The following is a 230,686-nucleotide window of genomic DNA, read 5'->3' on the forward strand; positions in this document are numbered from 1 at the left end:
ATGTATGAGGTTTTTTTGTGCCTTTTCTTTTCTCATAAACATTGATAAAGGAAAAAGGAGAATAAATAAAAAAGCCTCACATTTTGGGAGGCTTTCTTATTTATTATAGATAATTGTTCAGATCAGACCTGAATAACACCTAAATTAAATTTTTCTGTAATAGGAGCATGATTGGCAGCTTCAATTCCCATGGAAATCCATTTTCGAGTATCTACAGGATTAATGATAGCATCCGTCCAGAGTCTTGCAGCTGCATATGTTGCTTCTGTTTGCTTTTGATATCTTTTAGAGATGGTATCCAGAATTTCATTATGCTCTTCTTCAGAAATTTCTTTTCCTTGTTTTTTCAAGGTAGATTCTTGGATCTGAGCTAAAACTTTAGCTGCTTGTGCACCACCCATTACAGCTAAATCTGCCCATGGCCATGCTACAATTAATCTAGGATCGTATGCTTTTCCGCACATTGCATAATTTCCAGCGCCATAAGAGTTTCCTGTAATGATCGTAAACTTAGGAACTACAGAATTAGAAACAGCATTCACCATTTTAGCCCCATCTTTGATAATACCTCCATGCTCTGATTTTGAACCTACCATGAAGCCTGTAACATCCTGTAAAAAGATCAAAGGGATTTTTCTCTGGTTGCAATTGGCAATAAATCTGGTAGCCTTATCCGCTGAATCAGAATAGATAACTCCTCCAAATTGCATTTCTCCTTTCCCGCTTTTTACCAGTTTTCTTTGGTTAGCAACAATTCCTACCGACCAACCATCTATTCTTGCCGTAGCACAAACGATACTTTTTCCGTAATCTGACTTATATTCTTCGTATTCAGAATTATCAACTAAACATTTGATAATTTCATAGGTGTCATACTGTTCAGCTCTTGAAACCGGCATAATTCCAAAAATGTTATCCGGATTCTCTTTTGGAGGGAAACTTTCAATTCTGTCGAAACCTGCTTTTTCAGTACTACCAACAGATTTCATAATATTTTTTATTCTATCTAAAGCATCTTTGTCATCTTTAGCTTTATAATCTGTAACCCCGGAAATAGAGCAGTGTGTTGTTGCCCCTCCTAGAGTTTCGTTATCAATACTCTCTCCAATTGCGGCTTTTACCAGGTAACTTCCTGCTAAGAAAATTGATCCGGTTTTATCTACGATCATAGCTTCATCACTCATAATAGGCAAATATGCTCCACCTGCGACACAACTTCCCATTACAGCAGAAATCTGGATGATTCCCATGGAGCTCATTTTAGCATTGTTTCTGAATATTCTTCCGAAATGTTCTTTATCTGGAAATATTTCATCCTGCATAGGAAGATAAACACCAGCAGAGTCTACTAAATAAATAATAGGCAATCTGTTTTCCATAGCAATTTCCTGTGCTCTCAGGTTTTTCTTCCCAGTAATCGGGAACCAAGCTCCAGCTTTTACCGAAGCATCATTAGCTACTACAATACATTGTCTTCCTGAAACATATCCCATCACCACAACAACACCTCCACTCGGGCAGCCTCCATGTTCTTCATACATTTCAAAGCCGGCAAATGCTCCAATTTCTATGGAATCAGAATCTTTGTCGAGAAGATATTCAATTCTTTCTCTTGCTGTCATTTTTCCTTCTTCACGGAGCTTTTGAAGTCTTTTTTCTCCGCCTCCTTTTTTAATATCAGCAAGTAAACGATTAATTTCTGATAATTTTAATCTGTTTTGATCTTCCCGTTTGTTGAATTCAATGTCCATACAATTTCAATTTTTTACGCCTAAAGATACTATTTTTATAAGGAATTTGAATCGAATTAAAACGATTGTTTAAATTATTGGTTCTCAGAAAATTGTGAAATTTTTAACAAAAAAATATTTTTAAATAATTGATATTTTTTCTAACTTTACATCAGAGTAATAGGGATCATATTCTCTATATAAATACTCTAAGTTCCTAGTTTATTTTTTTAATAGTTTATTATTTGAAGGCCCTGAAAGTTGAACAAACTTTCAGGGTTTTTTTGTTAACCTTATTCTTTGTAGTACCTTATCAGGGCAATAGAATTATATATTTTTTTGTAGGTATTGTAAAACCTATTTGTAAATTTGCGTCTTAGAATTCAAAGAGTTAGAAGTATGCATAAATTAGCACTTTTCAGGTTGCATTTGATTGTTTTTTTGTGGGGGTTTACTGCAATTTTAGGAAAGCTGATTCATGCCAATGCACAGATTCTTGTATTCTACAGAATGCTGTTTGCTGCTATTTTCTTATTTGTATTTATAAGGATTTATAAAAAAGAAAGCATTAAGGTTTCTAAAAAGATATTTTTCCAATTGGCTGCCATTGGCGTTGCTATGGCTCTTCACTGGTTCTGCTTTTTTTACTCTATTAAAGTTTCGAATGTTTCTATTGCATTAAGTTGTCTATCATTATCCACACTCTTTGCCTCAATATTGGAACCCGTTATTTTTAAACGGAAAATAGACGTTTCGGAAGTAATTATGGGAATTGTGATCGTGGCCTGCATTCTATTGATCTTTAAAACAGAATTTCAATATAAAGAAGGTATTTTGTACGGAATTTTATGTGCCATATTTGGAACTATTTTTTCGGTTTTTAATGGGAAGATGTTTGGAAAAACGAGTTCAGGAAATATTATTTTTTATGAAATTTTCTCCGGATGGTTCATTTTGTTGATATTTTATTTATGTACTGGACAAATTTTTCAAATAAATGAAATAAATTACCGAGATTTGGCGTTAATATGCTTGTTAGCGAGTGTTTTCACAGCTTTTCCGATGCTGGAATCAGTGAAATTGATGAAATATATTTCGCCTTTTACCTTAATTTTAACAGTTAATTTAGAACCAGTTTACGGAATTATACTAGCTTTTTTTATCTTTGGGGAATCAGAACATATGAGCCCTATATTTTATATAGCTTCAGGAGTGATGATACTGGCGATTATTGCCAACGGATTAATAAAAGCTAAAAAACAAAGAACCTTAAATTAAGCATCAACTCTATGATGAAAAAATATTTTTTACTTGTATTTTCTCTTTTGTTTGGATTTTCACAATCTCAAATCATCAGAAAATATTCCAATGAATTTTTAAATATCGGAGCCGGAGCCAGAGGCCTGGGGATGGGAGGTGCAGTTATTTCCAATCAGGATGATGTTTATTCCCCCATGTGGAATCCCGCAGGATTAATGGCTATTGAAAAAGACTGGCAAGGAGCGGCAATGCACGCTGAATATTTTGAATCCATAGCAAAATATGATTATCTGGCTTATGCAAAAGTACTGGAAACAGGTGTTTTTGGAGTTTCGGTAGTGAGATTAGGAGTTGATAATATTTTAAATACCACTCAAATGATCGATTCTGAAGGGAATATTGATTATGATAAGATCACCAAATTCTCTCAATCAGATTATGCTGCCATACTTTCTTATGCTTTCAATCCAGGAGGAAATCCCAAATTAGATGTTGGGGTGAATGCTAAGATAGTTTACAGGAATGTAGGGAAGTTTGCAAGTGGTTATGGTTTTGGTTTTGATGTGGGAGCTATTTATAAAGGAGATAATGGATGGAAGTTTGGAGGAATGCTTCGTGATGCAACAACAACGGTTAATTTCTGGAGTATTAATCAGGATGAACTATCTACTGTTGTCAATGGAGAAGAATTCAATCCAGCTCCAAAAGATAAGATGGAGCTTACTATGCCGAAGCTTAATGTAGGAGCAAGCAAACTGTTTGAAATAAACAGCAGTGTATATGTTCTTCCCGAAGCGGGATTAAATATAGATTTTGCCAAGACTGCAGCACTTATTTCAACTGATTTTGCAAGTATAACCCCTTATGCCGGAGCTGAACTCGGGTATCAGAAAATGATTTTTGTGAGATTAGGGGTAAATAGATTCCAATCCATTACCGATATTGAAGATTTAAAGAGAAAAGTTTCTTTTCAGCCAAGTGCAGGGATCGGGATCAGATATAGAGGGCTTACTTTAGATTATGCAATTACTAACTCAGGAATAGGGGGATCTAATTTTTATTCTAATTTCTTCTCTCTTAAGTTGGATATGGGAATGTTTAGAAATGATTAGCCTATATTTGTATAAAGATTTAATATTGTATAAATGAAAAGGATATCAATCATTATATCAACTTTTTGTCTGACGATGATATATGGGCAAAAAGTCTCCGATTACACGTATGTTTCTGTTCCTGAAAAATTTACAAGCTTTAAGGATGATTATGGTTTGGAAGCATTTTTGAAAAAATCGTTGAAAGGGAAAAAATATGTTATTATTCCTGGAGATAAACGCGATTGGCCTTCTGAAGTAAAAGATAACCCTTGTTCTGTAATCAGTGCAGATGTTCTTAATGACAGTGGCTTATTAAGAAATAAAGTTTTACTGCAGTTTAAGGATTGTAATGATAAGGTTATTCTTTCTGCTAAAGGAAGTTCTAATATCAAAGAATTTGTTGCAGGATATAATGAGGCTCTGCAACAGTCTTTAATAGCAGTTCCGGCATCAAATCCTATTGATATGCGTAACGTAACAGCTCAACCAACAACTGTGAATGAAGTTAAGGAAGTTGTTGCTTCTACTCCTGTTTCAACTGTAAGCTCAACATCTGCTGCACCAGCTTCTCCTGCTGAGAAAAAAGCTGAAAGATATAGCAATGGTAAACTTGATCTGCAAAAAATACAGATAGATCAAACTCAGTTTATTCTTGCAGACTCCAATAGCTCTGTACCTTTTGCCACTTTTAAAGCTACCGCAAAGAAAGATGTTTTCAGGGTAAAACTAGCCAATGGAGAATCTACGATCGGGTATTTTGAGGGAAAAAATATTATTATCGAGCTTCCTCAGGCCAACGGAGAATACTCTAAAGAGGTTTTTTCCGGAAAATAAATTTGAAATATTAAAAGACAATAAAAAAAGCTCTCGACAGAGAGCTTTTTTTATTGTCTTTTTCTTAATTGTTGAAAAAATCATAAATTATTTTGGCCTTGCTTTTTCCCAGAATTTCTTCTAATGTTTCCAAACTGGACTCTTTGATTCTTTTTACGGATTTCAATTTAGATAAAAGCAACTCAATGGTCTTTCCTCCAACTCCCGGAATTTCTTCCAGCTCAGATTTTATGGTAGAATTTTTTCTTCTGGTTCTGTGATGCTTCACTCCAAAGCGATGGGCTTCATCCCTGACTCTTTGAAGGATCTTTAATGTTTCGGATTTTTTATCAAGATATAATGGAATAGAGTCTTCAGGGAAGTAAATTTCTTCCAATCTTTTCGCAATGCCAATGACCGTGATTTTGCCGTACAATCCCAATAATTTCAAGCTTTTGACTGCGGAAGATAGTTGACCTTTCCCACCATCAATCAGAATGAGTTGCGGAAGATCTTCTCCCTCATCCAGCATCCTTTTATAACGGCGATAAATGACTTCTTCCATTGTGGCAAAATCATTAGGACCATCTACCGTTTTAGGGTGGAAAATTCTGTAATCAGCTTTACTTGCTTTTCCGTCTTTAAAAACCACACACGCAGAAACAGGATTGGTTCCTTGAATGTTAGAATTGTCAAAACCTTCAATATGTCTTGGCTCAACAGGCATTCTCAATAATTTTTGCATTTCTGCCATAATCCTGTTGGTATGTCTTTCCGGATCAACTATCTGTACCTGTTTCAACTTTTCAAGACGGTATTCTTTCGCATTTTTTTCGGAAAGTTCAACGATCCGTTTTTTGTCACCAACTTTAGGGACAATAAGTTTCACGTTGGGAATTTCTACTGATAAATGAAACGGAAGCAAAACTTCTTTGGAATCAGAGCTGAATTTCTGACGGATTTCAATTAAGGCTTCTTCCATAATATCCTCATCAGATTCTTCCAGGATCTTTTTTATTTCCGTAGTGAAGCTCTGAATGATATTACCATTCCGGATTTTAAAGAAATTCACATATGCTGCTGTTTCATCACTGGTCATTCCGAAAACGTCTACATCATCGATATTTGGATTAACAACAGTGTTTTTCGCCTGGTAATCTTCAAGAATATCTAGCCTTTCCTTGACGATCTGTGCATCTTCAAACTGAAGATTGGAAGCATATTTCATCATCTGATTCATCAGATACTCTTTCGCTTTTCGGAAATCTCCTTTGATAATTCCACGGATCGCATCTATCTTCTCATCATACTCTTCCTTACTTTCCAGGCCTTCACAAGGTCCGGCGCAGTTTTTAATATGAAATTCCAGGCAGACTTTATATTTTCCTTCCTCAATTTTATTAGGAGCAAGATTTAAATTACAGGTTCTGAGCTTATAAATATGCTTGATTGTATCGAGCAAGATCTTTGCAGGACGAACTTTAGCATAAGGCCCGTAATATTCGGAACCGTCCTTGATTACATTTCTGGTAAGGAATATTCTCGGAAACTCTTCATTTTTGATACAAATCCAGGGATACGTCTTATCATCTTTCAGCATCACGTTATAAAAAGGTTGATGTTCCTTGATCAGATTATTTTCCAATAAAAGAGCATCATATTCACTGTTGACAATGGTAGTTTCCAATCGTTGGATTTTTCCTACCATTATTTTGATCCTGTATCCGGAAAGATTTTTATTGAAATAAGAAAGAACCCTTTTCTTCAGGTTTTTGGCTTTTCCAACGTATAATAGCTGGTCATTTTTATCATAATATCGATATACACCAGGTTCGGAAGGTAAAGTTTTGAGCTGTAGTTCTAAAGAAGGATTCATATAACAAAATTACGGAATCCTTCTCTGATTTAAAAGAATAAAAAAAGCTGTAGAAAATCCTACAGCTTTAATTTTATATAATGAAATTTATCCGTTGCTCATCTCGGTATACTCACTAACCAGAAAACTGAAATAATCCCATTTAACAGAATTTTTAGGATATTTTTTTACAAATTCCGCGTTGTCTCCAAAAAGGAAATCATAGTTATCTTCAAAATCATCTTTATGAAGCCACATAATTTTATCTCCTTTTTTCACATAATAAGATTTGATCACCCCACCTCCTAATTGTGGAGAACCCATTACAGAAAATCCTCCTGTTTCTTTGGCAAAAGGATCATAATATACAGAAATAACATCACTGAATTCAGGATTGATCAGCTGCATCAAAAACTCCTTATCCTCTTTTTTATTCTTTAAAGAAACCGTTTGATTGATAAAATGAATGCGGTCATTAGTCGTATTCTTCGTCAGTTTTTTAGTACCAAAGTTTCTGATGTTCCCCATATATTTAGCCACTTTGGCTATTTTCTCCACATTGCTTGGGAATACATACATTTCACTTACCTCATCTGCATTGAAAGTTACAGGTTTTTTAGTGATACTGTCTTTAATGGAAATGGCATAGATCTGTCCCTTTTTAGTATCGATATCGTTGCAAAATCCTTTGTGAGTAGATCCGTCTTTTAAAATGATCGTTGATGTTTTCTTTGGAGAGGGAGTGGTAAAACCTTCATTAAACAGATAAGTTTCCATTTTTTTGATGTCCTCTTTAGAATACTTTACCTTATCCTGTGCAAAAGATAATGCACCAGTAAAGCAGAATACAAGAAGTAAAGCTTTAAGTTTCATAGTTTATTAATTTTTTTCATTAGAGCGGTAAAAATAATAAATTAAATTACTTCTTTCAGAAAAATAAATTCAACCCTGAAATTTAGTTTTTACAATTATTGTTAAATGCGTAATTTTAAGCAAAATTTTAGCAATGATATATGGTATAGATGTTTTCAGTTTTCATGATGTGCTGGAAATCTGTAAAAATCCGGGGAAAGCAAAACTCAACAAAGCTGCAAAAGATCAGATCTTAAAATCTCAAAAGAATGTAAAGAAAATAGTGGAATCCGACCAGTGTGTATATGGAATTAATACAGGATTCGGGCCACTTTGTGATACTAAAATCTCTGCTGACGAAACTGCTCAGCTACAATATAACCTGATCATCTCACATGCTGTAGGAGTGGGAAAACCAATTGATAAAGAGCTTTCAAAAATCATGATGATTGCTAAAGTTCATGCATTATCAAAAGGATTTTCAGGAGTTTCTTTGGATGTGATCGAAAGAATGATCCTGATGCTTGAAAAAGATATTATTCCTGTAGTTCCGGAACAAGGCTCTGTAGGAGCTTCAGGAGATTTGGCTCCTTTGGCACATTTGGTATTACCTCTTTTAGGATTAGGACAGGTTTGGGAGGGTGATCAAGTAGCAGATACCGCAAAGGTGCTAAAGAAAAATAAATTAGAACCTCTTACTTTAGGACCCAAAGAAGGACTGGGATTGATCAATGGAACTCAATTTATTTTGGCACATGCAATTAAAGGACTAGAGAAATTCGAATACTTACTGGACCTGGCAGATATGACGGCTGCAATGAGTCTTGAAGCTTACAGAGGTTCTGCAAGTCCGTTTAAAAAAGAACTTCATGAAATCCGACCTTTCGAGGGAAGTAAAAAAGTGGCGGCAAGAATGCTTAAATTTTTAAAGAATTCGGAAAACATGAAAGCTCATGAAGACTGTGAAAGAGTTCAGGATCCCTATTCTATGAGATGTGTTCCGCAGGTTCATGGTGCAAGCAGAAATGCTTTTGAACACCTTAAAAGTATGGCAGAAACGGAACTGAATTCTGTAACAGATAATCCAATCGTTCTAAGTGCAGAAGAATCTATTTCCGGAGGAAATTTCCATGGGCAGTTGATGGCTTTACCGCTAGATTATGCAACATTGGCTGCTGCTGAATTAGGAAATATTTCAGACAGAAGAAGTTATTTACTACTGGAAGGAAAATATGGACTGCCGAGATTATTAACGGAAAGCTCAGGATTGAACTCAGGATTTATGATTCCGCAATACACTTCCGCAGCATTGGTAACGGAAAATAAAACATTATGTTTTCCGGCTTCAGCGGACTCTATTCCTACAAGTTTGGGACAGGAGGACCATGTTTCCATGGGAAGTATTTCAGGAAGAAAATTCAATCAGGTACTTGGAAATTTAGTGAATATTTTATCCGTTGAATTAATGTTTGCTGCGCAAGGACTTGAGTTCAGAAGACCTGCTAAATGTTCAAAAATTATTGAAGAGAATTTTGCAATTCTACGTTCTAAAGTGGCTAAGCTGGAAGATGACAGACTGATCGGAAAAGATATGCTTGCGATAGCAGAACTAATTAATGAGAGAAAGTTTATAGTTAACTAATAGATATAATGAAAAAGCTTCCAATGGAAGCTTTTTATATTTAAAACAAGAAACAATGATCTTAAAAAGAATAGATTCCTCGGATGCTGATTTTCAAAATCTGGTAAAACTGTTAGATGCAGATCTTGCTGTTCGGGATGGTGATGATCATGCTTTTTATCATCAGTTCAACACCATTGATGCCTTGAAAAATTGTGTTGTAGCTTACCTGGATGGTGAAGCTGTGGCATGTGGTGCTTTTAAGCCATTTAATGAAGATAGCGTGGAGATCAAAAGAATGTATACCAATCCTCAGAAAAGAAACCTGGGATTGGCTTCCAGGATTCTGCATGAACTGGAAGTTTGGGCGAAAGAATCAGGGTATAGAAAATGTGTGCTAGAAACCGGCATAAAGCAGCCCGAAGCCATTGCTCTTTATGAGAAAAACGGATATAGCAACATTCCCAATTATGGTCAGTATGTAGGAGTTGAAAACAGTGTTTGCTTTGAGAAGGTATTGTAATTAATATTATTTTCAACATAATAAATATAAAGATGATTTGACTTTTAACGATCTGTTATTCAATGTAAAGTGATATCTTGGTGGTACCAATCAAAAATATTATTTTATATGAAAAGAAATGTATTCTACCTTCTTATGGTATTTTTTATCATGGGCTCATGTTCCAGGGATGAAATCCAGAACGAATCACCCGAAATTGGAGTCACACAAAAAGATCCATTGACAGAAAAGCAGATCAACGCTGAAATTAATCAATCCCTTAAAACCAAAGGTTCCTTTGCATGGAGCCAGTCCTCTGATCATCTTCTCTGGAGTGCTGTTTTCCGGGGTAATAAAGTGGCTTCTATCGGTTTTGGAACCTCCCAGAATGATTTTGACAGAAGTCTTTCGTCTGACAATGAAATTATTCAGAATGAAGTTTTGGATGTGATCAAAAAGCACGAAGGAAAGCAGGACAGGGTTTTATTAAGCTCCGATCAGTATCTTAACCAGATAGATGTGATCATTGAAAAACAGGAAACAATAGTGGCTTTACGTCGCATGAAAAACATTCGTTACGTAGAACCTGCAGATTACCGTTACTTTGATATTGAAAATAATCTGAATGGAAGTATTGCAAAATCCAGTGGAAGCTCAGGATGCGGATTTGAATCCATAGCACTGAATTCAGCAGATTATACTACCGTTGCTCCTAATGCAAAAGCACCCTGGTCATTCTCTAAGCATAATATTACAAGTGCATGGAGCTACAGCACTGGAGCAGGAGTTACTATAGGTTTGGTAGATACAGGAGTTTCTTCAGAACAAAGCTTATTGGGAAGCAGTTTTAACAATGGCTCTTCATCAGGAAGAACGATCAGTAAAAATGGAGTATATGTTGATTCTGTTTGGCCATGGAGTACAGGCTACGATGGTTCTGCAGATAAATGTGGTCACGGGACAAAAATGGCTTCCGCAATGGCTGCGCCAAGAAATAATCTCGGCCAACCGGTAGGAGTGGCTTATAATGCGAATCTCATTACCTATAGAGCGGCTTCTAATGTAGTTTTGGATGGCTATCATGAACAGAACGGAGTGAAAATAGCGTTTACGGAATTGGCCAATAATTCGAATGTGAAAATTATTTCTATGTCGATGGGGCATATCTTTTCCGTTGGGAAAATTGAGGATGCTGTAAAGTATGCATATTCTAAAGGAAAACTTATTTTCTGCGCAGGCGGAACATCTACCAGCTTTACCAATTTTGTTGGCGTTATTTTCCCTGCGTGGATGCCTGAAACACAGGCGGTGACAGGAGTAAAAGAAAATACTTCCAATCAGAAATGTGATGTATGCCATTCCGGAGCTGAAATTGATTTTACCTATCAGATGGAAAGAGCTTCAGGAAGCTCAATTCCGGTGTTGAGTTATTATAATGCCCAAACCGATTATGTAGGAGGTTCATCTGTAGCAACTGCATCTACAGCAGGAATCGCAGCATTGGTATGGGCGAAAAACCCATCTTGGAACAGAGAGCAGGTGCTGAATAAAATGAGGCAGTCTGCTACTTATTATCCAACTCCCAATTCAGATTATGGCTATGGAAATATTAATGTTTTGCAGGCGGTTCAATAAGATTTAATTAAATACTAATGTATAATAAAAAGTAATGCTATCCGCGGATAGCATTACTTTTTTATGTACAAATATAAAGGGATTCGTTAATTAAGTATTTCTACTAATGAAGAAAAATGAGTAGATGTACTCTAACATATTCGTTATAGGTAGAGTAGCTTTGTTATGTAATTACAATCGTAAGATTGATCATTAAATAAAAATCATGGAGACCAGAAACCATTATAAAACGGGGCGAAATCCGAAAAGCCACATGAGTAGGAACTAAATACAAAATATAATCATGTCAACACAAGAATTAGTAGTAGGAGGCTGGACAAAGTATCATGCACTTACACCGGAAGATCAAAAAGTATTCAACGAAGCAATGAATGGATTTGTAGGGGTAAAGTATACTCCTGAACAGGTATCTACACAATTGGTAAACGGAACTAACTACCGTTACAGATGTATAGCGTCAATGCCACCTGCAGATGTGGTTTGGGAAGCCATTGTGGAAATTTATAAACCAATTAATGGGCAGCCACATGTTGTTTCTATTCACAGAATTTAATCAACATTTTACTTATAAAAAACCGGAAGATGCCATCTTCCGGTTTTTTATTATCCTATTCTCACACTCGTCATACTCAGAGAGCCGCCTATCAGCTCATCATTAAAAAGTGTCAGATTTTCTGATTGGTCTTTTAAACCTAATGTATAGATCAAAGGCAAATAATGATCAGGAGTAGGAACTGCATATTGCAAAAATGTTCCCTGTTTTTGATAATCAATGATATGCTGGAAATCTCCGTCAAGAAGCCAGTTGTTGGTTTTTTCGCGGGCTTCAATGGCCCAATCCCAGCCGGCACCTACCGTGTTGATGTTTTTCCAGTCTATCAATCTTAAATTGTGTACAATATTTCCGCTTCCTATGATCAGAATACCTTTTTCGCGAAGCGAATTCAATCTTTTCGCTAAATCAAAATGATATTGCGGTGGTTGAGTATAATCAATGCTGAGTTGAATCACAGGAATATCTGAGTTCGGATACATATGCTTGATTACTGACCAGGCGCCGTGATCCAATCCCCAACTATGATCTTCTTCCACTACAACAGGGGCCAAAAGTTCAACTGTTTCTGTGGCAAGCTTCGGATCTCCAGGAGCCGGATATTGAACATCAAATAATGCTTTTGGAAAACCGTAAAAATCATGAATGGTTTTCGGCATATCCATAGCTGTCACAAAAGTTCCCGATGTATACCAGTGCGCAGAAATGCACAGAATAGCATTAGGTTTCGGAATCTCCTGTGCCGCTTTTCTGAATCCTTGGACAAACTGGTTTTCTTCAATAGCATTCATAGGCGAACCATGCCCAAGAAATAAAACCGGCATCCGTTGCGTATTCTTAAATTGAGTGCTGATGTTTTGTAAGTCGTTGAGGTTCATAACGAAATTGATGTAAAAAATAAAAGGTCCAAGGCTTATAGAAATCCCCGAACCTTTTACTATGAATGTTAAAGAACTATGCTTGTTTTACGAACTGTAATTCCCCTGCAACTTTTACCTCATCACTCACCATTACACCTCCTGCTTCAAGAGCCGCATTCCAATTCAATCCGAAATCTTTTCTGTTGATCTTTCCTTCAAAAGAGAATCCTGCTTTTGTATTTCCCCAAGGGTCCTTGTTGATTCCTCCGAAATCTACGTCCAATGTGACAGGATGAGTAATTCCATTGATGGTAAGATTTCCGGTAATCGTATCATTTAAAGTTTGAGATTCAAAAGTAATGGTCGGGTGAGCTTCAGCGTTGAAGAACTCAGCAGATTTTAAATGATTGTCTCTGTCCGTATTATTGGTGAAAACAGAATCCGTTTGAATAGTTGCTGTTGTTTTAGCATTTTTGAAAGAATCATCTTCAGCCTCAATTTCTGCATTAAAATTTCTGAAACTTCCTTTTACGTTAGAAATCATCATGTGTTTTACTTTGAATGTGATTTCACTATGCGTAGGATCTAAATTCCATTTTGTTGCCATTGTATTTTATTTTTTATTGTTATTGATGATGCAAATGTACATTACAAAACAGCCATAAAACATTGATTTAGGATAAGAAATGAATCTTTAATCCAATATTCAGTTTTATTTATGATGTTATCTTCAGATAAATAAACAATACCCTTCAGCAAATTTCATCAGTAAGTTAAGAATTATTCTCATTTATAAATGTTTTATTTTAACATTTTCTTAACGGATGGTTTTTATTTCTTATTTTTGATGGATTCAATTTTATGCAATGAAATTATATAGACTTTCTTTATTAATGCTGGTTTTGGGTGGATCGGTTGTTGCCCAGACTCAAAAATTTACGATGGCAGAAGCAGTAAATGGGTTAAGAAGTAATCTGGCAGTGAAGAATATTTCTCAATTTTCATGGACCGGAGATGGAAAATCCTATATCCAGGCTGTAAAAGGAGGATATCTGACTACTGATCTTAAGACCGGAAAACGGGATACTTTGGTATCTCTTACGCAGCTGAACAAACATTTTACAGACAAAAAACTAAAGGCAGTACCGCAAATTAAATTCATCAACGGTTCTCAGGGATATTTCAATGCTAATGACCAGATGGTTTGGGTAGAAAAATCCGGAAACGACTGGAAAATTAAGAATGCGGTTTCAGTAGAAAGTGAAGCAGCTAATGTGAAAGTATTCGGAGATAATGAGACATTTGCTTATACGGTAAAGAATAATCTATATGTAAACAGAAACGGAAAGGCGATTGCAGTAACGAATGATTCAGACGAGAATATTATCAGTGGACAATCTGTTCACAGAAATGAATTCGGAATCGATGGCGGAATTTTTCCTGCCCCCAATTCCGAAAGCGTAGCTTTTTACAGAATGGATCAGACTATGGTGGCAGATTATCCGATAATCGACTGGTCTGTAACTCCGGCAGTGAATCATAATATAAAATATCCGATGGTGGGCCAGACTTCTCATGAAGTTACCCTTGGTGTTTTCAATATTAAAAATCAATCTACTACATTTTTAAAGATTGAAGGTGAAAAAGATCAGTATTTAACGGCAATTACCTGGAGCCCTGATTCCAAATATATTTTTGTAGGTGTTTTAAACAGAGGGCAGAATCATTTAAAAATGAATCAGTATGATGCAGCTACCGGAAATTTCATTAAAACAATCTTTGAAGAAACCGATAGCAAATATGTAGAGCCACAGCATCCGTTGGTGTTTTTCCCGAATTCCAATACAGATTTTATCTGGCAAAGTCAAAGAACAGGATATAATCATTTATTCCATTATAGCCTTGATAAAGGATTGATCTCTCAAATTACCAAAGGAGACTGGCTGGTTACCGATATTTTAGGGTTTAATGAAAAAAAGAAGGAAATTTATTTTGCTTCTACTAAGGAAACTCCATTGGAAAGACATTTGTATAAAATCAACTGGGCAAATTTCAAGATGCAGAGATTAGATAATGCAGACGGAATGCATACCGGAATTTTAAGTACAGATGGAAATTATCTGTATGATGTGTACAGTAATGCAGATACACCGAGAATTGCCAATATTATCAACACCAATACTTTTAAGACAAGTAACATTCTTACGGCTGAAAATCCGTTAAAAAAATACCAGAGACCGGAGATCAAGAGTGTAAGCCTGAAAGCTGATGACGGAACTCTATTGTATGGAAAAATCATTCTTCCAACAGACTTTGACCCTAACAAAAAATACCCGGTTATTGTATACCTCTATAATGGACCGCACTTGCAATTAGTGACCAATACTTTCCCTGCTTCGGGTAATCTTTGGTACGAATATATGGCTCAGAACGGATATATCATCTTTACGATGGATGGGAGAGGTTCTTCCAACCGTGGTTTAAAATTTGAGCAGGCTGTTTTCAGAAATCTGGGGACTACTGAAATGAATGATCAGATGAAAGGAGTAGATTATTTAAAATCTTTACCTTACGTAGATGCGGAAAGAATGGGAATTCATGGATGGAGCTTCGGAGGATTTATGACGACAAGTTTCATGCTTCGTCATCCGGAAGTTTTTAAAGTAGGAGTTGCAGGAGGACCTGTTATTGACTGGAAAATGTACGAGATCATGTACGGCGAAAGATATATGGATACACCACAGGAGAATCCGCAAGGATATGCAACGGCTAATCTTTTGGACAAAGTTCAGAATCTGAAAGGAAAGTTGCTGATGATTCACGGAGCACAGGATGATGTGGTGGTTTGGCAGCATTCGGTGAAGTTCCTGAAATCAGCTGTGGACAATGGAATCCAGTTAGATTACTTTGTGTATCCGGGTCACCCACATAATGTGATTGGAAAAGACAGAGTGCATTTGATGCAGAAAGTCACAGATTATTTTGATCAATATCTGAAGAAATAACAAGAATCCAGCCTGAAAGGCTGGATTTCTTATTTAAACAATAAGACAGTTCTTATCATTCATCAATGTATTTGAAATTGAGTTCTTGTAATTTTGTGTATCTAAAATCAGAAATATGGAATTAGGAATAGGAATGTTTGGCGATTTGGCTTTCGACCAGACTACAGGAAAATATAGAGATGCAGGAGTAAAGATTCGTGAGATTCTTGAACAAGTTAAATTGATGGATGAGGTTGGGCTGGATGTATTTGCGATGGGAGAGCATCACCGTCCGGATTATGCTGTTTCATCTCCTGAAATAGTATTGGCCGCTGCAGCCAGTATCACGAAGAATATAAAATTAGCAAGCGGTGTAACAGTTTTAAGCTCATCGGAGCCGGTAAAAGTATATGAGGACTTTTCAACTTTGGATTTGATTTCCGATGGAAGAGCCGAAATATTTGTGGGAAGGGGAAGCTTTATAGAATCATTTCCATTATATGGATATTCTTTGAATGATTACGAACAGCTTTTTGATGAGAAATTAGAGTTACTGTTAAAAATAAATTCAGAGGAAAATGTTTCTTGGTCCGGGAAGCTTCGTGCTCCCATGCAGAATCAAACGGTATATCCAAGAGCTAAAAATGATGGCAAACTCGTGATCTGGAGAGCTGTTGGAGGAACGCCTCAGTCAGTTCTAAATGCAGCACAATTGGGAATGCCTTTAGTTGTGGCGATCATTGGAGGAATGCCAATCCAGTTCAGGAATTTGATTGAATTTTATAAGCAGGAATACAAAAAGGCGGGACATGATGTCGCGAACATGCAGATTGCCATTCATTCACACACTTTTGTGAGCAATGATCAGAATATAATTGATGGATATTTCCATACCTATAAATCCCGAATGGACAGAATTGGGGCTTCCAGAGGCTGGGCTCCTTATACCAAAATGCAGTATGACGGAGGAAGAAGTAAAGAGGGCGCATTGTTTATCGGAAGTCCTGCTGAGGTAGCTGATAAAATAGCCTATATGAAAGAAATCTTTGGAATTACAAGATTTATAGGACATATGGATGTTGGCGATCCTGCCCATGACATTATGATGAAATCGATTGAATTGTTTGGAAAAGACGTATTACCGGTTATTAAACCTTTATAAATCAAAGCTCCGTTGAATTTTCAATGGAGTTTTTTTGTAATAAGTTCGCAAATTATTTTTAATGAAGTGCGAAGTTATCTATAGAAGTAATTAAGCATTCTTAAATAAAAAGCAAATAGTATCCAGGATTCTGTTACAAAATACCGCAATATAGTTACAGTAATAATCTCTTAGATTCCGACTTTCGTAATTCAATTTTAACATATAAAAAATGAAAAAAGTATTGATTACGGGAGCCAATAAAGGAATTGGTTTTGAAATGGCAAGACAGCTGGCCGAAAAAGGATATTATGTTTTTATGGGCAGCCGAGATCTGCAAAACGGATTAGGTGCTGTAAGGAGACTGAAAGAAGAAGGTTATGAGAATGTTAAAGCCATACAACTGGATGTAACCGATCAGGAATCTGTGAATGCTGCGCGTATTGAAATCGGCCGTTCAACGGCTTCTTTGGATATTTTAATTAATAATGCAGGAATAAACGGAATAGAATTTAATGGCAATACCCCTATCATGCATTCTGCGATAAGGACGGGTGTTGATAAATTTAAAGAAGTCTATGAAGTAAATGTTTTTGGAGTCATCAGGACCACTCAGGCATTTTTTGATTTATTGCAACAATCATTAGAGCCTCGCATTACAAATGTGAGTTCAAGTCAAGGTTCGCTTACGCTGCATAGTGATCCAACTTACAAATATTATAAGGCAAAAGGAGCGGTATATCAGTCCTCAAAATCAGCCCTGAATATGTATACCGTCGCTCTGGCATTTGAGCTGCGCGATACAAACTTTAAAGTAAATGCCGTCAGTCCGCCATCCACTGCTACAGATTTTAATCATCATTTGGGTACAAGCAGCGTAGAAGTAGGTGCGGAACATATTCTCCGTTATACGCTTATCGATAATGACGGACCTACAGGCAAGTTTTTCTGTGTAGACAATAATCCTGAAACAGGTGAAATTCCATGGTAACAAACAAAGAGAATTTACTAAATTTATCCAATGAAACAGGATCCTGGAATTCCTTACCATTATAACTCTTTGATAGATTTGCATCGGATGCTCGGGCTGCCTAAGCCTTCGCATCCTTTGATAAGTCTGATTAATAATGTTCATAATCATTTGAAGGTGAGTGATTTGCCTGATCATCATACTTCTGTTTTTTATAAAATATCATTGAAGCAGAATTTAAAAGGAAAATTAAAATACGGTCAGCAATATTATGACTTTGACGACGGCGGGTTGTTTTTTGTTTCACCTAACCAAGTAACTTCCAACAGTGATAATAATGATGATCATTCGGGATATACATTGATTATTCATCCTGATTTTTTACTGACCTATCCTCTTGCGTCAACAATCAAGCGTTATGGTTTTTTTTCTTATTCCGCGAATGAAGCGCTGCATCTGTCTGCCAAGGAGAAAGAAACTATTATTAGTATTTTTAAAAATATAGATGATGAGCTGAAAGAGCGGTTGGACGACTTTAGTCAGGACGTCATCATTTCACAAATTGAATCATTACTGAATTACAGTAACCGTTTCTACAAGCGACAGTTTCTGACAAGGAAAACCGTTAATACCCATTTATTACAAAAGATGGAAGCTATTCTTGATGATTATTTCAATGACGAAAAATCCTTAGTTAATGGCATTCCGACTGTTCAATATATGGCAGATGAGTTGCATCTTTCGCCAAGTTATTTAAGTGATATGCTCCGCAGTTTAACCGGGCAAAACGCCCAACAGCATATACAAATCAGACTTATAGAAAAAGCAAAAGAAAAACTCTCTACAACAGATTTATCTGTCAGCCAAATCGCATATGAACTTGGTTTTGAACATCTACAGTCCTTCACCAGGTTGTTTAAAAGCAAAACCAACCAGACTCCCTTGGAATTCAGACAGTCATTCAGTTAGATAATCAACAATGAACCAATTTACTTTGAGTAGCATCAATAAAATGCCATATATTGAAAAGTGTTGATATTTCAACTTATATCATTACTTTTACAAAATCATGCAACAACCCTCTAAAGATCCATTACACGGTAAAAGACTGGATGCCATTCTCGAAGAGTTGGTAGAATATTATAATGGATTTGAGAAACTGGGTGAAAAGATCAACATTCGGTGTTTTACGGATAATCCAAGTATCAGTTCTTCGTTGAAATTTCTCCGGAAAACACCATGGGCAAGAGCCAAGGTGGAAAGCTTGTATCTCTTTGTGCTGAGAGAGAAAAAGCGAAATGAAACAAAGCGTGGAAATTGAAGATAAAAGTTATCTGATTTCTTTATTTAATATATCGCGTTGCCAATCATTTCAAAACAGTATATTTGTACGTTAATCGTGAAAAGCATCACGAAAAAAAGAAAAGATATGACAATTGAAAAAAATCATGTTGTAGCGGTACGCTACATTCTTCATACGATCGAAGAAGACGGAAGTAAGATTCTTGTAGAAGAAACAACAGCCGAAAATCCACTTACCTTTTTATATGGTGTGGGAATGATGATTCCAAAATTTGAACAAAATATCCTTGGCTTAAAAGCTGGTGATAAAGCTGACTTTGTCATCCAGCCGGAAGAAGCTTACGGTGAAAAGCACCCTGATTCTATTGTGCAATTGCCGATTGATATGTTTAAAGAATCAGGAACGCCACCTGTAGGTGCTATTTTACCATTAACAGATAATCAAGGAAATAATTTCCAGGCATTTGTGGTAGAAATTACCCCTGAAGCTGTGGTAGCAGATCTTAGCCACCCGATGGCAGGGAAAGTTTTAGATTTCCAGGTGGAAATTTTAAATACACGTCCAGCAACAGAAGAAGAACTGGCACATGGCCACGCTCATGGAATTGACGGAACTGATGCCCACTAAAAATAAAAAAACGTCTGATTTTTCAGACGTTTTTTTATGTTAAAAACTCTCCACTTACATAAAACCAACGGTTTTGGATCATTTTGAATGTTGACAATTCATGATGAATCTGTTTCTGACCGTCTTTATCTGTATAAAAAGCTTTAAACTCTACTTTGGTGGGGGAAGGCTTATTGATAATTTCAAGTCTTGTCCACGTATTGATTTCTCCCCATTCCTGTAAATCTTTTTTATGGTGAAATTTTCTTTTGCTTGGAAGAGTGGTTTCCATCAGATATTCTCCATTGGGAATAGCAAAAGCGGAAAATCTTGAGCGCATTAAGGCTTCAGCTGTAGAAGTATGCTTTTCTCCGGTGTGATAAGGTTTGCAGCATTCTTCGTATGATTTTCCTGAGCAACAAGGACAATTCATTCTATAGTTTTAAATGTTCACCACAAAAGTCTCAAAAAAAATTGAATTGATATATACTCTGAAAAAAAGAAGCACTCTGTATAGAATGCTTCTTGTAAATATTATTTGATAAATCCTCTGCTTCTTAATAAAGGTTTGATATCCGGATCGTGCCCCGTAAAATCTCTGAATGCCTGATTCAGATCTACTGAATTTCCTACCGAAAGAATATATTTTCTGAAACGGTCACCATTTTCTCTTGTCAGGCCGCCATTACTCTTAATCCATTCCCACGCATCATTATCCAATGTTTCAGACCATAAATAGGCGTAATATCCTGCTGAGTAACCTCCACCCCAAATGTGGGCAAAATAAGGAGTATGATATCTTGGCGGAACAGTTGCTAATGTAAATCCATGATTGGTTAAGGATTGCTTTTCAAAATCTAAAACAGGAATTAGCTGATTTTCATTTGTAACAGTGTGCCAATCCATATCCAAAGCCGCTGCGGAAACCAATTCCGTAGTCATATACCCTTGATTGAACGTAGCTGCTTTTTTAATTTTGTCAACCAATGTTTGTGGAATAGGCTGCTTAGTTTCATAATGAACAGCATAATTTTTTAAAATAACCGGATCTAAAGCCCAATGTTCATTAATCTGGGATGGGAATTCTACGAAATCTCTCGGAACATTGGTTCCTGAAAGAGAAGGATATTTCTGGCTTGCAAACATACCATGGATAGAATGCCCAAATTCATGGAACATTGTGGAAACATCATCATAGCTGATCAGTGAAGGTTTTCCCGGAGCAGGCTTCTGATAATTGAAACAGTTGACAATAACAGGCTTAGTTCCCAATAAGTAGGACTGCTCCACGAAATTACTCATCCATGCGCCTCCGTTTTTAGAATCTCTGGTATAAAAATCGAGATAATAAATGGCGATGGACTTTCCGTCATGATCGAAAACTTCGTAAGCTACTACATCCGGATGATAAACAGGTAAATCCGTTCTTTTCTTGAAAGTAATTCCATAGAACTTTTCAGCTGCGTAGAAGACTCCTTTTTCTAAAACGGTAGTCACTTCAAAATAAGGCTTGATCTGGTTTTCGTCAAGATCATATTTTGCTTTTCTTACCTGTTCTGCATAGAAATTCCAGTCCCAAGGTTCTACTTTAAAACCACCTTTCTGCTGATCGATCAGATCCTGAATATCTTTAGCCTCTCTTCTTGCCGTTTCTACAGCAGGAGTCGCGATCTGGTTCATTAACTTTATTGCTGCTTCAGGAGTTTTAGCCATCTGGTCCTGAAGTTTCCATTCAGCAAAGTTTTTCTTACCCAGGATCTGGGCTTTTTTTAATCTGAGCTTAGCCAGCTTTTCAATGGTTTCTCGGGTATCATTACCATCACTTTTTTCAGCTCTTAACCACGAAGCCTTGAACAGTTTTTCTCTTGAAGCCCTGTTTTTAAGGTTTTGTAATAAAGGTTGCTGGGTAGTATTTTGTAATGCAAGAAGATATTTTCCGGGTTGTCCAGCATTTTTAGCGTCTGTTGCTGCCGCTGCAATTTCATCAGCAGAAAGTCCATCCAGTTCTTTTACATCCGAGAAGAATACTCCGCCTTGCTTTCTTGCTTCCAGCAATTTATTGGAGTACTGTGTAGATAGAGAAGCCAGTTCCTGGTTGATCTGCTTCAGCTTTTCTTTATCGGCTGCCGACAGATTGGCACCAGCGATTTCAAAGTTCTGTTTGTAAAACTGTAAAAGTCTTTTGCTTTCAGAGTCCAAACCGTTTTCTTTAATGGATTGTATTCTGCGATAAAGATTTTCATTCAAATACATTTTATCCGAATGTGCTGCAAAGATCGGCGCATATTCTTCATCTAATGCCTGCAATGTAGGATTAGTATTGGCGCTGGTTAGGTTAGAAAAAACAATAACGGCTCTTTTAAATACTTCACCGCTTTTTTCCAATGCAACGATCGTGTTTTCGAAAGTTGGAGCCTCAGGATTATTAGCGATTTTTAGAATTTCTGCATCGTGCTGCTTCAATCCGAAATCAAAAGCAGGTTTGAAATGCTCATCTTTGATTTTATCAAACTCCGGAGCCTCATACTGAAGCTTGCTTTTTTTCATAAAAGGATTGGATGACAAAGAAGAATCGGGTACAGGAATTTCCTGTTGAGTATCATTTTTTTTCATTGTAGTACATGAGTAATTGAATGCCAAAGCGGAAATTAACAATACTGATGAAATGTTTTTCATAAATTATTTGTTATTAAGCCATAAAGATATTAAAAACTAAATTGATATGGGGCTTGTTGTTTTCATTCAAGGCCAAAGTGTAATTAATCCGGATCCAAGATAGAGACAGGGTATCCAAACAATGGTTAGCGGAAATGATTTTGGAGTATTATTGTATTTAATGTGAGATTAAAAACAGAATTAAGAATTTTAATGTAATATTTTTTATAAATTAGTTGTTATAAAGTAATAAGCATAACTTAATTAAAAGCAGTAAACATGAAACCAACAAGTCTTCTTATCATTTCAGCCAGTATATTATTAGCTTCTTGTAATGAAAAACATGAAAGAAGAGAAAACAACAATAATTGGGTAGATACAGTAACCAATAAAGATCATGGTCCAACGAAACAAAGAGAGTTTAGTGGTGATTTTGATGAAATTGAAGTTTCACAGGCTATTGAAGCTGAAATTATAAAAGCTGATAAAGAAAAAGTGGTCATTTCCGCCCCGTCTAATATTATTGATGATATCCTGGTAGACAATGACGGTGGAAAACTGCATATTCATTATAAATCGGGAATAAGAGTGATGAATAATTACAAAGTCACTGCCAAAATATACACTAAAGATTTCTCAAAACTGATTGCCAATTCTGCCGCAAGTATTGCTGTGAAAGATAAATTCACTCAGGAAAAAACAGATATTGAAGTTTCCAGCGCAGCAAGGATCTCCGGAGATCTGGAAGCCAATGATTTTGATATTTCCGTAGACAGCAGCGGAAATTTTGAAGGGAAAATATGGGCAGTGGATTTGGATGTAGATGGTTCTTCGGCAGCAAGTATTTCGATGTCCGGAAAGGCTAAAAATGCAGAAATAAGTTCTTCTTCCGCAAGTAGTGTTTCTGCCAAGGAAGTAGTTGTAGAGAATCTGAGAGCGGAGGCTTCAAGCGGAGCAAGTGTTCAGATAAGTGCTGCCTCAAAAATAGATGCTGAAGCTTCATCGAGTGGAAGTGTTAATGTATATAAAAGAGGAAACGTTACTTCTGTTACCAAAAATGAAAGCAGCGGTGGAAGCGTAACTATTGAATAAATTAAAGAGGTTCCTCATCTTCTTCATCTGCGGCTGAGGAACCTTCCCAATTTTTATTTTCAAAATTAAGATTATCGTAAGCCAATAATTCCTCCTCACGCTGGAGGATTTCTTTTGTGGTAAACAACAGGATTTCATCGTCGTTATCTTTAGTTTTGGCCAATTTTCTAATGGAAGCCTTATCTATGGCCATAAATCTCTGTCCAAGCCGTCTTGCCGCATATTTCCGCATTCCTGTCTCATGCAGAACGTCAACTGCCATGTCAACTGCAGTTCCCAAAGTTTCCCGGTACACATTATTGATCCCATTGTTGAGGTGACCATACGCATCAATCCTATTTTTTGCCCTCACGAAGATTTTTACATTTGGGTAGTGTTCACGAACCAGATCCGCAATAAATTTATTATCGTCCGGATCATCCAGGCAGAGTACCAAAATTTCAGCATCTTCAATTCCTGCTGCTCTTAAAATAGGAATTCTGGTGGCATCACCATAATATACTTTAAAGCCATAGCTTCTCAATAGTTTTACCCGATCAGAATCTCTATCCAAAACAGTGGCAGAAACTTTATTGGCTCTTAAGAGACGTCCGACCGTACTTCCAAAATGCCCGAAACCCACAATGATAATTTTCTTTTGACTGACAGTGCTATCCAGAATATTAAAATCATGTTCTTCGTCCGGAATATCCTTAATAAATCTTGGAGTAAGAATTTTGTCATTAATGATCAGCAGGAAAGGGGTGATGCACATGGTAATGGCTGTTACTGCCATCATCTGCGCATTCAATTCTGGGCTTAAAAGATAAAGATTGGAAGCGTAATTAATGAGCACAAAGGCAAATTCTCCTACTTGCGAAAGAGCAAATGCATAAAATAAGCTTTGTGGAGTATCAATCCGGAAAAACTTTCCAATCGCAAATAAAACGATGAATTTTATCAGTAAAACAGCAAAAACGGTAGTGAAAATAAATACCGGATCTTTCTGAATGACATTGAAATTCATAGTGGAACCAACACTTACAAAAAATACCGCTAATAATAAGCCTTTAAAAGGATCAATCTGAGCTTCCAGTTCATGCCGGAATTCACTGTTAGCCAACATTACTCCGGCCAGGAATGCTCCTAAAGCCGGGGATAATCCGATCACGGTCATTAATTCTGATACTCCGATCACTAAAAAAAGGGAAGAGGCCGTTAATAATTCGGTCATCCCTGATTTTGAAACATATCTTAAAAACGGGACAAAAACGTAACGCCCCAGTAAAATTAAAAGTACAACTCCCAGAATTACCGTTAAGGCCTGCAACCATTCGGGAAGAGTCTGGATCAGCACCTGTATTTCGTTATCGTGATGTCTTGCTTTATAATTGGCGACAATAGGTAAGATAGCAAGAATCGGGATTACTGCAATATCCTGAAATAGTAGAGTGGAAAAAGAGGCTTCACCGGCTGTTGTTTTCAGATAATTTTTTTCCTGCAATGTCTGTAAAACAATAGCTGTAGAAGATAATGCGAAACACATGGCAACGGCAACAGCTTTATCAAGCCTCCATCCGGCTGTTATAAAAACAAGGAAAAGCAATGCAATGGTAAAAAGCATTTGAGTAAGCCCAAGCCCCACAATCTTTTTCCGCATTTCCCAGAACTTTCGGGGCTCCAGCTCTAACCCGACCAGGAATAAAAGCATGATCACTCCAAATTCACTGGCATGCATAATATCGTTAACATCTTTTCCGGTAAGCCTGAGAACATAAGGACCTATAATGATTCCTCCTGCAATATAGCCGATAACGGAACTTAGCCCGAATTTCCTTGCCAGCGGAACCATAATGATGGCAACGCCCAGGAAAAGTAATGTATTCATGGCTAAAGTAGACTCCATATTCTATTGGTTCAGGATTTCCATAAATTCCTGCTTATGTTTGATGATTTCTTTTTTGGTAAGCTTATTGGCTTCGTATACTACTTTGACTAGTTTAATATCTGCTTTGAAAACCCGTAAAGAAACAATTAATCCACTGATGAGTTCTTCAATGGTGTATTGATAGGTTCCGGTTTTGCTGAAAGACCTTTCTTTTCCTCCGGTGGTAACCAGAATATAAACTTCTTTTCCTTCTAACGGATTATATTCTCCTTCTTTCAGCCAATCCCTGTCAAAAACCTCATCAATCCATAATCTTAATAAAGGAGGCATCCCGAACCAGATGATGGGGAATTGGAAAATAAAGCGGTCATAATTTTTAAGGCGTTTTCGCTCTCTGAAAGCCGCAATATGAAAGTCAGGGTATTCTTCATACAGATCTCTGAGCGTGTAGTGTTGATGACGAACATAGAAATTGATAAGTTCTACATTCGAATTGGAGTGTTCCAGATAAGGATGTGCAAAAATTACCAACGTCTTTTTCATGAAACCTGTTTTCAGTAAAATTAATGAAATTTTACTGGATAAACTATAGAATATAAGGGTTTATTGATTTTTTAATATTGAAAACGTAAAAAAGTAGATGTATTTTAGATTTATTAATAAAAAAATCGGCCAAAAAAACTGACCGACTCTATTATTTTAATATTTTCTTTACCATCCTCCGGATGCTCCACCGCCGCCAAAACTTCCGCCTCCGCCAAATCCACCGAATCCGCCACCACCACCGGAGCTTCCTCCACCAAATCCACCACCGCCAAAGCTGCCAGGGAATGGGAAGAATCCACCAGGATAATTTCTGCGGCCTCTTCGGGTGATGATCACATCATCATCGTCATTAAATCCGCCGCCTCCGCCGCCACCTTTATTTTTGATGATAATAATCAGAATAATAAAAATAACGAATGCAATGATCATAATGGTTAAAACACCTGATCCATCGCCGGAATCATTACTTTGAGTAACCAGAGGCTTAAACTTACCCTGAACGGTTTCCATAATGGCAGAAGTACCTCGATTGATTCCTTCATACCAAAGGCCCTGTTTAAAATTGGGGGCTACAATATAATCTATGATTTGTCCTGCAACTGAGGCTGTTAGATGCTTTTCCACAGCTCTTCCTTGCTGAATAGCCATTTCTCTGTCTTCTGTAGCAATAAGAAATACCACTCCATTATCAACTCCTTTTTGTCCTATTCCCCATTTTTCACCAAACATAGTCGCTAGAAAATTGATGTCTTCTCCTTTGGTAGATGGAATAATAATGACTTCAATTTCCGTTGAGGTAGAATCCGAAAATTTAATAAGCTTATCATTAAGCTGATCCTTTTCCTGCTGGGTCAATAATCCGGCCTCATCATAGACAGGATAAAGAATCTTCGGTTTTTCAGGAATAGTATATTGTGCTGATACAATACTGTATAAGCAGATCAATAAAAATGAAAATACTATTTTAAGAGAACGTAATTTCATTAGGAAGTTCGTTGTGGTTTTCCCCTTCTACAGGAAAATGTTTTTTAAGTTCGAGACCTGTTTCCAGGATGGCACTTTTCAAAGCCTTGTAATAATTTCCTTTGGAAAATTCTGAGGTGATATAGTCGTGCAAACGATCCCAGTAAGATTGATGCACTTTTTCATGAATTCCGGTATCCCCAATAATGGTAAGATATTTTTGTTCAAAATTCACATGAAAGAGCACAGCATTCCTTTCGGCAGTTTTATTCATACATAGCTTTTTGAAAACTTCAAATGCGGTTTGTGCGTTTTGAGTCTCCGTATTCGAGTCTATATGCACTCGTATTTCGCCTGTAGAATGTTCTTCTGCTGACTGAATAGCTTCCACAAGGGAAGCTATTTGTTGATCTGTTAGAAATTGGTTCATTATTCCGAGAAAACTTCAGGGGCTTTGTTGGCTCCTGCATCAGCTTTGAATAAAGGTTTTTCTTTAAAGTTGGTAAAGTTGGCCAAAATATTATTCGGGAACTGCTTGATGGAAGTATTGTAATCCTTCACAGCATTGTTATAATACACAGTTTCCGTTCTGATACTGTTTTCGATAGCAATGTATTCTCTTTGGAAGTTAATATACTGCTGGTCAGCTTTTAAGTTAGGATATTGTTCCACCACAGCCATCAATCTGCTTAAAGCACCCGTAAGTTCTCCTTGTGCAGCCTGGAATTTAGCCATATCTGCTTCAGTCATATTGGTAGGGTCAATGTTGATGGAAGTTGCTTTAGAACGTGCCTCAACAACTTTTGTCAATGTTTCCTGCTCAAATTTTGAATATGATTTTACCGTTCTTTCCAGGTTCGGGATCAGATTAGCTCTTTTCTGGTATACGGTCTCTACATTAGACCATTTTGCGTTTACCCCTTGTTCTTGGGCTACGAAATTATTATACCCGTTTTTACCCCAGAAAAATATGATGGCAACAATAATAAGAAGAGCGATACCTATAGTTCCTGCGCTCAGACAGCCTTTGTTTCTCATAGTTTATTTTTTTTAAATTTTTGTGCTAACCAAATATACAAATTATGTGCTAATTTTGTGAAAAATTATTTTAATGGTAACAATAGTGGTGGCAATGGGAGAGAAAAATGAAATTGGTTCAAACAATCAGCTTCTCTGGCATCTTCCGAAAGATTTAAAACATTTTAAAGATCTCACTTCGGGACATCCGGTGATCATGGGTAGAAAAACCTATGAAAGTATAGGGAAACCTCTTCCGAATCGTACCAATATTGTTATTTCAAGACAGAAAGACTGGTTTGAAGAAGGCATCCTGATCGTAGGAAGTATTAAAGAGGCCGTGAAATTCGCTAGAAAAATCGATGAAGAAGTGTTTATCATTGGCGGTGGAAACATCTATGAACAGACGATGGATATTACGGATAAGCTGGAAGTCACTTTAGTAAAAGCGGATTTGGAAGCAGATACGTTTTTTCCTGAAATCGATAATAAAATCTGGATGAAGACACAGGAAGTTTGCCATGAGAAGGATGAGAAAAACCCTTATGATTTCTGCTTTCAGACCTATGAAAAAATCAAGAGCGAATAGCTGTTAAAATCTAATATGTAACCTCTAGCTTCTAACCTCTAAATTTTTTATCTTTGCACTTCTAAATTGTAATAATGAACAAGTATATAAAAATTGTAGTTGCGGCACTTCTTATTCTTACCGGAACCTACATGATGTTTTTTACCAGAAACCTGGGTTGGGGAGTTGTAATTTTCCTTCTGGCTGCAATCCCTATTTTTCTTTTCTTCAAAAATGAAAATATCCTTTTGGCATTTTGGCAGCTAAGAAAACAGAATATGGAAAAAGCTTCCAAGTTTTTGAATAATATTACCAATTACCAATCTCAGCTTCATAAATCCCAATATGGTTATTACCACTATCTTCAGGGATTAACTTTAGCTCAGGAGCATCCTACGAAAGTGGAACCTTTGATGAGAAAAGCTTTGGAGTATGGATTGAATATGAAGCACGACAGAGCAATGGCTACTTTAAATCTGGCTGCTGCAGCTATTTCCAAAGGAAGAAAGCAGGAAGGGCAGAAATTACTGGAGGAAGCCAAAAGATTAGACAGTGCTGGAATGATGACAGATCAGATCAAAATGATGAAGGACCAGTTGAAAATGCCTTCCATGCAAAAGCATATGCACAACCCGAATATGAGACAAAGAGGAAAATTCTTCTAAGCCAAATAAAATATAAGCACCTCTGAAAAGGTGCTTTTTTATGTTTTAAAATTAAGATTACATTTCCGAATTATTTTCGTATCCATAGAACTTAGGCATTTGCCAATGGTATTTTACGGCCAATGTTCTTATCGCAACAATCAATAAAATAGTGAATACCTGAACAATGGTATAGGAAAGAGAGGTGAATTTCGTCATCAATAAAAATACAGACCCTCCCACAATACAAGCGGTAGCGTAGATTTCTTTCCTAAAGATCAATGGGATCCTGTTGAGCAGAATATCCCGGATAATTCCTCCAAAACACCCAGTAATGGTTCCTAATGCAATACATATCAAAGGATGGATATCCGCATTAAGCCCTTTCTGAACCCCAATAATGGTAAAAAGGCCAAGCCCGAAGCTGTCAAAAATAAACAGGGTAACCTTAAAGTTTTTTTCCATGGATTTAAAGATCATGGAAAATATACTGGTGATCAGAATAACAGCACAGGTTAACAGATCATGCATCCAGAAAACCGGAATATCTAATAATAAGTCTCTCACAGTTCCGCCACCTACAGAAGTTACGAAGGCAATAATAAGCACTCCAAATGGGTCAAGACGTTTTTGCATCGCTGCAAAACTTCCCGACATCGCAAAGGAAATGGTTCCCAGGACTTCTATGGCAAAATTGAACTGTTCGTGCATATAGTAAAAATGATAAATGATAATTGATGAATGATTTCTTCATAAGCAAATTGTCTACTATTCTATCAATTATCATTTATCGCTTATCAATTAGTTTGATTATTTCTCCACTCTTACCGAATCCGGAACCAATAATTCGTATTCTCCTCCGTGGTTGATGATCTCTCTCACAATACTGCTGCTGATGAAAGATTTTCCTGATGAGGTTAAAAGAAATACGGTTTCCAGTTTTTTATGAGCCAATGTTCTGTTGGTATGAGCGATTGCTTTTTCAAATTCAAAGTCGGCGGGATTTCTTAGTCCGCGAATGATGAATTGTGCGTTTTTCTCAAAACAGTAATCTACCGTTAAACCTTCAAAATAATCTACTTCCACATTAGGAAATTCGGCAACGGAATTTTGAATGAACTCCATTCTTTTTTCCAGAGGGAACATATATTTTTTCTGAGAATTCTGCCCGATGGCGATGATCAGTTTATCAAAAAGCGGAGCAGCTCTTTCGATAATATCGTAATGTCCAAGAGTAATGGGGTCAAATGATCCCGGGAAAACAGCAATTTTCATATCCTAGTTGTTTTCGTTTGATTTTTCATAGAACAGCCTTAGATTCTCCATATTCAGGCTACAGTCGTTATTGAGAACATGATTGGAAGAAAGATTTAATATCAAATCATTTCTACCTATAATTTTTGAATTTTTGTAAAGCTTATCAATCGGATGAAATTTAATTTTGCTTTCAAAATTTCCACTTTCATTTTTCCTGATCACTCCTGAAAACAAGACGATGTTATCCAAGTTGATAATTTCAAAGTAATTAGGAACTTTTACACCATCTATCACTACATCATTTTTTTTAATGTAATTAAAGCATTTTTTTTCATCCAGAAATATAGCATCAGTAGAGAAATTAACTTGCTTTGGTTCAAGGGTGTTTTTGGGAAGATCTAGTTTAAGAGTTTCTATACTTTTCTGAGCGAAGGATAGAGCCGGGATCAGCAATATAATAGCAAATATTCTCTTCATTACTTTTGCTTATTAAATGCTTTTTCCACTTCGTTTCCGCAAAGGTCTGTAATAGAAATCCCGTAATGTCTTGCCTGCTGAGGTAAAATACTTGCAGGGGAGAATCCCGGATTGGTATTCATTTCCAGCATGTAGGGAATGCCGTCCATTAAAATATATTCACTGCGTGAAAATCCGCTCATTCCTAAAGAATCGTAAGCTCTTTTGGCAATTTCTTCTACTCTGATCCTTGTTGCATCATCAATTCTTGCAGGAGTAATTTCTTCCGAAGCTCCTTCATATTTAGCTTCATAATCGAAGAATTCATTAGTAGGAACTATTTCGGTAATTCCCAATACAATTGTTTCGCCTTTAAAATCGATAACACCAACGGAAACTTCCATTCCGTCCAGGAAACTTTCAATTAAAATCTCATCATCTTCTTTGAAAGCAACTTCAGTAGCCGCGATCAATTCTGATTTCTCTTTTACTTTTGTAATCCCCAGAGAAGAACCAGATTGGTTCGGTTTTACAAAAAGAGGAAGGTGCAGCTTTTCCACAATCTCATCTACATTAATGTTTTCCCCTTTTCTCAGGTAAATGCTTTTGGCAGAAGGAATTCCATATTTTGATAATACGGCAAGGGTATCTTTTTTATTGAACGTTAATGCACTTTGATAAAAATCACATCCTGTATAGGTTTGTCCAATAGCATCCCAGTATGCCTGCAGAATGCCGTTTTCTCCCGGTGTTCCGTGAATAATATTGAAGCACACATCAAATTTCAATGTTTCATTGTTCTCCAAGGTCACGGAAAAATCTCCTTTGTTAATGGCATATTTCTTATCATTTTCATCTAAAAAATACCATTCATCTTTAAGGATAACCACTTTATATACATTATATAGATTTCTGTCTAAAGAATCATAGATCAATTGACCGCTTTTCAAGGAAACCACATATTCGTCGGAATAGCCTCCCATGACTACGGCAACACTTTTTTTGTTCATAAGCATATAGTATCAATTAAGGCAAATTTAATGAAATTATGTATTGTAATATGGGAAAATCAGAAATTTTAAAATGAAAAATGAAATGTGTTAAATAAAAATCACATTCTAAAATTATTAATTATATTTGCCGTTATAATTAAAGTATTTTTAAGTATGCTTAAATCACTTTTCAATTGGAAAGTTTTACTGAACTTATTAGTAGCCATAGGGGTTTTCGTGGGGTTGGTCTGGCTTACATTTCGTTGGTTGGAATACCATACCAATCATGGCCAGGAAATACCGGTTCCCAATGTTGTTAACAAATCTGTACATGATGCTATCAAAATATTAGATGATGCGGGACTGGAATATGAAGTAGACAGTTTTAAATATGATCCTAAATACAGACCTTTTCAGGTATTGCAGGTGTATCCTTCACCAGGATCACGTGTAAAAGACGGAAGAGCTATTCAATTAAGAGTAAATCCTAAAACCTGGGCTAAAGTTGCTGTTCCGGATATTATCAATAAATATTCAGGATTAGCTTTCCAGAGATTGGATCAGGTGGGATTAAAAGTAGGAGACACTCTTTTTGAACCAAGCATACAGAAAGATGCGGTTCTGAGAGTTTTATTCAAAGGGAATCCTATTAAGCCGGGATCATTATTGCCAAGATTCTCTACCATTGATGTTGTTATCGGTTCAGGTCCTATGAGAAATATCTCTATTCCAAATGTTGTGGGATTAACTGTGAAAGAAGCAAGAGGCGTAATTGCGAGAAGCATGTTTGAAGTAGGATTGGTAGAACATGAAGATGGAGGTAAAGATGAATCTGATATTATTTATTATCAGGATCCTGCCGCAGGCGATGTCCGGGATCAGGGAATGCAGATGGATCTCTGGGCAAGTAAAAAGACTCCGGCCGAACTGCGTGATAAAATAGAACAGTTGAATTCCGTGTACCGTATGAAAGTCGATACTTCTCTGCCTCCGATACGATATGAAGAGGTTCCTGCTCATCCGACGCCGAATTATGAGCAAGCGCCACCTCCGGTAGTTCCAAAACCGGAACCAGCCAAAACGGAAGCTCCAAAAACAACAACCAGCAATACGAAGCCTGCTGCATCAACTTCTACTGCTGCTAAAACTGATAATAAGCCTAAAACCACTGCCACCGGAACTTCGGGAAGCGGTTCCAATACAGGTAGCAATAATAAAACAACAACTACCACTCAACAAACGGCTCCAAAGCCAAAAGCTAAAAAGGTAGTCGTAGAATAATTTGTATTCATGATAAAAATTATGGGCTTCAACTTTCTAATGTTGGAGCCTTTTGTATAAAAATAAGAGTAATGACAGAAGATAATGAAGATTTTTTAGAGGATGGATTATTAGACCCCAACAATCTAGACATTGATGAGGAAAATAAAGGGCTGTATGAACATCTTAATATTACTGTGGACAGCAAGCAGGAACCATTGAGAATTGATAAATTCTTATTGATATACCGCCAGAATTCCTCCAGAAACAAAATCTCACAGACCTGCAGAGCAGGAAATGTGGTTGTTAATGGCATTCCCGTAAAACAGAACTACAGGGTAAAACCGGGAGATCAGATTTCTGTTTTGTTAGCGCATCCTCCAAGAGAAAATGTCATAATTCCACAGGATATTCCTGTCAATATTGTATACGAAGATGATGATCTTGTCGTTATAGATAAAGAAGCCGGAATGGTGGTGCATCCGGGATTTGGGAACTGGGACGGGACATTGGTGAATGCATTGGCGTATCATTTCGAGCAAAACGGGGAAAAATCCGATCTGGACAGAGTAGGGCTTGTTCACCGAATTGACAAGGATACATCGGGACTTCTTGTGGTCGCCAAAAATGAATATGCATTAAGTTTCCTGGCCAAACAATTTTTTGAGAGAACCACGAAAAGATTATACTGGGCTTTTGTGTGGGGAAATATGCAGGAAGATGAAGGAACGATCAGGGGACATATTGGAAGACATCCTAAAAACAGAATGCAAATGTCTGTATACGAAGACGGAAGCCAGGGAAAACATGCGGTTACCCATTATAAGGTGCTGGAAAGGTTTAAATACATGACCTGGGTAGAATGTAAGCTGGAAACGGGAAGGACGCACCAGATCAGGGCTCATTTCAAACACATCGGGCATACTTTGTTTAATGATGAGAGATATGAAGGACATACACCGTTAAGAGGAGTGAATCTGCCAAAATACAAGCAGTTTATAAAGAATGTTTTTGATATTCTGCCCAGACACGCGCTTCATGCCCATACTTTGGGATTTGTGCATCCGACTACGAAGAAAGAATTATATTTTGAGAGCCCAATGCCATCAGATATGGAGGAAGCCGTAAAAAAATGGAGAAAATATTTAGAAAACTAAAAATATATTGAGAATTTTTTTATATTTGTTGAATTGAAATCAAGATTTGTTATGAGAAAACTATATGCTATCGTATGTTTAGCTCTTTTGTCGAATGCATACAAAGCACAAGAATCACTACCATACTATCAGCAATATCTTTTGGATGGTGAGTTCCTGTTCAACCCAGCTCAATACGGAAAAACAGATTACGTACAGCTCAACGCCAACTATCAACAACAATTTTCAAAGTTCAGTGAGTCTCCGAATGTTCAGTCCATAGGGATCAATGCGAACATTTTCGATAGAGTAGGTGCTGGTCTTTCTGTATTCAGAGACAGCAACGGGCCTATTTCTGCGGGAGGGATTACAGCTGGTGCTTCTTATTTCATTCCGTTAAGTAGTGAAGGAGATAGAAAAGATCAGTTCTCTTTCGGTACAAGTGTTAATTTTTACAATATGAATTTTGATTATTCAAAAATTAATACTGAAGACGGATACGATCCTTTATTACAAGGAAATGAAAGTAATATTTTTATGGTATATGCGAACTTCGGTTTAGCAGCAACATATAGAAATATTTTCGGAGGAGTTTCTGTTAATGATATTGCGTTAAGTAACGATGAGTCTATTGTTAACAACTACGAACCATCTCCAATCAAGTTTTTCTTAAATTTAGGATATAACTGGCATTTGGCAGATAATATTGCTTTAACGCCTTCATTGTTAATCAACTTAAATACAAACTCAACAAGAATGGTAGATTACAACTTAATGGCTACCTTCTCTAATGAGATCAATTCATTCTCTGCAGGATTAAGCTACAGATCTGTTCAGAACAGATTTGATAACCAACAGCTTCAGATTGCACCAGTAGTAAAAGTGAAATTCAACAAATTCATGATTGGTGCTACTTACAATATTGGACTTTCTGATATTCAGCAATATGGAGGAGACAGCTTCATGATCGGATTAGGTTATGAGTTTGATAACTTCATTAACCACAGAGGATTTAGATATTAATCCATTTAATTTAAATAAATTTGAGCTCTGAATTTTTTCAGAGCTTTTTTTATGATTTATATTCACATCCCATTCTGTAAACAGAAATGCAGCTACTGTAATTTTCACTTTTCAACGTCTTTACAATTTAAAGATGAAATGTTAGCTGCGATCAAAAAAGAAATCTTTCTAAGAAAGGATGAATTGCAGAATAAAACATTACAGTCCTTGTATTTTGGAGGGGGAACTCCTTCTATCCTTTCAGGGGATGAAATCAAAGCGTTAATTGATGAGGTCTTACAATATTTTGACTTTACAAAAGATATAGAAATTACCTTGGAAGCCAATCCGGATGATTTGAATAATCAATTTTTAAAGGCCCTTTCAAACTCGCCGGTCAATCGTTTATCCATAGGAACCCAGAGTTTTTTTGATGAGGATTTAAAGCTGATGAATCGTGCCCATAATGCTTCAGAAGCAGAAGGATCCATAAAAAGAGCACAGGATTTTGGATTTGAAAATCTAAGTATTGACCTGATCTATGGTTCCCCGAGTTCCGGTTTTGAAACCTGGAAAGAAAACCTGAATAAAACAATTGCCTTGCAGGTCCCACATATTTCTTCCTACGCTTTAACAGTTGAACCTAAAACGGCTTTAAATGATTGGATCCAGAAAGGAAAAGTTTCCAATCCAAGAGAAGAAGAACAGAATAAGGAGTTTTATTATTTATCGGATTTCTTAAAAGATAATGGCTTTGAGCATTATGAAATTTCCAATTTTGCCAAACCGGGCTTTTATTCGAAGCATAATTCCGCTTATTGGAAGTATAAGGAATATTTGGGAATTGGTCCTTCTGCACATTCCTATGACGGCAATGAGATCAGAAGCTGGAATGTGGCCAACAACTCACAGTATATTAAAAAAATAAGCTCCAATCTTTTGGCTAAAGAAACAGAAGTCCTTTCACAGGAAGATCAGTTCAATGAAATGATGATGATCGGCCTGAGAACCATTTGGGGAGTAGATTTGAGTCAATTAAAAAGCAAGTTTTCCGAAAAAATACTTGAACATTTCCAAAAAGAGACTCAGTCTAAAATAGAAGAAGGAATTCTGATGGTGGAAAATGATCATCTGAAAATTCCCGAAAAACATTGGTTTATGGCAGATGGAATTGCTTCGGATTTATTCATTGTATAAGCTATTAATGTATATTTGAATTTTAAAATAAAAACTAACTATGAAAATAAAATTATTGTTGTTTCTTTTTGTAGGGATTCTACACTATGCTCAAAAGCCAATTTTTGCTAAGGCCAAAGTAAATACGGTAAATGTTTATAGAAATTCTGCTGAACTACAAAACTTAGCTGTTTTTTCCCTGCCTGCCGGATCATCGGAAGTGGTAATAACTAATATTTCCGACGAAATCCAAGAAAATTCTATACAGGTTAATGTAAATAATAAGAATGTGACCATACTATCAGTTCAATATACAGATAACTATATTTCTGAATATGATACGGATAAAACAAACCCTCGGATCAAAAAAGTGACGGATAGTATAACTCTTGTAGAAGATATCATAGCAAAATCCAATATAGAATTAGAGGCAAATACGAAAACACTTGAGCTTTTAGACAAAAACCAAACTGTTCTGGTTGGTAGCAGTACTTCGAATGTAGCTCAACTTACACAATTAACGGAATATTACAAAAATAAGAGAATAGAGATAAGCAATATTATATCAGCCATCAACAAAAAGAACAGCGAACTGCAAAAAAAACTTAATCGCTTAAAGAGCAGCCTGAAAATAAACTCCGAAATGGAAGAAGCTTCCTCTGACGGGGTTTTGGTTCTGAAAGTAATGAGCAATACAGCTGTAAATCTAAAAGCAGATATCAGCTATATGGCTGAAAATGCCTCCTGGCAACCTTTCTATGAGATAAGAGGAAGTAAGCTTTCGGAACCTTTGGATATGATTTTTAAAGCTAAGGTGACACAAGATACTGGCTTGGATTGGAAAGGAGTGAAATTATCTTTAATCAACGGAAGATCCACCCGCAATAATACAGCTCCAGTTGTTAAGCCATGGTTTTTAGATTCTTACAAGGAAGAAGATAAGGTTGTTATAGCAAGAGGATATAATGGTAGACATGATACTGTTGCTAAAGAACAACGAATTGAAGAAGTAGTAGTTACTGCGGCTGGATTCAGATATGTAGAAAACCAATTTAATATTAGCTTTGATGTAGATGTTCCTTATGATGTTTTATCGAATGGACAGGATCACTTTATTAATCTTAAACAAGAGAAAGTTCCTGCAACTTATAAGTATTTTACAGCTCCGAAATACAGCAGGGATGCATTCCTTATAGCAAAGATAAATGACTTTAATAAATATAATCTGATCTCAGCACCGGCAAATATTATTTTTGAAAACATGTATATTGGAGAAACCAATATTAATCCGAATCAGACTGCAGATGAATTGAATATTACTTTAGGAGATGATAAAAAAGTCAGCATCAGCAAAGAAGTCATTTATGATAAAGGCAATGTGAAACTATTCTCATCCTATCAGGAAAAAACATTTACTTACGATATTATTGTCCGAAATAATAAAAAAGATGCAATAGATATAGAAATTAAAGATCAGTTTCCTTTAAGCAAAGACGAATCTGTGAAAATAGAATTATTGCAAAGTGAAAAAGCACAGGTTGATCAGGAAAAAGGGTATTTAAGCTGGAATGTAAACATCTCTCCTTCAGAAACAAAGAAATTCAGAGTGAGTTATAAGGTGAGATACCCGAAAGATTATTCAATTAGTAATCTTAATTAATTTACAATACTATTCACTATTTTTGTATAAAATTTCAGTTCATTTGAAAACAAAGAAACAAGATTATTCGCATCTTTCGCCCAAACAGCCTATCGGGATTTTTGACAGTGGAGTTGGAGGTTTAACGGTTGCAAAGGAAATAAAAAGACTTCTTCCGAATGAAGATCTTATTTATTTTGGAGATACGAAACACCTTCCTTACGGGGAGAAATCAAAAGAAGCCATCATTGAATATTCTACCAAGATTACCAATTTCTTGTTGGAGCAGAACTGTAAAGCGATTGTTATTGCCTGTAATACAGCCACTGCCAATGCTTTAAATGAAGTGTTGGAATCCGTTTCATGCAGAGTTCCGGTAATTGATGTGATCAATCCGGTTGCAGAGAAAGTAGCCTATGAAATTCATAATAATGTGGGTGTGATTGCTACAAAAGCAACTGTGAATTCAGGATTGTATAAAAAAAGCATTAGAAAGCATAATAAGTTCATTAAAGTAGATGAGCTGGCTACCCCTTTATTGGTACCTGCCATTGAAGAAGGTTTCAAGAACCATCCCATTACCCACGCGATTATTTACAATTATTTAAGCAATACTAAGCTGAAAAATATTGAAACACTAATTCTGGGTTGTACCCATTACCCATTACTGATCGATGAGATCAAGCAATATTACGGAAACCGTGTCCGTGTTATAGACTCGCCGAATATTGTAGCGAACCATTTGAAGATTATCTTAGATAAATATAATCTCTTGAATGACAATAATCCGAAACCGAATTATCATTTTTATCTTTCAGATCTTACCAAGAATTTTGAGAAAATCTCTAAAAAATTCTTTGGTAAAACCATTGATCTGGAATTAAGAGTATTATAAATAAGAGCGGCTTCGTAAGAAGCCGCTCTTATTTTATGAATGAATTAAGCGTAGATATTACGTTTAAACTTCAAGAATCACCTTTTTAGGTTCCAGTCTTTTCTTTGGATTCAGTTTCGGCTGATTGGCATCACTTTCAGACTTCTCCCCAATTGTCACGGCAAATAAGGTCTCGTATTTCTCATTCTTCAAAATATCATCATATTTATCTGTCTCAATGCCTTCCATTGGAGTAGAATCTATTCCCATATCCGCACATGCGGAAAGCAGGACTCCTAGTGACAGGTAAACCTGATGTCCCAGCCAGGCTTTTATTTCAGTCTCTCCTTTTGGCTTTACCATATTTCTATAGTATGTAACGGCTCCTTCAGGGAGATTTTCCTCAATTTGTTTTTCGAAATCAGCCAGGTTTTTGATGACCTGGAAAACAATCAGATGACTGCTGTCTAAAATTTTTTCTTTATTGAAGTAAGAAGCTTCTGCCAATTGTTCTTTAATTTCCGGAGTATTAACGAAAATAAAATTCCATGGCTGGCTGTTGATGGAAGAAGGACTTAAATTCAAAATTTCTTTAAGTTGTTCTACCTGTTCTGTACTAATGGTTCCGTGAGGATTATACTTTTTAACAGTATATCTCGATTGCATTTTTTCTAAAAAGTTCATAAATTTTATACTATCATTTTTATAGTTGCAAAATTAATGTATGTTTAATAACTTTGCAATAACGGTCTAAAATGATAGTATACAATGTTTATAATTGATGATAAACCCTATCCATGCTGTACAAGTGTAACCATGAGATTCATAGGTGGAAAATGGAAAGCCGTGATATTGATTCACCTGGTGGATGGTGCGAAAAGATATAATGAGTTAAGAAAGCTGATTCCCACGATTACGGAAAGGACATTGAGCCTTCAGTTGAAGCAATTGGAAGAAGATAATATTATTGATAGAAAAGTTTTCACAGAAAAGCCGCCATTAATGGTAGAATATGCCTTAACGGATTTTGGAAAAACGCTTCTTCCGGTTTTAAAAGAAATTGCCAATTGGGGAAATGTAGCGGTGGACAGATCAAAAAAAATCAGGAAAAAAGCTTCCTGATTATTCTATTTCTGTATTTTCTTCCTGATTAGGTTTAAAGAAACTGAAACTTACGTTTCCGTACTTTCGGGTATCGGTAAGATTCGGATGTTGTAGTTTTAGCCTGCTTTGATGTTCCAGGATAAAAACGCCATTTTCTTTCAGGTATTTATTGTTCAATACCAGCGAGATCATTTCATGGTATTTCTTCTCTTCCGTTTCAAAAGGAGCATCTGCAAAGACAATTTCAAAAGACTTTTTGTTTCTGAACTTTTTCAGCCAGTCAAAAACATCCCCTCTCTGAACATTGATCTGTAAGGTCATATCCAGACCAGAAGCTGTAGAATTGATGAAAGCTGTATGCTTAGGATTCAGCTCAACAGAAGTGACGTCCGGACATCCCCTCGAAGCAAACTCCAGGGAAATAGATCCAATCCCCGCGAATAAATCCAGCACGGAAATTGATTGCATATCATACGTATTCTCCAGGATACTGAATAAAGCTTCCTTTGCAAAATCCGTAGTAGGTCTTACATCAAAATTCTTTGGAGCGGCTATCTTTTTGGCTTTCCATTTGCCTGAGATGATTCTGTACATATTGTTTAAGGGTTAAATGGTAGGTAATGGGCAGCAGTTTAGAAAACTAATTCCTATGATCTGCGTTCTCCAACCTAATTTAATATGAAGTTCTTTTTCGGAACGTTATCAAATACAATTTTCAGATTCTTTACGAATTTCTGTAATTCGGAGATAAATGTTTCGTTCTCGGTAGTTTCTCCATAAGCATAGAAATGAGTTTCATTGATTCCAAAACCGATCTTGCTTAAAGTGAACATCACAAAATAAAGAAAATCAACTTCCGAATTCACATCGAGGTTATTGTATAAGATCACTTTTTTCTGATCGATCGCAAAGAACTCGCATTGATTGTGATACAGGTTAATATGAATCTCCTTACCGTTTTTGTTGTGGATGGTATTCAAAAACTTTTCACCTGAAAAATTGAATCTTACGGGAACAGCCAATTCCTTTATTTTCTTGTAGAAACTTTTAGGAAAAGTATAATAAAACTGAACCTTGAATTTCTTATTGACGGAAAGCATCAGCTCTTCATTTTCTTTATCAACAGGGGCATTGAAGGCAATCAGATCATATCCGTTTTCATGTTCAGAAAAACCTTCCGGCATCAGTGTAAAGTGATTGAAAGCCGAAATAACAGAAACTTCATCAAACCTTTGCTTGATTAAAACTTCATCCAGCTTATCCGCAATAAAATTTTCCGGAGTTTCCTCTGTAACGAAATAAGACTTTTCTTCCAGAATGCTTTTGTTTTTAGCGATCTGGTAAATTAATCCGTCTTTGGTAAAAAGTAAATTAAGTACGTTCATATTTCAATTGGTGCAAATTTAGTGAAATTCTACCATTACTGCACCTGATTGATGATGAAGTATTTCCTTATTGTAGAAATCAAGACCGGTTTGGCTTTCCAATGTGTCCCATACCAGTTTTTGAAGAGTGCCATCACCGATTCCGTGAACGATTTCAAGTCTTTTCAGATTATTTCTTCTGCAGAATTCCAGAACTTCCAGTAATTTTTCTTTTTGGATGAAAAGTCGTTCAAAACTGTCATAATCATTGGGATTTTTAACCAGGTTATGAAAATGCAGATCTAAAACCAGATGATTTTTCTGATGCTTTTTGGAAACGATTTTCTTTGCTTCCTGCTTTTTTTCTATTCTTATATTTTCATAGAGATCAGCATTTTTAGGGACAAGCTTTTCTTTAGGGTATTGGTAGGTAAATCCAAATTCATCTTTAAAAACCACAATATTTCCTTTGACGGAAGTTACTGTTCCGCCTAAATCTTCATCCACTACAGAAACTTTGTCACCAATCTTCATGTTTTTTATATTATTCTTCTCATTCTGAACGAAGTGAAGAATCTCCACTTCCTATATTGAATTAAATTGAGTCTATTTTCGGTCCCAGTTCAATAATTTCCAGATCCTTTATTTCCGTATCGTCAATCACGAAACGCATCATCGTTCTTATTTTATGCCATCCCTGTTTTCCGCAAGCTCCGGGATTCAGATGAAGAAGCTTGTTTTTGTCATCATACATGGCTTTCAGGATATGAGAGTGTCCGGAAATAAATAATTTGGGAGCCTTTTCTGTAATTTCTTTCTTGGCTAAAGGAGTATATTTTCCGGGGTAGCCACCAATATGGATCATCAGAACTTCCATATTTTCACAAAAAAACCTGTTAACTTCAGGAAACTCAGAACGGATCTTTGCATTGTCGATATTACCGTAAACTCCTTTTAAAGGCTTGATTTTTTCAAGTTGTTCAATAACATCAATACTTCCGAAATCCCCGCAATGCCACACTTCATCTGCTTGTCTGGCATATTCTAAGATCCTGTCGTCAATATAGGAATGAGAATCGGAAAGAAGTAGAACTTTAGTCATTATCTTAAGGTTCTTTCGGTGATGTTTTCGTCATATTTTTCTTTAAATATAGCTACTCTGTCAGGATTCAGTTCACCGTTCTGATTGATCACTCTTTCTTTTAGCAACCATTTGATCAGTTTTTCCATTCCTTTTCTGGAATTCATAACGTTGAATATCTTGGTAAAATCAGATGATTCCACTTTTACTTTTTCGGTAAGAAAATTCAAAACATAAAAATCATCATCAAAGTAACCTTGCGTTTCATTATCCATATACCTATACAGAAGAATCTCTTCATCATCGGCCATACTAAAGAATGAATATTGCGCAACATTGATTTTTTCTGCTTTTAAGATTTGTTTTCCATCAAGGAGAACTTTGTCGTCCTTAATAACAACGTCTTGGGAATAATAAGAATGAAGTCCGAATAGAAGGACAAATAGAGTTAATATTTTTTTAGTCATTTTTTTAATTTGAATTATAATAGCTTTAAATTTGATAAAATAACCATTGAAAATCTATAAAATTTGAAATTGGTCCAAATATACTGAAATAATAGTTTTAGCAATTTCTTATCTTCGCAAAAACCTTACAATAATGAAGCAGAAACTTTCTCTTTTCCTTTTTCTTTTAGCCATTGGTCTGTTCAATGCACAGGTTGAAGAAAAAAAACTGGATGAACTCATTCAAAACACCTTAAAAGCCTTTGATGTTCCCGGAATGTCCGTAGGAATCATTAAAGATGGTAAATTAATCTATTCCAAAGGCTTTGGAGTACGTTCTTTAACATCAAAACAACCTATGGATGAAAATACATTGGTCGGAATTGCATCCAATTCAAAAGGCTTTACCTGTACCGCTCTGGCTATTTTAGCAGATGAAGGAAAGCTGAACTGGGAAGATAAAGTTTCCAAATATATTCCTGAATTCCAGATGTATGATCCTTATGTTTCCCAAAATGTTACGATCAAAGATTTAGTGACTCACAGAGCAGGATTAGGTCTTGGACAGGGAGATTTAATGTTCTTTCCGGAAGGAGGAAGTTTAACGGTCAATGATATTGTTCACAATGTAAGATATTTGAAACCGGAAAACCCTTTCAGAACCACACTGGATTACAATAACATTATGTTCATTGTAGCGGGGGAGGTGATCCATAGAGTTTCCGGATTAAGCTGGGCGGAATTTATCGAGCAGAGAATCATGAAACCGGTAGGAATGACTTCAAGTTTCGGAAGCTATAACAGAGCGAAAGCCGTAACCAATAAAATTGATGCACATGCTCCGGTAAACGGGAAGGCAATAGCAGTTCCTCACGATTGGAATGAAACAGGTAATGCAGCAGGAGGAATTATGAGTAATATCAAAGATATGACAACCTGGGCAGAATGTTTGCTGAATAATTTCACCACAAAAGACGGTAAGAAATTAGTTTCCGATAAACAAATACAACAGCTTTGGAGTTTGCAGATCCCAAGCGGTGTTGCTGCAAAAAATCCGTATGACACCAGTTTTTACGGGTATGGTTTAGGTTGGTTTTTAAGTGATGTGAAAGGGCATAAGCAAATTCAGCATACAGGAGGTTTAATTGGAACTGTTACCCAGTTTACGTTGATCCCGGATTTGAAATTAGGCATTGTTGTATTAACTAATCAACAGTCGGGAGCTGCGTTCAATACCATTACCAATACGGTGAAAGATTCGTATTTAGGAATAGCAGACAGAAACTGGTTGAAAACCTATGGTGATAGAATATCAAAGATGAATGCAGAATTTGAAAAGCAAAAGAAAGAAGCCTTTGCCAAATCCGATGCATTTAAAAAAGAAAAGAACTTACAGCCTAAAGCGGAACAATTTGCAGGAACATATAATGATATCTGGTTTGGAGATGTGGAGATATCACAACAAGGAAGTGTATATAGAATCGCATGTAAAAATTCGCCACGATTAAAGGGAGAATTGTTGCCTTTTTCCAATAATAGCTTTATTGTAAAATGGGATGACAGAAGTTATGATGCCGATGCCTATATTATTTTCAGTTATGATGAAACCGGAAAAGCCCAGTCGGCAAAAATGAAACCTATTTCTGATGTTACAGACTTCAGTTTTGATTTTGAGGATCTTGATCTGAAAAGAAAATAATCATATATAGAATAGGTTTAGCCTATTTAAAATATAAAAGCTTCAAGATATTTTGAAGCTTTTTATTTTGCAATAAACATGATCGTAATACACACTATATTCAGCAATAAACTTAATGAGATAAGAGAAATAAGTCCGGATTGAAGTTTCACCAGTTTCCATGAATTATAGAAGAATAAAGCAATAGTAATTAAAATCAATGGGATGGTTACCATTTCGGCAACTATATTAATAGCTTGAATTTCATCCATTGAAGTGGAATAATACACCAAAAATAGGATATAAAGCAAACAGATCATGCTTGCGATGAAAATGATCAGATTGGCTTTATTTTTCATAATGGTTAGTTTTAAATCTTCCCTGGCTCATAAAAGAATAAAAGTTTCTTTTTGGCCCCGTCAAATTCAGACCACGAGTTGCAATCTATTTCAAACCCGGCAACTCCACAGGTTGGAAAGTGGAAAATATCATTTGAGATGGAATTGGCAAAATTGGAAATTCCATTATTATGCGAGAAAAATGCTACTGAATTGTGAGAATCATCCAGATCATAAATGACGGAATGAAAATTGTTTTCAGAAGGATTATAAAGTTTCTCATCCGTTCCAATATTGAGCTGGTAAGCCTGATTGAAAATTTTGCAAGTATTTAATGCACGCACAGCGGGACTAGAGACCAGGTAATCTATAGAAATATTGTTGTTTTTCATAAATCTGGACATATTCATGGCTTCCTCCAATCCTTTGTCTGCCAAAGGTCTGTCAAAGTCATCTGTCTCTTCCGGCCAGTCACTCTTTGCATGTCTTACAAGGATGAGTTTCTTCATATTTTCGTTTTTTGGAAGATTAAAATTATAAAAAAAATAATGGAATAAAACATGATTTATAAAAAAAACTACGTTATGAATAAAATCATTAAAATTTATTAAATTTGCAAACTTATGGGACAAATCCTTGCAATAGACTATGGAAAGGCACGTTGTGGTATCGCTGCAACAGATGATATGCAGATTATTGCAAGCGGTTTGGATACGGTGGATACCAAATTGATCATAGAGTTTCTGAAGAAATACTTCAGTGTAAACAAAGTGGAAGCAATAGTGGTGGGACTTCCCACAGATTTGAAAGGAAATATTTCCGAAGTGGAAACTGATATCCTGAAATTCATTGAACAATTTGAAAAAGAATTTCCAGGTATTCCTGTTCACCGCTTTGATGAAAGATTTACATCCAAAATGGCTTCGTTTTTTATCTCCCAAAGTGGGAAAAATAAAAAACAGAGACAGGAAAAAGGATTAATAGATAAAGTAAGTGCAACTATTATATTGCAAAATTTTTTAGAACAAAGAACAAGATGATTTTACCAATAAGAGCCTTTGGAGACCCTGTTTTGAGAAAAGTAGCGAAGGATATAGACAAAGATTATCCCGAACTGCAGGAACTTATCGATAATATGTTCGAGACGATGTATAGTGCCAATGGCATAGGTTTGGCTGCTCCTCAGATCGGACTGGATATTCGACTGTTTGTGGTAGATGTATCTCCTCTGGCAGAAGATGAAGATTATGAGGATATTAAGGATGAATTAGCAGAATTCAAAAAAGTTTTCATCAACGCCAGAATTCTTGAAGAATCCGGTGAAGAATGGAAATTCAATGAAGGATGCCTTTCTATTCCTGATGTAAGAGAAGATGTGAAAAGAAAAAGTACAATCGTGATAGAATATTATGACGAAAATTTTGTGAAGCATACAGAAACTTTTTCCGATATTAGAGCCCGCGTAATTCAACATGAATATGATCATATTGAAGGCATCTTGTTTACTGATCATTTAAGTGCTTTGAAAAAGAAGCTGGTGAAAGGTAAACTGAGCAAAATCTCACAAGGTGATGTAAGCATCAATTACAAAATGAGATTTCCAAAGTAAGTACAACAACAAGAAGTAAAATAATAATACAAGCAAAAGCATAGCTGATTGCTGAAATTTAAAAATAAAATTATGCTGTTAGAAAAAATAATTTCAATTTCTGGAAAGCCAGGACTTTACAAATTAGTTTCTCAATTAAGAAACGGATTTATTATTGAAGATGTTACAACAAAGAAAAAAGTGAGTATCGGAAACTCCAGCCAGGTGAGTTTACTGGATAATATCGCGATGTTTACCTTTGATAAAGAAGTTCCTTTGTTTGAAGTTTTTGAAAATATTGCTAAAAACCACGATTACAAAGAAACGATTTCTCACAAATCTGCTGATGCGGAATTAAAAGAATTCATGACTGCTTCTCTTCCTAACTATGATACGGAAAGAGTATATGCATCAGATATTAAGAAATTGGCTCAATGGTACAATATCCTTCAAAAAGCAGGGTACATTACTCCTGAAAGCTTTGTAAAGGCAGAGCCTGAAACATTAGATCCGGCTCAGGAAGAAGCTGAGGTAACAGAAAAAGCAGCTCCTAAAAAAGCAGCTCCAAAAGCAGAAAAGCCTGCTGCACCAAAAGTAAAGGCAACTTCGGCTGCCAAATCAGCTCCAAAAAGCACACACAGAAAACAAGGGTAATCAATTACCTGAATTAAAAATAAAGCCTTGTTGAGAGTTTTCTTGACAAGGTTTTTCATTTTTTACCCGTAAATTTGTATGACTTTGAATTCCCCATTACCTATGAATACCAAACAGGAAAAACTAGAAGCTTTCGGAAGATTATTAGACATAATGGATGACCTGCGTGAAAAATGTCCGTGGGATCAGAAACAAACCTTACAATCACTTCGCCATTTAACCCTTGAAGAAACGTATGAGCTTTCAGATGCGATTTTGCAGGAAGATTTACAGGAGATCAAAAAAGAGCTGGGTGATGTATTGCTTCATTTGGTTTTCTATGCTAAAATAGGTTCCGAAAAAGAAAGTTTTGATATTGCCGATGTCATCAATTCTTTGAATGAGAAACTGATCTTCAGGCATCCTCATATTTACGGAGATACGGAAGTTAAGGATGAAGAGGAAGTAAAGCAGAATTGGGAAAAATTAAAATTAAAAGAAGGCAACAAATCTATTTTGGGGGGAGTTCCGAAAAGCCTTCCGAGCCTTGTAAAAGCGTATAGAATTCAAGATAAGGTAAAAGGGATAGGATTTGAATTTCATGACGCGGAAGATGCCTGGAAAAAGGTAGATGAGGAAATCAAGGAATTCCATGCGGAAACCGATCTTGATAAAAAAGAGCAGGAATTAGGAGATGTTTTCTTCTCATTGATCAACTATGCAAGAATTTCTGGAATCAACCCGGATTCTGCCTTGGAAAGAACCAATTTGAAATTTATTTCAAGATTTCAAAAAATGGAGAAACTGGCCCAGGAACAGGACCTGAAGTTAGCTGATATGTCTCTGGAAGAAATGGATGTGCTGTGGGAAAAAGCTAAGTTACTTGGATAAAATATGAAGATCAGCAATCCCATTCATCACCGTTTTCAATACCTCATTGAAGTTCAGAAAACAGAAAGGAAATGGCACTTTCCGTTTCTGGCGGCATTGTGTATAGGGAGCTGTCTTTTTATCGGATGGTGCTTGGGAAAGCCTAATTATGGCAGCCTTTCCAGCGTAGGAGCTTTGACGATCTTATACTTTACTTCCGCACCCATTGCCCAGAGGATGATACATCTTGCCGTATGTGCATTGGGAATTGTGTTTTCATTTACAATAAGCCTGTTTTTCAGTTTTAATATTTATCTGGCGGCTTTATCTTTCGGCATCGTTTCATTTTTGGCTCACTCTATTACCTCTTATTTCAGAATACCACCACCCGGAAATTTTTTCTTTATTATGGTTGCGGCCATGGCAAGCACTTTTCAATTTGATCTGGAAATGATTCCCACAAGGGTAGGATTGGTGGCGATGGGGGCTATTTTATCCTGTTCATTGGCATTTTTATACTCTGTGTTTGTCGTAAAAACGGCTATTATAACAGTACCCAGAAGACGGTTTAAGAAAAAGAGATATACCAAAATTATAGAAAGTACCATTATAGGGTTTTTCATGATGCTTACATTGCTGGTAGGACATTTTCTTCAATTTCAAAATACCTATTGGATTTCTATTGCGGCCATTGCTATTATTCAGGGACGCAATTTTGAACATGTACGCCAAAGAAATATGCACAGGATTCTGGGGACCTTTATTGGAATTGGCTTGACATGGCTGATCTTGTTATTCAAACCTGAAAAAATTGTGATGATCCTTATTATTACGATCCTTCAATTCATCATTGAAATGCTGGTGGTAAGAAATTATGGTCTTGCCGTGATCTTCATTACCCCATTAACCATTCTTTTGGTTGAAACAGGGAACGTAATGCATCATGACGTGAAATTATTAATGGAAGCAAGGCTTCTGGATACTATTATTGGCAGTCTGATAGGATTATCTGCCGGATTTTTCCTGCATCATCAGCAGATAATTAATAACTTAGAGAAAAATATCAGATACTCCTATTTTCAGTTTAAAAAATTAAAAAAATAGATATGCTTCGATTTCTTATCATACCCGTATTTCTTTTGTGGAGCTGTAATCCGAAAGCTCAAAACGAACAACCTAAACAAGAGATCCTTAAAGTTGACTTTTCATTGCCCTCAAAACTGAAAGAAGTTTCAGGAATTGCCTTATCTCCAGATAAAAAAACAGCTTGGGCGATCGAAGACCAGGGAAATAAGAACATCATTTACGGGATTGACCAGCAAGGGAAACTCATTACTGAAGCCTTAGTAGAAAATGCGGATAATACAGATTGGGAAGATATTACTGCTGATCCGCAGGGAAATATATATATCGGGGATTTTGGGAATAATGATAATAATAGGCAGGATCTGTCTATTGTGAAAGTTGATCTTAAAGATACAGCCCAGAAAACAACGAAAGCAATCCAAACCACAAAATTCCATTATGAAGGGCAGACTGAATTTCCGCCTAAAAAATCAAACTGGCTGTATGATTGCGAGGCTTTTGTAGAAATGGATGGGAACTTCTATCTTTTCACAAAGAACAGAAGCAAAGGTTTTGACGGTACATTCCTGGTTTTCCAGGTTCCTAATAAAGAGGGTGATTTCGAAGCGAAACTGATCGGAAAGCTGAAGCTGTCTGGAAAATATAGTGATGCAGCCATCACATCTGCTGCGATTAACAGTACAAAAGATAAAATTGTATTGCTAACGCATAAGAATATTCACGTTCTTTCTGGATTTACTCCAAATGATTTTAATGGAGCAAAGATTCAGAAAATATCTTTACAACATAATTCTCAAAAAGAAGCTCTAGTTTTCCTTGATGATAAAACATTGCTGATTGCTGATGAAGCAGATAAAAAGACAGGAGGAAACGTGTATAAGTTTTCTTTCTAGCCTAAGTATACACACTGTTATGCTGATGAATAAAGAATCTCCACAAAGTAAGTGGAGATTCTTTATTCCGTTTCTGAACTTCGTTCGTACCTGGTCTGTATTGAAAATAGAAGAATCCTAAAAAGTCATTCCCACACCTCCGGAAATTCTTCCACCATCTGATCCGTGGAAATAATTCAGCCTTGCAGAAAACATTTCCACAATGCTCATCCAGAATCCACCTCCTACGGATTGGTGCCATTTTTGGGAGTCTTCGTGGTCATTCCATACACGTCCAATATCATAACCCACCAAAATACCCATATTCACCGGGATAATATTGTTCCGCACTCTTCCGAAATTCCAACGGATCTCAGAATTGTTGGTAAAGTAAGATCTTCCGGAGAACCTGTCATTTCTGAAAGCTCTCATTCCATTATTTCCCCCGATACTTGCAGCCTGGTAAAATTCGAAATTATTATTGTTGATCCACATGACATTACTTGAGTTGGCAAAGACGAAGTTTCCTCTTTTATCAATTCTGTGATCAATAGATAATGTTCCGTTTAAGGTTATAAAATTTTTATCAAAATTAGAAAGATTGGTTTTCCAGTCGGCATTCAGGACCAATTCCATTCCTAAAGTAGGAAAAGCATTATTATCCAGATTTTTAAAGCTGAATGTATAATTGGCTCCCCCAAATTGCTGATCATTGAACACTTCAGGATTCACCTCAGGCGAAATATCTACAAAACGGTCTCCTTTTCTCTGTACTTTATTGTTTTCAAATGTAAGCTGGAATTGATGCTGTAGATTCAGCCAGCTTTTTTTAGAAATAGAAGGAGCAAAATTGAATTTTGAAATTCTGGCCCTGTTATATTCTCTTTCCACTTCATCCTCATTATATTCGCTTTCATTGGATAAGCCAAAGAAATTTTCCGCAAAACGTGGAGTAGTGTAGGAAGCATCCAGATTAAAGTCCCATCCGGAAATTGCTTTTTTGAAGATTCCTTTATACACCAGGTTAAAACCACCGGTTGCCGTGTATAAATTAGCTTTCAGGCTGTGTTTTTGAGTGTAAGGATCGCGAATGAAATTATTGACGGTGTAGTTAACCAATGCACCGATAATTACTCCGTCATCCGGATTATAATCAGCGTTAGGATAACCCGCTATAAAATTGTATTTCGGATGCTTGTAATTGTAGGTATTGATATTATAATCATCAGAAATATGTTTTGTTGCAGAATGGGTATTGTAGGTATTTTTCTGAGATTTGAAATCATAGATTTTCACCTTGCTTCCTTTTGCGACATTATATACATCGTGGTTATACCCTCCCACTAATCTGATATTCATCTTAGGTCTTCCATCCCCGGAAACTTCATAAATATCATCATCTTCCAATCCATAGATCCAAAGCTCTTTGGTTTTGTTATCATGATATGTTCTTTCAAATACCAATTCAGGGTTTTCTTTGTTTTTGTCTAGTTGATATTGCTTGACTTCAACAGAATTTCCGGTTTTAGTAATGACAAATTGATCGGGATTTACCGTTCCTGCCAATGGAACTTTTTCTTGTAACACATCATAATATTGAGTCGCATAGGTCTGCAATTTGGTTTTTCTTGCTTTCAATTTCCTTTGAATATCTGCAATGGTTCCGTCTTTCACTTCTTTAGGTAAATTGTTAAAGGCTTCATCAATATCCTGATCAGTTAAATGCTCCTGAATATATTTTGCCTGGGCAATCCATTCTTCCTGAGTAGCACCCTTCAAAAATATAAGATCCAAAGGATAAGGCTCCATATTCAGCCATTTTACGCTTTTAATATCGTCTTTAAAGGTTTTCATGTGACGGATTGCCGGAATGTTCATAATCACTTTAAAAGCGGCTCCGTCATATTTACTGAAAGCCTGATCCCTGTCTCTCGGAATAGGTTTATAAATTACTTTATCATCCACTTTATATTCAGCCCATTTCCATTGATCGGAATGTCTGTCCCAATCACCGATCAGCATATCAAAAACTCTGGCTCTGATGTAAGATTCTCTGTCGACAGAATATTTATTGTTCTTAGTGAAGTTTTTCAGTACATCGTCAGTTGAAACAATATCTTTTGCATTATCCAGCGCCTGCAAGGTTTTAGGGTCGGAAGAAAAACGCTCTTCGATCATATACATTTCATCACCGTAAGTCTGATTATATTCTCCTAAAGCCTGCTGCTTAGGAATGTAATATAATTTCGGATTGCTGTGGACAATTCCCACCTTATCTGCCATATTTCCTACAGAAAATGGAGTGAATGGGTGATTGGTCGTATAAAAGTCCAACAAGAACTTTTCCGGGAAAGTATTATTTAACTCGTTACCAAAAGTACTTTTCTTGAAAGCCATATTATTCAGGAAGCGGACTGCACTTTTCTTAATGCCTCTCATTACAAATTCCTGTCCGTCCTTTGACATTAATCGTAAACTGTTCGATTGGTTTCCGCCTCCTTCTCTAAAAGGAGTATATCCGCCATTTAATTCGGCAATGTTAGCTGTTGGAGCTTCAATAGGAAGTCCATAATATTTTCGGTAGTGTTCCCCCCAAAGCCATCTGTAAAATCCACTTTTCTCGGTTAACTTTTTAGGATAAATAGTGGAAGTAACTGTAGCCGGGAAGGAATTTGGATAATTATTGATGAAAGGCTTCGGCTTTTCGATTACCGTGATATGGGACAGTTTTTGAAACTTGTTATTTTTTGTTGAAAAATATTCTACATCTGCACTTTGGTCATTTCGGATATTCAAAACAGCGAATCCGCTTCCGCCATACGAAAAATCGGTGGTTTCGGCAATCGTCGCAGGATCGGTTTTAGAACCGGCACCACTGATGATCTGTCTGATGTTTCTCTGCTGGTGATACTGTAAATTATGATCATGACCAGAAACAAAGATGACATTTTCTTTATCCTGTACAATGCTTTTTAACCTGTTGGACAAATCTGCATAATGCTGATTATTGATATCTTCAAGACTGGCTCCAGAAGCACTTCTGAAAATATTGATCAGACTGGCTACCACAGGAACAGGTACTTTGCCTTTAAGTGCTGCAAGATGAGATTTGGCTGAAGTAAATCCCGCATGAGTACCACTACTGATCACAGGGTGATGCAGCGCAACAATAATTTTTTTATCCTGGTTTTTATTGATCAGATCTTTAAATTCAACAAAAAGGTCTTCACGGGTTTTGATAGGGCAGTTTTTATTGATTCCCGGATATTGATCCCAGTTGATCAAGGCCCATTCTGTATCAATGACGATAAGTTTGATGTCATCGGCAAGACTTACATCGTCAATTGGGCAAGAATTCTTAGGAAGAAATGCTTTTTTATCATTTAAATAGGCCTTTACGAAATCTTCCTGAGCTTTTAATCCGTCTAAACCGTGATACCAGTCATGATTTCCAGGAATGACTAATGTTTTTCCTTTAAAATTTTGGGTAATGGCCAATTGATTTTCCATCTTTTCTTTAGCCACTGCATATTCTTTATCTGTTTCCTTTGGCATTCCCAAAGGATAAATATTGTCTCCTAAAAATATCAGCATTGAATTTTTATCTGCGGAATCGAGCTTGTTCTTTAAAAAGTTCAGTGTATGCTTTGCCTGAATTTCATCTGCATTTCCTGCATCTCCAATGAGAAAAATTTTAAAGTCTTTTCCCGATTGTGTATCAGAATTTTTAACTTCCTGCAAGTTTTTTCCCTTTTTTACGTTATAGGTAGCACAGGAAACTAAAAGTACTGATAACAATAAGAATCTAAACGAAGCTGCAAACTTTTTTAGATGAGTTATAAAGGATAAATTCATACATTTACATTAACAAAAATTCAGTAATGGATATTCTACACAAAGCTAAAGATTATGTTGAAACCTTATTCAAAGATAAGTTATCTTCTGTATATTTTTATCATAATTTTATCCATACAACGTATACGGTAAATAAAGCCGAGGAAATTTTAAAAAATACAGATGTTTCAGCTGAAGACCAGGAAAAGGTTTTGCTGGCTTTATGGTTTCATGACACAGGCTATATTGAATGTGCTCAGAATCATGAAGAAAGAGGAATCGAGATCTTGAAAGATTTTCTACAAAATGAAAATTACCCGGAAAATTATATCAATGATGTCTCTAATCTGATTTTAGCCACTAAGATTGACCGTGAACCTGGAAATCTTTTAGAAAAAATTGTAAAGGATGCGGATTGCAGCCATTTTGCTAGCCACGATTATAATGATATTTCAGATGCTTTACGAAAAGAATGGGAACTTACGAATGTAAAATGCTATTCCAATGACGAATGGAATGCCGGAAATCTGGATATGCTTAAAAATAAGCACCATTATTATACGGATTACGCCAAAGAAAACTGGGAACCTTTAAAAAAGAAGAATATCAAAAAAATAGAAAAAAAATTGGAGAAAGAGGAAGAGAAGAAAGAGAATTCAGAAAACAAAAAAGATCCGAAATCGGATAGAAGTGTAGATACATTATTCCGGGTTACATTGAACAATCATACGAGATTGAGTGATATTGCAGACAGTAAGGCCAACATTCTGCTTTCGGTGAATGCGATTATCATTTCAGTATGTCTTTCTGTTCTGGTTCCAAAGTTGGATACTCCAAAAAATGCACATCTTATTCTTCCAAGCTTTATTTTGTTATTATCAAGTGTATTAACGATCATTTTTGCGATATTATCTACAAAGCCCAATGTTACCAAAACAAGATTTACGAATCAGGATGTTTCAAATAGAAAAGTAAACCTTTTATTCTTCGGAAATTTTCATCAGATGCTGTTTGATGACTATAACGGTGCGATGAAAGATCTGATTAAAGACCGGGATTATATTTATGAATCCATGGTAAAAGATTTATATTTTTTAGGGAAAGTCCTTGACAGGAAATACAGGCTTTTATCATTAACGTATAAGATTTTTATGGTGGGAATTATTATTTCTGTGCTGTCTTTCGGGTATGCTTTTCTTTCTTTGTAAATAGATAGCAGAAATTAGAAACTAGATAAAAAACTCATTCGCTGAAATGAGTTTTTATTTTATGCTAAAGATACTCGTAGTGCCAAAAGCCCTGTAATACCTTGTAAGTCTTCAACCCGCAGAAATTCTATATCAGATTGAAGGATTCCCTTTTTCTGAAGTTTGGAAATATATTCCAGGTATTCTTTCTGGTTTTCCATTCCGAAATAGACAATGGTGATCTTTCCCGGGCAGGTTATTCTTTCTGAAGAATCTTTGATATGAGCTTTATCCAGTCTCTTTTTAATGATCTCATAATATGAATTGTAAGCTCCATCTATATCAAAACGTTTTTCATCCATGCGGAAACGAATGTCCACCTTTTCGTTGTATACAAAAATGAGAGAAGCAATATCTAACGGAATCGGAAGGTCTTTTTTAAAGCTTTGAAATTCCTGTTCTATAGCACAGATAGTTTTCAATTGCCAATATCTTAATTTATGGACAACTTTTGAGGTGTAATGCAGATCCGGTGAAATATTGGCACCAATGAAGAGGTTATGCTCCACACCATCAGATTTAAATCTTTCATAATAATGAGGAAATATTTCCTGAGCTTTGACCTGGCTTTCATCCAGCATATCTGCCAATTTACGGTTGACCAGGGTTATGGAATCGTCTAGGCTTTTTCTATGAGTATAGAAAAGATCGGTCTGCGCAAAGATCAGTGAAAAATATTCTTTGATTTTGGCTTTTATGTCTTTAGATGATTTTACCTCTAATTTACCTTGTAAATAAGGATGAATTTCCTCTCTCAACAATCTTTGGAAACGTTGTTCTGTGTCAGCTTTGATCTCATTGTTCAGCTCATTTTCGAAAACATCCAGTGCCAGTAGGTATTTTTCAGAATCAGAGTTAATCAAAGAAAAAATATCATGAAGAAAATCAATCTGCTGATTAAGATCTTCCAGCATAAGATTAAAGCGTTTTTCCGAAGAAGAACGGATATCCGAGAACCCAAACAGGGGAGTAAGGTTTTTAAATGAGATCTGCTTTAAAGTATACATCTTTTTAGCCAGGGAAGCATTGAAATATTTCTCAGCTTCATTCCTGAATTTCCAGACTACACTGTCATGGATCGTTGTATATTCCCGTTGTATAATTGCTTCGATCTGGCTGTTCCTTTCAAAAGTAAATCTGGAGAGAGAAAAAATGATGATATCTGAAAAGAATTCCAGCTTTTTCAGCTTCAGGCCGTTAAAACTATTGGCTATGGATGAGGTGAATTCCATGACCGCCAATAATTCATTATCCTTCATAATAGGAATCACCATGAAGCTTTTGATATTATTATCGTTTAAAATATTGAAAGAAGCTAATTTCCTGATGTCTACATTGGAAACAACAATGGGCTTGGAATTATAATTAAAATTTTTAAAAGCTTCCTTTTGGGTTTCTTCATCAAAGGAATTGATCCAGAAATCCAGCAGGTGATTGGTGAAAAAATTATCGTATGTCGGTACTTTTTCCAATTTATTATCCTTGCTGTTGAAGAGCATTAATCCAAAATTCAGTTCAGCAACATCGAAGTAAGACTTGAAAATTTCCTTAAGATTTTCATCCGGAACCAGATTTTCGGGATCAATTTTGATCATGCTCGATTTCAAGTCGGATAAAGCAACCTCCGAAGTACAATCCACCAGGGAAATAATAGTAAAACCGCTTAATACCCATGTTTTGGAAGGGAAGTATTTTTTCCAGAGTTTGATATCATCCAGGTTTTCCAAAAGCATATCTATTATTTCATCGGAAGGTATTTTTGCTTTTTCTGTTGGATATACTTCCGTGAAATCTGAATTTACCGTGATCTTATAATGCTTCATGATCCCCTGTTTATTAGGAATATCATAATAAAGAGGAAGAGACGATTTAATGTCTCTTTTGAAGTAAGCTTGTAAGATCAGGCAGCAGCAGAATACATAGAATTCATCATCATCAATATTTCTGAGCTCAATTTCAAAATCCTTTCCGGCATCTTTAAGAATGTTTTTAAACCGTTCCGTATAATTGAAGGTAATATTGGAAAGCGGAATACTTGCTGCTTTTATTTCATTCAGTGTTAATCCGGTGGGAAACAGGTCGGCTAATAAAAGCTTGATGAGGTCTGCATGCTTTTCGAGTAAAGTGACATCTTGGAAACCATTTTTGAGTTCCTGGAAGTTTTTGGTACTCTCAATAAGAGATTCAGCATAGTTAGCGCGGTATTCAAGGCGGTCATTATAACGGATATGCTCAAGAACATCCAAATATTTTTTGAATGAAATATAAACCTGAAATGGAGCGTCTTTTTTATAAAGATTGGCCAAAGCTGAAATTTAAAGTAAAGTTATAAAAAAAGCACAACTTTGATGTTGTGCTTTTTGTTTTTTATACTGAGATTTTTACAATCCGAATTGTCTCGCAAATAAATCAGGGAAAACGCCTAACAGAATAATGGAAGCAATAACAAAGATCGCTACAATATTATAAGTAAGGGTTACTTTTTCTGATGTCTTGAAAGTTGTTTCTTTGAAGAAGAACATTGCAATGATCAGTCTTAAGTAGTATGCAATAGAAATAGCAGAACCTAAAACTGCGATCAGGACTAAGAATGCTGCTCCGTTCATCGCTTGAGAGAATAGGGCAAATTTACCCATGAATCCAGCTGTTAACGGAACTCCTGCCATAGAAAGCATGGAAATTGCTGCTACTGTTGCCAAAAGGGGCTCAGATTTCGCCAATCCTTTGAATGCTCCGAAAGACGTTTCTCTCTTTAATTTTTCTACCCAGATTAAACACATAAATACACCTACCGTAGATAATGAATATGCGAATAAGTAGAACGCAAGATTATAGGTAGACAAGGCAGTCATTCCGAAGAAAACCAAACCGATATATCCTGCGTGTGATACTGATGAGTATGCCAACATTCTTTTTGCATTAGTCTGTGCAAGACCCATTGCGTTCGCTAAGAATAGAGTAATGATCAGGAATACACCAAGAACATTGATCCAGTCTTGGGTAACTCCTGCAAAACCGATCGTCATTAATCTGAAGAAACCATAGAAACCTGAGATTTTCACCACACTTGCCATGAAGGCAGTAATTAATGATGGAGCTCCATAATATACATCCGGACTCCACATGTGGAATGGTGCTAAAGCTACTTTGAATGCCAATGCACAAAGCATCAGAAGAACTCCTAAAATCAACATAACGTTTTTAGGATTTGCCATTCCGAAATCATGGATTTTATATAAATCAAAACTTCCCACACTTCCATATACGAATGCAATACCGAACAGAAGGAACCCTGTTGCAAATGCACCCATTAAGAAATATTTGATTGAAGCTTCGTTAGATCTTAAATCAGTTTTGTTGGCTCCTGCCATTACATACAACGGAATAGAAAGGATTTCAATACCTAAGAACAGTGTTACCAGATTCTGGAAACCGAAAAGGATAATCCCACCGCAAAGCGCAAACAGCATCAATGCATATAATTCCGATTGGTGGCTTCTGTGGTTGCTGAACGCAAATCCACCCAAAAAGAACAACAATAGGGTCGTTACAATGGATATTTTTGTGAACAGAGCTGTATTTTGACCATAATCATACATGTTTTTGTACTGCTCAAAGAATGAACATTCTGGTAAAAAGCTTACGTATAAGGCGATGATTAATCCCAAAATCCCAATGTATCTTGCGAATTTTCCATGTTCAAAAACTCCTGAAAATAACGCAATAACTGCCGTTAGGAAAACAATAATTAAAACACTCATTTCTTAAAATATCAAATTAACTAACCATTGATTGGTAGATAAACTTCAACGAACTACTCACCATTTCGATTACCGGCTGAGGGAAAATCCCTAAAAGGATCACGAAAACCGCTAAACTTGCCAATACGGAAAATTCTGCTCCGGATAAATCTTTTGCAGTGCTCAATACCACTTCATCTCCTTCACCGAACATTGCTTTTCCATAGAATCTCAATAAATACACCGCACAAAGTATTACCGTAAGACCAGCGATCACAGCTGCCAATCCGTTAAAACTATATACCGATTTCAATAAGATGAATTCTCCGACGAATCCATTCGTCAATGGAACTCCCATTGAACCTAATATAATGATCAGGAATAACACGGCAAACTTAGGGGCCACTTTCGCTAAACCTCCCATTTGTCTGATGTCTCTTGATTTAAATCTTTTATATAAAATATCACAGCAGTAGAATAAACCTACTACATTGATACCATGAGCAAAGGTTTGTACTAAAGCGCCTTCTGCACCTTCAATAGTGAAAGTTCCTCTTAAAGTTACTACTGCTGAAGCGAAGATTCCCGCAACCATCAGTCCAACGTGAGAGAAAGAAGAATACGCAATAATTCTCTTCATATCCGTCTGGATAATGGCAATTAATGCTCCATGAACAATTCCTACAATAGCAAGAATAATCACGATCTGTCCTGAAATTCCGGCAATCGGAATCGGAGTGATCGGCAATAAATAACGTATTACACCATACACTGCCATTTTCAGCATGATCCCTGATAAAAGCATGGACCCCTGAGTAGGAGAGTAAGTATACGTATCCGGCTGCCAAGTATGGAAAGGGAATACTGGTAATTTCACTGCAAACGCAAAGAAAATGAACCAGAATACCACGGTCTGTTGTGTTTCGTTAAGCTGAGCATTGTATAAATCTGTCAAAGCAAATGATGCTGAGTGATTGTACACATAGATCAAACCTGCTAACATGAATAATGATCCAACGAAAGTATACACGAAGAATTTTGTAGTGAATTCCAACCTTTTATTTTCCTGACCCCAAAGTCCTGCTATGAACCAGATCGGAATTAGCGTTACTTCCCAGAAAATGTAGAATAATAATCCGTCTAAGGATGTGAAAACTCCTACCAGTCCGAATTGCATCAGCAAAATCAAACCGTAGAAAGAGTTTCTGTAGTTCACATTTTCGTTAAAGGAAGATAAAATGATGATCGGCGTTAAGATGTTGGTCAATAATAAAAGAAGCATACTCATTCCGTCAATTCCGAAGTGCAGCGTACTTTTAATAAATTGTGACCAAGGATAGGTGATCTCATATTGCAGCTCACTGTCTACCGTAGGACCGAAGTTGAAATCCGATACTGCATAGAAAGTAAGAAGCATCTGTATCAATGCAATTCCTAGCGCCAAATGTTTGCTGGATTTATTATTCCAGGCAAAAACTAATCCCGAACCTACAAGAGGTAAAAGTAATAATGTTAATAGTAAATAAGACATTATTATTGTAATAAAAAGTTAACAATTAATATAATTCCCACTGCTAAAGACATGATAAGAATATAATTCTCTACATTTCCGTTCTGAAGACGCTTCATGGATCTTCCGCTGTCTTCAGCTCCTTCTCCTACGAAGTCTACAAAACGATCAAGAATTCCATTATCAAACATCTTTCCTCCGCGTCCTAATCCTTCAACAGTTTTTACAATCAATGCATTGTAAAGTTCGTCAATATATAGTTTTTTAGCAGAAAGCTTTTCCCATCCGGTATAGTTTTCCTCTGCGAGAGCCATCTTTTTCTTATTCACATACGTGTTTTTAACGATGAACCAAACAGAGAAGAACATAATCACGGTAGCTCCTAAAAGAATCATTTCAGTGTTGAATTCCACTCCTGAAAGGGTAGTTTCCATTTGTTTGAAACTTTCTTCGGTAAGAACCGGCTTCAGCCATTCCATTAATTTAGCATAGTGTCCGTGACCGATAAAGTGAGGAAGGTTGATGAAACCTCCGATTACTGAAAGGATAGCCAATACGATCAAAGGTAATGTCATATTAAGCGGGCTTTCATGCAGGTGATGTTTTTGTTCTTCAGTCCCTCTGAACTCTCCATGGAAAGTCAGATAATACAGTCTGAACATGTATGTTGCCGTAACTGCCGCTAAAATGAATAGAATTACCCAGTAAACAGGGTTTTTAGCAAATGCAGCTACTAAAATTTCATCTTTGGAAATCATCCCTGAAAGTAAAGGGAATCCTGAAATCGCTAATGTTCCGATCAAGAAAGTAGCATGAGTAATTGGAATTACTTTTTTAAGTCCTCCCATAAAACGCATATCCTGCTCGTTGCTCATCGCGTGGATCACAGAACCTGCTCCCAGGAATAATAATGCTTTAAAGAAAGCGTGTGTCATTACGTGGAACATAGCTGTTGTATATGCACCTAAACCTAAAGCAATGAACATAAATCCAAGCTGTGAAACGGTGGAATATGCCAATACTTTTTTGATATCGTTCTGACGAAGCGCATAGAATCCTGCTAATGCCGCCGTAAGGAATCCGATGAATAAAATTCCTCCCTGAACAGTAGGCGCTAAAGTAAATAAGAAGTTAGATCTTACTACTAGATAAATCCCCGCTGTTACCATCGTTGCTGCGTGGATTAATGCTGAAACAGGAGTTGGGCCGGCCATCGCGTCCGGTAACCAAGTATATAAAGGAACCTGAGCGGATTTACCAGTGGCACCGATAAATAAACTCGCCGTAATAAAGATAATTACAGTTCCGTCCAATTCAAATTTTGAAGCATTCTGTGCTACGGAAAGATAGTCTAAAGCATTGGTCTGAGAAGCGATCATGAAGATACCGATCAATAACGCAAGGTCACCGATTCTATTCATGATGAACGCTTTTCTTGCCGCTTTACCATATTCTTCATTCGTATACCAGAATCCGATCAATAGGTAAGAGCAAAGACCTACACCTTCCCATCCGATGAACAGAATAAGGTAGTTGCTTCCCATTACCAAAAGTAACATGGAGAAGATAAACAGGTTCAGGTAAGTGAAAAACTTATAGAAACCTTTATCGTGGCTCATATATCCGATAGAGTACAGGTGGATCAAAGAACCGATCCCTGTAATGATCATGATCATCATCAATGAAAGCTGATCGATCTGGAATCCGAAATTGATCTGAACTCCATTGACTCTAAACCATTCAAAAGCTTTTACGATTACCGGCTGGCTTTCTGAATCGAAATCCATGAAAAGGCTTACAGAGATACAGAAAGAAGCAAAAACTACTAATGTTCCTAAAACCCCAACTACTATTTTTGGAAGATTTTTCCCGAATAAACCGTTAATAAGAAACCCTAAAAGTGGTAAAAGTATTATTGCATACACTAAATTTTCCATTCCTTATCCTCTTAATTTATTAAATATACTTACATCTACAGAACGGGTATTTCTATATAGCATAGCAATAATTGCCAACCCTACTGCTACTTCAGCAGCTGCTACCACCATAATGAAGAAAACTAAAAGTTGTCCGTCTCCATTCCCTTTATACGCTGAAAAAGCAGCTAATAAAAGGTTTACAGAATTAAGCATAAGCTCTACACAACCTAGAATTACAATAGCGTTTTTTCTTAGCAATACTCCTAACACTCCCAGACAGAATAATACTGACGAAAGAATTACGAAATACTCCAAAGGGACGCTTTGTATGAATGTATTTACTTCTCCCATAATTTTATAAATCTTTTTTACCGATTAATACCGCACCTACAATACCTGCCAAAATAAGGATGGATGCAAGTTCAAACGGTAAAACATATTCATTAAACAAAAGTCTTCCCAGATTTTTAGTAAGACCCACTCCTTTGTCTACATTGTCTACCACAATATGGTTCTCTTTAACTCCTCTGAAAACACCTAAAACACCTACTAACAAAAGACCTGCTGTAAAAACTCCAACAAATTTTAAAGTATTGCTCTTCTTACTTTCGTCTTCTTTATTAAGGTTAAGCATCATCAATATGTAAAGGAATAATACCATGATAGCTCCTGCGTACACAATAATCTGAATGATTGCCAAAAATTGGGCATTCAACAGGATGTACATGCCTGCAATGGAGAACATCGTAACAATTAATGACAAAATAGCGTATAAAGGATTTCTTGCAAACACAAAGTACACTGCACTTGCCACTGCTAAAAACGCCACCAAGAAAAATAAAATCTGATCCATTATTTTACCGCATTTTTTTGTTTCTCGGATTGTCTTGTCGTGATGTCAATCCTTTCATTTATTTTTTCTACTAACTTATCTTTTCCATAGATGAAAGAACCTCTGTTGGTTTCCACATCTACCAATCTATCTGTTAAATAGATCGCAGATTTAGGACAAGCTTCTTCACACATCCCACAGAAAATACATCTCAACATGTTAATTTCATATACTGAAGCATATTTTTCTTCTCTGTAAAGATGCTTTTCTTCCTTTGTTCTTTCAGCAGCAGTCATTGTAATAGCTTCTGCAGGACATGCCACAGCACAAAGCCCGCAAGCTGTACATCTTTCTCTTCCTTCTTCGTCTCTTTTAAGAACATGTTGCCCTCTCCAGATCGTGGTTCTTGGTTTTTGAACTTCAGGATAAGAGTAAGTAGGCGGACCTTTTACAATATTTCTTACAGCATGCTTTAAAGTGATCCCCATTCCTTTGAAAATCGCCGGTAAGTAGATTTTCTCAGCAAGGGTCATCTCTTTATTAGAAACAACTTTTGATCTGTTCGTAAGTTTCATTTAATTATAGATGTTAGATGTTAGACATTAGATTTTAGACTAATCTTGTCTGTTATCTTAATTTTTTATATTTCACATTAGAAGATGGGAGGGAGTGTTAATCATTCACTATCACATCAACTTATTTTCATTTTTCTTAGTTTCCGAATGCTAAAATGACAGCCCCGGTAATGATCAGGTTCACTAATGCCATTGGAATTAATGTTTTCCATCCTAAGTGCATTAACTGATCATATCTGAATCTTGGAAGTGTCCATCTGATCCACATAAAGATCAGGATTCCAATAATCGTTTTTGTTAAAAATGCCACGATACTTAAAATTCCCGCCGTATTTTCGCCCCAGTGTTGAGTTACCCATTCAATTCCAGGATAGTTATATCCTCCGAAGAAAAGAACCACCATAAATGCATTGGAAATAAACATGTTCACATATTCTCCGAACATGTACAATCCCAACTTCATTGATGAATATTCTGTTGAGTATCCGGTTACCAGTTCAGATTCACACTCCGGTAAATCGAAAGGGTGTCTGTTGGTTTCTGCTAATGCTGCTACGAAGAAAACAAGGAATGCAATCGGCTGGTATAAAATATTCCAGTTCAGACCATCCACTTCAATAAGTCCCCAAAGTTTTCCTGTAGACTGGCTCTGAGTAATTTCATTTAAATCTAAACTTCCCGTCATCATAATGATAGAAAGTAAAGCTAATCCCATTGCCAATTCATAAGAGATCATCTGAGAAGAAGCACGGATGGCTCCGATCAATGAATATTTATTGTTGGAAGCCCAACCTCCGATCATAATTCCGTAAACCCCAATAGAAGCCATCCCGATGATATATAATACACCAACGTCAATATTAGCTACCTGAAGGTCAAAAGAAGTACCTCCGATATTTAAACTTTTACCCCAAGGAATTACTGCTCCGGTAATCAATGAAATGAACATTACGAGCGCCGGACCTAATATAAAGAGGAATTTCTCTGCATTGGCCGGAGTAAAGTCTTCTTTGAAGAAAAACTTACCTCCATCGGCAAGCGGTTGTAGTAATGCGAATGGACCAGCTCTGTTCGGCCCGATTCTATCCTGCATAACAGCGGCAACTTTTCTTTCCGCCCAAGTAGAGTAGGCTGCTATCGTTAGTGATAACAGGAAAAGCGCTAATACAAGTATAAGTTTAAATGTTAGTAAATCCATTTTATTTTTATAGATGTTAGATAGTAGAGATTTGAAGATGGAAGCTGGAGGATGGAAGTTTTCTTCGAATTACCAGAGTTTTCATTTTCAAATTAACTAATTATCAATTTTTCAAATTTATTGTTCGTCTTTTTCGCTGATTTCTTTTGCCATCGGATTATCTAATACTCTTAGCTCATCCTTAGGTTTTTCGTAATGGTTCAAAGAAATTACGGAATGTCTGTCGATATGTCTTGGACCTTCAATATTCCAGTCACTCAGGCTTTTTCTTTCGAAACGGCAAGTATCACAAATAAACTCTTCCACTTCTCCCCATTGGTCTTTTCTTGCTGTAACTCTTACGATCTCGTCACCTTTCATCCAAACAACAGCTTTTCCTGAACATTTATCGCATTTACAAGAAGCATTCATTGGATTCGTGAACCAAACTCTACTTGCAAAACGTGCAGTCCTGTCTGTTAATGCTCCTACCGGACAAACATCAATAATATTTCCGATGAAGTCATTATCCAAAGCTTTGTTCAAATAGGTTGAAATTTCAGCATGATCTCCTCTGAAAAGAATTCCGTGCTCTCTTGTATCTGTCAGCTGATTCGCTGTAAGTACACATCTTGCACACAGGATACAACGGTTCATGTTCAATTTGATGTTCGGACCAAGGTCGTCTGCTTCATATGTATTTCTTTCGAACTCAGTTCTTGTATTTTCTACCCCATGCTCATATCCCAAATCCTGAAGATGACATTCTCCAGCTTGGTCACAGATAGGGCAGTCTAGTGGGTGGTTAACCAATAAGAACTCAGTCACCGCTTTTCTTCCTTCCTGAGCTTTTTCAGAAGTAAGGTTTTTTACTTCCATACCATCCATTACATTGGTTCTGCAACTTGCAACCAATTTCGGCATAGGACGGGGATCTGCCTCAGATCCTTTAGAAACTTCCACAAGGCAAGTTCTGCATCTTCCTCCACTGGTTTCCAATTTGCTGTAGTAGCACATTGCAGGAGGTACAGATTTTCCACCAATCTGTCTTGCGGCTTCCAAAATAGAAGTACCCGGCAAAACTTCAGTAGTCTGTCCGTCTATAGTTATTTTGAATTTTTTAACCTCTTCGCTCATATTCTATGCTTTTCGCTTATGCTTATGAAGCAGTAAGCTCTATTTTAATTATGCTTTTTTGTATTAAATGTATATCCGATCCCGAATACCAATTCACCAAAGGTAAAATCCTGGGTTGCTTTGTCAATTTTTACATTTTCCTGAGTGGTTCTCACACTTGGTAAATTGATGTACCCATATTTAAAATCTGCTTTAGCCACAATATGGTTCCATAATACGACATTGATCCCCGTTCTTGCATCCATCCCGAATCCTGCTAAATGGAAATGATCACTTTCCTCTTTCCCCATTAAGGTAGCATCTGTTTTAGGAATTAAAACACCAGCTCCCAAACCGTAAGTCCAGAATATATCAAACTTATTTTTATTAAGGATATGTTTGTATTTCTGAATACCAAGATTAAGATAATTCAATCCATTGGTATGCTCATATTTCAAAAATTTGGTATCGGAAAGATCAATTTTCCCATTATTTACCATAGCTGCATACTTCGGGTCTTTGATATATCCTTCAAACTCTACAGTCTGGTCCTGATCCATCACATATTTCATATGATCTAATCCGAGTGTAATCCCTAAATTATCCTTAATAAAATAAGTAATATTATAGTTTACCTGTGGAATAGACATTTTTAACGGATTGATATAATGATCAATCTCACTGATCGGGGTAGGTCTGTCATGGGCAGAGACATTTTTCAGGGTAAAGTTATAATCCTGACCGTAAAAACGGATGTCCGAATCAGAGTACCAGCCTCTGTTCCATCCCCAAAATACCAATACTGATCCTTTTTTGAACGCTTCTCTCTGAGCTTTCACACTCATAGTCACTGTTAATAAAAACAGCAACAATAATTTATTTTTCAATTGTCTTTATTTGTATTAGGGATTAAACTGTAGGAGCCGGAATAGGATCTGCGTAATGTGCCAATCCATAGTTTTGTGTTAAACATAATTCCGGGTTTTTCACGTGCCATTCAAATTCATCCCTAAAATGACGGATCGCTGCTGCTACAGGCCAAGCTGCCGCATCACCTAACGGGCAAATGGTATTTCCTTCGATTTTTCTCTGGATATCCCAAAGCAGATCAATATCTTCCATTTTCCCTTGTCCGTTTTCTATTTTCTTTAAAATTTTGTACATCCATCCTGTTCCTTCACGGCAAGGCGTACATTGTCCACAACTTTCGTGATTATAAAATCTCGCTAAAGTCATGGTATGCTCTACGATACACTGATCTTCATCTAAAACAATGAATCCTCCTGAACCCATCATGGTTCCGGTAGCAAATCCACCATCAGCCAGAGATTCATAGTTCATGTATCTTGGTTCTCCATTTACGGTCTTTAACAGTAAATTTGCCGGAACGATCGGAACAGAACTTCCTCCGGGAATACAAGCTTTTAGCCTCTTTCCGTTTGGAATACCACCACAATATTCATCAGAGTAGATGAATTCTTCCACAGTGATCGTCATATCGATCTCATAAACTCCAGGTTTATTGATATTTCCACAAGCAGAAATTAATTTTGTACCTGTAGATCTTCCTACTCCGATTTTTGCATATTCAGCTCCTGTCATTTCAATGATCGGAACTACTGCTGCAATAGATTCAACGTTGTTTACTACGGTTGGTCTTTCCCAAAGTCCTTTTACAGCCGGGAATGGTGGTTTTAATCTTGGGTTTCCTCTTTTTCCTTCAAGGGATTCAAGCAATGCGGTTTCTTCTCCGCAGATATAAGCTCCACCTCCTCTTTGAACATAGATTTCACAATCGAAACCGGTTCCTAAAATATTTTTACCTAAGAATCCTGCTGCTTTTGCTTCTTCAATAGCTTCTTCTAAGATATCCGGAATCCATGAGTATTCTCCACGGATATAGATATAAGAAACATTGGAACCTAAACAGTAAGAAGAGATCAGCATTCCTTCGATCAGTATATGAGGAAGGAACTCCATTAAATATCTGTCTTTGAATGTTCCCGGTTCAGATTCGTCAGCATTCACTACCAAGTGTCTTGGAACACCTTCCGGCTTCGCCAAAAAGCTCCATTTCATCCCTGTCGGGAATCCAGCTCCACCACGTCCCCGAAGTCCTGAAGCTTTTACTTCTTCAAGAATTTCATCAGGAGTCATCTTCAAGGCTTTTTCAGCTGCTGTGTAACCTCCCTGTTTGCGGTAAGTTTCAAAGTAGCGGATACCTTCTATATGTGCGTCTTTAAGTAAAAGTTTTTTACTCATTGTATAGTTTAATTAGTCCAAAGCAATTTGTCCCTGTCTGCAAAGATCAAGGATTTCATCTACTTTTTCTATCGTTAAATTTTCGTGATAAAATTTCCCTAACTGCATCATCGGAGCATAACCGCACGCACCAAGGCATTCGGCCGGCTTTAAAGTAAACATACCGTCTTCAGTAGTTTCTCCGTCCTTAATGTTCAGTTTGGTTCTGATGTGATTTAAGATCTTCTCACTTCCACACACCATACATGGTCCTGTTCTACATACTTCTAAAACATATTTCCCCACAGGCTTCATATTGAACATGGTATAGAAAGTTGCTACTTCGTATACTTCAATGGGTTGTATGCTTAACAATCCGGCAACATAGTCCATTACAGGAACATCTAACCAGCCACCGAACTCTTTCTGTGCTAAATGCAGAACGGGAAGCAAAGCTGATTTTTGTCTTCCTTCAGGGTATCTCGCGATAATTTTATGTACCTGTTCTAAACTTTCCGGTTTAAAAGCTATTGTTTCGCTCATTTTATTTATTTGTAAAATGTACAATGTACAGTGTACAATGTACTTCTATATTTAAAAATCTTTATACATTTTACTTTGTACTTTGTACAAAATTATGCGTCTAATTCTCCCGCAATTACATTCAGGCTACACATCGTTACGATTGCGTCTGAAATTACAGAACCTGTAATCATTTCAGGGTATGCCTGATAATAAATGAAACACGGTCTTCTGAAATGAAGCCTGTAAGGACTTCTTCCCCCATCACTCACCAAATAGAATCCTAATTCTCCGTTTCCACCTTCAACAGCATGATAAACTTCTCCTTTTGGAACATCTGTTTCTCCCATTACAATTTTGAAATGGTAGATCAATGCCTCCATTTTCTGATATACATCTGCCTTTTCAGGAAGATAAAAATCAGGAACGTCTGCATGGAATGGTCCTTCAGGAAGGTTTTCGTATGCTTGTTTGATGATTTTAATAGATTCCCAGATTTCCTGCTGACGAACCATGAAACGGTCGTAGGTATCTCCTGAAGTTCCTACAGGGATAATGAAGTCGAAATCCTGATATGAAGAATAAGGTTGTGCAACTCTTACATCATAATCTACTCCTGTTGCACGTAAATTCGGACCTGTGAAACCATAGCTTAGTGCTCTTTCTGCAGAAATGGTTCCCGCTCCAATAGTTCTGTCCATGAAAATTCTGTTTCTTTCTAACAGGTTACAGAATTCCTGGAATCTTGGTGGGAAAGTTTTTAAGAAATCTTTGATCAATTCATGGAATTTTGGAGAAAAATCTCTCTCAAAACCACCAATTCTTCCCATGTTTGTCGTCATTCTCGCTCCACAGATCTGCTCATACATATCGTAGATGCGTTCTCTTTCGATGAACATATAGGTAAGACCGGTAATTGCTCCGGAGTCCATTCCCGTTACACCGTTACAGATCAGGTGATCTCCAATCCTTGCTAATTCCATCAGAATAACACGCATATAATCTACACGCTTAGGAACTTCCACTCCGATCAGTTTTTCTACGGTCATATGCCATCCTAAATTGTTGATAGGTGCAGAACAGTAGTTCATACGGTCGGTAAGAGTAGTGATCTGAGCATAATTTCTCCTTTCGGAAATTTTTTCAAATGCTCTGTGGATATATCCTACGGTTTGTTCAGCGTGAAGGATTCTTTCCCCGTCCATCGTTAAGACGTTCTGGAAAATCCCGTGAGTTGCAGGGTGAGTAGGTCCTAAATTGAGGGTATATAATTGCCCGTCAATCTGTTCCTTACTTTCGTATTGGTTAAGTATATTAGATAATGAGTTATCTTTCATATTGATTATAATTGATAATTGATAGTTGATAATCGATAATCATTTATCTATCATCATTTATCATTATATTTTATTTTTATCTTCCGAACATGCTATCGTCCTTATCGGTTCTTGTACCGTCTTCCAGGCGATATTCCTTCAACATCGGGTGGTATCCAAGATCTTCCATATTTAAGATAGGTCTCAGATCCGGGTGTCCTTTGAATTTAATTCCGTAGAAATCATACGTTTCTCTTTCCATCCAGTTTGCTCCTGCATATAGATCCACAAGAGAATCTACTTCCATATTTTCTCTGGTCATAAAAGCTTTCAGACGGATTCTGAAATTCGTCATCATGTTATGCAAGTGATAAATAACACCGATTTCTTTCTCCGGGAACTCAGGATAATGGATTCCGCAAACATCCGTAAGGAAATTGATCTCCAAAGACGAGTCTTTCAGATAATGAATTACTTTTTTGATGTCTTCTTTTTTTATTTCCACCGTCAGCATACCATAAGGTTCTGAGCTGGAAATTACAGATTCCGGAAATTCTCTTGTGATTGCTTCTAATACAAATTCGTTCGTCATTTCCGTTAGTTGCTTATATTGTAAGAATCTAATAATTTTTGGTATTCAGGCATATCCCTTCTTCTGATGCTTTCGCTTTCTGCAAGAGCCTGAACCTGCATTACTCCTTCAATAATCTGTTCCGGTCTCGGAGGACATCCGGGAACATATACATCAACAGGAATAATTTTATCAATTCCCTGTAATACAGAGTATGTATCAAAAATACCACCGCTGGAAGCACAAGCTCCCACTGCAACTACCCATTTCGGCTCTGCCATTTGGGTATACACTTCTTTTAGGACAGGTCCTAATTTCTTTGATATAGTTCCACAAACCATCAGCATATCTGCTTGTCTTGGTGAGAAAGAGTTTCTTTCCATACCAAATCTTGAAGCATCATACGTAGGGTTCAGGGTAGCCATAAACTCGATACCGCAACAAGAGGTTGCGAATGGCAACGGCCAAAGAGAAAATTTTCTGGCCATCCCGATTACACTGCTCAGTTTTGTTGCGAAAAACCCTTCTCCTTCATATCCTTCGGGAGCAGGTGCATCTGTTCTTATTACTGGTTTTTTATCTGACATCTTAGTAGATTTTAAATTTTAAATTTAGATTCTAAATTATTGTTAATGTTAACTTTAACCTCAAATCATTATCTAAAATTTATACTTTTTTAATTTTAAATTTTTATTTATCCCAATCCAATGCGCCACGCTTCCAAACGTAAAAGAATGCCATGAAGAAAATGGCTACGAAAGTAAGCACTGCAAGGAATCCTTCAAATCCGAATTCTCTGAAGTTCACCGCATATGGGTAAAAAAATACGATTTCAATATCGAATAGTACAAACAATACAGCCGTTAAGAAATACTTGATGGAAAACGGTGTTCTTGCATTTCCCTCTACAGCAACCCCACATTCCCAGCTTTGGTTTTTTACGGAATTACCTTTTTTCTGGCGTGGACCTAAAAAATGTGCTCCAAGCAATGAAACGGCTACAAAAGCAACAGCAACACCTGCTTGTATAAGGATTGGAATATAACTTTCAGGTAAATTCATTTTTGCATTATTATCTCAATTTGCAAATTTAACGAATAAACAAGAAAGCATGAAATTTATCAGATTAAAAGTAAGATGAAAATTAGAAAAATCGGTAATTTAGAATTAATAAAAATTAGCTAGAGATAATTATCTTTTTGGTGTAAGTTTGTCCCTTTTTTGTAGTGACTGTTAATAGATAGTTCCCTTTTAAGACACCAGATACATCGAATCTTTCAATTTGATTCTGGCCGGAGAAATCTTTGATCAGTCTTCCTGAGTTATCAAATAGTTGTATGGCGAGTATTTCACGACGGTCAATATTGGTATCACAGATAATCGTGTTTTTTACAGGATTTAGCACATTGAAGTAGATGCCGGAAGCATCGGTTTCCCGAACGGCTAAAGGAGTTGGAGTGCAGGTGGCTTCAGTAGAAGTCAGATCATAGATTCCTGCTGCACCATTAACTTTATGATTAAAGGTTTTAATAGAAGGTCCTAGTTGATGATTCACCATGTCAAGTTCATACATAGCTGAGTCTGCAAAGAATGTACGGATAACATATACTTTGGAATGAGTCCCGTAATTGACAGAAAAGGCAGCATAAATATTTGAAGATCCCAAATTCATGAACGGGCAGCTTTGGGAAGGATTGGCCAGATTAATTTCAAGAATTCCGGTTAAGGTACACAAGAAAAGCCTTCCTTCATAAAAAAAGAGATCCCCTGCACTAAATTGCCCGGTAGGAAGGTTGCCTAAGTCTGTAAAAGTACCTGTGCTGATATCATATCTATATAGTTTGTTTGGAGATCCGCTTCCGTACAGATATTTTCCGGAATCAGAAATCAATGAGGTGATGGAAGCATTTGTTAAGGTGAAGTCTCCAAGATAATCACAATTCGAGGTAGAGCTGTTTTTTCTATATAGCCTTCCAGTGCTGGTTACATAATAAATATTATTGGAGCCATCAATGGCAATATCTGTATAGGTTTCCGGGTAGGTACCCATGTTAGGCGGACAAAAAGGCTCGTCTATCTCATTTGAATTTGAAACATCAAGCTTAAATACTTTATTTGTATTGTTACCAATAATAGAGTTTACGTAGAATTGCTGTGAACATAATTTTATGGAAATAAAAAAAACTCCCCAGAAAATCTTTTTAGAAAATAAATTCATGGTAATCAGGTTATTAATTTACCATAAAAATATAAAAATATCTTGATAATGGATTAAAAATCTCCTGTAGTTGTTATTGTTTTTTCATTTTTTTTAGTAAACAATAAGCCATATAGGCAATGTAACCAAAAAGTACACTTGTGTACAAAATACTAATTACAGCATCGGTCTTGCCATCTTCTACCTGGAAAAAGAGATGATAAACAATAAATCCTGCGATTAAAATACCAAAAATAATCAGTTGCTTTTTCATGGGTAACTTGCCATTATGTATTGAATTTGTATTTGCTTTCTATTGATCACAGATTAGCACAGGTTTTTGTATTCTATTAATTTGGGAAATCTGTAGATTAAATATTAGAGCTCTAGAGAATAGGTTCTTCTTCTTTTATGATTCACAGGGTTGTAATCCTGCCATAACAGCTGGATACTTTTGTTTTCTTCCAGTTCAGGGTTGGTTTCTAAATATTTTACTCCTTTTTTTCTGAAAATTTTCCAGATTTCTTTGAAAATAATGGAGGTAACTCCTCTTCTTTGATATTCAGGGTGGATACCAATGAGGTAGAAATTGGCCCTGTCATTTTTCTTTCCGGCTTGCAAGAAATGCCACCACCCGAAAGGAAGCAGTTTCCCTTTTGATTTCTGTAATGCTTTGGAGTAAGAAGGCATTGTAATAGCGAATGAAATCAAATTATTGCTGGCATCTACAATACAAACAATAAAGTCTTTATCAATAAGTTTAAAATACTTTTCTTTATAGGTTTTACGCTGCTCGTCTGAAATAGGAGTGTAGGTAGAAAGATGTTTATAGGTTTCATCCAGAAGGTCAAACATCGGGTCAACGTATTGTATAATTTCTTCTTTGGTTGTAAATCTCAAAACTTTCAATTGATATTTTTGAGATATCAACTCATTGAATTTGTGAATTTTATCAGGAAGGGTGTCCGGAAACATGATTTCAAATTCCACCCATTCCTTTTCTTTAGCAAGTCCTAAATTTTCCAGATGTTTTGGGTAATAATCGTGGTTATAGATCCCAATCATAGTGGCCAATTTGTCAAAACCCAATGTCAGCATTCCTGCCTTATCGAGATTGGTAAAGCCCATGGGTCCCTCAATTTTATTGATGTTTTTTTCTTTAGCGTAATCAATGGCTTTTTGAATCAGAGCTTGTGAAACTTCGTGATCATCAATAAAATCAATCCATCCGAATCGTACTTTTCGTATACCCAACTCCTTTTCTTCTTTATGATTAATAATAACGGCAATTCTGCCTGCCAGTTTTTGATCTTTAAAAGCCAGGTATTGTTTTGATTCTGAATATTGCAGAGCCGGATTTTCCGCGGAATTCCAGATGTTGATCTCATCGTTGATGAAAGCGGGAACATAATAAGGATTTCCCTTATAAAGATCCATCGGAAACTTCACAAATTGTTTTAATTCGTCACGTGTTTTTACTTCAATTACTGAAACTTTAGACATAGTTTTCCAGGGGGGAATTAGAGAACAAATATAAATAATAATATGCAATACTTTGGCACAGTTTTTACATCTTAAGATTAAAAGTATTTACATAAAAAATGACAGGTTATTATATTATTATAGGGATTTCAATGTTGGTGAGCTGGTTTGTTTCATCAAGGTTGAAATCTAAATTCGAATATTATTCTAAGGTACATCTACGAAACGGGCTTTCAGGAAAAGAAGTGGCGGAAAAAATGTTGAGAGATAACGGGATTACAGATGTTCAGGTGATTTCGGTTCCCGGACAATTGACCGATCACTATAACCCGGTGGATAAAACCGTAAATTTATCGGAAGGTGTTTATATGCAGAGAAATGCTGCGGCTGCAGCTGTAGCTGCCCATGAATGTGGACATGCCGTGCAACATGCTGTAGGATATTCTATGCTTCAATTACGTTCAAAGCTGGTTCCGATTGTTAATATAAGCTCTAATTTGATGCAGTTCGTTCTTATTGCAGGTATTGGTATTATGGCCGCAACAAGATCTATTGATGATCCAAACGGAAACACAACAGTTCTCGCTATTGGAGTTGCCATGTTTGCGTTTACTACCATTTTTGCTTTTGTAACATTGCCTGTAGAATATGATGCAAGCAACAGAGCGATGAAATGGTTGAAAGATACCGGAACAGTAACTTCAGAAGAGTATGTAGGAGTACAAGACAGTCTGAAATGGGCGGCAAGAACTTATGTGGTAGCTGCCATCGGATCTTTGGCGCAGCTTCTTTACTGGGCATCTTTACTGATGGGTGGAAGAAGAGATTAATTTAATTATTCAAAAGAAATATAGTATCCCGGACAATTTGTCCGGGATGTTTTTTTATTGATTTCAATTGAATTTGATACTTTTGATAAAATATTGTTCTAAAGTTGGTGTATACAGGAAAACTGATATCAGAGAAAAAGCAGGTCAGCTACTTCATCAAAGTGGTTGCTTTTTTTTGGATGATCACCAAAATATGGAGCTATAAAACCTGGATTACAGATAGAATATATCCTGTTATTCCCCCTTTGGATATTGTAAAGAATATTCCAGGTTTTGTACATCTGTTTTTATTTGGATTTTCTCTTCTGGCTTTACTGCTGATTCTATTTAAAGAAAACCGCCTGCTTCTTATTTTATTGTTTCTGTCTGAAATGTTAAGCTGTCTATTAGATACAGTGAGATGGCAGCCGTGGGAATATATGTATTTGTGCATTCTTCTGATAACGATCATCAATTTTCATAAGCCCAAAAACATCATATTGCTGATGCATTTGTTTTTGGTGTCCATCTATATATTTAGTGGTTTGCATAAGCTTAACCGGAGTTTTCTTTCTCTGGCATGGATGAATATGATTCTTATCGATTTCTTTGGCTTATCAATGGATGTTATCCTGAAATACAAATTATTCTTTGTAGGATTATTGATTCCTGTTGTTGAGTTGGTTTTGGCTGTTCTGTTATTACTTTCAAAATCAAAAAGAAAGATCAGTTATGTATTGATGGGCATTCATGTGATTATTTTGATTGTCATTGGGCCTTTTGGATTAGAGCATAATTCCGTGGTTTGGTTCTGGAACTTAGCAATGATAGGTATGTTGTTGGTCATATATATAAAACCGATTGATCCTGTCACCAATAGCTTTTGTACTTCGAACTTCTATTGGTTTGTTCTTTGGTTTATAATGCCTGTTTTCAGTTTTTTTGGACATTGGTACCAATATTTTTCCTTCAATTTGTATTCAGGGAAAGGAGAGCAATTATATATATGTTTTTCAAAAAAAAAGGAGGAACTGAAACCTTATTTTGAGTCTGCAACGAATAATATTTGTCCGGGAAAACGATGTATTAATTTGCAGGATTGGGCCTTAGCGGAAATTAAATCTGCACCGCTTCCCGAAACTGAAATATATAGAAAGATTGGAGTTTATATGAAACAAAAATATCCAAATGACTCAATAAGGATATTATCTTATGATCCTATGACCCAAAAAAGGGTAGAGTTGAAATAATTTTAATCTAAAAATTTACATTCCACAAACTGTATCTGAGTTAAGGATTCAAGGATATTTTCTTTATGTTTGGTTTTTACTTTGGCTATAATAACGGCCCTTTCCTGTGAATCGAAATTAACAATTTTAGCATCAAACTTGGAAAGTAAAGTAAAAATTGTATTCTGCTGATTGAAGTTGAACTGAACTTCAATTTCGGTTTCCAGCTCTTTAGTAATGATCTGCGCTTCTTCTAATGTCATTTTTGCAGATTCTTTGTATGTTTTTACCAATCCGGAAACACCCAGTTTTGTTCCGCCATAATAACGGACTACAATAACCAGAACATTGGTAATGTCATTGGCCAACAGCTGATTGTAAATGGGTAAACCTGCACTCCCGGAAGGTTCTCCGTCATCATTGGCGCGATAATGTTCCCCATTCAGGCCTATTCTGAAAGCATAACAATGGTGAGTAGCTTTCGGATGCTCTGTTCTGATTTTTTCCAAAGCATTTTTCAGTTCTTCTTCATTGCTCACAGGGTAAGCAAATCCTATGAATTTACTGCCTTTTTCTTTTAATAGTGTGTTTTCAATAGGCTTTTCTATAGTTTTATATTCAAACATCATTGATTTCATGCTTTAGTTCTGCAAAAATAATTAAATACAGGGTCATAAAAAAATCCTCAATGATTGAGGATTGTATTGAATTTAAGTTAGTCCGGGCAACCGTTTAATAAAAGTGGGTTGGGATCATAGCAACAGTTTAATGATACACAAACCACCCATCCTGAAGGGCATTCCTGAGAGGAATTCCATGGCGGTGTATTTTGACTTGACCATGAGCATAAGATTTTTGCATTTCGGTCTCCACCATTGATTTTAGATTGCTCCTTTCTTGAAAGTTTTTTTAGATTTTTCATAGTTAATTGGATTTTTGTTGTACAACTTATGAATATAATATTCATAAACCTAAATTAAATATTTTATTTAAATCAATCAATAGGGAATTTAATTTTTATTAATTATTCTTATAAATTTCAATATGATTATCTCTTAAGGTTAAAATTTGATGGTAAAGGTGATTGAACTTAGGAGCTTTCGTTCCGTTTTCAAGTCGTAGACTTTCATTTTTAATGATAATAGCTTCATCCCAAAGATCAGCATTGATAAATTGCTGCAAAGTGAAACCTCCGCCTTCAATAATAACAGACTGTATCTGCTCCTTATATAAAGCATCCATTAATGCCGGTAAAAAGTTTTCTTTTTCAATTTTAATAAAACGGATGTTGTCATGATCTTCTTCCTTCATGCTATTGAAAACAAGCGTTCTGGACTCTTTATTATAGATTTTGAAATCTTCAGGAACTTTTAAATCAAAATCAATTAAAATTCTGATGGGATTGATTCCTTCAACATTTCTCACCGTTAAGCCCGGGTTATCATTAAGTGCTGTTTGGGTTCCTACTAAAATAGCATGTTCATCCGCTCTTAATTGATGTATAAATTGGTTGACAAGATTGTTTGAAACAGGAGTAGGCTTATAATCTTTATCTAAAAAGCCGTCTCCGGATTCTGCCCATTTTAAAATAATGTATGGTCGCTTCTTTTCATGATAAGTGAAAAATCTTTTATTAAGTTCAATGCATTCTTTTTCCAGAATTCCTGAAATTACTTCAATTCCTGCATCCTGGATGATCTTTTTCCCTTTTCCATTCACTTTGTCATGAGAATCCATAGCCCCGATAACTACTTTTTTAAAACCGAGCTCTTTAATTTTTAAAGCACAAGGCGGTGTTTTCCCATAATGAGCACATGGTTCTAAAGAAACATAAATGGTAGATTCCGGAATTAACGATTTATCCTCAACGGAATTGATGGCATTGATCTCTGCATGGTTTTCGCCTGCTTTATGGTGATAGCCTTCTCCGATGATGGTATTTTCATGAACGATCACACTTCCCACTAAAGGATTCGGATAAGTCTGGCCCAATGCTTTTTGAGCTAATTCGATACATCTTTTTATATATAATTCGTCCTGCATAGTAAGAAAAAAGCGAAGACAAATTGCTTTGCTCCGCCTTTTTATATTTTTAATTATTTCTTAATCTCCGCTGATAATGCTGTGAAGATTTTGTTTTAAGGTTTCCAAATGAGCCTTTTTATCATCAATTGTATTGAAAGTATCTCTCAACAGAGGGTTTTCCCTTGATGGGTTGTTGAAGAATGACAAGTTGTTTTCCAGTTTTACGATCTCCGCTTCAAGATCAGAGATTTGGCTCTTGATTTTTCTCGCTTTATCGGTAAGCTGGTTTTCAGATAATCCTTCTTCTTTCAGCTCAAGTTCATTGATTTTGTTGAGTTTCAATTTTTCTCTCAACGTTTTGTTGAATTCGGAGTTAATTGAGATTTTATCTCTAGGCACTTTTCCGATATTGTTCCAAGCTGTTTTTATTGCTTCGATTTTCTCAATGCTGCCATCTTCATTGGTTACTGTTTTCAATTCATCGAGAAGCTCTCTTTTGTGCTTATAATTTTCTTTCCAGTTATCTGTTGATGCATTGCTCTTTTCTCTATAGTTGTTGAAGAAAGCGTTACAAGCATCGCGGAATTCATCCCAGATCTTATTGGTCATGCTTTTAGGAACATGGCCAACTTTTTTCCAGTCGTCCTGAAGCTTTTTAAATAAAGGAACAGCGATATCCCAGTCTTCATTGTTCACATTGTCTTTAGCAGTCTGGATTAGTTTTAATTTTTCTTCCAGATTTGCCTGTTGAGAACCTTTTAAAGATTTATAATAGCTGTTTTTATTGGTATTGAAACCTCTTAAAGTGGTTTTAAAATCATTCCAGTTTTGGTTAGACAGCTTTCTTGGAACACTTCCGGTTTTTAAGAATTCAGAACGAAGATCTTCCACCTTTCTGATGGCATTTTGCCAGTAATTGTGGTTCGGAGTTTCAGAAGGCTCAGACAATTTCTTGATTTCTGCAATGATCTGGTTCTTCTTTTCAAGATTGTTGTTCTGCTCTGTTTCAATAGCCGCAGAAAGTTCGGATTTTCTTTCGTGAATTTTATTGGAGATTTCCTTGAACTCTTCCCAGGTTTTCTCACGGAATTCTTCAGCTACAGGTTCTGCCTCTTCTTTCCAAAGTTTATGAAGATATTGTAATTCATTCAATGCTTTCTGAATGACAGGCTCATTTTCCAATTCTTTAGCACGAGCGATAATGTGCTGTCTTTTTTCAAGATTGTGGCTGTATTCCTGTTCCAGAAATTCCTTGTTTAGATCCAGCATCTGATAAAACTGATTCAGATGGTGGAAATAATTATTATTAAGAATTTTAAACTCGGATTTGGCCACTTGTCCTGCTTTAGACCAGTCTTCTTTGATCTCGCGGATAGATTTGAAAAGATTCGTCCCCGGTTCTGAATTGGTATAAAGATTTTTAAGCCTTTCTATGATACTTTGGCGGTGATCCAGGTTTTTCTTTTGCTCTTCTTCCTGTTTTTTTTGGAAATCGTCGTGCTTTTCCTTGAAAATATTCACCAAAGCTGAAAATCTGGCTTGCAAAGGATGTTCATAGCTGAAATTTTCAGGGGCATTCCCGGCTTCTTCAAATTCATGCTTTTTATCTTCCACTTCATCATGGATGTAATGACTTGCCTTTTCTTTTAAAAGATTGAAAGTTTTGAAATTTTCACCAGCATTAGGAGCATTGATGATTTTTTCCATTTCTTTTAAAGCATCAGATAAAGAAATATCCGTATTCACTTGTTCTTCCATATGTTCGGAATCATCTTCATGCGGATTTTCATCATGAGAAGCGGTGCTTTCCGATGTTTCTTCTTGAGGTACTTCGTTAGAATTTTTCTTTTCTTCGTTTTCAGAAAGATTGTTTTCTGTAATCATAGCAAATCTTTTATGAGTGGGCGTATATCTTGCAGCTAAAAGCCAATTAATGCACTAATTTAGGTTATTTTTTTTGAAAATTCCAAATTTCCCAAGCTTTTTCTGCTTGCTGTTCAAGCATATAGTAACCGTTCACCGTTTTTGCTCCTTTTTCGGATGCATTAATGATGAATTGGGTATAATTGGGGTTGTAAATCAAATCGATTACCAGGTGTTTGTCGGAAAGCCATTCGAAAGGGAATTGCAAACAATCTTCTACATTAGGGAATGTGCCCACAGGAGTACATTGTACGATAAGCGCATGTTGTTGTATGGTTGCCGGATCTAAATTTTCAAAGTTGATTTCCGAATTTCTTGAAACCGTTTGAAATGGAATTCCGTTTTTATCCAGAACATATTGTACTGCTTTTGCTGCGCCACCATTTCCAAGGATCAAAGCAGAGGTGTGATGGGGCTTTTTATGAAGCAGCAATGTTTTTTCAAACCCGAATGCATCGGTATTATATCCTGTTTTTTTACCATTTTGAATAAGAACACAGTTTACAGCGCCTATTTTTTCTGCTTCATCGCTCAGTTCATCCAGATAATCTATTATTTTTTCTTTGTAGGGAATGGTAACATTAAAACCTATCAGCTGAGGATCAGAAAAGAGATTTTCCACTTCATTGATCTCATTTAAATCAAAAATATCATAGGAAAAATCTTTCAGCATTAACTTCTGAAACTTATCTGTGAAAAATTTTTTGGAAAAAGAATAAGAAATATTTCTTCCTATTAAGCCTAATTTTTTATTGGAATCCATAGATCAAAAATAAAAAAAAGACCGAATAAATCGGTCTTTAGAAGTGAATATTTTTTCTATTATTCTACAATAAACTTCGCAGTATTGTTACCTGCTTTAAGAATGTAATTTCCTTTGGTAACGTTTCTGAGCGTAATTTTGTCAGAGTTTTTGAAAGGATTGGCAATTACCTGAATCAACGCTCCGGACATATCATAAATTTCAGCTCTGGAAATTGTAGTAAGACTGCTTCCTTTTACGAATAATTCATTATTCTTTACAGGGTTAGGATAAATGCTGAATCCTGTGATTTTTTGAACTTCATGGGTTCCCAATACGGCATTTGGATTGATAATTCCTAAATTGTCACATGTATTTTGAGGGAAAGAATTCCATTGTGAAAGAGAGAATGTAGTAGAAGGATTGCTTACATTTCTTCTTAATGTAACGTCCGCTGCAAAATTAGCACTTCCCCCGTTAAAGGTTCCCACAATATCAATAAGAACTCCGTTTTTAAATAGCCCGACAGGGTCATTCCCGTTGAAATCTAATGGAGATCCGCCTAACGTTAAATTACTTGTGAAAGTACATGTGAATGCAGCTCCTGAATTGGTAATTACAAAGGCTGATGAAGGCTGGAGAGTTCCTGTTAATGTTACTTCATTTACCCATGCGCCGCTTCCGTTAGATTGTTTTTTAATAGAGTAGTTACTAAGATCAATAGGATCCAGTGTAGCGTTAGTCAATTCAATAGCTTTATTGTTTCCTGAACCTTCCACGTATTCTGAAATATATAGTTCATTGGAAGAACCACCTGAAGGTGGAGTATTAGTGGTAGTGAAATCTAATGGTGCAGAAGTAGGGGAAACATTTCCGGCCGCATCTGTAGCCACCACAGTCACCTGGTAAGTTGTATTTGGATTTAAACCTGAGATATTAATGGAATTGGTACCTGAACTTCCATACAATATACCATTGACGTAAATGTTGTATCCTGTAACAGCTATATTATCAGTTGAAGCGGTCCATGTAATTGTTGCTGTGCTGCCTGTGATATTGGAAGCAGCTAAATTAAGCGGTGTTGTAGGAGGAGTTGTATCAGGAGTTGTATTTACATATCCCCATACCTCATGTACCCATTCCGGGTGATCGATATAAGGATTTCTGTTCCCTTGAAATGCATAAGCGGCATTATTTCTGTCGATTTCCCTTTGAGAAACAGGATCTGCATCATGCCATGCTAAAAGAACGCCCAGTTCCCATTGCGTTAAACTTCTTGTTGTTGTTCCATCCAGCATATTACCACTAGTAAATCCAGGAACCTGATTTTGATATCTTGTTACAAAATAAAAGATCATTCTGGCAATATCTCCTTTAAAGGCATTGATAGGCTCAAAAGCCGTTCCTGAATAACCAGGAGTAGTATTTGGGCCTAATTTGGAACCGTTTTGGGAAGTCCATGTAGGGTTGGTAACAACTCCGTAAGGGTAATCGCTTCGCATTCCATTCACTTTCCCGTCAGTAGGAGGAATAAAATGAATATCATTATGCATCGGATTGGCAGAATTGAAGAGACTTTGCGGAACAGTGTGCTCTCTGTTATAACATACCCCTTCTCCTGAATAACTTCCGCATTGATCTGAAATGATCGTATATTCATAAGGATCTGCCCCATTCGGATTTTCAGAGTACATATCCAATACTTTTCCATTATTTTCGTAATAGTAATCACGATCTGTAGTTTGATATCCTGTCCAGAGTCCATTATAGCCCTGGTCATTGTGACCGGCGGTAATAATTTGACTAAGTTTTGTTTTTAAGGAATAACCTGTTAACCCTGTAGTTCCGTTATAGTAGCCCGCAGGAATCTGTGCAAATGCATTGATCAACGTAAAACACAGTAAAAAAGAGAATAAAATTCGTTTCATTTTAAAAAATTGGGCAGTAAAGGTACGGAAAATTTAAAAAGTAACGTATTAATTTTTAGTAATATACTCTTTGCTGATCTTCGAGAAGAACCATGAAATGGTAAATCCGAATACTGAAGCGGTAAGTGCTACAATAAGATAATTTTTTCCTACTATTTTTACCGGGAATGGTAAGGCTTCATTCGCTCTGAAGAACTCTGTATAAAGCTGGAAATAACATAATGCAGTGCCAAGAATTAATCCCGTAATGATTCCCGAAACGACAATCAGAACGCCGGTGTAAAAATATGTTTTTCTTAGGTGGCTAAGAGGAAAACCTAATGATATTAAAGATCTTGCCTGTTCTTTTTTGTCGAGCTGTAAAATAATGATGGCACCCGCTAAATTAAATGTGGTAATAAAAATAACCAAAGCAAAGATCAGGTAAATGAAAAGTTTTTCCGTATTGATCATTTTCCAGAAAGCTGCATTTTCCTCTTCCTTGGTTTTGATCTCAATAATTTTACCAAAAGACGAAAGTAATTTTGCTTTTACCAGGTCCGTATTTTCCGGATTTTTTAATTTGATGACAATCTGATAGGCTGATTTTTTAGGAAGATCCAACAATTCTTCAGCGAGTTCAATAGGTGAAATGATGTAATTGTTTAATTGATCTTTTCCGGGAAAAACACCGGTTACGAGAATATCTTTCTTGTTATAGATATCTTCTTCTTTGCTGATAATGCCGGTTCCTGGTTTAGGCATGAAAATGGTGGCATAGTTTCCCGAAGAAGCAACGGGTAGAGATAATCTGTTGTCCAGGGAATTCTCCATTAACACTTCATTAGAATATTCAAAGCTTGGGTAGGTTCCATAGAAAACATCCTTATTAATGGGATTTACTTGTACGTAAGCGGAATCCACACCTCTTAAATAGGCAATATCGCCTTTCCCATTATAGCTGATATATACTTTTTCTTCAATAATACGGGAAAAACTGCTTATTTCCGTATTGTTTTTTAAAGCAGTGGTTATTTTATCCAGGTTTTTGATCGTTTTACCGGAGGCGCTTTTTATTGTAAGGTCAGCATGAAGATTGGAAATAAGATCCTTGTTGAGTTCTTCCAGTCCGGAAAAAACAGATATGATCACAAACATTGCAGCTACAGCAACGGTCATTGCACCTACGGCTAACCACGTAATAAACGTAACCGCAGTGCTGCCTTTTTTTGCTAAAAGGTATCGTGATGCTATGTAAAATGCAATATTCTTCAAAATTATAAAACAGGATTGTCGCCTTCGCCTCTTAGTTCTTTTTCAAGCTTTTCAACATCATCAAGAGAAGTGTCCAGATAAAAGTTAAGCTGAGGAATTACACGTACCTGTTTTGCCATTTTCTGGCCGATAAAGTTTCTGTACTGAGGCTTATTTTCCTCAATTTCTTTCATAATGGCGGAACGGAATTCCTGTGGAAATATGCTTAAATAGATTTTGGCAATACCTAAATCGGCAGTTACTTTCACATCAGAAACTGTTACCAAAACACTCTGTTTGCTGTCTGCAGCCTGTTTGCGGAAAAGTTCTGCGAAATCTTCCTGTATAATTTGTGCTACTTTTCTTTGTCTGTTGCTCTCCATAAGTTATGCAAATTTAGTACTTTTGTTTGAATTGATACGCTGAAGTTTCGTTCACTGTATCAAATTTACGATTAAATTATATTATAGTATGAAGTTAGAGCATATCGGTATTGCCGTAAAGTCTTTAGGAGTTTCTGATGAACTTTTTGAAAAACTATTAGGAAAAAAATCTTACAAAAAAGAAAGTGTGGAAAGAGAAGGAGTCGTGACTTCTTTTTACGAAACAGGGGAGAGTAAAGTAGAGCTTTTGGAAGCCAGCAATCCTGAAAGCCCCATTTCAAAATTTATTGAAAAAAAGGGAGAAGGCATTCATCATTTAGCTTTTGGAGTTGAAAATATACTGGAAGAGATTGAAAGGCTGAAAAAAGAAGGTTTTCAGTTTATTTCCGAAGAACCTAAAGAAGGTGCTGATAATAAATTAGTTGTCTTCCTTCATCCGAAATCTACCAATGGAGTACTGGTGGAACTTTGTCAAGAAAAGGGATAAAAAATTTTGTAGTGAAAGAAATTTTGCTATTTTTGCAGTCACAAAATTTACCCAATTTTGAGGCCCTATAACTCAGTTGGTTAGAGTAGCTGACTCATAATCAGCAAGTCCTTGGTTCGAGCCCAAGTGGGGCCACGGTAAATCAAACACCTACAATATAATGTAGGTGTTTTTATTTTTTGCAACATGAAGAGATTTATGAAACTCAACTAATGCTTTTATTTGTTATTCACTTTTTTTACTCCTTCATTGGTTCCTTTAAATGTAAAATAACATCCTAAAACAAATCCTAAATTATACCAATTACCATTATTTTCAACTTCGTAAATAGTAATATTATTCTCAAACAGACTCACTACAAATGTAATGGGTGATATAATACCATGCCATAATCCCTGAATAAACCCGGCATCTGTATTATGCAAACAGTTTTTTAAGTCATGTGTATTAGCAGTACAGCTTCCTAAAATAAATAGGATTGAAAATAAATAAATGATTTTGTTATTCATAATATTTTAGTTTTTGATAAAAATATTAAATTTATTATAATAGCCATTCGAAATTTGGAAAGCTATGTTTTGCAAATCAATTATTTTAAGAATTTTTAAATATATTTAATGGTCCTGATATGAAAAGCTTTATGGAAAATGCAGCTTTTCTCAGCATGGGAAGGGTCATCAAAGAAGCATGTCAAAAGGATATTGTTGTATGGTTATGATGATTTAGGAAGGAAGAATTTTATTTTTTGAATTATGAATCTTGAATTAAACCCTTTGGAGAAAATTGCTCTCCTGTTTTCCAAAAAGTGGAAAGAGCAGTACGGTGATGTATTAGCTGGGGAACACCTTCAGAATATCGAAAGAAATGTTCTGAAATTCAAAAATGGAACTTTAGATTGGGATCTTCCTTATTTTAACGAAGAAATACCAATAAACAGAGATGAGAGCTTTACCACTTTTATCGAGATTCTTGAAAGCTCTGATTCTGATGAAAGCATAATCCGACAACTTGAAAATATTTCTTTTGAACATTGGCTGAATGTCTTGGGACAAAGGATAACTTCAGCAAGTATCCGCAATGAAATGGCGATTCCGCCTCTGAAAAACGTTTTAATAAAAAGTTGTACCCAACTTTTCAATGATGAGATTACTACTGCACAAAGAGCATGGGAAAAGCATGTGGGAAGAATGGATGATCCTTTTTGGGGTGAGGTAAAAGGCAATAATCAGCAGAAACAGGAAAAAGTAATGGAAAGAATCCATTATATCATCGATCACAAAACCTGGTGGAATGTTTTCTTCCACTACAAACATGAATTGGTTTTTGAAATAAGAGAGAAAGAAGGCCACGGAATCCGCTGGAGCCATGGCGGTAAACAACTGATCGGTTTCCTTGAAACATTTATCAATGAATAAATTCTTTAATGCGTAAAAAGATTGCGCAAAAAGATATAAGCTTTGCCAATTAAATTCAAAACAAATGAACACTTACATTGATATTGGCATTAACCTGACCAATAAGCAGTTCTATAATGAACAAGACGAAATAATCAACAGAGCTCTGGATAACGGAGTAGAGCAGATGATCCTTACCGGAACCAGTGTACGCGGAAGCAAAGAATCTGCTGAAATAGCTGAAGAGTATTCTGGAATTCTATATTCAACAGCTGGAATTCACCCTCATGATGCAAAATCTTTCAATGATCAGAGCATCAGTGAGCTTAGAAAATTATTGAAATATGCTCATGTTGTTTCCGTAGGAGAATGCGGACTTGATTTTGACCGTGATTTTTCACCGAAACCAATTCAGGAAAAATGTTACCGTGCCCAACTTGAGCTAGCTATTGAAGTAGATAAGCCACTTTTTCTTCACGAAAGATCTGCCTTTAAAAGATTTAATGAAATTACAGATGAATATACTTCCTCACTTCCCGAAGCTGTGGTACATTGTTTTACCGGAACTTTAGAAGAAGCGAAGGTGTACCTGGATAAAGGATTTTACTTAGGATTTACCGGAGCGATCAGTGATGAAAAAAGATTTAAACATCTGGAAGACGTTATCAGATATGTTCCTCTCGACAGAATGATGATTGAAACCGATGCCCCTTTTATGTTACCTAAAAATATGCCCCGAATTCAAAACAGGCGCAATGAACCCTCATTTTTACCGTATGTTGCCCAAACCATTGCGCACTTAAAGAAAATAAGCATTTCTGAAGTGGCGGACGAAACAACACAGGTCGCAGGAAAATTTTTCAGATTATAAAAAAGAGCTCTACTGATTTAGTAAAGCTCTTTTCTTTATGGTTACATCACGAAAGTGATTTACTTAAATGCTTTTCCATGCAGATTCCAAAGCCAGCTCGATCATAGGTTTCAAAGCCTTCTCTCTGTCGTCAGCAGAAATATTTTCGTGAGTAGGAATAATATCTGATACAGTAAGAATAGTAGCAGCATTTTTTCCTAAATGTTTTGCATTGGCAAACAGACCAAAAGCCTCCATCTCTACAGCTAAACAATTATACTTTGTTGCAATAGCCGGAATATTCGGGTCTTTTCTGTAAAAGATATCGCTGCTGTGAACATTGGAAGTCTTGGCATTGATAGACAATTCCGTTGCTGTTTCATGAATTGTATTAAAAATAGGGCCTTGTGGTGCAATGATCTCATCTTCAATTCCCCATGCAAATTTGGCATACGTACTTTCACTGGCTGCATTTTCTACGATCAGTACATCAAAAAGATTTAAATCTGTAGTATAAGCACCACAGGTTCCGATTCTGATAATAGTTTCTACATCATATTCCGTAAACAATTCATACGAATAAATACCAATACTCGGAAAACCCATTCCACTGGCTCCAACTGTGATCTCTTTGCCTTTATACATCCCGGTATAATAAAACATTCCTCTTGTCTTGTTTACCAGCTTTGCATTTTCTAAAAAATTCTCGGCGATATATTGTGCACGAAGCGGATCTCCCGGCTGCAACACAACTTTAGCAATTTCTCCTTTTTTTGCACTGATGTGAATACTCATAATAATTTTTTAACATAGCAAATATATCAACTTTAAAGGAAAAAATAAGTTGAGAATAGGGTCATAATAAGAACTGAAAAATAAAAAAGTTTATCTTTGCGTCAGAAAATTTATGAAACTACAAAGAGCACATATCAGCACAAATCTATGCAAAAGCCCTTCAATAGAAGGATTGTTTGGGTATGATGAGATGATATGGGATGAGGCGAAATGTGCTTACTTTGAAAATTATTTACTGTAAACCTGTAAAAATTAAATCAAAATATAACAGAGCGCCTCGATTTTCGAGGCGTTTTTTGTGTTTTTAGGGAAGAAATTATTTAGAATGAAAAAAAATAACCATAAAAGTGAAAATTTTTTAATAAGCAATGAAACTTTAATACGATAAAATAGAGTGATAAGCAACCCGATGAGAGACAGTCATTTAGGTGAAAACGGTATCTGCAAAACATTGTGGACAGGAATTCTCTATGTTGAAAATTTAATTTAAATTATTGAAAATCAATATTTTATGATTTAATTTTATTTGTGAGTTTGAAAAAATCCTATTTACTTTGCAACCGAAAATTAAAAACAACAAATTTTCACCTATCAAAAAAATAACTTGATTAAAACAAGAAAAATAAAATGAGACAATTACACAACATATTCAATTCATATTCAAGATTACACGGGCAGGAACCGATGGAGCTTGTATGTATTCTTGATAGTGGATTTGTAGATAAAAGGTGCTTATATACGTAGGTTCTCATGACCTGATACGTCAAAAATAATACAGCACCTCCCGAAAAGAGGTGCTTTTTTTATGGTTTCTCTAGCTTATTTGGTAAAGCGCCGGTTTGTGGCACCGGAGAATAGGGTTCGATTCCCGGAGATACCCCAACTATAATCTCATAGCTCAAATGGTTAGAGCACCGGTCTTTTAAACCGGGGGTTGAAAGTTCAAATCTTTATGGGATTACTATGGTTCCGTGGCTCAATGGGATAGAGTATCGGTTTTCTAAACCGGGGAGTAGAGGTTCGAGTCCTCTCGGGATCACAAAAGGAGAGTAGGCAAATATTGGTTCGTTGCGGCTTACTGCTAATGAGTTCTACAACAGTAGTGAAGGTTCGATTCCTTTGCTCTCCGCAAATAGGTCTATTGAGGTAATGGTTAACCTGCCCGACTGTCTCTTGGGCACTGCGAGTTCGATTCTCGCATAGACCGCAAAGGTTCACGGAACATTTCAATCCGACTGTCTCTCGGAAAGAAATGGAAAACTGAACCTGAAAAACTGGAAAGATAACGGTGGTTGTTTACCCGCCTTGGACGCGGGAGGTCATAGGTTCGAATCCTGTTTTCCAGACAATTGCTCCATTCGTCTAATGGTTTAGGACGCCTGCCTTTCGAGCAGTAAATGAGGGTTCGATTCCCTTATGGAGTACAAAAGATTTCGTAGCTCAAATGGCTAGAGTATCGGTTTCATACGCTGAAGGTTGAAGGTTCGAATCCTTCCGAAATTACAATGATTTTGTAGCTCAATGGTAGAGCAACGGCCTGTTAAGCCGAAGGTTGAAAGTTCGAGTCTTTCCAAAATCGCAAATAACTGAATAGTAATTGTTTCAAAGGAGAAAGTAAAAGTTTGTCAAGCGCAGAAGCTCTTTATGTCAAAAACAAACAGACAAGCTTTTCTTGCTCCAAAATGATGGTTCGCCGAAGTGGAAGAGTCGGGACGGTCTGCAAAACCGTTGCAAAGCTGAGTGGGTTTGAATCCCATAACCATCTCTAGTAACTAAAATGAGATAAGTTCAGAAGAAAAAGTAAAAGTCTGTCGAGCGTAGAAGTTCTTACATCAAACAAAAAATATAGACAGGCTTTAAATTTCTTCGAAATAAATTACCTATTAATGATCACTTATTACTCATTTTAAAAGGAAGTGCGCCGGAGCTGGAGAGCCGGGACAGACTGTAAATCTGTTGCTTTATAGCTGAGTAGGTTCGAATCCTACCACTTCCACATTCAACTGATAATGTAATGGCAGCATGCAGGAAAATATACTCTTGTTGTTCAGGTTCGATTCCTGGTCAGTTGATTTTTTAATAACACAAATAAAAATAAAATAAAAAGGAGACGGGATGGTTTGTCAAGCGCAGAAGATCTTTACAAACATTACTAACAGACCTATTTTTATAGACAGACCTTCTCTAACCTTGATAAATGCAGGAATGGCGAAACCGGTAGACGCACTTGATTTAGGCTCAAGATATTGGGGGTTCGAATCCCTCTTCCTGTACAAAGTTTTCTATACTCACAAAACCGGATCAGTGGTATACAAGGTGTGCAAGCTTGTCTGAAAAACAAGAGAGAACTGTTCAATTCAGTTCTGATCCACGAGAATATGAATGATCATTTATCAATTATTATCCATCATTTATACTGATTCGTAGTGTAATGGCAGCACACAAGACTTTGACTCTTGTAGTTTAGGTTCGAGTCCTAATGAATCAACAGAATTACTCCGATAGTGTAAACAGCACTTCAGACTCTAAAACTGAGGGTACTGGCTCGAATCTAGTTCGGAGTGCAGTAAGAATTAAAAAAAATATAAGCTAAATATAGCTGAAAAACATTTATCAATGATCACTTATGAATTATAGAAATTATAAAACCTAAATATGTAAAATAATGGAAACGCAACAAGAAACATGGCAGAATCTGAATGGAAAAATCTTCCATCAACCTATTACACAGCTGGTAGAAGAAGCCATCATCCGTGAACAAAATAATGGATACCGACTGAAAGTTTGTGTGGGCTCAGATTCCCACGTATATGGTGATGCCATTAATTATGCTACAGCAGTAGTATTTATTCGTGAAGGAAAAGGAGCGTTTACCTTTATTAGAAAACAAAGAGAGATGCATCGTATCAGCATTAAGGAAAGAATGCTCAATGAAGTGAACAAATCTGTAGAAATTGCTTATGCAATCTGTTCTATTCTTGACGCCTATGGCGTGGAAATGGAGGTACACGCGGATATCAATACTGATCCTGAATTCAAATCTAATATTGCATTGAAAGATGCGATGGGATATATTCTGGGAATGGGATATGTATTCAAAGCTAAACCTTATGCCTTCGCAAGCTCCAACTGTGCGGATATGGTAGTTTAATCTTTAATAAATAACAACCTTAAAAATAAAATTATGAGACAAGAAGTATTACAAAGATTCCTTACGAACACAGATGAAACCGGAAGATTCATTGTGAAATCTTCTGTCACAGGAATTACTTATTTCGTGGAGCCACTCTACAAAGGAAAAACGGCTGTTTGGGGAGACCTTAATCCTGCCACAAAACAGTTGGAAGGAAATTACGGAAGTAAAAATACAGGAGCAGTCAAAGAAAGAGACTCTTTATTACAGGAAGAAAACGGATTTGTGAATATCGGTTACTTCAAAGGAAGTCCCTTTGGAGAAATTGACAGACGGGATAAAGAACATGAGGAGAGAATGAATTTGATGTAAAACTAAAGCAATAAATATGACAAAAAAAATGTTGTTTTTAGATGACATAAGGTATCCTGTTGAAGTATATCATTATACGAAACAGGATATTTTTCTTAGAAAAGATTGGAATATTGTCAGGAATTATGAGCAATTTGTTCATTGGATTCTGGAAAAAGGACTTCCGGAAATGGTCTCTTTTGACCATGATCTTTCTGATGTACATAATCTGAAACCGGATTCTCAAGAATACATAGAAAAGACAGGATATGACTGTGCGAAGTGGCTTGTAGAATATTGTCTGGATCATAATATGGATTTGCCAAAATTTCACTGCCATTCAATGAATCCTGTGGGGAAAGAGAATATTCTTTATCTGTTAGAAAACTTTAAAAAATATTGTTAATTAAAACTATCAAACAATTAAAATACAATGAAACCCAATATATTTTTTACGGCGGACCATCATTTCGGGCACGCCAATATTATAAAATTTTCAGAGAGACCATTTGAATCTCTGGAACATATGAATGATGAGCTCATCAAACGATGGAATGAAAGAATAAAGGAAAATGACATTGTTTACCATTTGGGAGATGTCAGTTTGGGCAAACCGGATTTTACTAAAGAAATCCTGGACAGGGTGAATGGTAAAATCCATTTGATAAAAGGCAATCATGAATACTCAGCTCTTCGCATCCCAGATAGATTTGAATGGATAAAAGACTACGCAGAAATTTACATCGAAGATGAAGATGTAAAAATGGGTAAGCAAAAAATTACGCTTTTGCATTATTCCATGCGTACCTGGAACGGCTCTCATAAAGGGACATGGCATTTATATGGTCACTCACATGGTACTTTACCGGATGATGAAATGAGTTTAAGTCTTGACGTGGGAGTAGATTGCCATAATTTTTACCCGGTTTCTTACGAAGAAATAAAAGAATTGATGAAAAAAAAGAAATGGGAACCGCCTTTCGCGCCCAGGAATTAAATTTTTACGATGAAAAGCTCCCTTTATGGGAGTTTTTATTTTTTTATCATATTAGAGCTGAAGTATTGAGTTTGCTCTTTTTTTACTCACCCAATCCTCATACGGCATCACACCCCATTCCGGGTTTCCTTCACCCTCCAGAATGGAAATGAATTCCAGCTGATTTCCATCAGGGTCATTAAAATAAATGGCCAAAGCAGGCATCCATGCAAAAACCATCGGCTTTTCTATACCGTCTTTCAGGAAATTATAAGGCTTTAAGTTTCTCTTTTTCAGAAAGTCTACAGAATATTTTAGAATATCTTCTTTGTCAGCAGAAAAAGCAAAATGCCTTGGCCGCGGATTCTCTTTCTGTTCCCAAAGCCCGAGCATGGCTTCTTTTTCTTTCCCGATCCATAAAAAAGCAATCGGGCGCTTCTCATCCAGATGAGCCAGTTTCAACCCTAATATTTCCGTATAAAACTGTATTGATTTCTCTAAATTACTTACCTCTATATGAGTTTCGTATAATCCTTTAATCATGATCTCCATTTTTATAAAGCAAAGCTAGAAAACAGTCAGTCAAAAATGGAGTAGTACTGATTTCTTTATTAAAAATAAATGATAGAAACTTTTTATCTCTTCTCATCAGCTTTTGTATTCATAATTGTAAAAAAAGCAAACAATTTTTCAATGAAATTTTATCTGCGCAAAAAGACTGCGTAATTCTGTTTTTACTTTGCATCATCAAACTGAAATAATTACGGAAGTTTTAAAAAATAAGCTTCGGTCAAAATATCAAGCAAGCCATGTTGAGTGTTTCTATATAGCACCATTGCAGAAAATTTTGTTGAGAAACATTATATGATTCTGTTCAGCTTGGCTGAAGGTTTCCAGGATTTTCCAAAAAATTCTGCCAACACTATGTGTCGAAGGTTCGAATCCTTCTATTCTTTGCGAATATAGCTCAGGTAGGTTAGAGCAATAGTTTTTTTGCGTGGGTTCGAGTCCCACTCTCACTTTGAATGAGATAGCTCAGTTGGAAGAGCACTACATTACGGTTGTAGGTTAATTTTGAAATAGACTCAAAATCTATTTTTTCGGGAGTTTGGATGTTCTTATTAAAAATGTCCGCCATGGAAAATCGGTCTTTTTTCAGTTGTTAAATCAACATTTTAAAAAGACCAGTAAGAAAAGATAATTTTCAGAAATTACATTCAATTGACGAATTAATGATTGGTGAATAAAGTCCTAAAAAAGAAAATTTTGTGTGAAGCTTGTGAGATGTCTCAATACAAAGACAATGGCTGGAATTGAGAATAGGATAGCAAGATCATATATTATTTAGAGTTTAGGAATAGATTCAAAAATATTATTCTTAAATGAATCAGTTTTGAGAAAAACTTTTACTTCCGTCATTTTTGGAAGAAGAAATTCCGATTTTCCTTTTGTTAGTGTATAACCCTGTAAAATAATAAACGATGTTAAAAAATGTACAAATTAAAGCGTATCAGGTAGGTTTGGTTTATAAAAACCGAAAATTGATGGAAATTTTAGAAGAGGGTAATTATTGGGTTTTAGGAAATAAATCCATAGAGATCCATGAAATGAAAGACCCTTTCAAAACAACGAATGATCTCAATCTTTTGTTGCAAAATGAAAATCTGAGCTCAAAGCTGGAAGTTATTGAAGTGAAAGACGGAGAAATTGTTTTGGTCTATGAAAATGGTATTTTTAAAGAAGTGTTGAATGTAGGACAATATGCTTTCTGGAAAGGAATTTTGAATAAAGAATTCCAAAAAATTGATATGACGAAAGTAGAAATCACCGAAAATATCTCTACAACAATTCTTGAAAATATAAAGTTGAGAAGCTTTACAAGAAAGTTTGTAGTAACTAACCAACATAAAGGTTTATTGCTTATTGATGGTAAGTTGGATAAAGTGCTGGAAGCAGGTACATACTATTTCTGGAATAATGAAACTTCTGTTGAAGTGAGAAGCAATGATATGCGTATGCAGCAAATGGAGATTGCCGGACAGGAGCTTTTGACAAAAGATAAGGCGATGCTTCGTATTAATTTCTATGTGCGTTACCAAGTGGCGGATATTATAAAAGCATTGATGGAGAACAAAGAATATGACAAACAGTTATATATTCTGATGCAGTTGGCTTTACGTGAATTTGTGGGGGCTTTAACATTGGATGAATTACTCCTGAAAAAAGATACTGTGGGTAAAGAAATTCTTGAAAACCTTGGAAACAAAGCCGAAGACTTAGGGTTGAAAGCTGTGGATGCAGGAATCAGAGATGTTATCTTAACAGGAGAAATGAAGGAGATTATGAATCAGGTTCTTATTGCTGAGAAAAAAGCGCAGGCTAACAGTATTATGCGTCGTGAAGAAACAGCTTCTACAAGAAGTTTACTGAATACTGCTAAACTTATGGAAGAAAACGAAGTCCTATGGAAACTGAAAGAAATGGAATACATGGAAAAAATTGCCGATAAAATCGGAGATATTACGGTTTCCGGAAACAGTAATATTGTTTCTCAGTTAAAAGAGATTTTTACAAAATGAAACTAATACCAACACTATAAAGGCAGCCCTTATGAAAATAAGGGTTGTCTTGTTATATCCTAAAAATAAGTCTAGAGCTCTAAAGATAATATGTTAGAGAAATAAAAAAACGGTAAAATTTTTACCGGTTATACACTTTGAATTTCTTCTTCAAACGTTTTTCTCCATTTGGTAATGGTCGTTCTGCTGATTTTATATTTTTTAGACATATAACTTGTAGAAAAGCCATGTTTGTCTTGGTATTGTAAAAGCTTTAGCATGGTTTGCTTATCATACGTTTTAAGTTTTTGATTATTTTGCTGCTTTTCTCTGGATTGTGTAAAAAGTTTGTCATTGAACTTCAGGATATCTTCAGTAGTGTGAAGCTTGCTCAATAATCTTCTGATACTGGGATCCTTTAATTTTTCAGGATGCTCTTTTTTGAGCATATCATGATAAATTTTGTTATAATTGGGGCGCATTAGAGGTTGTCTTATTTATCGTTATTTCTTCTTATTTTCTGTAACCAGCGATGTAAAGTACTTTTAGGTATTAAATATTCCTGTATAATCTCGCTGTGGGTCATTTCGCCGGAAAGTATTTTGTTGATAATGAAATCTTTAATTTCCTGAGTGTAAATATTTTTTCTGAAATAGGGGACTTTCTCAGTTTTTTGAGCCTCATTTTTATTAACTGCTGCTGGTGGAGAATACAAAATGAGATGGGAGCTGTACAGTCTGAAAAAATCATATTCTAATAATTTGCTCCATCTTAAAAGTAAATCCGTGTCGATAGACTTGCTGGTATATACTTTTTCAATAAAATCTTCATCCTTACCAAGAAAATTGCAGATTCTTTCCATGGTAATTTCTTTATCAGTTACCCTTTCTTTGATAAACTGACCTATATGTATATCTTTATATAACATTTAATTGTTAAATATTTTTTTTGAATTGGCATTGAAAACAGGAAGGGGTAATTATAAGAATAGGTGGAAGTCTTTCATATGATGCCTGCAAGTAATTAAATATTTACTTAATAAATTGTATGCGATTTCAGGTAAGCTGCATCAAAACATTATCTCTTCTCATAGTATTCAAATCCTAAGCTTCTTTTCGCCATAGATATGAATAACACTTCCCATTAAAGTTTTCTCATACAATTCCTTTTATAAATTAATTATTGATTTTTTTAAAATTTTCTACATTATTTTGCAATTATAGAAAATAATAAATGCGTTTGTCTTCAAATATAAATAAAATAGAAATCAAACAAAAAAAATAATTAAAAAAATAATGTTAAAAGCTTGAGCTATAAATCTATACAGAGTGAGATAAGAAGGCGATTTTCCACTATTCAAGGATGAAATCAAAAGAATCGAAATGTTAAAGTCATCTTAAAAAATAGTAACAATTGCAGGAATAATTTGAAGTAAATACCTTTGCAGCTCTATGAATACCCATTTATTTGATTTTTCAAAAAAAATAAATTATAAAAACGAATTACTGGCCGGCTTTACGGTAGCTATGACTATGATTCCCGAGTCATTATCGTTTGCAATTCTGGCGGGACTTTCCCCATTAATGGGATTGTATGCGGCCTTTATGATGGGATTGGTTACTGCCATATTGGGGGGGCGTCCCGGAATGGTTTCCGGTGGGGCAGGAGCTACCATTGTTGTTTTGATTGCCCTGATACAAACTCATGGTGTAGAGTATCTTTTGGCAACTGTAATTCTTGCCGGGATCATTCAAATGATGGTTGGAATATGCAAGTTCGGGAAATTTGTACGGTTAATTCCACAGCCGGTAATGTATGGTTTTCTGAATGGTTTGGCGGTAATCATTTTTATGGCACAGATTGAACAGTTTAAAATTACAGACAGTAATGGAGTTTCCCGTTGGATCCAGGGCACAAGTTTATATATAATGGGTGGCTTAACAGCTGTTACAATTGCTATTGTTTATTTTTTTCCAAAAATCACCAAAGCGGTTCCTGCTTCATTAATAGCTATTTTAATTGTCTTTGCCATTGTTTTCGGATTCAATATACAGACTAAGACAGTGGCGGACATAGCTCATATCAGTGGAAATCTTCCCGCTTTTCATATTCCGCAAATTCCATTCTCTTTGGATACACTGAAGATTATTTTTCCTTATGCTTTAGTAATGGCGGGAGTTGGATTAATAGAGTCTTTGTTAACTTTATCTATGGTGGATGAAATTACCGATACCAAAGGGAGTGCTAATAAAGAATCTGTAGCTCAGGGAATTGCCAACATTACCAATGGTTTTTTTGGAGGTATGGGAGGCTGTGCTATGGTGGCGCAAACCCTGGTCAATCTCAATGCAGGTTCAAGGGCAAGGCTATCAGGAATTATTGCTTCCGTTACAATTCTGATCATTATTTTAGTAGGAGCCCCTTTTATCGAAAAAATTCCGATGGCGGCTCTAGTAGGCGTAATGATGATGGTAGCAATCAGTACATTTCAATGGGTTTCCATCCGGATTGTCAATAAAATGCCTAAATCAGATATATTCGTTGGAATAACTGTGGCAGTGATAACAATTATTTTGCATAATCTTGCGTTGGCTGTTTTAGTGGGTGTCATTATTTCAGCATTGGTTTTTGCCTGGGACAATGCTAAAAGAATCAGAGCCAGAAAATATTTGGATGAAACTGGGAAGAGGCATTATGAAATTTATGGGCCTTTATTTTTTGGTTCTGTAACAGCATTTGCAGATAAATTTGATCCTGCGAATGATCCTGATGAAGTTATCATCGATTTTAAAGAAAGCCGGATTGTTGATATGAGCGCGATTGATGCTTTGAATAAGTTATCAAAACGTTATGCCCAACAGAATAAAACCTTGTACTTATTACATCTGAGCGAAGATTGTAGAAAAATGCTGAAAAATGCCGAAGCGGTCATCGAAATAAACATTCAGGAAGATCCTACGTATAAAGTAATGCCTGAGAAATAACGATGCCAATCTAATAGATGAATAACTGCCTCATAAGGTATAATTTGAATCATAAAATATCTTAAAACTAAAGACTAAATTTATACAATCGTTTTTAAAATGATATCTTTGAAAAGAATTGAATATTCGGGAGAAACAGATGATGAATTAATCTTAAAAAAAATCTAAATAACTTAAAGTGGAACAAAGTCAAAGTATCTTAGACCTTCACCCCGGTCTGGTGTGGGGATTTGCTATCACAGTTGTCATTATGTTGCTCCTTGACTTAGGGGTTTTCAATAAAAAAAGCCATGAAGTTTCTTCAAAAGAGGCCACGATCTGGTCTATTGTATGGATCTCATTATCAATGGTTTTTTCAGGTGTTGTGTATTGGGTATTTAATCAGGCGGAAGGCCATGCGCTGGCTGTGGAGAAATTCACCCAATATCAGGCCGCTTACTGGATAGAAAAAGCACTTTCGGTAGATAATCTATTTGTATTTATTCTTGTTTTCGGATTCTTTAAAGTTCCCAAACATCTTCATCACAAAGTATTGTTCTGGGGAATTATCGGGGCTTTGATATTCAGGGCAATATTCATCTTTGCCGGAATAGGGTTGATTAATCTGACCTATCTTCCTGAGATGAATGTATTTGGAGAGCCTGTAAAAATCAATATTGTAATGACGCTTTTCGGATTGTTTCTGGTGTATGCAGGAATCAAATCCTGGGGCGAAGGTAAAGAAGATGATAATGAGGACTTTAGTGATACACCAGGAGCGAAATTGATTAAAAGCTTTTGGAAGGTTTCTGATAATTACGATGGAGATAAGTTTTTTACTATCCAGAACGGAATCAAAATGGCAACACCGCTTTTGGTGGTAGTAGGAGTTATTGAATTTACAGACGTTCTTTTCGCAGTAGATTCTATTCCTGCGATTTTTGCGATTTCAAATGACCCGTTCATCCTTTATACTTCTAATATTTTTGCGATTTTGGGTCTTAGATCATTGTACTTCTTGTTGGCTAACTTTATTCATATGTTTAGCAAGCTTCCGTACGGTTTGGCTATTATTTTATCTTTTATTGGGATTAAAATGTTAATTGCGCCATGGATTCATATTTCTTCACCCGTTTCATTAGGAATTGTGGGAGGTGTGTTATTGATCTCGGTTATCCTCTCCATTATATTCCCCGAAAAAGTTACGGGAGATGAATAATAAAATACAAATAAAAAGGCTTTACAAAATGTAAAGCCTTTTTATTTGTATTTTAAAAGCTTATTGATCTTCAATCGGGTCTGCATTGAGATTTTATAGGTTTCATTACGGAGCTTCTGTATTTTACCGACGGGTTGGAAGAATGGCTTACTTTCAAAAGGATTAAAAGAAAGCATTTCGTTTTCACATAAATTAGGATTAAGTAAGGAATTCTTCTCAATCTTAATTTCTCCTATTTTGATATAAGGCGAGTTTTTCCATTCCACATTCAGCTGATTGATAGGCTGATCTTTTATATTATAACAAATCTGGATGAAAACTTCTGCTCTATAATCATTAGACATAAAATACTTTTTCATAGCTTCTTTCACATCCATATTCTTCTCAAAATTTTTATTTACTGAAATAGGGCGTAGCCTTATCTTGATCATATTTTCGCCTAATCGGTAGACACCTATAGAGAAATAGTCAAAAGATAAAATAAAATCCTTTCTTTTTCTGATGAATTGGAAGATGTTTTTCAGGAAGGATAAGATGAAAAAAGAAGGAGATGCTTTTAAAAGCTGTATAATTAACGGGAACAGACTGCTCCATTTTTTAATGAACAGCCTATTGATAGAAGTGAAAATTTTCAGGAAAGCGCTTACTGAATTAATAGGGAATAACGGGAAATTAACTAAAGGATAATTGGCGATCGTATTGTGATTTTCATCCATAACTTTCACAGAAAAACCGTAAGTCGGAATATCCCTTTTATTCTTCTCAATTTTCAGATGGGCATTGGAAAATCGTATGAGAAGATCAAATTCGTCCTTGTCAAAGAAAGGCTTCAGCTCATCAGGAATATCTTTGTGGATGATAAACTTGCCAGGTGTTACTACATATGTTTTGGCATGGGCGTTTCTGGTGGCATAAGGTACGTCGCTTAAAGAAGATGATTGTTCAACAAAATCGGCGATACTTTTTTTATTGATTTCAAGAAGCTTTTTCTCCTCATCTGTTAATTCATCAAAAGCTTTATTATATTTTAAAGCATGATCTGTCATATATTTTTCAGTTCAATTATAAAGCCAAATATAACTTTTGAATATTAATAGACAGTTAACTGTAGTTTATCGAAATTGTTAACATAACAGGTTTTTTGGTGATACTTTTGAGGTGTAAAACATAATTATGTATGGAGAATACAATTTTACTGAGGTTTGCATTGGCTTTTATCCTGATTATGCACAGTGTACCCTCTATAATGAGTGGGGATATCAATAGCTTCGGAAGAGATTATCTGGATGGTATAGGATTTTCTCCGTTTGGAATTTATATGGCCTGGACAGTAAAATTGATCCATCTTTTTTCTGTAGTTTTTTTATTGATGAACAGATTTTTAAAAATTACAGCTGTTACTAATGTTTTGATTTTCATAGTCGGTATTATATTGATACATGGCAAAGAAGGCTGGTTTGTGGTGGGTGGAGGCAGAAATGGAGTTGAGTTCAGCTTTCTTCTTATTGTTTGTTTTCTGAGTCTTGCCTTCCCAAAAGGCCTTCTTCATTTCAAGAAAAAGAATGTTTTGTAGATGATAACAGGCTGTTAGTAGATTTTTAGGATACAACATTCTGTGAATGAAGAATTTTGCTCCATAATAATTGGAGCATTTTTTTTAGCTTTATTCCATGAACAAAAACAAATTAAAACACCATATCTATTTTTGGGTATTTTGCTTTCTGTTTGAGATCCATGCAGAGTTTGCCTTCCTTTTGGAAGCGCTTAAGCAGTTATCTCTTTCAAAAGCAATAGTGTTTTATTATTCTGCATTATCTGAATTTTGTTTTTTGTTTTCAGAAATTCCCTGTTTTTATCTTGTTCTGGCTGTTGTGGATGGGAAGTATCCTATGGTAAATTCATTATGGAAAAAAATATTGGCAACAGCATTTATTATTGTTTTGGGAAGCATATTCTTCAGAGTGACTTGCCATGATTTTGTTTATCCTATAATTTATGGCATTGAAGAAGATATTTCCAGGTTTTCACCATCCGGTTTTTTTAACGCAGTAATGAATATTGTTTTTACTGGTGCCTTAGGATTTGGGTTTGAAAAATCAAGGCAGCAAATAGAGCTTCAAAAGCATCTGAACGATATTAAGACTGAAAAATACCAGAATGAAATTAAATTCCTAAAAGCCCAGATCAACCCCCATTTTCTTTTCAATACACTTAATAATATTTATGGGCTTTCCTTGAAAAAAGCAGATGAAACGCCGGATATTATTTTAAAACTTTCCAAAATGATGCGGTTTAATATCTATGAGTCCAACCGCAATATACCCATCTCCAAGGATATTGATAACATAAAGGATTTTCTGGATATCCAAAAGTTAAGGCACCGGAATCTTGACCTGAAATTTATGGAAGAAATTGATAATCCTTTCCAGGAGATTTCGCCACTAATTTTATTGCAATTTATTGAAAATGCCTTTAAACACGGTGTTTCAGAAAGTTTGCAGCGTGCTTATATTTATATTGATATAAAGCTAAGAAACGGGATTTTATTATTCTCCGTTGAAAACTCTAAAGAAATTCATATAAATGACACCACCAAAATAGGAATGATCAATATAAAAAGACAGCTGGAGATTTTATATCCGGATCATACACTGAAAATTGATGATTGTGATGAAAAATATTCAGTTGTTTTAAAAATACGTTTTAATCATGGAAACTCAGAAAAAATATAACTGCATTATCATTGAAGATGAACCCATTGCAGCGGAAATTATTGAAAACTATATTTTACAAAATGATGATTTGATAATCATTGGAAAATGTGCAGACGCTGTTCATGCAGCCAATATATTGTCATTCAATAAAGTTGACCTTCTGTTTTTGGATATGAATCTTCCTGTGGTGAAAGGCTTCGAGTTTTTAAAGAAATTAAAAGATCCTCCTTTTACCATTGTCACTACAGCGTATCAGGAATATGCATTGAAGGGCTATGAATTCGATATTGTAGATTATTTAATGAAACCCGTTTCTTATGAACGATTTCAGATTGCTCTTAATAGGTTCAGGCACTTAGCGGAAGCTGAAGAAGCACTCATGGGAGTTGTTAACAGCGAGTATATTTTTCTTAGCATCAGAAAAAAGCAGTATAAAATATATCTTGAGGATATTTATTACATTGAAAGTTTTAGAGAGTATATTACAGTACATACTAAAAAAGAGTCCATCACGGTAAAAATGCCGATCAGCAAAATGGAGAATATGTTAAGTGCTGCCAAATTTATCCGCATCCATAAATCTTATATTGTTTCTTTAAAAAAGATTGAAGGCTTTTCAGCAGGAGAAATAATCATCAATAATAAAAGACTACCTATAGGAAGAACGTATAAAAACACGATAAAGGAAATTAAAATCTGAAGCAGTTTTTCAATATAATTTATTTGAAAACACTTGTTATTTTTAAGCTTATCTTTGTAAAAATTATTGAACAATGGGAGTATCAGATTTATTAGCCAAACGTAAAAAAGAACAGGCCGAGAAAAACCTTAAGGAAGGGAAAGCCTATATGGAAGAATACGGCAAAAGAGAAAGCGTGGTACAATTGCCAAGCGGTTTGCAGTATGAAATCATTACTGAAGGAGACGGCCCGAAACCAGGTCCTAAATCCACTGTAAAATGTCACTATCATGGGACTACCATTGCTGGGAAAATTTTCGATAGTTCAGTAAAAAGAGGCACCCCTGCATCTTTCCCTTTAAACAGGGTGATTGAAGGATGGACGGAAGCTCTTCAATTAATGCCGGTAGGAAGCAAATGGAGACTGATCATTCCACCGCATTTAGCGTATGGGGATCAGCAGATCAGCAAAGAAATAGGGCCTAACAGCACGCTGGTTTTTGAAGTGGAATTATTAGATATTAAATAAGGATTACCTTAAATATAGCTTAAAAATTGACCTGAATTCAGGTCAATTTTTTTATTTGTAGTATATTAGTGTGACCAATTGATAAAGCGATTGCTTTTGTAAATAACGAAATAGGATTGAATGAAAAAGTTGTTTTACTTTGTTGCTATCTTGAGCCTTCTGACTTCATGTGTTTCTAAAAAGAACCAGGCCATCAAACATAATATTCTTACCCTGAGAGACAGTTATTGTAAAGCTCCCTTTAAATATAATTATACCAATAAAATACCTTCTTATAATTCAGATTCTATCTTGGCTGCCAATAAAGAATTAAGAGGTGTGTTTTCCGATCAAAGTATATTGATTTTGAATGCCATGGATAATCTTGATGAAGTTCACCAGATTATCGAGCTTAAAAAAGATTCTTCCATTACCTCTCAGGTAAAAGTATTGCAGCTTAAAGGTAAGATCAACAGCAAAATTACAATAGCGTTAACAGAATTGGATGCTGTTGCGGCAGAATTCGATTGTGAGGGAGAACGTGTGGCACAAATTGGAAATTATGTAGATAACCTTAACGATTCCAGGAATAATAAGCTCATTTTGTATTCAATTGTTGCAGGAGCAGCTGCTTCCATTGCTGGAGGAATTGTGAAAGATAACGGATGGAGCAGTGCCATTGATATCGGAGGAGGAGCATTGGGAGCCGGCTTTGGATTAGCCACATTGAATCCAAAGGGGAAGAAAGTGGAATTTATCCATAAAAGGAACCTTTTGAGAGATATTTGGCGCGAAAAACTTGAATCCCCGAATTTTCCACCATTTATTTGGTATATGTACACTGAAAAAAAGTTCTCCAACAAAGAATCACGTTCCATCATTCAGAGTATGAAAGAAGGATGGCTTCATTACCAGTTTGATGATAATAAGCAGGAAGCAGATCAGTCCGTTATTTTTAGTGACGGAGGGTTTTACAGAGCAGATGATCTTCATAACCGTGCTGCAATGCTTAATCAGATGCAGTCTGCCACAAGAACCATTAATCAGAATATCAATTATTTACTATTAGATCTGGATCGATTGATTTTATAATAAAAAATAAATGTAATAAAATTTGTTACATTTAAAAAATTATTTTACCTTTGCCCTGTAATTACAATGAACAATACAAGATTTGCTACGGCAGTACATATAATGACGCTACTGGAAAAGAGCCCTCAGGAATGGTTAACTTCTGAGTGGATTGCGGGTAGCATTAATATAAATCCGGTAATTGTCCGTAAAGAGATGAGTGTTTTGAGAGAAGCTGGCTTAATTATAAGCAGACAGGGAAAAGAAGGAGGAAGTAGGCTGGCCCGAAACCCAGAGTCGATTAGTATTTCTGAAATTTATGCGGTTGTTAAAAACACAGAAGTTTTAGGAAAGAAAAATCAAAATCCTAACCCTGCATGCAGCGTTGGTAAGGATATTAATGTTCATTTGAATACTTTATTTGAAGAGACTGATAAATTGGTAGTTAGTTTTTTAGGAAACAAGTCTTTGAAAGAATTCAGCGATCAGTTTGAATAAAATTTTTTTAACTATAAATGTAACAAAAATTATTACAATTAAAATAAAAGAATATGAAAAAAGTAGCAGTAATTGGTGCGACAGGATTTGTAGGTTCGCACGTAGTGAAAGAATTGGAAAACAGAGGGTATGAAGTAGAGGCTATTGTAAGAGATGCCTCCAAAGTTGAGCAGAGCGATAAAGTAACCGCTAAAAGCATTGATATCAACAACGTAGAAGAGTTAGCGGAGAGCTTAAAAGGAAATGATGCTGTAATCAGCACTTTCAATGCAGGTTGGACCAATCCTAATCTTTATCATGATTTCCTGACCGGTTCGGAAAACATCGAAAAAGCAGTAGAGCAATCAGGTGTGAAGAGACTTATTGTGGTGGGTGGAGCAGGAAGCCTTTATACACCGGATAATATCCAGATCGTAGATACACCGGATTTCCCTGAGGCTTATAAACCGGGAGCCGCTGCAGCAAGAGACTATTTAAACAAGATTAAAGAGAATAAAACATTGGATTGGACCTTCTTCAGCCCGGCAATAGAGATGAATCAGGCCAACATAGGAACAAGAACAGGAAAATACAGAACTTCTTTGGAAACTCCGGTATTTGATGAAAATGGAAGAAGCATCCTTTCTGTGGAAGATGTAGCTGTTGCCTTAGTAGATGAATTGGAACAAAATAACCACATTCGTGAGCGTTTTACAGCTGCTTATTAATACTATTATATTCATTTAAAATAAACCGCAAAAGACATAAAAGTTGTTTTATCAGAAGATACTTTAGAAGCATGTTAAATCCTGGAAATCTTTGATTCTCCTCTTATGTGAACTTATTGATATCGGTGCTTGGGATTTATATATTACTAAGGTGTTTATCATTTTTTGTATACAGCTTTTGTGACTTTTGTGGTTAAAATCATTATTATAATTCAAAACAAATTTAAATGATGCTTAAAAAGAAATTATTCTCAATATTCTTATTGCTTGGTTTTACAGGTCTCCTGTTCGCGGGTAACTTAAAGATCAAAGTATATAATCCGGGTCCTAAAGCCATTTTTCCAATTACATCAACTATTATTTATGGTGATAAAGACGCCATCCTTGTTGATGCACAATTTCAAAAACAATATGCGGAACAGCTGATTAAAGAAATAAAAGCAACAGGTAAAAATCTGACAACCATTTTCATTTCCCACAGTGATCCGGATTTTTACTTCGGACTGGATGTCATTAAAAAAGCATTTCCCAATGCAAAAATTATTTCAACTGCTCAAACGGCCTACCTGATTTCAGCATTGAAAGACGACAAAATGGTAGTGTGGAAACCGCAGCTTAAGGATGATGCACCTTCAGAAATCATTGTTCCGGAAGCAGTGAATGCAATTCCTGATCTGGAAGGTAATACAATAGAGATCAGACAAAATCCTCAGGATCCTGCGCATAGTTTCCTTTGGATTCCTTCTATAAAAACCATCATAGGCGGAATTTCAGTTTCTACAGATTCTCACCTTTGGATGGCAGATACGCAAAGTGAAAAAGCTATTGATGAATGGATCGGTCAAATTAATGCTATGAAAGCATTGAAACCTGAACAGGTTGTCCCATCACATTTTGCTAAGTCATCACTTTCTCCAGGCTCTCTTGATTTTGTAAAAAACTATCTGGAAAACTATAAAAAAGCAGTCACTGAAAATAAATCTTCTGATGCTGCCATCAAATTCATGATAAGCAAATATCCCGATCTTCCGGGAAAAGATGAATTGGGAATGGGAGTAAAAGTATTTTTCGGAGAGATGAAATGGGATGTGAAATCACCGTATCCAGCCATTGGACATAAAGTGGAGGCTAATTTTAATGGATTGAAATTTATTCTGGACTTTAAGGATAACAAAACAATGACCTTCATAGGAGTGGAAGGAACTTTGAAAGGAGCCACGGATACCGTTCAGTATACAGCCGTAGAAGTTGCTAAAAATATATTTATGGTGTATTGGCACGAGCCTAAGCGAGGAGATAACGTAACCCATGTTCAGGATTATAATAATAACATAGTATACACGAATATTTCCGGAGCAGACGGATCATTCCTACACCTTAAAGGAACTTTGAATATAGTAAAATGAAATAAGGATTAATAAAAAAACTACGGCGGCTGTCAAAGACAGCCGCCGTAGTTTTTTTATGTTATAAATTCATAAACAATTTCGGATTCACCGGAGTATTGTTTTTGTGTACTTCATAATGAAGATGAGGTCCTGTAGAACGTCCGGAATTTCCGGATTTGGCAATTACCTGACCTACTTTTACCTTATCATTGGCCTTTACAATAAGTTGAGACAAATGTCCGTAAAGCGTTGCCAAACCATTTCCATGAGAAACGATCACACAATTTCCATAACCTCCTTTTTGTCCGGAGAAAATAACAGTTCCCGCAGCAGCGGCTCTTACATCAGAACCAAAAGCAACAGCAATATCCAGTCCCTTGTGAAACTGCATTTGGTCAGCTTCAGCAGGAGGATTGTTTCCTTCAGCAGGAGCCTTGGAACCTGAAGCAGTAGCTACTGATTTAGTAGAATTGGATGGAGCAATGGCAACAGAGGTATTATTCGCTTTTGGAGTCACCATTACTTTTACTTCTCTTTTATTCCCATAGCTGTCTGTAAGTTCAACAATTTTTTCAACAGGCTCAGCTTTTACTTCAGGTTTTGATACGGTAGCAGCCGCAGCTGTAGATCCGGTTGAAGGAGATTTTACAGAAGCAAAAACCCTTTTAAACGGAATTGGATTTTTCCTGATGCCGAAATTAGACGAAATGTACCCGTCAGTAGGCATTCCCAAAGGAACCTGCATCAGTTTATTTTGTAAATCCATTAAATATTGGCTGTATCGGTTGGCTTGTTTCGCCAGGTAAACAGAATTTGAAATACTGTCTTTGTTAAGGATCGTCAGCTTTTCATTGGAAATGCTTTTTGATTTCAGGAATGAATTCAGCTGAGCTACGGTCTGATCTACTAAAGTGAGATCTGTTTTCATTTTTAAGTAATCCACACTGTCTCTTTCAGTGTTTATTTTGACAAGGTTTACCTCATACATTTTGTCATCCCTTTCGGAAAACAGTTTGGCGATGAAAATACCTTGCGCAAAAACTACTAGTAAAAGCCCCCCCAGAAGAATGTTTACGTTCTTTTTGCTGCTTAGAAATTTCTTCATATTTCTTCTCTTAGTATTAAATAACGGTTTTTAAGCTTGCAAATTTAATTAAAAATAAGTTTTGTGAGATATTTTTAATAAAAATTGAGATATTTCTGTATTTAACGCCTAATTAACTATTTAATTGTGTTGAAGTGTTAATTTTTTCAAAAATTGGATTTTATCATCCCTTCAAAAGTGCTCCTAAATCATTGTTTTAATATATTTGCAGTTCACATTTCAATTATGGCGAAAAAGAAAACAATTTCAGAATCAGCAAGTCCGAAAAAGAACAAAAAGGAGATTTCCGTAGGGGTTGTAGGAAGCGGAAGCTTTGCAACGGCTATCGTAAAAATGCTTGTTGAAAACTGTAAAGTAGTGCACTGGTGTGTAAGAAGCGAATTTGTGAAAGGAGCCATTGAACTTCGTGGTCATAATCCTACTTATCTTACAGCAGCTACTTTTAACCTTAAATCGCTGAAACTTACAACGGATATCAACGAACTGGTTTCTGCATGTGACATTATAGTGTTGGCAACGCCATCCATTTATCTTTCCGATACATTGGATAAAATGACCTGTGATTATAAAGACAAGATCTTTGTTTCTGCCATTAAAGGGATTATTCCAAAAGTTAATGATGTGGTAGCGCATTATCTGAGAGATGAATTTCAGATTGGTTTCAGAAATCAGGCGGTAATTGCGGGACCATGTCACGCAGAAGAAGTTGCGATGGAAAGATTATCATATCTTACGATTGCTGCAGTAGATGATGAAACCTCTGAGAAACTGGAAAGTATTTTTAACTCAGACTTTATAAAAGTACATTCCAGCAAGGATATTTTAGGGAATGAATACAGTGCGATTCTTAAAAATATTTTCGCCATTGGAGCGGGAATTGCAAGCGGATTGGGTTATGGAGATAACTTTACTGCCGTTTTTGTTTCTAATGCGATTCGTGAAATGGAAACTTTCCTGGAAGCTATTTACGAAGCGCCAAGAGATGTCAATGAAAGTGCTTATTTAGGTGACCTTCTGGTAACAGCCTATTCATTATTCTCAAGAAACAGGAATTTGGGCAACCTTATCGGAAAAGGATATACAGTGAAATCTGCAATCCAATCCATGAACATGGTGGCGGAAGGATATTATGCGGCAGACTCTATTTATAAAACGGCTAAACAGAAAGGTCTTAAGCTTCCGATTATCGAGACAATTTACGGAATCCTTTACGAAGGCAAAAATGCTGAAAAGCAGTTTAAAAAACTGACAACAAAATTGAATTAATAATTCTATCGAAATATGTAAGGACACCAATGAAAAACATTGGTGTTTTTTTATAACTTTTTGAAGAAAAATTAACGTGTTAAAAACGTTAAACACATTTCCATTCTTAAAACTTTTCACGAAATTCGTAATAAAAAATACAGTTTTATGTCACACCCACTTACAAGCAGAACACCAAAACCTGCCTATGATGTTGTACTGATAGGAGGCGGAATTATGAGCACCACTTTAGCCACCTTACTCCACGAATTTGATCCCAATTTGGAAATTGCCATTTTTGAACGGCTGGGAAGGTTTGCTAAGGAAAGTACCGCCGCATGGAACAATGCAGGAACCGGCCATTCCGCTTTTTGTGAATTGAACTATACCCCTGAAAAAGAAGACGGAACCATTGATATTTCCAAAGCAGAAAGTATCGCAGAGCAATTTGAGATTTCCAAACAGTTTTGGGCTTATCTGATCACCAAAGGATATATTCAGGAACCTAAAGACTTTATTAATTCCTGCCCCCACATGAGTTTGGTTTTTGGGGAAAAAGATGCGGAATATCTTAGAAAACGTCACGATAAAATGATGCAGTCTGTCCTGTTCTCAGGAATGGAATTTTCTACGGATCATGAAAAGCTAAAAGAATGGATCCCATTGGTCATGAGCAAAAGAAATAAGTCTGAAACAATGGCCGCTACCAAAATGGATATGGGAACGGACGTCAATTTCGGAACGCTGACCAGAAAAATGGGAAGACATTTGCTTGAAGATTCTAATGTGGAAGTTTTCCTCTATCATGAGGTAAAAGATATTGATCCCCGTGAAGACGGAAAATGGGAAATGAAAGTGAAAGACAGAATTCACAATCATAAACAGGAAGTAGTGGCGGACTTTGTTTTCATTGGTGCCGGTGGATATGCATTACCATTATTAGACAGTTCTGATATTAAAGAAAGTGAAGGATATGGAGGTTTCCCGGTTTCCGGACAATGGCTGGTGACCCACAATCAGGAGCTTGTAGAAAAGCATCATGCGAAAGTGTATACCCAGGCAACGGTAGACGCTCCGCCAATGTCTGTTCCTCACCTGGATTTAAGAATTATTGATGGTAAAAAGGCACTTCTTTTCGGCCCATTTGCAGGATTCTCAACCAAATTTCTGAAAGAAGGAAGCTATCTGGATCTTCCCGAAAGTATCAATACTAAAAATATAAGATCACTCTTCGGAGCTTGGTGGCATAATATTCCTTTAACCAAATACCTGGTTCAGCAGGTAGCGATGAATAAAGCACAGCGTATGCAGCATTTAAGGGAATTCATCAAAGACGCCAAAGAAGAAGACTGGGAATTGAAAGTGGCCGGACAAAGAGTACAGGTCATTAAAAAAGATGAAAAAGAAGGCGGAAAGCTCGAATTCGGAACAGAAGTGGTGGTGAATAAGAAAGGAACAATAGCTTCTCTCTTAGGAGCCTCGCCGGGAGCATCCACAGCAGTATATGCGATGCTGAATGTTATTGAAAAATGTTTCCCGCATAAACTCGAAGGCGAATGGAAAGACAAATTGCTGGAAATGGTTCCTTCTTACGGACAAAAACTGGCAGGAAACCCTGAGCTCACCCAAAAGGTAAGAAATTATACTAAAGAAAAACTGGAATTAGATTATTAAAAAGTAAATTGTGAATCGTCAATGGTGATTGATTGACATTTGAAAAATAATTGACTATTCACAATTGACAATACATCATGTCTGAAACAATTACAAAACCCATCATCGTAAAGGAAATTCTGGAATCTCTTCAAACCAAAGTAGAAGAGGAAAAGCAGGTAATTGTGCATTGTTGTTTTCCTGCTTCACCTTTTCTCGGAAACCTGATCAGGATATGGCATTCCACCTATCTTTTCGATAATCAGTCTGAACACAGAAGTCAGCTGATCCATGCGGAAAACATCTCTATATTTCCATATTGGACGCCCGTTCCTTTTATGCGGGATTTTTGGTTCACATTGATATTTTCAGGACTGCCCAGAGATTGCAAAAGTTTTGACCTGAAAGAAGTAATTCCGGAAGAGGGAGGCTTTTTTGTAGAATCCATCAAAAGAAATTCATCAGATGTTTATAGGGTTAAAATTTCAGAAGCTTACTAATGTATGGAAGCTAGAGAAAAGAAACTGGAACAAATTGTGGATTGGGCAGAGAAAAATCCCGCTATCCGCGTTGTTCTCTTAACCAGTTCTTTGGTCAATCCTTATGCTCCTGTAGATGATTTCAGTGATCTGGATATTGAATTGGTTTTTGAAAATATGAAGGAATATGAGGCGGATAAAAAATGGATTGAGCTTTTCGGGAAACCGATTTCGATGATAGAAGAAGATAAAACTTTTTTCGAAGGCAAACATGCGATGAAGATGGTATTGTATGAAGATCATGTAAAAGTTGACTTTAAACTATACTCGAAATCAGAATTCATAGAGGAAACGCAGCAGGAAATACTGAATGAAGATTGGGATGTCGGCTACAAAGTTTTGATTGATAAAGACAATTTAACTGAAAATCTGAAGCCTCCCACTTATGAATCCATCATGATTCAGAAACCTACGGAACAATGCTTTCAGCAATTGATTAATGATTTCTGGTGGGATACTACCTATGTTGCCAAATGCCTTAAACGCGGTGATCTCTTTTATGCTAAAGTTATGTCTGAAAGTGTGATCAGAACAGAGTATTTTGTTCCCTTGCTGGAGTGGCATATTGCAAGCGGATATAACTGGGAAAAAATTACCACTAATAAACACGGCAGGCTTTTTAAAAAATATCTGCCTCCTGAGCTTTGGGAAAGGATTGAAATGACCTTTTCAGGAAGTAATATTGAAGATAACTGGAACGCTTTATTGGCTTTTGCAGACTTAGTTCACGAAATAGGCACAGAACTTTCGGAAAAAATGAACTACATTTATCCTGCACAAACAGAAAAAGAAGTTAGAAAATACCTTCACAAAGTGAAAAACCTGTAACAATATAAAGCTATAGTGTATGAGAAAATATATAATCCTGTTCCTAGTATGTCCATTGTTTGTTTTTGCTCAAAAAAATTCAAAAGAAATGATGGAAATTAAAAAGTTTCAGGAAGAATTAAATGCAGAATATCTCAACCCTAAAGAAACGCCTTTACGTGGAGATAATCTGACTCATTTTAAAGAACATCCTTTCTTTCCTGTTGACCTGAAATACAGAGTTACTGCCCGAATTTCTAAAACAGAAAATGCAATACCCTTTGAAATTCCCACTTCCTCAGGGAAAACCAAACTCTACATAGAATATGGAAGGGTTAATTTTAAATTGGATGGAAAACCATACTCACTCACTTTATATCAAAGCCTGGATCTCATCAAGCAGGAAAAATATAAAGACTATCTTTTTCTGCCTTTCCGAGATGCTACCAATGGAAAGGAAACATACGGCGGCGGAAAATACATGGATTTGAGAATTCCTAAAAAAGGAAATACAATCATATTGGATTTTAATCAATCCTATCAACCATATTGCGCTTACAATGCCCATGATTACAACTGCCCGATCGTTCCTGAAGAAAATAAACTTCCAATAGAAATTCGTGCTGGAGTCATGTACGAAGATATTTATCATCATTAATTAATATGGTCAGTTTACAATTTTTTCAACCCGAAGATTTTCCTGAGTTGAATTACAAACTGGATGAAACTCAGTCTCAGTTTACCGCAAAGGCAGAAGAAGCATTACAACGGATCAGCGAAAGGCAGGATGATTTGGCGTATCCGGTAACTGTTTTTTATGGAGAAAAAGCAGCAGGTTTTTTCGTACTGGATTTTGGAGATGATAAATTGGATCTCACAGATAATCCTGATTCTGTTTTGGTACGATCTCTTTCCATAAATCCGGATTTGCAGGGAAAAGGAATAGGAAAATCTGCGATGCTGAAAATGGATGACTTCATAAAAGAGAATTTTAAAGATTGTAATGAAATTGTGTTAGCTGTGAATCAGAACAATACTTCTGCATATGAATTGTACCTGAAAACAGGATACTTCTATGATGGAAAAACAAGGATCGGAAGAAGTGGACCACAATATCTTATGTACAAAAAACTTTAAGAAAATTTTAATTCCCGATATTCTGTTTGGCTTGATACTTTCTGTTAACTTTGAGTAACATTCAAATCAAAACTATGGAAATATCACTTCGAAATCAGGTAGCTATCGTTACCGGAGCTTCAAGCGGAATCGGTACCGGAATTGCCAAATCATTGGCTTCATCAGGAGCTACTGTTATTGTAAATCATTCTTCAGAAAGATCTTTGAACGATGCCAAAACAATTGTAAGGGAGATTATAGATGCCGGTGGAAAAGGGATTACTTACCAATGTGATGTTTCTAAAGAAGATCAGGTCGTGAAAATGTTTCAGGATGTGGTAGCAGAATTTGGAACAGTTGATATTTTAATCAATAATGCTGGAATCCAAAAAGATGCAAAATTCACGGAAATGACCCTTGATCAATGGAATGCGGTGATTGGAGTTAATCTTACAGGACAATTTCTTTGTGCAAGGGAAGCGATTAAAGAATTCTTACGACGCGGAATTGATCCTTCACGTTCCGTAGCTTGTGGGAAAATTATCCATGTCAGTTCCGTACACGAAGTGATTCCCTGGGCAGGGCATGCCAATTATGCAGCAAGCAAAGGAGCCATCAGAATGTTGATGCAGACGCTGGCTCAGGAATATGGTGCGGATAAAATTCGTGTTAACTCGATTTGCCCGGGAGCTATTCAGACACCCATCAATACCAATGCCTGGAATACGCAGGAAGCCATGAATTCACTTCTTGCCCTTATTCCATATAACAGGATCGGGCAACCTCAGGATATAGGCAATCTGGCAGTATTCTTAGCCAGTGATGCCTCAGATTATATTACCGGAGCCAGTATTTTCATAGACGGTGGAATGACCACTTTTGAAAGTTTTTCTACCGGAGGATAGAAGGTGAATAGTGAAAAGTGAATCGTCAATTTTTTAAATGTCTATCTATCATTCACAGTTGACCATTCACATCTATTAATTCATAACTCAACAAGCTTATGACTGAAAAGCAAAGAATATCCGATATTTCCTGGAAAAAATGGGGACCTTATGTGAGCAACAGAGAATGGGGACTTGTACGTGAAGATTACAGTGCCAATGGTGACGCGTGGAATTATACCCGTCATGACATGGCGGAAGCCAAAACTTATCGGTGGGGTGAAGAAGGTATTTGTGGGATTTGTGATGATTTGCAGCAGCTCGTTTTTTCAGTGGGCTTTTGGAATAAGAAAGATAAAATGGTGAAAGAACGGTTTTTTGGGCTGACCAACGATCAGGGAAACCATGGAGAAGACGTAAAGGAGTACTTTTATTATCTGGATTCCACACCTACACATTCCTACATGAAAATGCTGTATAAGTATCCTCAAAATGCGTTTCCTTATGATGATCTGTTGAAAATCAATTCAGAAAGAAATAAAAATGAACCGGAGTATGAGTTGATAGACACAGGAATTTTCGATCAGAATGAATATTTTGACATCTTTATTGAATATGCCAAAGAAAGCCAGTCAGACATTCTGGTAAAGCTTACCATAACAAATAAGGCTGAAAAGGAAGCTCCTCTTATTATTTTGCCCACTGTTTGGTTCAGGAATACATGGAATTGGGGATATGATGATTATAAGCCGCAACTATGCTCCGAAGAGGCCAATTGCATTAAAGTAAATCATAAAGACCTGGAAGTAAAAAATGTATATGCCCGACAATCCTTGAAAGTCCTGGTCTGTGATAATGAAACTAATTGTGAAAAACTTTATCAATCGCCCAGTAAATCAAAATATTGCAAAGACGGCATTAATGAATTTGTCGTAAGTGGGAATACTCAGACTATCAACCCTAAAGATATAGGGACTAAAGCTTCATTTTTTATTAATGAAAATTTCAAAGCTAAAGAAACCAAAACCTTTGAACTGAGGATTACAGATAAGGATTTAGCCCGGCCTTTTGAAGGATTTGAAGACATTTTTGCTTTAAGACAAAAAGAATCGGAGGAATTTTATGAGGATCTTCAGGAAGGAATATCTTCAGATGATGAAAAAATGATCCAACGACAGGCTTTTGCAGGAATGCTTTGGAACAAAATGTTCTATCATTACAATGTGGAGAAATGGCTGAAAGGGGATCCCGCAGAAGTGCAGCCTCCAAAATCCCGTGAAAGGATAAGAAATTACGATTGGAAGCATCTCAATAATGAGCATATTATTTCAATGCCCGATAAATGGGAATATCCATGGTATGCAACATGGGATCTTGCTTTTCATGCCATAAGCTTTTCTTTGATTGATCCAGATTTTGCCAAACATCAGCTCAAGCTGTTTCTTTTTGAATGGTACATGCATCCGAATGGGCAACTTCCCGCCTATGAATGGAATCTCAGCGACGTCAACCCACCAGTCCATGCATGGGCAACTTTCCGGGTATTCAAGATTGATGAATATTTAAAGGGAAAACCGGATATCGAGTTCCTGGAAAGTGCATTCCAGAAATTAACGATGAATTTTACCTGGTGGGTGAATAAAAAAGACGACAACGGCAACAATATTTTTGAAGGTGGATTTTTAGGATTGGATAATATCGGGGTTTTTGACAGAAACGCTGTGCTTCCGAATGGTGATCAGCTTGAACAGTCTGATGGAACAAGCTGGATGGCCATGTTTGCCCTGAATATGATGAGAATTGCTCTGGAATTGGCTCAGTACAACAAAGTGTACGAAGAGATGGCAACAAAATTTTTTGAACATTTCCTATCCATTGCTAATTCGTTGGATAATATGGGGGACGAAAATTTCAGCCTTTGGGACGAAGAGGATGAGTTTTTTTACGATGCACTTGCTTCCAATGATTGCAGCCACATGTATTTAAGGTTAAGAACCATCGTAGGCTTAATCCCTATGTTTGCCGTTGAGGTGATTGATGATGAGATGATTGAAAATCTTCCGAATTTTAAAAGCAGAATGCACTGGGTATTGGAAAACAAACCGGAATTGGCAGCTCTTGTTTCTCATTGGGAAGTAAAAGGACAGAACTCAAAGCATCTTCTTTCCCTTTTAAGGGGACATCGTTTAAAAAGATTATTACACAGGATGTTGAATCCTGAGGAATTTTTAAGTGATTATGGTGTCCGTGCTTTATCCAAGGAATATGAGCAGAATCCTTATCATTTGAATTTGAACGGAACAGATTACAGCGTAAAATATACACCTGCGGAAAGCGATAGCGATCTTTTTGGCGGAAACAGCAATTGGCGCGGTCCGGTTTGGTTTCCTATCAATTTTCTAATTATTGAAAGCCTTCAAAGGTTTTTCTTTTATTACAGCCCTGACTTTTTGGTCGAATACCCTACAGGAAGTGGAAATTACTCTAATCTGGATCAGATTGCAGATGCTTTAAGTAAAAGATTATCCAGGATATTTTTGAAGGATGAAAATGGAAACCGCCCTGTAAATGGACAATATCCGAGGTTTCAAACGGATCCGGATTTTAAAGATTATATCCTGTTCTATGAATATTTCCATGGTGATAACGGTCGTGGAGTAGGAGCTTCTCACCAAACCGGATGGACAGGCCTGATCGCTAAAATTTTACAGCCAAGATTTTCCAAAAAGAAAATAGCAGAATCTGAAACCCAAATGCCGGATGAAGCGAAAACGTAAAATCGCAAAATTGTAGAATCGTAAATCGGTAGGAATATAGGTCAATTATGTACAATTTTATATTCTGTCACTCAGAGCGAAATGAAATGAGCGTGGAATCTACCATGTTTTTATCTTTAGAACATTAAGATTCCTATGGAATGACAATACTGAATAAATAGTTTTTAACAGAAACAATTTTGCAAATCAGCAATTTTACGGTTTTGCTTATTCAAAAATCTGCTGAATTACTTCTAAGGACGGTGGGATCTTGAAATCTGTAATATGATAATGATAATATACCAGGAGACTATCCAGAAAATTCTTCCTGATCTTCGGTTGGATCTTTATCTGATAGGGAGATTCTGATAAAAGAATATTTTTCCAGATATAAGAAATTTCTTCTGTAAATAACTGATGGGTTAAGCTATGGGAAAAAGTTCCTGTTTCAGGATCTAAATAATTTCCTTCGTTGATTAAAGGAGCAACACCTTGTATTTTTAAAATTCTGATTAAGAAAATTAAATGAGATTGATAATTGTTTTGCGTTAATTCATCAATAAACTCATCAATACTAAGGAAGATTCCCGGATTTTTATTTTCATGCCTCAGAATCTGATTGAGTAGATCCGAGATGAAAAACACGACTGTATTCGCTTTAATATCCGTATACATATCATTATTCCGCACCAGTTCGAACCTGGAAACGGATTGTATACTGTTTCCTTTAGCGGAATTAATGGAAAAATTAAGCTGGTTCAGAGGCAAAAGCAGAGCCTTCTTTTTATTTTTTTTGGAATAGACTCCTTTCAGAAAATAACTCTGAAAGCCGTCTTCTTCTGTAAAACAATGCAATACCGCATCATTTTCCCCGTATTTTATGTATGAAAGTAAATATCCTTTTTGTGAGTTCATTAATTCACCACAGCTATTTTAGCGGTAGCTTTATCCGATCCGTCTTCATTGGTCATCAATACAAAATAGACTCCTGAAGCTACTCTTGTCCCTCTTTGGTTATTAAGATCCCATTCGTAATATCCACCCCTTGCTACAGCTGAGTGTACAACATTTCCTGCTGCATCAGCAATTCTGATATTCGTTTTTTCCGCAAGACCTTTAATGGTAACTTTACCTTTGAAATTAGAATACACCACAGGATTCGGATAAACAAGAACATTCCCAAAATTAGAGGTTACATCCGCTACATCGCCCTGATAAGTAACAATCCCATCATAAGAGACAAAATATACTTTTCCGGTTTTCCTGTCCACTTTAATATCTGTGATGCTGTTCGTTGGAAGTGGAGAATTCTCTTTAGTAAAATGTTTGATCGTTTGCTGTCCGTCTGAAGACAAATAATAAACACCGCCACCATCTACGGAAACCCATTTATGATCCCCTGCGTCCACTTCTATTTGTAATATCTGTGAGTCCCTGAAAAGCTCCTCACCAATACCGTTTTGCTCAATAACTATGGGGGTCACTTCAGCATCAGGGTCTTTTATAGCTACGGCTGCATTCGATAATATTCTTAAACCGCTGTCGGTTCCGATCCAAGCATCGCCTGCTTTATCAATTGCCACGGATAAGGTACCACTGGAATTTCCTGCAAAACCGTTGGACTGACTTAACGTATATATCACATCATCAGAAACTGTAGGTGTATTTTTATAATCATAAGCAAGAAAATTGCTGGTTCTCGGAAGAGGAACCCAGAACATTTTCTCATAATACAGAGGCTTTTGTACCGCAGTACTAAAATTGGTGTTCTTAATAATAAACTTATCCGCTGCCTTATCATAGGTAGCCATTCCTGCTGTACCGCTTCCTACGAATGAGATTGATGCATATAAATTGTTTTGATCGTCATAAGTAAGCCCTACAGGACGAGAGAAATATATACTAGGAGTCTCTAAATCATAATAATTTACAAAATCGAAATCCTTAGTGGAGGGATTGTATTTCATCTTATGAATACCATGTTCGGGTGAAAAGGTATAATTAGCAAAAAATACTTCAGTATTGTCACTAGGATTGGCTGTTACATCCAATACATTGAAAACTTTGCTGGTATTCACGAAATAAGACGGATAAATCCATTGTACCCCATCGAAGTAATAAAATCCAGGGTTTTTAGCATTAGCTAGTGGAGTATTAAATCTTGACTCTCTTCCCCCACTGGAAACCAAAAGCTGGTTATTATCGTATAAGCTGATTTTATATGAGTAATTGAAATAAGGGCCATCTGGTTTAAAAATGACATTACTTTCATCCTTAATTCCTGATAAAATAGTACCTCCATACACCTTTCCATTAACTGAAGTTGCTGTATTACACTCTTCTCCGAAGCTTACGGTTCCACTTGCTATACCATTTGTATTGAAAGTGTAAACTCTGTTTTGGTCTGTTACAACAATATTGTTTGCATTTACTACAACATCATGAACTTTAGTGAATGTCTGAGATAGTGGAATAGATGTCCCACTATTGTACAGATATGCTGTAGTAAGATTTGAAAATGTAAGAACGGATTCCGAGTCAATATGAGTAAAAGCTCCTGACATTTCTGTAGTCCATGTTGAGAAAACCGGGAAAGTGGTGTTCATGTCATGGCTTTTTAGCCCTGTATTGGTTACAGAGAAAACTTTATTCCCCAGAATGGTAGCTTCATTACTTGCTTCATATACTCCGCCTGTCATAAAGAAGGCCGAATCTCCAAACTCTTTGCTGTTCAAATTGAAAATAGAAACTCCATATCCTACTGATACTACCGCTTTATCGCCGGTAATAGAAATATGATTAATTTTTTTACTTCCATTGTATCCTGTTGCAATAGGAATATCTACAACATAGGTAATTCCCTGTGGTGTAATCACATCCAGTGATCCGTTTTGATAACCGATAAGACCTATTTTGGTTTGCGGATTGTAATCAAATGCTGATATTTTCACCTCATGTAAGCCGTTAGCTTTGGATAGCTTCGTGATCTCACCGGAAGAGATTGTATAAAAAAAGACTCCGTTTTCTGTAGCAGCAACAATTTTTCCATTATCTTCTTTCATAGCTAAGACGTTATTATAAGAGAATAAGTCCGCCCATTTTTTTGAAGAGATCACCTGTGCGTTTACAAATTGCAAAGAGGCTAAAATACCAAGGGAAATGATGGAGAGTTTTTTCATATTATACAGTTATGCTGCTATCTATTGCCTGGTTGTTCCAGGAAATATGTTGTACATTTTTAAGAGAATCAAAATAAAAATCTATTCTACCGAGAAGAAGTCCGGCCCAACCCACCTGGTTCACCAGGACATTTTTACCCTGTCTGTTTTGAAAAGTCTGAGGTTCCGGCAAAAAAGTATGGGTATGTCCGCCTAAAATCAGATCAATGTTTTCTGTTTTGGCGGCTAAGATTTTATCACTTACTTTATTAGGTTCGTCTCTGTAATCATATCCTATGTGGGATAAACAGATGACAAGATCACATTTCTGATCATTCTTTAAAAAATGAGAATAATGCTGTGCAACATCTATCGGATCCGAATAAACCGTTTCCTGATATTGCTTTTTCCCGACAAGTCCGTCCAGTTGGATACCAACTCCGAAAATCCCGACCTTTATTCCGTTTTTATTAAAGATTTTATAGGGTGATGTTTTTCCGTCCAGAATGGTGTTTTTAAAATCATAATTGGAACAGATAAATGGGAATTTGGCATTAGGCAGAACTTTTAAAAACCCGTCCAGGCCATTATCAAAATCATGATTTCCCATAGTGGAAGCATCATACTTCATCATGGACATCAATTTGAATTCAAGCTCGCCCCCGAAAAAATTGAAATACGGGGTTCCCTGAAAAATGTCACCGGAATCCAGCAGTAAAACATTGTTTTCCTGGCTTCTGATCTGCTGAATCAGGCTGGCTCTTCTGGCGAAACCTCCCTGATTAGGATTTTTGGTATAGCTTTCGTCAAAAGGCTCTATCCTGCTATGCTGATCATTGGTGTGCAGTATGGTAAGTTTGTTAGCGGATAGAAGATTATTGACCTTTACATCTTCTGCCATCATCATTCCCGGAGCTAAAGCCATTGCCAAAGTTCCGCCACCTATTGCTTTTAAAAAATGTTTTCTATCCATTACTTCTTACCGATAAAATTTAAACGAACATCCGTATTGGGAATCACCTCCGGATTTTTCTTAAAATAATCAATAAATAAATCCCTCAGTTTTATTCCTGTAGGAATCATTTCTCCTTTAGAGAAGAATTTCATATTATCCCCTCCCAAAGCCAGATAATCAGACGTGGCAATATAGTAATCCTGGTTGGAATTTACCGCTTTTCCGTTGATTAAAGTTTTGGAGAGTTGCCCGTTATTGGTTTCAATATATAAATGGGAAACAGGATTATTCACCTGTGTTTTAGCATAATAATCAAAAAGCCCCTGCAGATCCGTCCCTTTCATTTTTACAATGATCACCTCATTTTCGAAAGGCATTACTTCAAATATACTTTTCAAAAGAATATCTCCTTTTCCGATCGTGGTCCGGATTCCACCGATGTTTATTAAAGCAGCATCCACCTCTTTTTTAAGATTGGTTTCTGCCCATGCATTTGCTCCATCAAAAGTATAGTCTGCTAAAAGATTTCCCAAATTGCTGTTATCACCTTGTTTAGTAAGGTCTACATTGGTGTGGGAGATCTTTTGGTTCATCTCCTTATCCAGTTTTTGCTTGTAAGGTTCAATAACTTTTACAAATTCCTCGTCATTTTTCAGCTCATTATTAATAGAAATATTTTTTTGTGTCTGCACATTAGCAACCTGTAAAGTCGTTTTACAAGCTGTAAGTGAAACCAATGCAATTCCTAGTAATAAGAATTTATTTTTCATAATTTCTTTTAGTATATGCAAATATAATTATATGTATAATAAAACATTAGTATTTATTACAAATTTCTTGGTCTAAATTATTAAATTTGGGGAAAATATTTCAAAAAAATGAGCATACTAAAAGGAGTAGGTGTAGCTTTAGTAACACCCTTTAATGAAGATTTATCCGTTGACTTCGACAGTTTGACGAAACTTGTGGAGTATAATATTGAGAACGGAACCAATTATCTGGTTGTTTTAGGAACTACTGCGGAAGCAGCAACGCTTTCTGATGAAGAAAAGAAACAGGTAGTGGATCATATCATTAAGGTGAATAATAAACGCCTTCCTTTGGTATTGGGAATTGGCGGGAATAATACCCTTGAAGTAAAAAAACAGATCGAAGAAGCTGACCTTTCCGCTTTTGAGGCTGTATTATCTGTATCTCCATATTATAACAAACCTAATCAGGAAGGGCTTTATCAGCATTATAAAGCTTTAGCTTCTACAGGGAAAAATATTATCATTTATAATGTACCTTCAAGAACGGGACAAAATATTGAAGCAGATACTACTTTGCGTTTAGCGAAAGAATTCCCGAATTTATTCCTGATCAAAGAAGCGGCTCCAAATATTCTTCAGTATTTTGACATTTTAAGAAAAAAACCAGAAGGATTCTCATTGGTATCAGGTGATGATGAATACACTTTACCAGTTACTTTAGCCGGAGGTAATGGAGTGATCTCTGTTATCGGACAGGCTTATCCGAAAGAGTTTTCTACCATGGTGCAGTTAGCCTTTGAAGGAAAAGTGAAAGAAGCATATGAAATTCACAATAAATTGGTTGAAATTACCCGATTGATTTTTGCTGAAGGTAATCCTTGTGGAGTCAAAGTAGTTCTGGCTGAAAAAGGAATTATTAAAAACTATCTAAGACTGCCTCTTGTTCCTGCTTCTGAGGGATTATATGCGAAGATAAAGGCAGAAATGGCAACTCTTTAACTTGAATTGTCAATAGTCAATTTTGAATTTAAAAATTGACATTTTACAGACTGAACATAAAAATTGACCATTAACAAAAATATAACAAGGTGAAAGGCATAGCTTTTCACTTTTTTTAATCTGAAAAATTATGAAACTAACAAAAGCAACAGAAAATGATATTCCTCTGATCCAGGAGTTAGCAAGAAGATCATGGGAAAATGCATATGCTGAAATCCTCTCCAATGAACAGATGGAGTACATGTTAGGAACGATGTATTCTTATGACGAAATTTTAAACCATCTTCAGAATCCGGCATATCATTACTACTTAATACTGGATGAAAATGAAGATTCTTTTGAGGGCTTCATCGGATATGAACATGGCTATGAAGAGGGTACTACCAAGCTTCACAGGATCTACCTGGTTCCGGAAAGTAAAGGGAAAGGGTTTGGAAAAGAAGCACTGAAGTTTCTTACGCAAAAAGTCCAGGAACATGGAGACCGCAGAATTATTCTTAATGTCAATAAATATAATTCCGCTCAAAAATTCTATGAATCTCAGGGATATAGAGTGTATGATGAAGGGGTATTTGACATCGGAAATAATTTCGTAATGGACGATTACCTGATGGAGTTTTTAATTCACTAGTAAATGACTTAAAATTCTGTAAAATTTAATTATAATTCTATAACAAGTGATCTGTCTTTTTGGTTCATCTTTGTATCAGAACCAAATCACTTTTAAATAATACATTCATATGCTTGGTTTTAAGCTGTTTCAGCTTTTTATCAGTATATTTTTTTCATCCTTAGTGTTTAAATTCCTGTATTCAATAATGCAGGAGTTTTTTGCGTTTGCATAAATTTCATGAAAATTTTCGGTCTAATTCACTTTTATATGAAATAAAGTGTTATATTTACTGAAACTTTTACACACTATATTAGGATGAAAATGTACGTAAAATTTGATTTCAATGCGCTCTGTAAGAAAGTATTGGATGAAAAACTAAAAGAGCAAGGTATAAAGTACCGGCTGCTGAATTTTGGGGAAGTAGAATTTTATGAATCATTCACCCAAGAACAGCACATGACCTTTAAGAAAAACCTTGAAGATTATGGGATTGAAATTATAGAAAGCCAAAAAACAGCACTGGTACAGAAAATAAAAGATGCTATTGTGGAATTGGTTTTCTCTGATGAGGTAGTTCCTGTGAAAGCCTCCATTTATATTGCGGAAAAATTGAATCACAGCTACGGGTATTTATCTAATTTGTTTTCTGAGGTTACTCACACTTCTATAGAGAATTTTATTATTCTTCAGAAAATTGAGCATGCCAAAGAATTAATCATCAACAATAAGCAAAGCCTCACGGAAATTGCCCACAAGCTGAATTATTCCAGTGTGGCTCATCTAAGCACTCAATTTAAAAATACGACGGGAATCACACCTTCTCAGTTTCAAAAGATCATTGCGAAGAGAAGAAAAGCTCAGAGTATGATCATTAATTCTAAAATGCTCTATGAATAAAGAATATCTTAACGTGATTGTGGCGGATCATGATGAGGGAAACCTGGTATGCTTTAAGGATATATTGAAGGATTTGAAAATTGAGGTTAAAATCCAGATGTTTTGGAGCGGAACGGAATTGATGGGATATCTGAAAAATAAAAATAATATAGTTCCTGAAGTTCTTTTTATGGCTTACAATCTCGCTGAGAAAAATGCTGTGGAATGCTTAGAAGAAATAAAATCGGATGAAAGGTTTAATAATATGGTGAACGTTTTTTATTCGGATCATTTTTCAGACCTTGAAATGGATGAGATCTTTGTAAAAGGAGCCAATGTGTGTCTTAAAAGGCCTGAAGAGTATAAAGCATTTAAAAAAGTGCTTACAGAAGTGATTACGGTCAACTGGCAATATCATACTTCCGGAATGAACAAAGATAACTTTATAATGAAAGTAGGTTAGGGACAAGAAATATTCGGTACATAATATTCACACAAAAGTGAAAATTTTATAACGATTAAACATAATAATATAAAATTTTTTTAGCCCAGTATCATCAATTTTGTAATGCGATACAACAATAAGGAATTGATTGTTGAAAGCAAATAAAGATAAATATTTTGTTTAGATTAAAAAGTAAATATATAAATCACAATGTTAGTTTAAACAAAATGGATTATCAATTTCCAATGATAAAGCGTAGAAGATCTTTAAACAAAACGGTACAATCATGAAAACTCAATAATGGTTAAAGGATAGCATATTCGTTTCATTTTCATTCCTTTAACAAACATCAGTTAGTTTTTATAATAAGCAAGTTGGAAACATAATTCATTTTGTTTTCTTTATATCCTAAGACTGCAGCTAGACACCAATTCAATCCCTATAAGTATTTTCAAACAAGATTTACAAATATGGCTGCAGCTACTAGGATATTCTTCAAGGAAGACTAAAAGTAAATTTCTTCTAAATAACAGTTTTATAAGGGGACCGCGTTAAGATTATTCTTTCCGCGGTTTTTTTATGAGATTTTACTCCACTTATTTTTTCCTTTGTAATATTTGAGGTAAAAGTTTTTAATTACCAGATGGTCTGGTCTTGTCAATAAAGGATCAGCTTCAAGGATCTTTTCCACAGATTTTTTAGTGACTTTGATGATTGTGGAATCTTTTACCAGATCCAGTCTTTTAAAATCCACCACACCACTTTGTTGTGTTCCTAAAATATCCCCAGGGCCGCGAAGCTGCATATCCACTTCAGAAATTTTAAATCCATCATTAGTCTCCGTCATGGTTTTGATGCGGGTTCTGCTCTCAGTAGATAACTTATCGGAAGTCATGAGAATACAGTAGCTTTGTTCAGCGCCTCTTCCTACGCGCCCGCGAAGCTGGTGAAGCTGGGATAATCCGAATCTTTCGGCACTTTCAATAACCATTACAGAAGCATTGGGAACATTTACCCCCACTTCAATAACTGTAGTTGCAACCATAATTTCTGCTTTTCCTGATGCAAAATAATTCATGGCTGCATCTTTTTCATCCGGTTTCATTCTTCCATGCAGCATCGTTACATTATACTCTGAAAACGATTGTAAAATATGATCGAATCCTTCCATTAGATTTTTATAATCCAATGTTTCAGATTCTTCGATCAATGGATATACGAAATAAACCTGTCTGCCTTTCTTGATTTCATCCCGACAAAAATTATACACAAAAACCCTGTCTTTTTCACGTCTGTGAGCAGTAATAATAGGCTTTCTTCCAACCGGCATTTCATCGATTACAGAAACATCCAGATCAGAATAAAAGCTCATTGCCAATGTCCGTGGGATAGGAGTGGCAGTCATCACCAGAATATGTGGCGGAATTTTATTTTTCGCCCAAAGTTTGGCTCTTTGTGCAACTCCGAATCTATGCTGTTCGTCAATAATAGCTAATCCAAGGTTTTTAAACTTAACCTTATCCTCTAAAACGGCATGAGTTCCCACTAAAATGGAAAGGGTTCCATTTTCAAGTTCCTCATGTGTGATTTTTCTCTCGGAAGCTTTGGTGGATCCCGTTAAAAGCCGTACACTCACAGAAGTGTCTTTTAACAGGTCTTTGATTCCGTTATAATGTTGCTGGGCAAGGATCTCTGTCGGAGCCATCATACAGCTCTGAAAACCATTATCTAAGGCAATCAGCATCGTAAGTAGGGCCACCATAGTTTTCCCCGAACCTACATCACCCTGCAAAAGCCTGTTCATCTGGATCGGTTTTTTCATATCCTGACGTATTTCTTTCAAAACTCTTTTTTGGGCATTGGTAAGTTCAAAAGGAAGATGATTTTCATAAAAACTGGTGAAATAATCTCCTACAATGGGAAAAGGATTTCCGAATGACTGCGTTTTATGGTGAAGTTTTTTTAGTCCATATCCCAGTTGGAAGAAAAAAGATTCCTCAAATTTCAATCGGTAGTCTGCTTTCTCAAAAGATTCTATGTTTTTGGGAAAGTGAATATTCAGGTATGTATTTTGTCTGGAAAGAAACTTAAAGGATTTCATCATATAATCAGGCAAGTTTTCCTGAATAAGATTAGGAATTTCCTTGCAGATATTACGCAGAATGGTTTGAAAGAATTTTTGATTTAATCCTCGTTTCGTAAGCTTCTCCGAACTTGGATAAATAGGTTTTAGACGATTATCATTTTCTTTCTTTTCTTCTATCTCTATTTCCGGATGTGGCATCGAAAATTGATTGTTGAAAACATTCACTTTTCCGAAAATATAGATTTCCCGGTTAATGGGAAGCTGTTCTTTCATCCACTTTGAATACTGAAACCAGACTAAATCCATCGTTCCCGTATCATCATTGAATTTGGCGGAAAGTCTTTTGGTTTTTCCTGTTTGGATTTCCTGTACCTGGGTAATCTTTCCTTTAAGCTGAACATCAAGATTGCTTTCTTTCAGCTGTGAGATTTTGTAGACTTTATTCTTGTCCAGATAACGAATAGGGAAGAAATTTAAAAAGTCTTCAACAGTAGAAATTCCCAGCACATTTTTAATGAGCTTGGCTCTCTCCGGACCAATTCCTTTTACATATTCTATGGAAGTTTCTAAAGTCATCGAGCTGTAATAGAAGCTTTTTTATAAGAATAAACAATTCCGAATATTAAACCGATAATCCCGCCAATATAACTAAAGTTATGCATGGATCCTACAGCGATGAAACTTTTAAAATCAATGAGATCATGAGGGATGAACCAATTAGCGAATTCAGATTTTGGTTGATTAGATAACACAAAGTTTCCATATAAAAATCCTATTATTCCTATGATCAATGTGATAAGAATAGTAATGAAAATAGAAAAGACAGACGTTTTGAACATTGCTTTCCAATCTTTGTGTCTTAATCCAAAAATCCCTAAAATAAGTCCCAGGAACAATCCGAACCACCAGGTTGCAGAAAACCCCACGATCGCAACTTTCTCTCTTATGCTGTAATATTCTTCGTTCAGGTTGAACTGGATAAACTTAAATCGGGTATAATATTCAGGTGAAATACTGTAAGTAATCTGATCATGTAAAATACCATAAATGCCTGCAAGCAAAGAAGCGAACCCGGCAATCAGAAAAACCGTTAAAAATTTTTTAAGTATTTCTTTCATAAATAAAAACCCGAATTTCGGGAAAATAAAAAAGACTTCCAAGAAAAATTGAAAGCCTTATTTATCATCTCGGACCTCGAAACCCGATGACCAGCTAATCTTTTATTTTAGATTTAAATTTTTTCTGATAATCTTCCCATTGTTCGCGGGTACGTATTTTTTTGTATAAATCTTTTGACATTAAGTCTAAGTAAGGTTCCAATTCCTTTGCAGATAACTCTCCCTGAAGAATGGTAATAGGGCCTCCGTTTTCATCTAAGAATACTGTACTGGGTACAGCTCCTACATTCATATACTGTGTGAACTCATGCAAAGAGTTTCTGCCTTTTTTATGTTCCGTATTAGGATTGGAAAATATTCTGCCAAAAATCTCAATGTTATTTTTTTCCTCTGCATTGAATTTCACAGGATAATAATTCTCATTTAAAATTTCAGCAATAACGGCATGTCCATACGTTTTTTTATCCATGATCTTACATGGGCCACACCAATCTGCATAAAAATCGATGAGAATCTTTTTTGGATTTTCCTTCTGGGCTTTGAGAGCCTCTTCAATGGTCATCCATTGTATTTGTGCAAAAGTCCACTGAAGCAATAACAGGCAAACTATGCTTAGAATTTTTTTCATAAATTTTGTAATTACAAATAAAAATAAGCATAATTTGCTTACGATTATTTTACATCCTGCATTAATTTTTTCACATACGGTGATATCAAAATTAATACCACACCCGCAATTACTGCATATAATCCTAATTGTTTATAGCCTTCCGTATAAGTAATCAAGGCATCATAGTTGGTGGAACCTTCTTTGGCTGTAGCCATGTTTGCACCAATAATTCCTGCTACATATTGTCCATAGGCAGATGCTAAAAACCACATTCCCATCATCATTCCCTGAAGATTCTTTGTAGAAAGCTTCGTCATAATGGATAACCCAATAGGAGAGAGGCAAAGCTCACCCAAAGTAATAATGAGAAGAGCAATGGTAAAGAAATTCAGTGAAGTGATCCCTTGTGCATTAGCGAAAAGTCTTGTGGCAAATAATACATAATAACCAGCTCCAAGAAAAATGAATCCTAATCCGAATTTAATAAGCGTATTGGGCTCTATTTTTCTTTTATTCAGCCAGATCCAAAGAAGACCGATAAGTGGTGCAAGGAAGATGATAAAGAATGCTCCCCCGGAATTGTTAACTCCGTTTGGGTCTAACCCAAGAAGATCATTATTCAGATTCTTAGCGGCAAAAATGCTCAAAGAACCTCCACTTTGTTCATAAATCCCCCAAAATAAAATAGAGAATATAATGAAAACTAATGCAGCCCAAAGCTTCTTACGCTCGGAAGGTGTTACCTTGGTCATTTCATAAAATAAATAGATCAATGTCAATGGTCCAATGGTCCACATAAAATAATCTGTGTATTCAGTTTTAGCCACCATGGTCATAATAATCGGAATGAAAACAAGAGACAATACATACACTCCATATTCTTTCCATTTGGGCATTGGTGCAGATTTTACTTCAGCTAAAGGATGTCCGGGCTGTAAACCAATAGTTCCTAAACTTCTTTGAGTAAATATGAAATTGACCAAGCTGATTACCATTACAATAGCTGCAAGCCCGAAAGCAATATTCCATTGAAGATCTACAGGAATTAATCCTTTTCCTAATTTCCATGCTCCTAATTCTATATATCCAACCTTACCAATAGAAATACAAGCATATCCGCCTAAAAGCGCACCTAAATTTATTCCTGCATAGAAAAGAGAAAAACCTGCATCGGCTCTTTCATCATTTGGCTTATATAACTGACCAACCATTGATGAAATATTCGGTTTAAAAAAACCTGTTCCTACAACAGTAAAGGCTATTCCTAAAAAGAAAAATTGGTGTGGATCAGCAGCAAGAATCAAGCTTCCGACAATCATCAACAGCCCACCCCAAAACAGAGATTTCCTGAAGCCTAATACTTTGTCTGCAAAAAGCCCTCCTATGAAAGTAAATGCATATACAAAAGCTTGTGTTGCACCATATTGAAGATTAGCTTCTACTTCGTGGAAATTGAGTTGGGAAATCATAAAGAAAACCAACATTCCACGCATTCCATAGAAACAAAAACGTTCCCACATTTCAGAAAAGAAAAGGCTCCAGATCTGTTTTGGATATTTTCCCTTAAAGTTTTGTATTTCTTCTAAAGTTAAATTCATTATAAAAAATTAAGATTAACGAAAATAAAAAAAACCTCCGACTTTGCGGAGGTTTTATCATATTTTGATTGAAATTACTTCACACCATGCATCATTTTCTTCAATATTGGAGAAATTAATGCTAAGATAACAGCAGCAATACCACAAAGTACTACGAATACCATGAAGAATTCAAATAAGTTGTGGATTTCAAATCCTGCAAAAGTAGGATTCTGTGTTGGAAGCTGAGCCTTTTCAAATGCTGCAGCCTGATCAGCTGTTAAGGTTACTTTTTTATCTAAAACATCTTGTAAATTCACTCCAATTTCCTGTGCCTTTTTGAATTTATCACCTGTTGCAGGAATAAGTGCCCCTAAAGAACCTGCTAAAGCATAACCCGCTGCATTGGAAATAAAGAATACACCATACAATAAAGAAGCAAATCTTTTCGGAGCCAATTTACCTACTAATGATAAGCCGATTGGAGACAAGCAAAGCTCACCCATTGTTTGAATGAAATATAAAAGCATTAACCATTTGATCGCTAATAATCCTGAATTCCCAAGATCTTTTACATTGTGCGCGATAATGAAATAACTTAATGCGATTAAGGCTAAACCAATTGCTTGTTTCATTGGAGAAACAGGCTCTTTCCCTTTTGCTCTTAATTTATCCCATAATAAACTGAAAGGAATCGCTAATAATACAACGAAGATCCCGTTGAAAATCTGAACCATTGAAGGAGGCATATCCCATCCGAAAATGTTTCTGTCCGTTTGGTTATCTGCAATAAATGTTAATGAAGATCCTGCCTGTTCGAAAGCGGCCCAGAAGAAAATGATAAAGAACGATACGATATAGATTACCCCGATTCTTTGTCTTTCAACAGCATTTTCTGCAGAGCTCATAATTAAGAAAGCTAAGGAAATACCTGCGGAATAGATGAAAGGATAGATAATTCCTTTGATCAATTGTCCCATTTCCACGGAACTGAATCCGAATTCACCCACCAATATATATCTGAATACGAAAAATAACGCAACAAATATTAATCCGGTGATACCCAAAGATGCTCCTGAAAACTTGGCAGTCTGAGTTTCTCCTTCTTCGAAATCAGCACTTGTATTATGTTTTGGCAATCCACCGATAGGTCTTCCTTCCGGAGTTACCACATATTTATTTTTAAGAATAAAGAACGTTACTGTTCCTATGATCATCGCAATTGAAGCAGCAAGGAACCCCCATTTGAAAGCAAAAATATCTCTTACTCCCGTTGTAGCATCTTTAACATCCCCTAAATAAGGACAAATAAACTGTCCTAAGAATGCTCCGATATTAATCCCCATATAGAAAATGGTGAAAGCAGAGTCTAATTTTGATTTTTCCTGTTTTGGATAAAGACTTCCTACCATGGAAGAAATATTCGGCTTGAAGAAACCATTACCAAAAATGATAACGAACAAAGCCAGCCACATGATAAGTTTAGCACTTCCTATGCTTCCGGAAAAAGTGGAAGCACTGATGAAAAGCAAAAACTGACCGATGGCCATCAATGTTCCTCCGATTAGGATGGCATTTCTGTTTCCGATATATTTATCTGAAATAAAACCTCCTAAAAGGGGAGTCAGATAACATAAAGCTAAAAATCCACCATAGATGATTGCTGCATCCGCTTCTTTTATCAGCAGGGAATTTACCATGAAGAGCGTCAAAAGGGCTCTCATCCCGTAGAAGTTGAAACGCTCCCACATTTCTGTTCCGAAAAGAACCCACAATCCTTTTGGATGTCTGGAATTCTTATTCTCTACAAACTCATCCGGTTTCGGACTTAATGCTTCAGTATTATCCATTTTTATTGTTAATTTTTGTTAAGACTAGCAAATATAGTTTTTTTTGAGTTTTTGACAAGGTTTTAATTTTATTTTAAATAAAAAAGCCATAGAATTATTCTACGGCTTTCTATTTCTTGTTAAAAAAGGTGAAATTAATGCCCTTTTTCCTTCATGATTTTATTTAATCTTTTGAGCATGGAAGCTCCCAATAAGGTAGCAAAGATCAACAATGCGAAATTAACAAGGAAGTAATTCATTTTGTTATCATAGCTGTACCATGTACTTGCCAGAATTCCTGAAAGCTTGTTACCTACAGAGTTGGCAAGGAAGAAGCCTCCCATCATTAATGCGGTGATTCTTGCCGGAGAAAGTTTGGATACGAAGGATAAACCCATTGGCGAAAGGCATAGTTCTCCAACAGTGATAACTCCATAACCTGCAACCAGCCACCAAGGCGAAACTTTTATAGCTCCATTGTCTCCTGCCATCACAGCTAAAACCATCACTAAACAGGAAAGTGCGGAAATAAATAATCCTAAAACAATTTTTGTTGGCGTTAAAGGCTCTTTACCTTTTCTTCTCAGCATTGCCCAGAAACCTACAACAACAGGTGTTAAAGCAATTACCCAGAACGGATTAATAGACTGGAATAACTCCGTGTTGTATAAATAAACTTTCTGTTTCGGATTTTTTTCTAATTGTGCACGCTGTTCAGGGGAAATATTTTTGAAGTAAATATCTTTTCCCATAGTTTTAATGGTTTTTCCATCTTCACCTTTCTGCGATTGATACTGATCATCATATACAGGAACTTCTTTGTCCTCATAGGCTTTTCCGTCAACCATATAAATACCTTCCAAAGGCTTTTCTAAAGCAGCGGGAACGCTTCGATCGGTATAGTAATTGGCCCATCTTGTCAGGGCTGTTCCATTTTGTTTGAAAACTGCCCAGAAAAACATACTAACCAAAAATATGGAAAGTAAGGCTCCAATAGAAGCTTTCTCATCCGGCTTAGCTTTGAAATAAAGAGAAACATAGAAGTAAATGACAGGAATACAGGCGAAGATGAATGCATCGGTATTGTCACTTCCAATAAGATTACCGGGAATAAACCAACCGATTGCTCCGGCGATAATAGCAGGTAAGAAAACTTTCATTAAAATTTCAGAAAGCTTGGTGTCACCTTCCTGTACAGGCTTCATCTGCGCAGCGTGAATGTAATGTTTTCTACCAATGGTAAAAATAATAAGTCCGATCAACATTCCCACTCCGGCCGTGATGAATGCTTCACCCCAACCGAATTTATTACGCATAAATGCCGCAATAATATTACAGATAAATGCCCCGATGTTGATTCCCATATAGAAAATGTTATATCCGGAATCTTTATTGGCTTTGTAAGGTTCTTCAGAATAAAGATTTCCTAATAAGGTAGAAATAGTAGGCTTAAAGAAACCGTTCCCGATAATGATCAATGCCAGGGAAGTATAAAATAAAGGAAGATCTTTGAAAACCCCCATCCCGATATATCCTGCTGCCATCAATATTCCTCCTAAATAAATGGATTTGATGTATCCCAATACTCTGTCCGCCAAAAATCCTCCTATGAAAGGAGTAAGATAAGTAAGAGCAATATAAGTCCCGAAAATATCATCAGCGGTTTTATCAGGAAGTCCAAGACCGCCTTTCAAACCTGTAGGTTCAATAACGTATAAAACAAAGATTCCGAGAATCAGGTAATATCCGAAACGCTCCCACATTTCAGTAAAGAACAGATAAGGCAGGCCTTTAGGATGTTTAGTCTTCATATTTTCAAATTTCAAATTTCCCAAAAATAGGTTTTTAATTTTAATTGATAAAATGAATTACATATTGCTAATATGATTAATGAAATTAATATAAAAATCCCTTTCAAAAATATATTTGAAAGGGATTAGAGTATATAAACAGAGATTTATAAATTTTGTAAAATAAAATCTGTCATTTTCTGATACAATTGTGATCTTGTATTTCCACCATAAATACTGTGGTTTTTATCCGGGTAAGCCATAAATTCAAACTGTTTTTTGTTTTGGATCAAAGCTTCGGAAAATTCCATGGAATTTTGGAAATGTACATTGTCATCCGCTGTTCCGTGAATCATTAAGAATTTACCTTTTAATAATTTGGCGTATTCTGTAGGAGAGTTTTTATCATATCCATCAGCATTTTCCTGTGGGGTTCTCATGAATCTTTCTGTATAAACGGTATCATAATATCTCCAGTTCGTCACTGGTGCCACAGCAATTCCGGCTTTGAAAACATCAGCACCTTTGGTCATAGCCAAACTGGTCATATAACCTCCGTAGCTCCATCCGAACATTCCAATTCTACTTTTATCAATATAAGACTGGTTTCCCAACCATTTTGCTGCAGTAATCTGATCATCGATTTCATATTTTCCTAAATTCATGTAAGTGACTTTCTTGAATTGAGCGCCTTTGTAACCGGTTCCACGACCATCCACACAAGCTACGATATATCCTTTCTGAACCAAATGGTTGAACCATAAAGCATTTCCATTATCCCATGAATTGGCAACCTGCTGAGAACCAGGTCCTGAATATTGGTACATGAACAATGGGTATTTTTTATTCGGATCGAAGTTTTTTGGCTTCATGATCCATGCATTCATCTGATCACCTGCTGAATTTGGAATTGTGATGAACTCTTTTACCACGAAATTATCAGCCTGAAGTTTTTTCAGCTGATCATTGTTATTTTGCAATTCTTTTACCATTTTCCCGTTTCCGTCTTTTAAAACATAAGTAAACGGCCTTGCTGCAGTAGAGGATGTTTCAATGAAATAATTATAGTTTTTGCTGAAATTAGCTGCATTATTACCTTCAGTACTGGAAATCAGCTGGGATTTTCCGTTTTCAATATTAACCTTGGAAATTACTTTGTTGATGCTTCCTTTTTCAGTAGTCTGAACATAGATTTCTTTGGATTTCGGATTGTAACCATAATAATCGGTTACTTCCCAATTTCCTTTTGTCACCTGCTTTTTCAGTTTCCCATCTTTGTCATACCAATATAAATGACGGTGTCCGTCTCTTTCAGAACCCCAAAGGAATGAATCGTCTTCCAAAAATTCAAGAGTTGGCCCGTCCATATCAATCCATTTTTCATCTGTTTCAGTAAATAATTTCTGAACAGCACCTGTTTTCGTATTTACTTTTAAAATGTCTGCTGCGTTCTGGATTCTGTCCGAAGTAATCAAAACAATTTCATCTGCTTTGGCTGTCTGGAATACGTTAGGAATGTAATAGTTTTTGAAAGAGCTTAAATTCAAAGGAATTGTTTTCCCTGAATCCAAACGATATAATTGTGCTGAAACCACAGAGTTTTTTTCTCCTGCTTTAGGATATTTATAGCGCATTTCAGTTGGATAAAGAGACTTTCCGTAGATTGGAATGTAGATTTCCGGAACTTCACTTTCATCTGATTTTACGAAAACAACGGCATCCGAGTTTTTCGTCCATTCATATTGTCTTGCATGCCCGAATTCTTCTTCATACACCCAATCTCCCAATCCATTGATGATAGAATTTTTCTTACCGTCAGTAGTAATCTGTGTGATTTTTCCGGAATTTAAGTCCTGATAAAACAAATTATTATCAGCGATGAAGGCTACTTTGGTGGCATCAGGAGAAAATCTTGGTTCCTGAACAGGCTTTCCATCATTTAAACTGATCACTTTTCCGGATTTTAGGTCTTTTACATCAAATTTGCCTAAAAAGGAATGTCTGTAAATAGGCTGGCTTTCCTTTAACAAAAGGATTTTAGATTCATCATCGGAAAACTCATAACTCTCGAATTGTCCGTCCACAATATTTCCTTCTTTTTGAGAGGTTTTATAAGAATATTTGGCAATTCCGGCCTGTTCTATGACCAAATAATTTTCACCATTTTTCATAGAAGTGATTCCTGCGATACCTTTTCCACGGTAATATCCTGAATATATTTTATCTAAAGTAATTTCCTGCGCCGTTATATTTTGAAAAGCAGCAGCAATAGTAAGTGTTAATAAGATTTTTTTCATTTCAAATTTTAAAGAAATCCAAAGATATAAAAAGATATAAATATTTGAAAAGTAGATCTTGAATTATTGATAATATTATATCAATATATTGTGAATTTTTCAATGAATTTGTTATATTTTATGTTTTTATACATCTTTATTGTGTTTTTGATTTAAATATTTATTGTTAATTTTTTTATTTTTGTGTAAAACCTTCCGGTTGACAATTTGATGGTTAAAATTTATGGGTTTATTTGACAAGTTGAGAAAAACATACATTCTGGTATGCTTATTATTGATCACAATTTTTAATGCTCAAGCTTATACTATTCACGAAATTGATAGTTTGCAAACATCGTATGATACAAAGCTTTATTATGCAGGGGATTATCCGGCAATGCTTTCATTGGCAAAAAAAACGATCAAACGTTCTAAAGAGTTGCATTATATTAAGGGTGAAACAAGGGGATATATAAGTTTGGCCAATATATTCTGTATTTTGAATAGGAATAAGGAAAGTTTTTATTTTTTGGGTCTTGCTGAAAAGAAACTTCAGGAAAGTAGGATAAGTGTTTTAGAAACAAGGTTGAATCTTATTTATGGAAGGAATTATTATGCTTTAGGGCTTTATAAACAAGCTATTGAAAGGTTTAACCGGGCAGGTAAAATTGCTTACTCAATTGATAAAAAGAAGGAGCGTGATCAGAGACTGTACTATGTTTATGACTGGAAGAGAACTACATTCAATAAAATGAATATGCTGGATTCTGCACAGGCTATGGAGAATAAATGTCTCCGAATGCCGGAATTCAATCGTAGTATTTATGTTGCTTTAGCAGAAAAAAATATAAAAAATAAAAAATTAGATTCCGCAGAGTTTTATTTGAAGAAGGCTACAATGCTTTCCAAAAAAGGAGTTCTGGAGGGAAGAGCAGAAATATTACAGGTTTTTGGAATATTTTACAATGAAAAGAATGAAAATGAAAGAGCTTTGGAATATTTTTTTGAGTCTCTGAAAGTTTCTGAAAAACTAAAGCTAAAAAGAAAAAGCTCTGAAACATATAAGATTATTTCCGCAACCTATAGAAAGCTTAATAACATTGAGAAAGAAAATGAATTTCTGATAAAATATTCTGTTCTAAATGATAGCTTAAACCAAGTAGAAAAAAATATCTTGAGTGTTCCTGTAGAAAAATTTCTTAATGAACGAACGGAAAGTGAGAATAAAAGTAAAAGGTACCTTTATTATTTCATTGCAGGAATTATTTTGACTGTAATAATAAGTTCTATTGCTATCTATAGGATTTGTAAGGAAATACAGGAGCGGAAAGACTTATTAATAGATCAAAAGGAACGAGAGACTGAAATTCTGAAAAAAAAATTAAGTACTGTCTATGAAGAAGTGATAGAGCTGGCCAAGAAGAATGATGTTTCTTTTCTCATCCGTTTTAATGAGGCATATCCTGAATTTTCAAAAAAGCTTTTAAGCCGATATCCTGATCTTACTTCTAATGATATCAGATTTTGTGCTCTGCTCAGGCTGGATTTTTCAAATAAGGAGATTGCACAATATGGGAGCATGTCTATTCGCACTGTGGAATCAAAAAAATACAGATTACGGAAAAAGTTAGGGCTTACTTCAGATGTGGATCTCAATAAATGGATGTCTACGCTATAATTCACAATAAATTATTCTATACAATATAATAACCAAGTATATTCCCTACTGCATTACTACTGATTTTTACTGAAAGTGGTTGTAAATCAAACATTATATAAAATGAAGTGAATTTGCAGTGCGGAATGTTATCCTTACTAATTATACATTTGATGTAGCATTTATGTCCAAGTGGGTATTTGACTAATAAATGTGAAGTATAAAACATAAAAGGGATGATGAATTATTTTATTACTAAAAAAATATTCTTTTTTTCAGGGTAAAACAAGAATTTCTATGCCGTGGTATTTTCTAAAGGTTCAGTTTTTTCAAAATGAAATCCAAACTGTAGCAAAAAATGTGAGTATTTTTTACTTTCTGTAACTGAATATAACTTTATCTGGCAATAACATTTTCTGTTTTCGATCTACATAATTACCAATTGCCTGAATTGGGCAGTATCCAATCCTTACTCTATTCGATTTAAAAAAATTACAGGTTTCTTTAATTTCATTCATGGAGTTAATGAAAATAGCTGAAAATTATGATTTTATATTTTAATGTAAAACTATATTGCTTTATTTATTTAGCTTTTATTACACATCTTAACCTTCAGGTTTACTCAGTTTCTAATATCAGTTACCTACCCAAAAGCGTACTACAAAAAGTTGGAGAAAAACATTCTGTACAATATGATATGGATACAATAAAAATGGCTAAAATATCAGGAATTTTCTGGAAGAAGGAGAATGTGGAGGATGAAATCAGCAAACTTTACTGTATTATCGGATGTATAGTTTTTGTGGGAATAATATTATTTATTCTAATACACAATCAGTATACTTCAAAACAAAAACAAAAAGATCTGGTTATCATTGAAAAGGAATTGGAACTAGAATATCTTAAGAAAAAGCTAAACACAGCATTTGAAGAAGTATTACAACTTGCCAAGGATGATGATGTCTCTTTTCTTACCCGATTTAATGAAGTTTATCCTGAGTTTTCAAAAAAGTTATCATTAAAATATCCCGATCTTACTTCTAATGATATTAAATTCTGTGCACTTCTCAAATTAAATTTTTCAAATAAAGAAATAGCTCAATACGGACATTTATCTATTCGTACCGTAGAATCAAAAAAATACAGACTTCGTAAAAAATTAAAGCTTACTTCAGATGTAGATCTTAATAAATGGATGATGAGACAGTAATTTTTATGAACAGGTAAATTTTTTGCCTACTGCATTTATACTGTTGTTTGTGTGTAATTGACTGATATTCAATATTTTTTTTGTTTGAAGTGAAATTGCAGTAATAAACCTTCGATCTACCTCATATAAATTTGATACAAGTTTTATCGGGTATTCTGATTATGAATTCAACAACACGTTCCTCAATTTCTCAGTTGTTTTTCCCGAAATAAATAAGCAGAATTAATTAGATAGAACATTTACAAAAGATTAAAAAAAATTTATAATGAAAAAATTAATTACTCTTTTAGGGACTATTTCCTGCAGTTTTTTTTTCGCTCAAAGTGGTAATGTAGGGATTAATACTGTTTCACCAGGCAGTACACTTACAATAAATGGTTCCATAGCCGGGAAATACCGAAATGTGTCAACTTCTACTACACTTGGGGTCAACGATTTTTATACAGCTTATAATGGGACTGCTGTGGGTACTTTTACGTTGCCGTTAGCAACAGCCGCTGCTCCGGCAGCCGGAAATATTTTAGGGAGAATTTATTATATTAAAAATGTAGGAACCGCTAGTCTTACTATTGCTGCTAATGGATCAGAGCTTATAGACAATCAATCCGGGGCAGGAGTAGCAACTTTGACTATAACTCCGGGTGGTTATGTAATGTTGATCAGTAAGGGAACAACGAGTGGAACAACTTGGGAAGTGGCTCTTTTGATTAATAAAACTACACCCACTATAGCAGCATTAGGGGCTACAGATACGGCAACTTTTTCCGGAGCGGCGCTTACCAATTTTAATAACAGTATTCCACAAATTATTCCTTTTTCAACCGGGGATGTCATTGTAAATCAAGGCGGATCTGCTGTATGGAATGATGCTGGAGATTATTGGCAGATATTGGAATCCGGGGTGTATAAAATTGAGGGGTATGCTTATTTTGCCAGTGGAAATGCAACTTCAGGTACAACCGGATGGGCAGGCATTAACCTAAATATTACCAAAAACGGAACGGCTATTAGCAATATTATTGGAGGTAACAGGGCAAATATCATGGCTGCAATTGCAGATATTGCCAATACACCGATAGCTGTAAATTGTATAGTGCATTTGAATGCCGGGGACAGAGTTTATCTTACCATGAATTGGGGATTCGGAAATAAACCCGCAGGTGATGCCCATATTACAGCACCAGCTTCTTTGTTGGAAAGTAGGAATTTTTCTCTTCAGCAATTATCAACTCCATAGAACTTATTAAATCTTAAATAATACAATTACGATGAAAAAAAACTTAATTTTATTAGGTTATTTCCTTTACAATGGAATGTCTGCTCAGGTAGGTATTAATCAGACAAGCCCATCGGCTACTTTAGATATTGTTTCTAAAGGCAATACTTCGGCAACAAAAGCACTTGAAGTTAATAATTCTTCAAGTACGGAAATGTTTACCATTTTGGATAATGGAAACGTAGGGGTGAACGTTCCTAACCCTACAGCCAAGTTTCATACGAATGGTAGCATTAGGTATGAAAACCTTCCGGTTGTTTCAGGAACTATTAATCCTCTGGCTATAAAAAGCGACGGTACAGTAGGTACATATGTTCCCGAACCTACTAAATATTTGTATATGGAGCTTACATCTGCCACGGCTACATCTTCATTTCCTTTGGCTGATACAAATAATTATACAAATATTCCGCTTACATCAGCTCAGTCGGTAACCAATACCATTGGAGCTGTTTTTGGAACCGATGCTTCTGCAACTTTAGATACGTCAACACTTTCATACTCTAATGTGCGATATATCTCTTTTCCTGAACCTGGTGTTTATAAGATCAATTTAAATTATTATACGGTATGTTCAGGTACTCCTACAGATACAAGTGCAAGTATGCAAGGAGTAGGAACTGTCCTGTTTAAGGCCGCTGCAGGAAGCAGTAGTTATGTAAGACAAGCCGTAGTAAGGTATAATGGCCTGCCCAGGAGAAACGATACTGGCGCAATAGTGGCCAACCAATATAATTTTGCATTACCACATACCGTGTTTCTAATTTTTGAAACAACAACAGCGAATGAAAAAATAGCATTATTTGTTAATTATGGATTTGGAGATACGTTTACTTCTAATGTATGTTCATTCGCAACTCCACCAGGATTACCCAATAAGGTAACCATGAATATTTCTAAATTATAATTACAACTATTATGAAAAAGATAATATTTATAGGTCTTATATTGGCAAGTGCTGAATCTTTTGGGCAATATGGAATAAATACAGCCACTCCATCCGCTACTTTTGATATGGTTTCCAAAGGAAATACTGCTGCTACCAAAGCCTTTGAAATTAATGATTCATCGGGGCAGGAATTATTGAAAATTTCGGATAATGGAAACCTGGGTGTCAATATTGGAAATTCATTACCTACGAATGTGCTGCATGTGAAAGCAGATATTAAACATGAAAACCTTCCTGTTCTATTGCCTCCTTATAGCCCGTTAGGAGTTGATGCTTCTGGAGCGGCGAAAGTACAGATAGCAGGTACAAAATACTTTTATTATAAAAGAACAACCTCTTTTGGAAACTTCACTCTGTCTAATGTGAACACTTATACGAATGTTCCATTTACAAACGGTACGGATGTGAAAGGAAATACAACCGGGTTTGGATTTGGTACCGATGCTTCCGCTACAGTAAACGGACAATCTGTGTCTAATGTAAGTTATCTGACCATTCCCGAGCCGGGTGTATATCTTTTTGAAATGTATCAGACTGCTTACTGTACAGGTAGCCCTACCTCTAGTTCAAATACAGGACAAATAGCGTTGAATACCGTTTTTGCCACAGCCGGAACATCGGGAACAACCTATACTACTAATACTATTTTCAGGGATTATATAGTGGCAAGAAGAAGCGTGGGAGGTGCTGTGAATAGTGCGAGTTATGCATATGCCAATCCACAAAAGTTAATTGTTGCGTATCAGAGCACATCTCAGAATGAAAAGGTGGCGCTATTTATAAATTATGTAGGTGGAGACAGTTATAATACTCAGACATGTCAGATGAATATGCCTAATAATAGTGATAATTACGGATACTTAATTGTAACCAAATTATAATAGAACGATTCTTAAAACAACAAATGAAAAATATTCAGGAATAGATTAGTTGAGTGAATAGTATAAAATTAGTATTTAATATTCGATTATCTAATATTTCTGAATTAGCAAAGGATGGACAGGTACGGCCCAAAGAGAGCGCAGGGCTGTACTTTACGTCTCATTTAATATAACAATACGGCATCCGTAATAACAGGATAGACTGAGAATTTAATTTATTCGAAAATGCAATTTAAAAACATTCATATAGGCTCAGTAATTAATCAAAGAGTTGAGGAATGCAAAATGGAAATGCCCCGTATTTGTAGTTTCTTTAAGCGTAGAGAAGAAGAAATAGAAAAAATGTATCAAGCGGAAAGCTTGGATTCTGAATTGCTTTTGCGTTGGAGTAAGTTGCTTGACTATGATTTTTTTAGAATATACTCTCAGCATTTAATTTTATACTCTCCCCAGACTAAAGGAAAAGACACTCAACTAATGAACATAAATCTTGAAACACCTCATTTCAGGAAAAATATTTATACTAAGGAGTTGATTGATTTTATCCTAGAGCTATTGAAAAAACACGAAAAAACAATAACACAGGTGATCGATGAATATAGAATTCCCAAAAGCACTTTATACAGATGGATAAAAAAATACTGACGACAATTGCCCCGGACTATAAGCGTATTTATAATGATATAATTATCATGAAATACCCCTATAAAAAAAAGAAATGTGAATTTATTCTTGATAAACCACAACTTACCTCTCTGGACATTATAAAACTCAATTCACTGATATTTGAGAATACAGAGATGCAGGTATTTAATCAAAGACATAAATCATACAATTTGCATGTCATTAAGGAAATACTCTTGTATCAAAGAAAAAACAACCTCAACAACACTCAGCTGGCAAGCCATTTTAGGCTAAGCAGAAATACGGTTGCAAAATGGAAAAGGTTATATTCTTCTACAATTGATAGCTGATCTCACAACCAATCTTACTGTTTATTTTCTGTTGTTATTTTGAAAGATTGGCAAAAAAATTGAATATACCATAATGAAATCAAATTAAAATAATAATTATGGAAACGAATGCTTACAACCAGAAACTGAACCGTTACGTGTTGAATGACCAGATTATTTATACAGGTTTCTCCAGCTTTAAAGATGCTGAAGAATGTGCTCAAAAGAAAGGAGGAACTCTTGTGGAAGTGGCTTTTAAGGACGGAAATGATAATCCTCAGATTACTGATGAAGCAGGTCTTATTGAAAAACAGCTTCACTATTATGTAGATGCGGGTGAAGAATACAAATTTATCCATTCATCTGATCCCGGATTCAGAAAATATGCAGATGAACTACAAAAAATAAAGGCAAAACAACGACAGGATAGTCCTGAAGAAAGATATTTTGCCAATTTCGAAATTGAAAATGTAGAAGACCCGATTGTGATTATTAAAAATGATCACTTTGAATCGGTAACTTCAAGAGAGCGTTCCAAATATTTGAAGCACGCTAAAGTCTATGAATTAGGGGTATCCCTGCCAAAATCTTAAAAAAAATATTATCATGAGCAAGACGAAATATTCAGAAAAAGCTCAGGACAAAGTAGGAAAAGTAATGCACGAATTCAAGGAAGGAAAATTGAAATCTTCTTCCGGGAAAAAAGTGACAAGCAGAAAACAGGCTGTAGCCATAGGTATTTCTGAAGCAAGAGAAAAAGGGCTGAAAGTGCCCAAAAAGAAAAAAGATTAATTTAACAATAAGAAGCGGCTGGGAAATTTTCCCAGCCGCTTCTTATTGTTATGCAAAATCGCAGAATCGTTAAATCGTTTGATCCAGTTTTACAGATTCGCATTTTCACGATTTAACGATTTCGCCTTTTTGCCCTATTTATCCCTTATAATTATACAGCACTTTATAATATTCATCCGCCATTCTGTCGCTGTTAAACTGGTCTTTAACATCGTTCATGGCATTATGCTGAATTTTTCTCCATTTATTAGGATTGTCGTAGTAAGTTGGAAGGATCTCATTTTCGAGAAGCTCATATAATTTATTCAAATCATAATTATCCTGCTCGTAGATACTCATATTCAGATAATCCACTTTTGGAACGACAAATGAGTTTTCTCCGGGTTTTGAAAATTCTGGGATCCATCCGTCATCAGTAGAAAGATTTATGGAGCCATTCATGGCAGCGGTCATTCCGGAAGTCCCTGAAGCTTCCCTCGGAACTCTTGGATTGTTTAGCCAAAGATCAGAACCTTGCTTTAATGATTTGCTTAAAGAAAGCTCATAGCCTGTTAAAACCGCCATGTTTTTATGATTCTTACTTTCCTCCACCAGTGTATTGAAAGTGGAAATGGCAGAATAATCCATAGGGTAGGGTTTTCCGGCCCAAATCATCTGCACCGGATATTTCGGATTATTTAATAGTTTATAGAATCTGTCTTTATCGTGTAAGAGGAGATCTGCACGTTTGTATCCGGCAAATCTTCTTGCCCAGACTATGGTGAAAACATTCGGGTTGAATAAATTTCCTGTTTGGTCTGCAACAATTTTGAAAAGTCTCTTTTTTAAATGCTTTTTACGATAATCGAAAACAGTTTCATCATTTTCATCTTTTGCATTATAAAGCGGTTTATCAGACCAGTATTTGAATTCCTGGGCATTCGTAATGGAAGTGATTTCGCAGATTCCCGGATATTTGCTCCACATCGTTCTGGAAACAACACCGTGAAGTTGTGAAACCCCATTGGCGATTCTTGCCATTTTCAAAGCACAAAGAGAGTGATTGAAACGATCATCATCTGCTCCTTCAATGCTTTTGACATCCTCCATACTGAATCCTGAAAAATAAGACATATCATAACATAATCTCAGATTATGCTTTTCATTTCCTGCTTCTTCGGGAGTGTGCGTGGTGAAAACAAGCTTTTCTTTTACCCTGTTAAGATCACCATTGTATTTTTTCAACAAATGAAATGCTGCCGGAAGTCCGTGAGCCTCATTCAAATGATAAATATCTCTTTCGATATTCATTTCATCCAATAATTTGGCTCCTCCTTTTCCTAATAAGATATATTGTGCGAGTTTGGTAGATTCATTGGCATCATACAATTTGTGGCAGATGGTTTTTGAAACGTGATCGTTTTCAGGAACATCTGTTGAAAGGAAAAACATAGGTGCCGTATTGAAGATTTCAGGATCCAGGTACCATACTTTTACCCAAACCGGAGCACTGTGGATTTCAATCTGAAACTTAATTCCCGTATCTTCAAGGAAGCTGTACATTTTTCTCGTCCATACAGGTTGTAATGTCTGATCATGATTTCTTGCCTGGTCATAATAGCCAAATTTCCAAAGAATTCCGATCCCGATAAGGTCTTGTTTTAAATTATAGGCACTTCTCATATGAGAGCCTGCCAAGAACCCCAAACCTCCTGAATATATTTTCAACACCTGCTCAATGGCAAATTCCATTGAAAAATAGGCGACTTTTTTAGAATATTGTGGATGTACGCTGTAAGGTATTTTAAAGTTTTTAAAATCCATAAAACTGTGTTTTTGTATTTGAAGGGGCAAAGGTATTAATTATGAAAATAAACTTTACATTAATTATTTAATAAATTATTTTTAAAACTATCTGTCGAATAGTTTTTTTGCTTACCTTTATGTTGTAAATTTTTGATAATCAAAAACTTCTCACAATGAAAAAGATGTTTTCAGATGAAGATTTAATCAAGAATCTAAGCCTATATTATCTGAATCGACATTTGAAGAAAAAGCCGATAGAGAAGTACCACCGTACCATAGACGAATCTCCGCTTCACGACCGCGAAAAATACAAGAAGAAGTCCGAGATTTTACTGCTTAATTCTTTCATGCATCATTTTCCGGAAGTTACTTTTGAAAATCTCACTTGTGAAAGTCCCGACTTTATCGCTAAATTCAACGACAAGAAAATTGGAATCGAGCTTACCGAAGTGATTAATCATCTGGAAATGAAAAAGGTTGAAAGCTGCTTAAACAAGATTTTCCGTCAGGCTGAAATACTATTAGAACAAGAAGACACTGCGAAATATCGTGGTGTTTATTTTTTAGAATTCCACCCACATATTAAGTTTGATAAGCTGGAGGATCAGCAGGAAATTATTCTTGCGATCTACAAAAGCATTAATAAGAATAAACCGGTGGGTTGTGTAAAAAGCATCCGTAAATCCTTTCACCGGAGAAATGTGTTCATCACCTATGAATACAATATGAACCTGTTTGATGAACTCTGCTCTGAAAAGATCCTGGAATTGATCGAAAAAAAGAATGAAAAATATCCTTATTATGATACTTCTGTAGATGAATGTTGGCTGGTAATTGTCTCTGATATGAATTCCTTGGCTTCACGATATACCTTTATCCAGGATAAAGAACACCTTAAAGAAGTGAAAAGTCCTTTTCATAAAATTTTCCACCTTGAAAATCTTTGCGGGAACATTACGAGCATAAAATAATACTTAAATTTTTACAACGTATTCGAAGTAAAGCGTAGTGAAGAATCTCTAATTAATAACTTCAGGTAAACAAATATAACTTTGTTGATGAGAACTTCATGATGAACGATAAGTGTGAGGAATGGAAATAGAATTTATCAATTCAATCTAAGATTATTACCATTCATTTTCTTTTTACATTTGGGATAAACTCTATAAAAATGAAAGATCTATTTGTCAAGCGTTTCGAATATTATAAATCATTAGGAGACAAAACATTTGATCAGCTTTCCAATGAGCAGATCTTCTGGCAGTACAATGAAGAAAGCAATTCAATAGCCATGATTGTAAAGCATATTGCCGGAAATATGTTATCACGATGGACCAATTTTTTAATGGAAGACGGTGAAAAACCATGGAGAAACCGTGACGAAGAGTTTGTGAATACATTTACCACCAAGCAGGAAGTTCTGGATTATTGGGAAAAAGGCTGGAAATGCCTGTTTGATGCATTGGCACAGATCACGGATGAGAATTTATATGCTACTATTTATATAAGAGGTGAAGCACATTCTATGATTGATGCGGTTTTTCGTCAATTGGCGCATTATCCTTATCACATAGGTCAAATCATTTACATTGCTAAGATGATGAAAAATGATGACTGGAAAACACTTTCTATAGCAAGAAACAATTCCCAGGAATTTAATTCGGAGATGAAAGATAAATTTTCCGGAAGTGAACAAACCTCTAATTCATCGCCGGTTTGCTTTCATAACAGCCCTGAAGTAAGGGATGAATACAAGCAATAGATTCAATCAATTTAGTATTGTTATTAAAATCCTTATCTTTGCACCCAGAAAAAATTTCAGGAAATATCCATGTCAAATCTTCATAAAACTGCTGCATATCATACCCTTGGCTGCAAATTAAATTTTGCGGAAACATCTACTATTGCCCGTCAATTAACAGATGCAGGTTATGATAAGGTAAGTTTTGATGACAGAGCGGATATTTATGTGATCAATACGTGTTCCGTAACTGAAAATGCAGATCGGGAGTGTAAACTTCACGTGAAAAGAGCCATGAAAGCCAATCCGGAAGGTTTGGTGGTGATTGTTGGATGCTATGCTCAATTGAAGCCTGAAGAAATTTCACAGATCGAAGGTGTAGACTTGGTCTTGGGAGCCAAAGAAAAATTCAACATCTTAAGTTATCTTGATGATTTGAAGAAATCTGAAAGTGAAGGTATTGTTCACTCTTGTGAAATTGAAGAAACCGATTTCTTTATCGGAAGCTATTCCATCGGAGACAGAACCAGAGCTTTTCTGAAAGTTCAGGACGGATGCGATTATAAATGTACTTACTGTACCATTCCTTTGGCAAGAGGGATTTCCCGTTCAGATACAATCGAAAATGTATTGAAAAACGCTAAAGAAATTGCAGAAAGAGACATTAAAGAAATTGTTCTTACGGGAGTAAACATCGGAGATTATGGAAAAGGAGAGTTCGGAAATAAAAGACATGAACATACATTCCTGGATCTTATTTCAGAGCTTGATCAGGTAGAAGGGATCGAAAGAATCCGTATTTCTTCTATTGAACCCAATCTTTTGAAAGATGAAAGCATTGAGCTTGTTTCTAAAAGCAAAAGCTTTGTGCCCCATTTTCATATTCCGCTACAATCCGGAAGCGATGATTTATTGAAAAAAATGAAACGTCGTTACCTGACCAAACTGTACAACGACAGAGTCAATAAAATCCGTGAGGTAATGCCTCATGCAGCCATTGGTGTAGATGTGATTGTAGGATTTCCGGGGGAAACAGAAGAAAAATTCATGGAAACCTATCAATTCCTGAATGAACTTCCGATTACCTATTTACACGTTTTTACTTATTCAGAAAGAGAAAATACCGAAGCAGCCGAAATGGATGGAGTAGTTCCTGTAGCTGAAAGAAAAAAACGAAATAAAATGCTAAGAATCCTTTCTGAGAAGAAGAAAATGGCATTTTATCAGACACAGCTTGGAAAAACACTTCCTGTACTTTGGGAGCATGAAAATAAAGACGGAAAAATGTTTGGTTTCACAGAAAACTATGTGAGGGTACAGAAAGATTTTGATCCGGCATCAGTAAATCAGATAGAATTTTTAAATTTAGAAAAAATCCTGCCGGATGGCACGGTTTCTGTGCAGTCTTCTTACGAAAGTTTTTTAGCAAAAGCATAGCTCTTTTGTTAAATTTCCACTACATTTATTTTTAACTTTTAAATACAACATTCATGAGAGATAAGTTTTTATCTTGGGGAATTGTATTGGTGGTTGCTACATGGATTATAGCACTACTGATCAGAGCGCACTATTGGATACCGATTCTGTTATCCGCCATCTATGCATTGGGAGTATATAATACCTACCAAACCAAGCATGCTATTTTAAGGAACTTTCCTGTTTTAGGATATTTCAGGTACTTTTTTGAAGGGATTTCTCCTGAAATGCAGCAGTATTTCATCGAAAGAGAGACAGATGGGAAACCGTTTCCAAGAAACCAGCGTTCTGCAGTATATAGACGCGCCAAAAATTTGGGGGATACCGTTGCTTTTGGAACCCAGTTAGAAGTTAATCATAGAAAATATGAAGGAATCAAGCATTCCATTTATGCAAAATCCCCGGCAGAAGAATTGCCAAGAGTTTGGGTAGGAGGAGAGCAATGTACCCAGCCTTATCATGCTTCCCTGTTCAATATTTCCGCGATGAGTTTTGGATCATTGAGTAACAGAGCTCAGGTTTCATTAAATAAAGGGGCTAAAAAAGGTAATTTTTATCATAATACGGGAGAAGGAGGAATTTCACCGTACCATTTGGAAGGAGGCGGAGATTTATGCTGGCAAATAGGAACCGGATATTTCGGATGCAGGGATGAAGAAGGGAAATTTAATCCAGAGTTATTTGCCAAATATTCCACACTTCCTAATGTGAAAATGGTTGAAATTAAATTATCCCAGGGAGCAAAACCAGGACATGGAGGAGTTTTACCGGGAGTGAAAAATACACCGGAAATTGCTAAAATCCGTCATGTAACCCCTGGAATGACCATTATTTCACCACCATCACATTCTTCTTTCTCTGATGCTGCGGGATTGTTGAGGTTTGTGCAGCAACTTAGAGAGCTTTCAGGAGGGAAACCAGTCGGATTTAAACTATGTATAGGAGATACTAAAGAGTTTGAAGATATCTGTGTACAGATGAATGTATTGAAAATTTATCCGGATTTTATTACCGTAGATGGAGCAGAAGGAGGAACTGGAGCGGCACCACCGGAATTTTCAGATGGAGTGGGAATGCCTTTGGAGCCGGCTTTGATCTTTGTGAACAGAACTCTTAAGAATTATAATCTGAGAGATAAATTAAGAGTAATTGCCAGTGGTAAAGTATTGACGAGCTTAGATATTCTGAGAGCAATCGCAATGGGGGCTGACATGTGCAACAATGCAAGAGGATTTATGTTTGCATTAGGCTGTATCCAGGCTCTAAGATGTAATTCGAATAATTGTCCTACTGGAGTGGCTACTCAGGATAAAATGCTGATCAAAGGGCTTGATGTAACGGATAAAAGTGAAAGAGTTTATCATTTCCATAAAAATACCCTTCATACCTGTAATGAATTAATTGCTGCCGCGGGAAGAAGTTCTTATGAAGAAGTAGACGCAACGATGTTCATGAGAGGTGATGAGTTTGACCATCTTTCGGATCTGTATTTTCCGGATATTTTAGGAAATGTGAGGCAGAGAACTCAGTTTTAGAGATAATAAAAATCCGTTTCAATTTGAAACGGATTTTTATTTTTTTATTAAGGTCTAGCTTCTGTTTTATATACCTGGAAGTTAAAGATAAATGTTCTGTTTCTGAAAGAATATCCTGTATAATTATAATGAGGATCTCTTGCAAAAGCGGCTCTTGATGGAACAAGGATCACTCCTTGTAAGTTATAGTTATCTCCATCTGCTTTATTGAAGGCTTTGTATTTTTGTAATGCTTCACTGAAACCTTCGATCATATAATAACTTTTTTGTTTGGCAGCATCAGTAGTAGCTGCTGTAATTAATGGATCCTGATCAGTAATGTAATAGAATTTAGGGTCTATCAGAGGAGATCCGGTGCCATCAATGGTATTATAAAAGTCCGAATAAGAAATGAAAGTAACGTTTCCATCATTATCGGCAGCAAGAGCGGTCTGAGATCTCATCATGATTCTGGTGATATCTGTAGCTCCGATAGGTGTCCCGGTTACCGGTGGATTGGAAGTCTCCGGCTGAGCATTCGGTCGTATGATGTACACTACCCCCGAAGGTAATGTTAGAGGACTCATTGCTGATAATTTGGTTTCATTGTCATCAGCAGGATCTGTACTGCTGAACGTTTTTATATTTCCTTGAGCATCCAGGTAATGTTCCGTTAGGTATTTCTGGATTGCCTGATCATCATAATTGTTCTGTACTGCAATATCTTCAGGCTCTACATAAGTTTCCACATCATCGTCTTTTTTACAGGCAGAAAAGCATAATGACCCCGCAAGGATATATAAAAATATTTTTTTCATTTCAAAAAACTTTAATTACTTTACAAATAATATAACGACAAAAGTATAAAAAAATATGAGAATAGATAAATTTTTATGGAGCATTCGTTTTTATAAGACGAGAACTATTGCAACTGAGGAAATTAAGAAGAACAGAGTTTCTATTGGAGAGGGCACTGTAAAGTCTTCTAAGGAGGTGAAGGAAGGAGATGTAATAAAGATCCGTAAAAATCAGATAGACTATAAAATCAAAGTGATACAAATTCCGAAAAGTAGAATAGGAGCCAAGTTAGTACCTCTTCATATTAAAGATGTAACGGATAAGGAACAATACGAACTTCTTAAATTGCGTAAAATGTCCCAGGACTATTATAGAAATAGAGGGGAAGGAAGACCTACCAAAAAAGACAGGAGGGATATGGATGAATATGTAGAAAATGATATTGCATCAGACTTTACAGACTGGGACGATTTCTTTGGTGAAAGCAATGATTCTGATAGCGATGATGAATCATAGATATAATTTCTCTATAATTTCATTTACGATATCTTCAGGATCACGGGAATCCGTATTTACACTGAATTGAGCTTTATTATAAAATTCATTTCTTTCAAACAGATGCTTCGCAATGAATTCAGGAAGGTTATCGTCAGAAATATTGGCAATCAAAGGCCTTTTTTCTTTCTGTTTCGAAAGCCTTTCTGTAAGAGAAATAACTGAGGCCTTTAAAAATACACTCTTTGAGTTGAGGTTGATAATTTCCATATTATTATAATACACCGGGGTTCCGCCACCCAGACTTAGAATAATATTTTCCTGTGTGGCGAGAATTTCTTCCAAAGTTTCCCTTTCCAGCTTTCTAAAGTAAATTTCCCCCTTTTTCTCGAATATTTCAGGAATAGTCAGCTTATTTCTTCTGGAAATCTCTCTATCGAGGTCAATTAATTTAAAATTGAGTTTTTCGCTTAAAATTTTGGAAACGTGCGACTTGCCACTTCCCATGTATCCGACTAGTGAAATTATCATGATAAAATTTTAAACAAATTTGCGAAAAAGTTTTGAGAAATTAAAAAAAGTCATATCTTTGCACCACTTAAAACAAGGGACATTACTACAACGTAAATCGCTTGTACAAAGTGGCCGACCTGGTAGCTCAGCTGGTAGAGCAATACACTTTTAATGTATGGGTCCTGGGTTCGAATCCCAGCCAGGTCACAAGCAAAAAGTTCATAAGAAATTATGTTTTTTTTGCCTGCGTGGTGAAATTGGTAGACACGCCATCTTGAGGGGGTGGTTTCCTAAGGATGTGCTGGTTCGAGTCCAGTCGCAGGCACTGCAAAAAAAAATAATAATTAATAGTGAATTATTATAAAATTAATTTTTATATTTATCATTATTAATTGTGGCCGACCTGGTAGCTCAGCTGGTAGAGCAATACACTTTTAATGTATGGGTCCTGGGTTCGAATCCCAGCCAGGTCACGAGTTTACTGAAAAGTAAATTTTTTTCATATTAATATTTTGTGATTTGGTGTTTCAAAGGCTTCCCTAGGAGGCCTTTGATTTTTTATGTGGTTAAAAGAACCATTTATTTGCACAAATAAAAAGCGTCACTTAAAAAGCAACGCCATGTATTTTCAGATTATGCAAACAGACTAAATCTTAGCCTTAAACTAAATCTAATCCAGGTGCATATTATCAATTAACCTCACGCCATCTACCACCACTACGATAAAAGCCCGGTATTGTTTGTCTTTATAGAAGAAATCTGTTTCCTTTAAAGTTGTTTCATCGGCAATCAGGAAGTACTCCAGCTTCATCCCTTGTTGATGGTCAAAAATATCAGTAACTCTGTTTTTAATTTCAGGAATGCTAACCACGCGGAACCAGTCATTCACCTTTTTTAAAGTTTCATAAATAATTTTGGAGGCTTCTCTTCTGTCTTCATGCAATCTCTGGTTTCTGGAACTTAATGCAAGGCCATTCTCAGCTCTGTAAATAGGAACTCCTTTTATTTTTATCGGAAGTTTCTTTTTTTCGACCATTTTTTTAATAATGGCGAGCTGCTGGAAATCTTTTTCTCCAAAATAAGCATTATCAGGCTTTACCTGTCTGAAAAGCTCCTCTACAACGGTTCCTACACCATCAAAATGCCCTGGTCGGGATTTTCCTTCCATCTCATTTTCCAATCCGTCAAAGTCATAATGCTGGCTTACTGTTTTTTCAGGGTAAATGTCCTGAACTTCCGGAATATAAACAGCATCTACCAATCCGGAATTTTTTAGAATTAAAATATCACGGTCTATATTTCGGGGGTATTTTTCCAGATCTTCGGCATTATTGAACTGGGTGGGATTAACAAAAATTGAAGAAACAACAAGGTCATTTTCTTCTTTTGCCGCCTCGTATAGAGATAAGTGGCCGTTGTGCAGGGCTCCCATGGTTGGTGCAAAACCTATTTTCTTCCCCATTTCCTTCTGTCTTTCAATAAAATCCTGAAGAGTCTTTTTATTTTTTAGAACTTCCATAGTTTATTTTAATAGCAATTCAAAAATACTAAAAATATCATATAATAAAGTGCGTTTTTCATAATTTGGAAAAGGGAATTATCGTAAAAAAATGTTAATTAAAATAATGTTGGATGTTTTTTTGTAATTTTGCACATTAAAGCATTTTTACAAAAAATTAGATAGAAGTTTATGCCGAATCAAAAAATACTGTACATTACTACAGAGATGTATCCATATCAGGAAGACACAAATATGGCTGCAGTGGTAAACAAAATGGCACTTAAGATGCACAATGAAGGCAATGATGTAAGAGTTTTTATGCCAAGATTTGGACAAATAAGTGAGAGAAAATTCCAGCTTCATGAGGTAATCCGCCTTTCCGGAATGAATATCATTATCAATGATCTTGATCAGCCCTTAATTATTAAAGTAGCCTCTCTTCCCGGAGAACGACTTCAGGTATACTTTATAGACAATGAAGAATATTTCAAAAGAAAACAATACTATTTTGATGATGAAGGAAATCCTTTCGAAGATAATGATGAAAGAGCAATTTTCTTTGCCAGAGGAGTTATTGAAACCATTAAGAAGCTTAACTGGGTTCCGGATGTTATTCATTTGAACGGATGGATGTCTTCGTTTGTTCCTATTTACCTTAAGACATATTACGAGTCCGATACTTATTTCAAAGATGCCAAAATCGTTCTTTCTTTATATAATGAGAAAGATGTTGCATTAGACAGTAAAATAAGTGAAAAATTACAGTTTGATAATATTTCGGGATTAAAAGCGTTAGATAAACCGAGTATTCAGAGTTTCGTTATCGAGAGCATGAACTATGTAGATGTAGTAGTGAAAGGCGACGAGTTTTTAGGCGGAGATCTGGATCAGGCATTTAATGAAACAACAACTTCGAAATCGGAATATCTGGACGTAGATTCTATAAACCAACTTTATTAAAAACACCTTAATGACTTATACTATTAAAAGAACCTTCGCTATACTTTTTTTGGCGATTTTTGGAAGTGTACTGCTTTATAATTGTGAACCGGACCCGGATTCTTTAGGAGAGCAGTTATTTTTAAACGGAGCGGCAGAAGGTAAAGAAACTTCTTATGATCTGATAGCATATAATATTAATAATAATGATAGTGTTCGAAGTGATGCTTCCAAATTAGGAGTGGCTGTAGTGGGAGCTTTCAAGGAAGGACAGTTTGGTATGCAAAGAGGATCTTATTATACTCAATTGAGATTGTCTACATACAATCCTGATTTTGGAGCCAATGCAGCAGTAGACTCAGTGGTATTGGTAATTAAGCCAACATATGCTACAGATTCTATTACTACAACAACGGATGAAAATTATGTTCATCCTGACGGAAGTATAGCTGCTAAGAAAGTAGTGAATACCTATCCGGTTAATAAATATGGTAAAGCAAAAATAAATGGTGCGGTTCCTCCATTTACAATCAAAGTAAATGAGGTTACAGAATTTTTAAAAGCATCTACAGATATTGCTTATTCCAATACCAATTATGCAGTTGGGCAGGAATTGGGTTCAAAAACATTCAAAGGAAATGTTTCTTCAGTAGTAATTACTAAAGATTCAGATAATTCTTCCATTTTTACTTCCCCTGTAGGTTTCAGAATTCCTTTATCTGCTAGCTTTTTCAAAACGAAAATCATAGATTTCAAAGGAAAACCTGAGCTTAATGATGTATCTAACTTCATCAGACATTTCAAAGGCTTAAAAGTTTCAGTAACGGAAGATGACGGATATTTATTTCAGTTCTCTCCGAACGATATGGAATTGATCATGTATTATAAATATGATAAAACTGAAAATGGTACTGTAACGAGGCCGCAGACAACCTATACGTTTGCGTTAGGAGTAGGAAATGCTCATATTGGTCATTATGAGTATGACAGAACCGGTGCTGCATTCAATTCTTATGTTACGGGAAATACTACAACAGGAGATCTTAAGCTTTATGGACAAGGAATGGGAGGTCCTTCTATTGGAGTTAAGTTCCCTGAAGCAACGATTAATCAATTAAAGCAGTTGTATCAAAATGACAAAGCAGCTATCATAAGCGCTAAGATCAGAATTTATACAGATCCGGATAACTGGAACAATAAGTATGCGAAGCCATCCAATTTTTCTTTTGTACAAAAAGATAAAGATAGTAATGGCAAAGAAACAACCAATTTTACTACGGATTTACTTAATTTAATAACTGCATCAAATTTTGCAATGCTAAGAACATATGATCTGGATAAAAATCCGGCTTATTATGACTTTACGGTTACAAAATCAGTTAAAGATATTGTAGAAGGAGGTACGGATTACACCAATAAATATTTCAAAATTGATATGGGAAGTTTCCTGACTACTACAACAGGCGCATTAGCAGGATACCAATATACATCAAGAAATTTTGCTAGAGACAGAGCTGTTTTTGTAGGTTCTGATCCTAATAATGCGAAAAAGATTCAATTAAAGGTTACTTACGGTAAAAAATAATTTAAAAACACGAATAATATATGTGTGGAATTGTAGGATATACAGGATTTCAAGACGCGTATGATATTGTAATCAACGGTCTTAGAAGATTAGAATATAGAGGATATGACAGTGCCGGTATTGTTTTAGAAAGCACTAATAATAAATTTGAAGTTGAAAAAACAAAGGGTAAAGTAGACGATCTGGTTAACATCTCTAGCCAGCTTAAAGGTACTGCCAAAATAGGAATGGGGCATACTCGTTGGGCTACTCACGGAGTGCCAAGTGACAGAAACTCTCACCCTCACTTATCCAATAACGGTAAAATAGCACTTGTTCATAATGGTATTATTGAAAATTATGATACCATCAAAACCATGCTTACGGAGAAAGGATTCACTTTCAAATCGGAAACAGATACAGAAGTATTGGTAAACCTTATCCAGTATTTTATGGATATCAATTCTGATACAGACTTCCCAACAGCAGTAAGATATGCTTTGAATGAAGTGTACGGAGCATATGCTATTACAGTGTTGCATGAAGATTATCCGGGAGTTTTGGTAGTAGGAAGATTAGGTTCTCCATTGGCTATCGGAATTGGAGAAAAAGAATACTTCATCGCTTCCGATGCATCTCCTTTTGTAGAATTTACCAAAGAAGCTATTTATCTTGAAGAAGGTCATATGGCAACCATTTCATTGGAAAAAGGAGTAGATATCAGAACCATCAACGATAATTCTAAAATTGAACCGGAAATCCAAGAACTGAAATTAAGCTTGGAGCAGATAGAAAAAGGAGGATATGAGCATTTTATGTTAAAAGAGATCTTCGAACAGCCAAAATCTATCCATGATACGATGAGAGGAAGACTTCTTGTAGATGAAGGAGTGATTAAAATGGCAGGAATCTGGGATCATGTGGAAAGATTTAAAAATGCCAACAGAATTATCATTATTGCTTGTGGAACTTCTTGGCATGCGGGGCTTATCGGAGAATACCTTATTGAAGAATATGCAAGAATCCCTGTTGAAGTAGAATACGCATCAGAATTCAGATACAGAAATCCAATTATTACAGATAAAGATGTGGTGATTGCAATTTCTCAATCAGGAGAAACTGCAGATACAATGGCTGCTTTAAAATTAGCTAAAGAAAAAGGAGCTTTCATCTATGGCATATGTAATGTAGTAGATTCTTCTATTGCAAGAATTACGGATGCGGGATCTTATACTCACGCAGGACCGGAAATTGGGGTGGCTTCTACAAAAGCATTTACAGCCCAATTAACGATTCTTACTCTTATTGCATTTAAATTAGGTAAACATAACGGAAATTTAGGAAATGCTGATTTCATGAGCCTGATTGCAGAATTAGATGCTATTCCTAAGAAAATCGAAGAAGTTTTAAATACGACTCACGAATTGGTTCAGAATATTGCCAAAGATTTCGTAAATGCTACCAATTTCCTTTACTTAGGAAGAGGATACAATTATCCTGCGGCATTGGAGGGTGCATTAAAATTAAAGGAAATCTCTTATATTCATGCAGAAGGGTATCCTGCTGCGGAAATGAAGCATGGACCGATTGCTTTAATTGACGAAAATATGCCGATTGTAATCATTGCTCCTAAAAAAGGACATTATGATAAAATTGTAAGCAATGTTCAGGAAATTAAAGCAAGAAAAGGAAAAGTAATTGCTGTAGTAAATAAAGGAGATCAGCAGGTGAGTGCTATGGCAGATTATGTTATTGAGATTCCTGAAACCTCTGAATGCTTCTCACCTATTGTTGCATCAGTGCCTTTACAGCTGCTTGCTTATTATATTGCAGTGTATAGAGGCGCGAATGTAGACCAGCCTCGAAACCTGGCAAAATCTGTAACCGTGGAATAAAAAAATACTTGTAAATAAAATAAATTTAGATTTCTTTCGTTATTTCAAAAAAAATCTTAAAAGTTTCTTAAAAAAATTATATATTTACGGCTTAATTATAAAAATTAACATGAAAAGGATATTTCTTTTATTATTGTCTGCGTCGGTAGCGTCGGTATCTTGTTCAGGTGGTGGAACTTCTTCCGTTGGGAAGCCAGGAACAAAAGGAGAATTGATACCAAGAGAAAAAACAAAATCATTTGTTGCGGAAAGACCCTATGGTATGGTTGCTATTCCTGCTGGATCATTTATTGCAGGTCTGGCAGATCAGGATCCAACCAGTACTCCTGAGAAGGCTTCATTGAAAACAGTGACTGTTTCTTCTTTCTTCATGGATGAAGCAGAAACTACTAATGCGGAATACAGGGTATTTATCAACTATGTAAGAGATTCTATTGCCAGAACCCTTCTTGCTGAAGCTGCCGGAGAAGGTGGTGAAGGTGGAGGTAAAGGTGCAAGCATAGGAGATTATGCATACCTTGCTCAAAAAGAAGAAAATTTAACACCATATCAGGAATATTTAGAAGGACAAGGAGGCCGTGAAGAAGGCGGATATGATCCTAACAAAAGATTAGATTGGAAAATTCCTTTACATTGGAATACAACCAAATATCCGGACGTAGAATACGCGGAAGTTTTGGAATCTATGTATTTGCCTGCTTCTTCAAGAATCGGGAACGAAAGAATTTTAGATGTTAGTAAGCTAAAATATACCTACAGATGGGGAGATATGGATGCGGCAATTGCTGATAACGAAAGAGGTGTAAACTACCTTAGAAGTGAAAGTATTGCAATCTATCCGGATACAACTGTTTGGGTAAAAGATTTCCACTTTGCTTATAACGAGCCTTTGTTCGAACAATATTTCTGGCACAAAGCCTATAAAGATTATCCAGTTGTTGGTGTAACATGGGATCAGGCTAGAGCTTACTGTAACTTCAGATCTAAATTAAAGTCTGACTATAACGAAAGCTTAAAAAGAAGAAAACAAAGACCATTGCGTTTCCGTCTTCCTACAGAGTTTGAATGGGAATATGCTGCAAGAGGTGGAATGGAAAATGCTACTTACCCTTGGGGAGGTCCATACTTAATGGATGACAGAGGTTGCTACCTGGCAAACTTCAAACCTAAAAGAGGTAACTATATGGAAGATGATAAAAAAGGTACTTATACATATACAGCTCCAGTAAAGAAATTTAAGAAAAATGGATTTGGATTATTTGACATGGCTGGAAACGTTTCTGAATGGACAGCGTCTGATTACAACAACTCTTCATACGGATTCTCATCAACGTTAAACCCTTCTACTAAAGACTTAGCTGATACTAAAAAATCTGTAAGAGGTGGTTCTTGGAAAGACGTAGGCTACATGCTTATGACCGGTGCAAGAGATTGGGAAAGAAAAGATTCAGCGAGAAGTTATATCGGATTTAGAACTGTACAGGACATCCCTGAGGCTGCTGTTAAACCAAAAAGAGTTAGCAGATAATCAACCAAATCAAAAATTATTTTTCAATAACAATTTTATTTAACATTAAAAAAAACTAAATATATGTTTAAGACTAAAGATGCTTGGATGAATTTCTTCTATTCGTTCGGTGCTGCAATTGTAATTCTTGGAGCTTGGCTTAAAATTACTCACATTACCTTGGGACCAATTAATGGTAACATGGCTCTTACGGTAGGGCTTATTACTGAAGCAATTATTTTCATCATTTTCGCTTTTGACCCGCCAAAATCTGAAGAGTCTTATGCTTGGGAAAATGTATATCCTGAACTATTAGATAAACATGCAAACCCAAACCCATTACATTCTAACGTATCTTCTAAAAATAATATCGATCATTTTGCAGAATTAGAAAATTCTCTTTCGGGTAAATTAGATCAAATGCTTAAAGATGCAAAATTAGATGTTCAACTATTTGAAAGCTTAAGAACAGGTATCGATAAGTTTTCTAGCTCAGTTGATCAAATCAATCAAACTGTTGACGTTTCTGCTTCTACTCATAAATATAACGATCAGTTGAACAAAGCTGCTCAACATATGGAAAGCATGAATGCTCTTTATGCAATGCAGATCGAAAACGGTAAGAGACAATCTGAATTTGCTAATAAATATGTAGCAGATATGCAAAAATCTGTTGAGCAATCAGAGAAATTCAATCAAGAGTTACAAGGTTTAACAGCTAATTTGAATAACTTAAACAGAGTTTATGGTGGTATGCTAACTGCAATGAAGTCTTAATTCCAACCCATTTCTAAATTTAACTACTTAATCAAAAACAAAAGAAAAGAGAATGGCACAAGGAAAACAGACTCCACGTCAGAAGATGATCAACCTAATGTATTTGGTGTTCATCGCTATGATGGCCCTAAATATTGATGCGGAAATCATCAGATCATATTATGACTCTACGAGAGCGCTAAATGAAACAAGAACTTTAACCGAGAGAAAAAACGAGAAGATTTTCGAAAAAACCCTTGAAGCAAAAGCGCAGCAAGTACCGGATACTTATGCTAAGCCTTGGGCGGATTATCAGGTTCTTAGAGATAAAATTAACGTTTTAGTTGATCATGCTGAAAAAATTAAGACCCAATTAAAGAAAGAATCTGAATTTAAAGATGGAATTGATGTAAGCGAAAATTTCGCAGCACTTAATAATAATGAGCCAACTACAGATTATTTCTTTAACGAAGGTGATGAAAACTCTCCTTCAAAGAGAGCGAATGAATTGAAATCTAAAATTGATGATGTAAGAAATTACATTAATACCACTTTTGGAAACAATCCACAACTTAAAGATTTAGTTGACAGAGCAAATAAATCTCTTATTGCTGAATATCCTAAGGGTAAATCTCCAAACGATAAAACATGGTTCCAGAATAAATTCTACCACCAGCCGTTAATCGCTGCGATTTCAAACTTAGAGATTATTCAGAATGATGCTAGAAATGTTCAGTCAGATGCATTGGCATTAATGTTACAAGAAAAAGTAGATGCAAGCATTAAATTCAGCAGCTATGAACCAATTGTTTCAGGACCGGTAGATATCCAGGCTGGACAACAGGCTGAAGTTAAAGTTATGTTAGGTACTTATTCTAATAGTGATAAGATCAAAATCAGTGGTGTTAGCAGACAAGAAAACGGAAAAGGTATTATTCCGATTTCTGGAAGTGGTGCAGAAGGGCCTCGTACTTTAAATGGTACCATTACATTAACAGATGCTTCAGGAAAACCACAAAGTTTCCCTTGGACGCATACATATAACGTAATCGCAGGGCCTCAATTAGTAAAACTTCAAAAAGGATTACTATTATCTGCTGATAAGATGAATGTAATGTATAGAGGACTTGAAAACCCTGTTTCAGGATCTATCTTAGGTGCTGATAATGCTAAATTATCTTTATCTGCTCCAGGTGCAGTTGTGAAAAATACAGGTCCAGGAAAATGGAATGTAACACCAACTACGGGTACAACACTTAAGTTGACGTTGTCTGGAACAGATCCTACTGGTAAATCAGTTTCTCAGGTGTTTGAATACAGAATTAAAGGTGTTCCACCACCACAAGGACAAATGAGAGGTCAAAACGTATTAGGTATGCCTGCAACTTCAATCCCGAACCAATCGGTACAAGCAGCAATTCCTGATTTCGACTTCCCGGTTTCGTTCGCTGTTAATCAGTTTATGGTTAAAGTACCTGGTAGAGCAGCATTATTAGTTAAAGGTAATACTTTAGCTGAAGCAGCTGGTCTAATGAAGAATCTAAGAACAGGAGACGTAGTATATATATTTGATATCAAAGCTACTGCTACCGGTTTAGGTAATCAACAGATTAAAAATATAACTCCTATTGTAATCAACGTTCAGTAAGGTTTAATAGTTTAATAATAATATTATGAAAAAATATATAAGCAGTCTTTTAGTATTAGTTTCGGGATTCGTTTTTTCCCAAACTATCCTGAATGCATCTTCTCCGGAAGAATTCAGAAGGATGAGAGATGAAAATAAGCAAAAGGTTGGAGATACTGTTATTGATAAAACGGTTAAGCCTTTAGAATATGGATTTGTTGATGATAAGGACATCTTGAAAAGTATGTTTGTTTGGGAAATTATCGATATGAATGATAAGATCAACCAACCTTTCTACTATGATAATCCGGATGGTCTGCTTTCATCCCCTACAAGATCACTTTATCAATTGTTATTGGATGCTGCCATCAGCGGAAAAATTGCAGAAGTATATGATGACGAAAACTTTGTAACCAAGCTTACTCCTGAAGGAATTCAGAAAAGATTAGAAAGTGTAAGAATCTCTGATGCTGCAATTGATATCCTTAACACAGGAAGACAATTAACAGAGGATGAGAAAAAACAATATACCGATATCTTTAAAACGACAACTGACAAAGTTAAAGTTCTTAAAATTATGGGTATGTGGTTCATCGATAAGAGAGATGGTCAAATGAAATACAGACCACTTGGTATTGCTGCAATGGGACCAGATCCGGCTGTTCAAGGGAGAACAGGACCAAACGGAGAGCCATTGGCAGGAGCAGATGAGCTTATCGACTTATTCTGGATCTATTATCCAACTGCAAGAGAAGTTTTAGCTAACAATTATGTTTTCAACAAAAAGAATTCAGCTGCTGACTTATCTTTTGATGATTTGATCAATGCTAGAAGATTTTCTTCTATTATTTATAAGTCATCAAGCGGTTTAGGAGATGGTACTATTAAAGACTATATTCCAAGAAATGCTGATGAGCAGTTAGAAGAAAGCGACAGAATTAAGGAGCAGATTCTAGAAATGGAAAATGAAATGTGGAATTACTAAATTTCACTTGATATTTATACAAAACCTGAGTATTTTTACTCAGGTTTTTTTTATTATGAGAAAAGTAGACTATATTATTGTTGGGGACGGATATGCGGCATTGTTTTTTGCGCATCAGCTCATTAAGCATGATCAATCTTTCGTTATTTTTTCAGAAGGGAGAAAAAGTGCGTCTCAAGTATCTGCGGGGATTATCAATCCTGTGGTGTTAAAAAAGTTTACCACTTTCTGGAAGGCCCAGGAACAAATAGATTTCCTGAAAATTACTCTTCAGGAAATAGAATCCTACACTCGGAAAAATTATCTGATCCATGCACCGATTCATAGAATTTTCCATGATGATAATGAACAGAAGCTGTGGTTGAAAAAATCAGATAATGAAGATCTTTCAGCATTTTTGAATAAAGAATTCAGGCATTTGGATATTGTTAAGAATGATTTCAATACAGGAAAGGTTGATCAGTCTGCAAGATTGGATGTGAGTAGCTTTTTCAATGATCTATTCAGCTATTTTGAGAATCAGTCTATTCTGATAAAAGAAAAATTTGAATATGCTAAACTTAATCCTTCAGCATCTACATATAAAGACATTGCTTTTCAACATATTATTTTCTGTGAGGGAATGGGTGTGAAAGAAAATCCCTATTTTTCTGAAATTCCGGTGAACCCTAATAAAGGGCATCATATCAAAGTAAAGCTTTCGAAAGATATTCCTGAAAATATAACGATCAAAAAGAAGCATTTTCTGTTTCCTGTCAATCATGATTTGTATTTTTATGGAGGAACTTATGACAGAGAGCAACTGCATCATCACATAGATGATTCTGCAGTAGAACAACTGGTTCGTGGGTTATCAGAATTTTATCCGGATGATTTTGAAATTGGTGAGGTGAATTTCGGTTTCCGACCTACTGTGAAAGACCGAAGACCTATTATAGGAAGACATAATGAACATGAAAACCTATATGTTTTCAATGGATTGGGAGCGCGGGGAATTCTCAATGGATGTTATTTTTCTAAAAGCCTGTATGAATTTATAGAAAACAATATTCCGTTACATGAAGAAATATCCATCAACAGATTTAATAAGTAACTGAAAGATTATGAATGAAAATATATTAGGAATTATAGCTGGGATACTTACTTCGGCTTCAATGGTTCCCCAGCTTGTAAAAGTCTTAAAAGAAAAGAATGTAGAAGATCTTTCCTGGGTCATGCTGTTGGTCCTTATATCGGGAGTTTCTCTATGGGTATGGTACGGAATCATGAAAGAAGAATGGCCTATTATCTTATCCAATGCTTTTTCCGTGCTTCTCAATAGTACACTTTTAGTCTGTTACTTTATATATAAAAAATAAATTGGGGGCTTTTACATGCGTAAAAGCCCCCAATTTAATATATGGAAGGTTATTATTCCTGAAGGGTAAATTTAGCTAAAGGAGCCATTCTGGCCTTATTTAAAGTAAGAGTATTTCCATTCACAGAATAGTTGTCTGCAGCCAATAAAGCTTTTGTGAACAAAAGTTCTGTTTCAAGATCATCACAGGCCATCATGGTAGACATTCCCTGATTGAATTTGATACGCATCATTTCCGGTGTAATCTCAAAGGTCCCTCCAACACCATTACATCCTGCATGTCCGGAGTATCTCATATCCGCCATATTCAATGAAAAATAAGGATTGTTTTTTGGATTATGAAGTGTGATAGGCTTCCCGTTAAGTTCTACAAGTTTCCAGGTTTTCCCCGTAATATCATTAGACGCTTTTCCCGGTTGGGTAGTGCTTTTACACGAAAAAAGTATGATTGCCACAAACAATAGGGCTAAATAACTATATAGTCTTTTCATATCAGAATATTTAATGTGAGTAATTAATAAGAGGCCATTTTAGTGGCGGTTCGGTTTTTCCCATTATTTTTATAATGAAATAAAACCATATCAACATTTTTTTTCAGAAAGGTAATATTACCTCTGATATCGGAATATTGATATTCTGCATTGGAAGCTGTGTACTCTGGTAAGTCTTCATTTTTTTTCAGCTCATAGGTTTTGCCATCCAAATGTACAGTTACCGTATTTTGGGTTTCATTAACAGTAACTTCCATCTGATCTCCGAAGCTGTCTGTAAAAACTTCTTTTGTAATTTTATCTGTTTCCACAGCAGTAGGTTGAATCTCAGTGAGAGATTCGGTTTCTTTCACAGAGTGCTTACACGCTGTTACTGAAAGTACAGCCAGGCTGAAGATAATTATTGAAGATAATTTTTTCATAGTAATAAGTGATTAAGTGTGTCATGAAATAGTATTAATGTTGTATAAATTTACAAATATTTTTAATGTATATATGTTAAATTTAGATAAATTAATTAAAATATCAATATTCCAGGTAGGGAGACTGAATCACTGAAAAACGGTATGCGATTTCACTTTAGTCATTTTTATAAAATGTATTTTTTAAGGGAAACAAGTCTTGAAAAAAAGTTGCTAATATTAAATTTTCCTTTAACCATGCGTCTTCAGCTTATTTAAAGGAAAGTTAAATTTTGTTAATCTATATGCAAATATTCAAATCTAGGTGTAGATTTGCAACTTCAAATGAGAAACACCATAATATATTTTTTGACCAGTTTATTTCTGCTATTTATAGTGGAAAGCAAAATGAATGTCAAAACTCTTCGAAATGATTATAATGGCCATGTTTCTCATAACCTGCCTAAAAAGGCGAATCGTTTGAACCAAACCTATGAAAAGCTTTCAATTCAGCAGGCACCAGATGATGTAGATGCAACATATACATTGGAACTTGCGGAGGATGATTTTCAATTTTCAGATACTTTCCAAAGCATTGTTGTTTTTGCCAGTGTCTTCAGTTTGGTCTATATTTTCGGGCTGCACAATAAAAAGCGCCTGAAATCCTCTATACATGGCTTATTGTTCAATTCTGTCCATGTAAAGAGATTCATTCTGATTCGTTCTATCAGAATTTAAAATACCTTTCCCTTCTTTATTTTCTGCTCAAGAGCTTGAGTAGAAATATCCCGTGTTGTGATATCGTAATATCCACACAATCAATTCTCAATTAACATTAACGATTTATATACTCTAGAATTATGATGAAAGGAGTTGTCTCAAGCATGATGCTTAGTACCCTCTTATTATTTGCCGCTTGTAATGGCAAAAAAGAAGAAAAAGAAGAAGAAACGGTTTATCCGGTTACTTCACCCGTAAAAATGGATACGGTGATCAACAAAGAATATGTAGCACAGATACAATCTGTAAAAAACATTGAAATCCGTGCACAGGAAAAAGGATTTCTTGAAAAGATCTATGTAGACGAAGGACAATATGTCCATGCAGGACAAACATTATTCAGAATTATGCCTCAGTTGTACCAGGCAGAATTGATGAAAGCCAAAGCCGAAGTAGAACAGGCTTCAATAGAATTAAGAAATGCAAGTACATTGGCAAATAACAATGTTGTTTCCAAAAACGAAAAAGCGATGGCCAAAGCTAAGCTTGATGCTGCCAATGCAGAAATGAGATTGGCTCAGATTCACTTGTCATTTACCGATATCAAAGCTCCATTTTCAGGAGTTATCAACAGAATTCCTTTGAAACTAGGAAGTCTTGTGGATGAAGGAGATTTATTGACTTCATTGTCTGACAATACCAATGTGTACAGCTATTTTAATGTTTCAGAACCTGAATATCTGAGCTATCAAACACATGTCAATGACAGAGGAAGCAATCAGGTAACCCTTATCATGGCCAATGGTGAAGACCTACCACAAAAAGGAGAGATCCAGACCATAGAAGGTGAATTTGATAATGAAACAGGAAATATCGCATTCAGAGCCAAGTTTCCAAATCCTGACAAATTGTTAAGAAACGGAGAAACCGGAAAAGTACGAATGACCTTACCGCTTAAAAATGCTTTGATCATTCCACAAAAAGCCACTTATGAAATTCAGGATCAGAAATATGTTTTTGTAATTGACAAAAATGGTGTTGCCAAATCTAAAAATATAAAAGTGGCTTATGAGCTTCCTGACCTTTATGTAGTGGCTTCAGGACTTTCCGAAGGAGATAAGATTCTTCTGGAAGGTGTTCAGAAAGTAAAAGATGATCAGAAAGTAAAAACAAAACCTCAGGATCCGAGAAAAGTTCTTCAATCATTAAGATTAAAAGCAGAGTAGGACTCATTAAATGAAGCAGTATGTTTAAAAAATTCATTCGCAGACCCGTTCTGTCTATCGTAATCTCACTGATTATCGTATTTATGGGAATCTTGTCACTGGTTAAACTACCGGTTACCCAATTCCCGTCCATTTCACCACCCAAAGTAAATATCACCGCAGAATATCCCGGAGCTAATAACGAATTATTGATCAAATCTGTGGTTATTCCACTGGAGAGAGGTCTTAATGGAGTACCGGGAATGAAATACATGACTTCTGATGCCGGAAATGACGGAGAGGCTTCTATTCAGGTAGTTTTTGACCTGGGAACCGATCCCAATGTTGCAGCCGTAAACGTTCAGAACCGTGTATCTTCCGTTGTGAATAAACTTCCGCCGTTGGTAGTCCGTGAAGGGGTAAAAATCACTCGTGAAGAACCCAATATGTTGATGTATATCAACTTGTACAGTGATGATCCCAAAGCCGATCAGAAATTCCTTTTCAACTATGCAGATATCAACGTAATGTCTGAGTTGAGAAGGGTAAGTGGAGTAGGTTTTGCAGATATCCTGGGAACAAGAGAATATGCAATGCGTATCTGGCTTAAACCAGACAGATTAACAGCATACAGCATTTCGGCAGATGAAGTGATGGAAGCATTAAATGCACAGAGTTTGGAAGCTTCCCCGGGTAAAACAGGAGAAAGTTCCGGAAAAAGATCTCAGTCATTTGAATACATCTTAAAATATCCGGGTCGTTTCAATAATGAAAAAGATTACGGAAATATTATCCTTAAAGCAAAATCAGATGGAGAATTCATCAGGTTAAAAGATGTAGCTGATATAGAATTCGGTTCTTCCATGTATGACATCTATTCCACATTGAACGGAAAACCTTCTGCTGCGATCACGGTAAAACAATCGTATGGTTCCAACGCAAGTGATGTTATCAAAAATGTAAAAACCTTGATGGCAGAATTGCAGAAAACTACTTTCCCGAAAGGAATGCATTATGACATTAGTTATGATGTGTCAAGATTCTTGGATGCCTCCATTGAAAAAGTAATTCACACTTTATTTGAAGCTTTTATTTTGGTGGCCATTGTGGTATTCCTATTTTTAGGAGACTGGCGTTCTACATTGATTCCAGCTATTGCAGTTCCCGTTTCATTGATCGGTACTTTCGCTGTGATGTCCGCTTTCGGAATCACTTTAAATATGATCTCGCTCTTTGCTCTTGTAATGGCAATTGGGGTCGTGGTAGATGATGCCATTGTTGTGATTGAAGCGGTTCATGCCAAGATGGAAGAAAAACATCTTTCTCCATTAAAAGCAACAGAAGAGGCGATGCACGAGATCAGTGGAGCGATTATCGCAATTACTTTGGTAATGGCATCCGTATTCATTCCGATCGCATTTATGTCTGGTCCGGTTGGGGTATTCTATCGTCAGTTCTCCATTACCATGGCTTCGGCAATTATCCTTTCCGGAGTAGTTGCATTAACCTTAACTCCGGCGTTATGTGCTTTAATCTTAAAAAATAACCACGGAAAAGCGAAAAAAAGAACTCCTATTACCATTTTCTTAGATAAATTCAACAGCTTATTTACAAAAGGAGCAGGAAAATATGAAGGATTGCTGAATAAAACAGTGAAGAAAAAAACGATCACACTTCCGCTGTTATTAGCTTTCTGTGCATGTACATTCTTTTTAAGCAACTCCCTTCCATCAGGATTTATTCCGGCGGAAGACCAGGGAATGATCTACGCAATTATCCAAACACCGCCAGGTTCAACGTTAGAAAGAACCAATCAGATTGCCAAAGAATTATTAAGAGAGTCTGAAGATATTGATGGAGTACAATCCGTTTCTTCACTGGCAGGTTATGAAATTCTTACAGAAGGTACAGGTTCCAACTCTGGTACTTGTCTGATCAATCTTAAAAGCTGGGAAGATCGTAAAGAATCTGCCGCGGAAATTATTGAAAAACTGGAAGAAAAAGCTAAAAATATTCCGGGTGCCAATATAGAATTTTTCCAGCCTCCATCTATTCCGGGGTATGGTGCAGCAGGTGGTTTTGAACTTCGACTCTTGGATAAAGCAGGAAGTGGAGATTATCATAAGATGGAGCAGGTAAGTAACGATTTCGTAAAGGAATTGAAAAAGCGTCCTGAACTAGGTTCAGCGTTTACTTTCTATTCCGCGAGTTTCCCTCAATATATGTTGAGAGTGGATAATGATCTTGCTGAACAAAAAGGCGTAACCATTGAAAATGCGATGGATAATTTATCAACATTGATAGGTTCGAATTATGAGACGAGTTTCATTCGTTTTGACAGACCGTATAAAGTAATTGTTCAGGCAGGTCCGCAATATCGTGCATTGCCAAGTGATTTATTGAAATTATATGTGAAAAATGATAAAGATCAAATGGTTCCGTATTCAGATTTCATGCATTTGGAAAAGGTTTATGGTTTATCAGAGATCACGAGACACAATATGTATAATTCATCCGAGGTAAGTGGAACTCCTGCACCGGGTTACAGCTCCGGACAGGCTATTGCAGCGATTAAAGAGGTGGCGGATAAAACACTTCCGAGAGGTTTCGGTATTGACTGGGCGGGGATTTCTAAAGATGAAGTAAACCGTGGAAATGAAGCTGTATATATCTTCTTGGTATGTTTAGGTTTCGTTTATCTGATTCTTTCCGCACAGTATGAAAGCTTCATTCTTCCGTTACCGGTAATTCTTTCTTTGCCAACGGGGATTTTCGGAGCATTCTTATGTTTGAAATTATTAGGATTAGAGAACAATATTTATGCTCAGGTTGCCATGGTTATGTTGATCGGGCTTTTAGGGAAAAATGCCGTATTGATTGTTGAATTTGCCGTACAGAAGAAAGCGGAAGAAGGGATTCCTGTGGCACAGGCTGCCATTGAAGGAGCGGCTATCCGTTTCCGTCCGATCTTAATGACTTCATTTGCCTTTATTGCAGGTTTGATTCCGTTGGTAATGGCAACAGGACCGGGGGCGATCGGAAACAGAACCATTGGTACAGCTGCTGCGGGAGGAATGCTGATTGGGACTGTTTTCGGACTGATGATTATTCCGGGACTATACTACATCTTCGGAACGATTGCGGAGAAATCAAGATTGGCAAGATATGAAGAAGAAAATCCTTTAACTGAACAAACTGAACCTTATCAACATGATGGAAAATTTGAAGACTAAAAATATGATCACAGCCATTGCCTTATCACTTGTTTTAGCAAGTTGTAAGGCTCCGATGGCGACAGTTATAAAAGACGAGGTAAAAGAAAATGTACCTCAAAACTTTAATCAGGAAGATCAGGGAGATGCCAGTAATAACAGTGGCACCACTCCGTGGAGACAATTCTTTACGGATCCTAATCTTGTTGCACTGATTGAAACTGCTTTAAAGAACAACCAGGAACTCATGATCACCCTACAGGAGATTGAGATCGCCAAAAGTGGTGTTTTAGCAAAAAAAGGGAAATTAACTCCAACGGTTTCTGCAGGAATTGGAGCAGGAGTAAAAAAAGCAGGACGTTATACGAGTGAAGGAGCGGGTGATGCTACTACAGAAATAGAGCCTGGAAAAGAAATGCCGGATCCGCTTGGAAATTTCGAAGGGGGATTGATGGCCAACTGGGAAATTGATATCTGGAAAAAGCTCAGAACAGAAAAAGAAGCGGCAGTGGCTCACTATCTATCCACAGTTGAAGGGAAAAATTTTGTTCTTTCAAGCTTAATAGAAGAAGTTGCTGACAACTACTATGAATTGCTGGCGTTGGATAACCAGTTGGATATTATTCAACAATACATCAAGTTACAGCAAAAAGCTCTGGAAATTTCAAAAATTCAAAAAGAAGCTGCAGCAGCCACTGAATTGGCAGTAAAAAAGTTTGAAGCGGAGTTAGCCAAATCAAAAGCAACGGAATATACCATCCGTCAGGAGATTACCGAAAAAGAGAATGATATTAATGCGCTTTGCGGTCGTTTTCCACAACCGATTGTGAGAACTAAGGAAAACTTTATGTCAACGATTCCGCAAACAGTTTATACAGGAATTCCATCACAGCTATTGGCCAACCGTCCTGATATCAAACAGGCAGAATTAGAATTAAAAGCAGCAAAATTTGATGTGGAAGCGGCAAGAAAAGAATTCTATCCTTCATTAGAAATTTCTGCTACCTTGGGATTGGAAGCATTTAAGCCTTCATATCTGGTAAAATTACCGGAATCAATGGCAGCGAGTTTGGCTGGGGAATTAGCAGGGCCTTTGATTAACAAAAGTGCAATTAAAGCCAATTTCCAAACTGCAGATGCAAGGCAGATCCAGGCTTTGTATGAGTATGACAAAACGATTCTGAATGCTTATCTGGATGTGGCTAATCTGATGTCAAAAGTTAAAAATATTGATCAGTATTATCAATTGAAATCTCAGGAAACTCATGCATTGGAACAGTCTATTGATATTGCTAATCAGTTGTTCCGAAATTCCAGAGCAGATTATCTGGAGGTTTTATTAAACCAGAGAGATGCATTAGATGCTAAGATGGAACTGATTGAAGCAAAAGAAAAACAACTAAGTACAGTGGTTGATATTTATAAAAGCCTAGGAGGCGGATGGAAATAATTCAGAGGAATTATTAAAGTTAATTGAGGAGCTTGATTCGTGAGAATCAAGCTTTTTTATAATAAGTTTTTATGAATAAGATAAAAAATCCAATAAAAATTCTCGCTATAACTTTCTTATATTTGTCATACCACCACAAAACCCTCTCATGAAAAAACTCCTCTTCCTCATCCTCGGTATCCTCCTCATTCTTATCGCTGTTCTCCTTATCAGAACATTCACCTATCCGTTCAAAAAAAATAATTCCGAAACAAAATCAGTTTGGAAAGCAGTCAAAAATGATTCAGCTGTTCAAAGATTTTCAGGTGGTTTAAAAATTCCTACGGTTTCTACAGGTGAGTTGGGAAATTTTGATTATTCCACATTTGAAACTTTTAAAGAATACCTCAGAAAATCGTACCCGTTAGTGTATCAGAATACGGAAAACTATGAGATCAATAAATATGGTTTGGTATTCAGATTGAAAGGAAGCGAACCCAATCTCGAGCCTATTTTGTTTCTTTCTCACATGGATGTTGTTCCTCCGGGAGATGCCGATGTGAAAAATAAAGAAGAAAATGTTTTCAGACCCAATGATCAGCCATTGCCTGCTGTGACAAAAGTAGCAGAGGATTGGGATTTTGGTCCGTTTTCAGGAGCGGTTGCCAATGGAAGAATTTATGGAAGAGGAGCAATCGATATGAAAGGAATGCTTTTCTCTTTGATGGAATCTATGAACAACCTGATCAAAAGTGGATATATTCCGCAACGTGATATATACCTGGCTTTTGGTTTTGATGAAGAAGTTGGCGGGGCCAAAGGAGCAGCACAAATTGCAGTCCATTTCAAAAAGCAAGGATTGAAGTTCGAAGCCGTATATGATGAAGGTGGATTGATTTTAGAGAAGGGAAGTGTAAAAGGAATCGATTCAGATGTGGCGGTCATCGGATGTGCAGAAAAAGGCTTTCTCTCTGCCAGAATCAAAGTGAAAGGTTTGGGTGGACATTCTTCCATGCCTCCGCTGGAAACCGCAATGGGAAAAGCAGCCATCATTATGCAGAGACTGGAGGATGATCAGATGAAGCCGATCATGACACCATTAATTAAACAATTCTTTGATAATGTGGGGGGAACAATGCCTTTTGTCAACAGATTGGCCATTGCCAACCAATGGTTTTTAAAACCTGTTTTACTGTCACAGCTTACCAAGAACAACAGTACAAATGCTTTAGTTCGTACCACCACCGCTTTAACGATGATGAAAGGTAGCGATGGACCTAATGTTCTCTCTCCCGAAGTTGAGTTTATCGTGAATTTCAGATTGCTTCCCGGAAATACGGTAAAAGATGTCAAAGAACACATTGCAAAAGCTACCGAAGGATTTGACGTAGAAGTAGAGGAAATTGATAACACCAAAGAAGCTTCCGCCATTTCATCTACCAAAACAAAAAGTTTTACCATCATTGAAGCCGGAATTAAAGAAATTTATCCTGATGCTATAGCTACGCCTTATCTTACCATCGCCGCAACAGATGCTTATAAATATCAGATCGTGAGCAAAAATATCTACAGATTTATGCCTATTAAGATCAATGATCCCGAAAAACAAAGCATCCACAGTACCAACGAATATCTCAGCATCGAAAATTATATGAAGATGATTCATTATTTTGAATACATCATGAAAAACTATGATCGATAGCATTACTGTATTTCTTTAACTCCAATCTTAGCCTCAATCTCAACATTTAAAATTATTTTTTTAATACGTCAAGTTCTGTCGCATTAGTGAAATAGCTTTGTCTCAATTAAAATACGAAGCTATGGAACTGCCATTTTATTTAAGTTTTACCGAGTTTGAAAATCAATACTATAACAATCTTGAAAGATGGTTTGAACAGTATCATAATACCAGTGAAATTGACTATTTAAAAAGTTTAGCAGAGCTATACAGCCCTTATCTCTATTATAATTTCGCCAACGAGAGATTGCAGGCAGAGGCATCTATCCAGATCAAAGACTGCTTTTTCCCGAATCATGATAAGATCGGGATCTCCTTCTGTACACAATGTGAAAACGGAAAACCAGCCAAAGCCGTTAAAGGCATGAACCATATATTTGAATGGAAAACGATCACCATGATGGAATATGCACAACATATTTTAGATAAGATCAATGGATTCCTTTTGAAAAATGACGAAGTTCTAAACGGGCAGGGAAATATTATGGATTTTGTGAATGATTATGGAATTATTACAGGTAGAGAAGGAGCGGGATATTGTATCAATTATAACCAGCACCAGTCAACCATTCCTTTTCTGAAGGCCTATTTACCCTATTATGGAAGAACGGTTGATATGGCCAAATACCGGGATTTTCTTTTTTCAATTGTCCAGATCGCAGAATGCATTGATCAGAAATTGAAATCTGTACAGGCATTTGAGCATACTATTTATAATAAGCTTAAGTCTGAAGCGAAATTCAAGGTACAGATGAATCGGCAGTTTTTAACGATATGTAATTAAATTGCTTTATTCTTACATTCAGTTAGTTATATTATATTGTTTCAAAAATTGCCTGTCAATGCTGACGGGCAGTTTTTATTAGCTAATGAGAAATAGTTTTGTGTTAAGCTTACTTTACAACCTAAAGACCTTTTGCTTTAAGTTGTAAAAACAAAAAAGTCTTAAACATTAATGTTCAAGACTTTATCTTTTGCAGAGAGGAAGGGATTCGAACCCTCGATACAGTTACCCGTATACTACCTTTCCAGGGTAGCTCCTTCAACCACTCGGACACCTCTCTAATTGAGATTGCAAAAATAGAGTATTTTCTCGAAATAGCAAATTATTTGCGCAATTACTCAGAAATTTCTCCACAAAGACTTCTGGAAAAATTCTCTGCAAAGGTTCCTTCATAATTAGGATTGTCTATTAAATGCATTGCTTTGGTAATCGCACTTTCCGCTGTTATATCTTTTCCGCTGATCGCTCCGATTTTAGAAAAAATATTACTGTTTTCATACTTTCCGAATGAAATTCCTCCTGAAATACACTGGCTTACCACTACGATTTCTGTTCCGTTATTTCGGATTTCCTGAAGGATTTCCTGTGTTTTTTCACTGCTGAAAATTGTTCCCGAACCAAAAACCTGCAAGATCAGGACTTTCATTCTTGGAATTTCCTTAAAATGGCTTAAATGCATTCCCGGGAAAATCCTCCAGAATAAAACATCTTGAGAAATATGTTCATCCACGGAGAATTCTACATCACCAGCATCAGATCGGTAAAGATTTTCCTTTATAATATTCAGATGCACTCCGGATTGCCCCAGAATAGGATAATTGGGACTTGCATATGCATCGAAATACTCCGCAGAATATTTTAAAGTTCTGTTTCCTCTTAAAAGTTTATATTCAAAATAAATAGCCACTTCCTGTATGACTGCTTCATCATTTTCATATAAACTTGCGTAATAAAGGCTCGTCAGAAGATTTTCCTTAGCATCGGTTCTTAAATCTCCGATAGGCAATTGAGATCCCGTTAAGATCACAGGCTTTTTCAAACCTTTCAGCATAAAGCTTAAAGCAGAAGCAGTATAAGACATGGTATCCGTTCCGTGAAGGATTAAAAAGCCATCATATTTTTCATAATTTTTATGAATGTAGTTGGCGATAATTTTCCATTCTTCCGGTCCCATATCTGAAGAGTCCAGCGGTTTGGCAAAAGGATGTACAAAAACCTCACATTCCATGAGCTTCATCTCAGGCATTTTTTCAAAAATATTTCCGAAATCAAAGGCACGCAGGCTGCCGGTTTCATAATCTTTTTCCATACCGATGGTTCCACCGGTATAAATGAGCAGGACTTTTCGTTTCATGTACTTTTTATTAAAGAATTTGAGCCTGTGTCAGGTTCGTAACCTCAAAATTACGTTAATTTGCAAAGACTTGAAAATGAATGAAACGTTTATGGCAAAATTTATGAGAATAAAGACAATTATCATGAACGTTACATCTGACTGCTGAAAATATATATACTATCAGATGAAAGAATTAGCACAAACTTTTGACTATTTAAAACAATTCTTAACTGAAGAAAGACTGGGGAAGATAGAGCATTTTTCTCAGGAAAGTTCAGATTTTGTACTTCCCGTCATGGAAGATGTCTATCAGTTTAGAAATGCGGCTGCCATTGTAAGATCTGTGGAAGCTTGCGGATTTCATAAAGTAATCGCTATGGAAGAAGAAAATGTTTTCAATCCCAATCTTACCGTAACCAAAGGGGCTGAAACATGGGTGGAAGTGGAAAAAATGCCTAAAAATATAGACTCTCTGCGAACCATTAAAAATAGAGGATATAAAATTCTAGCTGTTTCGCCTGAAAAAAATGCCGTAATGCTTCCTGATTATCAAATCACAGAACCTATCGCCTTAGTCTTTGGGACTGAACTGGAAGGGGTTTCGGATGAAGTGATTGAATTTGCAGATGAAACGTTGGCGATTCCCATGTATGGATTTACAAAAAGTTTTAATGTTTCCGTAGCAGCAGGGATCTGTATGTATGAACTTAAACAAAAGCTGCTTCATTCCGGGATTGATTATAAACTTGATCAGGAAAAACTCTTAAAAATGAAGATCCGCTGGAGTGTAAATTCTATCAGAAGTGGAGCTCAGATCTTTGAAAAGTACCTGAAAGATAATAATTTCAATTTTTAAGAATAAAAACCGCTGCCGTTAACTTTTTTAACTCCATATGTGCTAACGGCAGCGGAAGCAAAAATTAATTGATATGGAGTATTGTTCCTATAATATTAACTATACCAAACAAGTTTATCAGGGATCATTCCGAGAGGAAGGAGCCTTGAAGATAGTATAGAATGTATATGATGTAATGGGTTGTAAGTTCGGATAATAGAATGCACATCCGTATAGATAGGGTATACAGATAATCTTGATTTAACTATGGATGGCAAATGTGAGTAAACGTAACCTCTGATGGTTGTGCCCGTATGATCTTTTTCAAAAATAGGAATAGGAAAATGGCGAATATTGCCGAAGAATAAAAGTGATCGGGATGTGAATATACACCATAGAAATGTGAATACACACAATAATAAATAGAGATGCCCCACGGTACGTTAGTTTTGCAGGCGAAAATATTAAAAATTTACTAAAATTAAGTATTATTTATTATTAATTTTAAGTTAAAATAATTCCAGGATGCAATAAACACCCCTGCTGTTTCTGTTCTAAGCCTTTGATTTCCAAGTGAAATAGCCCTTATTTTGTTATGTAATAAATAATGAATTTCTTTTTCAGAAAAATCACCTTCCGGACCTATAAGAATAGTATAGCTTTCCAGTGATGGAATATGGTTAAGCTCGATTCTTTCCAGGCTTTCATGACAATGGGCAACAAAAGTATGTTCGGGGTTAACATTTTTCAGGAAATCAGTCAATTTTACGAAATCATGAATGACAGGGAAATGAAATCGTAGACTTTGTTTTGAAGCAGCAATACTTTGCTTTCTGATTTTATCAATGTTGATGTTCTTACGTTCCGTTTTTTCTGTTTGTATAATGGAGATTTCGGATACACCCATTTCCACGGCTTTTTCAACAAAAAATTCAATCCTGTCAATGTTTTTGGTAGGAGCAATGGCAATATGAAGTTTCGGATTGAAATCGGGTAGATCTGTCTTGATTTCAGCAATGTCCATACCTGCTTTTTTTCCTTCTATAACCAGCTTTCCCGAGGCAAGCTTTCCCTTCCCGTCTGTAACATGGATTTCTTCCCCTTCCTTCATTCGAAGAACTTTCACAATATGTTGCTGTTCCTCATCATTAATGATTACACTGTCGCCTTGAATTTCTCCGTAAAATAATTTCATAAACTAATAGATTAGATAGCAAAATTGCTAAAAAGCAAAATTGCAAATTACTATTCCTGAGCTTTATTTAATGTTTTGTTTAAAGCATTAAGTTGATTTGAAATGTTCTCTGCTTTATTTCTTAATTGTTCATAATTTTCATTACTTATAAAGTCTAAATCTTTTGAAATAATTAAAAAATTAATGACTTCAATACAGCTACTGAATGAAATGTTTATGAATCTTGATTTTTCTTTTTCTGTTTGTCTGGTCATTCCTTCTGCAATATTGGCAGTTATACTTGTACTCGCACGTCTAATTTGATTTGTGATCCCAAACTTTTCAATCTCTGGAAATGTAGACGTTATTTTATAAATTTCTTTGACGAGTATTCTTGCATTATTCCAAACATCTAGTTTTTCAAAATAGAATGTATACATTTTGCTTCATTGTGTTTTTTGCTTTTTAGCGATTTTGCTGTTTTGCTTTGTTGCTACAAATCGTATTTTGCAGTTGCCGTAGTTCTTAAATCAGTAAATTCTCCCCTTTCAAACTTGAGCTGTGCTACCATGGCAATCATCGCAGCATTATCTGTAGTATATTCAAATTTCGGGATATAAATATTCCAGCCTAATTTCTCGTGATTATCCTGCATAGCCTGTCTTAATGCCGAATTGGCGGAAACACCTCCTGCAATGGCCACTTCCTTAATGTCTAATTCCTTAGCGGCTTTTTCAAGCTTATTCATTAGGATCTCAATAATGGATTTTTGAACAGAGGCACAGAGATCATTAAGGTTCTCTTTAATAAAATCAGGGTTTTTCTTTACTTCTTTCTGAATGAAATAAAGAACAGATGTTTTGATCCCGCTAAAAGAATAATCGTAATTTTCCAGCTTCGGTTTATTGAATGTAAATGCATCTGGGTTACCCTCTTTAGCCAGCTTATCAATAATGGGACCCGCCGGATAATCAAGGTCGAAAATCTTCCCGATTTTATCGAATGCTTCACCTGCAGCGTCATCGGTTGTTTTCCCGATAATTTCCATATCAAAATAATCCTTTACCAAAACAATCATCGTATGTCCGCCGCTTACCGTAAGACACAGAAAAGGGAATTTTGGCGGCATAGGATTTGCATCGTCAATGAAATGGGCTAAAATGTGTGCCTGGAGATGGTTTACTTCAATTAAAGGAACATCTAAACTCATTGCCAAAGACTTGGCAAAAGAGGTTCCAACGAGAAGAGATCCTAAAAGTCCGGGGCCACGGGTAAATCCTATAGCAGAAATGGCATTTTGTTGTATATTTGCTTTAGTGATGGATTTTTCAACAACGGGAATGATATTTTGCTGATGGGCACGTGAAGCTAATTCAGGGACAACACCTCCATATTCCTTATGGACGGCCTGATTGGCAGCAATGTTTGAGAGAATGCAGTTCCCCTTGATAATAGCTGCTGATGTATCATCACAAGATGATTCAATACCTAAAATTATAGAGTCGCTCATAATAATGGCAAAGTTAGAGAATAATAACGAGAATGAGAATAAAAAATCAGTAGCTGAAAACTTAGGTGATCAGGTACAGAAAACTGTTGAAAATGTAGAAGGTGCTGTAAAGGAGACAGTTAAAGAGGCGTCCGAACTGGCTTCAGATGCTATTCATCATCCTATAGAAACCGCTGAGGAATTTGGGAAGCAGGCTGTGCATGATGTTACCAGTTATTCATGGTGGGCCAAACTTCTTTTGATTCTTTTTTGGTTAGGTCTTTTTCTTGTTGTGGGAGTATTTATTGCCATTAATCTTCCGGTGACCAAGCAATGGGCTGCTGATCAGGCTTTGCAGATCGTTAATAAAGATTTTAAGGCAGACATGACCACAGAAAGTGTTCATGTGGATTACTTCGGAGATGTTACTATTAAAGGGTTAAAAATCAAAGATTATAAAGGCTTTGAATTTATTACAGCCAAAGAATTCCGTGCCAATTCCGATTGGATGGCTCTTGCAGCGAATGCCATATCCGGAAAGAGTAATTCATTAAGTTTCAATGCCCTTACCTTGACCAATGCAGATGTAAAGGTAATTACCTATAAAGGAGACAGTATTTCCAACTTCATTCGTTTTACCAAGTTGTTCGATAGTGGTAAGAAAAGAGATCCTAAGAAACCTCCTTTCCAGCTGAACTCAAGAGTGGAGCTTATTGATTCCAAAGTTTCTATCGTCAATCAAAATTCGCCGGGAGAAGCCGGAAAATGGCTGACTGCCACTAAAGTGAATCTGAAAGCGCCGAATGTTAAAATTAATGGTGCCAATATTTCAGCGCTAATCAATAATTTTTCCTTCATCACGAAAAGATGGGGGAAATCTCATTTTGTTGACACTTTCTCTACGGAGCTGTCTATGACAGAAGATTTTCTTGCGTTGAAGGATTTGACGTTGAATACGGATCATACTTTATTGCAAGGAAATATTAAGTTCAATTTAAATAAAGGTTCCTGGGCTTATTTTGCGGATAGAGTCCGTTGGGATATGGATCTTCAGCAAGGAAGCCAGTTAAGCGGTTATGATATCAGCTATTTTGTGACCAATTGGGATAATTACAAGCCCTTCAATGTTTCCGGGAAAATGACCGGTCCATTGAACAAATTTTATCTTGAAAATTTCCTGATCAGAAATCCTGTTGTAAATATTGCCACCCGAACCATGAAGGTGGATAACCTTTTGAAAGGAAATTTCTTGATTGAAACGAATAATTTATCCACAGACTTTACCTACAAAGATCTGAAAGCGATGATGCCTTCATTCATTTCCAAAAAAATGAAGAATTTTGCCGATGATTTTGGAAAACTGAAATATAATGGTGCCGCTCGGGTAACTCCTAATCAGGTATATGTTCCCAATGGAAATTTAATTACCGGAATCGGGCAGGCAAAAATCAATAAATTTTCCCTTACCGGGTACAGTACCGCATTGCCAAAATATTCAGGATATGTTGAGGTGAAAGATTTAAATACCTCTGTGATCACCAAAAATAAATCGGTAGGATTAATTTCCGGTAAATTTGATATCACGGGGCAAAGCTTCGATGTTAATACGATGCGTTTGACCACCAAATCACAGATTTCCAGTATTGAAATCATGGACAAAGAGATCAATAATGTATATCTGGACGGTCTTTTGGATCATAAAAAATACAATGGCCTTATCACTGTAAATGACGAGCAGGCAAAAGCATCTATAAAGGGACTGATAGATTTCAGCACTTCAAGAATTCAGATGGACGTTAACGCAGACGTAAATCATCTGAACATGAACTACTTTACCAATAAGCCCGGCAATCAGATCGTGAGTGGTCAGGTTACAGGAAAGATGTCTATGTCTTCTGTGAATGATCTGAACCTTGATGTGGAAGCTAACAATGTGAGTTTTGCTACGGCAACTCAAAAATATATTATTCCGAATGCCAAAGTAAAGACGTATTTGGAATCCGGCGGAAGAGTAATTTTGGTCGATGCTCCCGGAGCGGTTAACGGAAAGATCTCAGGAAAATATAACCTTGCTGATTTAGCGGGAATGGTTGAAAACGGTTTAGGCAAAATACTTGTAGGCCCTCCACCGAGAAAATTATACAGAGGGCAAAGCTTCGCGATGAACTTCGATGTTCAGCAAGGCTTGGTAAGCTATTTCATGCCGGAATTGAAGCTTCCGAAAGGAGCTGTGGTAGAAGGACAGTATGACGGAAATTCAAATAATCTGATCCTGAATCTTGATGCGGCTTCTTTAAAATACATCATGACTAAAAAAGAAGAGATCTCGGATGCTGATAAAGCACTGGCTGCTGCAAATCCCGCCTATAAGATCAATGAAAGAGATAAAATTACCAGAGATAGTGCAATGGTGGATAGTGTGATGGTAAGAATTAACACCGCTAACCTGGATGAGCAGATTTATGCCAGAATAAACAGAATAGAGTACAATAAAAATATTCTTAAAGATATTACCTTAAGTGGCAGAAATGAAAATAATACGGTTCTTCATTTAGCTGCTGCGTTTAAACATGGAAGTCCGGAAGATGAGCTGGATGATAAGCTGAAAGCTTATGCTATCAATGTCAATCAATCCACCAATAATGTTGGAGACTATGTTTTCAGGTTTGAGCCTACAGAAGTGAAGTTCAATAATGTGACCTGGGCCATTGATACAAGTCCGGAACTCGATCATTCCATAACGTATAGAAAAAAAACTGCAGACTTTGATATCAAAAATCTGAGGGTATATTCGGATAATAGTGCTTTGTTTATTAAAGAAGCCACATTCAAGTCGGCCAAAGATTTTTATGTAGATGCCGATGTAGATAATTTCGCCATTGAAAAGCTTCTTGAAATGCAGTCCGGAGGAAACTCCATGAATATAAAAGGATTGGCAAACGGAAGCGTTAAAATCAGGATGGATAAAAACACATTGCAGCCTTTAGTGGATCTTACAGTGGATGATATTATGATGAATGGTAATGATATGGGAGATATTTCCATTTCTGCAACCAACAGTTATTCGTTGAATGTATATGATGTGGATGTAAAAGTGACTTCTGCCGGAGTTATCGGAAATAATAACTTACACTTAACGGGTACCGTTAATAATAATACATCAACACCTACTTTGGATCTTGTGGCCGAAATGAGAGAGTTTGACCTTGCATTTGCCCAACAGTTTGTACAATCCATCTTTGGTAATTTAAGAGGAAAGGCAACGGGAGATCTTAAGATCAGTGGAAAGCTGAGTGATATTGATTACAGTGGAGATATTGCTTTAAAAGGATTTGGACTGAAACTTCTGTTTACAGGAGTAGATTATTCTTTTGATGATACCGTGATTCCATTATCCAAAGGACTTGCGATTCTCAACAATATTGAAGTTCATGATGGAAGATCCAATTCCAAAGGTACCATTTCCGGGGCGATCCAGTTTGAAACACTTTCTTCAATGGGAGTCAACCTGGTAATGAGAGCAGATAATTTATTAATGCTAAATACTACGCAAAAAGAATTTGATTTATTCTGGGGAAGAGTATACGGACAAGGAGATCTCTATGTGGATGGTCCTGTTTCAGCTTTGAGCTTATCAACTCCGAATATGAAGGCATTGAATGGAAGTACCTTCACGTTCAATTCCGGGTCTACTTCGAATGTGGAGGAATTTAAAATGCTGAGGTTCCTGAAAGAAGGAAAAGACGGATTGATCACGCTGGAAGAGAAGAAAAAGACCGGAGCCAATATGAATATCGATTTTTCTTTGGATGTAGATAAGGGAACAACGGTAAATGTACTGATTGGCGATGATGTAGGAAACATTGCAGTGAAAGGGGCTGCCAACAATCTGAGGTTCCAGATGAGCAGACAGGGAAGTATTGCCATGAATGGTACATATAGAGTGGAAAACGGAACTTTTGTGTCTAAAGCCATCCTTAATAAAACATTCCAGATCGAGAAAGGAAGCAGCATCCGTTGGGATGGTGATGCCATGAAACCAGCTCTGGATATTACAGCCAACTATGTGAGAATGGTATCTAATGCCGGAGAATATCTTAATATGGGCGGATTGCAGCCGATCAGTATCCTATTGCAGGCTAATATCACCCAATCTCTTGTGGAGCCTAAAGTTGATTTGAATGTTTCTGCGTTGGATGTTTCCAGCCAGGTGAGAGAAACTCTTGCCGCCAAAATGAGCCAGGAAGGAGAAAAAGTATTGCAGTTTGGTTCTATTCTCCTTTTAAACAGCTTTAACGTCTCCAATTCAGGTGGAGTGGATGTGGACGTAGCAGGAGTGGCAGAATCATCAGGTTACAATATGCTTCTAAAGCAATTAGGATCAGTGCTTAATACCATGAGTAATGAGTTCCAGATCGATTTAAATTATGTGAAAGGAGATCAGTATTCCAATACAGGAGACAGAGCCAATGCGGGCGTAAGCTTTGCGCTTTCACCAAGAGTAAAAGTAAAAACAGGACTGGGTATTCCTTTGACAAAAACAGAAAATACGGAAGCAAATTATTTGTCCGGCGAAGGATCCATAGAATATGATATTTCCAAAAAGAATGACGGAAGCTTAATCCTGAGAGGGTATTCCAAACCATCCAACATCGGAATGATTGCTGGAGCAGGCTCGAATGGTACTGCAAATCAGGCCTATGGAGGCGGTATTGTTTGGAGTAAAAGCTTTAATTCACTATTTAAAAAGAAGAAAAAAGAAAAAAAACCTGCAGAGCAGAAAACCGAAATAAAAACAGATTCTGTAAAATCGGATAGTAAATAATTAGAATATTTTAATGATTTTTATCATCTGTGTTAATTATTGTTAATCTTTAATATAATTTTTTTAGTTTAATTATTTTTTATAAATTTGCAAAAAATACATAGATTTTTTAAGAAAATTGTAATTTAACTAATATGAACTATCAACTGGACGAAATAGACAAGAAGATTCTTGATTTCTTAGTAGAAAACACAAGAATGCCTTTTACTGAAATTGCAAAGCAGATGGATGTTTCTGCGGGTACAATTCACGTAAGAGTGAAAAAAATGGAAGATGCAGGAATTATTTTGGGATCATCTCTTAATATTGATTATGGTAAATTAGATTACCATTTTACAGCTTTTATCGGAATCCTTTTAACTAAATCAAACCGTACTCAAGAGGTTTTAAAAGAATTATCTACAATTCCTAACGTAATTGAGGCTAGTGTAATCTCCGGAAAATATAACATTTTCTGTAAAGTGAAAGCTAAAAATACGGATGATGCAAAAAGAATCATTTATCAGATCGATGACATCCAGGATGTAATGAGAACTGAAAGTATGATCTCTATGGAAGAATACTTAAGCGACAAAAACAGATTAATCAACGCTATTTCTGTATAGTCAAATATTAAACTAGTAAATATATCAGAGAACTTATGAAATTCTTCATAAGTTCTTTATTTTTGTAGTATGAAAGAAGAATACAGCTATTTTGATGAAGATCCGAAGAAAGGGACCGGTTTTATTTTAACCATAGTTGCCTTACTTGTATTTACGATTATGGGCTTGGGAATTGATATCGATGAGTATGTACAGCACGAATACCTGAATATCCCGAGGTGGTATTTCTATGTGATCTTTACCATTGATGCATTAATGATGATAAGTCTTGTGCTGATGTTCTTTTACCGGAAAATGGGGATCTTTATGTTCCCAGCTTTATTGATATTGCATTTCTTTATGCACAATTATTATCTTTCAACATTCTTATATACGGATGTGACCAATCTTTTCCTGTTTACAGGATTCGGGATGTTGGCGATTATTCCTAAATGGAAGTTTTTTAAGTAAGAGTAAAACGAAAAAATTAAAAATAAAAAAGTCCTCAATTCTGAGGACTTTTATTATATTATTTTAGTTGTAATTAAGCTAAAATTCTCTTCACCGCTTCTTTTACAGCCGCAGCATCGATTTTGTACTTCTTCATCAATTCAGCTGGTGTTGCAGATTCTCCGAAAGTATCATTCACTGCTACGAATTCCTGTCTTGTAGGTCTTCTTCTTGCTAACATTCCCGCAACAGATTCTCCTAATCCTCCAAGATAGTTGTGTTCTTCAGCCGTAACAATTTTTCCTGTTTTTTCAACTGATTTTAAGATGATCTCTTCATCCAAAGGCTTAATCGTGTGAATGTTGATTACCTCACAAGAGATACCTTCTTTTTCAAGCTCATCAGCAGCAACAAGAGATTCCCAAACCAGGTGACCTGTTGCAACAATTGTTACATCCGTTCCTTCCTGTAGCATAATTCCTTTTCCGATTTCGAAAGGCATATCTTCAGGAATGAATACAGGAACTGTAGGTCTTCCGAATCTTAAATATACAGGACCTTTGTGATCTGCAATGGCAATAGTAGCCGCTTTTGTCTGGTTATAATCACAAGGGTTGATCACCGTCATTCCCGGAAGCATTTTCATCATACCGATATCTTCCAAAACCTGGTGAGTTGCCCCGTCTTCTCCTAAAGTAAGACCCGCGTGAGAAGCACAGATTTTTACATTTTTATCGGAGTAAGCAATAGACTGACGGATCTGATCATAAACTCTTGAAGTAGAGAAGTTCGCAAAAGTTCCTGTGAAAGGAATTTTTCCTGTAATGCTAAGACCTGCTGCAATACCCATCATATTTGCTTCAGCAATACCTATTTGAAAGAATCTTTCCGGAGCCTTTTCAATGAATTTTTCCATCTTCAAAGACCCGATAAGGTCTGCACAAAGAGCTACCACATTAGGATTTTTATCAGCAAGTTCTGCTAATCCTGCTCCAAATCCGGAACGAGTGTCCTTTTTTTCTGTATATGTATATTTCATTTTTATTTTTTTAATCGAGATTTTTTAAATAGTTTTTTAATTTCTTCTGATCAGATTCATCAAGTTGGTCATGAACTTCGTTGAGGTATAAAACTTCCCTTCGTATTTCATCAAGGGTAAGCTTAATTCCTACATTATGGCTTCCGGATTGGGTAAGATACATATCGCACATTTGACCTACATAGTTTTTCAAATGCTTTTTCAAGTCCTTATTTTTAAATTCCGGAAGGTCTTTTTCAAAGTTTTTGCAGTGTTTTGGCAACCCTTTCCAAAGATTTTCATTGGGGATATTGGTAATGGCCAGACTTCCGTCTTCATCCTGAGCTTTTTTATACTCGGAAACATAATCCGGGATAGCATAATAATTATCATATGCATAAGGATCAGCTACAGCGGCAACAGAATCTACGGCAACATCGGCGGAATCTGCCGAAGCATATTCTTCATCCATTTTTTTATAAGCAAGCATGATAGAATCCATTTTTCTCTGTTGGTCTGTCATTGCTCTTTTATGATCGAAATAAATGAAGTCTTTAGAATCTTTTATAGATGTTAAAACAATATACTCTTTGCTGTATTCCTTTTCTGGAGCACCTTTTAAGATCATTCCGTTCAGCCCCGAATTTTTAAGTTTGGATTTCCCAACATACTGATTAATAATCCCGTTCAATACTGAAAAATTATTGACAGGTGATTTTTCATCAATACAAAGTTTCATTTTCTCATCTTTTCTTCCACCATCTTTTAAGCTTAATAAAAAATGAGAACAAGGGATTCCTAAAATAGTTTCCTTGGTATCCAGTTTTTCAACTTCCAGTGTGAATGATTCTTTTTCAGGTTCACCATAACCGGAATAACCGCCCATACCATAAAGCATCCAGGAATTTAAAGAACTATTAAGACGGTTGTTCATAGCCAAAGAAACAACTGTGGTTCCTAATCCGTCTGTATAATAATACATAGGAATATCCTTAAAGCTTGTTTGAGTAAGGAATTCATTCGTATTACTTGCATACATTTTAAGAGCAGGTTGAGGAGTATTATTTTCGACATACTGATAATTCAGCTCTTTGGCGAAAGAAATTTTCTTCTCTTGAGCAGCTCCAAAAATAAAAGAGGCGGTAAGACAGATTAAGAGGAGTTTCTTCATGGTCAACTTTAATAAATGTGATGGTAAGAGATTAGTAATCAGAAGGTGCTTCTAAATATAATTGTTTGAAAGCAGTATCCAGTTGCTCATCATTAGGAGCTTTTCCGTGCCAAGCATGAGACCCCATCATATAATCCACTCCATAACCCATTTCCGTATGAAGAATGATCGCTACAGGTTTCCCTTTTCCTGTTTCTGTTTTTGCTTTTTCAAGAATAGCAATAACAGCTTCAAGATCATTACCGTTTTTCTCTTCTAAAACCGTCCATCCGAACGCTTCAAGCTTAGCATGAAGATTACCTAAACTTAATACATCATCTGTATCTCCATCGATCTGACGGCCATTGTAGTCGATAGTAGAAATAATATTGTCTACTTTCTTAGCTGCTGCAAACATCAATGCTTCCCAGATTTGACCTTCCTGAAGCTCGCCGTCTCCATGCAAAGAGTACACCAGTGAATTGTCACCATCTAATTTTTTACCCAATGCAACACCCAAAGCTACAGATAATCCCTGTCCAAGAGATCCTGAAGCGATACGGATACCTGGTAAACCTTCATGAGTGGTAGGGTGACCCTGTAATCTTGAATCTAATTTTCTGAATGTTCTCAGTTCGTCTACCGGGAAGAAATCGAATCTTGCCAAAGTAGAGTAGTACACCGGTGAAATATGCCCGTTAGAAAGATAAAAATGATCTTCATTTTTGCCCTCCATTGTGAAAGGAAGATGATAGTTCATTACCTTTCCGTAAAGTGCTGTGAAGTATTCCGTACAACCTAAACTTCCGCCCGGATGTCCTGAATTAACAGCGTGAACCATTCTTAAAATGTCTCTTCTGATTTGCGTAGTAAGAGATTTTAACTCTTCGATACTTTTACTCATTATATCTGATTTATTTGCACGCGAATTTACAAATTTTTAATGGCTTACGGAAATGTAAAATCCGAGCGGAAAACTCGGATTTTGAATTATTTAAAGAATTGCTTTTGTTTTAACAGCCTTCGTTCATATATACGGACATTTCTGTAACGATATTATTAAGAAATCTGAAAGAAAGCATGGTTCCCGCATCATCATCGTTCAGAATGAAATAGCTTTCATTTTTTAACTTTTCCCCCTTGTCATTCCATGCCGGATAAGCGGAAAAGCTGGAGTAATTTTTATAGGCATTGATGACTTCATCTTTGGTGCTCCCTACACCAATTCCGCTTTTGGTCTTGAATTTTTTACTTTTTGTAGAGATTCCATATACGCTTAATACATTGGGATTTTTTTCATCAATGTATCTTTCGTAAATGTCGACCAGGATGATTTCACCATTATATTTTACGGTGTTTTTAGATTCTCCGTCGGATAATTTCAGTTTCATTCCTGAAAGTTTCTCCGCCTCGGTTTTATCCATAAACATTTTGAAAGGTCCGATTCTCAAGGTGGAAACCTCAAAGTTTTCCTGAGCAGCCATAAAGCTGAACATGCATACACATACTAGCAGTTGAATAATTTTTTTCATGGTTGATATATTTTGATTGTTAAGTGTTGTTTTTGGTGCTTATTTTTTCCTGATCAGGAACAATCCGATAAATGTCAGCAATCCGTTGATGATCAGTAATTCCAATCCGATCTTAAAGTCACCAAAGATATTGCCTTGGTATTTGTCAATGAAATAAGAGATCACAGGTGCCGCAATGCAAACGTAAGGAACCAGGTTGTCTTTTACTTTATATTTTGTGAAAATTCCGAAGGCGAAAAGCCCTAAAAGCGGTCCATACGTAAAGCCTGCCAATTTCAGGATCAATCCGATCATGGAATTATCATTGATTACTTTAAAAATGATTACCATAATTAGAAATGAAAGAGCAACAAGCAGGTGAACCGTTTTTCTGAATTTCTCTTTCTTTCCGTCATCCCAGTCTTTTCTTTCCTTCATCCCGAAAATATCGATACATAAAGAAGAGGTAAGAGCGGTCATTGCTCCATCTGCACTAGGGAATAGTGCTGAAATCAACGCAATAATAAAAATGATTGAAATAAAACCTGGCATATGATTCAAAGCGACTTCCGGAAATATCTTGTCCCCGAAAATATCTTTTCCGTTCAGTAAGAATTCTTTTTTGGCAACACCGTCTTTCATTACTTCTGTAAGCTGTGCCCCCTCACTTTCTCCAAAAAGATAAAGAAGTCCCCCCATATAAAGGAATAAAGAAATCACCCCCAATAAAATGAAACCAAGCGTAACCATATTTTTTTGAGAATCTTTCAGTTTGGTTACAGAAAGGCTTTTTTGCATCATTTCCTGATCAATTCCGGTCATGGTAATCGTGATAAATGCACCTGCAAGAATCTGTTTAATGAAAAATCCGGGTGAATTGAAATCCATTTCAAATATTTTGGTATATCCTTTTTCGTGCATAGCAGTTAAGCTTTGTCCCACATTCAGATCCAAATGATTCAGCATATAGAAGGTACAGATTACCAATCCTAACAGCATGCAGGAGGTCTGCAAAGTATCTGTCCAGACAATGGTTTTTACTCCTCCTTCATACGTATACAGAATGATCATTAAAAGAATAATCAGTGTAGTAACAATGAAGGGAACTCCCAAGCTGTCTAATATGGAAATCTGGAGAATATTAACCACCAGATACAGTCTTGCTGTAGCTCCTACCAATCTCGAAACAATGAAAATCCATGCTCCGGATTTATAGGAAAGCTGTCCCATTCTCTGTTGAAGATAACCATAAATGGAAGTCAATTTCAAACGGTAATATAAAGGAAGCAGAACATAGGCAACTACGATATATCCGATAAGGTAACCTAATGTAATCTGCAAATAAGCAAAATTGTCTTTTCCTACCGCGCCCGGAACACTTACGAAAGTAACTCCTGAAAGCGAAGTCCCGATCATCCCGAAAGCAACAAGCATCCAATTACTTTTACGGTTTCCGATAAAGAAACTCTCATTATCACTTCCTTTTCCGGTTTTATAGGCTACCCAAAGAAGGAGTGCAAAATACACGATAATGATAGACAGTAATATAATTGGAGACATATTTTTTTCAATTAAAATTTTACAAATATAGTTTTTTTCTCTTCGGATAAAAAAGAAAAAACCTTTCAGAAATATACACTGAAAGGTTATTTATGTACTGAATGTTTCTACTTCTCAAGCCAATACATCCTGCAGCTCTTTATTCTTTTGGAAAGTCGCTTTTGCAAAAGGGCAGAGCGCAATGATTTTCTTTCCTTGTTTTCTTGCAAAATCTACCGCAGCCAACACCATTTCCTTACCTACACCTTTACCGTTATAAGCTTCTTCCACTTCCGTGTGGTCTATAATGAATCTTTCTTCTCCTGCCCAGGTGTATGTCATTAACCCTGCGTGGTTTCCGTCTATGAAAGCCTCAAAACTTCCGTGTTTTTCGCCGTTGTTTTGTTTTACTTCTGTCATATTATGAAAATTTGGTTAGTATTTCTATTTCGTTGGTTAATATTTTATGGACCGGACAGGCATCTGCAATCGTGTGCAGCCTTTTCAGTTGCTCTGCATCCAGATTAGTTCCTTCAAAGCTGATGTTTCTTTTGAATACAGCTAATTTGGTAATCGGGAAATTCTCCAGGTCTACCTCTACATTTATTTTTTCCACATTCCATTCTTTTCGATCGATATACATCCTCAAAGTAGCAGCAGTACAGCTCGCTAATGAAGTGGCTAAAATCTCAAACGGATTAAAACCTTTATTTTGCCCGCCTTTGTCTACCGGTTCATCTGTGATAAGTTGATTTTCACCGGCAACAACTTCAGTATAATATTTTGTTTTTCCTAAACTTGCTTTTACGGTTACCCCCATTATTTTTCTGTATTGAATTCATAACTTAATGCCCCGGAAGGACATTGGTCGATTTGATTTTTGAGTTCCGAAGACGTAGCATTTTCTGCTTTGATCAATGGTCTTTCTTTGGGATTATATACTTTGGGAAGCATTTTTACGCAAACTGCTGAGTGAATGCACTTCTGAGGCTGCCATATAACGGTAATATCACCGTTGGGATATTTATGTGTTTCCATATCAATTTTCTTTTAATGATTTTTCAATTCTCCGATCCGGGATCAGCCAGATGAGAGCAACTATATAATAAAATGCTACAGCAATATAAGGATAGAAAAATGAGGTAGCAATTCCTAAAACATAAAGCACAATGGAAATATATTCTTTGAGTCTGGATTCAATGGCTTCTTTGAGCTTGGAATTCTCTCCTTCACCTTTAATGATTGCATTCTCCAAAATGGTATAAGCAATGGCACACATGATTAATCCTATACCATAGGTCGCCACGGGGTTTTTGGAAAACTTGGTGGTTCCGATCCATTCTGTGGCAATGGGCATTAATGAAAGCCAGAATAATAAATGAAGATTGGCCCAAAGGATGCTTCCATTCACCTTTTTTACCGTCTGAAACATATGATGATGATTGTTCCAGTAAATTCCTACATAGATAAAACTGAAAATATAAGCAAGAAAACGGGGAAGCATAGGTTTCAGGTTAGCCCAGCTGTTTCCTTCCGGAACCTTAAGTTCCAGGACCATGATGGTAATGATAATAGCCAGAACTCCATCACTGAAAGCTTCCAGTCTTCCCTTATTCATCAGTTTTTAATTTCGTTTTTAAAGTTTTCAATTTTATTCTTGAGATCTTTTAGCATATCAGGATTGATGACACCACTTTCAAAATCAAAATTTTCATAAAATTTAGGAAGTGAAAATGTATCTTTGATTTCAGCCCCAAACTGAGGGAAAAACGTTTTAGCGGTATTCATCACATTTCCGCCACCATAACCTCCGGGAGAAGTGCTCATCAGAAGCATGGGCTTATTTTGAAATACTTTTACATTGATCCTTGAAGCCCAGTCGAAAATATTCTTAAAAGCCGCACTGTATGATCTGTTGTGCTCAGCAAGCGAACAGATGATCACATCACATTCTTCAATCACCTGTAAAAAATGGTGGGCTTCATCAGGAAAACCTTTCTTTTCAAGATCAACGGAAAAAACAGGCATGGAATAATCATTAAGATCAATGAAATTGATTTCATCTTCCTGAAAATCTTTCAGAACAAATTTTACCAGTTCCCTGTTAATAGAAGTTGAGGAGGTACTCCCTGCAAATGCTAATATTTTCATAGTGTATTGTTTTATCTTCCGATCCCAATTATTTTCTGTTCAGAATGGCTTTCGGTAGCGGTACATATTCGTGTTCATCACCAGGAACCAAAGGGAAAGCATCATGATTTTGATCATTCCAATTCACTTTGGCCTGCTCAATCGATTCCTTGTCTGAATTTACGAAATTCCAGAATATAAAACGCTCTTCAGGAAAAGGTTCACCTCCGAAAAGATATACCGTTCCGTTTTCACTCATATCGAATTCACAAACTTTGGTGTCTTTGGCGATCAGTAATTGCTTGGAGCCATAAGAGTTTCCTTCAATGTTTACAGTTCCATCCAGTACATACATTGCGGCTTCACCATATAAATCTTTTCCGATACTTATTTTCTGAGGAGTTTTTGTTTTGATCTCAATGAAAAATAACGGACTGTGAACAGGAACTGCTGATTTTCTTCCGAATGCTTCTCCTGCAATTAATTTATATTGAATACCGTTTTCTTCCCAAACAGGAATATCATCAGCTTCAATATGGTGAAAAGAAGGCTCCGTTTGTTCCAAGTGCTTGGGAAGCCCTACCCAGATCTGGAATCCGTGAAGCTTTTTATCCGTTGTTCTTAAATACTCAGGAGTTCTTTCAGAATGCACAACCCCTTTTCCGGCGGTCATCCAGTTTACGGCACCTGGTTTTATTTCAATAGCGCTTCCAATGCTGTCGCGGTGAAAAATAGACCCTTCCAGCAAATACGTTAAGGTGGAAAGTCCGATATGAGGATGTGGCGGAACATCAAGATTCTGATAATCCATCAATTCAGAAGGTCCCATATGATCAATAAAAACAAATGGCCCGACTGCTCTTTTTTCACGGAAAGGCAAAAGTCTTCCCACTAAAAAGTTTCCTATATCTGCTGCTTTTTCTTCAATGATAAGTCCAATGTTTGACATGGCAAAAAAATAAGTTTGATAAGCTAATTTAGTTAATAAATTTAATGTGTGTGCTCCTTTAATAAAAATTAAAGTTGGTTATACCCTTCAAATCTTTCATCTACAATACGCTTCCATTCCGGATGTTTTTTAATGTAGGCAAAAACGTATGGGCAGAAAGGCAACAGTTTTTTTTGATTATCTTCGATATAATGCAATGTTTTTTCAACAACGGCTGCTGCGGCTCCTGTTCCGGCAAGTTCCGGCTCTGCTTCCGTATGAACTAAAGCAATCTGATGCCCCATTTCACGGTAATCAATAAATGCATAATGTCCGTTGACTTCTATTTCAAATCTTTTTCCGGTTTTTACAAGTGGGATATTTTCAAATTCAGGTTTCATAATTCTATTTTTTAATGATGCGATATTAAAGTTATGATTGTTATTGTAAGTTTTTCTTCTGTTAATCTTCCAGGTAACCGAATTTTCCGGTATTGAAATCTTCAAAAGCCTGCAAGATCTCCTCCCTTGTGTTCATCACAAATGGCCCATGAGGATAAATAGGCTCCTTTAGAGGTTCTCCGCTGATGATCAGCACCACTGCATCTTCAACAGCTTCTATCGTAAATGTCTCGCCTTCATTTTTAAAGACGGCAAAATGATCAGAAGAAACTTTTTCTTTTCCGTTGATAATAACGCTTCCCTCAATCACCAATGCGGCTGTATTATAATGAGCCGGGAAGTTAAATTCCGCTTTTCCGCCTGCTTTCAATTTGGCATTCATCATATTGATCGGGCTGAAAGTGGTTGCAGGACCTTTTTTGTCAAGATATTCTCCAGCGATCACTTCCACGAATCCATTTTCATCCAGGTCAACTTTTGTCATTTCAGAGTTTTTGATCGCCTGATATTTCGGCTTACTCATTTTATCTTTTGCGGGAAGGTTCACCCATAGCTGAACCATCTGGAAGATACCTCCGGTTTTTGACCATTCCGTTTCATGATATTCTTTATGAAGAACGCCTTTAGCAGCTGTCATCCATTGTACATCGCCTTCCCCGATAATTCCACCGCCACCTGCACTGTCATGATGCTCTACTTTACCCTGGTAAGCAATGGTTACGGTTTCAAAACCTCTGTGTGGATGTACTCCAACGCCTCTTGGAGTTTCTGAGCCATTAAAATGGAATTTCGAATTATAATCAAGCATGATGAACGGATCCATTCTTTTCATATCAAGTCCATGTATGCTTGGGATGAAATTATGGACCCTGAAACCATCACCCACAAAATGAGCTGGTTTTGGAGATACTATGATTTCTATGTCTTTAGTTGCCATAATAATTGTCATTTATATAAGCAAAATTACCATAGTTAAAAATCAACCGCATTGATCTTTGGTAAGTTCATACCATTTTGATCTATTCTTCTGACTTCATATTTTTGCCGTCAGATATATGTAATCTTCTGAAAACCAATCCGGAAATGATGGTCAGTATCCCCACAGTAAGAAAAGTTAACCGAAAGGCATTATGAATTTCTCCATGAACGATGTCTGTACTTTCAAATAGTTTCAAAACAATCAACCCGAATGCAATCCCGAAACCGATGGCGAGCTGCTGATTAACGGAAAGTAATGAATTTCCACTGCTGGTCTGGAAGTTTCGCAAATCAGCGATAGAAATGGTATTCATCGAGGTAAACTGAATGGAATTGAAAAACCCTAAAATTGCAATGATGGGAACAAACCAATATAATGAGGAATGGATATCAGGAATGGCAAGCAGACATATTAGGGTTCCGATGATAAACGTATTGATCATTAATGTTTTTCTGTACCCGTATTTGTTTAGAATCTTAATAACGGATGATTTTCCGAAGATAGCTGTAAGTGCCATCGGAGCAACGATCCATCCCGAAGTAACCGCAGATTGTTTATAAGCAATCTGAATCATTAAAGGAAGCAATAAGGGAATGGAACTGATTCCTAATCGTGTGGCCAGATTTCCTAAAATTCCTACACGGAAGGTTCTTACCTGGAAAAGATTTAAAGGGAAGATAGGATTGCCGTCTCTTTTTGCATGTTTATAATAATAATAGAGAAACAGGAATCCTAAAATGAAAACCAAAAGTATCGGCGTGGTATTCTGGATATTCCCGAAAAGTTCTAGGGAAACTGAAAGGAGGAGGGATGCCGCTGCAAAAATAATGAAGCCTTTCAGGTCAAAATCTACGTCATCTGATTTGTAATTGGGCATAAACTTGGCTCCTAGAGCAATCCCTAAAATTCCGATAGGAATATTGATCAGGAAGATCCAGTGCCATGAAAGGAAATCAACCATATAACCTCCTACCAAAGGACCAAGTACAGGTCCAATGAGCGCCGGAATAATGGCGAAATTCATGGCCTTTAGCAATTCATTTTTATCAAAAGTTTTAATTAAGGCCAATTTACCCACCGGAGTCATCAAACTTCCTCCGATACCCTGTATCACACGGGAAATCACAAGATGGGTAAGATTTTGGGATAAGGCACAAAATAAAGATCCTATACTGAAAAGAATGAGAGAGAAAATGAATACTTTTTTCGTGCCGAACCGGTCTGCCAGGAATCCGCTTGCAGGCATAAAAACAGCCAATGTCAAAACATAACTGATAATGGCATTTTGCATATTGAGCGGAGATTCCTTTAGATCTTTTGCAATGGAGGGTAAAGAAGTATTCAGAATAGTTGAATCCAGCATCTGCATGAAAATTGCGGTGGCAAGAATCAACGGCAAGATTTTTTTTATTGAGGTTGTTGGAGCTGACGTTTCGGGCATTTTTTAATCTGTTATTCTTTACAACAGAATTATAAAGAAATATATATATGTATAAAATTAAAAAAGTCCTGTGAAATTTCACAGGACTTTTTGATTTATTTTCTAGGTTTTTCTACTCCTTTCCATTCATCACCGGCTTTTCTGTACTGGCTTAAAACGAAAGTTTTGAAATCCTTGGTTTTGTATTCAATATTATCTGTATTCTGTTCAAACGGCATGATGTAGTAATATTCCGCATCCGTTTTATCCGTTTTGTTTCCTTTTTTCACAGAAGGTACATATTTGGAGAATTTATAGCCTGGAAGATATTGTTTCAATCTTGCGTAGAAAGCCTTGTTATCTTCTTCATTTGGAATAATATCTACAATATTGAAGTCATCTTTCTCCTTATTGATCCAAAGATAATATGTCTTTTCTTCTCCTGTATTTCTGTTGAGAGAGTTGAAAGCAAACAATTCTTTTGGAACCAGCTCCTTGATCTTTTCAGGGTCTACTTTAGTATAGTATTCTCCTTTAGACGGATCTACATAGGTTTCCAGGTTGTACATCAATACAGAATTGTTGTCGAAATTTTTGTTCTTGAAATATTGGTTCAAAGATAGTTCCGCAGTTTCTCTAAGCTCTTTTCCTCTTTTATCCAATTTTTTAGTAGGATTTTGTGGATTTACTTTTTTTACGAACTCATACAAAACTACAGGTTTTATATCCTTTAGGTGAGGATATGTTTTTAATTGCTCAGCTTTTACCAGCCAGTAATATTGTTGATAATAATCTTCCTTATCACCGTCCTTCACACTCTTATAAGTTAAAGCAAGCTTTTTTGAATTAAGATACTTGCCGTATTTCCCCTGTCCAAAAGCAAAACTGATGGATAATAAAGCAAATAAAATAGTAATGTTTCTTCTCATTTCTTTATAATTGATTTTTTCGTTTTCCAAATATAATTATTTATTAGATATTATTTTTGATTGTCGGTTAAATTCTGTCAATATTATTATCGTTAATTCAAAAGAAAATCCTGTATTGCTACAGGATTGATAAAATTATTTTTATTTCTGATTTATTCATAGGAAGTTTCATGAACTTTTACAGCTCTTCCGCTTGGATCGTTCATCTTTTTAAATGCCTCATCCCATTCCAAAGCAATAGGAGTGGAGCATGCAACAGATGGAACAGATGGAACAGTTGCTGCTGCAGTCTCACTTGGGAAATGTTCTTCAAAAATAGTTCGGTAACGATATTCTTCTTTGTTCTGAGGAGTGTTCAACGGGAATCTGAATCTGGCATTGGCCATCATTTCATCAGAAACTTCTTTTTCAGCTACTTCTTTTAAGGTATCGATCCAGGAATAACCTACTCCGTCAGAAAACTGTTCTTTCTGTCTCCATGCAATAGATTCAGGAAGAATATCTTCAAAGGCTTTTCTCAAGACCCATTTTTCAATTTTCCCTTCCGCGGCATTCACCATTTTATCTTTTGGATTGATGTTCATGGCAATGTCCATAAATTCTTTGTCTAAGAAAGGAACTCTTCCTTCAATTCCCCAGCTCATCAAAGCTTTATTGGCTCTTAAGCAATCATATAAATGGAGCTTGCCTAATTTTCTTACTGTTTCATCGTGGAATTCTTTAGCGTTAGGCGCTTTATGGAAATATAAATAGCCACCGAATAATTCATCAGAACCTTCGCCGGACAATACCATTTTGATTCCCATGGATTTAATAACTCTTGCCAGAAGATACATTGGAGTAGAGGCTCTTACTGTCGTTACATCATAGGTTTCAAGGTGGTAGATCACATCTCGGATCGCATCCAGTCCTTCCTGAACGGTAAAATGGATTTCATGGTGCACTGATCCAATATGTTCCGCTGCTTTTTTAGCTGCCGCTAAATCCGGAGAACCTTCCAATCCCACCGCAAAGCTATGTAATCTTGGGTACCACGCTTCCTGGGTATCGCCGCTTTCGATCCTTTGTCTTGCGAACTTGGCGGTCACTGCAGAAATAATGGATGAATCCAGACCTCCCGAAAGAAGAACGCCATAAGGAACATCACTCATCAGTTGTCTGTGAACAGCATCTTCAAGACCTTTTCTTAATAGGGCAATATCTGTTGTATTATCTTTCACATGATCATAGCCTTCCCAATCTCTTGTATACCATTGCTGAAGTTGATTTCCTTCAGGACTGAATACCAAATGTCCCGGTAAAAAAGTTTCAATGGTTTTGCAGATTCCTTCCAAAGCTTTCAGTTCAGAAGCGACATAATAGTTCCCGTTTTTATCCCATCCCTGGTAAAGCGGACATATTCCCATGTGATCACGGGCAATTAAATAGATGTCGTTTTCAAGATCATAAAGTGAAAAAGCAAATATACCATTAAGTTTTTCTATGAAATTTTTTCCGTATTTTTTGTAAAGTGCTAAAATAACTTCGCAATCGGATTGAGTTTGAAACTCAAAATCAGGAAACTCATTTTTTAATTCTCTGTGATTATAAATTTCACCGTTAACGGCTAAGACAACTTTTTCATCTTTCGTGAATAGAGGCTGTTTTCCTGAAGTCGGATCTACAATGGCAAGCCTTTCGTGAGAAAAAATTACTTTTTCATTTTGAAAAACTCCACTCCAATCCGGACCTCTATGACGGATTTTTTTTGACATTTCCAAGACCTGCGGTCTTAACATTTCAGTTTTCTGTTTGGCATCAAACAGGCATACAATTCCACACATTTTTGTTATTTATTTGAAGCAAAAATAGAATTGTAATTCAAATACGACAATAAAAATGTTTGAAAAGTTAAAAATTTTAATCAATTTTATATTTATTGAGAAAAATATTAACAATTATTGTGTTTGATGTGTGTCTGGATGGATTTTTTTCGCTTTGAAACTTTATTGAAATGTTACATACGAAATAAAAATGAGATATTTATTAATGTATGATAATTTATTATAGAAATATTACCCCTTACTTTGTGGCTCGAAATAATTTTTTTTCATCATTTGTGTTTTTACCTTCTTGCAATTCAGTTTGCAAGAAGGTTTTTTTTATTCAGTACCTAACAATACTCCTGAAATATTCCACGCGCTGAAGCTCGATCCTTCAGGAGCACCTTGAGGAATTTTCACCTGAATGGTATGTTTCCCGGCTTTTAAATCTCCCAAAGAGATAAATTCAGGATTCGTAATGGTTCCGGGGCACCAGTTGGATCTGCTTAAGTCCGAAGAGGAAAGCCCATCCTGGAAATTCCCTGAAGCCGGATTGTATAATCGATAAGAACCGCAATCTGTTCTCCAAGGCACAAAAGAGAATTTCATTTGTCCATCCAGGTAGATGGAATTAGTTTTAGGAACAAATTCATCTCCATTTTCCCAGCCTCCGTGTCCGGTTGTAATATATCTCAACTGTGCATTTTTTAAATCCTTTTTCAAGGTAAATTCGACCAAAAGTCCTTTATCATTATTGAACATGGTGGCATAATCCTGTCCTGCCATTTCCATAATGTTCACGGTATTGAATAAAGGTATTGCCTTATTGTTTTTATTGACCCCCTGATCACTTTTATGAATGGTAATTTCCATACTCACTTTGTGACCTCCCTTGTCATAATTACCAATAAATGTACCAATCCAAAGTTCTTTTCCGGAGAGCTCAGGCTTTAGCTCCGTAATGTCCTGCCGGTAAGGGTTTAGTGTCTGCCAATTTTTTCCTTTTAGTTGGATATGATTGAACTTTTCAATGCCAAAAGATGTAAAAAATCGCATCATTTCAACGGCTGGATTATAGGCTTCCGTTGCTGTTACGCCGTAATATTGTTTTCCATTTCCATTCTCATAAACCGGAAGTGTTTTTACCCCTTTTTCCAGCCCATCAAAAAACGACTGGGACTTATCTTGTGGAATAAAGAAAACGGTTCCTGTTCTGTCATATGCATCTCCATTGGATTGTTGCTTCAATTCTACAAAGATGTTTTCACCTTCTGAAATCGCAGGGAATTTTACTTTTTTAAGAATGATGGTTCCATTCGCAAATCTTTTGGTGGTTTCATCGGATTTTGACTCCTCAGAAAAGTTAATGGTTTCATTTTCAAATACCTTTAACGTTGTGAACCTGCTTTTCCATAGTAGATCTCTGTATCCAAGCAGATCGGTAGTGTTAATCGAGCCCTTTAGAATATCTTCAATATTCGTCTTTTTCACTTTTTTAATAGAATTGGCCGTAGTTGCTGAATTTTTATTTCTTTCAATTTCTAACACCAAGCCAAGTTTCTGACCTAAGTTTGAGGGGCCTCCATTAATTTTTAAATCATTGGTATACCATACTTCAATAGTGTTGGAGTTGATTTTAGTAACTGCTTTTTTACAGTTGTACCCTAAAATCTTTTTGGTCTCGTTGGTAAGCTCAAAATTTTGTTTACCTATGGATTCCGCATCTGAAGTGGAAATAATCTCTCCCGGCTTCAGAAATCCATAAGAAACAATAGTATTGGAAGGTTTTTCAATCTTGGTGATTTCAAAAGGATAATCGCTTTTCTGTTCCCGGATCTTATTGTTTAATATGAAATTTTCTTTTTCATTTACCCAAACCAGTGTAGGAGTTTGTTCCGGAGATACTTTTCCGTTGCTGGAACTTAAATATTGGATTTCGTAAGTCTGAGAATAACTTAGACAAAATAGGAAGAGTAAGAAGATTTGTATAATTCTTTTGGGCATGATCATCAATTTTTCACAAAGGTAATTTTTACAGGTGAAATCACAATAATGTGAATACTAAACCGGTTTTTAACCTTTTTTAATAAGTAGAAAATATTTCGATGAAGTTACATGAGGATAAAAAATAACATATAGGTGCTCCAAAAACAAAAAAACTACTCCTAAATGGAGTAGTTCATTTATATAATATAAGTGTACGTTTTTCTGTTAAGAAACTCTTTCGATCAAAGCCATATAAAACCCGTCATATCCTTGGCTAGGCATTACTTTTTCATCTTTGATCATTTTGAAGCCAGGGTTATTTCTTAGGAATTCTTCCACTTGCTCATTATTTTCAGAAGGCAGGATAGAGCATGTAGCATAAACCATCTTTCCTCCCTTTTTAAGAATCTTGGAATAATCCTGAAGAATTTGCTGCTGTTCTTTTTTAATTCGGTCGATAAAATCCTGATCAATTTTCCATTTACTATCAGGGTTTCTTTTCAGAACCCCTAAGCCGGAACATGGTGCATCAATTAATAGTCTGTCTGCTTTATCATAAAGACGTTTGATCACTTTATTGTCCGAGATCATACGGGTTTCAATATTGTGTGCACCGGCTCTTTTAGCACGGCGCTTCAATTCTGCTAATTTCCATTCGAAAATATCTAAAGCGATGATCTGTCCTTTATTTTGCATTAATGCGGCCAGGTGAAGTGTCTTTCCTCCTGCTCCTGCACACGCATCCACAACTCTTTGTCCTTCTTTCACATCAAGGAAATACCCGATTTTTTGGGAAGAAGCATCCTGAACTTCAAATAATCCGTCTTTGAAAGCGGTAGTAAGGAAAACGTTTTTCTTTTCCTCCAGCTGTACTGCATCAGGATAATTTTTAATGCTGTAGGAAACAATATTTTCATCAGAAAGGTCTGAAATAAGTTCTTTGGTGGAGGTTTTTAAAGAATTGGCTCTTAAAACGGTTGGAGCCTGCTCATTTAAAGCTTTCATTTCTTTTTCCCACCCCGCGCCTAGTTCTTTTTCCAGTGTTTCAGCCAGCCAATCCGGAATAGAATATTCAATAGCTTTTGTAGGAACCGTACCTTTCTTGAGTTTGGTGATGATATCGGCTGTTTTTATCCCGTCGAATTCATCAAACTTTTTAAATCTGGTTTCACTCCAAAGCAGATAGGCAAGAATAAGTTTATATACATTTCCGGGTTTCACCCCTTCTCCCATATAATATTCAAGGCGTTTTTTCCAACGGATGATGTTATAGAAAATCTCAGAAACAACAGCTCTGTCCTGGCTTCCCCATTTTCTATTGGCCTTTAAAAGCCTTTCGATCACTTTATCTGCATATTTGTTTTTCTCAAAAAACGTTTCCTGTAAAGCATCGTGAATACCGATCGCCAGATTTCTGTGTATAAGTTCCATAAGATTAGGTTCTTCAATTTGAATTTGCAAAGGTACGATTTTAAGAAAGATCTATGAAAAATAGTTTATTTTTTATCTAAGATGCTACTGGGATTTTTTAATTTGTTTGCAGTAACATATAGAAATAACTGAATAGCAATTAATATAAATATTATCAACATTTGTTTATATGCCGTATCTGATCTTTCTTTATTGATTCTTTGAAAATGATAAATTTTTGATTTTGTGAACTCTTTCAATTTATTGATGTCATTAAAATTATCAACTTTTGAAATGTCTTCACTGGCAAGAGCTCGGGAATAATTGGGAATAAGGTCAATTTCAGTAAACCTTTGTGCTAATAACCATACAAATAGTACTATTGAAATCACTAGGAAAGTTCTTCGAGCGTTTCTCATATTTAAAGTTTTAATTAAAATTATTAAAATTATCTTTGCAAAAAATTAAAATATGAGTGATACTGTACTTTGTCCGAAATGCGGTTCAGAATTTACCTATCCAAGTGATAATATGATGGTGTGTTCACAATGTTTTCACGAATGGAACCCGGAAGAAGCGGCTGCTGAAGCTGCCAATGCCGGCAAAATATTGGACTCTAACGGGAATGAGCTTCAGGATGGAGATTCTGTAGTGGTTATTAAAGACCTGCCTGTAAAAGGAGCGCCGAAACCTGTAAAAGCAGGTACGAAAGTGAAAAATATCCGTTTGAACTTTAATAGTGATCATAATATCGACTGTAAAATTGATGGATTTGGTTCCATGGCTTTAAAGTCTGAGTTTGTGAAAAAGGCTTAGAAAACTTACTATAGAAATGTGTCTTAGGACACATTTTTATTTTTCAGACATAAAAAAAAGGAAAAAATTGGACAGTGTAATCTTTCAAAGACTAGATTGCAGTGCTGCTAATTTTCGTCTTAAAGGCAGAAAGAGAATTAACCAAAAATTTCCTTATACTGTAGAATTACAAATGTAAGGAAAAGTTTTAAAAACTATACTTTTTATTTATAGATTTTTATCCACAAATTAACAATAACTGATAGTAAATGTGATGGTTATGGACTGATTGCAAAACTGCGAAAAGACAAATTAGCAATTTTAATGTTTTGCAATTTTACCTTTATACAAATGAAACCTTAATTGGATTTTCCAGTTTTTTATCCGTGTAAACCACTAATTCTTTATTTTTCACGCTGATTTTATTCCAGTAATGATTCCCTGCAAACCGGCTTTCCAAAAGTTCGGAGTCCATTCCTATATCGGAAATTTTGATCTCATGCGGATAGAAAGAGAATTTTGTAAGTCCAAAATCTGAAATCTCCTCCTCAGTAAAAATATTCACTTCTCCGAAAAGTTTGGCTACATATGTATTGTAAGGCCTTTTATAGGTTTCTTCCGGATGGTCATTTTGGATCAGTCTTCCGTTTTGAAGAATCACGACCTGATCCAGCCATGGAATAATATCCTGGAGTTCATGGGTGGAGATAATCAGTGAGATATTATTTTGTTTCACATATCGGAAAAGTCTTTCACGAAGCTCTATTTTTCTTGAAAAATCAAGATTGCTGAATGGTTCATCGAGGATAAGCAGTTTAGGCATCACGGAAAGCGCTCTTGCAATGGCCACTCTTTGCTGTTGTCCGCCACTTAGATATTTAGGAAGAGTAGAAGCAAATTCTTCCAATCCCACCACTTCCAAAAGTTCCTGGACGGTTTCTTTTTTCTTGGTTAAATTGATGTTTGAAATAAATTTCCCCACATTCTCAGCCACGGTAGCATAGGGCATCAGGTCAAAGTTCTGGGCAACAAATTTCATTTCGGCTTCTCCGGGAACCAGGTTTCCTTTCGGACCTAAAAGTGGAGTACCATTGAAGATAATTTCACCGCTTTCCCAGTCTAAAAGACCGTAAATCAAACTTAATAATGTGGATTTTCCGCATCCGCTTTCTCCTGCCAATGCAATGATTTTGCCCTCTTCAAATTTCAGATTGAGGTTCTGAAACAGGGGCTTTTCTTTAGAATATGAAAAATGAAGATTGTTTATTTCTAATAGCATATTACAAATGTACTATTTTTACAAAATAATAAAATTTTTTATTATATTAGCGGGAGTATTAAAAACATATCAAAAAATGAGAAAAAAACTGTTTTCCCTGGCTATTTCCGGCCTTTTTATCGCAGCTGTTACCATTTCCTGTAATAAAGATAAACCTCTTACCAGCGAAAATAATGAAGTGACGACTACGAAAGAAGGGGTCCAGTATACAGTGGATACTTTAAACAGTAAAGTGGAGTGGAAGGGATATAAAATATTTAAATCCGAAAGCACAAGCCATTTCGGGACCATTAAATTTGAAAGTGGTGATGTAACCGTGAAGGACGGGAAGCTTGAAAGTGGAAAGTTTGTTGCGGATATGAGTTCTTTAACCTCTGTTGATTTGAAAGATGATGCGGAACAGTTAGGGAAATTAAATGGTCACCTGAAAAGTGGAGATTTTTTTGAAGTAGATAAATTCCCGACGGCTTCTTATGAAATTACTAAAGTTACCCCTGCTACAGAAGGAGATTACAATACTCTTTTAGACGGTAATTTAACGATCAAAGGAATTACAAAACCTACTCAGTTTAAGGCCAATGTTTCTGTGAAAGAAGGAGGAGAAGTAAGCATTGCCACTGAGCCCAAAGATATTAAAAGAGAAGAGTTTGGTGTGAAATTCCAGGCTCCTGCAGAGAATGGGGTGATTAAGGATGAGGTGACTCTTCAGATCAATATCAAAGCTTTAGAAAAAAAATAATTTTTTTATTTAAGTGAAATAAGTGATTGAAGTCTGCCTCCGATAAAGGGGCAGATTTTTTATGAAAAATAAAGAAAATTATTACACCGAAAAACCGTATTTTTGCAAAACATTTTTGAAAGGGTAAGACAATGATAGAAAAGATAGAAGAATTATTAGTCGAAGTAAACAGTTTCAATGCTACATCAAAAGAGGAAATAGAAAATTTCCGAATTAAGTATAATGGGAAAAAAGGAGTTCTGAATGATTTTTTTGAGAAATTTAAAGAAGTTCCCAATGACCAGAAAAAAGAATTTGGACAAAAAATTAATTCTCTGAAACAAGCAGTAGCTGTAAAATTAGAAGATTTAAAAAATGCTTCTGAATCTTCTATTGTTGTAGAGAAAGAAGATCTTACGAGACCTGCCTTTCCGCTGGATCTAGGTTCAAGACACCCGATCAACCTGGTTAAAAACAGAATTATTGAAATTTTCAAATCTATCGGGTTCGCTGTTGCAGATGGACCGGAGATTGAAGATGACTGGCATAACTTTACGGCTCTTAATCTTCCGGAATATCACCCGGCAAGAGATATGCAGGATACGTTCTTTATTGAGCAGAATCCGGATATCCTTTTAAGAACTCATACTTCTTCGGTACAGATCCGTTATATGGAGCAAAACCAACCTCCTATCAGGATTTTATCCCCGGGAAGAGTATTCAGAAATGAGGCCGTTTCTTCACGTTCTCACTGTATCTTCCATCAGATTGAAGGATTGTATATTGACGAAAATGTAAGTTTCGCAGATCTAAAGCAAACGATCCAGTTCTTTACAACGGAACTTTTCGGAAAGTCTAAAATCAGAATGAGACCTTCTTATTTCCCGTTCACAGAGCCAAGTGCAGAAATTGATGTATATTGGGGATTAAACTCCGAAACCGATTACAGAATTACAAAAGGGACGGGCTGGTTGGAAATCATGGGTTGTGGAATGGTAGACCCTGCTGTTCTGAAAAACGTGAATATTGATGCTGAAAAATATTCAGGGTATGCATTCGGAATGGGTATTGAAAGAATCGTAATGCTTCTTTATCAAATGAGCGATATCAGAATGTTCTTTGAGAATGATATCAGAACACTAGAGCAATTTAAAACATTATAAAAAATCAAACCTCCGGAATTCCGGAGGTTTTTGTTTTTAATTACTGACCTAAGAAACAAAACGTAATTAAAAACTGATTTTTATAGTTATGTGTATAACCCCAAAAGGTTAAAAATTTTTGTGTTAAAATATAATCCTTATCCTTCTGTTAACTTTTAGTTTTCTTTTTCGTCCAGTTTTTCACTCTGTTGTAATCTAAAAAGTAAGTCAGCTTTAAAGAAAAATTATTCACCATCGGTTCATTGAAAAGAACATCATAATTGTTTTTTACACTTAGCCTTGAAGTTTCAAGATAGTTGGAGGTGGCATTTCTGTAGAGTAATGTCAACTGACTTCCCGGAGCAAACCACCATGAAAATCTTAGGTCAACATTCCATGCATTGTAGGTTCCGTTTAAGTTTTTATCAAAAAGAGCGGTGTCTGTTAAGCTTCCATCCTGATTAAGCGTATAAAATTGTTTGTAGGTAACATCCGAGAAATAGTGGCGGAAAGCTAAAGACAAAGCCATTTTTTCGTTGAAAGTATATTTTGAGGTTAATGCATTTTCATAAGTATTTCTTTGCCTTCTTCCGATAAAAATATCCGTGTCATTTTTCCCTGCAAAACCTGTTTCATTATTACTGAAGCTGGGATTAAAAGTCCAATGCACATTGAATTTATCTGAAAACCGGTAGCGAAGTCCGAAATTGGTGAAAACCTGATTTCTTCCTTTTTCGTTAAACGCATAGTAATCTACGGTAAAATTATACTGAAGCTTCTTTCTGCTGTCACTTTCAAACCATACCCATGAATCAAAATATCCGGGAACCTTAAGATGCCTTCCGAAAGTTCTGGGTTCATAAATATCATTCTGCCCGAAAGGTGTAAATTCAATTCCTCCTCCGAAAACTCTGAACTTTTTATCTGTGAAGCTATTGTTATTATTGAAGATAAGATTCGAAAATATAAAAGGTTCCAGTCTATGATAATAATTGATATTGAAATTGAGATAAACATTATTGAATTTCTCAGTCGGTTGTAAAATCCTGTAGCCATACCATGCATTATAATTGGCAAAATTGGTCTTGGTGGAAAATCCAAGGTCATTGATATTCCAGTCTTTGGTGGTTACATTTCCGTTCAGTGAAAAACGGTTTTTCCCGGCAATCTTTTCAAGTCCGGCTTCTCCGCGGGTCCCGAATTTTGTTTCACCGTTCATTACCCAGCTTCCTTTTAGGCTTCCAAAGGTTTTATAGGTGTTTTTCTTATTGTTGATGTCCCAGAGAATGCCGGTTGCATTGGCATCGCGAAAGTTGCCGTCTCTCGTTACATTGGTATTCACTAAAGAAACAGAAGAATTTCCGTTGAATCTTTGATCAAATACCAAAACGCTGTAATTCGTCCATGGTTCCACAACCTCTTTTCTCTTTTCACCAGTTTCATAATTAATGATGGTTGCTTCCATTTTCTGGGTTACCCCATTGAAAAATCCTATTCCTAATCCGCTTTTGGTCCTTCCTGAAATTTTGAAAGCATTAAACAGCTTTACTTTTGACGGATATTCCAACACTTCTTCCTTTTCATTGGTAACCGGATATCCTGTAGGTTCACCACCCACTCTTCGGGAATAGAACATACCGCCTTTACTAAAAAGCTCTGTTCCTTCTGTGAAAAACGTTCTTTGTTCAGAAAACTGTTGTTCAAAAGGAGTTAAGTTTAAAATTGAATTATCAAAATTGGCCTGCCCGAAATCGGGAATTAAAGTCATGTCAAACGTAAAAGCATCATTGATTCCATATTTTACATCCATTCCGCCATTGAAGCTGGAAGTGGTTTTTCCGTCAAAATTATTCACATAGGTAGAAAAATAAGGTGTGAAAGATAACCGGGTAGGAGGATTGATGTTTTCAATGCCCTGTAAAACCCCGTCAAACAGCGTATAAGAATTCTTTTGATTATCTACAAAATTCCAGTCATAAGAGGCTTTTATCCTTTGGATTCTGCGGAACATATTCATTCCCCACTCCTGTACATTGCTGTCTGGGAATCTTAATTCAGAGTAAGGGATTTTAATTTCAGCAGACCAGCCTTTATCATTAATTTTGGCTCCGCTATACCAAATTGAATTCCAGGATTCATCTTCACCATCGCTGGTGATTTTAGCATCAAACTGAACTCCGGCAGCGGTGACTACAAATTCAAGACTTTGTTGTTTATCGTTATATCCGTTCAAAGTAACCCCGAAAAAATCATCATTATTAATTCCGTCTCTCTCTGTGAGTTCTTTGGCTACTTTCTGGGGAGTTGGATCATACATCTGAGCCCCGAAATAAATTCCCGTATCATCATACAAAATCCTCACTTCTGTTTTTATGGAATCATCCTGTGGCTTTCCATTATTTGGATTTCTTTCAATAAAATGAGTTGCTATCGGAGCGTTCTGCCATTCCGGATCATCAAGAATACCATCAATTTTTGGGGATGATGTTGTTTTAGTAATGGTAATTTTTTTTCTGGTGATATTATCCTGTTCTTTTTTCTGTGAATACAAGAAAGAAAAAGAGAATAATAATATAATAGTGAGGAGACTGGATTTCATGTTTCTTAGCGTTATATAGACATGACAATCCAATTCAGTCAACTGTTACATTTCAAACACAAAAAATGTCTGTAATTTTTTACAGACATTTATTATTTTTTGAGTAGGGATCTATTATTTTGTAAACTTTAAGGGATATTTTACATTTTTATAACTGTCAATACTTGCTTTTAATGATCCTACAGCCAATTCTGCTTTTAATAAGACCGGAATATGATTAGCATCATTTGAAACCCACATTGTTACCCCTTCTTTCTCTTTAAAAACCCTACCGCTTTTCACAGACGGAATGATTTTTAAACAATTGATGGTTCCGAATTTTGTTTTCAGGTTTTCCGTTCCTATTACTTTCAGCTGAAAAGGAAACATCTCATCATCAATCCAAACATTCATATTGATTACGGTTCCAACTTTTAGCTCACTTGGACTTTTACTTCTCAGGAAATAAAAGCATGAAAGCATATCTTGGACTCCTTTCACAGATTTGATGACTTTGGAGCCATTGGCAGGATTCTTTTTATCCGTTAAAATCAACGTATTATTATCATGATTGAACGTAGTTTCAAAATGTTGACGATAGCCACCTTCTTTTACATTCCTTACATAAAAACTCGGTAACTCGGTATTGATGTTAATAAAACTTTCATACAGGTCTTCCACTTTGAAGAAAGCTTTTACGGCACCGGTTGTTTGTCCGGTTCCTTTTGCATAAAGATGAGGGACTCCTTTATAGTTGGTTTTTTGAGTCGTCAGGTTCGCTGTTCCTGCATTCAAAAATCCGTAATGAATTCTAAATGTGATGGATTCTCCGTCTGCAATATTGTCTATCTGGCCAAAGCCAAAACTGAATATGAATATTGCAATGATATTTAAAATTTTCTTCATAATTTGAATTTTACAAAAAGGTTGCCAAATTTAACATCTTTATTCTTTTTGGTGATATTTGATAAATCTCAGGTTTTTATTTAGACTCAATTAAATATGCTTCGCATTAAAATTAGTAAATTTGCAGTTACACATATAATTAAATTATCTTATTATTATGATAACTACCGATATATTGATCATAGGAGCCGGGCCAACCGGGCTTTTTGCTGTGTTTGAAGCAGGTTTACTTAAAATGAAGTGCCATATCATAGATGCACTTCCTCAACCGGGAGGACAATTGGCAGAGCTTTATCCTAAAAAACCTATTTTTGATATTCCGGGTTATCCATCGGTAAATGCAGGGGAATTGGTAGATAATTTAATGGAACAGATCAAGCAGTTTCAGCCAGGGTTTACCTTAGGTGAAACAGCGGTTTCTTATACTAAAGTAGATGATGAATGGTTTGAGGTGATTACCAACAAGGGAACTGTGCACAGAGCTAAAGCCATTGCTATTGCAGGAGGTTTAGGTACTTTTGAACCTAGAAAACCAACCATTGAAAATATTGCAGACTATGAAGAGAAAGGTCTTGAATATTTTGTGAAAGAACCTGAACATTTCAGAAACAAAAAAGTAGTGATTGCCGGAGGTGGAGATTCTGCGCTGGACTGGAGTATTTTCCTGTCTAATGTGGCGAGCGAAGTTACTTTGATCCACAGAAGAAACGAGTTCAGAGGAGCTTTGGATTCTGTAGAGAAAGTTCAGGATCTGAAAAATGAAGGAAAAATCAAATTAATCACTCCTGCTGAGGTTACGGCGATCAAAGGAGATGGTAAAGTAGAAGCAATCACAGTAGAAGTTGAAGGCCAGGAAGCTTATGATATTGAAACGGATTATTTCATTCCTTTATTTGGATTAACGCCAAAATTAGGAGAGATCGGAAACTGGGGACTGAATATCGAGAAAAATGCGATCGTTGTGAACAATGCTTTAGATTATCAGACGAATATTGATGGTATTTATGCTATCGGAGATATCAATACTTATCCTGGAAAATTGAAATTGATCCTGTGTGGTTTCCATGAAGCTACGTTAATGTGTCAGAGTGTTTATAACAGGCTGAATCCGGGTAAAAAATATGTATTAAAGTATACAACAGTAAGTGGTGTAGATGGATTCGACGGAAGCCGTAAGGAAGCAGAAAAAGCTGTTGTGAAAAAAATTGACTAATTTTGCAAAATTATGTCTGATATCAATATAAAAATTACCGATAGAGAGGGGATTACCCATGATATTATTGCTCCAACGGATATGTCCATGAACTTAATGGAAGTGATCCGTTCTTATGAATTAGCTGAAGAGGGGACAATCGGGGTTTGTGGTGGAATGGCGATGTGTGCTTCTTGTCAGGTATATGTAGTTAACGATCCCGGCTTAGAACCGATGGGCGATGAAGAAGATGCAATGTTGGCGGAAGCTTTCCATGTGAAGGACAATAGCAGATTGGGATGCCAATTGCATATTATACCAGAAATGGAAGGGCTGGAAGTGGAGATTGCTCCGTATCCTTAGAAAATATTTTTTAATCTTAATAAGAAACCCGTTCGAGTTTTTCGGATGGGTTTCTTATTTTGAGGATATTTTTTCAACCGATGCAGACAGATCTTTTTCTAAAATTTTTCTGTTAGCAAGACTATTGGTCAATATAATAAATCCTGACTGAAGTTTGGGAAAGAATTCCAGAGAACTTCTTGATCCACCTGTTCCACCAGTATGCTCATACATGGTATTCCCGTTTTTAGTCGTATGAAAGAACCAATTGAGTCCAAGAGCACCGTCTTCTCCCTCAAATGTATACTTGTGAGATAATGAAATATTCAATTGGTTTTCGGAAATATTGGCTTTGATATATTTAATCATATCGCTGGTATTGGACTTTAATTCTCCGGTGGCCACCAATTCTGAGAAGTCCCAATAGGGTGTTACTTCTCTGTTATTGTTATGGGCTTTGGCAATATTATTTTTGTCAACATCTGTAAGACTTACTGTTGTGTTATTCATTTGCAGAGGTTTTAGAATGTATTTTCTGACCAGTGAAAAATAGTTTTCATGATAGACGTCCTCAAGAATATAGCCTAATAAATTGACGGCCATATTAGAATAGGTGTATTTTACTCCTGGCAATGTATCCATTTTCATATTTTTCAGTCCTTCATAGAACATTTTTTTGGAGTAATTGCTGAACGGATTAAGTTCTATATAATCCTGTCTTTCATAAAGATTAGGGAAAATTCTTGTAATTCTTGAAGTATGGTTAGCTAGGTGTACTATTGCAATAGGATGGTTATTATATTGTAAATTGGGATAATTCTCAGGAAGGTACTTCCGGATATCATCTTCCATCCTTATTTTTTTATCTAAAATAGCTTGGGCAGCGAGAATTCCTGTAAATGTTTTGGTAATGGAACCTATTTCATAAATGGTTTTATTATTAGGAAGCACCTGCTTTCCATATTCTAATTGTCCATAATTGTAGTAATAATCTTTGCCTTTTATTGTAATTCCGATAGAGAGTCCTACAGCTTTGGGATCTTCGTAGTATTTTTTTACATATTTATCTACTTCCAGGTCAAGTTCAGATTGTAATGGATTGTCTGTTTTTATATTTCCATCTGTCAAGAGATTTTGATTCTGTGAAAAGCTCCAAAAGAAACTGAAAAATAATATCAGACAAAAAAAGTTTGCAACTGTTTTCATATATCAGATTGTTTTGTGATGTTGTTGGTGTATTTCAGAATGTCTTTTCTGGTATTCAGTACTTTTTACCCAATTGAAATAATTCTGAATATTCAGATAAAATTAGCCTTTTATCTGGAATTTTTCGATAATAAAAAAATAGGTATTCATGAATACCTATTTTTTTATTAAATTTTTTCCTTAGAAATCCACTTTCCAACCGTAGGTGCCTGATAATTTCTCATCTTCTCCAGTAATTCATCAATGTTATCACTCATCAGCAGCATATCACGGTTAACCTGTTTTAAAAATCCTTTATCCACCATGGTTTGAACAAGCTTAATCAGGTCATCGTAAAAGCCGTCAATATTTAAAACGGCAATGGGTTTTTGATGAAGGCCTAACTGTGCCCAAGTGATCATTTCGAAGAATTCTTCCAATGTTCCATAACCTCCGGGAAGAACGATCACTCCGTCGCATAGCTCATTCATTTTGGTTTTTCTTTCGTGCATACTTTCCACGAGGATGAGTTCGGTGAGATTTTTATGGGCGATTTCTTTGGATTGTAAGAAATAAGGCAGTACACCAATTACTTTTCCGCCTTCTTGTAAGGCTCCGTCTGCAACAGCTCCCATTAATCCGACATCTGCTCCGCCATAAACTAACTGGATATCTTGTTGAGATAATGTGCGTCCGAGTAAACTGGCTTGTTCTTTATAAATATCATTGGAGCCAAAGCTGGACCCACAGAATACTGTAATACTTTTCATTATAATTTTATTAATCTATATTGTGTTTTTTTTCAAAAAGATCCGGATAATATTCAATTAACCCTAAATTATCAACCGAAATTTTTGCTTCAAAATTTTTAGGAATGTTCTCATATAAATATTCGGATTTGCTTATTTGGGTATATTGTTGCTTTACCGGCTTGATTATATTCTCTAAAATGTTGATATAAATAACATTTATTTCTCCGGATTGATTTTCAGATAATTTTAAATTATTGATAGGTAATGTATTGGTAAAAGGCGTTAAAGAAATATCGATGTATCTGAAATTTGAAAATTCAGGACGTTTTGTTCCGTTAATTTCCCAGTCATTTCCATTTTTTATTCCTTCAACTTTTGATTTTGTTCCATTAATTTCATATTCAATGGTGAAATTTTGAACGAGCCAATCCTTATCGATTGTTATATGATAATTGACAAAATAAATTTTATCTTCGAATGAACCGATAATTCTTGAGGTAGCCACATAATTCTTCTCACTTTCAATCAGATTGAAATATTCAAGAGAATGATATAGTATACCTTTCCAAATTATCGGATCCATTGAACAGATTTTTAATTTTTAACAGGAATATTCGCTAAAATGTCCTTAGTGAAACTCCAGAATTTCTGTGCGGAAGGAATGTTTGCCTTTTCATCCGGAGAATGCGCTCCTCTGATGGTAGGACCAAAGCTCACCATTTCCATTTCAGGATAATTCGCTCCAATAATTCCACATTCTAATCCTGCATGACAAGCTACAACGTGAGGTTTCTCACCGAATTTCTCTGTGTAGATTTTCTCCATCAACTGCACGATTTCTGAACCTGGCTTTGGCTTCCATCCAGGATAGGAACCGCTGAATTCTACTTTCATTCCTGCCAATTCTCCAACTGATTTCAATTGTTCTGCTACAGAATTCTTTGTAGATTCTACCGATGATCTGGAAAGGTTTAAGATTTTTAATTCTCCGCCTTTTAATTCTACTCTTGCTACGTTATTGGAAGATTCTACAAGGTCTTTCACATCCGGACTCATTCTATACACTCCATTGTGAAGAGATTTCAATACTAAAATGATTTTTCTTGAATCTTCCTCAGAAAGAGCTTTTTCGGAACTTGTTGAGTTTTCTAAATTAATGTGAATGTTAGGTTCAACCGTTGCAAATTCTTCTAAGATTTCTTTTTTCAGTTGAGTGGTCTCTTCAATGAATTCATTAGCGTTCCGAACAGAAACCAAAGCAACCGCTTCTCTCGGAATAGCATTTCTTAAGCCGCCTCCGTCGATAGAAATAAGTTGGATGTTTTCTTTCTCCAGACCCGCATAAAGCAACCTTCCTAAAATGATATTAGAATTTCCCAGGCCTTTATGAATATCCATTCCAGAGTGTCCTCCCTGTAACCCTTTCACTTCTATTCTTACGATTTGCCCTTTTGCAGCTTCCACTTCATAATTCTGAGTAATGGTTACATCAATTCCACCTGCACAACCTATATCGATCTCATCATCTTCTTCCGTATCAAGGTTCAAAAGGATGTCTCCTGTAAGTTGTCCTGGCTTTAAACCCAGAGCTCCGGTCATTCCTGTTTCTTCATCAATCGTAAAAAGAGCTTCCAGTGCAGGGTGCGGAATATCTGAACTTTCCAGGATAGACATAATAGTTGCCACTCCTAAACCGTTATCAGCACCTAAAGTGGTTCCTTTTGCTTTCACCCAGTCTCCATCAACTTCCATTTTGATTCCTTCTGTGTCAAAATCAAAATTGATGTCATTGTTCTTTTGGCAAACCATATCCAGGTGAGACTGAAGGATAACCGATTTTCGGTTTTCCATTCCGGCAGTAGCTGGTTTTTTAATGATAACATTTCCTACTTCATCTACAGTAGTTTCCAATCCCAGATTTTCCCCAAATTCTTTGATGAACGCAATTACTTTTCCCTCTTTTTTAGAAGGTCTCGGAACAGCATTAAGTTTGGAGAAGTTTTTCCAGATGATTTGTGGTTCTATATTGGATAATTCCATAAAAATTTTATTTTTCTCAAAATTACAAAATAAAAAACGCTCCCGTAAATTCAGGAGCATTCTTTTTCTTATTCAGCTAAATTGTAAAAAAGCAAAATCGTGAAATTGCAAATCGTTAAACTATAGTTATAAGATTGCAAACTTGCCTTTTCTTCGCTTTTACTTTTCTAACATCCGCATTCTCCATAAATCGGAGTGGATACTATAGTTCCGTCGGCTTTTTCAATGGTTAAAGTACCTTCGAATAATAAGGCTTCTTCACTTTTTATTTTTTTACCCTTTACAGAGATCTTGTAGTTTTCATTTTCTATTTCTTTACTTAGCTCTTCATCTACTTCCATATCATTGGAAGAAATAAGGTTCATAGCAAGTCTTTGCCCATCCAGTTTCATATACGCTGTTTTTCCGGCATCGTCGGCATAAATATATTTTTCAGCTTCAAAATCGGCTTTGTTTCTGGCGAAATAGCATGAACATTCTTTAATTTCCTTTGGGAATGGAAAAACTTCAACTAAAATTTTCCCACTCGCAACAGTATCAACGGTTACGGAATCCTGCTTCACACTCAAGGAATCTGCAGGTGAAGGATTGGAAACTGTTTCTTTGTCCTTTTTACAGGCCATCAGCATGAATGCTGACAAGGGAATGATTATATATTTCATTGTCTGTGCGGTTTTTAGCCTCTTGCTCTTTCCAGAAGCACCATCATTAGTAATGAAAGAACAACTAAGCTTTCATCTTCATCGTCAATATCGATGATTCTATCCAGTTGGAATCTTCTGCCAAAGAAAGAAGGCATTTTCTTTAATTTAAAATATTCTTTTCCGTCCATTCCTTTTACCGTGTAAGACGGGTTTAGAAAATATCCGGTAAACATCCCGATAATAGGAATTTCACCTACCACTCCGTCGAAGAATTTTACCCATGCGTTGTCTTCCATTACCGTAAATTTAGGCTGATCATTTGCATCCAGGATATTGTACGTTGATTTCCAAAGAGAACGCATTCCTTTTCTGGCCAATCTTCCGAAGTTTTTATTGTTGATGAGATCATTTAAAGAATAAGAAGCATTGAAATCAATCCATTGATTGGCTTTGATCCTGAAAAGCTCTTTGGATTTGCTTTCGTCATTAAATACAATAACATCCTCTTTAAGCTTGAACATTTTTTGACGGACATACGCTACATAATTTCCATTTCTGTCCGTAATATTAAAGTCGCTGGATAATGTGGTGATTTTAAACTTGAAATCAAGAGGATAATTAAGATTGTTAAGTACCATTTAGTTTATTTTTTTCATATTTTCCTTTCAAAGATAACATTTTATGGGGAATTGAGGGTGATTTTAAGCGTTATAAACCATGAATACTCATCTTTTTGTGTTATTTTTGTCATTATGGATTATCCTAGTAAAGTTTTAGCAAAAGCAGTGGATGAAATTTCAGGATTGCCCGGAATCGGCAGGAAAACAGCTTTGCGTTTAGCATTACATTTATTAAAACAGCCCAATTCCAGAGCAGTCAGTCTGGGAAATTCCCTTATTAATCTTGTCAACGAGATCAAATATTGTAAAGAATGCCATAATTTTTCTGATTTTGATACCTGCGAGATTTGCAGCAATCCTAAGAGAAATGATGAACTGATCTGTATTGTGGAAGACGTAAGGGACGTAATCGCTATTGAAAATACTGGGAAATATACCGGTAAATACCTGATTTTAGGTGGGAAAATCTCTCCGATGGAAGGGGTAGGACCAAACCAGCTTAATATTCCGAGCATAGAGAGGAAATTGAATGAAGGTAAAGTCAGAGAGTTCATATTTGCCTTAAGTGCGACTATGGAAGGCGACACTACTGCTTATTACATTTATAAAAAATTCAAAGGCTTTGAAGTGAAATTTTCAAGTATTGCCAGAGGGATTTCAGTAGGAGACGAGCTGGAATATGCTGATGAGATTTCCTTAGGAAGATCTATTATGAATAGACTGCCTTATGATGAAGGAAGTTCTTAATCCTTAAATCAAACATAATGATTTCCGTAATAATTCCTATGTACAATGCAGAAAGAACCATTATAAATGCTTTAAATTCAATTAAAGCTCAAACAATTGGTGTGCAGGAATTTGAAGTCCTCATTGTGAATGACGGTTCTACAGATCAAAGTAAGAAGCTGGTTCAGGAATATATGGAAAGCCATCCGGAAATGAATATCAGAATCATTGATCAACCCAATGGAGGTGTTTCAAAGGCAAGGAATACAGGAATGAAGGTGGCATATGGAGATTATATCGCTTTATTGGACTCCGATGATGAGTGGCTACCTGAAAAGACAGAAAAACAGTTGAAATTTTTAAAAGATAACTTTCTCCAAGTAGACTTTATTACAGCCTTGAGAAATGGGGAGAAAATCTGGTTTCCTTACCGAATAAACCAGCATAATTTGGCTAAAATAACACTGAGGAAATTACTTCTAAGGGTAGATGGACAAACTTCTACAGCCTTATTTAAAAGAAAAGTTCTTGAAAACACAGGATGGTTTGATGAAGCCCAAAAGTACTCGGAAGATGCAAATTACTGGATGAGGATTTCTGAAAGCAATAATATGTATATCTTAGCAGAAGAATTGGCTTTTACCGGTGGTGGGAAAAGATCTTTCGGTGTTTCGGGACTGTCTGCTAATCTTCCGGAAATGGAAAAAGGCATACAGAAGAATTTACGGGAAATGTATCACTCGAAACGGATCGGCCGCTTAGAATACATTTTGTTTTTCCTGTTTTTGAAAATCAAATATGTTGTAAGAATTTTTAAACGTAAATTATGATATATAAACTTTTTTGGGCATTAAGGGCATTGTTGTATGCACCATTTTTTGGGAAGTTTGGATTTCCTTCGTATTTGGGCAAACCATTGTTTCTCATGGGAATCAGAAAAGTTTTTATTGATAAAAGAGTACGAATTTTTCCGCACTTGAGAATGGAAGTGCACCGTTCGGGAAGTATTCATATCCAAGAAGATGTTGTGATTTCACAGAATGTACATATTACTTCGGCAGGAAATCTCATCATTGGCAAAAGCTCTTTGATTTTAGCCAATGTATTTATTACCAATATCGATCATGATTATGAAGAGATCGGTAAACATGTCGTAAACCAGGAGTATGTGATCAAAGATACGATTATCGGAGAAAATTGCTATATTGGAATGGGAGCAGCCATCATGGCAGGAACAAAGCTGGGAAAACAATGTATTGTAGGTGCCAATTCGGTGGTGAGAGGAGAGTTTCCGGATTATTGTGTCATTGTGGGAGCGCCGGCCAGAATTGTAAAGAAATATGATTTTGAAACAGGTAAATGGGAAAAGTTTAGCTAAGATTGTATGAAAAATATTTTAATCACAGGAGGAGCTGGATTCATTGGAAGCAAGCTGTCTTTACAACTTAAGAAGAAAGGATATGAAATCACCGTTATAGATAACCTCTCTTCACAAATTCATGGGAAGAATCCAGAAACAGATTCTCCTTTGTATAAAAGTATTGTAGGGCAGGTTAATTTCATTAATGGTGACGTGGTTCGTCCTGAAGATTGGGAAAAAGCTATTAAGGGGCAGGATGTCATTGTGCATTTGGCTGCGGAAACAGGGACGGGACAATCAATGTATCAGATTGAAAAATATACAAGCGTCAATGTATCCGGGACGGCAAAAATGCTGGATCTTTTGGTGAATAAACCCCATCATGTTAAAAAGGTGATCATTGCTTCTTCCAGAGCAGTATATGGGGAAGGAAAATATCTTCATCCGGAATTAGGACTTATCTATCCTAAACCAAGAAATGTAGAGGAAATGAGAAAAGGACATTTCGAAATACAATACCCTGACGGGCAGTTTCTTAAGGCACTTCCGACCGATGAAGAATCTAAGATACATCCTACATCCATTTACGGGATTACCAAATATACCCAGGAACAAATGGTGATGACGGCCTGTTCTTCCATGGGAGTAGCACCTGTTGCTGTAAGATTTCAAAACGTTTATGGAGAAGGACAGTCATTATTAAATCCTTATACGGGAATATTATCCATCTTTTCATCGCAAATCCTTAACGGAAATGATATCAACGTTTTTGAAGACGGAAAAGAGTCCAGAGACTTCATTCATGTTGATGATGCGGTAGAAGCCGTTGTGAAGTGTATCGAAAATGATGCAGCCGATGGAGAAGTGTTTAATGTAGGGACGGGAATTCCTACAGATGTAATTACCGTTGCGGAGAATTTAAAAAAGTTTTACAACAGGGATTTTGAAATCAATGTTTCCGGACAATTTCGTTTGGGAGATATCCGACATAATTTTGCAGATATCAGTAAAATTAAATCCAGGTTAAATTTTCAACCCCGGATATCTTTTGAAGAAGGAATAGGAAAGTTTACCAATTGGGTTCTGCAACAGAACATCAGAGATGTGAAATTCAAAGAATCTCTTGAAGAGATGAAAGTTAAAGGGCTTTTAAAATGATCAGCTTAAAAGATAAAAAGATACTTTTCTTATCCGTGAGCTTTTTTAAATATGAAAGAGCCATTGCAAAAAGACTATCCGAACTAGGTGCAAAGGTTGATTTTTATGATGAAAGGCCTTCTAATTCTAATTTTTCAAAAGGAATCATCCGTTTTAATAAAAAGCTGTACCAATTACAGATTCATAAATATTATAAAAAGATTTTAGAAGAAATTCAAGGAAAGAAATATGATTATTTTCTTTTGATCAAAGGAGAAGCCACTCCTGCTTTTTTCCTTGAAGAAATTAAAAGAAATAATCCACACATGGAAATGATTCATTATAATTTTGATCCATTGACGGAATATCCTCTTTTGATTTCTAATTTACAATATTTTGATAAAAAATTCACGTTTGAACGGAGTGATACTCAAAAGTATAATTTGCATTTCAGACCCTTATTTTATCTGGATGAATATAGAGATTCAAATCATGAATTTCAGGATTTTGAGCATGATGTCGTATTTATCGGAAGTGCTCACACAGACCGGTATGTGGTTGGGGAAAAAGTGAAATCAGTGGCAGATAAGCTTAGCCTGAAGTCCTTTTTTTATTATTATGCGATGGGAAGAACGGCTTTCAAGCTCAAAAAACTTTTTGATAAAAATATGAAGCAATTTGATCTTAAAAAAGTCAGTTTTGAAAAGCTGAATCATGAGCAAATCATTGACTACTATAAAAAATCGAAAGCAGTATTGGATATTAATAAGCCCTTTCAAAACGGATTAACCATTAGAACGTTTGAAGTGCTTGCTGCTGGAAGAAAATTAATAACAACAAATGAAGATATCAGGAATTACCCTTTTTATAATCCGAATAATATTTTAATTATTGACCGGGAAAATGTGGAATTACGTCCCGATTTTTTTACTGAAGCCTTTTCCGGGATAGATGAAAAGATCCTTTATATGATGTCTTTGGATTCGTTTATCGAATGTCTGTTTTTCAAAGACCAGGATTCTTATTGGAATGTCTGAATAGATGAAATAAAAAAGCAACTCAACGAGTTGCTTTTTTTATGATGTAAAATAATATTCTTATTTAGTTGGCTTCACAGGAGTTGTGGTTTGAGAAGCCGGAGCAGATTGTGCAGGAGCTTCTTTCTTCACTGGCTGTTGCTGTGTTGGAGCCACTTGTGATGGTTTACCAGTAATGACAACACTTAAAAGGATAAGAACGATGATCACAGTTCCTAATGTCCATGTCGCTTTCTCCATGAAGTCATTGGTTCTTTGTACTCCAAATTGTGCAGATGATGCACCTCCGAAAGTGCTGGAAAGACCCCCACCTTTTGGATTTTGAGCCATAATGATAATTACAAGTAAAACACTTGCAATCATAACAAGAACCATCAATAGTGTAAATATAGTATCCATTAATTCTGATATCTTTTTGAATGGGCAAATTTAGTCTTTTTTTATCGAACAACAAAAAAAGATATCATCAAATATTGATAAAAATAAAAGCGGCAACATTTGTTGCCGCTTTTTCCATACATATAAGACTGTTCTTATTTAAAATCAGAATCTTTAGCTTGGTTGATCTGGTAAGATTTTACTGTTAAGTTAATATCCATTCCACCCATATTCTGTATGATGGTGTAAGGAAGCTTAACGCCTGATACATCTTTATAATCTGCATAGCTTGTAGGAACTGATCCTCCTTCTCCAGCTTTTACCTCTCCGGTTTTTAATCCTGTTTTTACGCTGTAATAGTAGGTTGTTTTACCGCCTTTTACCACATAAGAATCTTCATTATTATACTTTTCGATTCCTGCCAGTTTATACTCAGGAGATTTAGCAAAAGTTAATTCAGGGAAAAGCTCAGTGTCTTTAACCATTTCAGCTTTCTGCTTGTCGTTCAAAGGCATTTTTTGTCCTTGAGCTTCCATATAACCGTCTTTTCCGTCAAAAACGATTTTTTGAACCGTATTTCCCATCATGCTGATGTTCATGGCCATTTTACCGCCTTTGGCCTGGATCATTTTCATATTCATATCCATTCCCTGTACTTTGGTAGTAGCATCAGAAGAAATAGACGTTACTTTCTGAACCGCAGCAAGACCACCGATGGCGTTGATGTATTTATCTGCCACAGATCCGATTGTTACGCTTGCATCTACTTTCTGAGCAGTTGGCTTTGCAACAGGATTAGCTTCTTTATCGAAATATTTTACAGGATATCCTAATTTCTCCAATCCTTCAGAGATATCAGAAGCTTTACCAGCGATGAAAATTCTGCTTTGGTTTGGTAAAATAGTTGTTTTTACAGCATTAGAAACATCAGCTGCTGTTACTTTGTCGATAGACTTCAGATAATTTGTATAGAAATCAGCAGGAAGATCCTGAACTTTTTGGTTCAAGGCAAATCTTGCAATTGTAGCCGGCTGTTCTAAAGACATAATGAAAGAACCTTTCAATTTAGCTTTAGCATTTTCCAATTCTTCCGGTTTTACAGTAGAAATAGCGTTAAGCTCATTCATAAATTCCTTAACCGCTTTATCCGTAACTTCATTTCTTACGCTTGCTTCAGCTGAGAATTCAGGAGAGTATTTGCTTGCGCTTAAGCTTGAATAAGCACCATAAGTAAATCCGTTCTTCTCACGAAGGTTCATGAAAAGTCTAGCTTCACCACCACCACCTAAGATGTAGTTGGCAATTGTAGCTGCAAAGTAATTAGGATCCTTCATTTTAAGGTTGTTCAGGTTATTCACCGATACAACAGACTGTACTGCTGAAGGAACATCTACAACGTTAATTTCAGTTTTAGCCACATTAGATGCAGGTTCTAAAGCTGCAAACTTGGTATTCGATTTTTTCCATCCGCTGAACGTTTTTTCAACCAAAGATTTCACCTGGTCGAATTTTACATCTCCAACAATTACTAAATAAGCATTGTCCGGAGCGTAATATTTGTTGTAAACATTTTGTACATCAGCCAATTGAATTTTGTTGATAGATTCTACAGTTTCAAATTCTCCTCTTGATGTATTCTTTCCATACATCAAAGCTCTTGAAACTTTATCAGCGATAGATGAAGCGTTTTTCTCTTCAGATTTTAATCCTTCAATCGCTCTTTCTTTTGAATCCTGGATCTCTTTAGCCGAAAAGTTAGGGTTGATAACAGCGTCTGCCATTAATCCTAAAACTTCAGGGAAATATTTGGAAAGAGAGTTTGCAAAAGCACCTCCTGAGTTAAAGTTTAAGCTAGCTCCTAAGAAATCTACTTTTTTATTGAAGTCATCTTTGCTGATGTTCTTTGTCCCATTTTCAAGCTGTTCTGCCATGATCTGGCTTACTCCGGTCACATCTCCTTCGTAGTATGGAGGTCTGTCCATAGAAAGGTTAGCACTTACTCTTGGTAACTTATTGTTTTCCACTACCATTACAGTAAGTCCGTTGCTCAATTGGAAAGTTTTTGGCTTAGCAATATTGATCGCAGGGGTAGGCCCTGGTTTTGGCATTGCATTAAGGTCAATTTTTTGTGCTGAAAGCATCCCTGTAAATAAGAACGCTACCGCTATATATGTTAATTGCTTTTTCATTGTAAAAAATTATTTTTTGAAAATCATCTGTTAAAACCTAAGTTTTAGAGATTATTTTTTTTCAGGTACGTAATTAATGATTATTCTTTGATTAGAATTCAAATACTTTTTAGCCGCATTTTGAAGATCCTGTCTTGTGATAGATCTGTAAATGTCGATTTCCTTGTTGATTAGGTTAGTATCTCCCATCAATACGTGGTTTGTTGCCAATGAAGCAGCAATTCCCTGAATACTTGAGTTAGCGTTAACGAACTGGTTTTCATACTGATTCTGAAGTTTCTGATAATCCTCCTCAGAAATTAAGGTAGTCTGAAGTTTCTTGATCTCAGCATCAATATCAGTTTGTAACGTTTGCTTGGTAGTTTGTCCCATTGGGATCGCAAAGAATGCGAAAATACCATAATCCTCAAGACCTTGGTTGAAAGCCGCTACCTGAAGCGCTTTCTTATCCTGATCTACTAATTTTTTATATAATACAGAAGATTTTCCGCTGCTTAAATAAGAAGAAAGCATATCTAAGATGTATGCATCTTTTTCTTTATTTCCCGGAGTTCTGTAAGCGAAAACATAAGCAGGAAGCTGGATGTTAGGATCTGTAGCTGTAACTTCTTTTTCCTGAGTGATTGGGGTATCTTTAGGGAAGTTTTTAGGGTAAACGGTCCCTTTTGGAATTCCTCCGTAATATTCCTGGATCCACTTTTTAGTCTGCTCAGGCTTGATATCTCCTGCAACCACTAACGTAGCATTATTAGGAACATAGAATTTTTTATAGAATGCAATAAACTCATCTAGCTTAGCTGCATTCAGATCCTCCATAGAACCGATAGTCGGCCAGTTGTATGGGTGATTGGTAAATAGATTCTTTTGAATAGTTGTGAAAAGATTTCCATAAGGCTGGTTATCCATTCTCAATCTCTTTTCTTCTTTTACTACTTCTCTTTGAGTATCTACACCAATTTGGTTGATCACTGCATGACGCATTCTTTCAGCTTCCATCCAAAGTCCTAATTGCTCGTTGTTGGAAGGGAAAGTTTCATAGTAATATGTTCTGTCATTCGTAGTGTTCGCATTGTTTTGTCCTCCGTTGGAAGAAACAATCTTGAACCAGTCACCTCTCTTGATGTTTGGCGTTCCTTCAAATAAAAGATGTTCGAAGAAGTGAGCAAAACCGGTTCTTCCTTTTACTTCATCTTTAGCACCTACGTGGTACATTACTCCTGTAGTAACTACAGGTGCGGAATTATCCTGATGAAGAATTACGTGTAAACCATTTGGTAAGTCATACTCTTCGAATTTAATTTGTTGTGCGTTCAAAGCCATCCCAAAGAAAGCTGCAGCAGCAACAGAAAGAAGTCGTTTTTTCATTATAGTAGAAATTGTTTTGTCAATTAGTGTCAAAAATAAGCTAAATGTTACAATACTGATATGATTATTTTCATTAAAAACAGATTTTGTTAAATATCTGACAGCGCACTTTTAAAAATTTGAATTCTCCTTTTAATACATTAATTTTGTGTTCCAAATTTTTTTGCTGTATGGAGGATTATCTGAAAGGACTGAATGAATCACAATTTGAGGCTGTTACCACATTACAGGGACCATTGATGGTTCTTGCAGGAGCAGGTTCAGGAAAAACACGTGTGCTGACCATGCGTATCGCTCATTTGATCACGAATGGAGTAGACCCTTTCAATATCCTGGCCCTTACATTTACCAATAAGGCGGCACGTGAAATGAAAGAACGTATCGCCAAAGTAGTAGGAGACAGCAATGCAAGAAGCCTTTGGATGGGTACCTTCCACTCCGTTTTTGCTAGAATTTTGAGAAGTGAAGCCCATTATTTAGGATATCCTTCCAACTTCACCATTTATGATCAGCAGGATGCTTTGAACGTTATCAAAAAAGTGTTGAAAGACATGAGTATTGATGCCGATCTCTATAAACCTAAAAAAGTACAGGCCAGAATTTCTACCTATAAAAACAACCTGATCACCGTAAAAGCTTATTTCAACAATCCTGAGCTTATTGAAGCAGATGAAAAAGCGAATATGAAATTCATTGGGCAGATCTATCAGAAATATGTGGAAGCCTGTTTCAGAAACGGAGCGATGGATTTTGACGACTTATTGTTAAAAACTAATGAATTGCTAACCCGTTTTCCTGAAGTACTGGCAAAATATCAGGACAGATTCAGATACATTCTGGTGGATGAGTATCAGGATACGAACCATTCTCAGTATCTTATTGTAAAAGCATTAGCTTCAAAATTTGAAAATATCTGTGTGGTAGGAGATGATGCGCAATCTATTTACTCTTTCCGTGGAGCCAATATTTATAATATCTTAAATTTTAAGAAAGATTATCCGGACGCGAAAACAGTTTCCCTTGAACAAAATTACCGCTCCACCCAAAATATTGTAAATGCAGCCAATGTGGTGATTGCCAAAAACCTGCAGCAATTCAAGAAAAATGTTTTCAGTGATAACGAACAGGGAGATAAAATCAAAGTATACCGCTCTCTTTCCGATGCGGATGAAGCCAATTTCGTAGCCGGAAATATCTGGGAACTTCGCAACAGAGATCAGAGAAAATACAGCGATTTTGCCATTTTATACAGAACCAACTCTCAGACCCGTGCTTTTGAGGACGCGTTGAGACGTAAAAATATTCCTTATAAAGTCTATGGAGGCTTGTCTTTCTATCAAAGAAAAGAGGTCAAAGATCTATTGGCTTACCTTCGACTTCTGATCAATGAAAATGATTCCGAAGCATTAATGAGGATCATTAATTATCCTGCAAGAGGAATTGGCGATACCACTCAGAATAAGCTGATCGTTTTTGCAGATTCACAAAATGTGTCGGTCTCCAAAGTATTGGATAATCTTCCGATGTATGCACCTCATTTAGGATTTAATAATGGAGTGATAACCAAACTGAATGATTTCTGGTCTATGATCAAGGCATTCCAGGTATTGTTGAAGACTGAAACTGCTTATAATGTGGCAATGGAAGTGGCTAAACGAAGCGGATTGATCAAGTTTTTAAAAGATGACCAGACTCCGGAAGGAATTTCCCGTGTGGAAAACGTTCAGGAATTGATGAACTCTATGCAGGGATTCATTGAAGAGCAAATGCAGCTGGAAGACGGAGATCCGAGTTTATCCAATTTCCTTGAAAATATTGCCCTTTCCGCGGATACACAGGATAAGGAGAATGATGAAGACATGGTTTCTTTAATGACTATTCACCTTTCCAAAGGACTGGAGTTTCCGGTAGTTCATTTGGTGGGGCTTGAAGAAAATCTTTTTCCGAGCTTTATGAGTTCTGCAACAAGAGAAGATCTGGAAGAAGAGCGGCGTTTATTTTATGTGGCATTAACCAGAGCAGAAAAACAGGTGTTTTTCTCTTATGCAGTTTCACGTTTCCAATGGGGAAAAATTACGGATGCGGAACCTTCAAGATTCTTAAGTGAGATTGATGAAGAATTTATAGAATTTGTCAATCCGGCCATTGAAAAACGTTTCATCAATAACTCAGGAATCAAGTCCAACATTTTTGATGAATATCCTACTGAAGCAAGAAGCTTCAAAAAAGTGGAGAAGAAAACCATCGAAAGAGGGGAAAGCTCAAAACCCATTGCAGAACCAAGAAAACTGAAACCTGTAAGTACTGCTAAAATCATTAATCCTAGCGGAGCTTCTTCCCAGGATATTGAAGTAGGAGATAAAGTGAGACACGACCGTTTTGGAATTGGGGAAGTGACTTTCCTGGATGGAACAGATCCACAGAATATCAAAGCGAAAGTGATTTTCCAGCATGAAGGCGAGAAAAATCTTATTTTGAAGTTTGCAAAATTGACTAAAATTTAAAAATATAAAAACGGATTCAAAAAATGAATCCGTTTTTATAGAATTGTTTGAACCGCAAAAGACACAAAAGCTAATATTTGAAAATGAAACATTTGCAAAAGATAAAATCTTTGTGTTCTTTATTGAACATAATATAAAGTAACTTCAAATAAATTTAAGTATTTAAGAATTTTTGTGTCTTTTGCGGTTTCAAAATATAAATAGGTCTATATTTTATTTCTTCTGCGAAACAATAAAACTCACCATTTCCTCTACAATTTTATCTAATTCGGCTTTCTCTGTCGTTCTGAAACCGTGTAAACCATCTTCCACAATAGTCAAGGTATTTTGTACCCCTTCTTTTTTAAGTTTTCTATGAAGCTTTTTGGATTGTTTCAACGGAACTACCTGATCTTTATTTCCCTGAATGATCAAAGTTGGGACTCCATCATTCACATAACTTATCGGGGAAATGGTTTTGCAGTACTCCACCACTTTCCTCTTATCTTTTTTGATGTCATAGCCGGTAATTCCCAAAACCAGCTTTTCTCTCAGGTCCACAATTTTCTTTGAAAATAATCCGATGAAAAAAACGGGAATTTTTCCGGTACGGGTATGCAAAAGACTGTTCATATCGGAAGGCCCGAAATTATCGATTACATAATTCACTTTTCCGGAATATTTTGACAACTCAGGGTCACCTACAAACTCTGTATCCGGAGTATACGCAGAAAGCATTGATAAATGAGCTCCTGCGGAAGTTCCAAAAAATCCTATATTGTTCGTGTCGAAATTATATTTTCCTGCATTTTTCCGTACCCATCTTACCACATCTTTGGTGTCCTCAACTGGAGTAGGGAAATGAGTGCTTTCATCCAGTAAAGTGTAATTGATGCTGATAACAGCATATTGCTTCTCTGTCAGCTTTAAAATAGTATTTTCTATATAACTGTCGGCACGAATGGTTTTGTCTCCTTCCACCCATCCCCCTCCATGTACATAAATGACCACAGGGATTTTTGTATTGCCGGTAATTTTTGGAGTATATATATCTAGGAGAACGGGACTGCCTTTTTCACTCATTTTATAAGTAAGGTCTTCAGAAACTGCGGTTTTTTCGAAAAGAAGGGTGCTTTTTTGTATTTCAGGCTGTATCAGGTTTTGAGAATATCCCCAATGAGATACAGCAAAAATAAGAACAAAAAACAGGTTTGTAAAAAACCTGTAGATTGTATTGTTCATAGTCGATTTCATAGTATTATTTTTTTGGTGGGGTTATCTTACTAACTCCTCAAAAAGTTTACCAAAAGTCTTATCCAGATCTTTAGATTTCCCGGGGTGGGGTCTCGAAGTTTGTACAACAGAGCTTCTCACTGCTGTTAACCAACGGAAACGCTCGGGGATTTCCAATTGGGCAATAGGTCCTCCATCTTTATCCCCATTGGCAATTTTCTGGAAACTTACCAGGTTTTGGATGATATCGTTATAATCCAGTTTGCTGTGCATGAGCTTGAATTTATCCGGACACAAATAAAATTCCACACGGATGTATTTCTCTTTTTTGGAAAACATAACGAGCCCGATGTTGAAAAATTCTTCTCTTTCAACCTTAGGAACCAGGCGGATTACAGCGTATTCGTATATTTTATCCTCTTGCATGCTGAGCTTCGTTTACAAAAATTTGAGAATGTTCTAACCGTGTTTTCATAAACTGAAAATACACTTCACGGATTTCATCGGGAGTTTCATCCGCATCGTTCCAATGCAGCCAGTCTTCAGGAATCAAGTTAACGATTTCCCTGAAAACAGTATCATTCAATACTTCATGTGCAAATTGGTCTGCTTCATTAAGCTTTGTAGCCTGTGGAAGCAGAACGTGATCTTTCACATATTTGAAAGGCGTTTTTGCTGCGGTGTCAAAATTCTGCCAGGAATGATGAAAGTAAAAGGATGCCCCGTTATCAATCACCCAAAGCTCCTTATGCCACATCAAGAGATTCGTATTTTTAAAAGTACGATCGATATTCGTGATGAAAGCATCCAGCCAAACGATTTTTGAAGCTAGAAGTGGGTCAATTTTCACACTCGGATCATAAGCTATCGATCCCGAAAGATAATGTAGCCCCAGATTCAGTCCTTCTGAAAACTTCAAAAGGTCCTGAATTTCTTCATCAGCTTCTGTTCTTCCGAAATCCACATCAAGGTTGACGAAAACCAGTTCAGGGATTTTCAACCCTAAAACTTCTGTAATTTTCCCGCCTAGAAGCTCTGAAATCAACATTTTTACTCCATGACCGGCGCCGCGGAATTTCAATACATATTTAAAATCATCATCTGCTTCTGCCAAAGCCGGAAGAGAGCCTCCTTCTCTTAAGGGCAGAATATAACGCATAACAGTGACTGTTCTTAGATCCAACATACAGCAAAAATAAGATTTTTAATCCTCTTTATTCACTTAAATTGAGTCATGAGATTAAAATTAGTCTATCCATTTGATTTTAATTTAATATTTTTAAAAACAAGACAATTTCAATATGAATATTATCAAAAAGCAGAATATTATCATCTCCAATCCTGAAACCAAAGATTTTTTGGCTGATGCATTTTACCCTGAAACCCATGAAAAATTACCATTAGTGATTTTTGTTCACGGCTATAAAGGCTATAAAGATTGGGGAGCATGGAATCTGATGGGGGAAAAGTTTGCGGAAGCGGGACTTTTCTTTGTCAAATTTAATTTTTCTCACAACGGAACTACAACTCAAGATCCATATCATTTTTCTGATCTGGGAGCATTCGGGAATAATAATTATTCTAAAGAACTGTCTGATTTGGATGTTATTATTGATTATTTTATCAAAGATCCCAAAGTGGATGAACAAAAAGTAATTCTTATAGGGCACAGCAGAGGAGGAGGAATTGCTGTGATCAAAACATTTGAGGATGAAAGAATCAATGGGCTTATTACGCTGGCCAGTGTTGATACATTAGAAAGATTTCCGAAAGATAAGGACCTTCAGAAGTGGAAGGAAAGGGGAGTTTTTTATGTTTTAAATGGCAGAACCAAACAGGAAATGCCTCATTATTATCAATTTTATGAGGATTTTGAACAAAATGCGCTTCGTTTTGATGTGGAAAGAGCAGCGGAAATGGCAATGGCTCATTTTTTAATTATTCATGGGACTCATGATGAAAGCGTAAGTGTAAAAAGCGCCCATCATCTGCATATTTTAAACCCTAATTCCGAGTTGTTTTTAATTGAGAATGCCAATCATACGTTTGGAGCCAAAGAACCTTGGGAAGAAAAGCATCTTCCTGCAGATTTAGATATTCTGACCAAAAAATGCATTGACTTTATTCAGCAGAATATGTAATTAATCGTATTTTTGATAATACCTTAAAATAAAATATATGGATCTGTTTTCAGCCCTGGAATTCCCCAATTTTGCAGACCCTCAGATTTGGATCAGTTTATTGACGCTTACTTTTCTGGAAATTGTATTGGGAGTGGATAATATTATTTTCATTTCAATCATTTCTAATAAGCTCCCTGCTGTTCAACAAAAAAGAGCAAGAAGTATAGGTTTGATCCTTGCTATGATCTTCAGAGTAATGTTGTTGCTGATGATCAACTGGATCATAGGATTGAAAGAGCCGGTTCTTACAATAGGATTTATTCATGAACCGGGAACGGAACAGGCATTACAGGTGAGCTGGAAGGATCTTATCCTTCTCGCGGGAGGTATTTTCCTGA

Annotated in this window: 221 protein-coding genes and 18 tRNA genes (1 of these 239 cut by a window edge); 125 read left to right on the forward strand and 114 right to left on the reverse strand. The window is 36.1% G+C overall.

What is annotated here, in order from left to right; translation table 11 throughout:
- Positions 1–122 precede the first annotated feature (122 nt).
- Positions 123–1,751 (reverse strand): acyl-CoA carboxylase subunit beta, encoded by a 1,629-nt coding sequence (locus tag EGI05_RS08290; protein WP_123262619.1) that lies wholly within the window; start codon positions 1,749–1,751, stop codon positions 123–125.
- Positions 1,752–2,129: 378 nt separating this feature from the next.
- Between EGI05_RS08290 and EGI05_RS08295 the strand changes: the two genes are divergently transcribed.
- The 3 genes from EGI05_RS08295 to EGI05_RS08305 are packed head-to-tail and all read left to right on the forward strand — an operon-like array spanning position 2,130 to position 4,918.
- A complete protein-coding gene (locus EGI05_RS08295) occupies positions 2,130–3,008 on the forward strand; it encodes a DMT family transporter (RefSeq protein WP_123262620.1) in 879 nt (292 codons plus the stop codon).
- Positions 3,009–3,019: 11 nt separating this feature from the next.
- Positions 3,020–4,102 (forward strand): putative type IX sorting system protein PorV2, encoded by a 1,083-nt coding sequence (locus tag EGI05_RS08300; RefSeq protein ID WP_123262621.1) that lies wholly within the window; start codon positions 3,020–3,022, stop codon positions 4,100–4,102.
- Between the two features lie 33 nt (positions 4,103–4,135).
- Positions 4,136–4,918, forward strand: coding sequence for a hypothetical protein (locus EGI05_RS08305; protein WP_123262622.1), 783 nt, complete (start codon positions 4,136–4,138; stop codon positions 4,916–4,918).
- Positions 4,919–4,982: 64 nt separating this feature from the next.
- Here the strand turns inward: EGI05_RS08305 and uvrC are convergent, their stop codons facing one another.
- The gene (gene uvrC / locus EGI05_RS08310) at positions 4,983–6,773 is read right to left on the reverse strand and encodes an excinuclease ABC subunit UvrC (protein ID WP_123262623.1); all 1,791 of its coding nucleotides are present in this window, start codon (positions 6,771–6,773) and stop codon (positions 4,983–4,985) included.
- Between the two features lie 87 nt (positions 6,774–6,860).
- Positions 6,861–7,625 (reverse strand): hypothetical protein, encoded by a 765-nt coding sequence (locus EGI05_RS08315; protein WP_123262624.1) that lies wholly within the window; start codon positions 7,623–7,625, stop codon positions 6,861–6,863.
- A 133-nt stretch (positions 7,626–7,758) separates the two neighbouring features.
- On the opposite strand from EGI05_RS08315, the gene hutH reads away from it, so the two are divergent.
- The 4 genes from hutH (at position 7,759) to EGI05_RS08335 (ending at position 11,915) form a co-directional block, all read left to right on the forward strand.
- A complete protein-coding gene (hutH, locus tag EGI05_RS08320; RefSeq protein ID WP_123262625.1) occupies positions 7,759–9,246 on the forward strand; it encodes a histidine ammonia-lyase in 1,488 nt (495 codons plus the stop codon).
- 55 nt (positions 9,247–9,301) lie between these two features.
- Positions 9,302–9,748, forward strand: coding sequence for a GNAT family N-acetyltransferase (locus EGI05_RS08325; RefSeq protein ID WP_123262626.1), 447 nt, complete (start codon positions 9,302–9,304; stop codon positions 9,746–9,748).
- A gap of 108 nt (positions 9,749–9,856) precedes the next feature.
- A complete protein-coding gene (locus tag EGI05_RS08330) occupies positions 9,857–11,362 on the forward strand; it encodes a S8 family peptidase (RefSeq protein ID WP_123262627.1) in 1,506 nt (501 codons plus the stop codon).
- A gap of 283 nt (positions 11,363–11,645) precedes the next feature.
- Positions 11,646–11,915, forward strand: a complete 270-nt coding sequence (locus tag EGI05_RS08335) for a hypothetical protein (RefSeq protein WP_123262628.1) — start codon at positions 11,646–11,648, stop codon at positions 11,913–11,915.
- Positions 11,916–11,965: 50 nt separating this feature from the next.
- Here the strand turns inward: EGI05_RS08335 and ygiD are convergent, their stop codons facing one another.
- On the reverse strand, positions 11,966–12,793 hold the full coding sequence (ygiD, locus tag EGI05_RS08340; RefSeq protein WP_123262629.1) for a 4,5-DOPA-extradiol-dioxygenase: 828 nt from the start codon (positions 12,791–12,793) through the stop codon (positions 11,966–11,968).
- Between the two features lie 76 nt (positions 12,794–12,869).
- Complete coding sequence (locus EGI05_RS08345; protein ID WP_123262630.1) at positions 12,870–13,382, reverse strand: YceI family protein; 513 nt, start codon at positions 13,380–13,382, stop codon at positions 12,870–12,872.
- A gap of 259 nt (positions 13,383–13,641) precedes the next feature.
- On the opposite strand from EGI05_RS08345, the gene EGI05_RS08350 reads away from it, so the two are divergent.
- From EGI05_RS08350 to EGI05_RS08375, 6 genes are all read left to right on the forward strand, one after another.
- Positions 13,642–15,780, forward strand: coding sequence for a S9 family peptidase (locus EGI05_RS08350; RefSeq protein ID WP_123262631.1), 2,139 nt, complete (start codon positions 13,642–13,644; stop codon positions 15,778–15,780).
- Between the two features lie 115 nt (positions 15,781–15,895).
- Entirely contained in the window at positions 15,896–16,921 is a 1,026-nt protein-coding gene (locus EGI05_RS08355; RefSeq protein WP_123262632.1) for an LLM class flavin-dependent oxidoreductase, read from the forward strand.
- A gap of 211 nt (positions 16,922–17,132) precedes the next feature.
- A complete protein-coding gene (locus tag EGI05_RS08360) occupies positions 17,133–17,891 on the forward strand; it encodes an SDR family NAD(P)-dependent oxidoreductase (RefSeq protein WP_123262633.1) in 759 nt (252 codons plus the stop codon).
- 30 nt (positions 17,892–17,921) lie between these two features.
- The gene (locus tag EGI05_RS08365; protein WP_123262634.1) at positions 17,922–18,839 is read left to right on the forward strand and encodes a helix-turn-helix domain-containing protein; all 918 of its coding nucleotides are present in this window, start codon (positions 17,922–17,924) and stop codon (positions 18,837–18,839) included.
- Between the two features lie 100 nt (positions 18,840–18,939).
- Positions 18,940–19,191: a VF530 family protein gene (locus EGI05_RS08370; RefSeq protein ID WP_123262635.1), complete on the forward strand. Its 252-nt coding sequence runs from the start codon at positions 18,940–18,942 to the stop codon at positions 19,189–19,191.
- A gap of 108 nt (positions 19,192–19,299) precedes the next feature.
- Positions 19,300–19,800 carry an FKBP-type peptidyl-prolyl cis-trans isomerase gene (locus tag EGI05_RS08375; RefSeq protein WP_123263356.1) on the forward strand — a complete coding sequence of 167 codons (501 nt, stop codon included), beginning with the start codon at positions 19,300–19,302 and terminating at the stop codon, positions 19,798–19,800.
- A 34-nt stretch (positions 19,801–19,834) separates the two neighbouring features.
- Here EGI05_RS08375 and EGI05_RS08380 read toward each other — a convergent pair whose 3' ends face one another.
- Together EGI05_RS08380 and EGI05_RS08385 are read right to left on the reverse strand one after the other, a co-directional pair.
- Positions 19,835–20,212: a YchJ family protein gene (locus EGI05_RS08380; RefSeq protein WP_123262636.1), complete on the reverse strand. Its 378-nt coding sequence runs from the start codon at positions 20,210–20,212 to the stop codon at positions 19,835–19,837.
- 101 nt (positions 20,213–20,313) lie between these two features.
- A complete protein-coding gene (locus EGI05_RS08385) occupies positions 20,314–22,455 on the reverse strand; it encodes a M3 family metallopeptidase (protein WP_123262637.1) in 2,142 nt (713 codons plus the stop codon).
- Positions 22,456–22,713: 258 nt separating this feature from the next.
- On the opposite strand from EGI05_RS08385, the gene EGI05_RS08390 reads away from it, so the two are divergent.
- Positions 22,714–23,526: a head GIN domain-containing protein gene (locus EGI05_RS08390; RefSeq protein ID WP_123262638.1), complete on the forward strand. Its 813-nt coding sequence runs from the start codon at positions 22,714–22,716 to the stop codon at positions 23,524–23,526.
- A 1-nt stretch (position 23,527) separates the two neighbouring features.
- On the opposite strand, the gene EGI05_RS08395 is transcribed toward EGI05_RS08390, so the two are convergent.
- The 5 genes from EGI05_RS08395 to EGI05_RS08415 form a co-directional block, all read right to left on the reverse strand.
- On the reverse strand, positions 23,528–25,411 hold the full coding sequence (locus tag EGI05_RS08395; RefSeq protein WP_123262639.1) for a monovalent cation:proton antiporter-2 (CPA2) family protein: 1,884 nt from the start codon (positions 25,409–25,411) through the stop codon (positions 23,528–23,530).
- Between the two features lie 3 nt (positions 25,412–25,414).
- Positions 25,415–25,936: an NAD(P)H-dependent oxidoreductase gene (locus tag EGI05_RS08400; protein ID WP_123262640.1), complete on the reverse strand. Its 522-nt coding sequence runs from the start codon at positions 25,934–25,936 to the stop codon at positions 25,415–25,417.
- A gap of 168 nt (positions 25,937–26,104) precedes the next feature.
- Positions 26,105–26,923: a TPM domain-containing protein gene (locus EGI05_RS08405; RefSeq protein WP_123262641.1), complete on the reverse strand. Its 819-nt coding sequence runs from the start codon at positions 26,921–26,923 to the stop codon at positions 26,105–26,107.
- Positions 26,904–27,335 (reverse strand): TPM domain-containing protein, encoded by a 432-nt coding sequence (locus tag EGI05_RS08410; RefSeq protein ID WP_123262642.1) that lies wholly within the window; start codon positions 27,333–27,335, stop codon positions 26,904–26,906. Before EGI05_RS08410 ends, EGI05_RS08405 begins: the two co-directional genes overlap by 20 nt.
- Positions 27,332–27,940: a LemA family protein gene (locus tag EGI05_RS08415; protein ID WP_123262643.1), complete on the reverse strand. Its 609-nt coding sequence runs from the start codon at positions 27,938–27,940 to the stop codon at positions 27,332–27,334. The genes EGI05_RS08410 and EGI05_RS08415 overlap by 4 nt, the downstream gene beginning before the upstream one ends.
- Before the next feature lie 73 nt (positions 27,941–28,013).
- On the opposite strand from EGI05_RS08415, the gene EGI05_RS08420 reads away from it, so the two are divergent.
- Both EGI05_RS08420 and EGI05_RS08425 read left to right on the forward strand, forming a co-directional pair.
- Positions 28,014–28,508: a dihydrofolate reductase gene (locus EGI05_RS08420; protein WP_123262644.1), complete on the forward strand. Its 495-nt coding sequence runs from the start codon at positions 28,014–28,016 to the stop codon at positions 28,506–28,508.
- Positions 28,509–28,582: 74 nt separating this feature from the next.
- The gene (locus EGI05_RS08425; protein WP_123262645.1) at positions 28,583–29,152 is read left to right on the forward strand and encodes a tetratricopeptide repeat protein; all 570 of its coding nucleotides are present in this window, start codon (positions 28,583–28,585) and stop codon (positions 29,150–29,152) included.
- A 57-nt stretch (positions 29,153–29,209) separates the two neighbouring features.
- Here the strand turns inward: EGI05_RS08425 and EGI05_RS08430 are convergent, their stop codons facing one another.
- From EGI05_RS08430 to EGI05_RS08445, 4 genes are all read right to left on the reverse strand, one after another.
- A complete protein-coding gene (locus EGI05_RS08430; RefSeq protein ID WP_123262646.1) occupies positions 29,210–29,842 on the reverse strand; it encodes a trimeric intracellular cation channel family protein in 633 nt (210 codons plus the stop codon).
- A 99-nt stretch (positions 29,843–29,941) separates the two neighbouring features.
- Positions 29,942–30,406, reverse strand: a complete 465-nt coding sequence (gene coaD, locus EGI05_RS08435; RefSeq protein ID WP_007844215.1) for a pantetheine-phosphate adenylyltransferase — start codon at positions 30,404–30,406, stop codon at positions 29,942–29,944.
- Positions 30,407–30,409: 3 nt separating this feature from the next.
- On the reverse strand, positions 30,410–30,865 hold the full coding sequence (locus tag EGI05_RS08440; protein WP_123262647.1) for a hypothetical protein: 456 nt from the start codon (positions 30,863–30,865) through the stop codon (positions 30,410–30,412).
- On the reverse strand, positions 30,865–31,854 hold the full coding sequence (locus tag EGI05_RS08445; RefSeq protein ID WP_123263357.1) for a D-alanine--D-alanine ligase: 990 nt from the start codon (positions 31,852–31,854) through the stop codon (positions 30,865–30,867). The genes EGI05_RS08440 and EGI05_RS08445 overlap by 1 nt, the downstream gene beginning before the upstream one ends.
- Positions 31,855–32,010: 156 nt before the next feature.
- Here EGI05_RS08445 and EGI05_RS08450 point away from each other — a divergent pair, with 156 nt between their 5' ends.
- From EGI05_RS08450 to murI, 6 genes are all read left to right on the forward strand, one after another.
- Complete coding sequence (locus EGI05_RS08450; protein ID WP_123262648.1) at positions 32,011–33,117, forward strand: PASTA domain-containing protein; 1,107 nt, start codon at positions 32,011–32,013, stop codon at positions 33,115–33,117.
- 71 nt (positions 33,118–33,188) lie between these two features.
- Entirely contained in the window at positions 33,189–34,253 is a 1,065-nt protein-coding gene (locus EGI05_RS08455; protein WP_123262649.1) for an RluA family pseudouridine synthase, read from the forward strand.
- 51 nt (positions 34,254–34,304) lie between these two features.
- Complete coding sequence (locus EGI05_RS08460) at positions 34,305–35,255, forward strand: PorP/SprF family type IX secretion system membrane protein (protein WP_123262650.1); 951 nt, start codon at positions 34,305–34,307, stop codon at positions 35,253–35,255.
- A gap of 51 nt (positions 35,256–35,306) precedes the next feature.
- Positions 35,307–36,431: a radical SAM family heme chaperone HemW gene (gene hemW / locus EGI05_RS08465; protein ID WP_123262651.1), complete on the forward strand. Its 1,125-nt coding sequence runs from the start codon at positions 35,307–35,309 to the stop codon at positions 36,429–36,431.
- 40 nt (positions 36,432–36,471) lie between these two features.
- Positions 36,472–38,070: a DUF4139 domain-containing protein gene (locus EGI05_RS08470; RefSeq protein ID WP_123262652.1), complete on the forward strand. Its 1,599-nt coding sequence runs from the start codon at positions 36,472–36,474 to the stop codon at positions 38,068–38,070.
- A gap of 43 nt (positions 38,071–38,113) precedes the next feature.
- Positions 38,114–38,944: a glutamate racemase gene (gene murI, locus EGI05_RS08475; protein WP_123263358.1), complete on the forward strand. Its 831-nt coding sequence runs from the start codon at positions 38,114–38,116 to the stop codon at positions 38,942–38,944.
- Between the two features lie 63 nt (positions 38,945–39,007).
- Here the strand turns inward: murI and EGI05_RS08480 are convergent, their stop codons facing one another.
- Entirely contained in the window at positions 39,008–39,607 is a 600-nt protein-coding gene (locus EGI05_RS08480) for a nitroreductase family protein (RefSeq protein ID WP_123262653.1), read from the reverse strand.
- A gap of 84 nt (positions 39,608–39,691) precedes the next feature.
- Between EGI05_RS08480 and EGI05_RS08485 the strand changes: the two genes are divergently transcribed.
- On the forward strand, positions 39,692–40,045 hold the full coding sequence (locus EGI05_RS08485) for a winged helix-turn-helix transcriptional regulator (protein WP_123262654.1): 354 nt from the start codon (positions 39,692–39,694) through the stop codon (positions 40,043–40,045).
- On the opposite strand, the gene EGI05_RS08490 is transcribed toward EGI05_RS08485, so the two are convergent.
- The 5 genes from EGI05_RS08490 to EGI05_RS08510 form a co-directional block, all read right to left on the reverse strand.
- The gene (locus tag EGI05_RS08490) at positions 40,046–40,621 is read right to left on the reverse strand and encodes an RsmD family RNA methyltransferase (protein ID WP_123262655.1); all 576 of its coding nucleotides are present in this window, start codon (positions 40,619–40,621) and stop codon (positions 40,046–40,048) included. It abuts the gene before it with no gap.
- A 74-nt stretch (positions 40,622–40,695) separates the two neighbouring features.
- A complete protein-coding gene (locus EGI05_RS08495) occupies positions 40,696–41,412 on the reverse strand; it encodes a DUF3822 family protein (RefSeq protein WP_123262656.1) in 717 nt (238 codons plus the stop codon).
- An 18-nt stretch (positions 41,413–41,430) separates the two neighbouring features.
- A complete protein-coding gene (locus EGI05_RS08500) occupies positions 41,431–41,925 on the reverse strand; it encodes a Smr/MutS family protein (protein WP_123262657.1) in 495 nt (164 codons plus the stop codon).
- 61 nt (positions 41,926–41,986) lie between these two features.
- Positions 41,987–42,493, reverse strand: a complete 507-nt coding sequence (locus EGI05_RS08505) for a metallophosphoesterase family protein (RefSeq protein ID WP_123262658.1) — start codon at positions 42,491–42,493, stop codon at positions 41,987–41,989.
- The gene (locus EGI05_RS08510; protein WP_123262659.1) at positions 42,493–42,939 is read right to left on the reverse strand and encodes a hypothetical protein; all 447 of its coding nucleotides are present in this window, start codon (positions 42,937–42,939) and stop codon (positions 42,493–42,495) included. Before EGI05_RS08510 ends, EGI05_RS08505 begins: the two co-directional genes overlap by 1 nt.
- A 133-nt stretch (positions 42,940–43,072) precedes the next feature.
- Between EGI05_RS08510 and EGI05_RS08515 the strand changes: the two genes are divergently transcribed.
- Positions 43,073–44,617 carry a serine hydrolase gene (locus tag EGI05_RS08515; RefSeq protein ID WP_123262660.1) on the forward strand — a complete coding sequence of 515 codons (1,545 nt, stop codon included), beginning with the start codon at positions 43,073–43,075 and terminating at the stop codon, positions 44,615–44,617.
- 62 nt (positions 44,618–44,679) lie between these two features.
- On the opposite strand, the gene EGI05_RS08520 is transcribed toward EGI05_RS08515, so the two are convergent.
- Both EGI05_RS08520 and EGI05_RS08525 read right to left on the reverse strand, forming a co-directional pair.
- Positions 44,680–44,955: a hypothetical protein gene (locus EGI05_RS08520; protein ID WP_123262661.1), complete on the reverse strand. Its 276-nt coding sequence runs from the start codon at positions 44,953–44,955 to the stop codon at positions 44,680–44,682.
- Positions 44,956–44,966: 11 nt separating this feature from the next.
- Entirely contained in the window at positions 44,967–45,443 is a 477-nt protein-coding gene (locus tag EGI05_RS08525) for a SixA phosphatase family protein (RefSeq protein WP_123263359.1), read from the reverse strand.
- A 114-nt stretch (positions 45,444–45,557) separates the two neighbouring features.
- Here EGI05_RS08525 and ruvX point away from each other — a divergent pair, with 114 nt between their 5' ends.
- The 6 genes from ruvX to EGI05_RS08555 all read left to right on the forward strand — a co-directional run bounded on the left by ruvX (position 45,558) and on the right by EGI05_RS08555 (position 50,004).
- A complete protein-coding gene (gene ruvX / locus EGI05_RS08530; RefSeq protein WP_123262662.1) occupies positions 45,558–45,974 on the forward strand; it encodes a Holliday junction resolvase RuvX in 417 nt (138 codons plus the stop codon).
- Positions 45,971–46,543 (forward strand): peptide deformylase, encoded by a 573-nt coding sequence (gene def, locus EGI05_RS08535; protein ID WP_123262663.1) that lies wholly within the window; start codon positions 45,971–45,973, stop codon positions 46,541–46,543. Before ruvX ends, def begins: the two co-directional genes overlap by 4 nt.
- Before the next feature lie 72 nt (positions 46,544–46,615).
- Positions 46,616–47,176, forward strand: a complete 561-nt coding sequence (locus EGI05_RS08540; protein ID WP_123262664.1) for a DUF5606 family protein — start codon at positions 46,616–46,618, stop codon at positions 47,174–47,176.
- Positions 47,177–47,278: 102 nt separating this feature from the next.
- Positions 47,279–48,046: a nucleoside triphosphate pyrophosphohydrolase gene (mazG, locus tag EGI05_RS08545; protein ID WP_123263360.1), complete on the forward strand. Its 768-nt coding sequence runs from the start codon at positions 47,279–47,281 to the stop codon at positions 48,044–48,046.
- A gap of 3 nt (positions 48,047–48,049) precedes the next feature.
- Positions 48,050–49,129 carry an FUSC family protein gene (locus EGI05_RS08550; protein WP_123262665.1) on the forward strand — a complete coding sequence of 360 codons (1,080 nt, stop codon included), beginning with the start codon at positions 48,050–48,052 and terminating at the stop codon, positions 49,127–49,129.
- Positions 49,130–49,131: 2 nt separating this feature from the next.
- A complete protein-coding gene (locus tag EGI05_RS08555) occupies positions 49,132–50,004 on the forward strand; it encodes an esterase-like activity of phytase family protein (protein ID WP_123262666.1) in 873 nt (290 codons plus the stop codon).
- A gap of 117 nt (positions 50,005–50,121) precedes the next feature.
- Here the strand turns inward: EGI05_RS08555 and EGI05_RS08560 are convergent, their stop codons facing one another.
- Entirely contained in the window at positions 50,122–53,838 is a 3,717-nt protein-coding gene (locus tag EGI05_RS08560) for a metallophosphoesterase (protein WP_123262667.1), read from the reverse strand.
- Between the two features lie 26 nt (positions 53,839–53,864).
- Here EGI05_RS08560 and EGI05_RS08565 point away from each other — a divergent pair, with 26 nt between their 5' ends.
- On the forward strand, positions 53,865–55,025 hold the full coding sequence (locus EGI05_RS08565) for a Pycsar system effector family protein (protein ID WP_123262668.1): 1,161 nt from the start codon (positions 53,865–53,867) through the stop codon (positions 55,023–55,025).
- Between the two features lie 59 nt (positions 55,026–55,084).
- Here EGI05_RS08565 and EGI05_RS08570 read toward each other — a convergent pair whose 3' ends face one another.
- From EGI05_RS08570 to EGI05_RS08660, 18 genes are all read right to left on the reverse strand, one after another.
- Complete coding sequence (locus EGI05_RS08570; protein ID WP_123262669.1) at positions 55,085–57,370, reverse strand: GAF domain-containing protein; 2,286 nt, start codon at positions 57,368–57,370, stop codon at positions 55,085–55,087.
- A 75-nt stretch (positions 57,371–57,445) separates the two neighbouring features.
- The gene (locus EGI05_RS08575) at positions 57,446–58,825 is read right to left on the reverse strand and encodes an NADH-quinone oxidoreductase subunit N (RefSeq protein ID WP_123262670.1); all 1,380 of its coding nucleotides are present in this window, start codon (positions 58,823–58,825) and stop codon (positions 57,446–57,448) included.
- Positions 58,826–58,841: 16 nt separating this feature from the next.
- Entirely contained in the window at positions 58,842–60,335 is a 1,494-nt protein-coding gene (locus tag EGI05_RS08580; protein ID WP_123262671.1) for a complex I subunit 4 family protein, read from the reverse strand.
- A 2-nt stretch (positions 60,336–60,337) separates the two neighbouring features.
- Positions 60,338–62,251, reverse strand: coding sequence for an NADH-quinone oxidoreductase subunit L (gene nuoL, locus EGI05_RS08585; RefSeq protein ID WP_123262672.1), 1,914 nt, complete (start codon positions 62,249–62,251; stop codon positions 60,338–60,340).
- Between the two features lie 3 nt (positions 62,252–62,254).
- Positions 62,255–62,584: an NADH-quinone oxidoreductase subunit NuoK gene (nuoK, locus tag EGI05_RS08590; protein WP_122546184.1), complete on the reverse strand. Its 330-nt coding sequence runs from the start codon at positions 62,582–62,584 to the stop codon at positions 62,255–62,257.
- A gap of 4 nt (positions 62,585–62,588) precedes the next feature.
- Complete coding sequence (locus EGI05_RS08595; RefSeq protein ID WP_123262673.1) at positions 62,589–63,086, reverse strand: NADH-quinone oxidoreductase subunit J family protein; 498 nt, start codon at positions 63,084–63,086, stop codon at positions 62,589–62,591.
- Positions 63,086–63,640: a NuoI/complex I 23 kDa subunit family protein gene (locus EGI05_RS08600; RefSeq protein WP_123262674.1), complete on the reverse strand. Its 555-nt coding sequence runs from the start codon at positions 63,638–63,640 to the stop codon at positions 63,086–63,088. The genes EGI05_RS08595 and EGI05_RS08600 overlap by 1 nt, the downstream gene beginning before the upstream one ends.
- A 136-nt stretch (positions 63,641–63,776) precedes the next feature.
- Complete coding sequence (nuoH, locus tag EGI05_RS08605; RefSeq protein ID WP_123262675.1) at positions 63,777–64,838, reverse strand: NADH-quinone oxidoreductase subunit NuoH; 1,062 nt, start codon at positions 64,836–64,838, stop codon at positions 63,777–63,779.
- Between the two features lie 117 nt (positions 64,839–64,955).
- Positions 64,956–65,954, reverse strand: coding sequence for a 2Fe-2S iron-sulfur cluster-binding protein (locus tag EGI05_RS08610; RefSeq protein ID WP_123262676.1), 999 nt, complete (start codon positions 65,952–65,954; stop codon positions 64,956–64,958).
- Positions 65,955–65,998: 44 nt separating this feature from the next.
- A complete protein-coding gene (locus EGI05_RS08615; RefSeq protein ID WP_123262677.1) occupies positions 65,999–66,820 on the reverse strand; it encodes an outer membrane beta-barrel protein in 822 nt (273 codons plus the stop codon).
- Positions 66,821–66,842: 22 nt separating this feature from the next.
- Positions 66,843–68,195 (reverse strand): NADH-quinone oxidoreductase subunit NuoF, encoded by a 1,353-nt coding sequence (gene nuoF, locus EGI05_RS08620; RefSeq protein WP_123262678.1) that lies wholly within the window; start codon positions 68,193–68,195, stop codon positions 66,843–66,845.
- A gap of 12 nt (positions 68,196–68,207) precedes the next feature.
- A complete protein-coding gene (locus EGI05_RS08625) occupies positions 68,208–68,717 on the reverse strand; it encodes an NADH-quinone oxidoreductase subunit NuoE family protein (protein WP_123262679.1) in 510 nt (169 codons plus the stop codon).
- A gap of 92 nt (positions 68,718–68,809) precedes the next feature.
- Positions 68,810–70,033: an NADH dehydrogenase (quinone) subunit D gene (gene nuoD, locus EGI05_RS08630; RefSeq protein ID WP_123262680.1), complete on the reverse strand. Its 1,224-nt coding sequence runs from the start codon at positions 70,031–70,033 to the stop codon at positions 68,810–68,812.
- Positions 70,034–70,109: 76 nt separating this feature from the next.
- The gene (locus EGI05_RS08635; RefSeq protein ID WP_123262681.1) at positions 70,110–70,604 is read right to left on the reverse strand and encodes an NADH-quinone oxidoreductase subunit C; all 495 of its coding nucleotides are present in this window, start codon (positions 70,602–70,604) and stop codon (positions 70,110–70,112) included.
- Between the two features lie 5 nt (positions 70,605–70,609).
- A complete protein-coding gene (locus EGI05_RS08640; RefSeq protein ID WP_002983540.1) occupies positions 70,610–71,170 on the reverse strand; it encodes an NADH-quinone oxidoreductase subunit B in 561 nt (186 codons plus the stop codon).
- 103 nt (positions 71,171–71,273) lie between these two features.
- The gene (locus EGI05_RS08645) at positions 71,274–71,645 is read right to left on the reverse strand and encodes an NADH-quinone oxidoreductase subunit A (RefSeq protein ID WP_123262682.1); all 372 of its coding nucleotides are present in this window, start codon (positions 71,643–71,645) and stop codon (positions 71,274–71,276) included.
- A 115-nt stretch (positions 71,646–71,760) separates the two neighbouring features.
- The gene (locus tag EGI05_RS08650; protein ID WP_123262683.1) at positions 71,761–72,801 is read right to left on the reverse strand and encodes a T9SS type A sorting domain-containing protein; all 1,041 of its coding nucleotides are present in this window, start codon (positions 72,799–72,801) and stop codon (positions 71,761–71,763) included.
- Positions 72,802–73,158: 357 nt separating this feature from the next.
- Positions 73,159–74,283: a GNAT family N-acetyltransferase gene (locus EGI05_RS08660; RefSeq protein WP_123262685.1), complete on the reverse strand. Its 1,125-nt coding sequence runs from the start codon at positions 74,281–74,283 to the stop codon at positions 73,159–73,161.
- A gap of 98 nt (positions 74,284–74,381) precedes the next feature.
- Here EGI05_RS08660 and EGI05_RS08665 point away from each other — a divergent pair, with 98 nt between their 5' ends.
- Both EGI05_RS08665 and EGI05_RS08670 read left to right on the forward strand, forming a co-directional pair.
- On the forward strand, positions 74,382–75,092 hold the full coding sequence (locus tag EGI05_RS08665) for a zinc metallopeptidase (RefSeq protein WP_123262686.1): 711 nt from the start codon (positions 74,382–74,384) through the stop codon (positions 75,090–75,092).
- A gap of 107 nt (positions 75,093–75,199) precedes the next feature.
- The gene (locus tag EGI05_RS08670) at positions 75,200–76,321 is read left to right on the forward strand and encodes a hypothetical protein (RefSeq protein WP_134197439.1); all 1,122 of its coding nucleotides are present in this window, start codon (positions 75,200–75,202) and stop codon (positions 76,319–76,321) included.
- Positions 76,322–76,323: 2 nt separating this feature from the next.
- Here the strand turns inward: EGI05_RS08670 and EGI05_RS08675 are convergent, their stop codons facing one another.
- From EGI05_RS08675 to rbfA, 8 genes are all read right to left on the reverse strand, one after another.
- Positions 76,324–76,938, reverse strand: coding sequence for a YigZ family protein (locus EGI05_RS08675; protein WP_123262688.1), 615 nt, complete (start codon positions 76,936–76,938; stop codon positions 76,324–76,326).
- 77 nt (positions 76,939–77,015) lie between these two features.
- A complete protein-coding gene (locus tag EGI05_RS17895) occupies positions 77,016–77,222 on the reverse strand; it encodes a bacteriocin-like protein (RefSeq protein ID WP_134197437.1) in 207 nt (68 codons plus the stop codon).
- 98 nt (positions 77,223–77,320) lie between these two features.
- Positions 77,321–78,343 (reverse strand): bifunctional diaminohydroxyphosphoribosylaminopyrimidine deaminase/5-amino-6-(5-phosphoribosylamino)uracil reductase RibD, encoded by a 1,023-nt coding sequence (gene ribD / locus EGI05_RS08680; protein WP_123262689.1) that lies wholly within the window; start codon positions 78,341–78,343, stop codon positions 77,321–77,323.
- A 60-nt stretch (positions 78,344–78,403) separates the two neighbouring features.
- Positions 78,404–80,209, reverse strand: coding sequence for a DUF349 domain-containing protein (locus EGI05_RS08685; RefSeq protein ID WP_185144966.1), 1,806 nt, complete (start codon positions 80,207–80,209; stop codon positions 78,404–78,406).
- Between the two features lie 64 nt (positions 80,210–80,273).
- On the reverse strand, positions 80,274–81,011 hold the full coding sequence (locus EGI05_RS08690; protein ID WP_123262690.1) for a shikimate dehydrogenase family protein: 738 nt from the start codon (positions 81,009–81,011) through the stop codon (positions 80,274–80,276).
- Positions 81,012–81,070: 59 nt separating this feature from the next.
- Positions 81,071–82,918: an endonuclease gene (locus tag EGI05_RS08695; protein ID WP_123262691.1), complete on the reverse strand. Its 1,848-nt coding sequence runs from the start codon at positions 82,916–82,918 to the stop codon at positions 81,071–81,073.
- A 48-nt stretch (positions 82,919–82,966) separates the two neighbouring features.
- Complete coding sequence (locus EGI05_RS08700; RefSeq protein ID WP_123262692.1) at positions 82,967–84,172, reverse strand: ABC transporter permease; 1,206 nt, start codon at positions 84,170–84,172, stop codon at positions 82,967–82,969.
- A 2-nt stretch (positions 84,173–84,174) separates the two neighbouring features.
- Positions 84,175–84,534, reverse strand: coding sequence for a 30S ribosome-binding factor RbfA (gene rbfA / locus EGI05_RS08705; RefSeq protein ID WP_123262693.1), 360 nt, complete (start codon positions 84,532–84,534; stop codon positions 84,175–84,177).
- Between the two features lie 88 nt (positions 84,535–84,622).
- Between rbfA and mce the strand changes: the two genes are divergently transcribed.
- Together mce and EGI05_RS08715 are read left to right on the forward strand one after the other, a co-directional pair.
- Entirely contained in the window at positions 84,623–85,021 is a 399-nt protein-coding gene (mce, locus tag EGI05_RS08710; protein WP_123262694.1) for a methylmalonyl-CoA epimerase, read from the forward strand.
- A gap of 61 nt (positions 85,022–85,082) precedes the next feature.
- Positions 85,083–85,156, forward strand: a tRNA-Ile gene (locus EGI05_RS08715).
- A gap of 83 nt (positions 85,157–85,239) precedes the next feature.
- Here EGI05_RS08715 and EGI05_RS08720 read toward each other — a convergent pair.
- Entirely contained in the window at positions 85,240–85,530 is a 291-nt protein-coding gene (locus EGI05_RS08720) for a hypothetical protein (protein WP_228428575.1), read from the reverse strand.
- A gap of 243 nt (positions 85,531–85,773) precedes the next feature.
- Here EGI05_RS08720 and EGI05_RS08725 point away from each other — a divergent pair, with 243 nt between their 5' ends.
- Both EGI05_RS08725 and EGI05_RS08730 read left to right on the forward strand, forming a co-directional pair.
- Entirely contained in the window at positions 85,774–86,436 is a 663-nt protein-coding gene (locus EGI05_RS08725) for a hypothetical protein (protein WP_123262695.1), read from the forward strand.
- Between the two features lie 64 nt (positions 86,437–86,500).
- Complete coding sequence (locus EGI05_RS08730; protein WP_123262696.1) at positions 86,501–87,286, forward strand: TatD family hydrolase; 786 nt, start codon at positions 86,501–86,503, stop codon at positions 87,284–87,286.
- Positions 87,287–87,349: 63 nt separating this feature from the next.
- Here EGI05_RS08730 and deoD read toward each other — a convergent pair whose 3' ends face one another.
- Entirely contained in the window at positions 87,350–88,060 is a 711-nt protein-coding gene (deoD, locus tag EGI05_RS08735; protein WP_123262697.1) for a purine-nucleoside phosphorylase, read from the reverse strand.
- Positions 88,061–88,868: 808 nt separating this feature from the next.
- On the opposite strand from deoD, the gene EGI05_RS08745 reads away from it, so the two are divergent.
- From EGI05_RS08745 to EGI05_RS08805, 17 genes are all read left to right on the forward strand, one after another.
- Positions 88,869–88,942: transfer RNA gene (locus tag EGI05_RS08745), tRNA-His, on the forward strand.
- Positions 88,943–88,947: 5 nt separating this feature from the next.
- Positions 88,948–89,021 (forward strand) — tRNA-Lys (locus EGI05_RS08750).
- A gap of 4 nt (positions 89,022–89,025) precedes the next feature.
- Positions 89,026–89,099 (forward strand) — tRNA-Arg (locus EGI05_RS08755).
- 5 nt (positions 89,100–89,104) lie between these two features.
- A tRNA-Ser gene (locus tag EGI05_RS17960) sits at positions 89,105–89,189 on the forward strand.
- 6 nt (positions 89,190–89,195) lie between these two features.
- Positions 89,196–89,267 (forward strand) — tRNA-Asp (locus tag EGI05_RS17965).
- Positions 89,268–89,334: 67 nt separating this feature from the next.
- Positions 89,335–89,406: transfer RNA gene (locus tag EGI05_RS08760), tRNA-Pro, on the forward strand.
- A 5-nt stretch (positions 89,407–89,411) separates the two neighbouring features.
- Positions 89,412–89,484: transfer RNA gene (locus EGI05_RS08765), tRNA-Glu, on the forward strand.
- Positions 89,485–89,489: 5 nt separating this feature from the next.
- Positions 89,490–89,563: transfer RNA gene (locus EGI05_RS08770), tRNA-Met, on the forward strand.
- Between the two features lie 4 nt (positions 89,564–89,567).
- A tRNA-Asn gene (locus EGI05_RS08775) sits at positions 89,568–89,639 on the forward strand.
- A 105-nt stretch (positions 89,640–89,744) separates the two neighbouring features.
- Positions 89,745–89,825, forward strand: a tRNA-Cys gene (locus tag EGI05_RS17970).
- Positions 89,826–89,972: 147 nt separating this feature from the next.
- A tRNA-Tyr gene (locus EGI05_RS17975) sits at positions 89,973–90,056 on the forward strand.
- 203 nt (positions 90,057–90,259) lie between these two features.
- A tRNA-Leu gene (locus EGI05_RS08780) sits at positions 90,260–90,333 on the forward strand.
- A 144-nt stretch (positions 90,334–90,477) separates the two neighbouring features.
- A tRNA-Gln gene (locus EGI05_RS08785) sits at positions 90,478–90,548 on the forward strand.
- Positions 90,549–90,725: 177 nt separating this feature from the next.
- On the forward strand, positions 90,726–91,211 hold the full coding sequence (locus EGI05_RS08790; protein ID WP_123262699.1) for a ribonuclease H-like YkuK family protein: 486 nt from the start codon (positions 90,726–90,728) through the stop codon (positions 91,209–91,211).
- A gap of 33 nt (positions 91,212–91,244) precedes the next feature.
- Positions 91,245–91,565: a hypothetical protein gene (locus tag EGI05_RS08795; protein ID WP_123262700.1), complete on the forward strand. Its 321-nt coding sequence runs from the start codon at positions 91,245–91,247 to the stop codon at positions 91,563–91,565.
- Between the two features lie 16 nt (positions 91,566–91,581).
- On the forward strand, positions 91,582–91,950 hold the full coding sequence (locus EGI05_RS08800) for a cyclic-phosphate processing receiver domain-containing protein (protein ID WP_394337978.1): 369 nt from the start codon (positions 91,582–91,584) through the stop codon (positions 91,948–91,950).
- Between the two features lie 27 nt (positions 91,951–91,977).
- Entirely contained in the window at positions 91,978–92,541 is a 564-nt protein-coding gene (locus EGI05_RS08805; RefSeq protein WP_123262702.1) for a metallophosphoesterase family protein, read from the forward strand.
- Between the two features lie 51 nt (positions 92,542–92,592).
- On the opposite strand, the gene EGI05_RS08810 is transcribed toward EGI05_RS08805, so the two are convergent.
- Positions 92,593–93,063 carry a VOC family protein gene (locus EGI05_RS08810; RefSeq protein WP_123262703.1) on the reverse strand — a complete coding sequence of 157 codons (471 nt, stop codon included), beginning with the start codon at positions 93,061–93,063 and terminating at the stop codon, positions 92,593–92,595.
- Positions 93,064–94,064: 1,001 nt separating this feature from the next.
- Here EGI05_RS08810 and EGI05_RS08815 point away from each other — a divergent pair.
- Positions 94,065–95,099 (forward strand): slipin family protein, encoded by a 1,035-nt coding sequence (locus EGI05_RS08815; protein WP_228428576.1) that lies wholly within the window; start codon positions 94,065–94,067, stop codon positions 95,097–95,099.
- A gap of 128 nt (positions 95,100–95,227) precedes the next feature.
- Here EGI05_RS08815 and EGI05_RS08820 read toward each other — a convergent pair whose 3' ends face one another.
- Together EGI05_RS08820 and EGI05_RS08825 are read right to left on the reverse strand one after the other, a co-directional pair.
- Positions 95,228–95,527 carry a helix-turn-helix domain-containing protein gene (locus EGI05_RS08820; protein ID WP_228428577.1) on the reverse strand — a complete coding sequence of 100 codons (300 nt, stop codon included), beginning with the start codon at positions 95,525–95,527 and terminating at the stop codon, positions 95,228–95,230.
- Between the two features lie 44 nt (positions 95,528–95,571).
- Positions 95,572–96,006: a transposase gene (locus EGI05_RS08825; RefSeq protein WP_123262706.1), complete on the reverse strand. Its 435-nt coding sequence runs from the start codon at positions 96,004–96,006 to the stop codon at positions 95,572–95,574.
- A gap of 523 nt (positions 96,007–96,529) precedes the next feature.
- On the opposite strand from EGI05_RS08825, the gene EGI05_RS08830 reads away from it, so the two are divergent.
- Together EGI05_RS08830 and EGI05_RS08835 are read left to right on the forward strand one after the other, a co-directional pair.
- Positions 96,530–98,062: a SulP family inorganic anion transporter gene (locus tag EGI05_RS08830; protein WP_123262707.1), complete on the forward strand. Its 1,533-nt coding sequence runs from the start codon at positions 96,530–96,532 to the stop codon at positions 98,060–98,062.
- 178 nt (positions 98,063–98,240) lie between these two features.
- Complete coding sequence (locus EGI05_RS08835; protein WP_123262708.1) at positions 98,241–99,260, forward strand: TerC family protein; 1,020 nt, start codon at positions 98,241–98,243, stop codon at positions 99,258–99,260.
- Between the two features lie 41 nt (positions 99,261–99,301).
- On the opposite strand, the gene EGI05_RS08840 is transcribed toward EGI05_RS08835, so the two are convergent.
- Entirely contained in the window at positions 99,302–100,306 is a 1,005-nt protein-coding gene (locus tag EGI05_RS08840; protein ID WP_123262709.1) for a catalase family protein, read from the reverse strand.
- Positions 100,307–100,437: 131 nt separating this feature from the next.
- Between EGI05_RS08840 and EGI05_RS08845 the strand changes: the two genes are divergently transcribed.
- The 8 genes from EGI05_RS08845 (at position 100,438) to EGI05_RS08880 (ending at position 106,843) form a co-directional block, all read left to right on the forward strand.
- Positions 100,438–100,833 carry a DoxX family protein gene (locus tag EGI05_RS08845; protein WP_123262710.1) on the forward strand — a complete coding sequence of 132 codons (396 nt, stop codon included), beginning with the start codon at positions 100,438–100,440 and terminating at the stop codon, positions 100,831–100,833.
- Positions 100,834–100,930: 97 nt separating this feature from the next.
- Positions 100,931–101,992, forward strand: a complete 1,062-nt coding sequence (locus tag EGI05_RS08850; RefSeq protein ID WP_123262711.1) for a sensor histidine kinase — start codon at positions 100,931–100,933, stop codon at positions 101,990–101,992.
- Positions 101,970–102,674 carry a LytR/AlgR family response regulator transcription factor gene (locus tag EGI05_RS08855; protein ID WP_123262712.1) on the forward strand — a complete coding sequence of 235 codons (705 nt, stop codon included), beginning with the start codon at positions 101,970–101,972 and terminating at the stop codon, positions 102,672–102,674. The genes EGI05_RS08850 and EGI05_RS08855 overlap by 23 nt, the downstream gene beginning before the upstream one ends.
- Positions 102,675–102,747: 73 nt before the next feature.
- A complete protein-coding gene (locus tag EGI05_RS08860) occupies positions 102,748–103,182 on the forward strand; it encodes an FKBP-type peptidyl-prolyl cis-trans isomerase (RefSeq protein WP_123262713.1) in 435 nt (144 codons plus the stop codon).
- Between the two features lie 120 nt (positions 103,183–103,302).
- Positions 103,303–104,253, forward strand: a complete 951-nt coding sequence (locus EGI05_RS08865) for a hypothetical protein (protein ID WP_123262714.1) — start codon at positions 103,303–103,305, stop codon at positions 104,251–104,253.
- A gap of 66 nt (positions 104,254–104,319) precedes the next feature.
- Positions 104,320–104,730 (forward strand): Rrf2 family transcriptional regulator, encoded by a 411-nt coding sequence (locus tag EGI05_RS08870; protein ID WP_123262715.1) that lies wholly within the window; start codon positions 104,320–104,322, stop codon positions 104,728–104,730.
- Between the two features lie 53 nt (positions 104,731–104,783).
- Positions 104,784–105,437 carry an NAD(P)-dependent oxidoreductase gene (locus EGI05_RS08875; RefSeq protein ID WP_123262716.1) on the forward strand — a complete coding sequence of 218 codons (654 nt, stop codon included), beginning with the start codon at positions 104,784–104,786 and terminating at the stop codon, positions 105,435–105,437.
- A 227-nt stretch (positions 105,438–105,664) separates the two neighbouring features.
- Complete coding sequence (locus EGI05_RS08880; RefSeq protein ID WP_228428578.1) at positions 105,665–106,843, forward strand: MoaF-related domain-containing protein; 1,179 nt, start codon at positions 105,665–105,667, stop codon at positions 106,841–106,843.
- A 61-nt stretch (positions 106,844–106,904) separates the two neighbouring features.
- Here the strand turns inward: EGI05_RS08880 and EGI05_RS08885 are convergent, their stop codons facing one another.
- A complete protein-coding gene (locus EGI05_RS08885) occupies positions 106,905–107,930 on the reverse strand; it encodes a M23 family metallopeptidase (protein ID WP_123262718.1) in 1,026 nt (341 codons plus the stop codon).
- A 225-nt stretch (positions 107,931–108,155) separates the two neighbouring features.
- Here EGI05_RS08885 and EGI05_RS08890 point away from each other — a divergent pair, with 225 nt between their 5' ends.
- The 8 genes from EGI05_RS08890 to EGI05_RS08925 all read left to right on the forward strand — a co-directional run bounded on the left by EGI05_RS08890 (position 108,156) and on the right by EGI05_RS08925 (position 116,951).
- Positions 108,156–109,196, forward strand: coding sequence for an NAD(P)H-dependent glycerol-3-phosphate dehydrogenase (locus EGI05_RS08890; RefSeq protein WP_123262719.1), 1,041 nt, complete (start codon positions 108,156–108,158; stop codon positions 109,194–109,196).
- 147 nt (positions 109,197–109,343) lie between these two features.
- On the forward strand, positions 109,344–110,849 hold the full coding sequence (gene mqo, locus EGI05_RS08895; RefSeq protein WP_123262720.1) for a malate dehydrogenase (quinone): 1,506 nt from the start codon (positions 109,344–109,346) through the stop codon (positions 110,847–110,849).
- 77 nt (positions 110,850–110,926) lie between these two features.
- Positions 110,927–111,328 carry a hypothetical protein gene (locus EGI05_RS08900; RefSeq protein ID WP_123262721.1) on the forward strand — a complete coding sequence of 134 codons (402 nt, stop codon included), beginning with the start codon at positions 110,927–110,929 and terminating at the stop codon, positions 111,326–111,328.
- A 3-nt stretch (positions 111,329–111,331) separates the two neighbouring features.
- Positions 111,332–112,195 carry an AadS family aminoglycoside 6-adenylyltransferase gene (locus EGI05_RS08905; RefSeq protein ID WP_123262722.1) on the forward strand — a complete coding sequence of 288 codons (864 nt, stop codon included), beginning with the start codon at positions 111,332–111,334 and terminating at the stop codon, positions 112,193–112,195.
- Positions 112,196–112,214: 19 nt separating this feature from the next.
- On the forward strand, positions 112,215–112,832 hold the full coding sequence (locus EGI05_RS08910; RefSeq protein WP_123262723.1) for a DUF1684 domain-containing protein: 618 nt from the start codon (positions 112,215–112,217) through the stop codon (positions 112,830–112,832).
- A gap of 5 nt (positions 112,833–112,837) precedes the next feature.
- Positions 112,838–113,311, forward strand: coding sequence for a GNAT family N-acetyltransferase (locus EGI05_RS08915; protein WP_123262724.1), 474 nt, complete (start codon positions 112,838–112,840; stop codon positions 113,309–113,311).
- Between the two features lie 74 nt (positions 113,312–113,385).
- Positions 113,386–114,195 (forward strand): glucose 1-dehydrogenase, encoded by an 810-nt coding sequence (locus tag EGI05_RS08920; protein WP_123262725.1) that lies wholly within the window; start codon positions 113,386–113,388, stop codon positions 114,193–114,195.
- A 98-nt stretch (positions 114,196–114,293) separates the two neighbouring features.
- The gene (locus EGI05_RS08925; protein ID WP_123262726.1) at positions 114,294–116,951 is read left to right on the forward strand and encodes an MGH1-like glycoside hydrolase domain-containing protein; all 2,658 of its coding nucleotides are present in this window, start codon (positions 114,294–114,296) and stop codon (positions 116,949–116,951) included.
- Between the two features lie 207 nt (positions 116,952–117,158).
- On the opposite strand, the gene recO is transcribed toward EGI05_RS08925, so the two are convergent.
- The 4 genes from recO to EGI05_RS08945 are packed head-to-tail and all read right to left on the reverse strand — an operon-like array spanning position 117,159 to position 121,813.
- A complete protein-coding gene (recO, locus tag EGI05_RS08930) occupies positions 117,159–117,845 on the reverse strand; it encodes a DNA repair protein RecO (protein WP_123262727.1) in 687 nt (228 codons plus the stop codon).
- Positions 117,845–120,109 carry a type IX secretion system anionic LPS delivery protein PorZ gene (gene porZ / locus EGI05_RS08935; protein WP_185144967.1) on the reverse strand — a complete coding sequence of 755 codons (2,265 nt, stop codon included), beginning with the start codon at positions 120,107–120,109 and terminating at the stop codon, positions 117,845–117,847. Before porZ ends, recO begins: the two co-directional genes overlap by 1 nt.
- A 1-nt stretch (position 120,110) precedes the next feature.
- A complete protein-coding gene (locus EGI05_RS08940; RefSeq protein ID WP_123262728.1) occupies positions 120,111–121,061 on the reverse strand; it encodes a bifunctional metallophosphatase/5'-nucleotidase in 951 nt (316 codons plus the stop codon).
- Positions 121,061–121,813 (reverse strand): 5'-nucleotidase C-terminal domain-containing protein, encoded by a 753-nt coding sequence (locus tag EGI05_RS08945; RefSeq protein ID WP_123262729.1) that lies wholly within the window; start codon positions 121,811–121,813, stop codon positions 121,061–121,063. The genes EGI05_RS08940 and EGI05_RS08945 overlap by 1 nt, the downstream gene beginning before the upstream one ends.
- A gap of 108 nt (positions 121,814–121,921) precedes the next feature.
- Between EGI05_RS08945 and dapA the strand changes: the two genes are divergently transcribed.
- The 4 genes from dapA to EGI05_RS08965 all read left to right on the forward strand — a co-directional run bounded on the left by dapA (position 121,922) and on the right by EGI05_RS08965 (position 124,746).
- Complete coding sequence (dapA, locus tag EGI05_RS08950; protein WP_123262730.1) at positions 121,922–122,794, forward strand: 4-hydroxy-tetrahydrodipicolinate synthase; 873 nt, start codon at positions 121,922–121,924, stop codon at positions 122,792–122,794.
- A 130-nt stretch (positions 122,795–122,924) separates the two neighbouring features.
- The gene (locus EGI05_RS08955; protein WP_123262731.1) at positions 122,925–123,425 is read left to right on the forward strand and encodes a GNAT family N-acetyltransferase; all 501 of its coding nucleotides are present in this window, start codon (positions 122,925–122,927) and stop codon (positions 123,423–123,425) included.
- Positions 123,426–123,722: 297 nt separating this feature from the next.
- A complete protein-coding gene (locus EGI05_RS08960) occupies positions 123,723–124,304 on the forward strand; it encodes a helix-turn-helix domain-containing protein (protein WP_123262732.1) in 582 nt (193 codons plus the stop codon).
- Positions 124,297–124,746 (forward strand): response regulator, encoded by a 450-nt coding sequence (locus EGI05_RS08965; protein ID WP_123262733.1) that lies wholly within the window; start codon positions 124,297–124,299, stop codon positions 124,744–124,746. Before EGI05_RS08960 ends, EGI05_RS08965 begins: the two co-directional genes overlap by 8 nt.
- A 559-nt stretch (positions 124,747–125,305) precedes the next feature.
- Here EGI05_RS08965 and recG read toward each other — a convergent pair.
- From recG to EGI05_RS09000, 7 genes are all read right to left on the reverse strand, one after another.
- On the reverse strand, positions 125,306–127,390 hold the full coding sequence (gene recG / locus EGI05_RS08970; protein WP_123262734.1) for an ATP-dependent DNA helicase RecG: 2,085 nt from the start codon (positions 127,388–127,390) through the stop codon (positions 125,306–125,308).
- Positions 127,387–127,932, reverse strand: coding sequence for a hypothetical protein (locus EGI05_RS08975; protein WP_123262735.1), 546 nt, complete (start codon positions 127,930–127,932; stop codon positions 127,387–127,389). Before EGI05_RS08975 ends, recG begins: the two co-directional genes overlap by 4 nt.
- A gap of 94 nt (positions 127,933–128,026) precedes the next feature.
- A complete protein-coding gene (locus EGI05_RS08980) occupies positions 128,027–128,560 on the reverse strand; it encodes a thioredoxin family protein (protein WP_123262736.1) in 534 nt (177 codons plus the stop codon).
- Between the two features lie 44 nt (positions 128,561–128,604).
- Positions 128,605–130,140: a peptide MFS transporter gene (locus EGI05_RS08985; protein WP_123262737.1), complete on the reverse strand. Its 1,536-nt coding sequence runs from the start codon at positions 130,138–130,140 to the stop codon at positions 128,605–128,607.
- Between the two features lie 74 nt (positions 130,141–130,214).
- Complete coding sequence (locus EGI05_RS08990; RefSeq protein WP_123262738.1) at positions 130,215–131,969, reverse strand: peptide MFS transporter; 1,755 nt, start codon at positions 131,967–131,969, stop codon at positions 130,215–130,217.
- 134 nt (positions 131,970–132,103) lie between these two features.
- Entirely contained in the window at positions 132,104–133,759 is a 1,656-nt protein-coding gene (locus tag EGI05_RS08995) for a peptide MFS transporter (RefSeq protein ID WP_123263363.1), read from the reverse strand.
- Positions 133,760–133,905: 146 nt separating this feature from the next.
- Complete coding sequence (locus tag EGI05_RS09000) at positions 133,906–136,035, reverse strand: S9 family peptidase (RefSeq protein ID WP_123262739.1); 2,130 nt, start codon at positions 136,033–136,035, stop codon at positions 133,906–133,908.
- Between the two features lie 223 nt (positions 136,036–136,258).
- Here EGI05_RS09000 and EGI05_RS09005 point away from each other — a divergent pair, with 223 nt between their 5' ends.
- The 8 genes from EGI05_RS09005 (at position 136,259) to EGI05_RS09045 (ending at position 143,732) form a co-directional block, all read left to right on the forward strand.
- Positions 136,259–137,692 carry a helix-turn-helix transcriptional regulator gene (locus EGI05_RS09005; RefSeq protein WP_123262740.1) on the forward strand — a complete coding sequence of 478 codons (1,434 nt, stop codon included), beginning with the start codon at positions 136,259–136,261 and terminating at the stop codon, positions 137,690–137,692.
- A 676-nt stretch (positions 137,693–138,368) separates the two neighbouring features.
- Positions 138,369–138,881 carry a helix-turn-helix transcriptional regulator gene (locus EGI05_RS09010; protein WP_166668348.1) on the forward strand — a complete coding sequence of 171 codons (513 nt, stop codon included), beginning with the start codon at positions 138,369–138,371 and terminating at the stop codon, positions 138,879–138,881.
- A gap of 265 nt (positions 138,882–139,146) precedes the next feature.
- The gene (locus EGI05_RS09015; protein ID WP_123262742.1) at positions 139,147–140,118 is read left to right on the forward strand and encodes a hypothetical protein; all 972 of its coding nucleotides are present in this window, start codon (positions 139,147–139,149) and stop codon (positions 140,116–140,118) included.
- Positions 140,119–140,149: 31 nt separating this feature from the next.
- The gene (locus EGI05_RS09020; RefSeq protein WP_123262743.1) at positions 140,150–141,064 is read left to right on the forward strand and encodes a hypothetical protein; all 915 of its coding nucleotides are present in this window, start codon (positions 140,150–140,152) and stop codon (positions 141,062–141,064) included.
- Positions 141,065–141,075: 11 nt separating this feature from the next.
- On the forward strand, positions 141,076–141,987 hold the full coding sequence (locus tag EGI05_RS09025) for a hypothetical protein (protein WP_134197435.1): 912 nt from the start codon (positions 141,076–141,078) through the stop codon (positions 141,985–141,987).
- Positions 141,988–142,212: 225 nt separating this feature from the next.
- The gene (locus EGI05_RS09030; RefSeq protein WP_123262745.1) at positions 142,213–142,632 is read left to right on the forward strand and encodes a transposase; all 420 of its coding nucleotides are present in this window, start codon (positions 142,213–142,215) and stop codon (positions 142,630–142,632) included.
- 427 nt (positions 142,633–143,059) lie between these two features.
- Complete coding sequence (locus tag EGI05_RS09040; RefSeq protein ID WP_123262747.1) at positions 143,060–143,533, forward strand: hypothetical protein; 474 nt, start codon at positions 143,060–143,062, stop codon at positions 143,531–143,533.
- Positions 143,534–143,546: 13 nt separating this feature from the next.
- The gene (locus EGI05_RS09045) at positions 143,547–143,732 is read left to right on the forward strand and encodes a DUF6496 domain-containing protein (RefSeq protein WP_062701290.1); all 186 of its coding nucleotides are present in this window, start codon (positions 143,547–143,549) and stop codon (positions 143,730–143,732) included.
- 138 nt (positions 143,733–143,870) lie between these two features.
- Here the strand turns inward: EGI05_RS09045 and glgP are convergent, their stop codons facing one another.
- Entirely contained in the window at positions 143,871–145,535 is a 1,665-nt protein-coding gene (gene glgP, locus EGI05_RS09050; RefSeq protein ID WP_123262748.1) for an alpha-glucan family phosphorylase, read from the reverse strand.
- 155 nt (positions 145,536–145,690) lie between these two features.
- On the opposite strand from glgP, the gene EGI05_RS09055 reads away from it, so the two are divergent.
- The 4 genes from EGI05_RS09055 to EGI05_RS09070 all read left to right on the forward strand — a co-directional run bounded on the left by EGI05_RS09055 (position 145,691) and on the right by EGI05_RS09070 (position 150,269).
- Positions 145,691–146,488, forward strand: coding sequence for a hypothetical protein (locus EGI05_RS09055; protein ID WP_123262749.1), 798 nt, complete (start codon positions 145,691–145,693; stop codon positions 146,486–146,488).
- 200 nt (positions 146,489–146,688) lie between these two features.
- Positions 146,689–147,279 carry a DUF1572 family protein gene (locus EGI05_RS09060; protein ID WP_123262750.1) on the forward strand — a complete coding sequence of 197 codons (591 nt, stop codon included), beginning with the start codon at positions 146,689–146,691 and terminating at the stop codon, positions 147,277–147,279.
- Positions 147,280–147,348: 69 nt separating this feature from the next.
- Positions 147,349–148,695, forward strand: coding sequence for a tRNA (N(6)-L-threonylcarbamoyladenosine(37)-C(2))-methylthiotransferase MtaB (gene mtaB / locus EGI05_RS09065; RefSeq protein ID WP_123262751.1), 1,347 nt, complete (start codon positions 147,349–147,351; stop codon positions 148,693–148,695).
- Between the two features lie 53 nt (positions 148,696–148,748).
- Positions 148,749–150,269, forward strand: coding sequence for an FMN-binding glutamate synthase family protein (locus tag EGI05_RS09070; RefSeq protein ID WP_123262752.1), 1,521 nt, complete (start codon positions 148,749–148,751; stop codon positions 150,267–150,269).
- A gap of 47 nt (positions 150,270–150,316) precedes the next feature.
- On the opposite strand, the gene EGI05_RS09075 is transcribed toward EGI05_RS09070, so the two are convergent.
- Complete coding sequence (locus EGI05_RS09075; RefSeq protein WP_123262753.1) at positions 150,317–151,066, reverse strand: hypothetical protein; 750 nt, start codon at positions 151,064–151,066, stop codon at positions 150,317–150,319.
- A 55-nt stretch (positions 151,067–151,121) separates the two neighbouring features.
- Here EGI05_RS09075 and EGI05_RS09080 point away from each other — a divergent pair, with 55 nt between their 5' ends.
- The gene (locus tag EGI05_RS09080) at positions 151,122–151,562 is read left to right on the forward strand and encodes an RNA-binding S4 domain-containing protein (RefSeq protein WP_123262754.1); all 441 of its coding nucleotides are present in this window, start codon (positions 151,122–151,124) and stop codon (positions 151,560–151,562) included.
- Here EGI05_RS09080 and EGI05_RS09085 read toward each other — a convergent pair.
- Complete coding sequence (locus EGI05_RS09085) at positions 151,557–152,072, reverse strand: shikimate kinase (RefSeq protein ID WP_123262755.1); 516 nt, start codon at positions 152,070–152,072, stop codon at positions 151,557–151,559. The genes EGI05_RS09080 and EGI05_RS09085 overlap by 6 nt on opposite strands.
- Before the next feature lie 116 nt (positions 152,073–152,188).
- On the opposite strand from EGI05_RS09085, the gene EGI05_RS09090 reads away from it, so the two are divergent.
- The 3 genes from EGI05_RS09090 (at position 152,189) to EGI05_RS09100 (ending at position 152,527) form a co-directional block, all read left to right on the forward strand.
- Positions 152,189–152,261 (forward strand) — tRNA-Lys (locus EGI05_RS09090).
- A gap of 35 nt (positions 152,262–152,296) precedes the next feature.
- Positions 152,297–152,379: transfer RNA gene (locus EGI05_RS09095), tRNA-Leu, on the forward strand.
- Between the two features lie 75 nt (positions 152,380–152,454).
- Positions 152,455–152,527 (forward strand) — tRNA-Lys (locus tag EGI05_RS09100).
- 197 nt (positions 152,528–152,724) lie between these two features.
- Here the strand turns inward: EGI05_RS09100 and panC are convergent.
- Positions 152,725–153,573: a pantoate--beta-alanine ligase gene (gene panC, locus EGI05_RS09105; RefSeq protein ID WP_123262756.1), complete on the reverse strand. Its 849-nt coding sequence runs from the start codon at positions 153,571–153,573 to the stop codon at positions 152,725–152,727.
- Between the two features lie 171 nt (positions 153,574–153,744).
- On the opposite strand from panC, the gene EGI05_RS09110 reads away from it, so the two are divergent.
- From EGI05_RS09110 to EGI05_RS09150, 9 genes are all read left to right on the forward strand, one after another.
- Positions 153,745–154,515, forward strand: coding sequence for a glycogen/starch synthase (locus tag EGI05_RS09110; protein WP_123262757.1), 771 nt, complete (start codon positions 153,745–153,747; stop codon positions 154,513–154,515).
- Positions 154,516–154,525: 10 nt separating this feature from the next.
- Positions 154,526–156,079: a DUF4270 family protein gene (locus EGI05_RS09115; protein ID WP_123262758.1), complete on the forward strand. Its 1,554-nt coding sequence runs from the start codon at positions 154,526–154,528 to the stop codon at positions 156,077–156,079.
- 20 nt (positions 156,080–156,099) lie between these two features.
- Positions 156,100–157,953, forward strand: coding sequence for a glutamine--fructose-6-phosphate transaminase (isomerizing) (gene glmS / locus EGI05_RS09120; protein WP_123262759.1), 1,854 nt, complete (start codon positions 156,100–156,102; stop codon positions 157,951–157,953).
- A gap of 109 nt (positions 157,954–158,062) precedes the next feature.
- Positions 158,063–159,481, forward strand: a complete 1,419-nt coding sequence (porK, locus tag EGI05_RS09125; protein WP_123262760.1) for a T9SS ring complex lipoprotein PorK/GldK — start codon at positions 158,063–158,065, stop codon at positions 159,479–159,481.
- Positions 159,482–159,544: 63 nt separating this feature from the next.
- Positions 159,545–160,237 (forward strand): type IX secretion system motor protein PorL/GldL, encoded by a 693-nt coding sequence (porL, locus tag EGI05_RS09130; RefSeq protein ID WP_123262761.1) that lies wholly within the window; start codon positions 159,545–159,547, stop codon positions 160,235–160,237.
- A 52-nt stretch (positions 160,238–160,289) separates the two neighbouring features.
- The gene (porM, locus tag EGI05_RS09135) at positions 160,290–161,864 is read left to right on the forward strand and encodes a type IX secretion system motor protein PorM/GldM (RefSeq protein WP_123262762.1); all 1,575 of its coding nucleotides are present in this window, start codon (positions 160,290–160,292) and stop codon (positions 161,862–161,864) included.
- Positions 161,865–161,889: 25 nt separating this feature from the next.
- On the forward strand, positions 161,890–162,828 hold the full coding sequence (gene porN, locus EGI05_RS09140; protein WP_123262763.1) for a type IX secretion system ring subunit PorN/GldN: 939 nt from the start codon (positions 161,890–161,892) through the stop codon (positions 162,826–162,828).
- Positions 162,829–162,883: 55 nt separating this feature from the next.
- On the forward strand, positions 162,884–163,921 hold the full coding sequence (locus tag EGI05_RS09145) for an NAD(P)/FAD-dependent oxidoreductase (RefSeq protein ID WP_123262764.1): 1,038 nt from the start codon (positions 162,884–162,886) through the stop codon (positions 163,919–163,921).
- Positions 163,922–163,931: 10 nt separating this feature from the next.
- Positions 163,932–164,186, forward strand: coding sequence for a SemiSWEET transporter (locus EGI05_RS09150; RefSeq protein WP_123262765.1), 255 nt, complete (start codon positions 163,932–163,934; stop codon positions 164,184–164,186).
- 52 nt (positions 164,187–164,238) lie between these two features.
- On the opposite strand, the gene EGI05_RS09155 is transcribed toward EGI05_RS09150, so the two are convergent.
- Positions 164,239–164,676, reverse strand: coding sequence for an META domain-containing protein (locus EGI05_RS09155; protein WP_123262766.1), 438 nt, complete (start codon positions 164,674–164,676; stop codon positions 164,239–164,241).
- A gap of 23 nt (positions 164,677–164,699) precedes the next feature.
- The gene (locus EGI05_RS09160) at positions 164,700–165,098 is read right to left on the reverse strand and encodes a hypothetical protein (RefSeq protein ID WP_123262767.1); all 399 of its coding nucleotides are present in this window, start codon (positions 165,096–165,098) and stop codon (positions 164,700–164,702) included.
- A gap of 387 nt (positions 165,099–165,485) precedes the next feature.
- On the opposite strand from EGI05_RS09160, the gene EGI05_RS09165 reads away from it, so the two are divergent.
- The 6 genes from EGI05_RS09165 to EGI05_RS09190 all read left to right on the forward strand — a co-directional run bounded on the left by EGI05_RS09165 (position 165,486) and on the right by EGI05_RS09190 (position 174,168).
- Positions 165,486–165,815 carry a hypothetical protein gene (locus EGI05_RS09165; RefSeq protein ID WP_228428579.1) on the forward strand — a complete coding sequence of 110 codons (330 nt, stop codon included), beginning with the start codon at positions 165,486–165,488 and terminating at the stop codon, positions 165,813–165,815.
- A 125-nt stretch (positions 165,816–165,940) separates the two neighbouring features.
- Positions 165,941–167,023 (forward strand): efflux RND transporter periplasmic adaptor subunit, encoded by a 1,083-nt coding sequence (locus tag EGI05_RS09170; protein ID WP_123262769.1) that lies wholly within the window; start codon positions 165,941–165,943, stop codon positions 167,021–167,023.
- 20 nt (positions 167,024–167,043) lie between these two features.
- On the forward strand, positions 167,044–170,235 hold the full coding sequence (locus EGI05_RS09175) for an efflux RND transporter permease subunit (RefSeq protein ID WP_123262770.1): 3,192 nt from the start codon (positions 167,044–167,046) through the stop codon (positions 170,233–170,235).
- Positions 170,216–171,664: a TolC family protein gene (locus EGI05_RS09180; protein WP_185144976.1), complete on the forward strand. Its 1,449-nt coding sequence runs from the start codon at positions 170,216–170,218 to the stop codon at positions 171,662–171,664. The genes EGI05_RS09175 and EGI05_RS09180 overlap by 20 nt, the downstream gene beginning before the upstream one ends.
- A 148-nt stretch (positions 171,665–171,812) precedes the next feature.
- Positions 171,813–173,345, forward strand: a complete 1,533-nt coding sequence (locus EGI05_RS09185; RefSeq protein WP_123262772.1) for a M20/M25/M40 family metallo-hydrolase — start codon at positions 171,813–171,815, stop codon at positions 173,343–173,345.
- A gap of 121 nt (positions 173,346–173,466) precedes the next feature.
- Positions 173,467–174,168, forward strand: coding sequence for a hypothetical protein (locus EGI05_RS09190; RefSeq protein ID WP_123262773.1), 702 nt, complete (start codon positions 173,467–173,469; stop codon positions 174,166–174,168).
- A 193-nt stretch (positions 174,169–174,361) separates the two neighbouring features.
- Here the strand turns inward: EGI05_RS09190 and EGI05_RS09195 are convergent.
- Positions 174,362–174,448: transfer RNA gene (locus tag EGI05_RS09195), tRNA-Ser, on the reverse strand.
- A 54-nt stretch (positions 174,449–174,502) separates the two neighbouring features.
- Complete coding sequence (locus tag EGI05_RS09200; RefSeq protein ID WP_123262774.1) at positions 174,503–175,522, reverse strand: asparaginase; 1,020 nt, start codon at positions 175,520–175,522, stop codon at positions 174,503–174,505.
- 166 nt (positions 175,523–175,688) lie between these two features.
- On the opposite strand from EGI05_RS09200, the gene EGI05_RS09205 reads away from it, so the two are divergent.
- Positions 175,689–176,360, forward strand: a complete 672-nt coding sequence (locus EGI05_RS09205) for a TrmH family RNA methyltransferase (protein WP_123262775.1) — start codon at positions 175,689–175,691, stop codon at positions 176,358–176,360.
- Between the two features lie 460 nt (positions 176,361–176,820).
- On the opposite strand, the gene EGI05_RS09210 is transcribed toward EGI05_RS09205, so the two are convergent.
- From EGI05_RS09210 to tsaD, 3 genes are read right to left on the reverse strand one after another with little or no spacing between them, the layout of a single operon-like run.
- On the reverse strand, positions 176,821–177,534 hold the full coding sequence (locus tag EGI05_RS09210; protein WP_123262776.1) for an RsmE family RNA methyltransferase: 714 nt from the start codon (positions 177,532–177,534) through the stop codon (positions 176,821–176,823).
- A gap of 50 nt (positions 177,535–177,584) precedes the next feature.
- The gene (locus tag EGI05_RS09215; protein WP_123262777.1) at positions 177,585–177,953 is read right to left on the reverse strand and encodes a four helix bundle protein; all 369 of its coding nucleotides are present in this window, start codon (positions 177,951–177,953) and stop codon (positions 177,585–177,587) included.
- Between the two features lie 53 nt (positions 177,954–178,006).
- A complete protein-coding gene (gene tsaD / locus EGI05_RS09220; protein ID WP_123262778.1) occupies positions 178,007–179,023 on the reverse strand; it encodes a tRNA (adenosine(37)-N6)-threonylcarbamoyltransferase complex transferase subunit TsaD in 1,017 nt (338 codons plus the stop codon).
- A gap of 4 nt (positions 179,024–179,027) precedes the next feature.
- Between tsaD and EGI05_RS09225 the strand changes: the two genes are divergently transcribed.
- From EGI05_RS09225 to EGI05_RS09235, 3 genes are all read left to right on the forward strand, one after another.
- Entirely contained in the window at positions 179,028–183,827 is a 4,800-nt protein-coding gene (locus EGI05_RS09225) for a translocation/assembly module TamB domain-containing protein (RefSeq protein WP_123262779.1), read from the forward strand.
- A 134-nt stretch (positions 183,828–183,961) separates the two neighbouring features.
- The gene (locus EGI05_RS09230) at positions 183,962–184,432 is read left to right on the forward strand and encodes an Lrp/AsnC family transcriptional regulator (protein WP_027379287.1); all 471 of its coding nucleotides are present in this window, start codon (positions 183,962–183,964) and stop codon (positions 184,430–184,432) included.
- Positions 184,433–184,501: 69 nt separating this feature from the next.
- Positions 184,502–184,882, forward strand: coding sequence for a hypothetical protein (locus EGI05_RS09235; protein WP_123262780.1), 381 nt, complete (start codon positions 184,502–184,504; stop codon positions 184,880–184,882).
- Between the two features lie 73 nt (positions 184,883–184,955).
- Here EGI05_RS09235 and EGI05_RS09240 read toward each other — a convergent pair whose 3' ends face one another.
- The 19 genes from EGI05_RS09240 to EGI05_RS09330 all read right to left on the reverse strand — a co-directional run bounded on the left by EGI05_RS09240 (position 184,956) and on the right by EGI05_RS09330 (position 202,483).
- A complete protein-coding gene (locus EGI05_RS09240; RefSeq protein ID WP_123262781.1) occupies positions 184,956–185,900 on the reverse strand; it encodes a transketolase family protein in 945 nt (314 codons plus the stop codon).
- Between the two features lie 10 nt (positions 185,901–185,910).
- Positions 185,911–187,050 (reverse strand): hypothetical protein, encoded by a 1,140-nt coding sequence (locus EGI05_RS09245; protein WP_123262782.1) that lies wholly within the window; start codon positions 187,048–187,050, stop codon positions 185,911–185,913.
- Positions 187,051–187,081: 31 nt separating this feature from the next.
- Positions 187,082–187,936 (reverse strand): transketolase, encoded by an 855-nt coding sequence (locus EGI05_RS09250; RefSeq protein ID WP_262694508.1) that lies wholly within the window; start codon positions 187,934–187,936, stop codon positions 187,082–187,084.
- 106 nt (positions 187,937–188,042) lie between these two features.
- Entirely contained in the window at positions 188,043–188,561 is a 519-nt protein-coding gene (locus tag EGI05_RS09255; RefSeq protein ID WP_123262784.1) for a hypothetical protein, read from the reverse strand.
- Between the two features lie 39 nt (positions 188,562–188,600).
- A complete protein-coding gene (locus tag EGI05_RS09260) occupies positions 188,601–190,100 on the reverse strand; it encodes a sodium:solute symporter (RefSeq protein WP_123262785.1) in 1,500 nt (499 codons plus the stop codon).
- A gap of 114 nt (positions 190,101–190,214) precedes the next feature.
- Complete coding sequence (locus tag EGI05_RS09265) at positions 190,215–190,499, reverse strand: GNAT family N-acetyltransferase (RefSeq protein WP_121461115.1); 285 nt, start codon at positions 190,497–190,499, stop codon at positions 190,215–190,217.
- Position 190,500: 1 nt separating this feature from the next.
- Positions 190,501–190,899: an OsmC family protein gene (locus tag EGI05_RS09270; protein WP_123262786.1), complete on the reverse strand. Its 399-nt coding sequence runs from the start codon at positions 190,897–190,899 to the stop codon at positions 190,501–190,503.
- Positions 190,899–191,117: a (4Fe-4S)-binding protein gene (locus tag EGI05_RS09275; RefSeq protein ID WP_123262787.1), complete on the reverse strand. Its 219-nt coding sequence runs from the start codon at positions 191,115–191,117 to the stop codon at positions 190,899–190,901. The genes EGI05_RS09270 and EGI05_RS09275 overlap by 1 nt, the downstream gene beginning before the upstream one ends.
- A 1-nt stretch (position 191,118) precedes the next feature.
- Complete coding sequence (locus EGI05_RS09280; protein WP_123262788.1) at positions 191,119–191,697, reverse strand: TMEM175 family protein; 579 nt, start codon at positions 191,695–191,697, stop codon at positions 191,119–191,121.
- On the reverse strand, positions 191,697–192,230 hold the full coding sequence (locus EGI05_RS09285) for an NADPH-dependent FMN reductase (protein ID WP_123262789.1): 534 nt from the start codon (positions 192,228–192,230) through the stop codon (positions 191,697–191,699). The genes EGI05_RS09280 and EGI05_RS09285 overlap by 1 nt, the downstream gene beginning before the upstream one ends.
- 28 nt (positions 192,231–192,258) lie before the next feature.
- Positions 192,259–193,158, reverse strand: a complete 900-nt coding sequence (locus tag EGI05_RS09290; protein WP_123262790.1) for a pirin family protein — start codon at positions 193,156–193,158, stop codon at positions 192,259–192,261.
- Positions 193,159–193,226: 68 nt separating this feature from the next.
- Positions 193,227–193,538: a GNAT family N-acetyltransferase gene (locus tag EGI05_RS09295; protein ID WP_123263364.1), complete on the reverse strand. Its 312-nt coding sequence runs from the start codon at positions 193,536–193,538 to the stop codon at positions 193,227–193,229.
- A gap of 61 nt (positions 193,539–193,599) precedes the next feature.
- Entirely contained in the window at positions 193,600–194,475 is an 876-nt protein-coding gene (locus tag EGI05_RS09300) for a pirin family protein (RefSeq protein WP_123262791.1), read from the reverse strand.
- Between the two features lie 82 nt (positions 194,476–194,557).
- Positions 194,558–195,958, reverse strand: coding sequence for an MFS transporter (locus tag EGI05_RS09305; RefSeq protein WP_123262792.1), 1,401 nt, complete (start codon positions 195,956–195,958; stop codon positions 194,558–194,560).
- 95 nt (positions 195,959–196,053) lie between these two features.
- Positions 196,054–196,896 carry a hypothetical protein gene (locus EGI05_RS09310; protein ID WP_228428580.1) on the reverse strand — a complete coding sequence of 281 codons (843 nt, stop codon included), beginning with the start codon at positions 196,894–196,896 and terminating at the stop codon, positions 196,054–196,056.
- A gap of 122 nt (positions 196,897–197,018) precedes the next feature.
- Positions 197,019–198,689 (reverse strand): asparagine synthase B, encoded by a 1,671-nt coding sequence (gene asnB / locus EGI05_RS09315; RefSeq protein ID WP_123262794.1) that lies wholly within the window; start codon positions 198,687–198,689, stop codon positions 197,019–197,021.
- Positions 198,690–199,007: 318 nt separating this feature from the next.
- On the reverse strand, positions 199,008–200,672 hold the full coding sequence (locus EGI05_RS09320; RefSeq protein ID WP_123262795.1) for a GLPGLI family protein: 1,665 nt from the start codon (positions 200,670–200,672) through the stop codon (positions 199,008–199,010).
- 207 nt (positions 200,673–200,879) lie between these two features.
- Entirely contained in the window at positions 200,880–202,085 is a 1,206-nt protein-coding gene (locus tag EGI05_RS09325) for an RsmB/NOP family class I SAM-dependent RNA methyltransferase (RefSeq protein ID WP_123262796.1), read from the reverse strand.
- Positions 202,086–202,150: 65 nt separating this feature from the next.
- Positions 202,151–202,483, reverse strand: coding sequence for a hypothetical protein (locus EGI05_RS09330; RefSeq protein ID WP_123262797.1), 333 nt, complete (start codon positions 202,481–202,483; stop codon positions 202,151–202,153).
- 52 nt (positions 202,484–202,535) lie between these two features.
- On the opposite strand from EGI05_RS09330, the gene EGI05_RS09335 reads away from it, so the two are divergent.
- On the forward strand, positions 202,536–202,880 hold the full coding sequence (locus tag EGI05_RS09335) for a zinc ribbon domain-containing protein YjdM (protein WP_123262798.1): 345 nt from the start codon (positions 202,536–202,538) through the stop codon (positions 202,878–202,880).
- Positions 202,881–203,202: 322 nt separating this feature from the next.
- Here EGI05_RS09335 and EGI05_RS09340 read toward each other — a convergent pair whose 3' ends face one another.
- The gene (locus EGI05_RS09340) at positions 203,203–204,138 is read right to left on the reverse strand and encodes a sulfate/molybdate ABC transporter ATP-binding protein (protein WP_123262799.1); all 936 of its coding nucleotides are present in this window, start codon (positions 204,136–204,138) and stop codon (positions 203,203–203,205) included.
- 76 nt (positions 204,139–204,214) lie between these two features.
- Between EGI05_RS09340 and EGI05_RS09345 the strand changes: the two genes are divergently transcribed.
- Positions 204,215–204,877, forward strand: a complete 663-nt coding sequence (locus EGI05_RS09345; RefSeq protein WP_123263365.1) for a YceI family protein — start codon at positions 204,215–204,217, stop codon at positions 204,875–204,877.
- Positions 204,878–205,008: 131 nt separating this feature from the next.
- On the forward strand, positions 205,009–206,019 hold the full coding sequence (gene pheS, locus EGI05_RS09350; protein WP_123262800.1) for a phenylalanine--tRNA ligase subunit alpha: 1,011 nt from the start codon (positions 205,009–205,011) through the stop codon (positions 206,017–206,019).
- Between the two features lie 148 nt (positions 206,020–206,167).
- Here the strand turns inward: pheS and EGI05_RS09355 are convergent, their stop codons facing one another.
- Together EGI05_RS09355 and EGI05_RS09360 are read right to left on the reverse strand one after the other, a co-directional pair.
- Positions 206,168–208,597, reverse strand: a complete 2,430-nt coding sequence (locus EGI05_RS09355; RefSeq protein ID WP_123262801.1) for a DUF5916 domain-containing protein — start codon at positions 208,595–208,597, stop codon at positions 206,168–206,170.
- A 114-nt stretch (positions 208,598–208,711) separates the two neighbouring features.
- Entirely contained in the window at positions 208,712–209,482 is a 771-nt protein-coding gene (locus EGI05_RS09360; protein ID WP_123262802.1) for a DUF3108 domain-containing protein, read from the reverse strand.
- Between the two features lie 157 nt (positions 209,483–209,639).
- On the opposite strand from EGI05_RS09360, the gene EGI05_RS09365 reads away from it, so the two are divergent.
- A complete protein-coding gene (locus EGI05_RS09365) occupies positions 209,640–210,695 on the forward strand; it encodes an NAD(P)/FAD-dependent oxidoreductase (RefSeq protein ID WP_121461134.1) in 1,056 nt (351 codons plus the stop codon).
- Positions 210,696–210,707: 12 nt separating this feature from the next.
- Positions 210,708–211,037, forward strand: coding sequence for a 2Fe-2S iron-sulfur cluster-binding family protein (locus EGI05_RS09370; protein ID WP_123262803.1), 330 nt, complete (start codon positions 210,708–210,710; stop codon positions 211,035–211,037).
- 54 nt (positions 211,038–211,091) lie between these two features.
- On the opposite strand, the gene EGI05_RS09375 is transcribed toward EGI05_RS09370, so the two are convergent.
- From EGI05_RS09375 to EGI05_RS09400, 6 genes are all read right to left on the reverse strand, one after another.
- The gene (locus tag EGI05_RS09375) at positions 211,092–212,222 is read right to left on the reverse strand and encodes a serine hydrolase domain-containing protein (protein WP_123262804.1); all 1,131 of its coding nucleotides are present in this window, start codon (positions 212,220–212,222) and stop codon (positions 211,092–211,094) included.
- A gap of 167 nt (positions 212,223–212,389) precedes the next feature.
- Positions 212,390–212,971 (reverse strand): LOG family protein, encoded by a 582-nt coding sequence (locus EGI05_RS09380; RefSeq protein ID WP_123262805.1) that lies wholly within the window; start codon positions 212,969–212,971, stop codon positions 212,390–212,392.
- 10 nt (positions 212,972–212,981) lie between these two features.
- Positions 212,982–213,536, reverse strand: coding sequence for a putative glycolipid-binding domain-containing protein (locus EGI05_RS09385; protein WP_123262806.1), 555 nt, complete (start codon positions 213,534–213,536; stop codon positions 212,982–212,984).
- Between the two features lie 11 nt (positions 213,537–213,547).
- A complete protein-coding gene (locus EGI05_RS09390; protein ID WP_123262807.1) occupies positions 213,548–214,993 on the reverse strand; it encodes an aminoacyl-histidine dipeptidase in 1,446 nt (481 codons plus the stop codon).
- Between the two features lie 167 nt (positions 214,994–215,160).
- A complete protein-coding gene (locus EGI05_RS09395) occupies positions 215,161–215,655 on the reverse strand; it encodes a hypothetical protein (RefSeq protein ID WP_123262808.1) in 495 nt (164 codons plus the stop codon).
- 14 nt (positions 215,656–215,669) lie between these two features.
- Positions 215,670–216,275: an LURP-one-related/scramblase family protein gene (locus EGI05_RS09400; RefSeq protein ID WP_123262809.1), complete on the reverse strand. Its 606-nt coding sequence runs from the start codon at positions 216,273–216,275 to the stop codon at positions 215,670–215,672.
- A 114-nt stretch (positions 216,276–216,389) separates the two neighbouring features.
- Between EGI05_RS09400 and recR the strand changes: the two genes are divergently transcribed.
- From recR to EGI05_RS09425, 5 genes are read left to right on the forward strand one after another with little or no spacing between them, the layout of a single operon-like run.
- Positions 216,390–217,004, forward strand: coding sequence for a recombination mediator RecR (gene recR / locus EGI05_RS09405; RefSeq protein ID WP_123262810.1), 615 nt, complete (start codon positions 216,390–216,392; stop codon positions 217,002–217,004).
- Positions 217,005–217,021: 17 nt separating this feature from the next.
- On the forward strand, positions 217,022–217,813 hold the full coding sequence (locus tag EGI05_RS09410) for a glycosyltransferase family 2 protein (protein WP_123262811.1): 792 nt from the start codon (positions 217,022–217,024) through the stop codon (positions 217,811–217,813).
- Positions 217,810–218,361: an acyltransferase gene (locus EGI05_RS09415; protein WP_123262812.1), complete on the forward strand. Its 552-nt coding sequence runs from the start codon at positions 217,810–217,812 to the stop codon at positions 218,359–218,361. Before EGI05_RS09410 ends, EGI05_RS09415 begins: the two co-directional genes overlap by 4 nt.
- A 6-nt stretch (positions 218,362–218,367) precedes the next feature.
- Positions 218,368–219,501, forward strand: a complete 1,134-nt coding sequence (locus EGI05_RS09420; protein ID WP_123262813.1) for an NAD-dependent epimerase/dehydratase family protein — start codon at positions 218,368–218,370, stop codon at positions 219,499–219,501.
- Complete coding sequence (locus tag EGI05_RS09425; protein WP_123262814.1) at positions 219,498–220,517, forward strand: CgeB family protein; 1,020 nt, start codon at positions 219,498–219,500, stop codon at positions 220,515–220,517. Before EGI05_RS09420 ends, EGI05_RS09425 begins: the two co-directional genes overlap by 4 nt.
- A gap of 60 nt (positions 220,518–220,577) precedes the next feature.
- On the opposite strand, the gene secG is transcribed toward EGI05_RS09425, so the two are convergent.
- The 3 genes from secG to EGI05_RS09440 all read right to left on the reverse strand — a co-directional run bounded on the left by secG (position 220,578) and on the right by EGI05_RS09440 (position 224,449).
- The gene (gene secG / locus EGI05_RS09430; RefSeq protein WP_123262815.1) at positions 220,578–220,916 is read right to left on the reverse strand and encodes a preprotein translocase subunit SecG; all 339 of its coding nucleotides are present in this window, start codon (positions 220,914–220,916) and stop codon (positions 220,578–220,580) included.
- 134 nt (positions 220,917–221,050) lie between these two features.
- The gene (locus EGI05_RS09435) at positions 221,051–223,084 is read right to left on the reverse strand and encodes a M16 family metallopeptidase (protein ID WP_123262816.1); all 2,034 of its coding nucleotides are present in this window, start codon (positions 223,082–223,084) and stop codon (positions 221,051–221,053) included.
- Between the two features lie 51 nt (positions 223,085–223,135).
- A complete protein-coding gene (locus EGI05_RS09440) occupies positions 223,136–224,449 on the reverse strand; it encodes a M16 family metallopeptidase (RefSeq protein ID WP_123262817.1) in 1,314 nt (437 codons plus the stop codon).
- A gap of 170 nt (positions 224,450–224,619) precedes the next feature.
- On the opposite strand from EGI05_RS09440, the gene EGI05_RS09445 reads away from it, so the two are divergent.
- Positions 224,620–226,953, forward strand: coding sequence for an ATP-dependent helicase (locus EGI05_RS09445; RefSeq protein WP_123262818.1), 2,334 nt, complete (start codon positions 224,620–224,622; stop codon positions 226,951–226,953).
- A 213-nt stretch (positions 226,954–227,166) separates the two neighbouring features.
- Here the strand turns inward: EGI05_RS09445 and EGI05_RS09450 are convergent, their stop codons facing one another.
- From EGI05_RS09450 to EGI05_RS09460, 3 genes are read right to left on the reverse strand one after another with little or no spacing between them, the layout of a single operon-like run.
- Positions 227,167–228,186 carry an alpha/beta hydrolase gene (locus tag EGI05_RS09450; RefSeq protein WP_123262819.1) on the reverse strand — a complete coding sequence of 340 codons (1,020 nt, stop codon included), beginning with the start codon at positions 228,184–228,186 and terminating at the stop codon, positions 227,167–227,169.
- 21 nt (positions 228,187–228,207) lie between these two features.
- On the reverse strand, positions 228,208–228,591 hold the full coding sequence (locus EGI05_RS09455; protein ID WP_123262820.1) for a DUF3037 domain-containing protein: 384 nt from the start codon (positions 228,589–228,591) through the stop codon (positions 228,208–228,210).
- Positions 228,578–229,351: a HipA family kinase gene (locus tag EGI05_RS09460; RefSeq protein WP_123262821.1), complete on the reverse strand. Its 774-nt coding sequence runs from the start codon at positions 229,349–229,351 to the stop codon at positions 228,578–228,580. Before EGI05_RS09460 ends, EGI05_RS09455 begins: the two co-directional genes overlap by 14 nt.
- A 115-nt stretch (positions 229,352–229,466) precedes the next feature.
- Here EGI05_RS09460 and EGI05_RS09465 point away from each other — a divergent pair, with 115 nt between their 5' ends.
- Both EGI05_RS09465 and EGI05_RS09470 read left to right on the forward strand, forming a co-directional pair.
- Complete coding sequence (locus EGI05_RS09465; protein WP_123262822.1) at positions 229,467–230,306, forward strand: alpha/beta hydrolase family protein; 840 nt, start codon at positions 229,467–229,469, stop codon at positions 230,304–230,306.
- A gap of 37 nt (positions 230,307–230,343) precedes the next feature.
- Positions 230,344–230,686, forward strand: partial view of a TerC family protein gene (locus tag EGI05_RS09470; protein ID WP_123262823.1) — the 5' portion only. It continues 473 nt past the right edge of the window; only the first 343 of its 816 coding nucleotides appear in the window; its start codon is at positions 230,344–230,346; the stop codon falls past the right edge of the window.

The sequence above is a fragment of the Chryseobacterium daecheongense genome (assembly GCF_003729955.1).
Taxonomy (GTDB): Bacteria; Bacteroidota; Bacteroidia; order Flavobacteriales; family Weeksellaceae; genus Chryseobacterium; species Chryseobacterium daecheongense.

Coding starts and splice junctions, on each gene's coding strand:
- EGI05_RS08290 (WP_123262619.1), bottom strand. CDS start 1,751: ATGGACATTGAATTCAACAAACGGGAAGATCAAAACAGATTAAAATTA.
- EGI05_RS08295 (WP_123262620.1), top strand. CDS start 2,130: ATGCATAAATTAGCACTTTTCAGGTTGCATTTGATTGTTTTTTTGTGG.
- EGI05_RS08300 (WP_123262621.1), top strand. CDS start 3,020: ATGATGAAAAAATATTTTTTACTTGTATTTTCTCTTTTGTTTGGATTT.
- EGI05_RS08305 (WP_123262622.1), top strand. CDS start 4,136: ATGAAAAGGATATCAATCATTATATCAACTTTTTGTCTGACGATGATA.
- uvrC (WP_123262623.1), bottom strand. CDS start 6,773: ATGAATCCTTCTTTAGAACTACAGCTCAAAACTTTACCTTCCGAACCT.
- EGI05_RS08315 (WP_123262624.1), bottom strand. CDS start 7,625: ATGAAACTTAAAGCTTTACTTCTTGTATTCTGCTTTACTGGTGCATTA.
- hutH (WP_123262625.1), top strand. CDS start 7,759: ATGATATATGGTATAGATGTTTTCAGTTTTCATGATGTGCTGGAAATC.
- EGI05_RS08325 (WP_123262626.1), top strand. CDS start 9,302: ATGATCTTAAAAAGAATAGATTCCTCGGATGCTGATTTTCAAAATCTG.
- EGI05_RS08330 (WP_123262627.1), top strand. CDS start 9,857: ATGAAAAGAAATGTATTCTACCTTCTTATGGTATTTTTTATCATGGGC.
- EGI05_RS08335 (WP_123262628.1), top strand. CDS start 11,646: ATGTCAACACAAGAATTAGTAGTAGGAGGCTGGACAAAGTATCATGCA.
- ygiD (WP_123262629.1), bottom strand. CDS start 12,793: ATGAACCTCAACGACTTACAAAACATCAGCACTCAATTTAAGAATACG.
- EGI05_RS08345 (WP_123262630.1), bottom strand. CDS start 13,382: ATGGCAACAAAATGGAATTTAGATCCTACGCATAGTGAAATCACATTC.
- EGI05_RS08350 (WP_123262631.1), top strand. CDS start 13,642: ATGAAATTATATAGACTTTCTTTATTAATGCTGGTTTTGGGTGGATCG.
- EGI05_RS08355 (WP_123262632.1), top strand. CDS start 15,896: ATGGAATTAGGAATAGGAATGTTTGGCGATTTGGCTTTCGACCAGACT.
- EGI05_RS08360 (WP_123262633.1), top strand. CDS start 17,133: ATGAAAAAAGTATTGATTACGGGAGCCAATAAAGGAATTGGTTTTGAA.
- EGI05_RS08365 (WP_123262634.1), top strand. CDS start 17,922: ATGAAACAGGATCCTGGAATTCCTTACCATTATAACTCTTTGATAGAT.
- EGI05_RS08370 (WP_123262635.1), top strand. CDS start 18,940: ATGCAACAACCCTCTAAAGATCCATTACACGGTAAAAGACTGGATGCC.
- EGI05_RS08375 (WP_123263356.1), top strand. CDS start 19,300: ATGACAATTGAAAAAAATCATGTTGTAGCGGTACGCTACATTCTTCAT.
- EGI05_RS08380 (WP_123262636.1), bottom strand. CDS start 20,212: ATGAATTGTCCTTGTTGCTCAGGAAAATCATACGAAGAATGCTGCAAA.
- EGI05_RS08385 (WP_123262637.1), bottom strand. CDS start 22,455: ATGAAAAACATTTCATCAGTATTGTTAATTTCCGCTTTGGCATTCAAT.
- EGI05_RS08390 (WP_123262638.1), top strand. CDS start 22,714: ATGAAACCAACAAGTCTTCTTATCATTTCAGCCAGTATATTATTAGCT.
- EGI05_RS08395 (WP_123262639.1), bottom strand. CDS start 25,411: ATGGAGTCTACTTTAGCCATGAATACATTACTTTTCCTGGGCGTTGCC.
- EGI05_RS08400 (WP_123262640.1), bottom strand. CDS start 25,936: ATGAAAAAGACGTTGGTAATTTTTGCACATCCTTATCTGGAACACTCC.
- EGI05_RS08405 (WP_123262641.1), bottom strand. CDS start 26,923: ATGAAATTACGTTCTCTTAAAATAGTATTTTCATTTTTATTGATCTGC.
- EGI05_RS08415 (WP_123262643.1), bottom strand. CDS start 27,940: ATGAGAAACAAAGGCTGTCTGAGCGCAGGAACTATAGGTATCGCTCTT.
- EGI05_RS08420 (WP_123262644.1), top strand. CDS start 28,014: ATGGTAACAATAGTGGTGGCAATGGGAGAGAAAAATGAAATTGGTTCA.
- EGI05_RS08425 (WP_123262645.1), top strand. CDS start 28,583: ATGAACAAGTATATAAAAATTGTAGTTGCGGCACTTCTTATTCTTACC.
- EGI05_RS08430 (WP_123262646.1), bottom strand. CDS start 29,842: ATGCACGAACAGTTCAATTTTGCCATAGAAGTCCTGGGAACCATTTCC.
- coaD (WP_007844215.1), bottom strand. CDS start 30,406: ATGAAAATTGCTGTTTTCCCGGGATCATTTGACCCCATTACTCTTGGA.
- EGI05_RS08440 (WP_123262647.1), bottom strand. CDS start 30,865: ATGAAGAGAATATTTGCTATTATATTGCTGATCCCGGCTCTATCCTTC.
- EGI05_RS08445 (WP_123263357.1), bottom strand. CDS start 31,854: ATGAACAAAAAAAGTGTTGCCGTAGTCATGGGAGGCTATTCCGACGAA.
- EGI05_RS08450 (WP_123262648.1), top strand. CDS start 32,011: ATGCTTAAATCACTTTTCAATTGGAAAGTTTTACTGAACTTATTAGTA.
- EGI05_RS08455 (WP_123262649.1), top strand. CDS start 33,189: ATGACAGAAGATAATGAAGATTTTTTAGAGGATGGATTATTAGACCCC.
- EGI05_RS08460 (WP_123262650.1), top strand. CDS start 34,305: ATGAGAAAACTATATGCTATCGTATGTTTAGCTCTTTTGTCGAATGCA.
- hemW (WP_123262651.1), top strand. CDS start 35,307: ATGATTTATATTCACATCCCATTCTGTAAACAGAAATGCAGCTACTGT.
- EGI05_RS08470 (WP_123262652.1), top strand. CDS start 36,472: ATGAAAATAAAATTATTGTTGTTTCTTTTTGTAGGGATTCTACACTAT.
- EGI05_RS08480 (WP_123262653.1), bottom strand. CDS start 39,607: ATGAACTTTTTAGAAAAAATGCAATCGAGATATACTGTTAAAAAGTAT.
- EGI05_RS08485 (WP_123262654.1), top strand. CDS start 39,692: ATGTTTATAATTGATGATAAACCCTATCCATGCTGTACAAGTGTAACC.
- EGI05_RS08490 (WP_123262655.1), bottom strand. CDS start 40,621: ATGTACAGAATCATCTCAGGCAAATGGAAAGCCAAAAAGATAGCCGCT.
- EGI05_RS08495 (WP_123262656.1), bottom strand. CDS start 41,412: ATGAACGTACTTAATTTACTTTTTACCAAAGACGGATTAATTTACCAG.
- EGI05_RS08500 (WP_123262657.1), bottom strand. CDS start 41,925: ATGAAGATTGGTGACAAAGTTTCTGTAGTGGATGAAGATTTAGGCGGA.
- EGI05_RS08505 (WP_123262658.1), bottom strand. CDS start 42,493: ATGACTAAAGTTCTACTTCTTTCCGATTCTCATTCCTATATTGACGAC.
- EGI05_RS08510 (WP_123262659.1), bottom strand. CDS start 42,939: ATGACTAAAAAAATATTAACTCTATTTGTCCTTCTATTCGGACTTCAT.
- EGI05_RS08515 (WP_123262660.1), top strand. CDS start 43,073: ATGAAGCAGAAACTTTCTCTTTTCCTTTTTCTTTTAGCCATTGGTCTG.
- EGI05_RS08520 (WP_123262661.1), bottom strand. CDS start 44,955: ATGAAAAATAAAGCCAATCTGATCATTTTCATCGCAAGCATGATCTGT.
- EGI05_RS08525 (WP_123263359.1), bottom strand. CDS start 45,443: ATGAAGAAACTCATCCTTGTAAGACATGCAAAGAGTGACTGGCCGGAA.
- ruvX (WP_123262662.1), top strand. CDS start 45,558: ATGGGACAAATCCTTGCAATAGACTATGGAAAGGCACGTTGTGGTATC.
- def (WP_123262663.1), top strand. CDS start 45,971: ATGATTTTACCAATAAGAGCCTTTGGAGACCCTGTTTTGAGAAAAGTA.
- EGI05_RS08540 (WP_123262664.1), top strand. CDS start 46,616: ATGCTGTTAGAAAAAATAATTTCAATTTCTGGAAAGCCAGGACTTTAC.
- mazG (WP_123263360.1), top strand. CDS start 47,279: ATGAATACCAAACAGGAAAAACTAGAAGCTTTCGGAAGATTATTAGAC.
- EGI05_RS08550 (WP_123262665.1), top strand. CDS start 48,050: ATGAAGATCAGCAATCCCATTCATCACCGTTTTCAATACCTCATTGAA.
- EGI05_RS08555 (WP_123262666.1), top strand. CDS start 49,132: ATGCTTCGATTTCTTATCATACCCGTATTTCTTTTGTGGAGCTGTAAT.
- EGI05_RS08560 (WP_123262667.1), bottom strand. CDS start 53,838: ATGAATTTATCCTTTATAACTCATCTAAAAAAGTTTGCAGCTTCGTTT.
- EGI05_RS08565 (WP_123262668.1), top strand. CDS start 53,865: ATGGATATTCTACACAAAGCTAAAGATTATGTTGAAACCTTATTCAAA.
- EGI05_RS08575 (WP_123262670.1), bottom strand. CDS start 58,825: ATGAGTGTTTTAATTATTGTTTTCCTAACGGCAGTTATTGCGTTATTT.
- EGI05_RS08580 (WP_123262671.1), bottom strand. CDS start 60,335: ATGTCTTATTTACTATTAACATTATTACTTTTACCTCTTGTAGGTTCG.
- nuoL (WP_123262672.1), bottom strand. CDS start 62,251: ATGGAAAATTTAGTGTATGCAATAATACTTTTACCACTTTTAGGGTTT.
- nuoK (WP_122546184.1), bottom strand. CDS start 62,584: ATGGGAGAAGTAAATACATTCATACAAAGCGTCCCTTTGGAGTATTTC.
- EGI05_RS08595 (WP_123262673.1), bottom strand. CDS start 63,086: ATGGATCAGATTTTATTTTTCTTGGTGGCGTTTTTAGCAGTGGCAAGT.
- EGI05_RS08600 (WP_123262674.1), bottom strand. CDS start 63,640: ATGAAACTTACGAACAGATCAAAAGTTGTTTCTAATAAAGAGATGACC.
- nuoH (WP_123262675.1), bottom strand. CDS start 64,838: ATGGATTTACTAACATTTAAACTTATACTTGTATTAGCGCTTTTCCTG.
- EGI05_RS08610 (WP_123262676.1), bottom strand. CDS start 65,954: ATGAGCGAAGAGGTTAAAAAATTCAAAATAACTATAGACGGACAGACT.
- nuoF (WP_123262678.1), bottom strand. CDS start 68,195: ATGAGTAAAAAACTTTTACTTAAAGACGCACATATAGAAGGTATCCGC.
- EGI05_RS08625 (WP_123262679.1), bottom strand. CDS start 68,717: ATGAGCGAAACAATAGCTTTTAAACCGGAAAGTTTAGAACAGGTACAT.
- nuoD (WP_123262680.1), bottom strand. CDS start 70,033: ATGAAAGATAACTCATTATCTAATATACTTAACCAATACGAAAGTAAG.
- EGI05_RS08635 (WP_123262681.1), bottom strand. CDS start 70,604: ATGACGAACGAATTTGTATTAGAAGCAATCACAAGAGAATTTCCGGAA.
- EGI05_RS08640 (WP_002983540.1), bottom strand. CDS start 71,170: ATGTCAGATAAAAAACCAGTAATAAGAACAGATGCACCTGCTCCCGAA.
- EGI05_RS08645 (WP_123262682.1), bottom strand. CDS start 71,645: ATGAATTTACCTGAAAGTTATATTCCAATCCTTATACAAGCAGGTGTT.
- EGI05_RS08650 (WP_123262683.1), bottom strand. CDS start 72,801: ATGAATTTATTTTCTAAAAAGATTTTCTGGGGAGTTTTTTTTATTTCC.
- EGI05_RS08660 (WP_123262685.1), bottom strand. CDS start 74,283: ATGTCTAAAGTTTCAGTAATTGAAGTAAAAACACGTGACGAATTAAAA.
- EGI05_RS08665 (WP_123262686.1), top strand. CDS start 74,382: ATGACAGGTTATTATATTATTATAGGGATTTCAATGTTGGTGAGCTGG.
- EGI05_RS08675 (WP_123262688.1), bottom strand. CDS start 76,938: ATGAAATCAATGATGTTTGAATATAAAACTATAGAAAAGCCTATTGAA.
- EGI05_RS17895 (WP_134197437.1), bottom strand. CDS start 77,222: ATGAAAAATCTAAAAAAACTTTCAAGAAAGGAGCAATCTAAAATCAAT.
- ribD (WP_123262689.1), bottom strand. CDS start 78,343: ATGCAGGACGAATTATATATAAAAAGATGTATCGAATTAGCTCAAAAA.
- EGI05_RS08685 (WP_185144966.1), bottom strand. CDS start 80,209: ATGATTACAGAAAACAATCTTTCTGAAAACGAAGAAAAGAAAAATTCT.
- EGI05_RS08690 (WP_123262690.1), bottom strand. CDS start 81,011: ATGGATTCCAATAAAAAATTAGGCTTAATAGGAAGAAATATTTCTTAT.
- EGI05_RS08695 (WP_123262691.1), bottom strand. CDS start 82,918: ATGAAACGAATTTTATTCTCTTTTTTACTGTGTTTTACGTTGATCAAT.
- rbfA (WP_123262693.1), bottom strand. CDS start 84,534: ATGGAGAGCAACAGACAAAGAAAAGTAGCACAAATTATACAGGAAGAT.
- mce (WP_123262694.1), top strand. CDS start 84,623: ATGAAGTTAGAGCATATCGGTATTGCCGTAAAGTCTTTAGGAGTTTCT.
- EGI05_RS08720 (WP_228428575.1), bottom strand. CDS start 85,530: ATGAATAACAAAATCATTTATTTATTTTCAATCCTATTTATTTTAGGA.
- EGI05_RS08725 (WP_123262695.1), top strand. CDS start 85,774: ATGAATCTTGAATTAAACCCTTTGGAGAAAATTGCTCTCCTGTTTTCC.
- EGI05_RS08730 (WP_123262696.1), top strand. CDS start 86,501: ATGAACACTTACATTGATATTGGCATTAACCTGACCAATAAGCAGTTC.
- deoD (WP_123262697.1), bottom strand. CDS start 88,060: ATGAGTATTCACATCAGTGCAAAAAAAGGAGAAATTGCTAAAGTTGTG.
- EGI05_RS08790 (WP_123262699.1), top strand. CDS start 90,726: ATGGAAACGCAACAAGAAACATGGCAGAATCTGAATGGAAAAATCTTC.
- EGI05_RS08795 (WP_123262700.1), top strand. CDS start 91,245: ATGAGACAAGAAGTATTACAAAGATTCCTTACGAACACAGATGAAACC.
- EGI05_RS08800 (WP_394337978.1), top strand. CDS start 91,582: ATGACAAAAAAAATGTTGTTTTTAGATGACATAAGGTATCCTGTTGAA.
- EGI05_RS08805 (WP_123262702.1), top strand. CDS start 91,978: ATGAAACCCAATATATTTTTTACGGCGGACCATCATTTCGGGCACGCC.
- EGI05_RS08810 (WP_123262703.1), bottom strand. CDS start 93,063: ATGATTAAAGGATTATACGAAACTCATATAGAGGTAAGTAATTTAGAG.
- EGI05_RS08815 (WP_228428576.1), top strand. CDS start 94,065: ATGGAAATTTTAGAAGAGGGTAATTATTGGGTTTTAGGAAATAAATCC.
- EGI05_RS08820 (WP_228428577.1), bottom strand. CDS start 95,527: ATGCTCAAAAAAGAGCATCCTGAAAAATTAAAGGATCCCAGTATCAGA.
- EGI05_RS08825 (WP_123262706.1), bottom strand. CDS start 96,006: ATGTTATATAAAGATATACATATAGGTCAGTTTATCAAAGAAAGGGTA.
- EGI05_RS08830 (WP_123262707.1), top strand. CDS start 96,530: ATGAATACCCATTTATTTGATTTTTCAAAAAAAATAAATTATAAAAAC.
- EGI05_RS08840 (WP_123262709.1), bottom strand. CDS start 100,306: ATGACAGATCATGCTTTAAAATATAATAAAGCTTTTGATGAATTAACA.
- EGI05_RS08845 (WP_123262710.1), top strand. CDS start 100,438: ATGGAGAATACAATTTTACTGAGGTTTGCATTGGCTTTTATCCTGATT.
- EGI05_RS08850 (WP_123262711.1), top strand. CDS start 100,931: ATGAACAAAAACAAATTAAAACACCATATCTATTTTTGGGTATTTTGC.
- EGI05_RS08855 (WP_123262712.1), top strand. CDS start 101,970: ATGGAAACTCAGAAAAAATATAACTGCATTATCATTGAAGATGAACCC.
- EGI05_RS08860 (WP_123262713.1), top strand. CDS start 102,748: ATGGGAGTATCAGATTTATTAGCCAAACGTAAAAAAGAACAGGCCGAG.
- EGI05_RS08865 (WP_123262714.1), top strand. CDS start 103,303: ATGAAAAAGTTGTTTTACTTTGTTGCTATCTTGAGCCTTCTGACTTCA.
- EGI05_RS08870 (WP_123262715.1), top strand. CDS start 104,320: ATGAACAATACAAGATTTGCTACGGCAGTACATATAATGACGCTACTG.
- EGI05_RS08875 (WP_123262716.1), top strand. CDS start 104,784: ATGAAAAAAGTAGCAGTAATTGGTGCGACAGGATTTGTAGGTTCGCAC.
- EGI05_RS08880 (WP_228428578.1), top strand. CDS start 105,665: ATGATGCTTAAAAAGAAATTATTCTCAATATTCTTATTGCTTGGTTTT.
- EGI05_RS08885 (WP_123262718.1), bottom strand. CDS start 107,930: ATGAAGAAATTTCTAAGCAGCAAAAAGAACGTAAACATTCTTCTGGGG.
- EGI05_RS08890 (WP_123262719.1), top strand. CDS start 108,156: ATGGCGAAAAAGAAAACAATTTCAGAATCAGCAAGTCCGAAAAAGAAC.
- mqo (WP_123262720.1), top strand. CDS start 109,344: ATGTCACACCCACTTACAAGCAGAACACCAAAACCTGCCTATGATGTT.
- EGI05_RS08900 (WP_123262721.1), top strand. CDS start 110,927: ATGTCTGAAACAATTACAAAACCCATCATCGTAAAGGAAATTCTGGAA.
- EGI05_RS08905 (WP_123262722.1), top strand. CDS start 111,332: ATGGAAGCTAGAGAAAAGAAACTGGAACAAATTGTGGATTGGGCAGAG.
- EGI05_RS08910 (WP_123262723.1), top strand. CDS start 112,215: ATGAGAAAATATATAATCCTGTTCCTAGTATGTCCATTGTTTGTTTTT.
- EGI05_RS08915 (WP_123262724.1), top strand. CDS start 112,838: ATGGTCAGTTTACAATTTTTTCAACCCGAAGATTTTCCTGAGTTGAAT.
- EGI05_RS08920 (WP_123262725.1), top strand. CDS start 113,386: ATGGAAATATCACTTCGAAATCAGGTAGCTATCGTTACCGGAGCTTCA.
- EGI05_RS08925 (WP_123262726.1), top strand. CDS start 114,294: ATGACTGAAAAGCAAAGAATATCCGATATTTCCTGGAAAAAATGGGGA.
- recO (WP_123262727.1), bottom strand. CDS start 117,845: ATGAACTCACAAAAAGGATATTTACTTTCATACATAAAATACGGGGAA.
- porZ (WP_185144967.1), bottom strand. CDS start 120,109: ATGAAAAAACTCTCCATCATTTCCCTTGGTATTTTAGCCTCTTTGCAA.
- EGI05_RS08940 (WP_123262728.1), bottom strand. CDS start 121,061: ATGGATAGAAAACATTTTTTAAAAGCAATAGGTGGCGGAACTTTGGCA.
- EGI05_RS08945 (WP_123262729.1), bottom strand. CDS start 121,813: ATGAAAAATAAATTCTTATTACTAGGAATTGCATTGGTTTCACTTACA.
- dapA (WP_123262730.1), top strand. CDS start 121,922: ATGAGCATACTAAAAGGAGTAGGTGTAGCTTTAGTAACACCCTTTAAT.
- EGI05_RS08955 (WP_123262731.1), top strand. CDS start 122,925: ATGAAACTAACAAAAGCAACAGAAAATGATATTCCTCTGATCCAGGAG.
- EGI05_RS08960 (WP_123262732.1), top strand. CDS start 123,723: ATGAAAATGTACGTAAAATTTGATTTCAATGCGCTCTGTAAGAAAGTA.
- EGI05_RS08965 (WP_123262733.1), top strand. CDS start 124,297: ATGAATAAAGAATATCTTAACGTGATTGTGGCGGATCATGATGAGGGA.
- recG (WP_123262734.1), bottom strand. CDS start 127,390: ATGACTTTAGAAACTTCCATAGAATATGTAAAAGGAATTGGTCCGGAG.
- EGI05_RS08975 (WP_123262735.1), bottom strand. CDS start 127,932: ATGAAAGAAATACTTAAAAAATTTTTAACGGTTTTTCTGATTGCCGGG.
- EGI05_RS08980 (WP_123262736.1), bottom strand. CDS start 128,560: ATGAAAAAAATTCTAAGCATAGTTTGCCTGTTATTGCTTCAGTGGACT.
- EGI05_RS08985 (WP_123262737.1), bottom strand. CDS start 130,140: ATGAATTTAACTTTAGAAGAAATACAAAACTTTAAGGGAAAATATCCA.
- EGI05_RS08990 (WP_123262738.1), bottom strand. CDS start 131,969: ATGGATAATACTGAAGCATTAAGTCCGAAACCGGATGAGTTTGTAGAG.
- EGI05_RS08995 (WP_123263363.1), bottom strand. CDS start 133,759: ATGAAGACTAAACATCCTAAAGGCCTGCCTTATCTGTTCTTTACTGAA.
- EGI05_RS09000 (WP_123262739.1), bottom strand. CDS start 136,035: ATGAAAAAAATCTTATTAACACTTACTATTGCTGCTGCTTTTCAAAAT.
- EGI05_RS09005 (WP_123262740.1), top strand. CDS start 136,259: ATGGGTTTATTTGACAAGTTGAGAAAAACATACATTCTGGTATGCTTA.
- EGI05_RS09010 (WP_166668348.1), top strand. CDS start 138,369: ATGGATACAATAAAAATGGCTAAAATATCAGGAATTTTCTGGAAGAAG.
- EGI05_RS09015 (WP_123262742.1), top strand. CDS start 139,147: ATGAAAAAATTAATTACTCTTTTAGGGACTATTTCCTGCAGTTTTTTT.
- EGI05_RS09020 (WP_123262743.1), top strand. CDS start 140,150: ATGAAAAAAAACTTAATTTTATTAGGTTATTTCCTTTACAATGGAATG.
- EGI05_RS09025 (WP_134197435.1), top strand. CDS start 141,076: ATGAAAAAGATAATATTTATAGGTCTTATATTGGCAAGTGCTGAATCT.
- EGI05_RS09030 (WP_123262745.1), top strand. CDS start 142,213: ATGCAATTTAAAAACATTCATATAGGCTCAGTAATTAATCAAAGAGTT.
- EGI05_RS09040 (WP_123262747.1), top strand. CDS start 143,060: ATGGAAACGAATGCTTACAACCAGAAACTGAACCGTTACGTGTTGAAT.
- EGI05_RS09045 (WP_062701290.1), top strand. CDS start 143,547: ATGAGCAAGACGAAATATTCAGAAAAAGCTCAGGACAAAGTAGGAAAA.
- glgP (WP_123262748.1), bottom strand. CDS start 145,535: ATGGATTTTAAAAACTTTAAAATACCTTACAGCGTACATCCACAATAT.
- EGI05_RS09055 (WP_123262749.1), top strand. CDS start 145,691: ATGAAAAAGATGTTTTCAGATGAAGATTTAATCAAGAATCTAAGCCTA.
- EGI05_RS09060 (WP_123262750.1), top strand. CDS start 146,689: ATGAAAGATCTATTTGTCAAGCGTTTCGAATATTATAAATCATTAGGA.
- mtaB (WP_123262751.1), top strand. CDS start 147,349: ATGTCAAATCTTCATAAAACTGCTGCATATCATACCCTTGGCTGCAAA.
- EGI05_RS09070 (WP_123262752.1), top strand. CDS start 148,749: ATGAGAGATAAGTTTTTATCTTGGGGAATTGTATTGGTGGTTGCTACA.
- EGI05_RS09075 (WP_123262753.1), bottom strand. CDS start 151,066: ATGAAAAAAATATTTTTATATATCCTTGCGGGGTCATTATGCTTTTCT.
- EGI05_RS09080 (WP_123262754.1), top strand. CDS start 151,122: ATGAGAATAGATAAATTTTTATGGAGCATTCGTTTTTATAAGACGAGA.
- EGI05_RS09085 (WP_123262755.1), bottom strand. CDS start 152,072: ATGATAATTTCACTAGTCGGATACATGGGAAGTGGCAAGTCGCACGTT.
- panC (WP_123262756.1), bottom strand. CDS start 153,573: ATGGAAGTTCTAAAAAATAAAAAGACTCTTCAGGATTTTATTGAAAGA.
- EGI05_RS09110 (WP_123262757.1), top strand. CDS start 153,745: ATGCCGAATCAAAAAATACTGTACATTACTACAGAGATGTATCCATAT.
- EGI05_RS09115 (WP_123262758.1), top strand. CDS start 154,526: ATGACTTATACTATTAAAAGAACCTTCGCTATACTTTTTTTGGCGATT.
- glmS (WP_123262759.1), top strand. CDS start 156,100: ATGTGTGGAATTGTAGGATATACAGGATTTCAAGACGCGTATGATATT.
- porK (WP_123262760.1), top strand. CDS start 158,063: ATGAAAAGGATATTTCTTTTATTATTGTCTGCGTCGGTAGCGTCGGTA.
- porL (WP_123262761.1), top strand. CDS start 159,545: ATGTTTAAGACTAAAGATGCTTGGATGAATTTCTTCTATTCGTTCGGT.
- porM (WP_123262762.1), top strand. CDS start 160,290: ATGGCACAAGGAAAACAGACTCCACGTCAGAAGATGATCAACCTAATG.
- porN (WP_123262763.1), top strand. CDS start 161,890: ATGAAAAAATATATAAGCAGTCTTTTAGTATTAGTTTCGGGATTCGTT.
- EGI05_RS09145 (WP_123262764.1), top strand. CDS start 162,884: ATGAGAAAAGTAGACTATATTATTGTTGGGGACGGATATGCGGCATTG.
- EGI05_RS09150 (WP_123262765.1), top strand. CDS start 163,932: ATGAATGAAAATATATTAGGAATTATAGCTGGGATACTTACTTCGGCT.
- EGI05_RS09155 (WP_123262766.1), bottom strand. CDS start 164,676: ATGAAAAGACTATATAGTTATTTAGCCCTATTGTTTGTGGCAATCATA.
- EGI05_RS09160 (WP_123262767.1), bottom strand. CDS start 165,098: ATGAAAAAATTATCTTCAATAATTATCTTCAGCCTGGCTGTACTTTCA.
- EGI05_RS09165 (WP_228428579.1), top strand. CDS start 165,486: ATGAATGTCAAAACTCTTCGAAATGATTATAATGGCCATGTTTCTCAT.
- EGI05_RS09170 (WP_123262769.1), top strand. CDS start 165,941: ATGAAAGGAGTTGTCTCAAGCATGATGCTTAGTACCCTCTTATTATTT.
- EGI05_RS09175 (WP_123262770.1), top strand. CDS start 167,044: ATGTTTAAAAAATTCATTCGCAGACCCGTTCTGTCTATCGTAATCTCA.
- EGI05_RS09180 (WP_185144976.1), top strand. CDS start 170,216: ATGGAAAATTTGAAGACTAAAAATATGATCACAGCCATTGCCTTATCA.
- EGI05_RS09185 (WP_123262772.1), top strand. CDS start 171,813: ATGAAAAAACTCCTCTTCCTCATCCTCGGTATCCTCCTCATTCTTATC.
- EGI05_RS09190 (WP_123262773.1), top strand. CDS start 173,467: ATGGAACTGCCATTTTATTTAAGTTTTACCGAGTTTGAAAATCAATAC.
- EGI05_RS09200 (WP_123262774.1), bottom strand. CDS start 175,522: ATGAAACGAAAAGTCCTGCTCATTTATACCGGTGGAACCATCGGTATG.
- EGI05_RS09205 (WP_123262775.1), top strand. CDS start 175,689: ATGAAAGAATTAGCACAAACTTTTGACTATTTAAAACAATTCTTAACT.
- EGI05_RS09210 (WP_123262776.1), bottom strand. CDS start 177,534: ATGAAATTATTTTACGGAGAAATTCAAGGCGACAGTGTAATCATTAAT.
- EGI05_RS09215 (WP_123262777.1), bottom strand. CDS start 177,953: ATGTATACATTCTATTTTGAAAAACTAGATGTTTGGAATAATGCAAGA.
- tsaD (WP_123262778.1), bottom strand. CDS start 179,023: ATGAGCGACTCTATAATTTTAGGTATTGAATCATCTTGTGATGATACA.
- EGI05_RS09225 (WP_123262779.1), top strand. CDS start 179,028: ATGGCAAAGTTAGAGAATAATAACGAGAATGAGAATAAAAAATCAGTA.
- EGI05_RS09230 (WP_027379287.1), top strand. CDS start 183,962: ATGAACTATCAACTGGACGAAATAGACAAGAAGATTCTTGATTTCTTA.
- EGI05_RS09235 (WP_123262780.1), top strand. CDS start 184,502: ATGAAAGAAGAATACAGCTATTTTGATGAAGATCCGAAGAAAGGGACC.
- EGI05_RS09240 (WP_123262781.1), bottom strand. CDS start 185,900: ATGAAATATACATATACAGAAAAAAAGGACACTCGTTCCGGATTTGGA.
- EGI05_RS09245 (WP_123262782.1), bottom strand. CDS start 187,050: ATGAAGAAACTCCTCTTAATCTGTCTTACCGCCTCTTTTATTTTTGGA.
- EGI05_RS09255 (WP_123262784.1), bottom strand. CDS start 188,561: ATGAAAAAAATTATTCAACTGCTAGTATGTGTATGCATGTTCAGCTTT.
- EGI05_RS09260 (WP_123262785.1), bottom strand. CDS start 190,100: ATGTCTCCAATTATATTACTGTCTATCATTATCGTGTATTTTGCACTC.
- EGI05_RS09265 (WP_121461115.1), bottom strand. CDS start 190,499: ATGACAGAAGTAAAACAAAACAACGGCGAAAAACACGGAAGTTTTGAG.
- EGI05_RS09270 (WP_123262786.1), bottom strand. CDS start 190,899: ATGGGGGTAACCGTAAAAGCAAGTTTAGGAAAAACAAAATATTATACT.
- EGI05_RS09275 (WP_123262787.1), bottom strand. CDS start 191,117: ATGGAAACACATAAATATCCCAACGGTGATATTACCGTTATATGGCAG.
- EGI05_RS09280 (WP_123262788.1), bottom strand. CDS start 191,697: ATGAATAAGGGAAGACTGGAAGCTTTCAGTGATGGAGTTCTGGCTATT.
- EGI05_RS09285 (WP_123262789.1), bottom strand. CDS start 192,230: ATGAAAATATTAGCATTTGCAGGGAGTACCTCCTCAACTTCTATTAAC.
- EGI05_RS09290 (WP_123262790.1), bottom strand. CDS start 193,158: ATGTCAAACATTGGACTTATCATTGAAGAAAAAGCAGCAGATATAGGA.
- EGI05_RS09295 (WP_123263364.1), bottom strand. CDS start 193,538: ATGAAACCTGAATTTGAAAATATCCCACTTGTAAAAACCGGAAAAAGA.
- EGI05_RS09300 (WP_123262791.1), bottom strand. CDS start 194,475: ATGGCAACTAAAGACATAGAAATCATAGTATCTCCAAAACCAGCTCAT.
- EGI05_RS09305 (WP_123262792.1), bottom strand. CDS start 195,958: ATGCCCGAAACGTCAGCTCCAACAACCTCAATAAAAAAAATCTTGCCG.
- asnB (WP_123262794.1), bottom strand. CDS start 198,689: ATGTGTGGAATTGTATGCCTGTTTGATGCCAAACAGAAAACTGAAATG.
- EGI05_RS09320 (WP_123262795.1), bottom strand. CDS start 200,672: ATGCCCAAAAGAATTATACAAATCTTCTTACTCTTCCTATTTTGTCTA.
- EGI05_RS09325 (WP_123262796.1), bottom strand. CDS start 202,085: ATGGAACTTATACACAGAAATCTGGCGATCGGTATTCACGATGCTTTA.
- EGI05_RS09330 (WP_123262797.1), bottom strand. CDS start 202,483: ATGAGAAACGCTCGAAGAACTTTCCTAGTGATTTCAATAGTACTATTT.
- EGI05_RS09335 (WP_123262798.1), top strand. CDS start 202,536: ATGAGTGATACTGTACTTTGTCCGAAATGCGGTTCAGAATTTACCTAT.
- EGI05_RS09340 (WP_123262799.1), bottom strand. CDS start 204,138: ATGCTATTAGAAATAAACAATCTTCATTTTTCATATTCTAAAGAAAAG.
- EGI05_RS09345 (WP_123263365.1), top strand. CDS start 204,215: ATGAGAAAAAAACTGTTTTCCCTGGCTATTTCCGGCCTTTTTATCGCA.
- pheS (WP_123262800.1), top strand. CDS start 205,009: ATGATAGAAAAGATAGAAGAATTATTAGTCGAAGTAAACAGTTTCAAT.
- EGI05_RS09355 (WP_123262801.1), bottom strand. CDS start 208,597: ATGAAATCCAGTCTCCTCACTATTATATTATTATTCTCTTTTTCTTTC.
- EGI05_RS09360 (WP_123262802.1), bottom strand. CDS start 209,482: ATGAAGAAAATTTTAAATATCATTGCAATATTCATATTCAGTTTTGGC.
- EGI05_RS09365 (WP_121461134.1), top strand. CDS start 209,640: ATGATAACTACCGATATATTGATCATAGGAGCCGGGCCAACCGGGCTT.
- EGI05_RS09370 (WP_123262803.1), top strand. CDS start 210,708: ATGTCTGATATCAATATAAAAATTACCGATAGAGAGGGGATTACCCAT.
- EGI05_RS09375 (WP_123262804.1), bottom strand. CDS start 212,222: ATGAAAACAGTTGCAAACTTTTTTTGTCTGATATTATTTTTCAGTTTC.
- EGI05_RS09380 (WP_123262805.1), bottom strand. CDS start 212,971: ATGAAAAGTATTACAGTATTCTGTGGGTCCAGCTTTGGCTCCAATGAT.
- EGI05_RS09385 (WP_123262806.1), bottom strand. CDS start 213,536: ATGGATCCGATAATTTGGAAAGGTATACTATATCATTCTCTTGAATAT.
- EGI05_RS09390 (WP_123262807.1), bottom strand. CDS start 214,993: ATGGAATTATCCAATATAGAACCACAAATCATCTGGAAAAACTTCTCC.
- EGI05_RS09395 (WP_123262808.1), bottom strand. CDS start 215,655: ATGAAATATATAATCATTCCCTTGTCAGCATTCATGCTGATGGCCTGT.
- EGI05_RS09400 (WP_123262809.1), bottom strand. CDS start 216,275: ATGGTACTTAACAATCTTAATTATCCTCTTGATTTCAAGTTTAAAATC.
- recR (WP_123262810.1), top strand. CDS start 216,390: ATGGATTATCCTAGTAAAGTTTTAGCAAAAGCAGTGGATGAAATTTCA.
- EGI05_RS09410 (WP_123262811.1), top strand. CDS start 217,022: ATGATTTCCGTAATAATTCCTATGTACAATGCAGAAAGAACCATTATA.
- EGI05_RS09415 (WP_123262812.1), top strand. CDS start 217,810: ATGATATATAAACTTTTTTGGGCATTAAGGGCATTGTTGTATGCACCA.
- EGI05_RS09420 (WP_123262813.1), top strand. CDS start 218,368: ATGAAAAATATTTTAATCACAGGAGGAGCTGGATTCATTGGAAGCAAG.
- EGI05_RS09425 (WP_123262814.1), top strand. CDS start 219,498: ATGATCAGCTTAAAAGATAAAAAGATACTTTTCTTATCCGTGAGCTTT.
- secG (WP_123262815.1), bottom strand. CDS start 220,916: ATGGATACTATATTTACACTATTGATGGTTCTTGTTATGATTGCAAGT.
- EGI05_RS09435 (WP_123262816.1), bottom strand. CDS start 223,084: ATGAAAAAGCAATTAACATATATAGCGGTAGCGTTCTTATTTACAGGG.
- EGI05_RS09440 (WP_123262817.1), bottom strand. CDS start 224,449: ATGAAAAAACGACTTCTTTCTGTTGCTGCTGCAGCTTTCTTTGGGATG.
- EGI05_RS09445 (WP_123262818.1), top strand. CDS start 224,620: ATGGAGGATTATCTGAAAGGACTGAATGAATCACAATTTGAGGCTGTT.
- EGI05_RS09450 (WP_123262819.1), bottom strand. CDS start 228,186: ATGAAATCGACTATGAACAATACAATCTACAGGTTTTTTACAAACCTG.
- EGI05_RS09455 (WP_123262820.1), bottom strand. CDS start 228,591: ATGCAAGAGGATAAAATATACGAATACGCTGTAATCCGCCTGGTTCCT.
- EGI05_RS09460 (WP_123262821.1), bottom strand. CDS start 229,351: ATGTTGGATCTAAGAACAGTCACTGTTATGCGTTATATTCTGCCCTTA.
- EGI05_RS09465 (WP_123262822.1), top strand. CDS start 229,467: ATGAATATTATCAAAAAGCAGAATATTATCATCTCCAATCCTGAAACC.